Source organism: Streptomyces cinerochromogenes (genome assembly GCF_014648635.1).
Classification (GTDB): Bacteria; Actinomycetota; Actinomycetes; order Streptomycetales; family Streptomycetaceae; genus Streptomyces; species Streptomyces cinerochromogenes.
In genome coordinates this window covers 1-223,887 of the sequence record NZ_BMRM01000015.1, presented here as the reverse complement: position 1 = coordinate 223,887, position 223,887 = coordinate 1, and the positions used below count along the sequence as shown (strand labels likewise).

General features: G+C 72.3%; 215 protein-coding genes, 2 tRNA genes and 2 pseudogenes (1 of these 219 only partly in view). 101 read left to right on the top strand and 118 right to left on the bottom strand.

Translation table 11 applies throughout. The features are described 5' to 3' along the window. On the top strand, positions 1-408 hold the final stretch of the coding sequence (disA, locus tag IEZ20_RS27760; protein WP_189303628.1) for a DNA integrity scanning diadenylate cyclase DisA. 717 nt of this gene lie to the left of the window's left edge; the window shows 408 of its 1,125 coding nt (coding positions 718-1,125); its start codon lies beyond the left edge, outside the window; its stop codon occupies positions 406-408. A gap of 117 nt (positions 409-525) precedes the next feature. Here the strand turns inward: disA and IEZ20_RS27755 are convergent, their stop codons facing one another. Continuing rightward, on the bottom strand, positions 526-1,362 hold the full coding sequence (locus IEZ20_RS27755) for a hypothetical protein (protein ID WP_189303626.1): 837 nt from the start codon (positions 1,360-1,362) through the stop codon (positions 526-528). Positions 1,363-1,509: 147 nt separating this feature from the next. On the opposite strand from IEZ20_RS27755, the gene IEZ20_RS27750 reads away from it, so the two are divergent. From IEZ20_RS27750 to cseC, 5 genes are all read left to right on the top strand, one after another. Beyond that, positions 1,510-2,418 (top strand): HhH-GPD family protein, encoded by a 909-nt coding sequence (locus IEZ20_RS27750; RefSeq protein ID WP_373303974.1) that lies wholly within the window; start codon positions 1,510-1,512, stop codon positions 2,416-2,418. Between the two features lie 276 nt (positions 2,419-2,694). Then, positions 2,695-3,234 (top strand): SigE family RNA polymerase sigma factor, encoded by a 540-nt coding sequence (locus IEZ20_RS27745; protein ID WP_055703482.1) that lies wholly within the window; start codon positions 2,695-2,697, stop codon positions 3,232-3,234. Positions 3,235-3,275: 41 nt separating this feature from the next. Further along, the gene (locus IEZ20_RS27740; protein ID WP_189303622.1) at positions 3,276-3,872 is read left to right on the top strand and encodes a hypothetical protein; all 597 of its coding nucleotides are present in this window, start codon (positions 3,276-3,278) and stop codon (positions 3,870-3,872) included. Positions 3,873-3,951: 79 nt separating this feature from the next. Beyond that, complete coding sequence (gene cseB, locus IEZ20_RS27735) at positions 3,952-4,656, top strand: two-component system response regulator CseB (protein WP_189303620.1); 705 nt, start codon at positions 3,952-3,954, stop codon at positions 4,654-4,656. A 13-nt stretch (positions 4,657-4,669) separates the two neighbouring features. Further along, positions 4,670-6,034 (top strand): two-component system sensor histidine kinase CseC, encoded by a 1,365-nt coding sequence (gene cseC, locus IEZ20_RS27730; RefSeq protein ID WP_189303618.1) that lies wholly within the window; start codon positions 4,670-4,672, stop codon positions 6,032-6,034. A 472-nt stretch (positions 6,035-6,506) separates the two neighbouring features. Here the strand turns inward: cseC and IEZ20_RS27725 are convergent, their stop codons facing one another. Beyond that, positions 6,507-8,078 carry an MDR family MFS transporter gene (locus IEZ20_RS27725; RefSeq protein ID WP_189303616.1) on the bottom strand — a complete coding sequence of 524 codons (1,572 nt, stop codon included), beginning with the start codon at positions 8,076-8,078 and terminating at the stop codon, positions 6,507-6,509. Positions 8,079-8,206: 128 nt separating this feature from the next. Here IEZ20_RS27725 and IEZ20_RS27720 point away from each other — a divergent pair, with 128 nt between their 5' ends. After that, positions 8,207-8,806 (top strand): TetR/AcrR family transcriptional regulator, encoded by a 600-nt coding sequence (locus tag IEZ20_RS27720; RefSeq protein WP_189303614.1) that lies wholly within the window; start codon positions 8,207-8,209, stop codon positions 8,804-8,806. An 18-nt stretch (positions 8,807-8,824) separates the two neighbouring features. On the opposite strand, the gene IEZ20_RS27715 is transcribed toward IEZ20_RS27720, so the two are convergent. After that, positions 8,825-9,376: a M23 family metallopeptidase gene (locus IEZ20_RS27715; RefSeq protein WP_189303612.1), complete on the bottom strand. Its 552-nt coding sequence runs from the start codon at positions 9,374-9,376 to the stop codon at positions 8,825-8,827. A gap of 465 nt (positions 9,377-9,841) precedes the next feature. Between IEZ20_RS27715 and IEZ20_RS27710 the strand changes: the two genes are divergently transcribed. Both IEZ20_RS27710 and IEZ20_RS27705 read left to right on the top strand, forming a co-directional pair. Further along, on the top strand, positions 9,842-10,477 hold the full coding sequence (locus tag IEZ20_RS27710; protein WP_189303609.1) for an HAD family acid phosphatase: 636 nt from the start codon (positions 9,842-9,844) through the stop codon (positions 10,475-10,477). A 60-nt stretch (positions 10,478-10,537) separates the two neighbouring features. Next, a complete protein-coding gene (locus IEZ20_RS27705) occupies positions 10,538-13,579 on the top strand; it encodes an NACHT domain-containing protein (RefSeq protein WP_189303607.1) in 3,042 nt (1,013 codons plus the stop codon). 75 nt (positions 13,580-13,654) lie between these two features. Here the strand turns inward: IEZ20_RS27705 and IEZ20_RS27700 are convergent, their stop codons facing one another. Then, positions 13,655-16,180, bottom strand: coding sequence for an ATP-dependent Clp protease ATP-binding subunit (locus IEZ20_RS27700; RefSeq protein WP_189303606.1), 2,526 nt, complete (start codon positions 16,178-16,180; stop codon positions 13,655-13,657). Between the two features lie 448 nt (positions 16,181-16,628). Between IEZ20_RS27700 and IEZ20_RS27695 the strand changes: the two genes are divergently transcribed. Continuing rightward, the gene (locus IEZ20_RS27695) at positions 16,629-17,282 is read left to right on the top strand and encodes an SCO3374 family protein (protein ID WP_189303604.1); all 654 of its coding nucleotides are present in this window, start codon (positions 16,629-16,631) and stop codon (positions 17,280-17,282) included. On the opposite strand, the gene IEZ20_RS27690 is transcribed toward IEZ20_RS27695, so the two are convergent. From IEZ20_RS27690 to IEZ20_RS27645, 10 genes are all read right to left on the bottom strand, one after another. Next, complete coding sequence (locus IEZ20_RS27690; RefSeq protein ID WP_059251614.1) at positions 17,261-17,596, bottom strand: histone-like nucleoid-structuring protein Lsr2; 336 nt, start codon at positions 17,594-17,596, stop codon at positions 17,261-17,263. The genes IEZ20_RS27695 and IEZ20_RS27690 overlap by 22 nt on opposite strands. A gap of 204 nt (positions 17,597-17,800) precedes the next feature. Next, positions 17,801-18,334, bottom strand: a complete 534-nt coding sequence (locus IEZ20_RS27685; protein WP_189303602.1) for an amino-acid N-acetyltransferase — start codon at positions 18,332-18,334, stop codon at positions 17,801-17,803. A gap of 9 nt (positions 18,335-18,343) precedes the next feature. Beyond that, positions 18,344-18,766 carry a BlaI/MecI/CopY family transcriptional regulator gene (locus tag IEZ20_RS27680; RefSeq protein WP_229896289.1) on the bottom strand — a complete coding sequence of 141 codons (423 nt, stop codon included), beginning with the start codon at positions 18,764-18,766 and terminating at the stop codon, positions 18,344-18,346. A gap of 159 nt (positions 18,767-18,925) precedes the next feature. After that, positions 18,926-19,102 carry a hypothetical protein gene (locus tag IEZ20_RS27675; RefSeq protein WP_189303598.1) on the bottom strand — a complete coding sequence of 59 codons (177 nt, stop codon included), beginning with the start codon at positions 19,100-19,102 and terminating at the stop codon, positions 18,926-18,928. A gap of 136 nt (positions 19,103-19,238) precedes the next feature. Next, on the bottom strand, positions 19,239-19,892 hold the full coding sequence (locus IEZ20_RS27670) for a hypothetical protein (protein WP_189303684.1): 654 nt from the start codon (positions 19,890-19,892) through the stop codon (positions 19,239-19,241). 159 nt (positions 19,893-20,051) lie between these two features. Continuing rightward, entirely contained in the window at positions 20,052-20,849 is a 798-nt protein-coding gene (locus IEZ20_RS27665) for a type III pantothenate kinase (RefSeq protein WP_189303596.1), read from the bottom strand. A gap of 5 nt (positions 20,850-20,854) precedes the next feature. After that, positions 20,855-21,841 (bottom strand): carboxylating nicotinate-nucleotide diphosphorylase, encoded by a 987-nt coding sequence (gene nadC / locus IEZ20_RS27660; protein ID WP_189303594.1) that lies wholly within the window; start codon positions 21,839-21,841, stop codon positions 20,855-20,857. Positions 21,842-21,866: 25 nt separating this feature from the next. After that, the gene (locus IEZ20_RS27655) at positions 21,867-23,564 is read right to left on the bottom strand and encodes an L-aspartate oxidase (RefSeq protein WP_189303592.1); all 1,698 of its coding nucleotides are present in this window, start codon (positions 23,562-23,564) and stop codon (positions 21,867-21,869) included. Continuing rightward, positions 23,561-24,553: a pantoate--beta-alanine ligase gene (gene panC, locus IEZ20_RS27650; RefSeq protein ID WP_189303590.1), complete on the bottom strand. Its 993-nt coding sequence runs from the start codon at positions 24,551-24,553 to the stop codon at positions 23,561-23,563. Before panC ends, IEZ20_RS27655 begins: the two co-directional genes overlap by 4 nt. After that, the gene (locus IEZ20_RS27645) at positions 24,550-25,533 is read right to left on the bottom strand and encodes a Rossmann-like and DUF2520 domain-containing protein (RefSeq protein ID WP_189303588.1); all 984 of its coding nucleotides are present in this window, start codon (positions 25,531-25,533) and stop codon (positions 24,550-24,552) included. The genes panC and IEZ20_RS27645 overlap by 4 nt, the downstream gene beginning before the upstream one ends. 197 nt (positions 25,534-25,730) lie before the next feature. Between IEZ20_RS27645 and IEZ20_RS27640 the strand changes: the two genes are divergently transcribed. Then, on the top strand, positions 25,731-26,903 hold the full coding sequence (locus tag IEZ20_RS27640; protein WP_189303586.1) for a threonine aldolase family protein: 1,173 nt from the start codon (positions 25,731-25,733) through the stop codon (positions 26,901-26,903). A 59-nt stretch (positions 26,904-26,962) separates the two neighbouring features. Here the strand turns inward: IEZ20_RS27640 and IEZ20_RS27635 are convergent, their stop codons facing one another. Beyond that, positions 26,963-27,169 carry a hypothetical protein gene (locus tag IEZ20_RS27635; RefSeq protein WP_189303583.1) on the bottom strand — a complete coding sequence of 69 codons (207 nt, stop codon included), beginning with the start codon at positions 27,167-27,169 and terminating at the stop codon, positions 26,963-26,965. 162 nt (positions 27,170-27,331) lie between these two features. Here IEZ20_RS27635 and IEZ20_RS27630 point away from each other — a divergent pair, with 162 nt between their 5' ends. Then, a complete protein-coding gene (locus tag IEZ20_RS27630; protein ID WP_189303581.1) occupies positions 27,332-28,435 on the top strand; it encodes a DUF5937 family protein in 1,104 nt (367 codons plus the stop codon). A gap of 52 nt (positions 28,436-28,487) precedes the next feature. Here IEZ20_RS27630 and IEZ20_RS27625 read toward each other — a convergent pair whose 3' ends face one another. Together IEZ20_RS27625 and IEZ20_RS27620 are read right to left on the bottom strand one after the other, a co-directional pair. After that, entirely contained in the window at positions 28,488-29,159 is a 672-nt protein-coding gene (locus tag IEZ20_RS27625) for a response regulator (protein WP_189303579.1), read from the bottom strand. Positions 29,160-29,228: 69 nt separating this feature from the next. Beyond that, on the bottom strand, positions 29,229-30,434 hold the full coding sequence (locus IEZ20_RS27620; protein WP_189303577.1) for a sensor histidine kinase: 1,206 nt from the start codon (positions 30,432-30,434) through the stop codon (positions 29,229-29,231). A gap of 118 nt (positions 30,435-30,552) precedes the next feature. Between IEZ20_RS27620 and IEZ20_RS27615 the strand changes: the two genes are divergently transcribed. Next, positions 30,553-31,710 (top strand): SAM-dependent methyltransferase, encoded by a 1,158-nt coding sequence (locus IEZ20_RS27615; RefSeq protein WP_229896288.1) that lies wholly within the window; start codon positions 30,553-30,555, stop codon positions 31,708-31,710. Positions 31,711-31,735: 25 nt separating this feature from the next. Here the strand turns inward: IEZ20_RS27615 and IEZ20_RS27610 are convergent, their stop codons facing one another. Then, entirely contained in the window at positions 31,736-32,887 is a 1,152-nt protein-coding gene (locus IEZ20_RS27610) for an NADH-quinone oxidoreductase subunit D (protein WP_189303575.1), read from the bottom strand. A 31-nt stretch (positions 32,888-32,918) separates the two neighbouring features. On the opposite strand from IEZ20_RS27610, the gene IEZ20_RS27605 reads away from it, so the two are divergent. Both IEZ20_RS27605 and IEZ20_RS27600 read left to right on the top strand, forming a co-directional pair. Next, positions 32,919-33,434 (top strand): PH domain-containing protein, encoded by a 516-nt coding sequence (locus IEZ20_RS27605; RefSeq protein WP_189303573.1) that lies wholly within the window; start codon positions 32,919-32,921, stop codon positions 33,432-33,434. Next, complete coding sequence (locus IEZ20_RS27600; protein ID WP_189303571.1) at positions 33,431-34,780, top strand: PH domain-containing protein; 1,350 nt, start codon at positions 33,431-33,433, stop codon at positions 34,778-34,780. The genes IEZ20_RS27605 and IEZ20_RS27600 overlap by 4 nt, the downstream gene beginning before the upstream one ends. Before the next feature lie 139 nt (positions 34,781-34,919). Here IEZ20_RS27600 and IEZ20_RS27595 read toward each other — a convergent pair whose 3' ends face one another. Together IEZ20_RS27595 and IEZ20_RS27590 are read right to left on the bottom strand one after the other, a co-directional pair. Then, the gene (locus IEZ20_RS27595) at positions 34,920-36,254 is read right to left on the bottom strand and encodes a hypothetical protein (RefSeq protein WP_189303562.1); all 1,335 of its coding nucleotides are present in this window, start codon (positions 36,252-36,254) and stop codon (positions 34,920-34,922) included. A 98-nt stretch (positions 36,255-36,352) separates the two neighbouring features. Further along, positions 36,353-37,480, bottom strand: a complete 1,128-nt coding sequence (locus tag IEZ20_RS27590; protein ID WP_189303560.1) for an alpha/beta hydrolase — start codon at positions 37,478-37,480, stop codon at positions 36,353-36,355. 225 nt (positions 37,481-37,705) lie between these two features. On the opposite strand from IEZ20_RS27590, the gene IEZ20_RS27585 reads away from it, so the two are divergent. The 6 genes from IEZ20_RS27585 (at position 37,706) to IEZ20_RS27560 (ending at position 42,923) form a co-directional block, all read left to right on the top strand. Continuing rightward, the gene (locus IEZ20_RS27585) at positions 37,706-39,520 is read left to right on the top strand and encodes a phosphatidylglycerol lysyltransferase domain-containing protein (RefSeq protein ID WP_189303558.1); all 1,815 of its coding nucleotides are present in this window, start codon (positions 37,706-37,708) and stop codon (positions 39,518-39,520) included. A gap of 137 nt (positions 39,521-39,657) precedes the next feature. After that, the gene (gene folP, locus IEZ20_RS27580; protein WP_189303556.1) at positions 39,658-40,602 is read left to right on the top strand and encodes a dihydropteroate synthase; all 945 of its coding nucleotides are present in this window, start codon (positions 39,658-39,660) and stop codon (positions 40,600-40,602) included. Beyond that, the gene (locus tag IEZ20_RS27575; protein ID WP_189303554.1) at positions 40,599-41,135 is read left to right on the top strand and encodes a nuclear transport factor 2 family protein; all 537 of its coding nucleotides are present in this window, start codon (positions 40,599-40,601) and stop codon (positions 41,133-41,135) included. The genes folP and IEZ20_RS27575 overlap by 4 nt, the downstream gene beginning before the upstream one ends. A gap of 227 nt (positions 41,136-41,362) precedes the next feature. After that, positions 41,363-41,722, top strand: coding sequence for a dihydroneopterin aldolase (folB, locus tag IEZ20_RS27570; RefSeq protein WP_059251576.1), 360 nt, complete (start codon positions 41,363-41,365; stop codon positions 41,720-41,722). After that, positions 41,719-42,330 carry a 2-amino-4-hydroxy-6-hydroxymethyldihydropteridine diphosphokinase gene (gene folK / locus IEZ20_RS27565; RefSeq protein ID WP_189303552.1) on the top strand — a complete coding sequence of 204 codons (612 nt, stop codon included), beginning with the start codon at positions 41,719-41,721 and terminating at the stop codon, positions 42,328-42,330. Before folB ends, folK begins: the two co-directional genes overlap by 4 nt. Before the next feature lie 104 nt (positions 42,331-42,434). Then, a complete protein-coding gene (locus tag IEZ20_RS27560) occupies positions 42,435-42,923 on the top strand; it encodes a DUF3180 domain-containing protein (RefSeq protein WP_189303550.1) in 489 nt (162 codons plus the stop codon). 52 nt (positions 42,924-42,975) lie between these two features. Here the strand turns inward: IEZ20_RS27560 and folE are convergent, their stop codons facing one another. The 6 genes from folE to dacB all read right to left on the bottom strand — a co-directional run bounded on the left by folE (position 42,976) and on the right by dacB (position 50,804). Then, a complete protein-coding gene (gene folE / locus IEZ20_RS27555; RefSeq protein ID WP_189303548.1) occupies positions 42,976-43,581 on the bottom strand; it encodes a GTP cyclohydrolase I FolE in 606 nt (201 codons plus the stop codon). A gap of 151 nt (positions 43,582-43,732) precedes the next feature. After that, positions 43,733-45,772 carry an ATP-dependent zinc metalloprotease FtsH gene (gene ftsH / locus IEZ20_RS27550; RefSeq protein ID WP_189303546.1) on the bottom strand — a complete coding sequence of 680 codons (2,040 nt, stop codon included), beginning with the start codon at positions 45,770-45,772 and terminating at the stop codon, positions 43,733-43,735. Between the two features lie 195 nt (positions 45,773-45,967). Beyond that, positions 45,968-46,528 carry a hypoxanthine phosphoribosyltransferase gene (gene hpt / locus IEZ20_RS27545; RefSeq protein ID WP_030342680.1) on the bottom strand — a complete coding sequence of 187 codons (561 nt, stop codon included), beginning with the start codon at positions 46,526-46,528 and terminating at the stop codon, positions 45,968-45,970. Between the two features lie 113 nt (positions 46,529-46,641). Beyond that, positions 46,642-47,697: a tRNA lysidine(34) synthetase TilS gene (tilS, locus tag IEZ20_RS27540; RefSeq protein ID WP_189303544.1), complete on the bottom strand. Its 1,056-nt coding sequence runs from the start codon at positions 47,695-47,697 to the stop codon at positions 46,642-46,644. Between the two features lie 191 nt (positions 47,698-47,888). Further along, positions 47,889-49,022, bottom strand: a complete 1,134-nt coding sequence (locus IEZ20_RS27535; RefSeq protein WP_189303542.1) for an Rv3626c family coenzyme F420 biosynthesis-associated protein — start codon at positions 49,020-49,022, stop codon at positions 47,889-47,891. Between the two features lie 237 nt (positions 49,023-49,259). Next, positions 49,260-50,804 carry a D-alanyl-D-alanine carboxypeptidase/D-alanyl-D-alanine endopeptidase gene (gene dacB / locus IEZ20_RS27530; RefSeq protein WP_189303540.1) on the bottom strand — a complete coding sequence of 515 codons (1,545 nt, stop codon included), beginning with the start codon at positions 50,802-50,804 and terminating at the stop codon, positions 49,260-49,262. Between the two features lie 124 nt (positions 50,805-50,928). On the opposite strand from dacB, the gene IEZ20_RS27525 reads away from it, so the two are divergent. Both IEZ20_RS27525 and IEZ20_RS27520 read left to right on the top strand, forming a co-directional pair. Further along, positions 50,929-51,420 (top strand): inorganic diphosphatase, encoded by a 492-nt coding sequence (locus IEZ20_RS27525; protein ID WP_189303680.1) that lies wholly within the window; start codon positions 50,929-50,931, stop codon positions 51,418-51,420. 116 nt (positions 51,421-51,536) lie between these two features. Continuing rightward, positions 51,537-53,189: a threonine/serine exporter family protein gene (locus IEZ20_RS27520; protein ID WP_189303537.1), complete on the top strand. Its 1,653-nt coding sequence runs from the start codon at positions 51,537-51,539 to the stop codon at positions 53,187-53,189. A gap of 24 nt (positions 53,190-53,213) precedes the next feature. On the opposite strand, the gene IEZ20_RS27515 is transcribed toward IEZ20_RS27520, so the two are convergent. Then, positions 53,214-54,209, bottom strand: coding sequence for a DedA family protein (locus IEZ20_RS27515; RefSeq protein ID WP_373303978.1), 996 nt, complete (start codon positions 54,207-54,209; stop codon positions 53,214-53,216). 162 nt (positions 54,210-54,371) lie between these two features. Further along, positions 54,372-55,133 carry a MerR family transcriptional regulator gene (locus IEZ20_RS27510; protein ID WP_189303533.1) on the bottom strand — a complete coding sequence of 254 codons (762 nt, stop codon included), beginning with the start codon at positions 55,131-55,133 and terminating at the stop codon, positions 54,372-54,374. Between the two features lie 112 nt (positions 55,134-55,245). On the opposite strand from IEZ20_RS27510, the gene IEZ20_RS27505 reads away from it, so the two are divergent. After that, positions 55,246-56,529, top strand: coding sequence for an ion channel protein (locus tag IEZ20_RS27505; RefSeq protein ID WP_189303531.1), 1,284 nt, complete (start codon positions 55,246-55,248; stop codon positions 56,527-56,529). A 155-nt stretch (positions 56,530-56,684) separates the two neighbouring features. After that, complete coding sequence (gad, locus tag IEZ20_RS27500) at positions 56,685-58,091, top strand: glutamate decarboxylase (RefSeq protein ID WP_189303529.1); 1,407 nt, start codon at positions 56,685-56,687, stop codon at positions 58,089-58,091. A gap of 14 nt (positions 58,092-58,105) precedes the next feature. Here gad and IEZ20_RS27495 read toward each other — a convergent pair whose 3' ends face one another. From IEZ20_RS27495 to IEZ20_RS27480, 4 genes are all read right to left on the bottom strand, one after another. Next, positions 58,106-58,723, bottom strand: coding sequence for a PadR family transcriptional regulator (locus IEZ20_RS27495; protein WP_189303526.1), 618 nt, complete (start codon positions 58,721-58,723; stop codon positions 58,106-58,108). Between the two features lie 24 nt (positions 58,724-58,747). Beyond that, on the bottom strand, positions 58,748-59,287 hold the full coding sequence (locus tag IEZ20_RS27490; protein WP_189303524.1) for a DinB family protein: 540 nt from the start codon (positions 59,285-59,287) through the stop codon (positions 58,748-58,750). Between the two features lie 217 nt (positions 59,288-59,504). Beyond that, positions 59,505-60,965: an aldehyde dehydrogenase family protein gene (locus IEZ20_RS27485; RefSeq protein ID WP_189303522.1), complete on the bottom strand. Its 1,461-nt coding sequence runs from the start codon at positions 60,963-60,965 to the stop codon at positions 59,505-59,507. Positions 60,966-61,052: 87 nt separating this feature from the next. Next, on the bottom strand, positions 61,053-61,889 hold the full coding sequence (locus tag IEZ20_RS27480) for a Sco1979 family transcriptional regulator (RefSeq protein ID WP_506004961.1): 837 nt from the start codon (positions 61,887-61,889) through the stop codon (positions 61,053-61,055). Between the two features lie 353 nt (positions 61,890-62,242). Here IEZ20_RS27480 and IEZ20_RS27475 point away from each other — a divergent pair, with 353 nt between their 5' ends. After that, the gene (locus IEZ20_RS27475) at positions 62,243-62,719 is read left to right on the top strand and encodes an ATP-binding protein (protein ID WP_189303520.1); all 477 of its coding nucleotides are present in this window, start codon (positions 62,243-62,245) and stop codon (positions 62,717-62,719) included. A gap of 124 nt (positions 62,720-62,843) precedes the next feature. Here the strand turns inward: IEZ20_RS27475 and IEZ20_RS27470 are convergent, their stop codons facing one another. From IEZ20_RS27470 to rpmG, 8 genes are all read right to left on the bottom strand, one after another. Further along, positions 62,844-63,113: a DUF397 domain-containing protein gene (locus IEZ20_RS27470; RefSeq protein WP_189303518.1), complete on the bottom strand. Its 270-nt coding sequence runs from the start codon at positions 63,111-63,113 to the stop codon at positions 62,844-62,846. A 146-nt stretch (positions 63,114-63,259) separates the two neighbouring features. After that, positions 63,260-63,829: an SRPBCC family protein gene (locus IEZ20_RS27465; protein WP_229896287.1), complete on the bottom strand. Its 570-nt coding sequence runs from the start codon at positions 63,827-63,829 to the stop codon at positions 63,260-63,262. After that, a complete protein-coding gene (locus tag IEZ20_RS27460) occupies positions 63,826-64,173 on the bottom strand; it encodes a metalloregulator ArsR/SmtB family transcription factor (RefSeq protein ID WP_189303517.1) in 348 nt (115 codons plus the stop codon). The genes IEZ20_RS27465 and IEZ20_RS27460 overlap by 4 nt, the downstream gene beginning before the upstream one ends. 7 nt (positions 64,174-64,180) lie before the next feature. Beyond that, a complete protein-coding gene (locus IEZ20_RS27455; RefSeq protein WP_189303515.1) occupies positions 64,181-64,555 on the bottom strand; it encodes a VOC family protein in 375 nt (124 codons plus the stop codon). A gap of 67 nt (positions 64,556-64,622) precedes the next feature. Further along, entirely contained in the window at positions 64,623-64,856 is a 234-nt protein-coding gene (gene rpsR, locus IEZ20_RS27450) for a 30S ribosomal protein S18 (RefSeq protein WP_189303513.1), read from the bottom strand. Continuing rightward, entirely contained in the window at positions 64,856-65,998 is a 1,143-nt protein-coding gene (locus IEZ20_RS27445; protein WP_189303511.1) for a CobW family GTP-binding protein, read from the bottom strand. The genes rpsR and IEZ20_RS27445 overlap by 1 nt, the downstream gene beginning before the upstream one ends. Then, on the bottom strand, positions 65,995-66,258 hold the full coding sequence (locus IEZ20_RS27440) for a type B 50S ribosomal protein L31 (protein ID WP_189303509.1): 264 nt from the start codon (positions 66,256-66,258) through the stop codon (positions 65,995-65,997). Before IEZ20_RS27440 ends, IEZ20_RS27445 begins: the two co-directional genes overlap by 4 nt. Positions 66,259-66,266: 8 nt before the next feature. After that, entirely contained in the window at positions 66,267-66,431 is a 165-nt protein-coding gene (rpmG, locus tag IEZ20_RS27435; RefSeq protein ID WP_189303507.1) for a 50S ribosomal protein L33, read from the bottom strand. Between the two features lie 61 nt (positions 66,432-66,492). Between rpmG and rpmB the strand changes: the two genes are divergently transcribed. The 4 genes from rpmB to IEZ20_RS27415 all read left to right on the top strand — a co-directional run bounded on the left by rpmB (position 66,493) and on the right by IEZ20_RS27415 (position 68,485). After that, the gene (gene rpmB, locus IEZ20_RS27430; protein ID WP_189303505.1) at positions 66,493-66,729 is read left to right on the top strand and encodes a 50S ribosomal protein L28; all 237 of its coding nucleotides are present in this window, start codon (positions 66,493-66,495) and stop codon (positions 66,727-66,729) included. Further along, on the top strand, positions 66,729-67,034 hold the full coding sequence (gene rpsN, locus IEZ20_RS27425) for a 30S ribosomal protein S14 (RefSeq protein WP_189303502.1): 306 nt from the start codon (positions 66,729-66,731) through the stop codon (positions 67,032-67,034). Before rpmB ends, rpsN begins: the two co-directional genes overlap by 1 nt. A 310-nt stretch (positions 67,035-67,344) precedes the next feature. Beyond that, positions 67,345-67,827 (top strand): hypothetical protein, encoded by a 483-nt coding sequence (locus IEZ20_RS27420; RefSeq protein WP_229896286.1) that lies wholly within the window; start codon positions 67,345-67,347, stop codon positions 67,825-67,827. Positions 67,828-67,969: 142 nt separating this feature from the next. After that, complete coding sequence (locus IEZ20_RS27415; protein WP_189303500.1) at positions 67,970-68,485, top strand: DUF4232 domain-containing protein; 516 nt, start codon at positions 67,970-67,972, stop codon at positions 68,483-68,485. A 103-nt stretch (positions 68,486-68,588) separates the two neighbouring features. Here IEZ20_RS27415 and IEZ20_RS27410 read toward each other — a convergent pair whose 3' ends face one another. Further along, on the bottom strand, positions 68,589-69,698 hold the full coding sequence (locus IEZ20_RS27410) for a DUF2786 domain-containing protein (protein WP_189303498.1): 1,110 nt from the start codon (positions 69,696-69,698) through the stop codon (positions 68,589-68,591). A gap of 137 nt (positions 69,699-69,835) precedes the next feature. Between IEZ20_RS27410 and IEZ20_RS27405 the strand changes: the two genes are divergently transcribed. Continuing rightward, positions 69,836-70,630 carry a Clp protease N-terminal domain-containing protein gene (locus tag IEZ20_RS27405; protein WP_189303496.1) on the top strand — a complete coding sequence of 265 codons (795 nt, stop codon included), beginning with the start codon at positions 69,836-69,838 and terminating at the stop codon, positions 70,628-70,630. 58 nt (positions 70,631-70,688) lie between these two features. After that, positions 70,689-72,386 (top strand): bifunctional 3'-5' exonuclease/DNA polymerase, encoded by a 1,698-nt coding sequence (locus tag IEZ20_RS27400; RefSeq protein ID WP_189303494.1) that lies wholly within the window; start codon positions 70,689-70,691, stop codon positions 72,384-72,386. A gap of 19 nt (positions 72,387-72,405) precedes the next feature. Here IEZ20_RS27400 and IEZ20_RS27395 read toward each other — a convergent pair whose 3' ends face one another. The 13 genes from IEZ20_RS27395 to bldG form a co-directional block, all read right to left on the bottom strand. After that, positions 72,406-76,038 carry an AfsR/SARP family transcriptional regulator gene (locus tag IEZ20_RS27395; protein ID WP_229896285.1) on the bottom strand — a complete coding sequence of 1,211 codons (3,633 nt, stop codon included), beginning with the start codon at positions 76,036-76,038 and terminating at the stop codon, positions 72,406-72,408. Positions 76,039-76,481: 443 nt separating this feature from the next. Further along, positions 76,482-77,375 carry a glycosyltransferase family 2 protein gene (locus tag IEZ20_RS27390; RefSeq protein WP_189303492.1) on the bottom strand — a complete coding sequence of 298 codons (894 nt, stop codon included), beginning with the start codon at positions 77,373-77,375 and terminating at the stop codon, positions 76,482-76,484. 205 nt (positions 77,376-77,580) lie between these two features. After that, positions 77,581-77,657: transfer RNA gene (locus IEZ20_RS27385), tRNA-Thr, on the bottom strand. Positions 77,658-77,764: 107 nt separating this feature from the next. Next, complete coding sequence (locus IEZ20_RS27380; RefSeq protein ID WP_189303490.1) at positions 77,765-79,426, bottom strand: alpha/beta hydrolase; 1,662 nt, start codon at positions 79,424-79,426, stop codon at positions 77,765-77,767. Positions 79,427-79,724: 298 nt separating this feature from the next. Further along, positions 79,725-80,930 carry a DNA polymerase III subunit delta' gene (locus IEZ20_RS27375; RefSeq protein WP_189303488.1) on the bottom strand — a complete coding sequence of 402 codons (1,206 nt, stop codon included), beginning with the start codon at positions 80,928-80,930 and terminating at the stop codon, positions 79,725-79,727. Positions 80,931-81,235: 305 nt separating this feature from the next. Next, complete coding sequence (gene tmk / locus IEZ20_RS27370) at positions 81,236-84,616, bottom strand: dTMP kinase (protein WP_189303486.1); 3,381 nt, start codon at positions 84,614-84,616, stop codon at positions 81,236-81,238. 364 nt (positions 84,617-84,980) lie between these two features. Continuing rightward, a complete protein-coding gene (gene topA, locus IEZ20_RS27365; RefSeq protein WP_189303484.1) occupies positions 84,981-87,818 on the bottom strand; it encodes a type I DNA topoisomerase in 2,838 nt (945 codons plus the stop codon). 257 nt (positions 87,819-88,075) lie between these two features. After that, positions 88,076-88,273: a hypothetical protein gene (locus IEZ20_RS27360; RefSeq protein ID WP_189303481.1), complete on the bottom strand. Its 198-nt coding sequence runs from the start codon at positions 88,271-88,273 to the stop codon at positions 88,076-88,078. Between the two features lie 342 nt (positions 88,274-88,615). Next, complete coding sequence (locus IEZ20_RS27355) at positions 88,616-90,136, bottom strand: DUF7059 domain-containing protein (RefSeq protein ID WP_189303479.1); 1,521 nt, start codon at positions 90,134-90,136, stop codon at positions 88,616-88,618. 108 nt (positions 90,137-90,244) lie between these two features. Then, the gene (locus IEZ20_RS27350) at positions 90,245-90,859 is read right to left on the bottom strand and encodes a small secreted protein (RefSeq protein ID WP_229896284.1); all 615 of its coding nucleotides are present in this window, start codon (positions 90,857-90,859) and stop codon (positions 90,245-90,247) included. Positions 90,860-91,125: 266 nt separating this feature from the next. Continuing rightward, a complete protein-coding gene (locus tag IEZ20_RS27345) occupies positions 91,126-93,531 on the bottom strand; it encodes a sodium-translocating pyrophosphatase (RefSeq protein WP_189303475.1) in 2,406 nt (801 codons plus the stop codon). A gap of 287 nt (positions 93,532-93,818) precedes the next feature. Beyond that, positions 93,819-94,250 (bottom strand): ATP-binding protein, encoded by a 432-nt coding sequence (locus IEZ20_RS27340; protein WP_189303473.1) that lies wholly within the window; start codon positions 94,248-94,250, stop codon positions 93,819-93,821. A gap of 181 nt (positions 94,251-94,431) precedes the next feature. Further along, complete coding sequence (bldG, locus tag IEZ20_RS27335) at positions 94,432-94,773, bottom strand: anti-sigma factor antagonist BldG (protein WP_014674042.1); 342 nt, start codon at positions 94,771-94,773, stop codon at positions 94,432-94,434. 79 nt (positions 94,774-94,852) lie between these two features. Here bldG and sftH point away from each other — a divergent pair, with 79 nt between their 5' ends. Then, complete coding sequence (sftH, locus tag IEZ20_RS27330) at positions 94,853-97,348, top strand: DEAD/DEAH box helicase (RefSeq protein ID WP_189303471.1); 2,496 nt, start codon at positions 94,853-94,855, stop codon at positions 97,346-97,348. Positions 97,349-97,437: 89 nt separating this feature from the next. Here the strand turns inward: sftH and IEZ20_RS27325 are convergent, their stop codons facing one another. The 7 genes from IEZ20_RS27325 to ssd form a co-directional block, all read right to left on the bottom strand. Then, positions 97,438-97,905, bottom strand: a complete 468-nt coding sequence (locus IEZ20_RS27325) for an Rv3654c family TadE-like protein (protein WP_373303977.1) — start codon at positions 97,903-97,905, stop codon at positions 97,438-97,440. Then, complete coding sequence (locus tag IEZ20_RS27320; RefSeq protein WP_229896283.1) at positions 97,886-98,272, bottom strand: TadE family type IV pilus minor pilin; 387 nt, start codon at positions 98,270-98,272, stop codon at positions 97,886-97,888. The genes IEZ20_RS27325 and IEZ20_RS27320 overlap by 20 nt, the downstream gene beginning before the upstream one ends. Before the next feature lie 22 nt (positions 98,273-98,294). Beyond that, complete coding sequence (locus tag IEZ20_RS27315) at positions 98,295-98,495, bottom strand: DUF4244 domain-containing protein (RefSeq protein WP_189303670.1); 201 nt, start codon at positions 98,493-98,495, stop codon at positions 98,295-98,297. A gap of 89 nt (positions 98,496-98,584) precedes the next feature. Continuing rightward, positions 98,585-99,367, bottom strand: a complete 783-nt coding sequence (locus IEZ20_RS27310; RefSeq protein ID WP_189303465.1) for a type II secretion system F family protein — start codon at positions 99,365-99,367, stop codon at positions 98,585-98,587. A 173-nt stretch (positions 99,368-99,540) separates the two neighbouring features. After that, positions 99,541-100,386 carry a type II secretion system F family protein gene (locus IEZ20_RS27305; RefSeq protein WP_189303668.1) on the bottom strand — a complete coding sequence of 282 codons (846 nt, stop codon included), beginning with the start codon at positions 100,384-100,386 and terminating at the stop codon, positions 99,541-99,543. 213 nt (positions 100,387-100,599) lie between these two features. Continuing rightward, the gene (locus tag IEZ20_RS27300; protein ID WP_189303463.1) at positions 100,600-101,790 is read right to left on the bottom strand and encodes a TadA family conjugal transfer-associated ATPase; all 1,191 of its coding nucleotides are present in this window, start codon (positions 101,788-101,790) and stop codon (positions 100,600-100,602) included. After that, positions 101,787-102,893: a septum site-determining protein Ssd gene (gene ssd, locus IEZ20_RS27295; RefSeq protein WP_189303461.1), complete on the bottom strand. Its 1,107-nt coding sequence runs from the start codon at positions 102,891-102,893 to the stop codon at positions 101,787-101,789. The genes IEZ20_RS27300 and ssd overlap by 4 nt, the downstream gene beginning before the upstream one ends. Positions 102,894-103,484: 591 nt before the next feature. Here ssd and IEZ20_RS27290 point away from each other — a divergent pair. Continuing rightward, on the top strand, positions 103,485-104,315 hold the full coding sequence (locus tag IEZ20_RS27290; protein ID WP_189303459.1) for an HAD family hydrolase: 831 nt from the start codon (positions 103,485-103,487) through the stop codon (positions 104,313-104,315). Between the two features lie 410 nt (positions 104,316-104,725). Here IEZ20_RS27290 and IEZ20_RS27285 read toward each other — a convergent pair whose 3' ends face one another. Then, on the bottom strand, positions 104,726-105,550 hold the full coding sequence (locus IEZ20_RS27285) for a Fic family protein (protein ID WP_189303457.1): 825 nt from the start codon (positions 105,548-105,550) through the stop codon (positions 104,726-104,728). A 101-nt stretch (positions 105,551-105,651) separates the two neighbouring features. Between IEZ20_RS27285 and IEZ20_RS27280 the strand changes: the two genes are divergently transcribed. After that, complete coding sequence (locus IEZ20_RS27280) at positions 105,652-106,632, top strand: ATP-binding protein (RefSeq protein WP_189303455.1); 981 nt, start codon at positions 105,652-105,654, stop codon at positions 106,630-106,632. A gap of 34 nt (positions 106,633-106,666) precedes the next feature. Here the strand turns inward: IEZ20_RS27280 and IEZ20_RS27275 are convergent, their stop codons facing one another. Next, positions 106,667-107,932, bottom strand: coding sequence for a polysaccharide deacetylase family protein (locus IEZ20_RS27275; protein WP_189303452.1), 1,266 nt, complete (start codon positions 107,930-107,932; stop codon positions 106,667-106,669). Between the two features lie 340 nt (positions 107,933-108,272). On the opposite strand from IEZ20_RS27275, the gene IEZ20_RS27270 reads away from it, so the two are divergent. The 6 genes from IEZ20_RS27270 (at position 108,273) to IEZ20_RS27245 (ending at position 116,306) form a co-directional block, all read left to right on the top strand. Next, positions 108,273-110,690 carry a SulP family inorganic anion transporter gene (locus IEZ20_RS27270; RefSeq protein WP_229896282.1) on the top strand — a complete coding sequence of 806 codons (2,418 nt, stop codon included), beginning with the start codon at positions 108,273-108,275 and terminating at the stop codon, positions 110,688-110,690. Between the two features lie 92 nt (positions 110,691-110,782). Next, the gene (gene acs / locus IEZ20_RS27265) at positions 110,783-112,738 is read left to right on the top strand and encodes an acetate--CoA ligase (RefSeq protein ID WP_189303451.1); all 1,956 of its coding nucleotides are present in this window, start codon (positions 110,783-110,785) and stop codon (positions 112,736-112,738) included. 329 nt (positions 112,739-113,067) lie between these two features. Beyond that, entirely contained in the window at positions 113,068-114,501 is a 1,434-nt protein-coding gene (nhaA, locus tag IEZ20_RS27260; protein ID WP_189303449.1) for a Na+/H+ antiporter NhaA, read from the top strand. Positions 114,502-114,579: 78 nt separating this feature from the next. Further along, positions 114,580-115,068: a phage holin family protein gene (locus tag IEZ20_RS27255; protein ID WP_189303447.1), complete on the top strand. Its 489-nt coding sequence runs from the start codon at positions 114,580-114,582 to the stop codon at positions 115,066-115,068. After that, on the top strand, positions 115,065-115,988 hold the full coding sequence (locus tag IEZ20_RS27250; protein WP_189303445.1) for an alpha/beta fold hydrolase: 924 nt from the start codon (positions 115,065-115,067) through the stop codon (positions 115,986-115,988). The genes IEZ20_RS27255 and IEZ20_RS27250 overlap by 4 nt, the downstream gene beginning before the upstream one ends. A 138-nt stretch (positions 115,989-116,126) precedes the next feature. Then, the gene (locus IEZ20_RS27245; RefSeq protein WP_189303443.1) at positions 116,127-116,306 is read left to right on the top strand and encodes a hypothetical protein; all 180 of its coding nucleotides are present in this window, start codon (positions 116,127-116,129) and stop codon (positions 116,304-116,306) included. 15 nt (positions 116,307-116,321) lie between these two features. Here IEZ20_RS27245 and IEZ20_RS27240 read toward each other — a convergent pair whose 3' ends face one another. The 3 genes from IEZ20_RS27240 to nth are packed head-to-tail and all read right to left on the bottom strand — an operon-like array spanning position 116,322 to position 119,374. Continuing rightward, complete coding sequence (locus tag IEZ20_RS27240) at positions 116,322-117,521, bottom strand: MarP family serine protease (protein WP_189303666.1); 1,200 nt, start codon at positions 117,519-117,521, stop codon at positions 116,322-116,324. A gap of 13 nt (positions 117,522-117,534) precedes the next feature. Further along, a complete protein-coding gene (locus IEZ20_RS27235; RefSeq protein WP_189303441.1) occupies positions 117,535-118,230 on the bottom strand; it encodes an NUDIX hydrolase in 696 nt (231 codons plus the stop codon). A gap of 55 nt (positions 118,231-118,285) precedes the next feature. Beyond that, complete coding sequence (gene nth, locus IEZ20_RS27230; protein ID WP_189303439.1) at positions 118,286-119,374, bottom strand: endonuclease III; 1,089 nt, start codon at positions 119,372-119,374, stop codon at positions 118,286-118,288. A 275-nt stretch (positions 119,375-119,649) separates the two neighbouring features. Between nth and IEZ20_RS27225 the strand changes: the two genes are divergently transcribed. Beyond that, entirely contained in the window at positions 119,650-120,324 is a 675-nt protein-coding gene (locus tag IEZ20_RS27225; RefSeq protein ID WP_014674022.1) for a Crp/Fnr family transcriptional regulator, read from the top strand. A 241-nt stretch (positions 120,325-120,565) separates the two neighbouring features. Next, entirely contained in the window at positions 120,566-121,405 is an 840-nt protein-coding gene (locus IEZ20_RS27220) for a nucleotidyltransferase domain-containing protein (RefSeq protein ID WP_189303437.1), read from the top strand. Here IEZ20_RS27220 and IEZ20_RS27215 read toward each other — a convergent pair. The 4 genes from IEZ20_RS27215 to sp36 all read right to left on the bottom strand — a co-directional run bounded on the left by IEZ20_RS27215 (position 121,402) and on the right by sp36 (position 123,812). Further along, positions 121,402-122,232 (bottom strand): MBL fold metallo-hydrolase, encoded by an 831-nt coding sequence (locus tag IEZ20_RS27215; RefSeq protein ID WP_189303435.1) that lies wholly within the window; start codon positions 122,230-122,232, stop codon positions 121,402-121,404. The two genes, IEZ20_RS27220 and IEZ20_RS27215, sit on opposite strands and share 4 nt — an antisense overlap. Beyond that, positions 122,229-123,110 carry an NUDIX hydrolase gene (locus IEZ20_RS27210; protein WP_189303433.1) on the bottom strand — a complete coding sequence of 294 codons (882 nt, stop codon included), beginning with the start codon at positions 123,108-123,110 and terminating at the stop codon, positions 122,229-122,231. Before IEZ20_RS27210 ends, IEZ20_RS27215 begins: the two co-directional genes overlap by 4 nt. A 70-nt stretch (positions 123,111-123,180) precedes the next feature. Next, entirely contained in the window at positions 123,181-123,645 is a 465-nt protein-coding gene (locus IEZ20_RS27205; protein WP_189303431.1) for a RidA family protein, read from the bottom strand. Beyond that, positions 123,642-123,812 carry a Sp36 family protein gene (sp36, locus tag IEZ20_RS27200; RefSeq protein WP_167347933.1) on the bottom strand — a complete coding sequence of 57 codons (171 nt, stop codon included), beginning with the start codon at positions 123,810-123,812 and terminating at the stop codon, positions 123,642-123,644. Before sp36 ends, IEZ20_RS27205 begins: the two co-directional genes overlap by 4 nt. 107 nt (positions 123,813-123,919) lie before the next feature. Here sp36 and bagA point away from each other — a divergent pair, with 107 nt between their 5' ends. Next, on the top strand, positions 123,920-124,897 hold the full coding sequence (gene bagA, locus IEZ20_RS27195; protein WP_189303429.1) for an ATPase BagA: 978 nt from the start codon (positions 123,920-123,922) through the stop codon (positions 124,895-124,897). Continuing rightward, on the top strand, positions 124,894-126,219 hold the full coding sequence (bagB, locus tag IEZ20_RS27190) for an ATPase BagB (RefSeq protein WP_189303427.1): 1,326 nt from the start codon (positions 124,894-124,896) through the stop codon (positions 126,217-126,219). Before bagA ends, bagB begins: the two co-directional genes overlap by 4 nt. A gap of 290 nt (positions 126,220-126,509) precedes the next feature. Here the strand turns inward: bagB and wblA are convergent, their stop codons facing one another. Further along, positions 126,510-126,848 carry a transcriptional regulator WblA gene (wblA, locus tag IEZ20_RS27185; protein ID WP_018547931.1) on the bottom strand — a complete coding sequence of 113 codons (339 nt, stop codon included), beginning with the start codon at positions 126,846-126,848 and terminating at the stop codon, positions 126,510-126,512. A 504-nt stretch (positions 126,849-127,352) separates the two neighbouring features. Between wblA and IEZ20_RS27180 the strand changes: the two genes are divergently transcribed. Further along, on the top strand, positions 127,353-129,704 hold the full coding sequence (locus tag IEZ20_RS27180) for a transglycosylase domain-containing protein (RefSeq protein WP_189303425.1): 2,352 nt from the start codon (positions 127,353-127,355) through the stop codon (positions 129,702-129,704). 222 nt (positions 129,705-129,926) lie between these two features. On the opposite strand, the gene IEZ20_RS27175 is transcribed toward IEZ20_RS27180, so the two are convergent. Next, a complete protein-coding gene (locus IEZ20_RS27175; protein ID WP_189303423.1) occupies positions 129,927-130,397 on the bottom strand; it encodes a GatB/YqeY domain-containing protein in 471 nt (156 codons plus the stop codon). A gap of 93 nt (positions 130,398-130,490) precedes the next feature. Here IEZ20_RS27175 and IEZ20_RS27170 point away from each other — a divergent pair, with 93 nt between their 5' ends. The 3 genes from IEZ20_RS27170 (at position 130,491) to IEZ20_RS27160 (ending at position 132,576) form a co-directional block, all read left to right on the top strand. Beyond that, complete coding sequence (locus IEZ20_RS27170; RefSeq protein WP_189303421.1) at positions 130,491-131,420, top strand: metallophosphoesterase; 930 nt, start codon at positions 130,491-130,493, stop codon at positions 131,418-131,420. A 257-nt stretch (positions 131,421-131,677) separates the two neighbouring features. Next, positions 131,678-132,436 carry a Pr6Pr family membrane protein gene (locus IEZ20_RS27165; RefSeq protein ID WP_189303419.1) on the top strand — a complete coding sequence of 253 codons (759 nt, stop codon included), beginning with the start codon at positions 131,678-131,680 and terminating at the stop codon, positions 132,434-132,436. A 66-nt stretch (positions 132,437-132,502) separates the two neighbouring features. Further along, positions 132,503-132,576 (top strand) — tRNA-Pro (locus IEZ20_RS27160). A gap of 82 nt (positions 132,577-132,658) precedes the next feature. On the opposite strand, the gene IEZ20_RS27155 is transcribed toward IEZ20_RS27160, so the two are convergent. Continuing rightward, the gene (locus tag IEZ20_RS27155) at positions 132,659-132,928 is read right to left on the bottom strand and encodes a hypothetical protein (protein ID WP_189303417.1); all 270 of its coding nucleotides are present in this window, start codon (positions 132,926-132,928) and stop codon (positions 132,659-132,661) included. 52 nt (positions 132,929-132,980) lie between these two features. On the opposite strand from IEZ20_RS27155, the gene IEZ20_RS27150 reads away from it, so the two are divergent. Then, positions 132,981-133,838 carry a hypothetical protein gene (locus IEZ20_RS27150; RefSeq protein ID WP_189303414.1) on the top strand — a complete coding sequence of 286 codons (858 nt, stop codon included), beginning with the start codon at positions 132,981-132,983 and terminating at the stop codon, positions 133,836-133,838. Between the two features lie 164 nt (positions 133,839-134,002). Here the strand turns inward: IEZ20_RS27150 and IEZ20_RS27145 are convergent. Next, positions 134,003-134,158 (bottom strand): annotated as a pseudogene (locus IEZ20_RS27145) (RHS repeat-associated core domain-containing protein); the annotation flags it as partial. A 496-nt stretch (positions 134,159-134,654) separates the two neighbouring features. Here IEZ20_RS27145 and IEZ20_RS27140 point away from each other — a divergent pair. Then, entirely contained in the window at positions 134,655-135,518 is an 864-nt protein-coding gene (locus IEZ20_RS27140; protein WP_189303412.1) for an SCO2400 family protein, read from the top strand. A gap of 232 nt (positions 135,519-135,750) precedes the next feature. On the opposite strand, the gene IEZ20_RS27135 is transcribed toward IEZ20_RS27140, so the two are convergent. The 6 genes from IEZ20_RS27135 to IEZ20_RS39900 form a co-directional block, all read right to left on the bottom strand. Next, positions 135,751-136,440, bottom strand: a complete 690-nt coding sequence (locus IEZ20_RS27135) for a hypothetical protein (RefSeq protein WP_229896281.1) — start codon at positions 136,438-136,440, stop codon at positions 135,751-135,753. Positions 136,441-136,494: 54 nt separating this feature from the next. Beyond that, positions 136,495-136,965, bottom strand: coding sequence for a hypothetical protein (locus tag IEZ20_RS27130; protein ID WP_189303410.1), 471 nt, complete (start codon positions 136,963-136,965; stop codon positions 136,495-136,497). A 109-nt stretch (positions 136,966-137,074) separates the two neighbouring features. Beyond that, positions 137,075-137,830, bottom strand: coding sequence for a hypothetical protein (locus IEZ20_RS27125; RefSeq protein ID WP_189303408.1), 756 nt, complete (start codon positions 137,828-137,830; stop codon positions 137,075-137,077). Further along, positions 137,827-139,479 carry a polyprenyl synthetase family protein gene (locus IEZ20_RS27120; protein ID WP_229896280.1) on the bottom strand — a complete coding sequence of 551 codons (1,653 nt, stop codon included), beginning with the start codon at positions 139,477-139,479 and terminating at the stop codon, positions 137,827-137,829. The genes IEZ20_RS27125 and IEZ20_RS27120 overlap by 4 nt, the downstream gene beginning before the upstream one ends. Then, on the bottom strand, positions 139,472-140,557 hold the full coding sequence (locus IEZ20_RS27115; protein WP_189303404.1) for a hypothetical protein: 1,086 nt from the start codon (positions 140,555-140,557) through the stop codon (positions 139,472-139,474). Before IEZ20_RS27115 ends, IEZ20_RS27120 begins: the two co-directional genes overlap by 8 nt. A gap of 179 nt (positions 140,558-140,736) precedes the next feature. After that, entirely contained in the window at positions 140,737-142,590 is a 1,854-nt protein-coding gene (locus IEZ20_RS39900; RefSeq protein WP_268253081.1) for an NHL domain-containing protein, read from the bottom strand. Positions 142,591-143,126: 536 nt separating this feature from the next. On the opposite strand from IEZ20_RS39900, the gene IEZ20_RS27105 reads away from it, so the two are divergent. The 3 genes from IEZ20_RS27105 to IEZ20_RS27095 all read left to right on the top strand — a co-directional run bounded on the left by IEZ20_RS27105 (position 143,127) and on the right by IEZ20_RS27095 (position 145,298). Then, positions 143,127-143,780: a hypothetical protein gene (locus IEZ20_RS27105; RefSeq protein ID WP_189303402.1), complete on the top strand. Its 654-nt coding sequence runs from the start codon at positions 143,127-143,129 to the stop codon at positions 143,778-143,780. Positions 143,781-143,800: 20 nt separating this feature from the next. Then, on the top strand, positions 143,801-144,667 hold the full coding sequence (locus IEZ20_RS27100) for a lamin tail domain-containing protein (protein ID WP_189303399.1): 867 nt from the start codon (positions 143,801-143,803) through the stop codon (positions 144,665-144,667). 157 nt (positions 144,668-144,824) lie between these two features. Continuing rightward, positions 144,825-145,298 carry a carboxymuconolactone decarboxylase family protein gene (locus tag IEZ20_RS27095; protein WP_189303397.1) on the top strand — a complete coding sequence of 158 codons (474 nt, stop codon included), beginning with the start codon at positions 144,825-144,827 and terminating at the stop codon, positions 145,296-145,298. Positions 145,299-145,313: 15 nt separating this feature from the next. Here the strand turns inward: IEZ20_RS27095 and IEZ20_RS27090 are convergent, their stop codons facing one another. Next, a complete protein-coding gene (locus IEZ20_RS27090) occupies positions 145,314-145,790 on the bottom strand; it encodes a DUF2000 family protein (protein ID WP_189303395.1) in 477 nt (158 codons plus the stop codon). Here IEZ20_RS27090 and IEZ20_RS27085 point away from each other — a divergent pair. Beyond that, positions 145,789-146,583, top strand: a complete 795-nt coding sequence (locus IEZ20_RS27085) for a helix-turn-helix domain-containing protein (RefSeq protein WP_189303393.1) — start codon at positions 145,789-145,791, stop codon at positions 146,581-146,583. The two genes, IEZ20_RS27090 and IEZ20_RS27085, sit on opposite strands and share 2 nt — an antisense overlap. Before the next feature lie 8 nt (positions 146,584-146,591). Here IEZ20_RS27085 and IEZ20_RS27080 read toward each other — a convergent pair whose 3' ends face one another. Together IEZ20_RS27080 and mshA are read right to left on the bottom strand one after the other, a co-directional pair. Continuing rightward, complete coding sequence (locus tag IEZ20_RS27080) at positions 146,592-147,092, bottom strand: type III secretion system chaperone family protein (protein WP_189303391.1); 501 nt, start codon at positions 147,090-147,092, stop codon at positions 146,592-146,594. Next, the gene (gene mshA / locus IEZ20_RS27075) at positions 147,085-148,422 is read right to left on the bottom strand and encodes a D-inositol-3-phosphate glycosyltransferase (RefSeq protein ID WP_189303389.1); all 1,338 of its coding nucleotides are present in this window, start codon (positions 148,420-148,422) and stop codon (positions 147,085-147,087) included. Before mshA ends, IEZ20_RS27080 begins: the two co-directional genes overlap by 8 nt. A gap of 210 nt (positions 148,423-148,632) precedes the next feature. Between mshA and IEZ20_RS27070 the strand changes: the two genes are divergently transcribed. The 3 genes from IEZ20_RS27070 (at position 148,633) to IEZ20_RS27060 (ending at position 152,347) form a co-directional block, all read left to right on the top strand. Beyond that, complete coding sequence (locus tag IEZ20_RS27070; RefSeq protein WP_189303387.1) at positions 148,633-149,448, top strand: class I SAM-dependent methyltransferase; 816 nt, start codon at positions 148,633-148,635, stop codon at positions 149,446-149,448. Positions 149,449-149,641: 193 nt separating this feature from the next. After that, positions 149,642-150,727 (top strand): C40 family peptidase, encoded by a 1,086-nt coding sequence (locus tag IEZ20_RS27065; protein WP_189303385.1) that lies wholly within the window; start codon positions 149,642-149,644, stop codon positions 150,725-150,727. A 318-nt stretch (positions 150,728-151,045) separates the two neighbouring features. Further along, positions 151,046-152,347 (top strand): PP2C family protein-serine/threonine phosphatase, encoded by a 1,302-nt coding sequence (locus tag IEZ20_RS27060; RefSeq protein WP_189303383.1) that lies wholly within the window; start codon positions 151,046-151,048, stop codon positions 152,345-152,347. A 71-nt stretch (positions 152,348-152,418) separates the two neighbouring features. On the opposite strand, the gene IEZ20_RS27055 is transcribed toward IEZ20_RS27060, so the two are convergent. The 3 genes from IEZ20_RS27055 to IEZ20_RS27045 form a co-directional block, all read right to left on the bottom strand. After that, a complete protein-coding gene (locus IEZ20_RS27055) occupies positions 152,419-152,763 on the bottom strand; it encodes a DUF2516 family protein (protein ID WP_189303381.1) in 345 nt (114 codons plus the stop codon). A gap of 109 nt (positions 152,764-152,872) precedes the next feature. Then, positions 152,873-153,472: a hypothetical protein gene (locus tag IEZ20_RS27050; protein WP_189303379.1), complete on the bottom strand. Its 600-nt coding sequence runs from the start codon at positions 153,470-153,472 to the stop codon at positions 152,873-152,875. Between the two features lie 81 nt (positions 153,473-153,553). Beyond that, entirely contained in the window at positions 153,554-154,042 is a 489-nt protein-coding gene (locus IEZ20_RS27045) for a helix-turn-helix domain-containing protein (protein ID WP_189303377.1), read from the bottom strand. Positions 154,043-154,172: 130 nt separating this feature from the next. On the opposite strand from IEZ20_RS27045, the gene IEZ20_RS27040 reads away from it, so the two are divergent. Further along, complete coding sequence (locus IEZ20_RS27040) at positions 154,173-156,542, top strand: ATP-binding cassette domain-containing protein (RefSeq protein ID WP_189303376.1); 2,370 nt, start codon at positions 154,173-154,175, stop codon at positions 156,540-156,542. A gap of 137 nt (positions 156,543-156,679) precedes the next feature. Here the strand turns inward: IEZ20_RS27040 and IEZ20_RS27035 are convergent, their stop codons facing one another. The 6 genes from IEZ20_RS27035 to IEZ20_RS27010 all read right to left on the bottom strand — a co-directional run bounded on the left by IEZ20_RS27035 (position 156,680) and on the right by IEZ20_RS27010 (position 163,942). Further along, positions 156,680-157,177, bottom strand: a complete 498-nt coding sequence (locus tag IEZ20_RS27035) for an HAD domain-containing protein (RefSeq protein WP_189303373.1) — start codon at positions 157,175-157,177, stop codon at positions 156,680-156,682. Positions 157,178-157,228: 51 nt separating this feature from the next. Continuing rightward, entirely contained in the window at positions 157,229-159,259 is a 2,031-nt protein-coding gene (locus IEZ20_RS27030) for a HelD family protein (RefSeq protein WP_189303371.1), read from the bottom strand. Positions 159,260-159,309: 50 nt separating this feature from the next. Next, positions 159,310-159,924: a TetR family transcriptional regulator gene (locus IEZ20_RS27025; protein WP_189303369.1), complete on the bottom strand. Its 615-nt coding sequence runs from the start codon at positions 159,922-159,924 to the stop codon at positions 159,310-159,312. A gap of 9 nt (positions 159,925-159,933) precedes the next feature. Next, a complete protein-coding gene (locus IEZ20_RS27020; protein ID WP_189303367.1) occupies positions 159,934-162,120 on the bottom strand; it encodes an aminoglycoside phosphotransferase family protein in 2,187 nt (728 codons plus the stop codon). A gap of 194 nt (positions 162,121-162,314) precedes the next feature. Beyond that, on the bottom strand, positions 162,315-163,064 hold the full coding sequence (locus IEZ20_RS27015; RefSeq protein WP_229896278.1) for an HAD family hydrolase: 750 nt from the start codon (positions 163,062-163,064) through the stop codon (positions 162,315-162,317). Continuing rightward, the gene (locus IEZ20_RS27010) at positions 163,064-163,942 is read right to left on the bottom strand and encodes a winged helix-turn-helix domain-containing protein (protein ID WP_189303363.1); all 879 of its coding nucleotides are present in this window, start codon (positions 163,940-163,942) and stop codon (positions 163,064-163,066) included. Before IEZ20_RS27010 ends, IEZ20_RS27015 begins: the two co-directional genes overlap by 1 nt. Before the next feature lie 130 nt (positions 163,943-164,072). Here IEZ20_RS27010 and IEZ20_RS27005 point away from each other — a divergent pair, with 130 nt between their 5' ends. Further along, positions 164,073-164,261, top strand: a complete 189-nt coding sequence (locus IEZ20_RS27005) for a hypothetical protein (RefSeq protein ID WP_189303361.1) — start codon at positions 164,073-164,075, stop codon at positions 164,259-164,261. A 54-nt stretch (positions 164,262-164,315) separates the two neighbouring features. On the opposite strand, the gene IEZ20_RS27000 is transcribed toward IEZ20_RS27005, so the two are convergent. Together IEZ20_RS27000 and IEZ20_RS26995 are read right to left on the bottom strand one after the other, a co-directional pair. Then, positions 164,316-165,230 (bottom strand): winged helix-turn-helix domain-containing protein, encoded by a 915-nt coding sequence (locus tag IEZ20_RS27000; protein WP_189303359.1) that lies wholly within the window; start codon positions 165,228-165,230, stop codon positions 164,316-164,318. Positions 165,231-165,558: 328 nt separating this feature from the next. Next, positions 165,559-166,161 (bottom strand): RsiG family protein, encoded by a 603-nt coding sequence (locus IEZ20_RS26995; protein WP_189303357.1) that lies wholly within the window; start codon positions 166,159-166,161, stop codon positions 165,559-165,561. Positions 166,162-166,321: 160 nt separating this feature from the next. Between IEZ20_RS26995 and dtd the strand changes: the two genes are divergently transcribed. Next, positions 166,322-166,747 (top strand): D-aminoacyl-tRNA deacylase, encoded by a 426-nt coding sequence (dtd, locus tag IEZ20_RS26990; protein ID WP_189303355.1) that lies wholly within the window; start codon positions 166,322-166,324, stop codon positions 166,745-166,747. A 92-nt stretch (positions 166,748-166,839) separates the two neighbouring features. On the opposite strand, the gene ygfZ is transcribed toward dtd, so the two are convergent. From ygfZ to IEZ20_RS26975, 3 genes are read right to left on the bottom strand one after another with little or no spacing between them, the layout of a single operon-like run. Next, complete coding sequence (ygfZ, locus tag IEZ20_RS26985) at positions 166,840-167,805, bottom strand: CAF17-like 4Fe-4S cluster assembly/insertion protein YgfZ (protein WP_189303353.1); 966 nt, start codon at positions 167,803-167,805, stop codon at positions 166,840-166,842. Positions 167,806-167,814: 9 nt separating this feature from the next. Beyond that, the gene (locus tag IEZ20_RS26980) at positions 167,815-168,252 is read right to left on the bottom strand and encodes a Fur family transcriptional regulator (RefSeq protein WP_189303351.1); all 438 of its coding nucleotides are present in this window, start codon (positions 168,250-168,252) and stop codon (positions 167,815-167,817) included. A gap of 33 nt (positions 168,253-168,285) precedes the next feature. After that, positions 168,286-168,861 (bottom strand): heme-binding beta-barrel domain-containing protein, encoded by a 576-nt coding sequence (locus IEZ20_RS26975; RefSeq protein WP_189303349.1) that lies wholly within the window; start codon positions 168,859-168,861, stop codon positions 168,286-168,288. Positions 168,862-169,098: 237 nt separating this feature from the next. Between IEZ20_RS26975 and IEZ20_RS26970 the strand changes: the two genes are divergently transcribed. Continuing rightward, positions 169,099-169,461: a DsrE family protein gene (locus IEZ20_RS26970; protein WP_189303347.1), complete on the top strand. Its 363-nt coding sequence runs from the start codon at positions 169,099-169,101 to the stop codon at positions 169,459-169,461. A 60-nt stretch (positions 169,462-169,521) separates the two neighbouring features. On the opposite strand, the gene IEZ20_RS26965 is transcribed toward IEZ20_RS26970, so the two are convergent. Then, complete coding sequence (locus tag IEZ20_RS26965; protein WP_256464778.1) at positions 169,522-169,824, bottom strand: DUF3099 domain-containing protein; 303 nt, start codon at positions 169,822-169,824, stop codon at positions 169,522-169,524. A gap of 155 nt (positions 169,825-169,979) precedes the next feature. On the opposite strand from IEZ20_RS26965, the gene IEZ20_RS26960 reads away from it, so the two are divergent. From IEZ20_RS26960 to IEZ20_RS26950, 4 genes are all read left to right on the top strand, one after another. Beyond that, positions 169,980-170,717, top strand: coding sequence for an LmeA family phospholipid-binding protein (locus IEZ20_RS26960; protein WP_189303343.1), 738 nt, complete (start codon positions 169,980-169,982; stop codon positions 170,715-170,717). 257 nt (positions 170,718-170,974) lie between these two features. Next, positions 170,975-171,055 carry an Ms5788A family Cys-rich leader peptide gene (locus IEZ20_RS40760; protein ID WP_350751515.1) on the top strand — a complete coding sequence of 27 codons (81 nt, stop codon included), beginning with the start codon at positions 170,975-170,977 and terminating at the stop codon, positions 171,053-171,055. 122 nt (positions 171,056-171,177) lie between these two features. Next, positions 171,178-172,023 carry a sulfurtransferase gene (locus tag IEZ20_RS26955; protein WP_189303341.1) on the top strand — a complete coding sequence of 282 codons (846 nt, stop codon included), beginning with the start codon at positions 171,178-171,180 and terminating at the stop codon, positions 172,021-172,023. 36 nt (positions 172,024-172,059) lie between these two features. Then, positions 172,060-172,347, top strand: a complete 288-nt coding sequence (locus IEZ20_RS26950) for a DUF1416 domain-containing protein (RefSeq protein ID WP_010351646.1) — start codon at positions 172,060-172,062, stop codon at positions 172,345-172,347. A 99-nt stretch (positions 172,348-172,446) separates the two neighbouring features. Here the strand turns inward: IEZ20_RS26950 and IEZ20_RS26945 are convergent, their stop codons facing one another. Next, positions 172,447-172,746, bottom strand: a complete 300-nt coding sequence (locus IEZ20_RS26945; RefSeq protein WP_189303339.1) for a hypothetical protein — start codon at positions 172,744-172,746, stop codon at positions 172,447-172,449. Further along, entirely contained in the window at positions 172,743-173,129 is a 387-nt protein-coding gene (locus tag IEZ20_RS26940) for a hypothetical protein (protein WP_189303337.1), read from the bottom strand. The genes IEZ20_RS26945 and IEZ20_RS26940 overlap by 4 nt, the downstream gene beginning before the upstream one ends. A gap of 167 nt (positions 173,130-173,296) precedes the next feature. Here IEZ20_RS26940 and IEZ20_RS26935 point away from each other — a divergent pair, with 167 nt between their 5' ends. The 7 genes from IEZ20_RS26935 (at position 173,297) to IEZ20_RS26905 (ending at position 177,535) form a co-directional block, all read left to right on the top strand. Continuing rightward, on the top strand, positions 173,297-174,139 hold the full coding sequence (locus IEZ20_RS26935; RefSeq protein ID WP_189303660.1) for a helix-turn-helix domain-containing protein: 843 nt from the start codon (positions 173,297-173,299) through the stop codon (positions 174,137-174,139). Beyond that, entirely contained in the window at positions 174,121-174,324 is a 204-nt protein-coding gene (locus tag IEZ20_RS26930) for a DUF397 domain-containing protein (protein WP_189303335.1), read from the top strand. Before IEZ20_RS26935 ends, IEZ20_RS26930 begins: the two co-directional genes overlap by 19 nt. Before the next feature lie 82 nt (positions 174,325-174,406). Then, on the top strand, positions 174,407-174,721 hold the full coding sequence (locus tag IEZ20_RS26925; protein ID WP_189303333.1) for a hypothetical protein: 315 nt from the start codon (positions 174,407-174,409) through the stop codon (positions 174,719-174,721). Further along, positions 174,702-175,220 (top strand): DUF6879 family protein, encoded by a 519-nt coding sequence (locus IEZ20_RS26920; protein WP_373303969.1) that lies wholly within the window; start codon positions 174,702-174,704, stop codon positions 175,218-175,220. The genes IEZ20_RS26925 and IEZ20_RS26920 overlap by 20 nt, the downstream gene beginning before the upstream one ends. 10 nt (positions 175,221-175,230) lie before the next feature. Beyond that, entirely contained in the window at positions 175,231-176,079 is an 849-nt protein-coding gene (locus tag IEZ20_RS26915; protein ID WP_189303331.1) for a helix-turn-helix domain-containing protein, read from the top strand. A 119-nt stretch (positions 176,080-176,198) separates the two neighbouring features. Then, entirely contained in the window at positions 176,199-176,336 is a 138-nt protein-coding gene (locus IEZ20_RS26910; protein WP_189303329.1) for a hypothetical protein, read from the top strand. After that, positions 176,333-177,535 carry a methyltransferase domain-containing protein gene (locus IEZ20_RS26905; protein ID WP_229896277.1) on the top strand — a complete coding sequence of 401 codons (1,203 nt, stop codon included), beginning with the start codon at positions 176,333-176,335 and terminating at the stop codon, positions 177,533-177,535. The genes IEZ20_RS26910 and IEZ20_RS26905 overlap by 4 nt, the downstream gene beginning before the upstream one ends. A 79-nt stretch (positions 177,536-177,614) precedes the next feature. Here IEZ20_RS26905 and IEZ20_RS26900 read toward each other — a convergent pair whose 3' ends face one another. The 3 genes from IEZ20_RS26900 to IEZ20_RS26890 all read right to left on the bottom strand — a co-directional run bounded on the left by IEZ20_RS26900 (position 177,615) and on the right by IEZ20_RS26890 (position 180,052). Then, positions 177,615-178,877, bottom strand: coding sequence for a hypothetical protein (locus IEZ20_RS26900; RefSeq protein ID WP_189303327.1), 1,263 nt, complete (start codon positions 178,875-178,877; stop codon positions 177,615-177,617). A 3-nt stretch (positions 178,878-178,880) separates the two neighbouring features. Next, positions 178,881-179,135: a MoaD/ThiS family protein gene (locus IEZ20_RS26895; RefSeq protein ID WP_189303325.1), complete on the bottom strand. Its 255-nt coding sequence runs from the start codon at positions 179,133-179,135 to the stop codon at positions 178,881-178,883. Positions 179,136-179,203: 68 nt separating this feature from the next. Beyond that, positions 179,204-180,052: an alpha/beta hydrolase gene (locus IEZ20_RS26890; protein ID WP_189303322.1), complete on the bottom strand. Its 849-nt coding sequence runs from the start codon at positions 180,050-180,052 to the stop codon at positions 179,204-179,206. Positions 180,053-180,232: 180 nt separating this feature from the next. On the opposite strand from IEZ20_RS26890, the gene IEZ20_RS26885 reads away from it, so the two are divergent. The 6 genes from IEZ20_RS26885 (at position 180,233) to IEZ20_RS26860 (ending at position 185,976) form a co-directional block, all read left to right on the top strand. Further along, positions 180,233-181,033, top strand: coding sequence for a winged helix-turn-helix transcriptional regulator (locus tag IEZ20_RS26885; protein WP_189303320.1), 801 nt, complete (start codon positions 180,233-180,235; stop codon positions 181,031-181,033). 119 nt (positions 181,034-181,152) lie between these two features. Beyond that, positions 181,153-182,175, top strand: coding sequence for a LacI family DNA-binding transcriptional regulator (locus IEZ20_RS26880; RefSeq protein ID WP_189303318.1), 1,023 nt, complete (start codon positions 181,153-181,155; stop codon positions 182,173-182,175). Between the two features lie 184 nt (positions 182,176-182,359). Continuing rightward, positions 182,360-183,355, top strand: a complete 996-nt coding sequence (locus tag IEZ20_RS26875; RefSeq protein WP_189303316.1) for a S1C family serine protease — start codon at positions 182,360-182,362, stop codon at positions 183,353-183,355. Between the two features lie 26 nt (positions 183,356-183,381). Then, the gene (locus IEZ20_RS26870) at positions 183,382-183,603 is read left to right on the top strand and encodes a hypothetical protein (protein ID WP_189303314.1); all 222 of its coding nucleotides are present in this window, start codon (positions 183,382-183,384) and stop codon (positions 183,601-183,603) included. A 142-nt stretch (positions 183,604-183,745) separates the two neighbouring features. Beyond that, complete coding sequence (locus IEZ20_RS26865) at positions 183,746-184,480, top strand: response regulator transcription factor (RefSeq protein WP_189303312.1); 735 nt, start codon at positions 183,746-183,748, stop codon at positions 184,478-184,480. Then, positions 184,477-185,976 carry a HAMP domain-containing sensor histidine kinase gene (locus tag IEZ20_RS26860; RefSeq protein WP_189303310.1) on the top strand — a complete coding sequence of 500 codons (1,500 nt, stop codon included), beginning with the start codon at positions 184,477-184,479 and terminating at the stop codon, positions 185,974-185,976. The genes IEZ20_RS26865 and IEZ20_RS26860 overlap by 4 nt, the downstream gene beginning before the upstream one ends. Positions 185,977-186,051: 75 nt before the next feature. Here IEZ20_RS26860 and IEZ20_RS26855 read toward each other — a convergent pair whose 3' ends face one another. Further along, positions 186,052-186,531, bottom strand: coding sequence for a MarR family winged helix-turn-helix transcriptional regulator (locus IEZ20_RS26855; protein ID WP_189303308.1), 480 nt, complete (start codon positions 186,529-186,531; stop codon positions 186,052-186,054). Between the two features lie 120 nt (positions 186,532-186,651). Here IEZ20_RS26855 and IEZ20_RS26850 point away from each other — a divergent pair, with 120 nt between their 5' ends. Together IEZ20_RS26850 and IEZ20_RS26845 are read left to right on the top strand one after the other, a co-directional pair. After that, positions 186,652-187,521, top strand: coding sequence for an NmrA/HSCARG family protein (locus IEZ20_RS26850; RefSeq protein WP_189303306.1), 870 nt, complete (start codon positions 186,652-186,654; stop codon positions 187,519-187,521). A gap of 82 nt (positions 187,522-187,603) precedes the next feature. Beyond that, the gene (locus IEZ20_RS26845; protein ID WP_189303304.1) at positions 187,604-189,679 is read left to right on the top strand and encodes a pectinesterase family protein; all 2,076 of its coding nucleotides are present in this window, start codon (positions 187,604-187,606) and stop codon (positions 189,677-189,679) included. A 73-nt stretch (positions 189,680-189,752) separates the two neighbouring features. On the opposite strand, the gene IEZ20_RS26840 is transcribed toward IEZ20_RS26845, so the two are convergent. After that, positions 189,753-191,537, bottom strand: a complete 1,785-nt coding sequence (locus tag IEZ20_RS26840; RefSeq protein WP_189303302.1) for a bifunctional metallophosphatase/5'-nucleotidase — start codon at positions 191,535-191,537, stop codon at positions 189,753-189,755. Positions 191,538-191,696: 159 nt separating this feature from the next. Here IEZ20_RS26840 and mshD point away from each other — a divergent pair, with 159 nt between their 5' ends. Further along, entirely contained in the window at positions 191,697-192,623 is a 927-nt protein-coding gene (gene mshD, locus IEZ20_RS26835) for a mycothiol synthase (protein WP_189303300.1), read from the top strand. 249 nt (positions 192,624-192,872) lie between these two features. Here mshD and IEZ20_RS39895 read toward each other — a convergent pair. Further along, a pseudogene (locus tag IEZ20_RS39895) lies at positions 192,873-193,103 on the bottom strand (RNA polymerase subunit sigma-24); the annotation flags it as partial. 112 nt (positions 193,104-193,215) lie between these two features. Between IEZ20_RS39895 and IEZ20_RS26830 the strand changes: the two are divergent. The 7 genes from IEZ20_RS26830 to IEZ20_RS26800 all read left to right on the top strand — a co-directional run bounded on the left by IEZ20_RS26830 (position 193,216) and on the right by IEZ20_RS26800 (position 200,383). Continuing rightward, entirely contained in the window at positions 193,216-193,602 is a 387-nt protein-coding gene (locus IEZ20_RS26830) for a GntR family transcriptional regulator (RefSeq protein WP_189303298.1), read from the top strand. Then, positions 193,599-194,492, top strand: a complete 894-nt coding sequence (locus IEZ20_RS26825; RefSeq protein ID WP_189303296.1) for an ABC transporter ATP-binding protein — start codon at positions 193,599-193,601, stop codon at positions 194,490-194,492. Before IEZ20_RS26830 ends, IEZ20_RS26825 begins: the two co-directional genes overlap by 4 nt. After that, complete coding sequence (locus tag IEZ20_RS26820) at positions 194,489-195,559, top strand: ABC-2 membrane transporter-related protein (RefSeq protein ID WP_189303294.1); 1,071 nt, start codon at positions 194,489-194,491, stop codon at positions 195,557-195,559. Before IEZ20_RS26825 ends, IEZ20_RS26820 begins: the two co-directional genes overlap by 4 nt. After that, positions 195,556-196,308 carry an ABC-2 membrane transporter-related protein gene (locus IEZ20_RS26815; RefSeq protein ID WP_189303292.1) on the top strand — a complete coding sequence of 251 codons (753 nt, stop codon included), beginning with the start codon at positions 195,556-195,558 and terminating at the stop codon, positions 196,306-196,308. The genes IEZ20_RS26820 and IEZ20_RS26815 overlap by 4 nt, the downstream gene beginning before the upstream one ends. A 159-nt stretch (positions 196,309-196,467) precedes the next feature. Further along, positions 196,468-198,828, top strand: coding sequence for an RNA degradosome polyphosphate kinase (locus IEZ20_RS26810; protein WP_189303290.1), 2,361 nt, complete (start codon positions 196,468-196,470; stop codon positions 198,826-198,828). Next, complete coding sequence (locus IEZ20_RS26805) at positions 198,809-199,927, top strand: CHAD domain-containing protein (protein WP_189303288.1); 1,119 nt, start codon at positions 198,809-198,811, stop codon at positions 199,925-199,927. Before IEZ20_RS26810 ends, IEZ20_RS26805 begins: the two co-directional genes overlap by 20 nt. 33 nt (positions 199,928-199,960) lie before the next feature. Then, on the top strand, positions 199,961-200,383 hold the full coding sequence (locus IEZ20_RS26800) for an NUDIX hydrolase (RefSeq protein WP_189303285.1): 423 nt from the start codon (positions 199,961-199,963) through the stop codon (positions 200,381-200,383). Positions 200,384-200,395: 12 nt separating this feature from the next. Here IEZ20_RS26800 and IEZ20_RS26795 read toward each other — a convergent pair whose 3' ends face one another. Then, positions 200,396-200,581: a hypothetical protein gene (locus IEZ20_RS26795; RefSeq protein WP_189303283.1), complete on the bottom strand. Its 186-nt coding sequence runs from the start codon at positions 200,579-200,581 to the stop codon at positions 200,396-200,398. A gap of 139 nt (positions 200,582-200,720) precedes the next feature. Between IEZ20_RS26795 and IEZ20_RS26790 the strand changes: the two genes are divergently transcribed. Next, a complete protein-coding gene (locus IEZ20_RS26790; RefSeq protein ID WP_189303281.1) occupies positions 200,721-201,584 on the top strand; it encodes an SCO4651 family lipoprotein in 864 nt (287 codons plus the stop codon). 117 nt (positions 201,585-201,701) lie between these two features. Further along, positions 201,702-201,863 carry a hypothetical protein gene (locus tag IEZ20_RS26785; RefSeq protein WP_189303279.1) on the top strand — a complete coding sequence of 54 codons (162 nt, stop codon included), beginning with the start codon at positions 201,702-201,704 and terminating at the stop codon, positions 201,861-201,863. Positions 201,864-201,878: 15 nt separating this feature from the next. On the opposite strand, the gene IEZ20_RS26780 is transcribed toward IEZ20_RS26785, so the two are convergent. Further along, positions 201,879-202,187 (bottom strand): metal-sensitive transcriptional regulator, encoded by a 309-nt coding sequence (locus IEZ20_RS26780; protein ID WP_189303277.1) that lies wholly within the window; start codon positions 202,185-202,187, stop codon positions 201,879-201,881. A 236-nt stretch (positions 202,188-202,423) separates the two neighbouring features. On the opposite strand from IEZ20_RS26780, the gene IEZ20_RS26775 reads away from it, so the two are divergent. Then, complete coding sequence (locus IEZ20_RS26775) at positions 202,424-203,044, top strand: DUF47 domain-containing protein (RefSeq protein ID WP_015493282.1); 621 nt, start codon at positions 202,424-202,426, stop codon at positions 203,042-203,044. A 7-nt stretch (positions 203,045-203,051) separates the two neighbouring features. After that, positions 203,052-204,050: an inorganic phosphate transporter gene (locus IEZ20_RS26770; protein WP_189303275.1), complete on the top strand. Its 999-nt coding sequence runs from the start codon at positions 203,052-203,054 to the stop codon at positions 204,048-204,050. A gap of 518 nt (positions 204,051-204,568) precedes the next feature. On the opposite strand, the gene pstB is transcribed toward IEZ20_RS26770, so the two are convergent. The 4 genes from pstB to pstS form a co-directional block, all read right to left on the bottom strand. Then, entirely contained in the window at positions 204,569-205,345 is a 777-nt protein-coding gene (gene pstB / locus IEZ20_RS26765) for a phosphate ABC transporter ATP-binding protein PstB (protein ID WP_189303273.1), read from the bottom strand. Positions 205,346-205,421: 76 nt separating this feature from the next. Further along, on the bottom strand, positions 205,422-206,483 hold the full coding sequence (gene pstA, locus IEZ20_RS26760) for a phosphate ABC transporter permease PstA (protein WP_189303270.1): 1,062 nt from the start codon (positions 206,481-206,483) through the stop codon (positions 205,422-205,424). Further along, positions 206,480-207,484 (bottom strand): phosphate ABC transporter permease subunit PstC, encoded by a 1,005-nt coding sequence (gene pstC, locus IEZ20_RS26755; RefSeq protein ID WP_189303268.1) that lies wholly within the window; start codon positions 207,482-207,484, stop codon positions 206,480-206,482. The genes pstA and pstC overlap by 4 nt, the downstream gene beginning before the upstream one ends. A gap of 115 nt (positions 207,485-207,599) precedes the next feature. Beyond that, positions 207,600-208,733 carry a phosphate ABC transporter substrate-binding protein PstS gene (pstS, locus tag IEZ20_RS26750; RefSeq protein WP_189303266.1) on the bottom strand — a complete coding sequence of 378 codons (1,134 nt, stop codon included), beginning with the start codon at positions 208,731-208,733 and terminating at the stop codon, positions 207,600-207,602. 323 nt (positions 208,734-209,056) lie between these two features. On the opposite strand from pstS, the gene IEZ20_RS26745 reads away from it, so the two are divergent. Continuing rightward, positions 209,057-210,628 carry an FAD-binding oxidoreductase gene (locus tag IEZ20_RS26745; protein ID WP_189303264.1) on the top strand — a complete coding sequence of 524 codons (1,572 nt, stop codon included), beginning with the start codon at positions 209,057-209,059 and terminating at the stop codon, positions 210,626-210,628. A gap of 489 nt (positions 210,629-211,117) precedes the next feature. On the opposite strand, the gene IEZ20_RS26740 is transcribed toward IEZ20_RS26745, so the two are convergent. From IEZ20_RS26740 to IEZ20_RS26720, 5 genes are all read right to left on the bottom strand, one after another. Then, positions 211,118-211,825 carry a phosphatase PAP2 family protein gene (locus IEZ20_RS26740; RefSeq protein ID WP_189303262.1) on the bottom strand — a complete coding sequence of 236 codons (708 nt, stop codon included), beginning with the start codon at positions 211,823-211,825 and terminating at the stop codon, positions 211,118-211,120. A 237-nt stretch (positions 211,826-212,062) separates the two neighbouring features. After that, positions 212,063-213,064 (bottom strand): C40 family peptidase, encoded by a 1,002-nt coding sequence (locus tag IEZ20_RS26735; protein WP_189303260.1) that lies wholly within the window; start codon positions 213,062-213,064, stop codon positions 212,063-212,065. A gap of 92 nt (positions 213,065-213,156) precedes the next feature. After that, complete coding sequence (locus IEZ20_RS26730) at positions 213,157-213,942, bottom strand: trypsin-like serine peptidase (protein ID WP_189303259.1); 786 nt, start codon at positions 213,940-213,942, stop codon at positions 213,157-213,159. Continuing rightward, positions 213,942-214,154 (bottom strand): hypothetical protein, encoded by a 213-nt coding sequence (locus IEZ20_RS26725; protein WP_189303257.1) that lies wholly within the window; start codon positions 214,152-214,154, stop codon positions 213,942-213,944. Before IEZ20_RS26725 ends, IEZ20_RS26730 begins: the two co-directional genes overlap by 1 nt. A gap of 10 nt (positions 214,155-214,164) precedes the next feature. Beyond that, a complete protein-coding gene (locus tag IEZ20_RS26720; RefSeq protein WP_189303255.1) occupies positions 214,165-215,091 on the bottom strand; it encodes an oxidoreductase in 927 nt (308 codons plus the stop codon). Between the two features lie 80 nt (positions 215,092-215,171). Here IEZ20_RS26720 and IEZ20_RS26715 point away from each other — a divergent pair, with 80 nt between their 5' ends. From IEZ20_RS26715 to IEZ20_RS26685, 7 genes are all read left to right on the top strand, one after another. Then, the gene (locus tag IEZ20_RS26715; RefSeq protein ID WP_373303968.1) at positions 215,172-215,777 is read left to right on the top strand and encodes a TetR/AcrR family transcriptional regulator; all 606 of its coding nucleotides are present in this window, start codon (positions 215,172-215,174) and stop codon (positions 215,775-215,777) included. 371 nt (positions 215,778-216,148) lie between these two features. Further along, the gene (locus IEZ20_RS26710; RefSeq protein WP_014673544.1) at positions 216,149-216,457 is read left to right on the top strand and encodes a DUF8827 family protein; all 309 of its coding nucleotides are present in this window, start codon (positions 216,149-216,151) and stop codon (positions 216,455-216,457) included. A gap of 118 nt (positions 216,458-216,575) precedes the next feature. Further along, positions 216,576-217,394, top strand: coding sequence for a DUF8175 domain-containg protein (locus IEZ20_RS26705; protein ID WP_189303253.1), 819 nt, complete (start codon positions 216,576-216,578; stop codon positions 217,392-217,394). Next, positions 217,384-218,727 (top strand): hypothetical protein, encoded by a 1,344-nt coding sequence (locus tag IEZ20_RS26700; RefSeq protein WP_189303251.1) that lies wholly within the window; start codon positions 217,384-217,386, stop codon positions 218,725-218,727. Before IEZ20_RS26705 ends, IEZ20_RS26700 begins: the two co-directional genes overlap by 11 nt. Continuing rightward, a complete protein-coding gene (locus IEZ20_RS26695; RefSeq protein ID WP_189303248.1) occupies positions 218,724-220,283 on the top strand; it encodes an SCO6880 family protein in 1,560 nt (519 codons plus the stop codon). The genes IEZ20_RS26700 and IEZ20_RS26695 overlap by 4 nt, the downstream gene beginning before the upstream one ends. Positions 220,284-220,297: 14 nt before the next feature. Continuing rightward, on the top strand, positions 220,298-221,710 hold the full coding sequence (locus IEZ20_RS26690) for an ATP-binding protein (protein ID WP_189303246.1): 1,413 nt from the start codon (positions 220,298-220,300) through the stop codon (positions 221,708-221,710). Positions 221,711-221,724: 14 nt separating this feature from the next. Next, positions 221,725-223,254: a type IV secretory system conjugative DNA transfer family protein gene (locus IEZ20_RS26685; RefSeq protein ID WP_189303245.1), complete on the top strand. Its 1,530-nt coding sequence runs from the start codon at positions 221,725-221,727 to the stop codon at positions 223,252-223,254. Here the strand turns inward: IEZ20_RS26685 and IEZ20_RS26680 are convergent. After that, the gene (locus tag IEZ20_RS26680) at positions 223,251-223,817 is read right to left on the bottom strand and encodes a GNAT family N-acetyltransferase (RefSeq protein ID WP_189303243.1); all 567 of its coding nucleotides are present in this window, start codon (positions 223,815-223,817) and stop codon (positions 223,251-223,253) included. The two genes, IEZ20_RS26685 and IEZ20_RS26680, sit on opposite strands and share 4 nt — an antisense overlap. Positions 223,818-223,887 lie beyond the last annotated feature (70 nt).

Below are 223,887 nucleotides of genomic sequence, written 5' to 3'. Positions count from 1 at the left end.
GCCGGGGTCGAGCCCGACCGCGAGCTGGTGGTCCGGGACTACGTCCCCGAGCCGACGGCCAAGCGGTCCCGCACGGTCGAGGAGGCGCTGGCCGAGCTGGACGCGCTGACCCATGCGGAGCTTCTCGAACTCGGCACGGTGGCGCGTGCGCTGGGTTACACCGGGTCCCCGGAGACGCTCGACTCCGCGGTGTCCCCGCGGGGCTTCCGGCTCCTGGCCAAGGTCCCGCGTCTTCCGGGCGCCATCATCGACCGGCTGGTGGAGCACTTCGGGGGCCTGCAGAAGCTGCTGGCCGCGAGTGTGGACGACCTGCAGACCGTGGACGGGGTCGGCGAGGCCCGGGCGAGGAGCGTGCGGGAGGGGCTGTCCCGCCTGGCCGAGTCGTCGATCCTGGAGCGGTACGTCTGAGGGTGGGGCCGGGCGCCCCCTCGGGCAGGTGCAGCTCGCCTGTCGCGGAGGGCGCGGGGGCTGTGCGACCGGCCACCACGCACCCGTATCCGACGACGAACCGCGCCGCCCCGGTCCTCAGTCCGCCGACAGCACGAACGAAGCCTGCGCCTTGCCGAAGCCCGGGGTCTTCGCCTCCAACAGGTACGTACCCGGCTTCGCCGAACCCCCGTGGGGCGTCGCGCACTTCGGGGCGCTCGGCTTGCGGTCCCACCGCACGGTGTAGGTGATGCTCTGGTCCGCGGGCACCCGGAAGACCAGGTTCCGTGCGCCCTTCGGGCAGTCGGCCGAGGACCAGAAGGCGTCGTCCCCGTCCGCCGGCGTGATCGTCAACACCGCGTTCTTCGGGCCGAGGTCGACCTTGCAGTCGGCCGACGAGCCGTTCTTGGCGGTGAGTTCGAAGGTCGGGGTCTGGTCCGGCGAGTAGGAGTTGTGCGCGCTGCGCAGGCTCAACGTCACCGCGCCGGAGGTGCAGTCGGGCAGCGTGGAGGACGCCGGGAGCGCGTCGCCCGCGGCGACGGCGCCGCCGCCGGACGCCGTGCCCGAGCCGCCACCCGCGCCGGAGGAGCCCTCGCTCGAGCCGCCGTCCCCGCCGGAAGCCGAACCGGAACCGGAACCGGAACCGCTGCCGCCGCTGCTGCCGCCGCCGCTGCCGTTGGAGCCGCCGCCGGACTCCTCGCGGCCGCCCGGGTGTTGGCTGATCGCTGAACCCGACGGAGTCGGTCCGGGCGTGATGGTGTGCGTGGGGTTCTTGCCGTTGGACCCGTCGGCGTTCTTCTTGCCGCCCCCGCCGCCGGCGGTGACGATCCACGTGATCACCAGTGCCAACAGGGCGACCACGGACAGCAGTACGACCCTCCGACGCCAGTAGATGGTGGAGGGAAGCGGCCCGACCGGATTGCGCAGAGATCCCACGGCGCAAACTGTACGAGAGATCTCCGTACTCGCCTGCGCCACCCGCCGCGCCGGCGTCAACTTTTCCGGATCATCATCCCGGTAACTGCCGCGGGCGGCACGGTTCTTCACTTTCCGCCACGCTCGGTGAACGCGCGGTCACCCGCGATGTCCGCCAACCCGTGGCAGGATCGGAAGGCCATGACTGAGAAGCTGCACGCCCCCGTGATCGCCTGGTTCGACGCCCACGCCCGCGACCTCCCCTGGCGCCGCCCGGAGGCGGGCCCGTGGGGCGTGATGGTCAGCGAGTTCATGCTCCAGCAGACCCCGGTGAACCGGGTGCTGCCCGTCTACGAGGAGTGGCTGGCCCGCTGGCCGCGCCCGGCCGACCTCGCGAAGGAGGCGCCGGGCGAGGCGGTGCGCGCCTGGGGACGGCTCGGCTACCCGCGCCGCGCGCTGCGCCTGCACGGTGCCGCGGTCGCCATAACGGAACGGCACGGCGGGGACGTGCCGACGGATCACGCGCAGCTGCTGGCGCTGCCCGGTATCGGCGAGTACACGGCCGCCGCGGTGGCCTCCTTCGCGTACGGGCAGCGGCACGCGGTGCTGGACACCAATGTCCGCCGGGTGCTGGCGCGGGCGGTGACCGGTGTGCAGTACCCGCCGAACGCGACCACGGCCGCCGAGCGGCGCCTGGCGCGGGAGCTGCTGCCGGAGGACGAGCGGACCGCCGCGCGGTGGGCGGCCGCCTCGATGGAGCTGGGCGCGCTGGTGTGCACGGCGAAGAACGAGGGGTGCCCGCGGTGCCCGATCGCCGCGCAGTGCGCGTGGCGGCTCGCGGGCAAGCCGGAGCACGCGGGCCCGCCGCGCCGCGGGCAGACGTACGCCGGTACGGACCGGCAGGTGCGCGGCAAGCTGTTGGCCGTGCTGCGGGAGGCGCACGCGCCGGTGCCGCAGGCGGTGCTGGACCGGGTGTGGCACGAGCCGGTGCAGCGGGCCCGGGCGCTCGACGGTCTGGTCGCGGACGGTCTGGTGGAGCCGCTGCCGGGTGGCCTGTACCGGCTGCCGCTGGGCTGACGCACAGACAGGTCACAGTCGCGGGGGCTCTGTTACGGACCACCCAGGACCGGCAAAGCGGCACATAAAGGCACATTCCGTCCGCTCGCTTTACCCCTTTCCTGCTTCCGTTACACAACCGACGGATAGCCGATTGCCAGCCGCAGGCTGGTACGCACAGCCTCGTGACAACCACTCCGTAGCTTCTTCTCCGTGCCCGGCGGACCACCGGGTGCGGGGACAGCGGAACTTCAGGCAGTGAGCCGGAAGCACAACGGGGAACGGAGGCGGTTGGTCATGGCGCAGGGCGAGGTGCTCGAATTCGAGGAGTACGTCCGCACTCGGCAGGACGCGCTGCTGCGCAGCGCGCGCCGGCTGGTGCCGGACCCGGTCGACGCCCAGGACCTGCTGCAGACCGCGCTGGTGCGGACGTACGGCCGCTGGGAGGGCATCGCCGACAAGCGGCTCGCCGACGCCTACCTGCGCCGGGTCATGATCAACACGCGCACCGAGTGGTGGCGGGCGCGCAAGCTGGAGGAGGTGCCGACCGAGCAGCTGCCGGACGCCTCCGTGGAGGACTCGACCGAGCAGCACGCCGACCGGGCCCTGCTGATGGATGTCATGAAGGTGCTCGCACCGAAGCAGCGCAGTGTCGTGGTGCTGCGACACTGGGAGCAGATGTCCACTGAGGAGACGGCCGCGGCCCTCGGCATGTCGGCCGGTACGGTCAAGAGCACGCTGCACCGGGCGCTCGCCCGGCTCCGTGAGGAGCTGGAGGCCCGCGATCTGGACGCACGCGCGCTGGAGCGTGAGGAGCGGGAGCGTTGCGCGGCCTGACCGGGGCCCGGCCCGTATGGGGCCGAGGGAGTTCACAGGCGGTGATCGCGGTGGGGGCCGCGCTCGCCGCCCTCGCCCTTTTCGTCGCCGCGTGCGGCAGCGGGGGCACGGGCGCCCGGGACGAGGGCCCGGCACACGCCTCGGCGGCGGCCGGGGCCGTCGCCTCCTCGCCCCCGAGCCCGTCGGACGACTACCGGCGGGTGGATCCGGTGGCGCTGATCAAGAGCGACCCGCAGGTCTCGGACTCGGTGAGGCGGGAACTGCAGCCGTGCGACGGCGACTACCCCGTCGACGTCTCGTACGGCAAGCTGACCGGCGGCCCGGTGGACGATGTCGTCATCAACGTTCTGACCTGCGCCGACGCGGTCGGTATCGGATCGTACGTCTACCGGGACGAGGACGGCGCGTTCCGGAACGTCTTCAAGAGCGAGGAGTCCCCGGTCTACGCCGAGATCGACCGGGGCACCCTGTCGGTGACCAGGCAGTACTACGAGAAGGGCGACCCGATCTCCAGCCCTTCCGGTGAGATCGTGACCCCCTACCGGTGGAAGGCGGGACGGTTCGCCGCGGGGCAGCCGACACGCAACGAATACAGCAAGTCCGCCGGCGGCGGGCCGTCACCCGTGCCGGACAGCTGACCGCGCCCCTACCCGTACCCCTGTAGAACCACTGACACCAGAGTGTCCACGAGTCACCACGAGGACTGAGAGCACCGGGATGGCAGACCAGACCCACGTCCTGTTCGTCGAGGACGACGACGTCATCCGCGAGGCCACCCAGCTTGCGCTGGAGCGGGACGGCTTCGCGGTCACCGCCATGCCCGACGGACTGTCGGGCCTGGAGGCGTTCCGGGCGAATCGCCCCGACATCGCGCTGCTGGACGTCATGGTGCCGGGCCTGGACGGCGTCAGCCTGTGCCGCCGGATCCGGGACGAGTCCACCGTGCCGGTGATCATGCTGTCCGCGCGGGCCGACTCCATCGACGTCGTCCTGGGCCTGGAGGCGGGCGCCGACGACTATGTGACCAAGCCCTTCGACGGTGCCGTGCTGGTCGCCCGCATCCGTGCGGTGCTGCGCCGCTTCGGGCACGCCGGCGGGGCCGCGCAGGCGGAGGAGTCCGGCTCCGGGGCCGGCGGCGGCACGCTGGCCTTCGGCGACCTGGAGATCGACACCGACGGCATGGAGGTGCGCCGGGCCGGGCAGCCGGTGGGGCTGACCCCGACCGAGATGCGGCTGCTGCTGGAGTTCTCCTCCGCGCCGGGCACCGTACTCTCCCGCGACAAGCTGCTGGAGCGCGTGTGGGACTACGGCTGGGGCGGTGACACCCGGGTCGTGGACGTGCATGTGCAGCGACTGCGGCAGAAGATCGGCCAGGACCGGATCGAGACGGTCCGCGGCTTCGGCTACAAGTTGAAGGCCTGAGCGGAGCGGCGGCATGCGGGGGATTCTGCGGCACCCGGTCCGGCGCATGGAGCGCGCGGGCCTGCGCACCGGGCTCCGGTGGAAGGTCAGCGCGGCGATCGCGCTGGTGGCGGGTCTGGTGGCGATCGTACTGAGCCTGGTCGTGCACAACGCGGCCCGTGTCTCGATGCTGGACAACGCGCGGGAGCTGGCCAACGACCGGATCGTGATGGCCCAGCGCAACTACGAGCTGAACCGGGGGCCGGTCTTCCCCCACATCAAGATCGACGACCCTGAGATGCCGGCCGCGCTGCGCGAGAAGGTCGAGCGGGGTCGCCGGGCCAGCGACGTCTCCGACCACGACGGGCTGGCGGACATCTGGGCCGCCGTGCCGGTGAAGGACGGGCATGTGCTGTCCCTGCACAGCCATCTGCCGGACCGCAGCACCGACATGCTGCGGGACCTGGACCAGGCGCTGGTCATCGGGTCGGTCGCGGTCGTGCTCGGCGGGAGCGCGCTGGGCGTGCTGATCGGCGGGCAGCTGTCCCGCCGGCTGCGCAAGGCGGCGGCCGCCGCGAACCAGGCCGCGGCCGGCGAGACCGACGTCCGGGTGCAGGAGGCCATCGGCGGGGTCGTACGGGACGAGACCGACGAACTCGCGCGCGCGGTGGACGCCATGGCGGACACGCTGCGGCAGCGGCTGGAGGCCGAGCGGCGGGTCACCGCGGACATCGCGCACGAACTGCGCACCCCGGTCACGGGGCTGCTGACGGCCGCAGAGCTGCTGCCGCCCGGCCGGCCCACGGAACTCGTCCTGGACCGGGCCAAGGCCATGCGCACCCTGGTCGAGGACGTGCTGGAGGTGGCCCGGCTGGACAGCGCCTCGGAGCGGGCGGAGCTGCAGGACATCATGCTCGGCGCGTTCGTGACGCGGCGGGTGGCGGCCAAGGATCCGGACGTCACCGTGCGCGTGGTGCACGAGTCGGAGGTCACGACCGACCCGCGGCGGCTGGAGCGGGTGCTGTTCAACCTGCTCGCCAACGCGGCCCGGCACGGCCGGCCGCCCGTCGAGGTGAGCGTGGAGGGCCGGGTCATCCGGGTCCGCGACCACGGTCCCGGCTTCCCCGAGGAACTGCTCGCCGAGGGGCCGAGCCGGTTCCGCACCGGCAGCAAGGACCGCGCCGGACAGGGCCACGGGCTCGGGCTCACCATCGCGGCGGGCCAGGCCCGCGTCCTGGGCGCCCGGCTGACCTTCCGCAACATACGCCCCGCGGGCACCCCCGCCCACCTCCCGGCCGAGGGCGCGGTCGCCGTGCTGTGGCTACCGGAACACGCGCCCACCAGCACCGGCAGCTATCCCATGCTGCCGGCGTCCGGCGGGAGCGAGGGCTTCGCGTAGGACCGACCGCTACGGCTGCCCGCTCCCCCGCGCCGGACGGGCCCCGGGGGCCCGAGCCGACCGGAAGGACGCCGACCGCGGGCAGCGGCCGGACCGCGAACGGTCCCCACCACCGAACGGCCCGGTCACCCGACCGTACGGCCCGGCCACCCGACCGTCCCCACCACCGAACGGCCCGGCCCGGCGAGCGGTCCGGCCGCCCCGGCTGCCCGTCAGCGCCGTTGCCCGGCCCGCGCAGACGGTTACGACCGCCGGCTCCTCCGCGTCCAGGCCGAGGTCCGGGTCGGCCCAGTCCCGGTCCGTGGCGTCCTTGGCCGGACGCAGTCGGCGGATCCTGTCCGTGCGCCGACGGTGGCACGGGGGTCTGAATCGACAGAGGCCCGCGGGGAAAGGCCGAAGGCCCCGGTGCGGCGGACACGCACCGGGGCCTTCGTACCGGGTTCGTACCCGGGCCTTCGTACCGAGGGAGGCGTCAGACGGCCTCGACCACGGCCTGCGGCGTCGCGTCCGCGCCGTCGGCGGAGGGCTTCTGCGGCCCGCCCTTCAGCGGCACCTCCTTGACGAACAGCGACGCGATCAGCACCAGCACCGCGATCGCGGAGCCCAGCAGGAACGCGGAGTGCGTACCGGAGGACACCGCGTGCTGGTAGGCCTCGCGCGCCACCGCCGGCAGCTTCTCCAGGCTCTTCGCGTCCAGCTGCGCCGACTTCTCGGTGATGTTCTTGCCCAGCGCGCCGGCCCGCTCGGCCATGACGTCCTGGACCCGGTGGTTGAACAGCGCACCCATGATGGCCACACCGAAGGAGGAGCCGAGGGTACGGAACAGGGTGGCCGAGGAGGACGCCACGCCCATGTCCTTCATCTGCACGCTGTTCTGCGCGACCAGCATGGTGATCTGCATCAGGCAGCCCATGCCGGCGCCGACCACGGCCATGTAGACGCCGGAGGTGAGCCGGGTCGTCCCGGTGTCCATCGTGGACAGCAGGTACAGGCCGACGATCATCAGGGCCCCGCCGGCGATCGGGAAGATCTTGTACCGGCCGCTGTTGGTGGTGACCCGCCCGGCGACCATCGAGGTCACGAGCATCGCGCCGAGCATCGGCAGGAGCAGCAGGCCGGAGTTGGTCGCGGAGGCGCCCTGCACGGCCTGCTGGTACAGCGGCAGGAACAGGGTGGCGCCGAACATGACGAAGCCGGTGATGAAGCCGATGACCGCCATCAGGGTGAAGTTGCGGCTCTTGAAGATGTGCAGCGGCAGGACCGGCTCGGCGGCCTTGGTCTGCCAGAACACGAACCCGATCAGCGCGGCCACGCCGATGCCGATCAGCTCCATGATCCGCGCGGAGGTCCAGGCGTACTCGGTGCCGCCCCAGGTGGTGACCAGGACGATCGCGGTGATGCCGACCGTCAGCAGGATGACGCCCAGGTAGTCGATGCCCGCCTTGGACCGCTTCCTCGGCAGGTGCAGCACGGCGGTGACCAGCGCGAGGGCGACCGCGCCCAGCGGCAGGTTGATGTAGAAGGCCCAGCGCCAGCCCCAGTTGTCGGTGATGGTTCCGCCGACCAGCGGACCGCCGATCATGGCCAGCGCCATGACGCCGGCCATCATGCCCTGGTACTTGCCCCGCTCCCGCGGCGGGATCAGGTCGCCGATGATCGCCATGACGCCGACCATCAGACCGCCGGCGCCCAGACCCTGCACGGCCCGGAAGCCGATCAGCTGGCCCATGTCCTGGGCCATGCCGCTCAGCGCCGAGCCGACGAGGAAGATCACGATCGAGCTGAGGAAGGCCCCCTTGCGCCCGAACATGTCACCGATCTTGCCCCAGACCGGGGTGGAGGCCGCGGTGGCCAGGGTGTAACCGGTGACGACCCAGGAGAGGTGCTCCAGGCCGCCCAGTTCGCCCACGATCGTGGGCATCGCCGTACCCACGATCATGTTGTCCAGCATCGCGAGCATCATCGCGATCATGAGCGCGAGCAGCACTACTCGCACACTCTTGGGCTGTTTGCCCGCTATCTCGTTTTCGACCTTGTCCGCCATCGTCTTCCCGTTTCCCCCTGCGGCGACTACTTACTTGCCGCCCGGCTAGTCGTCACTACACTGGGAAGGTAGACGCGCTACTAGCCGGGCGTCAAGTAAGTTTCCGCGGGAGCGCGAGGAGTACGAGGATGGGCGTCACGATGGACGGCACCAAGCAGCAGCGCCGCGGCAACACCCGCCAGCGCATCCAGGACGTGGCCCTCGAACTCTTCGCGGAGCAGGGGTACGAGAAGACCTCCCTGCGCGAGATCGCCGAGCGTCTCGACGTCACGAAGGCGGCCCTGTACTACCACTTCAAGACGAAGGAAGAGATCATCGTCAGCCTCTTCGAGGACCTGACGAAGCCGATCGAGAACCTGATCGAGTGGGGCAGGCAGCAGCCGCACACCCTGGAGACCAAGCAGGAGATCATCCGCCGCTACAGCGAGGCGCTCGCGGGCGCGGAGCCGCTGTTCCGCTTCATGCAGGAGAACCAGGCGACCGTCCGCGAACTGCGCATCGGCGACACGTTCAAGGACCGGATGCGCGGACTGCGGGACATCCTGATCGACCCGGAGGCGGAACTGGTCGACCAGGTGCGCTCCGTCAGCGCGCTGTTCACGCTGCACGCCGGGATGTTCGTGATGCACGACCTGGTGGGCGACTCCGGGAAGAAGCGCGAGGCCGTTCTCGAAGTCGCCCTGGACCTGATCTCACAGGCGCACGAACACGCCCGCACGAGGGAGTAGAAGCCCCCGGCGAGGACGTCAGACGGTGACGCCGTGGGCGCGCAGGAACGCGACCGGGTCGACGGCGGAGCCGTAGTTCGGGGTCGTACGGATCTCGAAGTGCAGGTGCGGACCGGTGGAGTTGCCGGTGGAGCCGGACAGGGCGATGTGCTGGCCGGTCGCGACGACCTGGCCGATCCGGACGTCGACCCGGGACAGGTGCGCGTACTGCGAGTAGGTGCCGTTGCCGTGCTGGATGACGATGGCGTTGCCGTAGGCGGGGCCGTCACCGGCACCGTTGGGGCCGGCCTTGACGACGGTGCCGCCGTGCGCGGCGACGACCTCGGTGCCGGTCGGCACGGCGAAGTCCTGGCCGCTGTGCTTGGCGACCCAGTGGCCGCCGGCCTGCGCGAAGCTCGCGGAGAGCGTGTACTGCTTCACCGGGTCGACCCAGGCGGCGGGGGACGCGGCGGCGGCGCTCGCGACCCCGGTCCCCAGCACGGCCGTGGCGCCGATTCCGGCAGCCAGAACGGTCATGCGGGCACGGAGCGAGGACGTACGGGCGGAGCGGGACGTGAAGCGTCGGAACATCAGGACCTCGTGAACTCGGGAACAGGTCGGCCACCCGGCGCACGGACGTCCACGAAGACGCCCGCCGGAGCGGCCTGTTCTTTGGTAACCGACCACCCCATCCAGCCCAAAACGCCCCATCTACGGCATCCCGTAGTAGCCGATGCCGAAACCGTCCACTTTCTTGACAGCCGCGACCCTTACGGATCCGGCCACTGACGACGGTCTTCTCCCTGGTGGAATCCGGCCCTGGAATCCGATTTCTCCCTTTATGGCCCTTTTTGTCGCCCCGAAAGATCCCACTATCCCGTCTAGTACCGGACATTTCGCCTGTGCCTCATGTCACCGGTGACCCACACCGACGATCACAGAAATGTGACGCAGACCTCTAGGCACCTACCGTCCGGTAACCCTACGGTTCCCCTCGCGCCACCCTCGCCTCAGATCATGCCCCTGACATTCAGAGACGCGAGAGGACCCCCACCGATGACCAGACGCCCCTGGGCGCGCCGCATCTCCGTGACCGCCGTCTCCGTGGCCGCCCTGGCCGCGATGGCCGTCCCGGCCGAGGCCGCGGCCACGAGCACCTCCTCCGCGAGCGGCTCCTCGGCGAGCGCCTCCTCCGCGAAGGTCGACCACGCCACCTGGCAGAAGGACTGCCAGGCGGTCATGGACCAGGCCCTGCCGTACCTCAAGGACCGCATCGCCGCCGCCGCGCCCGGTGAGAAGCAGGCCATCGTCCTCGACATCGACAACACCGCGCTGGAGACCGACTTCGGCTTCAGCTACCCCCAGCCGGCCAACAAGCCGGTCCTCGACGTCGCCCGGTACGCCCAGGAGCACGGAGTCTCCCTCTTCTTCGTCACCGCCCGCCCCGGCGTCCTGTACTGGCCCACCGAGTACAACCTCGAACACGACGGCTACGACGTCTCCGGCCTCCACGTCCGCGGCCTGCTCGACCTCTTCAAGGACGTCGCCGCCTACAAGACCGCCCAGCGCGTCGGCATCGAGAACGACGGCTACACGATCATCGCCAACGTCGGCAACAGCGCCACCGACCTGTCCGGCGGGCACGCCGAGAGGACCTTCAAACTGCCCGACTACGACGGACAGTTGTCGTAACGCACGGAGCACACCCTGGCTAGGCTCCATCCGTACGTCGTACGCACACGGGGGTGGCGGATGGAGCCGGCCGTACTGGGCAGCAAGCTGGCCTCCAGCTTGCTCGGCCCGCTGGTGAGGAAGCTGTTCGTGCAGGACGGCCCGGGCGCGGGCCTGGTCGACCGGCCAGTACGGCTGTCGGTGCTGGTGTCGTTCCGGGGCGAGAAGCGCACCCTCGGGGAGCGGGAGGTGCAGCGGCTGGCCGAACGGATCGTGGCCCGGGCGGTGGAGTCGCCGGGCGAGCCCCCGTTCCCCGCCGACGAACAGGCAGCCGTTGCCGACGCGCTCGCTCGCCGCCTGCTCGCCCTCGGCGACCTGGACATGGACGACGTGCAGGCCGTGCGGCTGGGCGCGGCCGAACTCGCCAGGCAGCTGCGCCACCGGTCCGGTTTCCCGAACCCGCAGCCCCTCTCGGCGGACGCCCGCCACTTCCTCGACTCCGCGACCGAGTGGGCCTGCCTGCAGATCCTGGAGTTCTTCACCCGACGGTCGTCCTTTGTGGCCCGCACCCTGGTCGAGCAGAGCCGTGCCCAGGCGGAACTCATCGCGAAGGTGGACGAGCTGATCGCCCGCACACCGCGCCCCGACGCCCGCGACACGGCCTTCGAACGCCGCTACCTCCCCTACGTCGCCGACCGCCACAACCACATCACCATCTACGGCATCGACCTGCGCGACTCCCCCGACCGGTGGCCGCTCGAAGTCGCCTACCTGAGCCTGGAGGCGACCGCCGAGGAGGAGCGGCCGTCCGACCTGCATCCCCATGAACGCCCGCCCGCCGCGGCCGGCCGGCTGCCCGCCGAGGAGGCCCTGGCCGGCGGCTCCCGGGTGCTGCTGCGCGGGGACGCCGGCTCCGGCAAGACGACGCTGGTGCAGTGGCTCGCGGTCACCGCGGCCCGCACCGCCGGCCGGATCCCGTACGTCCTCCCGCTGCGCACCCTGATCCGCACCGGCCCGCTGCCCGCGCCGGACGCCTTCCTGACGGCGGTGAGCTGCCCGCTGACCCCGCCGGCAGGCTGGGCCGAGCGCGTGCTGGCCGCGGGCCGGGGCCTGGTCCTGGTCGACGGCCTGGACGAGATCCCGGCCGCCGAGCGCCACCGCACCCGCGACTGGCTGCGCTCGCTCCTCGCGGCCTACCCCGGCAACGACGTCCTCCTGACCTCCCGGCCGACCGCCGTACGCCCCGACTGGCTGGCCGAGGAGGGCTTCCGGGAACTGACCCTGGCCCCGATGCGCCGCACCGAGGTGGCGACGTTCGTCCACCGCTGGCACGAGGCCGCGCGAGCACCGGAGTACGAGCAGCCGCTCCTGGACTCCCTGCACACCAAGCGCGACCTGGCCCGGCTGGCCACCAACCCCCTGATGTGCGGCCTGATCTGCGCCCTGCACCGGGAACGCCGGGGCTATCTCCCCACCGGCCGCAAGGAGCTGTACGACGCCGCCCTCACGATGCTCCTCGCCCGCCGGGACCGGGAGCGCGGCATGGGTGCCGAGCTGGGCGAGGAGGCGCAGCTGGAGCTGCTCCAACGGCTGGCGTACGCGCTGGTGCTGAGCGGTCGTACGGAGATGGACGTCGACACGGCCGAGGGCATCGTGGAGCGGTGTCTGCCGACGGTCGCCTCGGCGCAGGGGGACGCGGCGACGGTGCTGCGGACGCTGCTGCTGCGGAGCGGTCTGCTGCGGCAGCCGGCCGAGGGCGCGGTGGACTTCGTGCACCGCACCTTCCAGGACTACCTGGGCGCGCGGTACGCGGTGGCGGAGGGCCACCTGGACGTCCTGGTCGGCCACGCCGACGACACCCAGTGGGAGGACGTCATCCGCATGGCGGTGGCGCACGCCCGGCCCCGGGAGCGGGCTTTTGTCCTACGGCGGTTGCTGGCCGGGGAGTCACCCCGCCTGACGCTGCTGGCACTGGCCTGCCTGGAGCACGCGACGGCGGTGGAGCCGGGCGTACGGGCCGAGGTGGAAGCACGGGCCGCCGCCCTGATCCCGCCGCGTACCACGGAGGACGCGAAGGCGCTGGCGGAGGCGGGCCCGCTGGTCCTGGAGCTGCTGCCGGGGCCGGAGGGGCTGACGGACGCGGAGGCGCGGGGTGTGACGGTCGCCGCGTCGCTGCTCGGCGAGGAGGCACCGGAGGGCGCGCTGGCGGTCCTGCGACGGTTCCGGGAGCATCCGGACCTGGACGTGCGGCGGCAGCTGGTGGGGACCTGGTCGCGGTTCGACGCCGATGTCTACGCGGCCGAGGTCCTGGACCACCTGGACCGCACGGACCTCGTCCTGACCTGCGAGTCGGCCGAGCACCGCGCGTCCGTGGCCGGGATGCGCCCCTGGAGCCACCTGTCCTTCCACGGCCCGCAGCGGGTCGAGGACATCCTCGCCGCGATACCCGACCCGGAGACGGTGCGGTGGCTGGACCTACGGGACAACCCCCAGCCGGCCGACCTCGGCTCGCTGGCGCCCTTCCGCTCGCTGCGTGCGCTCGTCCTGGTGGACTGCCCGGCGGTGCGGAGCCTTGACGGCCTGTCCGCGCTCCCGCTCGACAATCTCCAGCTCAGCCGGGTCGGGTCCCTGGCGGGGCTGCGGTCCCTGGAGTCGCTGAAACACCTCTCGGTGGGGCAGGAGCTGCCGAACACCGACCTCAGGCACGCCCTGCCGGTCGGCGCCCCCCTCGAAGGGCTGAGCCTCGGACAGGGCAGCACGAACACCACGGGGCTGCGCGGGCTCCAGCACTGGACCGGCCTGCGCAGCCTGACCCTCGGGCACCTGACCAGTGAGGTGACAGCCGACAGCTGGGCCGCGCTCGCCGAACTGCCCCGGCTGACCGAGCTGAACGTGAACGCGCACATCGCCCGCGCGTTCCCCCGCTGCTTCGAGCGCATGCGGGAAATGCCCGGCGTCAAGGTGCTGCGGGTCGCCGGCATGCACGGTGACGAGTACCTCTCCGCCCTGGCGGCCCGGCTGCCGGGTCTGGAGCGGGTTTTCCTGCACGCCCTGTCCGGGCGGCAGTTCCCCGTCGCACGCTATGCCCATTTCTTCCCCCAGGCGGAAGTCGCCCTGCTGTAGCCCCCCTGTGAACGCCGAAAGGGGCCGGTGCCCGAAAGGCACCGGCCCCTTCTGGTCGGTCGAACCGCCGGAGGCTTACGCGTCCTTGCTCAGGTTGGGCCCAGCCCCACCCGCGGCCTGCTCGATCGGCGGGACGTCGGGCAGCGCCGACTTCTCCTCGCCGCGGAAGGTGAAGGTCTGGGACTCGCCCTCGCCCTCGGTGTCCACGACCACGATGTGACCGGGGCGCAGCTCGCCGAAGAGGATCTTCTCCGACAGCGAGTCCTCGATCTCGCGCTGGATCGTACGGCGCAGCGGCCGGGCGCCCAGCACGGGGTCGTAGCCCTTCTTGGACAGCAGTTCCTTGGCGGACTGGGACAGTTCGATGCCCATGTCCCGGTCCTTCAGGCGCTCGTCCACCTTGCCGATCATCAGGTCGACGATCCGCAGGATGTCCGCCTGCGTCAGCTGCGGGAAGACGACCACGTCGTCGACGCGGTTGAGGAACTCGGGGCGGAAGTGCTGCTTCAGCTCGTCCGACACCTTGTTCTTCATGCGCTCGTAGTTGGTCTTCGTGTCACCCGAGGCGGCGAAGCCCAGGTTGAAGCCCTTGGAGATGTCCCGGGTGCCGAGGTTGGTCGTCATGATGATGACCGTGTTCTTGAAGTCCACGACCCGGCCCTGGGAGTCGGTCAGGCGACCGTCCTCCAGGATCTGCAGCAGCGAGTTGAAGATGTCCGGGTGGGCCTTCTCGACCTCGTCGAAGAGGACGACCGAGAACGGCTTGCGGCGGACCTTCTCCGTCAGCTGGCCGCCCTCCTCGTAGCCCACGTATCCGGGGGGCGAACCGAAGAGACGCGACACCGTGTGCTTCTCGCTGAACTCCGACATGTCGAGGGAGATCAGCGCGTCCTCGTCACCGAAGAGGAACTCGGCGAGCGCCTTGGACAGCTCGGTCTTACCGACACCGGACGGGCCGGCGAAGATGAACGAACCACCCGGACGCTTCGGGTCCTTCAGACCGGCGCGGGTACGGCGGATCGCCTTCGACAGCGCCTTGACGGCGTCGTCCTGGCCGATGACCCGCTTGTGGAGTTCCTCCTCCATGCGGAGCAGGCGGGAGGACTCCTCCTCGGTCAGCTTGAAGACCGGGATGCCCGTGGCCGTGGCGAGGACCTCGGCGATCAGCTCGCCGTCGACCTCGGCGACGACGTCCATGTCGCCGGCCTTCCACTCCTTCTCCCGCTTCGCCTTGGCGGCCAGGAGCTGCTTCTCCTTGTCGCGCAGGGAGGCGGCCTTCTCGAAGTCCTGCGAGTCGATCGCGGACTCCTTGTCCCGGCGGACGGCGGCGATCTTCTCGTCGAACTCGCGCAGGTCCGGCGGAGCGGTCATCCGGCGGATCCGCATCCGGGAACCGGCCTCGTCGATCAGGTCGATCGCCTTGTCCGGCAGGAAGCGGTCCGAGATGTAGCGGTCGGCCAGGGTGGCCGCCTGGACCAGGGCCTCGTCCGTGATGGAGACGCGGTGGTGCGCCTCGTACCGGTCGCGCAGGCCCTTGAGGATCTCGATCGTGTGCGGCAGGGACGGCTCGGCGACCTGGATGGGCTGGAAGCGGCGCTCCAGGGCCGCGTCCTTCTCCAGGTGCTTGCGGTACTCGTCCAGGGTGGTCGCACCGATGGTCTGCAGCTCACCGCGGGCCAGCATCGGCTTCAGGATGGAGGCCGCGTCGATGGCGCCCTCGGCGGCACCCGCACCGACCAGCGTGTGCAGCTCGTCGATGAACAGGATGATGTCGCCGCGGGTGCGGATCTCCTTGAGCACCTTCTTGAGGCGCTCCTCGAAGTCACCGCGGTAGCGGGAGCCGGCGACCAGGGCGCCGAGGTCCAGCGTGTAGAGGTGCTTGTCCTTGAGCGTCTCGGGCACCTCACCCTTGACGATGGCCTGGGCGAGGCCCTCCACGACGGCGGTCTTGCCGACGCCGGGCTCACCGATCAGCACCGGGTTGTTCTTGGTGCGGCGGGACAGCACCTGCATGACCCGCTCGATCTCCTTCTCGCGCCCGATGACCGGGTCGAGCTTGGACTCACGAGCGGCCTGGGTGAGGTTCCGGCCGAACTGGTCCAGGACGAGGGAGGTCGAAGGCGTGCCCTCGGCCGGGCCGCCCGCGGTGGCGGTCTCCTTGCCCTGGTAACCGGAGAGCAGCTGGATGACCTGCTGCCGCACCCGGTTGAGGTCTGCGCCCAGCTTGACCAGGACCTGGGCGGCGACGCCCTCGCCCTCGCGGATCAGGCCGAGCAGGATGTGCTCCGTGCCGATGTAGTTGTGGCCCAGCTGAAGGGCCTCGCGGAGCGACAGCTCCAGGACCTTCTTGGCACGGGGGGTGAAGGGGATGTGCCCGGACGGGGCCTGCTGGCCCTGGCCGATGATCTCCTCCACCTGCTGGCGGACCGCCTCAAGCGAAATGCCGAGGCTCTCCAGGGCCTTAGCGGCGACACCTTCGCCCTCGTGGATGAGACCCAGGAGGATGTGCTCGGTGCCGATGTAGTTGTGGTTGAGCATCCGGGCTTCTTCCTGAGCCAGGACGACAACCCGCCGCGCGCGGTCGGTGAACCTCTCGAACATCGTTAATCGCTCCTCAGAGCGGTCAGGCAGTGGGGGGAACTTCCCCTCCCTGTCCTTCCGCAGCTTAGTCCCGCAAGCGGGGACCGCTCATTCCAACTGCCGACACCGTCGATGGCCTCCTGACCCGTGACGCCGACATCTGCTCCAACCCGATGGTGCGAGACGATGTTCCCGCAGGCCAGGCAGTTACCCCAGTCGCCAGTACGCCGATGGCGAACGTGAGACGGCCTTTCCTGCGTGTCGCCCCCTCCCACTAGGCATGTCTTACCCGCAGGGACTGACACTCCATGCGGCGCGCACCGGTTCCCTCCGCTATGGGCGAACAACCTTGCGCCTCTCCGGACCCCCGGACGCCCCCTTTTCCGGCACTGTGCGCGGCCGATCAGGCACCCAGCGTAACCTGAAGGCGGTTCGGGCGGTTGCACCGGGCATGGCCCGCTCGGTCCCCATGACCTCCACGGTCCCCCTTCCCCGCCGGCCCCTCGATCCGGGCGCACCGGCCGCCGGCGATTCCTCCGCCGGCCCCGAGGCCCGGGCCCGGCACTGGTACGAGAACGATCTGGGCTGGCCGACAGTGCCCGGACCGCCCGGACGGCCGCTGCGGCTGCTCACGGGGGTGCGGTTCGACGTGCTGGACGTCCCGGCCGAGGCGGGCGCTGAGGCGCTCCGGCATCTCGCACCGGGCTCCCCGGTGGCCCTTCGGGGCGACCGGATGGAGCTGCTGCTGGCCGCGGGCAGCGCGGAGGAGCTGCCGGGGCTGCTGGACTGGCTGGAGTGGGGCGCCCTGCCCCTGGACCTGCGGGTGCTCGGGGCGGGCGACACGCTGGAGGCACCGAGGCCGCCCGCCGGGCGCGCTGCGGCGCACGGAACCGTGCAGGGGGCCGCCGTGTGGCTGCGGCCCCCCGGGCCGGGACGCGGTGTCGAGGCCTCGCTGCCGGCCATGCCGGCCGGTCCGGCCACTCCCGTGGGGCGCGAGGGGAGCGCCCCCGATCTCGTACGACTGGTGGACACGGTGGCAGCGCAGTGCCACCGGGTCCGGCTGCGGCGCGTGTGCGCCGGACACCCCGCCGGCCGGCGGGATCAGCCGTTGGCCTTCTCGTAGGCCTCGCGGATGGACGCGGGAACGCGGCCGCGGTCGTTGACCTCGTAACCGTTCTCCTTCGCCCAGGCGCGGATCGCCGCCGTGTCCTGGTTGCCGCCGGAAGCGGCACGCGCCTTTCCACGCCCGCCGGAAGCACGGCCACCGGTACGCCGGCCGCCCTTCACATAGGGATCAAGAAGGCTGCGCAGCTTGTCCGCATTGGCAGTCGTGAGATCGATCTCGTACGTCTTGCCGTCCAGCGCGAACGTCACGGTCTCGTCCGCCTCGCCGCCGTCGAGGTCGTCGACAAGAAGGACCTGAACCTTCTGTGCCACCGCATTTCCTTTCATCGATAACGTTGAGGACCAGGGGGTGTGCGGCGTCCGCCGTTTCGCCGCCCCTGTTATATGCAGTACTGCAGTACGTCGGAAAGCAAACCGCTTTTGCCGGAAAAACACAAACCCTCGGGAGTGGGCCAGCGGAGCACCCACCTCCGGAAACATGCGCGTTTCGGACATAGGGAACCGGGGCAATGACGATCACAGATGCAGAAGCATCCGGCTGTTGCCCAAGGTGTTCGGCTTCACTCGTTCGAGACCCAGGAACTCCGCGACGCCCTCGTCATAGGAACGCAACAGCTCCGCGTAGACATCGGTGTCGACCGGCGTCTCACCGATCTCCACGAAGCCGTGCTTCCCGAAGAAGTCCACTTCGAAGGTCAGGCAGAAAACGCGCCGAACGCCGAGCCAGCGCGCGGTCTGGAGCAACTTCTCCAGCAACTGATGTCCGACGCCCCAGCCCTTGAGGCCGGGCTTCACCGCCAGGGTCCGGACTTCCGCGAGGTCCTCCCACATGACGTGCAGCGCGCCGCAGCCGACCACCTCGGCGTTGTCGTCGCGTTCCGCGACCCAGAACTCCTGGATGTCCTCGTAAAGCGTGACCGTGGCTTTGTCGAGCAGGATGCGGTCGCGGACGTAGGCGTCGAGGAGGCGGCGCACGGCGGGGACATCGCTGGTCCGGGCCCGGCGGACGGTGATGGCTTTTGCGGGGACTTCGGGACGCTCTGCTGACATGAGCGGACGCTATCGCCCGTCCGCGCCCTCCGCCGAGCCGGGGTTCTGCTCTTGGCGGGCTTCGGGGGCTTCCTGCCGACGGGCTTCAGGGGCTTCCCGGGTTTCTTCCGGGCCCTGGACGATGCGTACGGCGTCCCTGAGGGCCTGGCGCTGTTCCTCGCTCATCATGCCGAAGAAGGCGACGAGTGCGGCGGCGGGGTTGTCGCTCTGCGACCAGGCGTCGTTCATGAGGGCGGCGGCGTAGGCGGCGCGGGTCGACACGGCCTCATATCGATAGGCCCGGCCTTCCGCCTCGCGGCGCACCCAGCCCTTCTGATGGAGATTGTCCAAAACCGTCATGACGGTGGTGTACGCGATGGAGCGTTCCTGCTGGAGGTCTTCCAGGACTTCTCGAACGGTCACCGGGCGGTTCCACTTCCACACCCGCGTCATGACCGCGTCTTCGAGTTCTCCCAATGGGCGAGGCACACCTCAGAACAATAGTGGGAGATCCCGGCAATGGCGTGCCGGACGGGCACTAGAGCTACAAACGCGAACAAAAGGGGCGTTCAGCCCCGGAGTGAGCGGCCCGGCCGTGCTGCCCGGGGGCGCTCAGGCGTCGCCCGCGGAGGCCCCGGGCGCGGCCTCCGCGCGCGCGAGGGCGGCGTCGACGGCCGCGTCCTCCTTGGCCTTGGCGGCCCCGCCCTGGGTCTTCACGATCACCCTGACCACACCGATGAAGAACACGGCCATGACGACCGGGGGCACGAGCGCGGAGACGTAGTCCATGCCTCCAGGGTAGCCAGGCCGGAACCCCCGGAAGGCCCGGGGTGCACCCGATCGCCGGAGCCGGGGAAGCCGCACGGGTGAGCGGGCCGGCGGACGCGTCCGGCGCGGTCCGGCCCGGGGACGCCTCCGCTGCGGGCTAGCCCGCGGCCAGCCGGCGGGGCTCCCGGTCGGACGGCGGGGCCGGCTTGCGGCGGGGGAAGACCTCACCCGGGGTGGGGATGGGGCGCTTCGGGGCGGGGTGCTCCCCGGGGGCGGGCGCCGGCTCCGGGACGGGCTTCTCCGCGGGCTCCTGCGGGGCCTTGGACGGCTCCTCGGCCTCTCCGTCGTCCTGGCGGACCCCGAAGTCCCCCGCGCCGCCCGCGAGGGCCAGCAGGCGGGTCCGGGCGGGCGGCACGGCGGGCGCCGGCACCTTGCGGGCGCCCTGCGCGAACCGGGCCCGTACGTCCTGCTCGGCCAGCGCCTGGCAGCGGTCCAACAGGGCCGCCGCGGCGGGGTTCCCGCGCAGTGCCCGGAGCGCGGCGAGGTCGTCCGGCGTCGGCCGGTGGCCGGCCCCGAGCGCCTCCTCCAGGAGGCTCAGGTACCCGGTGACGGTGCCCGGCAGGGCGGCCCGGTAGCGGCCCAGGTCGGCCACCAGGAAGGCGCGCAGCCTGGCCCCCTCGCACATCGCCTCGTCGAGCGACTCGGCGAGGCGGAAACAGTCCTGCACGTCCTCGGCGGAGGCGTGGCCGGGGTGGAGGGCGAGGGCGAGGGCGCGGCGGAGCACACGCAGCTCCTCCACGCCGAACGCCATGCCGCCGCGGGATCCGTATGGCGTGGGCATGCGGCGACGCTACCGAACTAATCGGACAAAAGTGACGAATCCGGATGTTGTTTCGCCGCGTGTCGCTCCGGGTTTCCCTCGTCCGGTGTCACCACGGGGGCCGGCGCCCGCGCGGGCGCCGGCCGTCCCTCACAGCCGCGACACGTTCCGCTCGTAGACCAGGCGCAGCCCGATCAGCGTCAGCCACGGCTGGTGCTCGTCGATCACCGAGGACTCCCCCAGCACCACCGGCGCGAGCCCGCCCGTGGCGATCACCGTGACGTCGTCGGGATCGTCGGCCAGCTCCCGGGCCATCCGGCCGACCACCCCGTCGACCTGCCCGGCGAAGCCGAACACGACGCCCGACTGCATGGCCTCCACGGTGTTCTTGCCGATCACGTTCCGCGGCCGGGCCATCTCGATCTTCCGCAGCTGCGCGGCCCTGATCCCGAGGGCCTCCACCGAGATCTCGATGCCGGGGGCGATGACCCCGCCGACGTACTCCCCGCGCGCGGAGACCGCGTCGAAGGTGGTCGCCGTGCCGAAGTCGACGACGATCGCCGGGCCGCCGTACAGCTCGTTCGCCGCGACCGCGTTGATGATGCGGTCGGCGCCGACCTCCTTGGGGTTGTCGAACTGGATCGGCACGCCCGTCTTCACGCCCGGCTCCACGAGGACGGCGGGCACGTCGCCGTAGTACCGCCGGGTGACCTCGCGCAGTTCGTGCAGCACCGAGGGGACGGTCGCGCAGATCGCGATGCCGTCGATGCCGTCGCCCAGCTCCTCGCCGAGCAGCGGGTGCATGCCCATCAGGCCGTGGAGCAGCACGGCCAGCTCGTCCGCCGTGCGGCGCGCGTCCGTGGAGATGCGCCAGTGCTCGACGATGTCCTCGCCGTCGAACAGGCCGAGGACGGTGTGCGTGTTGCCGACGTCGATCGTGAGCAGCATGGCCGTTACTCCGCCTCGCGCAGGTCCAGGCCGATGTCCAGGATCGGCGAGGAGTGCGTGAGCGCGCCCACGGCCAGGAAGTCCACGCCGGTCTCGGCGTACGCACGCGCGTTGGCGAGGGTCAGCCGCCCGGAGGCCTCCAGCAGCGCCCGCCCGCCGACGATGCCGACGGCCTCCTCGCACTCGCCGGGGGTGAAGTTGTCCAGCAGGATCAGGTCGGCGCCCGCGTCCACGACCTCGCGCAGCTGGTGCAGGGTGTCGACCTCCACCTCGATCGGCACCTCCGGGAAGGCCTCCCGTACGGCCTTGAAGGCCTGCGCGACGCCGCCGGCGGCGACCACGTGGTTGTCCTTCACCAGGGCCGCGTCCGAGAGCGACATGCGGTGGTTGACGCCTCCGCCGCAGCGGACGGCGAACTTCTCCAGCGAGCGCAGGCCCGGGGTCGTCTTGCGGGTGTCGCGCACGCGCGCCTCGGTGCCCTCCAGCGCGTCCGCCCACGCGCGCGTGGCGGTCGCGATGCCGGACAGCCGGCACAGGATGTTCAGCGCGCTGCGCTCGGCGGTGAGCAGGTCACGCGTGCGCGTGGTGACCGAGAGGAGCTTCTGCCCGGCCTCGACCCGGTCGCCGTCCTCGACGTGCCGCTCGACCTCGAACTCGTCCGTGCAGACCACGGAGAGCACGGCCTCGGCGACCCGCAGGCCGGCCACGACGCCCGCCTCGCGCGCGGTGAAGTCGGCGGTGGCCACCGCGTCCTCGGGGATGGTGGACACGGTCGTCACGTCCACCCCGCCGTCCAGGTCCTCCTGGATGGCGACGTTGGCGATGTCCTCGACCTCCACGGGGTCGAGTCCGGCAGCGGCCAGCAGCTCGGCGAGCGCGGGGTCGAGCCCGCACTCCGCGTACTCTGCGGCTTCCTCGTCTCCCTCGGCGCCGCAGGCGCAGCCGTCGCCGCAGCCGCCGGTCGGGGCGAGGGGAAGGTCGTCGGTGCTCACGTCTGTCACTGCTCCTGGGGCGCTGTTACCGGATAGGGGGGAAGTCTGCGGTGTCGGTGGTGCTCACGGCCAGCGACCGGTCGGGATTGAGCCGTACGACGATGTGACGCCGCCAGTCGGTGTCATTGCGGTCGGCGCGGTCCTCGCGCCAGTGGCAGCCGCGGGTCTCCTCGCGCAGCCGGGCCGCGGCGACCAGGACCCGGGCCACGCACAGGAGGTTCGTCGCCTCCCAGGCGTCCACGCCGGGCTCGGCGGTCTTGCCATTCTCCTGGAGCGCGTCGCGGGCCTCGCTGTGCAGCCTCTGGAGCTGGTCCGCGGCCCTGGCGAGGGACTCCTCGGAGCGCAGCACGCCGGCGCCCTCGGTCATGATCCGCTGGATGGCGAACCGGGTCTCGGGGGCGAGCAGCGGGTGCGCGGGCCTCTCGGGGTCCGGGACCGGTGCGGGCACACGCGCGTGGAGACCGTCGTCCGCGTGGGCGGCGGCGATGTCGGCGGCGATCCGCTCGGCGTACACGAGCCCTTCGAGGAGGGAGTTGGAGGCGAGCCGGTTGGCGCCGTGCACGCCGGTGCAGGCGACCTCGCCGCACGCGTACAGACCGGGCACGGTGGTCCGGCCCCGGGCGTCGGTGCGGACGCCTCCGGAGGCGTAGTGGGCGGCCGGGGCGATCGGGATGGGCTCGGTGACCGGGTCGATGCCGTGCGCCCGGCAGGCGGCCAGGATGGTCGGGAAGCGGTGCTCCCACATGTCCGCGCCGAAGTGCCGGGCGTCGAGGAACATGTGCTCGGCGTCCTGCTCCAGCATCCGCCGCAGGATGCCCTTGGCGACGATGTCGCGCGGCGCCAGCTCCGCCAGCTCGTGCTGGCCGACCATGAAGCGCACGCCGTCGGCGTCGACCAGGTGGGCGCCCTCGCCGCGCACCGCCTCGGAGACCAGCGGCTGCTGCCCCTCGGCGTCCGGGCCGAGGAAGAGCACGGTCGGGTGGAACTGCACGAACTCCAGGTCGCTGACCTCGGCGCCCGCGCGCAGCGCCAGCGCCACGCCGTCGCCGGTCGACACCGACGGGTTGGTGGTCGCGGAGAACACCTGGCCCATGCCGCCGGTCGCGAGGACCACCGCGGGGGCGTGCACGGCGCCCACGCCGTCGTGCTGGCCCTCGCCCATCACGTGCAGGGTGACACCGGCCGTCCGGCCCTCGGCGTCCGTCAGCAGGTCCAGCACCAGGGCGTTCTCGATCGTGCGCACCCCGCGCGCGTGGACGGCCTCGACGAGCGCCCGGGAGACCTCCGCGCCGGTCGCGTCGCCGCCCGCGTGCGCGATCCGGCGCCGGTGGTGGCCGCCCTCGCGGGTGAGGTGGATGTCGCCCTGGTCGTCGGTGTCGAAGTGGGCACCGGTGGAGATCAGCCGCCGTACCGCGTCGGGGCCCTCGGTGACGAGGATCCGTACGGCCTCCTCGTCGCACAGGCCCGCGCCCGCGACCAGGGTGTCGGCCAGGTGCTGTTCCGGGGTGTCGCCCTCACCGAGGGCGGCGGCGATGCCGCCCTGCGCCCAGCGGGTGGAGCCGTCGTCCAGGCGGGCCTTGGTGACGACGACCGTGCTGAGGCCGGCCGCCTCGCAGCGCAGCGCCGCGGTCAGGCCGGCCACGCCAGAGCCGACGACGACCACGTCCGCGGAGATGGCCCAGCCGGGTGCAGGTGCGTGCAGTCGTATGCCTGTGCTGGTCACGAGGCGGCTCCGAAAGTGAGAGGGAGGTTGTCGATCAGCCGGGTCGTGCCGACCCGGGCGGCGACGGCGAGGACGGCCTCGCCGGTGAAGTCGTCGCCGATCTCGGTGAAGTCGGCGGGGTCGACCAGCGCGAGGTAGTCCAGCCGCAGCGGCGGGTCGAGACGGAGAGCCTCGTCCAGGACCTGGCGGGCGGCGGCGCGGACGGCCGCGGGGCCGCCGGGCGCGGCGGTGGCCACCGCGTGCGCGTCGGCCGCCGCGCGGGACTCCCCTATGGCGCTCAGCGCCTCGGCACGCGCACGCGTGGAGGGCACTTCGCGGGCCCGCGCGCGCAGCGCCTCCTGCGCCGCGTGCCGGTCCCGGCCGGCGAACAGCGCGCGGGACAGCGCGAGCGCGGTACGGCGCTCGTCCGGCGAGAGGTAGCGGTTGCGGCTGGACAGGGCGAGCCCGTCCTCCTCGCGCACGGTCGGCACGGCGACGATGTCGACGCCGAAGTTCAGGTCGCGCACCATGCGCCGGATCAGGGCCAGCTGCTGGGCGTCCTTCTGCCCGAACAGGGCGGCGTCGGGGCGGGTGAGGTGCAGCAGCTTGGCGACGACGGTGAGCATCCCGTCGAAGTGCCCGGGCCGCGCGGCCCCCTCCAGGCGCTCGCCCATAGGGCCCGCGGAGACGCGCACCTGGGGTTCGCCGCCCGGGTAGACCTCGTCCACGGAGGGCGCGAACACGGCGTCCGCGCCCGCCTGCTCGGCGAGCTTGAGATCGGCGTCGAGGGTGCGCGGGTAGCGGTCGAGGTCCTCGCCCGCGCCGAACTGCAGCGGGTTCACGAAGACGGTGACGACGACCTCGCCGTCCGGGCCGACGGTCTCCCGCGCGGTGCGGATCAGGGTCGCGTGGCCCTCGTGCAGGGCGCCCATGGTCATCACGACGGCGCGGCGGCCGTGGCGCACGCGCGCGTGCAGCTCTTCGGCGGTGCTCAGCAGGGCGGTGGTCATCGGTCGTTCCCCTCGGTGCCGGTCGTGCCGTCGGTTCCCTCGTCTCCCTCGTCCTCCCGGCGGGCGTGGCTCGCGTGGCCTCCGTCGGCGAGTACCCCGAGGAGGTCCTCGGCGAGTTCCGGCTTCAGCAGGCCGTGGGCGAGCGCGCGGTCGGCGGTCGCGCGGGCCATCGCCAGGTAGCCCGCCACGGCCTGCGGGGCGTGCTTGCGCAGCTCGGTGACGTGCGCGGCGACCGTACCGGCGTCCCCGCGCGCGACCGGCCCGGTCAGGGCGGCGTCGCCGGAGCGCAGGGCGTTGTCCAGGGCGGCGCCGAGCAGCGGGCCGAGCATCCGGTCGGGCGCCTCCACACCGGCCGTGCGCAGCAGCTCCATGGACTGGGCGACCAGGGTCACCAGGTGGTTGGCGCCGAGGGCGAGGGCCGCGTGGTACAGCGGGCGGTTCTCCTCGCTGATCCACTCCGGCTCGCCGCCCATCTCGATGACGAGGGCCTGGGCGGCCAGCCGCAGCTCCTCGGGCGCGGTGACGCCGAACGAGCAGCCGGCCAGGCGCTGCACGTCGACCGGGGTGCCGGTGAAGGTCATCGCCGGGTGCAGGGCCATGGGCAGCGCGCCCGCACGCAGGGCCGGGTCGAGCACCTTGGCGCCGTACCGGCCGGAGGTGTGCACCAGCAGCTGTCCCGGCCGCACCGCGCCGGTCTCGGCGAGGCCGGCGACCAGGCCGGGCAGGGCGTCGTCGGGGACGGTGAGCAGCACCAGGTCGGCACGCTGGAGCACCTCGGCGGGCGGCACCAGCGGGACGTCCGGGAGCATGGCCTCGGCGCGCCTGCGGGAGGCGTCGGAGACTCCGGAGACGGCGACCGGGCGGTGCCCGGCGAGCTGGAGGGACGCGGCCAGCGCGGGGCCCACTCGGCCGGCGCCGACGACGCCGACGGTGAGCCGCGCGGGGCGGTCCTTGAGGTCTGGCTGGTGGACTGTACTCACGCGACGGCGGCCTTCCCGTTCCAGTCCGCTCTGGGTACCGGACGATTTCTCGTCATGTTAACGCTATCGGCTGGGGCGGCGACCGGCCGTCCACAGGCTGTGGGTTTCGCCACGCCGTCGCCCGCCTTCGTGCCGGGAACGTTCGGCACAGGAAAACCCGGCTGTCGCGCGGGGCCGCACAGGGCATGATCCACGGCATGACTGATGTGGCTGAGCAGGGTGACGAGCGGTCGGCGCAGGAACGGTCGCGGGAGCGGCGCAGGGTCGCCCAGCAGGAGGCACGGCGCATCCTGGCGCACGCGACCCCGCGGGCCTCGATCCGCGAACGGCTCGCGCTGCTCCAGGAGGCCGGTGCCGAGGTGTACGACCTGGACGCGCCCGGGGACGTCTACGGCGACGAGATCGTGGCCGTCCTGGAGGAGCGGGTCGCCGCGCTGCTCGGCACCGAGGCCGCCGCGTTCTTCCCGACGGGCACCATGGCCCAGCAGGTGGCCCTGCGCTGCTGGGCGGCCCGCACCGGCGACCCGACGGTGGCCCTGCACCCGTCGGCCCACCCGGAGGTGCACGAACGGCAGGCGTTCAGCCAGGTCAGCGGGTTGCGTCCGGTCAGGGTGGGCGGTGGGCGCCGGCTGCCCACGGCGGCCGAGATACGCGACTTCGAAGAGCCCTTCGGCGCGCTGATGCTGGAACTGCCCCTGAGGGACGCCGGTTTCGTGCTGCCCACCTGGGAGGAGCTGACCGAGGCCGTCGAGGCGGCGCGGGAGCGCGACGCGGTGGTGCACTTCGACGGCGCGCGCCTGTGGGAGTGCACCGAGCACTTCGGGCGCTCCCTGGCGGAGATCGCCGGCCTCGCCGACAGCGTCTACGTGTCGTTCTACAAGTCCGTCGGCGGCTTCGGCGGCGCCGCGCTCGCCGGTCCGCGGACGCTGGTGGAGGAGGCGAAGACCTGGCGGCACCGGTACGGCGGCATGATCTTCCAGCAGTTCCCGACCGTCCTGTCCGCGCTCGTCGGCCTGGAGCGCGAAGTGCCCCGGCTGCCCGAGTACGTGCGGCACGCGCGCGTGGTGGCCGCCGCGCTGCGCGAGGGCTTCGCGGCGGCCGGGCTGCCCTGGGCCCGCGTCCACCCGGAGGAGCCGCACACCCACCAGTTCCAGGTCTGGCTGCCGTACGAGCCGGAGGTGGCGGCCGAGGCGGCTGTGCGCCAGGCCGAGGAGACCTCGGTGATGCTCTTCGCGAACGCCTGGGACGCCGGCGGGCCCGGGCTCGCGTTCACGGAGGTCGGCGTCCAGGCCGCCGGACTCGAGTGGACGGCGGACGACGTCCGCGCGGCCGTACGGGACTTCGTGGACCGGCTGCCCGGGAGGGCCTAGGGGTCCTGGAGGGCCTGGAGGGCCCAGAGGTCCCGGCGGGCCCAGACGGGCTGGAGGGCCTAGAGGGCGCCGGGGCGCAGCCAGCGGGTCAGGGTGCGGCGGAGCCGCCCGTGCACCGGGCGGCCGGCGATGACCGCGCGGAAGCGCCGGTGGTCGCGCACCTCGCGGACGAGGGCGAGGTCGTGGCGGCCCGGCGCGGGCGGCTCGGGCTCGCCGTGCAGACGGGCGCGGTAGCTGTCGAGGAGGTACTGCTGGGTGATGCTCATGGCGGACGGCCTTCTCGGGACGTGGCTGATCGGTGACTGATCGGGCTCCGCGGCTGCCCCGGTGTCCTCAACGCTGCCCCTGATCAGCGCGGATGTCCCGTGGATTGACGGCTGCCGTCAATCCACGGGGGCGCTGTCAGTGGCCCGGTGCACCATGGGGGCATGAGCGTGACCATCGACATCACCGGACTGCCCCTGGAGAGGGTCTCCGTCGTGCCCTCCCCGCTGGCGGAGCTGGGGATGGCGCTGCACGCGCTGAGCGAGCCCGGACACCACCCGGAGCTGCAGGGCTGGGCCACCGCCGTGTCCACCCGGCTGGACCCGGGCCTGGCCGACCGGCTGTGCGAGGCGGACTTCCTGTGGCGTTCGACGTTCTCGGACGTCTTCGCCCCCTTCGCCGGCATCCCCGGCGGACGCACGCTGCCCGGGGGCACGCTCGCCGAGGAGCTGGACCTGCTGGACAAGCTGACGGACGAACAGTTCGTCCACGCGGCCCTGGAGTTCACCTGCCAGCTGCGCTACGACGTCCGGGAGCCCGGCCCGCTGGACGACCCGGAGCTGCGCCGGCGCTCCCTGGAGCTGGCCGCCGCGCGCGGTGCCGTACAGGAGCGGTTCACGCGCCGTCTGCTGACGGAGCCGCCCGCCGTGCGCGCCTGGTTCCGGCAGCTGATGCTCGACTGCGACGACGCCTTCTTCGCCGACACCTGGGCCCGCATCCAGCCCCAGCTGGCCGCGGACGCCCGGCACAAGACCGAACTGCTGCGCCGCAAGGGGCTCGGCGAGGCCCTCGCGTCCCTCTCGGGGGCGATCTCGCTGGACGAGGAGGCCGGGGTCGTCACGGTCGACAAGCTGCTGGTGGGCCGCACCGCCACCGGCGACGGCGGCCTGGTGCTGGTGCCGACCAGCCTCGGCTGGCCGCACGTGATGGTCCTGCACCGGTACGGCTGGCAGCCCTCGATCACCTACCCCGCGAGCGGTTCCCGGCCGCAGGCCCCGTCCGTGGAGCAGCTCACGCGCCGGCTGGAGGCGCTGGCGCACCCGGTGCGGATGCGGCTGTGCCGCCACCTCGCGCGCGCCCCGCACACCACCAGTGAACTGGCCGACGCGCACGGCATGTCGGCGCCCGAGATATCCCGGCACCTGAGCGTGCTGAAGAAGGCGGGCCTGATCACCGACTGCCGGCGCGGCCGGTACGTCCAGCACCAGCTGAACCTGTCCGCGGTGGCCCGGCTGGGCAGCGACTTCATCGAGGGCGTCCTGCGCTGAGCGGGGGCCGGACGGCAGCCGTCGAACCGTTCACCCCCCAGGGCGGCTGTCGTCAGCCGTGTCCGCCCGCCCGCACCAGCCCCGTCTCGTACGCCAGCACGACCACCTGCACCCGGTCGCGCAGCCCGAGCTTGGTCAGGATGCGGCCCACATGGGTCTTCACGGTCGCCTCGCTCAGCACCAGCCGGGCCGCGATCTCGCCGTTGGACAGGCCCTGCGCGACCAGCACCATCACCTCGCGCTCCCGCTCGGTGAGACGCGCCAGCTCCTTGTGCTGGGGCTCCTTGCCGGCGGAGGGCAGCATCGGGGCGAAGCGGTCCAGCAGGCGCCGGGTGGTGGAGGGCGCCACGACCGCGTCACCGCTGTGCACGGCGCGGATGGCGGCGAGGAGGTCGCCGGGCGGCACGTCCTTGAGCATGAAACCGGAGGCGCCCGCCTTCAGCCCGGAGAACGCGTACTCGTCCAGGTCGAAGGTGGTCAGGATGAGGACCTTCGGCGGGTTCGGGTCCGCGCAGATGCGGCGGGTGGCCTCCACGCCGTCGAGTTTCGGCATGCGGACGTCCATCAGGACCACGTCGACGGCGGTGGACCGCAGCACCTGGAGGGCCTCCACGCCGTCGCCGGCCTCCGCGACGACCTCCATGTCCGGCTGGGCGGCGAGCACCATGCGGAACCCGGTGCGCAGCAACGCCTGGTCGTCCACGAGCATCACGCGGATCGTCATCGGTCCTCTTCCGTTCGGGATCAGGGAGGGTCAGGGAGTCAGGGAAGGTCGGGGAAGGTCAGGGATCGGTCAGTGCGCCGGTTTGAGCGGCAGCAGGGCACTGATGCGGAATCCTCCGCCGGGGCGCGGGCCGGCGTCCAGGGTGCCGCCGACCATGCCGACACGTTCCCGCATGCCGATCAGGCCGTGACCCTGTCCGTCGGCGCCGCCCTCCTCGTACAGCTCGTGCGGGGCGCCCTTGCCGTCGTCCTCGACCAGCAGGCCGAGACCGTCGTCGAAGTAGACCAGGCGCACGCTCGCGCCCGCGTTCGGTCCGCCGTGCTTGCGCGTGTTGGTGAGCGCCTCCTGCACGATCCGGTACGCGGTCAGCTCCACGCCGCTGGGCAGCGGGCGCGGGGTGCCCTCCACCTTGAAGTCGACCGGCAGGCCGGAGCTGCGGCACTGCTCGACGAGGTCGTCGATCTGCTCGACGTCGGGCTGCGGGACGTACTCCCCGCTCTCCTGGTGCTCACCGGTGCGCAGCACGCCCAGCAGGCGGCGCATCTCGGCCAGCGCCTGGCGGCCGGTGGAGGAGATCGTCTCCAGGGCCTTCTTCGCCTGGTCGGGCGCGGCGTCCATGACGTAGGCGGCGCCGTCGGCCTGCACCACCATCACCGACACGTTGTGCGCGACGACGTCGTGCAGCTCGCGCGCGATCCGGGCGCGCTCGGCGGCGACCGCGACCTTCGCCTGTGCCTCGCGCTCCTTCTCCAGGCGGGCCGCGCGCTCCTCCAGCTGGGCGAAGTAGGCGCGCCGGGTGCGCATGGAGTCGCCCAGCACCCAGGCGAGGGCGAAGGGCACCGTCTGGAACACCGCGATGGCGACCTGGCCGGGGAAACTGGCCTGCTCCTCCGGCCAGCGCATCTGGGCCACGGTCGCCGCGCAGAGACTGACGGCGAGGGCGAGCCGGGAGGCCCAGCGGGCGCCGACCGCCGCGACCGTGTAGGTGATCACCAGCATGGCGAAGTCGGCGACGGTGGTCTCGACGTCCAGGACCACCTGGGCGAGCCCGATCACGAGAGCGACCAGAAGCATCGGCTCCGGGAAGCGGCGGCGCAGCGCCACGACGGCACACAGGGCCACGGACACCGCCATGCCCTCGGGGACCGTCCCCTGGTGGCCGGGGGTCCCGTCGAGGTTGACCACGCTCACCGCGGACACCCCGAGCAGGACGACGGCCCAGAAGGCGTCGACCCAGGCCGGGTGGCGGCGGAGGAAGTCATAGAGGCGCTGCACGTAACCCAGAGTAGGGAAACGGGATGCGTGCAGGGGTCAACCGTTGGGCCGATCCGTGCTCGGCGCGCGTACTCCCCAAGGTGGATGCCGTGATCACAGGTGTGCCTAGTCTGGTCCGGTGACGGATGAGACGACGGTGGAGGGTGCCCGCCGGAATCCCGGCCCGCGCGGCTGGCGCGCGGCGGCCGAGGCGGCCCTGTACGGCCCCGGCGGGTTCTACCGGCGCCCGGAGGGCCCGGCCGGTCACTTCCGTACGTCCGTGCACGCCTCCGCGCTGTTCGCGCGGGCCGTGGCCGGGCTGCTGTGCCGGGTCGACGCGGCACTCGGCCGGCCCCCGGTGCTGGACTTCGTCGACATGGGCGCCGGGCGGGGCGAGCTGGCCGGCGGGGTGCTCGCCGCGCTGCCGGCCGACGTGGCGGCACGCACGCGCGTGTACGCCGTCGAGATCGCCGGCCGCCCGGCCGGCCTGGACGACCGGATCACCTGGCGGAGCGGCCTCCCGGACGCGGTCACCGGGCTGCTGTTCGCCAACGAGTGGCTGGACAACGTCCCGGTGGACGTCGTGGAGGTGGACTCCGCCGGCGTGCCCCGGCTGGTGCTCGTGGCGGAGGACGGCTCCGAACGGCTCGGGGAGCCCGTGACGGGCGCGGCGGCCGACTGGCTCACGCGCTGGTGGCCGCTGCCGCCCGAGGAGGGGGCGCGGGCCGAGGTCGGGCTGCCCCGGGACCGGGCCTGGGCGGCGGCCGTGGACCGGGTGGTGCGGGGGCTCGCCGTGGCCGTGGACTACGCCCACACCGTGGACACGCGCCCCCCGTTCGGCACGCTCACCGGGTTCCGGGAGGGCCGCGAGACCACACCCGTGCCGGACGGGTCGTGCGACATCACGGCCCACGTCGCCCTGGACGCGTGCGCCGCGGCGACCGGCGCGGACCGGGCACCCGTGGGCACGGCGCGCTCGGCGCACGGGACCGACGCGGCGGCGCGCACACTTCCCCCCGCGCGCCTGCTCACGCAGCGCGCCGCCCTGCGCGCCTTGGACCTCACCGGCGTACGCCCCCCGCTGGCGCTGGCCTCCACGGATCCGTCCGCCTATGTGCGGGCCCTGGCGAGCGCCGGCGAGGCCGCCGAGCTGACGGCACCGGGCGGTCTCGGCGACTTCGGCTGGCTGCTCCAGCCGGTCGGCATCCCGGACCCCCTCGGAGAGGACCCACAGGACCCACAGGACCCACGGGACCCACGGGACCCACGGGATCCGCAAGCCACACAGGCCCCGTGAACCGGATTCCGCGGGCCCGTGCGGCCTACTTGTCGATGTCGCCGACCACGAAGAACATCGAGCCCAGGATCGCCACCATGTCCGCCACCAGCGTCCCCGGCAGCAGCTCGGTCAGCACCTGGATGTTGTTGTACGAGGCCGAGCGCAGCTTCAGCCGGTACGGGGTCTTCTCGCCCTTGCTGACCAGGTAGTACCCGTTGATCCCGAGCGGGTTCTCGGTCCACGCGTACGTGTGCCCCTCGGGCGCCTTCAGCACCTTCGGCAGCCGCTGGTTGATCGGCCCGGGAGGCAGCTCGGCGATCCGGTCCAGACAGGCGTCGGCGAGGTCCAGCGCGTTGTGGGTCTGCGCCAGCAGCACCTCGAAGCGGGCGAGGCAGTCGCCCTCGCTCCGGGTCTCGACCTTCAGCGTGTCCTGGAGCTCGCCGTAGGCCAGGTACGGCTCGTCGCGGCGCAGGTCGAAGTCGACGCCCGAACCGCGCGCGATGGGCCCGCTCACGCCGTAGGCGTGCACGGTCTCCGGTGCCAGCACGCCCACGTCCCGCGTGCGGCCGCGGAAGATCTCGTTGCCGAGGACCAGGTCGTCGAAGACGTCCATGCGCGAGCGCACGTCGGCGACGGCGGCACGCGCGCGTGCGGTCCAGCCGGCCGGCAGGTCCTCCTTGAGGCCGCCGACGCGGTTGAACATGTAGTGCATGCGGCCGCCGGAGACCTCCTCCATGACGTTCTGGAGCACCTCGCGCTCCCGGAACGCGTAGAACACCGGCGTGATCCCGCCCAGCTCCAGCGGGTAGGAGCCGAGGAACATCAGGTGGTTGAGCACCCGGTTCAGCTCGGCGAGCAGGGTGCGCGTCCACACCGCCCGCTCGGGGACCTCCATGCCGAGCATCCGTTCCACGGCGAGGACCACGCCCAGCTCGTTCGAGAACGCCGACAGCCAGTCGTGGCGGTTGGCGAGCACGATGATCTGCCGGTAGTCGCGTGCCTCGAAGAGCTTCTCGGCGCCGCGGTGCATGTAGCCGATCACCGGCTCCGCGTGCACGATGCGCTCCCCGTCCAGCACGAGCCTGAGCCGCAGCACGCCGTGCGTGGACGGGTGCTGGGGTCCGATGTTGAGCACCATGTCGGTGCTCTCCGCCGCGCCGCCGATGCCGACCGTGGTCTCCGTCGTAGGAGTCATGGCCCCAGTTTCCCCTACGTACGCTGGCCTCATGGAAACGGGGAGCGTAACGGGGAGCCCGGAAGGGGCCGGGGCGCCGGCGGAGCAGCCCGTGTGGCGCGGGCTGGAGCCGGGGCTGCTGAGGGTGCGCCGGCTGCTGCTGGTGGTGTGGACGGGGGTGCTCGCGGTCGCCGCGGGGCTGCTGCCGGGGCTTTTCGCGGGGCCCGCGTGGGCGGCCTGCGCGCTGCTGCCGCCGGCCGTCGCCGCCTGGTGCTGGCGGCTGCTGGAGCGCAACTGGCGGTCCTGGCGGTACACCGAGCGCGCGGACGACCTGCTGATCAGCCGCGGTGTCCTGTGGCGTGAGGAGACGGTGGTGCCGTACGGGCGGATGCAGCTGGTGGAGGTGACCTCCGGGCCGTTGGAGCGGCGCTTCGGGCTGGCCACCGTGCAGCTGCACACGGCCGCCGCCGCGACCGACGCGACCGTCCCCGGCCTGGACCCGGCCGAGGCGGAACGTCTGCGCGACCGGCTGACCGAGCTGGGCGAGGCACGATCGGCGGGCCTGTGACGACCCCCGGGCACACCGGCGACGGCATACCGGAGCGCCCGCCCGTCACCGAGCGCCGCCTGCACCCGGTCACGCCCTTCCGGCGGGCGTGGGCGCCGCTCGCCGTGCTGGCCGGCTGGGCGGTGCACGACCCGAACGGCGCCCAGGAGCAGCTGACCCGGCTGACCGGCACGATGCTCCTGCTGGGCGTCGCGGTCCTGGTGCCGGCGGCCGGCCTCTACGGCTTCCTGTCCTGGTGGTTCACGCACTACGCCGTCACCGACACGGAGCTGCGCATACGGACCGGGCTGCTGTTCCGGCGGACCGCGCACATCCGGCTGGAGCGGATCCAGGCCGTGGACGTCTCGCGTCCGCTCCTCGCGCGCGTGGCGGGCGTCGCGAAGCTGCGGATCGACGTCGTGGGGACCGACGACAAGGACGAGCTGGCGTTCCTGGGCGAGCGGGAGGCGCGTGCCCTGCGCGCGGAGCTGCTCGCGCGCGCGGCGGGTTTCGCGCCCGAGGCGGCGCGCGAGGTCGGAGAGGCGCCGGCGCGGGCGCTGCTGCGCGTGCCGCCGCGGGAGCTGGCGCGCTCCCTGGTGCTGACGGGCGCCACCTGGGGTTCGCTGTGCGCCGCGCTGGTCGTCCCGACCGTGCTGTGGCTGGCCACCGGCAACCTGTGGACGGTCGTCGCGAGCGTCGTGCCCCTGCTCGGCACGGCCGGCGCGAGCAGTGTGGGGCGGTTCGTCACCGAGTTCGACTGGACGGTGAGCGAGTCCCCGGACGGGCTGCGCATCGACCACGGGCTGCTCGACCGTACGCACGAGACGGTGCCGCCCGGGCGGGTGCAGACCGTACGGATCGTGGAGCCGCTGCTGTGGCGCGGGCGCGGCTGGGTGCGGGTGGAACTGGACGTGGCCGGCTCCGAGAACTCGGTCCTGGTGCCGGTCGCCCCGCGCGCGGTCGCCGAGGAGGTCGTCGCGCGCGTGCTGCCCGGCGTGACGGTGCCCCGGGAACTGTCGCCGGTGCCGCGCCGGGCGCGGTGGTGCGTGCCGGTGTGGTGGCGCGGGCACCGGCTCGCGGTCACCGGCACGGTGTTCGCCGCCCGGAGCGGTCTGCTGTGCCGCCGGCTCTCGCTCGTCCCGCACGCGAAGGTGCAGAGCGTACGGCTCACCCAGGGGCCCTGGGAGCGCCGCTGGGGCCTCGCCGACGTCCACGTGGACACCGGGGCCGACAAGACCGTGACCGCCCGGCTGCGTGACGCACAGGACGCCGCCCGCCTCCTGACCGAGCAGGCGGAGCGCTCCCGCACAGGCCGCCGCTCCGCCCTTCCCGACCGCTGGATGACCACCGACATGACCACCGACTGACCGACACCGACCCGCAGAGGAACGCCACAGGACCGGCCCCCACCGGGGGCTGGCGCCGCGGCACCCTCCCCCTCGGAACACCTCGGGCCCGGCTCCCTCTCGGGAGGACCGGGCCCGGTGTCGGTGACCGCGCGGAGGCTCAGGAGGCGGCGGTGCGCAGACGGTGGACGTCGATCTGCTCGGTCTCGTCGTGTGCCGTCAGGTCGATGACCTGGCCGACCTCCCGGGACCGCGCGTCGGCCGGCTTGAACCCGGCCTCCGACTCGGCCTTGTGCACGGCGAGCGCCTCCGGGCCGACCACGTCGGCGAGGTCCTCGTTCTGCACGGAGTCCAGCGTGGCCTTCGGCGCGCTCTTCTGGGTGCCGAAGAAGTCGAACCCGCCCTCGACCACCGGGCGCCGCGCGGGCGCCGCCGGTACGACGGCCACCGCGGTCGGCACCGTGAAGTGCCCGGCCGGCGGCTGCCCCGCGGGCTGGGCGGCCTCGACCGCCCTGGAGGCGTCCGCGCTGTCCGTCACGGCCGCCGCGCCGACTTCTCCTTTGGCGACCGCCTCGGTCCCGGCGGCGGCGCTCTCCGGAACGTCCGGCTCGGACGCCTCCGGTGCCTCCGACGGCTCAGCCGTGAGGGCGGCGTCCTCGGCGTCCTCGGCACCCACAGCGTCCTCGGATGCCTTCACCGGCTCAGCCGCTTCCGAGTCGACGCCCGCGGGCCCGGACGCGGACTCGGCGTCACCCTCCGCCTCAGCCGTCTCCGCTGCCTCGGCAGCCACAGCCTCGGCCTCAGGCTCGGACTCGGACTCGGACTCGGACAGAGTCGCAGACTCGGTCTCGGTCTCGGTCTCGCTCGCGGTCCCCCCGTCGAACCGCGCCAGAGCCTTCAGCGCCTGCCCGTACAGCCGGGCGCCCGCGGGGGAGAACACCGCCGGCCGCTCCTCGGTACCCGGTTCCTCGGTACCGGGCTCCTCCGGCGTCCCGGACGCCTGCGGTTCCGCACTCGGTGCGGGCGGCAACGCGGGCACCGAGGCCTCGATCTCCAGCAGCCGCCGCCCCTCCAGGGCGCTCGCGCGCTCGGTCTCCGCGGTGGCGTACCGGCGCAGCAGGGCCGCGTGCTCGTTGCGCAGGCCGGCCAGCTCCGCCCGCTTGGCGCGCAGCCGCTGCTCCAGCTTGGCGCGCAGTTCGCGGGATTCCTCCAGGTCGGTCTCCAGTTCGGCGACCCGTTCCTCGTACCGCCACTCGTCGCCCGCACGCGCGCGCATGAGTTCGGCGACCTGCTTGCCCGCCTGCGCGTCCCAGCGGCGCATCACGACCGCGCCGACGACCGCCGTCGCGGCGGCGGCCGCGGACAGCGCGCGCAACACGGCGGCCTCGGAGAACGCCCAGGGACCCAGCGCGCAGACGACGGAGACCCCGGCGATCGCCGAGGGGGGCAACAGCCGGTGCAGAGGCGGGGAATGGCGGTGGCGTCCACGTGGCATGGCCAGAAACTTACCGCGCGTAGGCGAATCGCGGGCCCCCGCCCCGTAAAAACACAGCCATACCGAAGGCTTCACGGGGCGTCAGGGGCGCCGCCGGGTCAGCGGTCGGAGAGCCGGCCGCTGACCCACTGGAGGGTCGGCGGGATCTCGCGCCGCCAGGTGTTGAAGTTGTGGCCGCCGCTCTCCAGGATGATCGAGGAGATCCGGGTCAGGTTCGTGGCCTGCACCTGCTCGATGAACTTCATCGTGGACGTGTAGTTGTGCTCGCCGACCTTGCTGCTGGTGACGAGCAGCGAGGTGTCCGGCGCCTCCTCGTGCTCCAGCAGCCAGAACAGGTCGGAACGGTTCTGCAGCTTCTTGTCGCCGTGGAAGAGGTCACCGGTGGTGGGGTCGATCGGCGCCTTGTAGTACGGCGAGAGGCCCGCGCCGGCCGTGTACACGTTGGGGTGGTGCATGGCGAGCTTGAGCGCGCAGTAGCCGCCCGTGGAGTCGCCGATCACACCCCAGCTGCCCGGCCGCTTGCCGGCCCGGTAGTGGCTGAGGACGGCGTCCGGCAGATCTTTGGCAAAAAACGTTTCCGCCTGCGGCCCGCCCGGCACGTCCACGCACTCGGTGTCCCGCGGCGGCGCCACGGTCGGGCGCATCATCACCAGGATCATCGGCTGCATCCGCCCGTCCTTGGCCAGCCGCTGCGCCGTGCTCGGGTAGTTCAGCTTGTCCACCAGCGACCGCGCGGTGCCCGGGTAGCCGGTCAGCACGACCGACACCGGGAACGTACGGGTCCGGTACTGCGGCTGGAAGTACTCCGGCGGCAGGTAGACGTACGCCGGCGTGACCATGTGGGTCGTACGGCCCACGATGTCGACCTTCTGGACCTGCCCGCCCGTCTCCGGCCGCGAGGCGCGCACGCCCGGCACGTCGGAGGTGGAGACCACCTGGAGCGGGCCGCCGGTGCTGCCGTGGGCCGAGTGGTCGATGACCACGCCCTGGTCGGTCTCCTTGCCGAACAGGTCTGCCCAGCTGGCGTAGAAGCCGAACGCCTGGTTGGCGGCGAGCCCGACGCAGGCGAAGAGTGCCACCTGGGTGAACAGCAGCAGGCCGATCCGTCCGCTCACGGACCGCCAGTTCGTGCGCGCCAGGCGCGGCCACAGCCACACCGTGCCGATGAACAGCACCAGGGCGATCAGAATCGCCAGCACCAGCACTTTGTTGCTCGTGAGACCCATGGCTGCTTCCTGCCTGCGCTTTCCGCCCGTGTGCGGCCACACTTTGTCGCGTGGACTTGCCCGGGGCTTTCCTTGGCCTTTGACCCGACTTTCCGGTGGGGAGTGAACCTCTCTCCCCTAGACACCGTCCTAGAGGGCGCAATGTCGCCGGAAGCCCGCTCGGGCCCGGGTCCAAGGTCTCTCGCAGAACTACGGGATGCGATGTCTGTCAGGATAGATGGGGAAATGTCGGACGGGGTTCCGAGCCGATCAAGCCGGGCGCGGCGCATACCGCGCGGCCCGCGCCCCGAGGCCGTTCCCGTCTGGGTCGGCAGGGCGGCCGCGCTGGTGGGCCTCCTGGACATCGCCGCGGGCGTCTTCCCACGCTTCCGGCACAGCCGTATGCACGCGATCGCCGAGGTGCTCCCGGGCTCCTTCGGCCCGTTCGCGGCGGCGCTCTCGCTCAGCGCGGGCGTGCTGTTGCTGCTGCTCGCGCACGGGCTGAAACGGCGCAAGCGCCGGGCCTGGCGTGCCGCGGTCGCGCTGCTCCCGGCGGGCGCGGTGGCCCAGTTCGCGTACCGGCACTCGATCGTCGGCGTGCTCATCGCGGTCGCGCTGCTGGTGCCGCTGCTGCGCCACCGGGACCAGTTCGCGGCGCTGCCGGACCCGCGCAGCAGGTGGCGGGCGCTCGCCAACTTCGTGCTCATGGGGGCCGGTTCCGTCGCCCTCGGCCTGGTGATCGTCAACGTCCACCCGGACCGGACGATCGGCGACCCGAGCCTGGCCGACCGGCTGGCGCACGTGATCTACGGCCTGTTCGGCTTCGAGGGCCCGGTCGACTACCGGGGCGACACCTCCTGGACGGTCGCCTTCTCCCTCGGCGCCCTCGGCTGGATCACCGCGGTCACGACCATCTACCTGGCCTTCCGCCCCGAGCACCCGGCCGCGCACCTCACCGAGGAGGACGAGGTGAAGCTGCGCGCGCTGCTGGAGAAGCACGGCCGGCGCGACTCGCTCGGCCACTTCGCGCTGCGCCGCGACAAGGCGGTCGTGTTCTCGCCGAGCGGCAAGGCCGCCGTCACCTACCGGGTCGTGTCCGGCGTGATGCTGGCCAGCGGCGACCCGATCGGTGACGTCGAGGCCTGGCCCGGTGCCATCGAGCGCTTCATGGACGAGGCCAGGGCCCACTCCTGGACGCCCGCGGTCATGGGCTGCTCGGAGACGGGTGGTGAGGTGTGGACCCGCGAGACCGGCCTGGACGCCCTGGAGCTGGGCGACGAGGCGGTGGTGGACGTGGCGGATTTCTCACTCGCCGGACGCGCGATGCGCAACGTGCGCCAGATGGTCAAGCGCATCGAGCGAGCCGGCTACGAGACCCGGGTACGGCGTATCCGTGACCTCGGCGACGCCGAGCTGGAGCGGATCCGCCGGGCGGCGGAGGACTGGCGCGGCACGGACACCGAGCGCGGCTTCTCCATGGCGCTCGGCCGCATCGGCGACCCGTCCGACGGCGACTGCCTGATCGCCACCGCCCACAAGGCCGACGACGCGCCGGGCGAGTACGGCGACCTGAAGGCGATCCTCCACTTCGTGCCCTGGGGCAAGGACGGCGCCTCGCTGGACCTGATGCGCCGTGACCGCAGCGCCGACCCGGGCATGAACGAGCTGCTGATCGTCGCCGCCCTGCAGGCCGCGCCGAAGTTCGGCATCACGCGCGTGTCGCTGAACTTCGCGATGTTCCGCTCGGCCCTCGCGCGCGGGGAGAAGATCGGCGCCGGTCCGGTGCTGCGCGCCTGGCGCGGGCTGCTGGTGTTCCTCTCGCGCTGGTTCCAGATCGAGTCGCTGTACAAGTTCAACGCCAAGTTCCAGCCCCGCTGGGAGCCGCGGTTCGTGGTCTACCGGGCCTCCGCCGACCTGCCCCGCATCGGCTTCGCCGCGATGCAGGCGGAGGGCTTCGTCAACCTCGCCCTGCCGCTGCCGCGCTTCCTGCGCCGGCGCCGTTCGGCCGCCGAGCGCCCCTGCGCGCACGCGGTGGCCGAACGGGACGTCCGAGCCGCCTGAGCGGGACGAGCCGTCCCGCACCGAGCGGTACGGCCCGAGGACCGGCCCGGGCGGAAGCCCCCTCCCCCTCCAGCACCGGGGGCTTCCGCCCGGGCCGCGGCGCGTTCCGGGGACCCTCCTGGGCCTACGCTGAACGTATGAACAACCTCAGCGGGCGCGGCCGAGTCGCCGGCCTTCCGGCATGGGACCGGTGCGCGGTCATGGGGGTCGTGAACGTGACCCCGGACTCCTTCTCCGACGGCGGCCGCTGGTTCGACACGACCGTCGCCGTCAAACACGGCCTGGATCTCGTCGCCGAGGGCGCGGACCTGGTCGACGTCGGCGGCGAGTCCACCCGGCCCGGCGCCACGCGCGTGGACGAGGCGGAGGAACTGCGACGGGTCATCCCCGTGGTGCGCGGCCTCGCCTCCGAGGGAGTCGTCGTCTCCGTCGACACCATGCGCGCCTCCGTCGCCGAACAGGCCCTCGCCTCCGGTGCCGCCCTCGTCAACGACGTCAGCGGCGGCCTCGCCGACCCCGCGATGATCCCGGTGGTCGCCGCGGCGGACGCCCCGTTCGTCGTGATGCACTGGCGCGGCTTCCTCCAGGGCGGCAACGTGAAGGGCGTGTACGAGGACGTCGTCGGGGAGGTCGTGGACGAGCTGCACGCGCGCGTGGAGGCCGTACTGGCCGGCGGTATCGCCCCGGAGCGGATCGTCGTCGACCCGGGCCTCGGCTTCTCCAAGGAGGCCGAACACGATCTCGCGCTCCTCGCCCACCTCGACCGCCTGCACGCCCTCGGCCATCCCCTGCTGGTCGCCGCCTCGCGCAAACGGTTCCTCGGCCGGGTCCTCGCCGGCCCCGGGGGCGCTCCCCCGCCCGCCCGGGAGCGCGACGCGGCCACGGCCGCCGTCTCCGCCCTCGCGGCGCACGCCGGCGCGTGGGCGGTGCGCGTGCACGAGGTACGCGCCACGGCGGACGCGGTCCGGGTGGCACGGGCCGTGGAGGAGGCGCGCGAGGAGGGGGCTCGCGCGGTGCGAGCGCGTACGACGGGGACGACGCCGGACGCCGAGGGCGTGCGCGGAGCGGACGGAGACCGGTGAGCGCCCCCCACACCGACGTCGAGCAGGTGGAGGCCGCCAACACCGCCTTCTACGAGGCGCTCGAACGCGGCGACTTCGAGGAGGTCTCCTCCCTCTGGCTGACCCCCGCCGACCTGGGCGTGGACGAGACCTACCACGACCCCGCGGACAGCGGCGTGATCTCCTGCGTCCACCCCGGCTGGCCGGTGCTCACCGGCCGTGGCGAGGTGCTCAGGTCGTACGCCCTGATCATGGCCAACACCGACTACATCCAGTTCTTCCTGACCGATGTGCACGTCTCCGTGACCGGCGACACCGCGCTCGTGAACTGCACGGAGAACATCCTCAGCGGCGGCCCCGCCCCCGAGGAGGGCGCGGAGCTGGGGCCGCTGGTCGGCCAGCTCGTCGTCGCCACGAACGTGTTCCGGCGCACCCCCTCCGGCTGGAAGCTCTGGTCGCACCACGCCTCCCCGGTGCTGGCCGAGACCGACGACGACGGCGACGACGACGAGCATGTGAACGGCGTGGATCCGGACGGCGGTCCCCTCACCTGAGCCGGGAGTGGTTCGAATCACCTACCGCGGGGTAGGAGGGGCTACCAGTCCATGACGGGGCCGGGTTCCCCGGGGGAAACACGCGGTGAACCCTCCGGGCGGCGGCCGGTGCCCGCGCCCCCGCGGCCCGGCTTGGTCGGTGCCCGCAGGTAGATTCGTCTGAGACCGGCGTGCCGCCCGCACGCGGTACCGGCCGGTCCTTCCCGACGATTGCAGGAGTGATTCGCGTGGATCGTGTCGCGCTGCGCGGCCTCAAGGCCCGCGGGCACCACGGTGTGTTCCCCAAGGAGCGCGAGGAGGGCCAGACGTTCATCGTGGACCTCGTCCTCGGCCTGGACACCCGGCCGGCCGCGGCCGACGACGACCTGGCGAAGACCGTGCACTACGGCATCGTGGCCGAGGAGGTCGTGGCCGTGGTCGAGGGCGAGCCGGTGGACCTGATCGAGACCCTCGCCGAGCGGATCGCCCGGACCTGCCTGAAGCACGAAGGGGTGCAGGAGGTCGAGGTCTGCGTCCACAAGCCGGACGCGCCGATCACCGTCCCCTTCGACGACGTGACCGTCACCATCACCCGGAGCCGAGTATGACCCGACCTTTCCGCCAGGGTCACAGCGACCCGACCGTCCAGCCGGTGCCCGCCTCGGTCGTCGAGAAGGTGGACGCCGCCGACACGACGCTGAGCAACCCCAAATGGGCCGTGATCTCCATCGGCTCCAACCTCGGCAACCGCCTGGAGACCCTCCAGGGTGCCGTCGACGCCCTGGAGGACACCCCGGGCGTCCGCGTGAAGGCCGTCTCCCCGGTGTACGAGACCGAGCCGTGGGGCGTCGAGCCCGGCAGCCAGCCGTCGTACTTCAACGCGGTCGTGGTCCTCAAGACCACCCTGCCCCCCTCCTCCCTGCTGGAGCGGGCGCACGCCGTCGAGGAGGCCTTCCACCGGGTCCGGGACGAGCGCTGGGGCCCGCGCACGCTGGACGTCGACATCGTCGCGTACGCCGACGTCACCTCCGACGACCCCCAGCTCACCCTGCCCCACCCGCGCGCCCACGAGCGCGCCTTCGTGCTCGCGCCCTGGCACGACGTGGACCCCGGCGCGCAGCTCCCCGGCCGCGGCACGGTGGCCGATCTGCTGGCCTCCGTCACCCGTGAGGGTGTGGCGCCGCGCGCGGACCTGGAACTCCGGCTGCCCGAGTAGTCGTTAAGGTCGAGACGGGTCACGTCGAGACGGTCAGCACGTCGAGACGGCCACGACCAAGACGACCACCGTCCGGGACGGTCCGGGGGAACTGAAGGGACACCGTGAGAGAGCTGCGCATCAGGGTGCTGGCCGGCGTGTTCGTCGTGGCCGGCATCCTGTCCTGGGCGGGCGCCCGCCTCTGGAACTCGATCGGGACCCTCCCCAGCGTCCCCGTGGCCGCCCCCATCGTCCTCGCGCTGATCGGGGTGGTCCTGCTCTCCACGGCGCTCTCGCTGCGCGCCCGTCTGAAGGCCCAGCGCGAGCGCCGGCCCGGCGCCAAGGGCGTCGACCCGCTGATGGCCGCCCGGGCGGTCGTCTTCGGTCAGGCCAGCGCCCTGGTGGCCGCCCTCGTCGCCGGGATGTACGGCGGCACGGGCGTCTTCCTGCTGGAGCAGCTGGACATCCCGGCCCGCCGCGACCAGGCGATCTACGCCGGCTTCTCGGTGCTGGCCGGCATCGGTGTGATAGCTGCCGCCATGTTCCTGGAGCGGGTCTGCAAGCTCCCGGAGGACGACGACCAGAACCACCCGGGAGCAGAGCCGGTGGCCTGACCACCGACCCCGCCCGACAGCGCGCGAAGCGTGTGCGGCGCCGTCAGGGCCGTCAGCGCGCCATGATGAGGCTCATCGCCTCGTTCCGCGTCGCCGCGTCCCGCAGCTGACCGCGCACGGCCGAGGTTATGGTCTTCGCGCCCGGCTTGCGGATGCCGCGCATGGACATGCACATGTGCTCGCACTCGACCACGACGATGACACCGCGCGGCTCCAGGATCTGCATCAGGGAGTCCGCGATCTGCGTGGTCATCCGTTCCTGCACCTGCGGCCGGCGGGCGTAGACGTCCACCAGGCGGGCCAGCTTGGACAGGCCGGTGATCTTGCCGGTCTCGGACGGGATGTAGCCGACGTGGGCCACGCCCCGGAACGGCACCAGGTGGTGCTCACACGTCGAGTACACCTCGATGTCCTTCACGAGGACCATCTCGTCGTGCCCCAGGTCGAAGGTCGTCGTCAGGACGTCCTCCGGCTTCTGCCACAGGCCGGCGAAGATCTCCTTGTAGGCCCGCGCGACCCGGGCCGGGGTCTCCCGCAGCCCCTCGCGATCCGGGTCCTCACCGACGGCGATCAGCAGCTCACGCACGGCGTTCTCGGCGCGCTTCTCGTCGAACTCGCCGATGCGGCCCTCGCCGTCCAGCGTCACCGGGTCGGTCATCTGGTCCCTCGTTCCTGTGCCATGCACGCGCGTCTTCCTCGCGTTCCGTCTGCGGACATGCGAAATGCCGCGCCCTCCAGGCTAGAACCTGAGGGGCACGGCATTCATTCCGGCCCTGCTGGCCGGAACCGGACTGCTCGCGGGCGGCCGGTCAGCTCTCCGGGCGGTCCTCCGGGGTCTGCTCCGTCACCGGGGCGGACTCCGCCGCCGTCGACTTGACCGTGCTGATCGCCGCCGTCGCGCCGTTCGCACCGTTGGTCAGTGCCAGCTCCTTCGGGGAGAGCACCGGCGGGCGGGTGGACGGGGTGCGGCGGGAGGAGCCGGTCCAGGCGGGCCGCGGCGGGCGCTTGACGATCGGGGCGAAGATCTCGGCGATCTCCTCCTTGCCCAGCGTCTCCTTCTCCAGCAGCTGCAGGACGAGGTTGTCGAGCACGTCGCGGTTCTCGACCAGGATCTCCCAGGCCTCGTTGTGCGCCGTCTCGATCAGCTTCTTGACCTCCTCGTCCACCAGCGCGGCGACCTCCTCGGAGTAGTCGCGCTGGTGAGCCATCTCACGGCCGAGGAAGGGCTCGCTGTTGTCGCCGCCGAACTTGATCGCGCCGAGACGCTCGGTCATGCCGTACTGGGTGACCATCGCGCGGGCCAGGTTGGTGGCCTTCTCGATGTCGTTCGCGGCGCCCGTGGTCGGGTCGTGGAAGACCAGTTCCTCGGCCGCCCGGCCGCCCAGCATGTAGGCGAGCTGGTCGAGCATCTCGTTGCGGGTGGTCGAGTACTTGTCCTCGTCCGGCAGGACCATCGTGTAGCCGAGGGCGCGGCCGCGGGACAGGATCGTGATCTTGTGGACCGGGTCGGAGTTGGGCGAGGCCGCCGCGACCAGGGCGTGACCGCCCTCGTGGTACGCGGTGATCTTCTTCTCCTTGTCCGACATGATCCGGGTCCGCTTCTGCGGGCCCGCGACCACACGGTCGATCGCCTCGTCCAGCGCCTTGTTGTCGATCAGCTTCTGGTCACCGCGGGCGGTGAGCAGGGCGGCCTCGTTCAGCACGTTGGCGAGGTCGGCACCGGTCATGCCCGGGGTGCGGCGCGCGACGGCGGACAGGTCGACGTCGGGCGCGACCGGCTTGCCCTTCTGGTGGACCTTGAGGATCTCCATGCGGCCCTGAAGGTCCGGCGGGTCGACCGCGATCTGCCGGTCGAAGCGGCCGGGGCGCAGCAGCGCCGGGTCGAGGATGTCCGGGCGGTTCGTGGCGGCGATCAGGATGACGCCGCCCTTGACGTCGAAGCCGTCCATCTCGACCAGCAGCTGGTTCAGGGTCTGCTCGCGCTCGTCGTGACCGCCGCCGAGGCCGGCGCCGCGGTGGCGGCCGACCGCGTCGATCTCGTCGACGAAGACGATCGCCGGAGCGTTCGCCTTGGCCTGCTCGAACAGGTCACGGACCCGGGAGGCACCGACACCGACGAACATCTCCACGAAGTCCGAGCCGGAGATCGAGTAGAACGGGACGCCCGCCTCGCCGGCGACGGCGCGCGCGAGCAGGGTCTTGCCGGTACCCGGGCGGCCGTAGAGGAGCACGCCCTTGGGGATCTTGGCGCCGACGGCCTGGAACTTGGCCGGCTCCTGCAGGAACTCCTTGATCTCCTGGAGTTCCTCGACCGCCTCGTCACAGCCGGCGACGTCGGAGAAGGTGGTCTTCGGGGTGTCCTTGGTGATGAGCTTCGCCTTGGACTTGCCGAAGTTCATGACCCGGGAGCCGCCGCCCTGCATCTGGTTCATCAGGAACAGGAAGACGACCACGATCAGGACGAAGGGCAGCAGGGAGAGCAGGACGCCGACGAACGGGTTCTGCTTGGACGGCGAGACCGTGTAGCCGTCCGTGATCTGCTTTTCCTGGTACTTGGTCTGCAGCGTCCCGGCCAGCTGCACGCCCTGGTCGCCGATGTAGCTCGCCTGGATCTTGGAGCTGCCCTCGACCTTGTAGCCGTCCTTGAGCGTGACCTTGATGCTCTGCTCGTCACCGGTGGTGAGCTTGGCCGACTCGACCTTGTTGTCGTTGATCGCCGCCACGACCTGGCCGGTGTCCACCGTCTTGTAGCCGCCGGACGAGCCGACGACCTGCATCAACACGACCACGGCAAGGACGGCCAGCACGATCCACATGACCGGCCCACGGAAGTATCGCTTCACGTCCATCCATACGGAGCGGTGCCGCCCCGTCCCTCCTGCCATAGTGAGTTTGATAAGACAGTTCTTCTGACGGTACCCCAGCATTGTTGCCCGAAGCCGCACGGAGTCGTTTCGGCGGCTGGGGATCCCGTCTCTGCATGCTCCAACGGCCCGGGAGCCGCTGGGGTTCCCGATCATCCCGGCGCGCTTGCGCCGAGTGGCTCAGCCGCCGTAGACGTGAGGCGCGAGCGTACCGACGAACGGCAGGTTGCGGTACTTCTCGGCGTAGTCGAGGCCGTAGCCGACGACGAACTCGTTCGGGATGTCGAAGCCGACCCACTCGACGTCGATGGCGACCTTGGCGGCGTCCGGCTTGCGCAGCAGCGTGCACACCTTCAGGGAGGCGGGCTCGCGCGAACCGAGGTTGTTGATCAGCCAGGACAGGGTCAGACCGGAGTCGATGATGTCCTCGACGATCAGGACGTGCCGGCCCTTGATGTCGGTGTCGAGGTCCTTGAGGATGCGGACGACCCCGGAGGACTGGGTGCCCGCGCCGTAGGAGGACACGGCCATCCAGTCCATGGTGACGGGGGTGGACAGCGCCCGGGCGAGGTCCGCCATGACCATCACCGCACCCTTGAGCACACCGACGATCAGCAGGTCCTTGCCCGCGTACTCCGCGTCGATCTTCGCGGCCAGCTCGGCCAGCTTCGCGTCGATCTCTTCCTTGGTGATGAGCACCTGCTGGAGGTCGGCACCCATGTCTTTCGCGTCCACCCGCATCACTTTCGGTCGTCCCGCACTTACGGCCGCGAGCGCGGCCACCGGCTCCGGCCGCACGCACGGCCTCCGGCCGCCCGGCCCGCCGGGAGCGTCGCTCCGGGGAGGGTCGGGATTCAGCCTTGCCGAATCACCAGTCTGCCACCCTGCCGCTGGGCGACGACCCGGCCCGGCAGATTGATGGCTCCCTGGCCGCGCCAGCCGGTGATCAGACGGTCGATCTCCTCGATGTGGCGGGCGAACAGCGCGCCGGCCGGAGCACCGGCCTCGATGGCGGCGCGGCGCAGGATCCGGCGGCGGACGGCGGGCGGGAGGGCGTACAGCTTGGCGCACTCCAGCAGGCCGGCGGCGTCCCGCACCGAGGCCTCGGCCTGGCGGGCCCAGGCGTCGAGGGCGTCGGCGTCGTCGCGGGAGAGCTGGGCGGTGCGGGCGAGTGCCTCCACGACTCCCTTGCCGAGGGCCTTCTCCAGGGCGGGCAGGCCCTCGTGCCGGAGGCGGGAGCGGGTGTAGGCGGGGTCGGCGTTGTGCGGGTCGTCCCAGACGGGCAGCGACTGGACCATGCAGGCCTTGCGGGCGGTCTGCCGGTCGAGCTGCAGGAAGGGCCGCCGGTAACGGCCGTCGGCCCCCGAGACCGCGGCCATGCCGGACAGGGAGCGGATGCCGGAGCCGCGGGCGAGCCCCAGCAGGACGGTTTCGGCCTGGTCGTCGCGGGTGTGACCGAGCAGGATCGCGGCGGCGCCGTGGCGTTCGGCCGCGGCGTCCAGGGCGGCGTAGCGGGCGTCGCGGGCGGCGGCCTCGGGGCCTCCCTCACGGCCGACGGTGACGGCGACGGACTCGACCGGGTCGAGCCCGAGCCCGCGCAGTCGCAGGGCGACCTCGTCGGCGCGGAGGTCGGAGCCGGGCTGGAGGCCGTGGTCGACGGTGATCCCGCCGGCCCGGATGCCGAGTTTGGGGGCCTCGAAGGCGAGGGCGGAGGCGAGGGCCATGGAGTCGGCGCCACCGGAGCACGCGACGAGGACGAGCGGGGAGGGGGGCCGCTCGGGCGTCCGGTCCGGGTGCGCGCCGACGAGCTGCGGGCCCGGGCGCACGCGGGAGGTCTGGTCGTTGAGGATGTCGTGGAGGACGCGGCGGACCGCCAGGCGTATCGCCGCGACCGCAGGATGGGGACCCATGTCCGGTTCCCTTCATGAAGTTTTCGGGGGGTGAGCCCGAGACGGTCACTCAGAGTGTGTCGATGGTGACAGAAGCGGGCCGTTCCCCGAGCATCGCACGCCTACGCATGGCTCACGGTCCCTCGGACGGGTGATTGGAGGGGCGTTCGCCTGCCGTCGGCCGGATTCCTTTCACGACCTCCCCGGGCCGTTCACGACTCGGTCTTGCGGTGCACCCGCGCGACCCAGTCCGCCGGTTTGGCGATCTCCGCCTTGGTGGGCAGGGTGTTGGGCGAGGTCCACACGCGGTTGAAGCCGTCGACGCCGACCTGGTCGACCACGGCCCGCACGAAGCGTTCACCGTCCCGGTACTGCTTCAGCTTGGCATCCAGGCCGAGCAGCTTGCGCAGGGCGACGTCGAGCCGGGAGGCGCCCTTCGCGCGGCGCTGCTGGAACTTCTCGCGGATCTCCGCGACGGTCGGTACGACGCTCGGTCCGACGCCGTCCATGACGTAGTCGGCGTGGCCCTCCAGCAGGGACATCACGGCCGTCAGGCGGGCGAGGATCTCGCGCTGGGCGGGGGTCTGCACCAGTTCCACGAGGGAGCGTCCGCCGTCCTCCTCCTCGCCCTCGGGGCGGCCGCCGGCGAGGGACTGGGCGGCGTCCCGGATGCGTTCCAGGAAGGTCATCGGGTCGACGTCGGTCTCCGCCAAGAACGACTGGATTTCGCCCTCCAGGTGGTCCCGCAGCCAGGGCACGGCGGTGAACTGCGTGCGGTGGGTCTCCTCGTGCAGGCACACCCACAGGCGGAAGTCGTGCGGCTCGACGTCGAGTTCGCGCTCCACGTGGACGATGTTGGGCGCGACGAGCAGCAGCCGGCCGCCGCCGTTCTCGCCGGCCGGGAGGTCGCGGGTGGCGGGGGCGAAGGTCTCGTACTGGCCGAGGACGCGGGAGGACAGGAACGACAGGAGCATGCCGAGTTCCACGCCGGTGACCTTGCCGCCGACGGCGCCGAGGACGGCGCTGCCCGGGCTGTTGCCGCGCCGTTCCTGCATCTTCTCCAGGAGCGGCCGGAGGATCTCCCGGAACCCGGCGACGTTGGCCCGGGCCCAGCCGGGGCGGTCGACGACGAGGACGGGGGTGTCGTGGGTGTCCTCGGTGCCCAGACGAGTGAAGCCCCGGACGTGTCCCTCCGAGGCCTTCGCGTGCCGGCGCAGCTCCGCGACGACGGCCCTGGCCTCGTCGCGGCTGACGTCGGGACCGGGGCGTACGAGCCGTGTCGCGGTTGCCACCGCGAGGTTCCAGTCGACCATCCCGGGAGATGCGGTGCCGCCGAAGCCAGTCATGCTGTCAACCGTACGTGAGCGCCACCGGTTGGGGCAGCCGTCGGGGGCCGGCAGGGCCGGGGGGCGCTCACCGAACGGCCCGGTACCGCGGGCCGCTCCCACCCGTCCGGCCCTGCGGAACGCCTGCCCACGATGACCGGCCCGGGAGGTACGGCGGTACGGCGGTACGGCGGTGCGTTCGTGCGGTCCGCCCGCGCCGGGCACGTCGTACGGCCTGCTACGGCCTGCCCGCGCCGGTCAGCCCGTCAGTGCCGTCGCCGCCTTGTCCAGGGCCGACTGGGCCTCCGTGGCGTTCGGGGTGTTCGAGGCGAGGAAGGCGAAGGCCAGAAGGCGGCCGGTCCGGTCCACGACCGTGCCGGCGAGGGTGTTCACACCGGTCAGGGTGCCGGTCTTGGCCCGGACGAGGCCGGACGCCCCGTCGGTGTAGCGGGTGCTGAGGGTGCCGGTGAAGCCGGCCACGGGCAGGCCGGTGAGGACGGGGCGCAGGCCGGGGCGGTGCGGGTCGCCCGCCTTGACCAGGAGCGCGGTGAGGAGGTCGGCCGTGAGCCGGTCGTCCCGGTCGAGGCCGCTGCCGTCGTGGAAGGCGGCGCCCGCCATCGGCAGGCCGAGCCCGCGCAGCTGCGTGGCGATGGCCTCGGCGCCGCCGTCGAAGCTCGCCGGCTGCCCGCTCGCCAGGGCCGTGTGGCGGGCCAGGGCCTCCGCGATGTCGTTGTCGCTGTTGGTCAGCATCCGCTCGACCAGGGCGGACAGCGGGGGCGAGGAGACGCTCGCGAGGGTCTGCGCGCGCGTGCTGGCCTTGGACGGGCCGGGGTGGGTGGTGGTGATGCCGGCGTCCTTCAGGAAGCCCGCGAACCTGGCCGCCGCGTCCGCCGCCGGGTCGGCCACGCGGGGCACCGGACCGCCGGCGGAGTCGTCGGTGCGGCCCTCGTCGGCGGTCAGGGCGCTCACCGGGGCGAGGTTGTCGTTGACGCCGATGGGGTGCAGGGCGGGGCCGGTGAAGAGGGTGGTGTCGTAGGACAGGGTGATCCGGTGGATGCCGCGCTTGTCCAGCGTCTTCGCGGTGTCCGCGGCCAGCGTCCGCAGGCTCGCCCAGCCGTCGGCGCGGGGATGCGCGGTCAGGGTGGGGTCGCCCCCGCCGACCAGGACGAGTTCCCGGGTGTCGGGTTCGAGGGCGGCGCGGGTGGTGAGGCGGTGGTCGGGGCCGAGCGCGGACAGGGCGGCGACCGCGGTGGCGATCTTGGTGGTGGAGGCGGGGGTGAGGGCGCGGCCGGCGTCGGCGTCGTACAGCCGTTCGCCGGTCTGGACGTCGACGACGGCCGCCGCGTGGGCGTCGCCGAGCGCCGGGGTGTCGAGGAGGGGCCCGAGGGCGTCCGAGAGGGCCTGTCCCCGCGGGGGCGCCTTCTTGGTGCCCACGGCGCCCGTGGTGCCGCCGAGGCCGGTCAGGACGGGTCCGGCGCTCGGTGCGGGCCGGGGCGCCCCCGCGGCCGTACCGGAGCGGCCGTGATCTGCGCCACCTGCTCGCTCCAGAGCGGCGGCCCGGTCCCGCTCGGCCGTACGCTGACCGTTGGCGTCCCAGGGACCGGCCACGGTCACCACGCCGGCGGCCAGCGCCAGGCCGGCGGTGGCGGCGCCCGCGGTGTACTGCCAGGTCCTGACGGTCCGCGGACGGGGGAGGTGCACAGGCCTGACACGCACGGCCCTCGTCAGCCGCGCGATGCGCGGACCGGCGGCCGTCACGGCGCTCGCCAGACGCGGTCGTACGGCGTTCGCGATCCGCTCCATCTGCGGTCTCGCGGCTCGCCAAGGCCCCAGCTCTGGCACGACCACCAGCCCCTTTCGCGATCACACACCTGCGTGAGGGACACTTAACCACCAGAACTATGTGCTGATCATGGAGGAGCCACCGGTGGAGTTCGACGTCACGATCGAGATCCCGAAGGGTTCGCGGAACAAGTACGAGGTGGACCACGAGACCGGTCGGATCCGCCTGGACCGTCGTCTCTTCACCTCGACCGCCTACCCGACCGACTACGGCTTCGTCGAGAACACCCTCGGCGAGGACGGCGACCCGCTGGACGCGCTGGTCATCCTGGACGAGCCGACCTTCCCGGGCTGCCTCATCCGCTGCCGCGCGATCGGCATGTTCCGCATGACCGACGAGGCGGGCGGCGACGACAAGCTGCTGTGCGTCCCGGCCACCGACCCGCGTGTGGAGCACCTGCGCGACATCCACCACGTGTCGGAGTTCGACCGCCTGGAGATCCAGCACTTCTTCGAGGTGTACAAGGACCTGGAGCCCGGCAAGTCGGTCGAGGGTGCCAACTGGGTGGGCCGCACGGACGCCGAGGCGGAGATCGAGCGGTCGTACAAGCGCTTCGAGGAGCAGGGCGGTCACTGACCGGCCGGTTTGTCTTCCGCGGGCCGCGGCACCCTGCGTGGGGTGGCGCGGCCCGTTTGCGTACCCATGCGCATACTGAGGCCTACGGAAGGTGTCGTTCAGGGAAGCGGTGCGAAGTGACGGAGGCGGAGGACCGCAAACCCCGGTCCGACGAGGCGCGGTACGACCCGGAGATCACATCCGAGTTCGCCGTTCCGCAGGGTCTCGACGTCCCCAGGGGCGGTGAGTCGGAGACGACCTCCGAGTTCGCGGTGCCGGAGGGGCTCGAGGCGCCGCAGCCGCCGGGGGCCGAGCCGGAGGGGTCGGCGTTCAGCCCGCCGCGCACCTACAGCGCGAAGGACGCGCCGACCGCGTTCACGCCGGCCACCGGGGTGCCGCTGGTCAGCCTGGTCAAGGACGCGCCGTGGCAGGACCGGATGCGCACGATGCTGCGCATGCCGGTGACCGAGCGGCCGGCGCCGGAGCCGGTGCAGCGCGAGGAGGAGGGCGGCCCGGCCGTCCCGCGCGTGCTGGACCTGACCCTGCGCATCGGGGAGCTGCTGCTGGCCGGCGGCGAGGGCGCGGAGGACGTGGAGGCCGCGATGTTCGCGGTGTGCCGGTCCTACGGCCTGGACCGCTGCGAGCCGAACGTCACCTTCACGCTGCTGTCGATCTCGCACCAGCCGTCCCTGGTGGAGGACCCGGTGACGGCGTCGCGGACGGTACGGCGGCGGGGCACCGACTACACGCGGCTGGCGGCCGTCTTCCGGCTGGTGGACGACCTGACCGACCCGGAGACCCATGTCTCCCTGGAGGAGGCCTACCGGCGCCTCGCGGAGATCCGCCGCAACCGGCACCCGTACCCCGGCTGGGCGCTGACCCTGGCGAGCGGGCTGCTCGCGGGTGCGGCCTCCGTGCTGGTCGGCGGTGACCTGATCGTCTTCGTGGCGGCCGCGGTGGGCGCGATGCTCGGCGACCGGCTGGCGTGGCTGTGCGCGGGGCGCGGGCTGCCGGAGTTCTACCAGTTCACGGTGGCCGCGATGCCGCCCGCAGCGATCGGGGTGGCGTTCGCGCTGGCCGACGTCGACGTGAAGGCGTCCGCCGTCGTCACCGGTGGGCTGTTCGCGCTGCTGCCCGGGCGGGCGCTGGTGGCCGGGGTGCAGGACGGGCTGACGGGCTTCTACATCACCGCCTCCGCGCGCCTGCTGGAGGTCATGTACTTCTTCGTCGGCATCGTCACCGGCGTCCTGATCGTCCTGTACTTCGGCGTCAAGATCGGCGGCAAGCTGAACCCGGACGCGGCGCTCATCGTCAACGACCGGCCGGTGGTGCAGATCGCCGCGTCGATGCTGCTGTCGTTGACGTTCGCGGTGCTGCTCCAGCAGGAACGGTCCACCGTGCTCTGGGTGACCCTCAACGGGGGCGTGGCGTGGACGGTGTACGGCGCGATGCGCTACGTCGCCGACATCTCGCCGGTGGCGTCCACGGCCGTGGCGGCGGGGCTGGTGGGCCTCTTCGGGCAGCTGCTGTCGCGGTACCGGTTCGCGTCGGCGCTGCCCTACACGACGGCGGCGATCGGACCGCTGCTGCCCGGGTCGGCGACGTACTTCGGGCTGCTGAGCATGGCGCAGAACCAGGTGGACAAGGGCCTGGTGTCCCTGGCGAACGCGGCGTCGCTGGCCCTGGCCATCGCGATCGGGGTCAACCTGGGCTCGGAGGTCTTCCGCCTGTTCCTGCGGGTCGGCTCCGCCGGGAAGCGCAGGGCGGCGAAGCGGACACGCGGGTTCTGAGCAGCCGGGCCCCTGTACCGGGCCCTACGGGGCGCGGTAGTCGCCCTGGTCGTAGTCGTACGGGTACGGGTTCTGGTTCTGGTCGTACTGCTGGTGGGCCTGGTGCTGGTGTTGCTGCTGGTGGGGCTGGTGCTGGTGCTGCTGGTGGGGCTGCTGCTGGTCGTAGTACTGGTTGTCGTAGCCGCCCTCGTTCCAGTACTGCTGCTGGTGGTGCGGGTACTGCTGCTGCTCCTGCGGGTACTGCTGCTGGTCGTACTGCGCCGGGTACGGCTGCTCCGGCTCGATGCGCCGCAGGCGGGTCGTGGCGTCGTCCATGACCGGGAGCTGCTGGTGGGCGGGCTGCTGGTACTGGGGCTGCTGCGGGGGCTCGGGCCGGGTCTGCGGCCGGTTCTGCGCGGCCTTCTTCTCCTTGCCTCGGGCCCGCAGGAACTCGATCGCGATCGGGATCACCGAGACGAGGACGATCAGGATGAGGATCGCCTCGATGTTCTTCTTGACGAAGCCGATGTTGCCGAGCCAGGAGCCGAGCAGCGTGACGCCCGCGCCCCACAGGACGCCACCGATGACGTTGAAGACCAGGAACGAGCGGTACTTCATGCCGCTGACGCCCGCGATGATCGGCGTGAACGTGCGCACGATCGGCACGAAGCGGGCCAGGACCAGGGACTTGGGGCCGTACTTCTCGAAGAACTCGTGCGCTTTGGTGACGTTCTCCTGCTTGAACAGGCGGGAGTCGGGGCGGTTGAACAGGGACGGGCCGACCTTCCTGCCGAACATGTAGCCCGCCTGGTCGCCGAGGACCGCGGCGAGGCAGATCAGGGCGATCGCGGCCCACAGGGGGAAGTCCAGGTCGCCCGAGGTGATCAGCAGGCCGCAGGTGAACAGCAGCGAGTCACCCGGCAGGAAGAAGCCGATGAGCAGGCCGGACTCGGCGAAGACGATGAGCAGCAGACCCCAGATGCTGTACGTGTCGAGCAGATAGTTGGGATCCAGCCAGCTCGGGCCGAGGGCGAGTGTCATCACGGGTCCGGGCTCCTGAGGGTGAAGGCGGCTACGGCGACTGAACGTCGATGGGGGGCGCCGTACAAAACTATCAACGTGACGGGGCCGCCCCGGGTTCCACCGCGGTACCGCCCGGCGCCCGGGGCCCGGGACGGGGCTCCGGGCCAGGACGTCAGGGCGTCAGGACGTCCGCCGGTCCGCGTTGGCGAGGATCGCGTCGCGCAGGTGTTCGGCGAGGCCGGGGTGCAGGGAGTCGTAGAACGCCTTGAAGCGCTCGTCGGAGACGTACATCTCCCCGAAGCACCGGTGCATCTCGTACGGCACCTCGAAGTACCACCGGCTGATGTACCGCCGGTGCTCCTCGGCCAGGTCCATGGCCGCCTCGCCGGCCGGCTGCTCGCCGGCGGCGACCAGGGCGGCGTACCGCTGGTTCCAGTCGTCGACCTCGGCCTGGATGCGCATCCAGTCCTCCTTGCCGTAGGCCGCCGCGCGGCGCTGCGACTCGGCGTACGCCTCGGTGCCGCCCCAGCGCTGCTCGACCTCCTCGGCGTACTGCTCGGGGTCCTTGTCCCCGAACACCTCGAACCGCTCCTCCGGCGTCAGGTTGATGCCCATCGTGCGTGCCTCCAAGGCGTGCTCCACGGCCGCGGCCATCCTCTGCAGCTTCTCGATCCGGTCGGTCAGCAGACGGTGCTGGCGGCGCAGGTGGGTGCGCGGGTCGGCGTCCGGATCGTCGAGCAGGACCGCGACCTCGTCGAGCGGGAAGCCGAGCTCCCGGTAGAACAGGATCTGCTGGAGCCGGTCGAGGTCGGCGTCGCCGTAGCGCCGGTGGCCGGCGTACGTCCGCTCGCTCGGGACGAGCAGCCCGATCTCGTCGTAGTGGTGCAGGGTGCGCACCGTGACTCCGGCGAACCCCGCGACCTGTCCCACGGAGTAGCTCACTTTCCGCTCCTTGTCGTCGGTACGCCTCCACGCTGAGGCCTCACGTCACGTGAGGTGCAAGCCGGATCCGGTTCGGGATGTTGCATCCGTTTCGTCCGCTTATGGTGAGCGCGTGGTCCAGGAGACGACGCAGGCACCCCCGAGCGCTCCGGCCGCCCCGGCACGGGCTCTGCTGCCGTTCATCCTGCCCGCCGTCGTCGTGGGCGTGGCCGCGAGCCTGGTCTTCGTCGGGGTGAGCACGGCGGCGGAGCGGCTCCAGCGGGTGCTGTGGGGTCCGCTGCCGGACGCGCTCGGGGTGGGCCGGTACTCCGTGCTGTGGATGTCCGTCGTGCTCACGGCCACCGGTGTCGCCGTGGGGCTGGTGGTCTGGAAGGTGCCCGGACACGCCGGACCCGACCCCGCCACCCTCGGGCTGGACGCCCGGGTCCTGCCGCCGGCCGTGCTGCCGGGCCTGGTGCTGGCCGTCGGGCTGATGCTGGCCGGCGGCCCGAGCCTCGGCCCGGAGAACCCGGTCATCGCCGTGAACGTGGGCCTCGCGGCCTGGCTCGGCGCGCGCCTCCTGCCCCGGACGCCGGGCACCCTGTGGCCGGTGCTGGCGGAGGCGGCGACGATCGGCGCGCTGTTCGGCACGCCGGTGGCGGCGGCGCTGGTCATCTCCGAGGCGCTGGCGGGACGGCCCATGCGGGGCCGGCTGTGGGACAACCTGTTCGCCCCGCTGACGGCCGGCGCGTGCGGGGCCATGACGACCGCCCTGGTGGCCCGTCCGACGCTCGACCTGGGCCTGCCGCCCATGGGCCGCCCGCGCGCGGTGGACGTGCTGGCCGCGCTCGTGATCGCCTCGGCGGCCGCGGTGCTCGGCCTGTGCGCCGTGTACGCCTTCCCCCACCTCCACGCGGCCTTCCGGCGGCTGCGGCACCCGATGCTGATGCTTCCGGCCGGAGGGCTGGTCCTGGCGGCCCTGGCCGCCCTGGGCGGCCGGCTGACGCTGTTCAAGGGGCTCTCCGAGGTCGGGGAGCTGGCCCGTGACCCGCAGGGCTGGTCGGCGGGGCAGTTCGCGACGATGGCGGTGGTGAAGCTGGCCGCGCTGCTCGTCGCCGCGTCCTGCGGGTTCCGGGGCGGCCGGATCTTCCCCGCCGTCTTCGTCGGCACCGCCCTGGGCCTCGCCGCCCACGCGCTCGTCCCGGCCGTGCACCCCTCGCTGGGCGTGGCCACGGCCGTCCTCGGCATGCTCCTGGCGATCACCCGGCAGGGCTGGGTGAGCCTGTTCACCGCCGCCGTGCTGGTCGCCTCCCCGGCGATCACCGCCCTGCTGTGCATCGCCTCGCTGCCCGCCTGGCTGCTGGTGACGGGCCGCCCGGAGATGCAGCTGCGCGCGGACGGCACCCCGGTCCGCTGAACCCCCGGAAGGCTCGTCCCGTGGCCCTGCACCACCGTCCGCCGAACCCCTGCACACCACATCCCGCGGCCCCGCACCACGGTCCGCCGAACCCCTGCACACCACATCCCGCGGCCCCGCACCACGGTCCGCCGAACCCCTGAAAGGCACATCCCATGGCCCTGCACCAAGGTCCCGAGCGGGACGAGACGCGGACGGTGTCGGTCAACCCGTTCTTCGGGGAGGCCGATCCCGTCGGCGGCATGACCGAGGCCCCTCCCACCCACCGGCTCCCGGACGCCCCGCTGCCCCCGGCCACGGCGTACCAGCTGGTGCACGACGAGCTGATGCTGGACGGCAACTCCCGGCTGAACCTGGCCACCTTCGTCACCACCTGGATGGAGCCGCAGGCCGGGGTGCTGATGGCGGAGTGCCGGGACAAGAACATGATCGACAAGGACGAGTACCCGCGCACGGCCGAGCTGGAGCGGCGCTGCGTGGCGATGCTCGCCGACCTGTGGAACGCCCCGGACCCGTCGGCCGCGGTGGGCTGCTCCACCACCGGGTCGAGCGAGGCGTGCATGCTCGCCGGGATGGCCCTGAAGCGGCGCTGGGCGAAGCGGAACACCGACCGGTACCCGGGGGCGCGGCCCAACCTGGTGATGGGCATCAACGTCCAGGTCTGCTGGGAGAAGTTCTGCGCCTTCTGGGAGGTGGAGGCCCGGCTGGTCCCCATGGAGGGCGAGCGGTTCCACATCGACCCGCAGGCCGCCGTGGAGCTGTGCGACGAGAACACCATCGGGGTCGTCGGCATCCTCGGCTCGACGTTCGACGGCTCCTACGAGCCGGTCGCCGAGCTGTGCGCCGCTCTGGACGCCCTCCAGGAGCGCACCGGCCTCGACATCCCGGTGCACGTGGACGGGGCGTCCGGCGGGATGGTGGCGCCGTTCCTGGACGAGGACCTGGTGTGGGACTTCCGGCTGCCGCGCGTGGCGTCGATCAACTGCTCCGGCCACAAGTACGGGCTGGTCTACCCGGGCGTCGGCTGGGCGCTGTGGCGGAACCAGGAGGCGCTGCCGGAGGAGCTGGTCTTCCGGGTGAACTACCTGGGCGGCGACATGCCGACCTTCGCGCTGAACTTCTCCCGGCCCGGCGCCCAGGTGGTGGCGCAGTACTACACGTTCCTGCGGCTCGGCCGCGAGGGCTACCGGGCGGTGCAGCGGTCGACCCGGGAGGTGGCGACCTCGCTCGCCTCCCGGCTCGCGGCGCTCGGCGACTTCCGGCTGCTCACCCGCGGCGACCAGCTCCCGGTGTTCGCGCTGACCACGGCCGACGACGTCACGTCGTACGACGTCTTCGACCTCTCCCGGCGGCTGCGCGAGGGCGGCTGGCTGGTGCCCGCCTACACCTTCCCGGCGCACCGCGAGGACCTGTCCGTGCTGCGGATCGTGTGCCGCAACGGCTTCTCCCACGACCTGGCCGACCTGTTCCTGGACGACCTGGCCCGGCTGCTGCCCGAGCTGCGCCGGCAGCCGCACCCGCTGACCCGGGACAAGGGCGCGGCGACCGGGTTCCACCACTAGGGGTTTCGTTTGGATCAGCCCGGGTCCGGCTGGCGCCCCGCGTCCTCGGCGAGGAGGCCGGCGAACGGTTCGCCCTCGTCGGCGAAGGTGTAGGCGCCGTTCTCGATGCGTTCGACGAGTCCGCGGGTCCACTCGGCCTCGGAGTCGGCCGTGTGGACCCACATGTTCATGATCTCGCCGATGTGGCCCAGCTGTTCGGGACCCCCCTCGGGGATGTAGTGCTCGGTGACCGAGGACCGCCACGCGGCGATCCGCCGGGTCCGCTCCTTCAGCAGGGCCACCGCCTCGGCTCTCGGCAGGTCCACCATGAAGCCGACGGCGGCCGTCTTCACGTCGCCCCGCTGGTCGTAGGTGACCAGCGCGTCCCGCAGCAGGGCGAAGTACTCCGCGGTGCCCCTGTCGGTGAGTTCGTACTCGGTGCGCGGCGGCCCGCCCGCCGTGGACGGCGCGATCTCGTGCGCGTGCAGCAGTCCCTGCTTCGCCATCTGCTTCAGGGCGTGGTAGATCGAGCCCGGCTTGGCGTGGGACCACTCGTGCGCGCCCCAGTACTCCAGGTCGCCCCGGACCTGGTAGCCGTGGGCCCGTCCGTGCTGACGGACCGCGCCCAGCACGAGGAGACGGATCGCTGACATGCCGTCCAGGTTAGGGCCGTACGGCTATCGGCCCTGCTCCAGTGCCACCAGTTCGAACGCGGTCCTTCCGTCCAGGGACTCGCGGATGATGTCGGCGTGGCCGGCGTGCCGGGCGAACTCGCGGATCAGGTGCAGGCACAGCCAGCGCAGCGAGACGCGGCCCTCCGGCGGGAACCACGGGTCGGGCGGCAGCGGGAAGGTGTCGTCCAGGCTGGGCGCGGAGCGGATGAACTTCTCCGTCTCGGCGGCCACCCCCTCCCAGTACGCCAGCTGCGCGGCGACCGTCTCGTCCCCGACCAGCCGGAAGGTCTCGTGCCAGTTCGACTCGTCGCGCACCACCGCCGGCGGCTCCTGCTTCGCCCGGGCGAGCCAGCCCTGCTCGACCTCGGCGACGTGCTTGAGCAGTCCGCCCAGGGACAGCTCGCTGGCGCTGGGGCGGGTACGGGCCTGTTCCTCGGTCAGCCCGAGCAGCGCCCGGCGGATCCCGCCGCGCTGTTCCTCGACGAACGCGAGCAGCGCCCCGCGCTCGTCGCCCGTCGCCTCCGCCGGAACGTGCGTGACCATGTCGTGCCGCCTTTCGTCGGACCGGGTCGCCGGGGGCCGTTTCCCCGACACAGAAGACGCTACGGGCCATTGAGGACAGCTCCTGTCCTCAATGGCCCGGGAGCCCGAAGAAAACCGGCCGGCAGGGGAAGCCTCCGGGTGGCTGGAACGGCGAGCCGCTGCGGTCGCTGGAAGGGCGAGCCGCTGCGGTGACTAGTAAGGGAAGCCGCTGCGGTGGCTAGAACGGGAAGCCGCTGCGGCCGTGCTGCACGGAGATCCACTTGACGGTGGTGAACGCCTCCAGCGTCGTCTCGCCGTTGAGGCGGCCGAGACCGGAGTGCTTCTCGCCGCCGAAGGGCACGATCGGCTCGTCGTGGACCGTGCCGTCGTTCACGTGGAACATGCCGGTGTCGATCCGCTTGGCGAAGGCCACGCCCCGCTCGATGTCGCCCGTGTGGACGGCGCCGCTGAGGCCGTACGGGGTGTCGTTGACGATCCGGACCGCCTCCTCCTCCCCGTCGAACGGGACGAGGAAGACGACCGGTCCGAAGACCTCCTGCTGGAGCAGCGCGGAGCCCGCGGGGACGCCGGTGAGCACGGTCGGCTCGACCAGGTTGTTGGTCGTACTGCCGCGCACCAGGGCGGTGGCGCCCTCGGCGAGGGCCTGCTCGACGGTGCCGGAGATCGCGTTCGCCTGGGCCGAGTTGATCACCGGGCCGATCACGGTCTCCGGGTCGCGCGGGTCGCCCACCTTGAGGGTCTTCACCTTGGCGACGAACCTCTCGGTGAACTCGTCGGCGACGGAGGCGTCCACGAGGACCCGGTTGGCGGCCATGCAGACCTGGCCCTGGTGCACGAACCGGCTGAAGACGGCCGCGTCCACCGCGTAGTCGAGGTCGGCGTCGTCCAGCACCACCAGCGCGCTGTTGCCGCCCAGTTCCAGGACCGCGCGCTTGAAGTGCCGGGCGCAGACGGTGGCGACGTGCCGGCCGACCTTGTCGGAGCCGGTGAAGGAGATGACCTTCGGGACCGGGTGCTCGATGAAGGCGTCACCTATCTCGGCGATGTCGGTGACGACGACGTTGAGCAGGCCGCCGGGCAGCCCGGCCTCCTCGAAGATCTTCGCGAGCAGGGTGCCGCCGGCGATCGGGGTGTTCTGGTGCGGCTTGAGCACCACGGCGTTGCCGAGCGCCAGGGCCGGCGCGACCGACTTCAGGGAGAGCAGGAAGGGGAAGTTGAAGGGGCTGATCACGCCCACCACGCCGACCGGCACCCGGTAGACGCGGTTCTCCTTGCCCTCGGTCGGGGAGGGCAGGATCCTGCCCTCGGGGCGCAGCGCCAGATGGATCGACTCGCGCAGGAACTCCTTGGCGAGGTGCAGCTCGAAACCGGCCTTCACACGGGTGCCGCCCAGCTCCGCGATGATCAGGTCGGCTATCTCCTGCTCGCGGTCCTCGATCAGCCTGAGGGCCCGCTCGAAGACCGCGCGCCGGGTGTAGGGGTTGGTCTCGGCCCACTTCCGCTGGGCGCGGGCGGCGGCCCGGTAGGCCTGGTCCACCTCGTCGACCGTGGCCACCGTGATGGAGGCCAGCTTCTCGTCGTCGTAGGGGTTGAAGTCGATGACGTCCCAGGACCCGGTGCCCGGGCGCCACTCGCCGTCGATGTACTGCTGGGCCAGGTCGGTGAAGTAGGACGACATGTGATCCCTCAATCGCTAGCGGACACCAGATCCGTGCATGCCTGAGCGGACGTCATCCTACTTGCAAGTAAAGGGAGTTGGGGCGGGTCAGGACATGTGCAGCAGGCCGCGCAGCAGGTCCCGGCTCTCGTCGGGCCCGGGGCTGTCCTGCTGCAGTTCCTTCAGGGCCTGCTCGTACTGGGCGACGTCCTCGCGTTTGTCCAGGTAGAGGGCGCTGGTCAGCTGCTCCAGGTAGACCACGTCGGACAGGTCGGACTCGGGGAAGCTGAGGATGGTGAAGGCACCGCTCTCGCCGGAGTGGCCGCCGAAGCTGAACGGCATGACCTGGAGGCGCACGTTGGGCCGCTCGGAGATGTCGATCAGGTGCTGGAGCTGGCCGCGCATCACCTCGCGGTCGCCGTAGGGGCGGCGCAGGGCGGCCTCGTCCAGGACGATGTGGAACTCGGGGGCGTTGCCGGAGAGCAGGTACTTCTGCCGCTCCAGGCGCAGGGCGACCCGGCGTTCGACGTCGGCGACGCTCGCGCCCTTCATGCCCCGCCGGACCACCGCGCGGGCGTACTCCTCGGTCTGGAGCAGGCCGTGCACGAACTGCACCTCGTAGGCACGGATCAGCGCGGCGGCGCCCTCCAGGCCCACGTAGGTGGGGAACCAGCTGGGCAGGACGTCGGTGTAACTGTGCCACCAGCCCGCCACGTTGGCCTCCCGGGCGAGGGAGAGCAGCGACTCGCGCTCCGCCTCGTCGGTGATGCCGTAGAGGGTGAGCAGGTCTTCCACGTCCCTGGTCTTGAAGCTCACCCGGCCCAGCTCCATCCGGCTGATCTTCGACTCGGAGGCGCGGATCGAGTATCCCGCCTTCTCGCGCGTGATCCCCCGTGCTTCACGCAGTCGCCTGAGTTGCGAGCCGAGCAGCATCCGCCGCACCACCGATCCGGGCTCTCCCGCGCTCACGTTCGCCAGCCTCCCCAACCGTCTTCAGGGGCCGAAGTCTGCCACTAAAACACTCCGAGCAGTACTCGCACGGTTACGGAAACGGAAAGAGCCCGGCCGTTTCTGCCGGGTCCCGACCGGTGAGAGGTCCGGACCTCTGGCGGATCCGGCGGGAAGATGGCAGAAAAAATGGCCAAGAAGCGGTACGGGCAGTGCCATTTCGGTCGCGTGCACGTGCATCTGCCCTTGCATCTGCTCTGCGCATCCGAAACCATGGTGCCGCGCCACCGCTGCATCGCAACGACCGCGAATTCCCGGGAGTGCCTCGCATGGGGACGAATGGATCGACCATGCTCAAGCCGTTACGGCAGGGCCTTCCGCCGCTGGATCCCGCGGCCGTGTCCGATGCCGCCTCCTGCGCCCTGCCGGCCCGCTTCGAGGCGGTGCGCGAAGCCCGGCGCTTCACCCGGAACACCCTGGAACAGTGGGACGTCGGCGACCACTTCGACGACATCTGCCTCGTGGTCTCCGAACTCGTCACCAACGCCCTGCGGCACGCGGTGCCTTCCGCCCCCTGCCGTGGCGAGGCGCACCAGTCGAGCGTGCGGCTGCACCTGATGCGCTGGAGCGAGCGGCTGGTGTGCGCGGTGCGCGACCCGAGCCACGAGACCCCGGTCCCACGCGACTCGGACGACTTCTCCGCCGAGTCGGGCCGCGGGCTGTTCCTGGTGGAGTCCTTCGCGGACAGCTGGGGCTGGCACCCGCTCGCGGGCGCGCTCGACGGCAAGGTGGTCTGGGCGCTGTTCCGGCTCCGGCCGGCCGTCTGATCCGGTACGGCACCGGTGGACGCGCGATGTCTACGCGCGTCCACTCTTCACGTGCACCTACCTGTGCGGACAACCGTACGCGCGACATCGTTGCCAGGGGCACCGCGCGGACGAGGTGCCCGCGTCAGCTCGCTATCAGGTGGTCGAACTCGCCGTCCTTGACGCCGAGGAGCATCGCCTCGATCTCCGCGCGCGTGTAGACGAGCGCCGGCCCGTCCGGGAAGCGCGAGTTGCGCACGGCGACATCGCCGCCCGGCAGCCGCGCGAACTCCACACAGGAGCCCTGCGAGTTGCTGTGTCTGCTCTTCTGCCAGGCCACTCCGTTCAGCTGCGTGGCAGCCATGCCGTTGTACACGTCGTACCCCCCGTACACGCCGTCGACGTCGCGGTCCACAGGTCGCTCCCCGGTGGTGCACTGGCTGGTGAGGCCATAGATGCTCTGGTCAACTGACCCGGATCATAGCTCTGTTCACGTGCGGCTGCATGAGCAGATGCACGTGCACGAGGAGTGGTGCCGCGGTTACAGTCTTGACGTCCGCTTTACTGAACCTGTTCCAGCGCCTGCCCCAGAGCAGGCAGGACATGTCCTCTCCAGCCGCCGCACATGATCTTGCGCGCCGTCATCTGGGCCGGGTCGTCCGGATCGAACCCCTCGTGCACTAGGAAGAGACGCGTACCGCGCCCCTCGTGTTCCAGGGTCCAGGTGATGGTCCAGTCGGCGGGATTGGCCGGATCGGCGTCCGTCCAGCGGAGGGACAGCATCCGCTCGGCGTCGTAGGCCAGGACCTCCACTTCTACGACACCCGAGAAGCGGGTGCCCGGCCGCGGGACGGAGGTCATCCGGTACCGGTGGCCGACCCGGAGCCGGAACTCCTCGGCGCCGGGCATCTGCCAGCGGGCGAGCAGCTCGGGCTCGGTCAGGGCGCGCCAGACCTTGGCGGGCGGGTGCGGGAAGAACTGGTCGACGCGGATCGTGGTGAGATCGTCGGCGTCGGGTTCCGGGCGGGGCTCGGGTTCCGGGCGGGGCTCGGGTTCCGGGCGGGGTTCGGGCTGGGGGCGGGGTTCGGGCTGGGGGCGGGGTTCGGGTTCGGGTTCGGGCAGCGGGCTCATGACGGCTCATCGTCGGGCATGCGGTCGAGCAGGTCGCCGAGGCCCTTCAGCCGGTCGCGCCAGAACCGCTCGTACGGATGGAGCCAGTCCTGCACCTCGGCGAGGGGAGCCGCCTCCAGGCGGTAGATGCGCCGGCGCCCGGAGCGCCGCTCGGAGACGAGGCCGGCCTCCCGAAGCACCCTGAGGTGCTCCGAGAGGCTCGGGCGGCGCATGTCGAAGTGGTCGGCCAGGGCCTGTACGGGCTGCGGCCCTCGCTCGCGCAGCAGCCGCAGCACCTCGCGGCGGGTGGCGTTGGCGAGCGCGGCGAAGACACGGTCCTCGGCGGCGGTACCCGTACCGTTCATGGAGCGGTCAGAAGCCTTCCTTCTCCGTCAGCAGCATCAGACCGTTGCCGTCGGGGTCCGCGAAGGAGGCCATCCGCCCCCAGGGCAGTTCGTCCGGGCCCTGCACGGTGGCGCCGGCCGCGGCGAGCCGGGCGCAGTCCGCGTCGACATCGGTCGTGACCAACATGATCCCCCGCGCCGAGCCGGGCTCGAAGCCGCCCATCCCCGGACCGGAGAGCGTGAAGACGGTCTGCGCTCCCTTCGGGGCCACCTGGAGCCAGCGCCCCTGGGGCATCCCCCGGTCGGCGGTGACCTCGAAACCGAGGACGTCGCGGTAGAAGCGCAGGGCGCGGTCCTGGTCGGAGACGGGGAGGGTGACGAAGGAGGCGTGCGTGATGGTCATGCGTACGACGATAGGTAGGCGTCTCCCTACCGGTCAAGCGTAGGAAAACGCCTACCCATGCGTGTGATCAGCGACCGGCGTACGGCAGCAGGGCGGTCTCCCGGGCGTTCTTCACGGCGCGGGCCAGCAGCCGCTGCTGCCGGGCGGTGACCCGGGTGACCCGGCGGCTGCGGATCTTGCCGCGGTCCGAGAGGAACTTCCGCAGCAGGTCGGTGTCCTTGTAGTCGATAGAGGTCACGCCCGCCTGGTCCAGGGGGTTGGGGCGGCTGCGGACCGGCACGCGGTCGCTCTTGCGGGACATCAGACCTCCAGCAGGGTGTCGAAGGCGGGCGGGAGCTTCCTCCAGGAGTCCCGCCCGGCGGCGTACTCGGCGTCGGTGAGCAGACAGGACTCCAGCAGGCGCGTGAGTCCGTCACGGTCGAGGGCGGGCGAGGTGAACACCAGGTGGGTGCGGCGGTCACCGTGCTCGGGGTGCCAGTCCACGGCGGCCGCGGCCCGGCGCACCGGCGGGACCGTCTCCCAGGCCGCGTCCGGCAGCGCGGCCAGCCAGGGCCCGGCGCTCTCCACGCACAGCGCGCCGCCGGCCGCGTCCCAGTGCAGCAGCGTGTCCGGCTTGTCCGCGAGCCAGAACCGGCCCCGGCTGCGCGCGGCGGCGCAGGTCAGGTCCTCCAGGGCCGCGTACAGCCGCTCCGGGTGGAAGGGCCGGCGGCGGCTCCAGACGAGGGTGGAGACGCCGTGGCCGTCGGCCTCCTGGGGCAGCCGCGCGCAGGCCGGGTGCTGGGCGGCCGCCGCGGCCTCCACGTCGAAGCCGGCCAGGGCGGCCCGCGCGAGCGGCTCCGGGGAGCGCGCGTCCGCGCCGATCGGGATCCGGCGGGCCGTCGGGTGGAGCTGGGCGAGCAGCTCGCGGTCCTCGTCGTCGGCCTCCGGGGAGTCGGCGACGGCGAGGACGGGGGCGTACTCCAGCTGCCGGGCGAAGGTGTCGGCGACCGTGCGCTGGTCGGTGGCGGCCGCGGCGAGCCCGGCCTCGGCGAGATCGTCGCCGTTGCCGAGACAGGGCAGCACCAGCGCCGGGTCGACGGCCGTGATCACGGAGGTGACGGTCAGCCCGCCGGACGCGATCACCTCGGCCATCGCCCTGGGCTCGACCGAGTCCCACAGCTCGACGATCGCCAGCCGGGTCGTGCCGGCGTCGGCGAGCCGGCGCAGCTCGGGCACCAGGTCCTCGCGCAGCGCACAGCACGCGCAGTCGTTGACCAGCGGCGTCTCCCCCGCCGACAGGAGTCCGTCACGGTCGCGGACCGTCCGTACGACCGTGCCGGCGGCGGCCGTCGCGAGGTCGTGGTGGAGTACGACGCTCCCGGGGACGTCGGCGAGCAGCCGGTCGACGGCCGCCGTGCGGGCCGCGGTGTGCAGCCCGGCCACGACGGCCACCGGCAGGCTCACGCCCCGCCCCGCTTGCCGTACCTGCGCTCGAAGCGCTCCACGCGCCCGGCGGTGTCCAGCACGCGTGCGGTACCGGTGTGGAAGGGGTGGCTGGCGTCGGAGATCTCCACGTCCACGACCGGGTAGGTGTGGCCGTCCTCCCACTCGACCGTCCTGCCGCCCGGCCGGCCGACGAGGGTCGAGCGGGTGAGGAAGGCGTGGTTCGCGGCACGGTCGCGGAAGACGACCGGCCCGTACTCGGGGTGGATTCCCTTGCGCATGGCGGGGGTCAGCGCTCCTCTCGGAAGTCGACGTGGCGGCCGGCGACCGGGTCGTACTTGCGCAGCGCCATGCGATCCGGGTCGTTGCGGCGGTTCTTGCGGGTGACGTAGGTGTAGCCGGTTCCGGCGGTCGACCGGAGCCTGATGACCGGGCGGAGTTCGTTGCGTGCCATGCTGCTACCTTACTGAAAATGAATTCCATTAGCACTAGCACGTGAGGAGAGCTACGTCACCGTGTCCGCGCACTGCATGCTCACCGGGGCCCGCCCCGGCTTCGGCAACCGGATCTCCCACTCCCACCGGCGCACCTCCCGCCGCTTCGACCCCAACCTCCAGACCAAGCGCTACTGGCTGCCCGGCGAGGGCCGGTACGTCCGGCTGCGCCTGAGCGCGAAAGCCGTGAGGACGGTGGACGCGATCGGCGTCGAGGCGGCCGTCGCCCGCATCCGCGCCCGGGGAGTGAGGGTCTGATGGCGAAGAAGAGCAAGATCGCGAAGAACGAGCGGCGCAAGGAGATCGTCGCCCGGTGCGCCCGGCGCCGCGCCGAGCTGAAGGAGATCGTCCGCCGCCTCTCCACCCCCGAGGCCGAACGGCTCGCCGCGTACCGCGAACTGCGCGCACAGCCACGGGACGCGAGCGCCACCCGCGTACGCAACCGCGACCAGCTCGACGGCCGTCCGCGCGGCTATCTGCGCGCCTTCGGGCTGTCCCGGGTGGGGCTGCGCGAACAGGCCCACCAGGGGCACCTGCCCGGGGTGCGGAAGGCGTCCTGGTGACCGCGCTCGGACAGCGCCGCTGAGTGAACCGGCCTGGGTGCGGGGCGAGTCCGGTCCGAATCCGGTGTGCCGGCCGGGGCGAGTCCGGTGTGCCGGCGGGGCGAGTCCGGGACACCGGCCGGTGCGAGGTCCGGTGCGCCGGCGGTGCGAGTCCGGGACGCCGGCCGGGCCGGCGGTCGGCGCACGGCGGAATCAATCCTGCTAGCTTGCGCTGCGGGCCGGTCGGCGAGGACGGCCGGCCGCTACCGCGGAGGGAGCTTTTCCGGTGACAGGTGCGACTGCTGCGACTGCGAGGGTGCGGGGCGCGGCCTTGGCCGCGGGACTGGCGGGGGTGCTGGCGCTGACGGCGTGCAGCGGTGGTTCCGGAGACGGCGGGTCCGGGGACGGCGGGCCCGGGGGCAAGGGCGGTACGTCGGCCTCGCCCGGCGGGTCCGGCTCGTCGGCGGGTACGGCCTCGCCGGGGGTCACCGGCGCTTCCGCCGACCTCCAGGGCAGCTGGATCACCACCGCCGGCGGCAAGATCGTGGCCCTGGTGGTCAACGGGAAGCAGGCCGGGGTCTTCGCGACCGGCGGAACCGTGTGCAACGGGACCGCGGGTGCCGAGGACGGCATGCGGATGATCCACCTGACCTGCCCCGACGGCGGCAAGGAGCGGACCACCGGCATGGTCGACTCGGTGGACCGTACGACGCTGAAGGTGACCTGGTCGGGCAAGACCGGCCAGGAGACGTACACCAAGGCGGAGGGCGGCAAGCTGCCTTCGGGGCTGCCGACGGCGCCCGTGAAGCAGTGACGCGCCCCTTGGACGGTGAACGCGCCCCTCAAGCACTGAAGGCGCCCCTGAAGCGGTGAATCGGGCCGGGGTGCGTGATCGCGCCCCGGGCGCAGGGGCCATGATGCGAGGAGACCGTCACTACCTCGATGGGAACCCGCTCATGCGCGCCATTCCGCTCACCGTCACCGCCCTCGCCGCCGCCCTGCTGCTGACCGCCTGCGACGACGGCGGCGGTGACAAGAACGGCACGAGCGGTTCCGCCTGCGAGACCGGCGGGGTCTCCGTGCAGATCGGGTCGGCGAGCGTGGCCCCGGCCGCCGGGGACACCGGCGAGGTCCCGGTCAGCATCACCAACCAGAGCACCCCCTGCACCCTGGACCACTTCCCGAAGGTCGTCCTGGTCGACGGCGCCGGCCAGGCCGCGGTGCCCGTACTCAAGGGCGCGAAGGCCCAGAAGCTGAAGCTGGCCAAGGGCGACTCCGCGTCCTTCTCCATCAGCTACGTGCGCGGCGCGGACGGCGCCAAGACCTCCCTGGCCGCGAAGACCGTGAAGATCACCCTGCCGGGCACGGACACCGCCCGCAGCTTCCCGTGGAAGTACGGCCCGGTGGCCGGCAAGTCCGACGGCAGCGGGCCGGACGCCTCCGTGGGCCCGTTCCAGCAGGTCGGCGACTGAACCGCGGGGTGGCTCGGCGGGCCTCGCCGCGGGTCGGGCTCCGGGGGCGGGGCCTCGCCGCGGGGGTGAACCCCGTATGAACCCCCGCCCCGGTCACGCACGTTCACTCCAGCCGTCGACGGGCTCTGACCTGGGCTCGGTCCGCCGCGCGGGCGCCCTCGGTCCAGCCTGCCGCGTCGCTCACCCCGCGGAGCCGGGTCGTGGTGGTCTGCGGGAACATGCGCTCCAGGCGGCCGGTGACGGCTGTCTCGCGCGTGGCCAGCACCGGCAGCAGGTCCTGGGTCACCTGGGTCTCGGCGGCGGCCGCGAGCCGGTCGCCCACGCGGTGCGCGTAGGCCGCGAGGAACGACTGCCGGAAGGTCTTGGTCCGCTTACGGCCGCCGGCTCGCTGGGCCGCCTCCGCCTTGGCCATCGCGTGCGTGGCCTGCACCAGCAGCGAGGTGTAGAGCAGTTCGACCGCCTCCAGGTCCGCCTCGAAGCCGACGACCGTGGAGAAGCCGAACGGTTCGTTCCACACCGCGCGGCAGTGGTTCGCCGTGGCCACCGAGTCCAGCAGGACCGCCTTGGCCTGTTCGTACGGTGGCTCGACGCCGATGCGGCAGGCGCCGGGGGCGTCCGGCGCGGGCGCCTCGGCGGCGAGCAGCGCCTCGTCGACGCTGTGCCGGGCCATCAGCTCCTGCGCCTTGGCGGTGAGCGCCTCCGCCTCCTCCGGATAGCCGGTCGCCTCGGCTTTGGCGAGCAGCGCGCGGATGCGGGTGAGCATGCGGGAGGCGGCCGGGCCGGGGGCGCGGCGGGGCTCCTCCTCCAGGGGCTCCAGGGCGGGCAGCCGCAGCAGCAGGCGGTACAGCTCCAGGACGGCCGTGGCGTGCGAGAAGCGGTCGGCCATGCGGTCCGGGCCGGCGGGCAGCGCCGCCAGCTGGCCGGTCCAGCGGTGTCCGCGCGGGCGGTCCCGGCCGGACTGGGCGCGGATCAGCGCGGCGGCCAGTCCGACGTGCGCCTCGTCCAGCTCCCGCCGCACCAGCCGTACGACGTCGGCGGGCTGCCAGCCGCGCCGCCAGGCCGTCGCCACGAAGTCCTCGCCGCGCCGCGCCAGTTCGGCGTCGGCGGCCGGGTCGGCGGCGAGCAGGGAGGCGCCCGTGTCGAGGCCGGTGTCGGTGTCGTCGTAGAGGGCGGCCCGGAAGGCCTGTTCGACGGTGCTGGCGGTACTGGTCACGCCGTCGATCGTGCCACGGACGACTGACAGCGGGAGGTGACCGTCCACAGCCTGTGGACAAACACCCCCGCGGCAGAGGGAAGAGAACTGTCAACCATCGGTTGACGCCCACCCGCGCGCAACCTACGGTTGACAATATGGCGACCAACCCGAACATCACGGCATCCGTGCGCCTCGACGACCTCATCGAGGCGATCAAGAAGGTCCACAGCGAACCCCTCGACCAGCTCCAGGACGCGGTCATCGCGGCCGATCACCTCGGTGACGTGGCCGACCACCTGATCGGGCACTTCGTCGACCAGGCCCGCCGCTCGGGCGCCTCCTGGACCGACATCGGGCGGAGCATGGGCGTGACCCGGCAGGCGGCGCAGAAGCGGTTCGTGCCCAAGGAGTCCGCCGACCTCGACCTCAGCCAGGGCTTCAGCCGCTACACCCCGCGCGCGCGGAACGTGGTCATGGCCGCGCACAACGAGGCGGTGACCGCCCGCAACGCCGAGGGCCGCCCCGAGCACCTGCTCCTCGGGCTGCTGGCCGAGCCGGAGGGCCTGGCCGCGAAGGCGATCACCGCGCAGGGCGTTCCGCTGGACGCCGTACGCCAGGCCGCCACCGCCGCGCTCCCGCCCGCCGCGGACGACGTCCCCGACCTCGTCCCCTACGGCCCCGGGGCCAAGAAGGTCCTGGAACTCACCTTCCGGGAGGCCCTCCGGCTGGGCCACAACTACATCGGCACCGAGCACCTCCTGCTCGCCCTGCTGGAGCACGAGAACGGCCAGGGGGTCCTCAGCGGCCTCGGCATCACCAAGACGGGCACCGAGGAGTACGTCGGCGAGGTGCTGTCGCTGCTGCTGGAACAGAAGGAGGAGGGCGAGGCGTCCCCGGCGGCGGGGCCGGCGGCCGGAACCCCGGAGCCCCCGGCCCCCGGTCATGCCTGACGAGGGCTGAAACCGCAGGTCACGGGGATTGTCAGACCCCCCTGCCACACTCGCTCCCATGACCGACCGGTGGGCACTCGCGCCGGCCGAGGACGGAGGCGTGGACATCGCCCCCCTCGGCCCGGACGGGCTGCCCGCCGGGCCGGTGCGGCGGGAGAGCGATCCCGCCGAGGCGGTGCGGAGCCGCCCGGAGGTGACGCGCTGGGTGTGGCGGTCGACTCCCGAGGTCTATCCGCGACTGCTCGCCACGGGGGTGCGAGTGGAGCGGTGCTACGACATCGAGGACGCCGAAACACTCCTGCTGGGCCACGAGGGACGGCACGGCGAGCCACGCTCGGCCGCCGCCGCCCTGGCCCGCCTCCGCGGCGGCCCCGTACCGCCCGACCCGCCCCAGCGCGCGGCCGAACCGGGAGCCCAGTCCCCGCTGTTCGAGCCCGCGGGCACCCGGCTGCCCCTGCCGGACCTGCTCGCGGTCTACGCCGGGCAGATGAAGCGGCACGAGAAGGCCGCCCACCCCGACCGGATGCGGCTGCTCACCGCCGCCGAGTCGGCGGGGATGCTGGTGGCCGCCGAGATGAACCACGCGGGTCTGCCGTGGAGCGCCGAGGTCCACCGCGAGCTGCTGCTCGGTCTGCTCGGCGAGCGGTATGCCGGCGGGGGCGAGCCGCGCCGCCTCGCCGAGCTGGCCGACGAGGTGTCCGCGGCCTTCGGCCGCCGGGTGCGGCCCGATCTGCCCGCCGATGTGATCAAGGCCTTCGCTCAGGCCGGGATCAAGGTGAAGTCCACCCGCCGCTGGGAGATCCGGTCCGTCGACCACCCGGCCGTCGAGCCGCTGCTGGAGTACAAGAAGCTGTACCGCATCTGGGTGGCCCACGGCTGGTCCTGGCTGCAGGACTGGGTGCGCGACGGCCGGTTCCGCCCCGAGTTCCTCGCCGGCGGCACGGTCACCGGGCGCTGGGTGACCAACGGCGGGGGCGCCCTGCAGATCCCCAAGGTGATCCGCCGGGCCGTGGTGGCCGACCCCGGCTGGCGGCTGGTGGTGGCCGACGCCGACCAGATGGAGCCGCGGGTGCTCGCCGCGATCTCCCGCGACCCCGGCCTGATGGAGGTGGCCGGCCGCGACAGCGACCTCTACCAGTCCGTCTCCGACCGCGCCTTCTCCGGCGACCGCAACCAGGCCAAGCTCGCCGTGCTCGGCGCAGTCTACGGCCAGACCTCCGGCGACGGCCTGAAGAACCTCGCCGCGCTCCGCCGCCGCTTCCCCCGGGCCGTCGCCTACGTCGACGAGGCGGCCCGCGCGGGCGAGGAGGGCCGGCTGGTGCGCACCTGGCTGGGCCGCACCTGTCCGCCCGCCGCCGGGACGGGCGGGGACGCGGCGGAGGAAGCGGGCATCCCGGTCGGTCCGGCCGGCGAGGAGGAGCCGGAGGGCCAGACCGCCTGGGTCCCGGGGTACGCCTCCACGAACGCCCGCGCGCGGGGCCGCTTCGCACGCAACTTCGTCGTGCAGGGCAGCGCCGCCGACTGGGCCCTGCTGTTGCTCGCCGCGCTGCGCCGGTCGCTGTGGGACATGGCGGCCGAGCTGGTCTTCTTCCAGCACGACGAGGTGATCGTGCACTGTCCCGCCGAGGAGGCCGACACCGTCGTCCGGGCCATCCGTGACGCCGCCGCCCTCGCCGGCCGGCTCACCTTCGGCGACACACCCGTGCGGTTCCCGTTCACGACGGCGGTGGTGGAGTGCTATGCCGACGCCAAGTGAGCTGCTCCGCACGGCGTGGTCAGCCCTCCAGAAGCTCCCGCAGCTCGGCCAGGACCGCCTGCTCGTCCGTGCCGCCCAGCGCCTCACGGGCCGCGCGCCAGGCGTCGTACGCCTCCGTCCGCCGCCCCTGCTCGCGCAGCAGCAGACCGTGCTGGTGCAGGGCCAGCCCGCCCATGTAGCGGTCGGCGCGGGCGTCGGCCCGGCTCAGCAGCTCGGCGCACTCGTCGGCCGCCCGGCCGGTCTCCCCCAGCTGCCGCAGCGCGCGGACCAGGCCGAGGCGGGTCTGGGACTCGCCGTGCCAGTCGCCGTGGCCGCCCAGGATGCGCAGGCTCTCCTCGAAGTGCCGGGCGGCCGCGTCCGGTTCGCCGAGGGTGAGATGGGCGTAGCCGATGTTGCAGTGCGCCGAGTGCTGCACGATGACCGCGCCGATCGCGTCCCCGATCGCCAGCGAGCGCCGGTGCTGCTCGATGGCGGCGCGCGGGTCGGTGTGCTCGTAGAGGTTGCCGAGGTGGCTGCGGGTGACGGCCTCGCCGTAGGGGTCGTTCAGCAGCCGCGAGTAGGCGAGGCTCTGCCGCAGCGCCTCCCCGGACTCCTCGAACCGGCCGAGCCCCTCCAGCAGCAGCCCGCGGTTGTTCAGGCAGCGCCGGATCCGGGAGACCCTGCCCAGCCGCTCCCAGATCCGGAGGGCCTGGTCGGTGAGGGCGAGGGCGTCGTTCTGCCGGCCGTTCAGGAAGTGCAGGCCCGCCAGGTCACCGAGGGCGTACGCCTCGGCCGCCGGGTCCCCGAGCCGCCGCGCCGCACCGAGCGCGGCCCGCCCCAGCACCTCCATCTCCGCGACCCTGCCGCTGCGCTGCACATAGGGGAACAGCAGCCGTACGAGCGCCGAGAGAGGGGCGGCCGTGCGCGGGTCAGCGGTGTCCGCGTTCCGTTCCACCAGCGCGACGACGTTCTCCAGCTCCGTCTCGCCCCAGGCGAAGGCCTCCTCGGCCGACTCGAAGGACGCCAGCGCGGCCACGTCCGCCGCGTGCCCCTCCGGCTGCGCCGCGGTCGGCCGCCGCCGGTCGTCCTGGTCGAGCCCGGGCTCCACGACCGCGGTCAGCACCCGCTCGGCCACGGCGGCGTACCAGCGCAGGGCGGTCACGTCGGGCGCGCCCGACGTCCCCGGCGTACCGGCCGAGTCCACGGCCGGGCGTGGACCACCGGAGTCCCCGGCGCCTTCGGTGTCCGGGACGTCCTCGGCACCCGGGGCGTCCTCGGCGCTCTGGGCGTCCTCGGCGCTCTGGGCGTCCGCCAGTTCGCGGGCGAAGTCGCGGACCAGGTCGTGGGGTGCGTAGCGGCCGTACGCCGTCTCCTCCAGGAGGGCGACGTCGACCAGGCGGTCCAGGGCGGCCTCGGCGCGGCGCTCGTCGGTGCCGGTGAGCCGGGCGATCAGCGGGGCGCCGTAGGTCGGCAGGTCGAGCGCGCCGATGTGGCGCAGCGCGAGGGCCGCGTCCCGGTCGGCCTCGCGCTCGGCGGCGGCGAGCGCGTCGTGGGCGACGGCCAGGGAGCGGCGGACACTCAGGTCGTCGTACTCCAGGTGGCGCAACCGGCCACCGGTCTCGGCGAGTTGACCGGCGAGGACGTCCGGGGTGAGGGCACGGCGGGCGGCCAGCCGGGCGGCGACCACGCGCAGCGCCAGCGGGAGCCGGCCGGTCAGCTCGACCAGCGGGTGACCGGCGTCCAGCCCCGGGCGCCCGCTCACCGCGCGCAGCAGGGCCGCACTGTCCTCGCCGGTCAGCGGGGAGAGCGGGAAGCGCCGTGCGCCGTCGAGCGCGGTGAGGGGCGAGCGGCTGGTGACGATCACCGCGCAGCCGGGGCCGGCCGGCAGCAGGGGCCGCACCTGGGCCGCGTTCGCCGCGTCGTCCAGCACCAGCAGGATGCGGGCGGGCGCGAGCAGCGAGCGGAGCAACGCGGCGGCGGCATCCGGGTGTTCCGGGATGTTGCGGGGCCCCGCGCCCAGGTCGCGCAGCAGCGCGGAGAGCGCCTGCGCGGCGGTGAGCGGGGTCATGCCGGGGGTGGCGCCGTGCAGGTTGACGTAGAGCTGACCGTCGGTGAAACGTTCCCTCATCTCATGCGCCACATGCAGGGCCAGCGCGCTCTTGCCGACACCGGCCATACCGCTGATCACCACGACGGCGGGAGCCGGAGCGGCCGGCTCGGTCAGCGCCCGCCACAGCTCCGCGCGTACGTCGGCCCGCCCGGTGAAGTGGGCCGGCGGAGCGGGAAGCTGGGCAGGGCGGGGGGTCTGCCGTGCGGTCGGCTGGTCGGGGTCTGGGGCGGAGACGGGGGCGGAGACGGAGGCGGAAACGGGGGCGGGTGCCGGGGAGGCGGAGGTCTCGGGGGATGTGGGGGCCTGGGGGTCCCTGGGGGCCTCGGGGTCCGTGGCGGCCTCGGGGGAAGCGGGGGACGCGGTCGACGCCGAGGGTGCGGGAGTCTCCGGGGAGGACGCGAAGTCACCGGTGGTGGCGGCTGGGGCGGCGGGCAGATCGGCGCCCTGCTGCGGCTGCCCGCCCTGCCGCGACCACCCGTGTTGCTGCGGCCGCTCGCCCTGCCGCGACCACCCGTGTTGCTGCGGCTGCCCGCCCTGCCGCGGCTCTCGGCCCCAGCCCGGGTGTTCACCCTGCCGCTGCCGCGCCTGGCTGTCCCGGTCGGTCGGGTACGGAGCGCCGTACTCCTCGTCCCACCGCCCCGCGTCGCTGTCCCGCAGCACCTCGACATGGGCCTCGCGGACCGCCGGGCCGGGTTCGATGCCGAGTTCCTCCACCAGGCGGGCGCGCAGATCGCGGTGGACGGCGAGGGCCTCGGCCTGGCGGCCGGTGCGGTGGAGGGCGAGCATCAGCTGACGGTGGTACGCCTCGCGCAGCGGATGCTCCGCGACCAGGGCCGCCAGTTCGGGAACGAGCGCGGCCAGGCGGGCGCCACCGAGGGCGAGTTCGGCGTCGTACCGCCACTCCAGCAGGAGCAGCCGGGCCTCCTCCAGGCGCTGCACGAGTGCGTAACCGCCGATGTCGGCGGGGAGCCCGCTGAGCGGGGTGCCGCGCCAGAGCGCGAGCGCGCCGGCGCACGCCCGCAGGACGCCCGTCCAGTCGCGCCGGGCGTGCGCGGACCGCGCTTCGGCGACCCGGGTGTCGAAGACGTGCACGTCCAGCTCCCCGTGGTCGACCCGCAGGACGTAGCCCGGCGATACGGCCCTGAGCCGCTCGGGGTCGTCCAGGAGCCGGCGCAGCCGGGTGACGTGGTTGTGCAGGGATGCCTGCGCGGAGACGGGCGGCGCCCCGCCCCACAGCGCGTCCTTCAGTGCCTCGACCGACACGACTCGGCCGGGCTCCAGCAAAAGGGTGGCGAGCAGGGCGCGGACCTTGGGGCTGCCGATGGCCCGGACGCCGTGATCGGGGCTGTCGTCGGCGGCCCCCCGGGAACCCTCGGAAGAGGCGCCACCGGCGTGGCCGGGGGGCGCGGCGGAGACGCCTCCGGTGCCGTCGGCGGTCCCGGTGGAGATGCCCGCGGTGTCGCCGGAGGTCCTGGTGGGGGTGTCGTACGAGATCTCGTACGGTGGTCGGTCGTAGAGGACCGGCGGTCCCAGCAGTCCGAAGCGCAGCTCGCACCGCCGCATCACGCCGCTCCACTGCCTTCCCGCGCGGCCGGGGCCGACCGCGCTGCGCGGCGGGCGGGTGCCCACCGTCGTCTGGCGGAAATCCGCCCCGTCCTGGGCGGTTTCCCGCCACCTTCTGCCGGTCGGCCGACCGTCGGCCGACACCGGAATTCGCCGGTCCAGTCGGCCTCTTGGCGCTGCCTCCGGACGACTTCCGGCCAACCGCACCGCTGCCTGCCGACGAACCGTTGGCCACATGTTAGCGATCCGTTGGCGAATCCTGATGTGATCATTCCATCGGATCTGGCCCGACGGCGCGCGCGTACGACGCGTAACTCGGGGGAGTGTCGCCGCAGGCTGGATCCGGGGACGACCAGGGCCCCGGCCGGCGGAGGTGAACGACCGGGGCCCCCGTCCCGTTTTCTTTTCTCTCCCCCCTCTGCCGCGGCACGCCGCCGCGCGGCTCAGATCACCGGCGGGCGCCCCAGCCGGGTCAGCCGCCAGACCGTCCGCCAGCGCATCGGCCGTCGCTCACCGGCCGGTTCCCGCAGTCCCTCGGCGAATCCGCCGAACCACGCCTTGAGCCCCGGAAGCGAGCGGGTGCGGGCCAGGGTGAGGAGTGTCCACAGCCCCAGGTGCACCGGGATGAGCGGCAGCGGCAGCCGGCGCCGGACGAGCCAGACGCGGTTGCGGGCGTTGACCCGGTAGTAGATGGCGTGGCGGGCCGGGGAGGTCTTGGGGTGCTGGAGGAGCAGCTCGGGGGCGTAAAGGATCTTCCAGCCGGCGTCGGCGGCCCGCCAGGCGAGGTCGGTCTCCTCGTGCGCGAAGAAGAACTCGGCGGGCCAGTCCCCGGTCTCGGCGAGCATCGCCATGCGCAGGGCGTGGCCGCCGCCGAGGAACCCGGTGACGTAACCGCCGTGCATCGGGTCGGACCTGCCCACACGGGGCACGTGCCGCTGCTGGGTCTCGCCGTGCTCGTCGGCGATGCGGAATCCGACGATGCCGAGGCGCGGATCGGCGGCGTACAGGTCCCGTACGCGCCGCAGCACATCGGCGTCGACGAGCAGCCCGTCGTCGTCCAGCTCCACGACGACGTCGACGTCCCCGAACTCCCGCAACCGGGCGAGCGCGACGTTCCGGCCGCCCGGGCAGCCGAGGTTCTCCTCCACGTCGAGGGTGGTGACCTCGCCGGGCAGGGACAGCCGGCGGGCGAACTCGGGCAGCCGGCAGCCGTTGCCGACGATCACGATCCGGGCGGGGGCGAGGTCCTGCTTGGCCACGGACTCCAGCAGGGCGTCGACCTCGGCGGGCCGGTTGCCCATGGTCACCACCGCGACCGCGATCCTCGGCTCCATCACGTCCCTCACCCCATCCGGTCGGCGAAGGCAGCGCGCCCCGAACGCGCGCTGCCCGCTGTTCACCAAGATGTTGCCTCAGGTCCGCGGGTTCGCCGCACGGGGAAAAATTGAGACCACGGACGGCCGTGCGGCCCGTGCGCGGCGCCGCCGTCGCGTCCGCTGAACGAGAAAGCCCAGCTCAGACAATGTCTGGGCTGGGCTTCAGTGGAGCCGCTTTCGGGATTCGAACCCGAGACCTACGCATTACGAGTGCGTTGCTCTGGCCATCTGAGCTAAAGCGGCGTGCTGCCTGCACCATGGTGCGATCGGCAACGTCGGTAAGTCTACACAGTTTCCGGGGGTGCTTCGTACCGGCCCCGGAGCGGGGGTTCCGGGGCCGGCGGGAGGGGCTATGAGCAGCGCTTTCCCGGGGGTGGCGGGGTGCCGTGGAGGAGGTAGGTGTCGATCGCCCTGTCGATGCAGGCGCTGCCCCGGCCGTACGCCGTGTGGCCGTCGCCGTCGTAGGTGAGGAGGCGGCCGGAGGAGAGCTGGGCGGCCAGGGAGCGGGCCCAGCGGTACGGGGTCGCGGGGTCGCGGACCGTGCCGACCACCACGATCGGCGCCGCCCCCTTCGCCTCGATGCGGTGCGGCTCGCCCGTCGCCCGCACCGGCCAGTACGTGCAGGACAACGCGGCCCAGGCCAGGCCCTGGCCGAAGACCGGGGACGCCTTCTCGAACTCGGGGAGCGCCTTTTGGACGCCCTCGGGGCCGGTGAAGGCCGGCGGCAGGTCCAGGCAGTTCACGGCGGCGTTGGCCATCATCAGATTGCTGTAGTGGCCGTTCGCGTCCCGTTCGTAGTAGCTGTCGGAGAGGGCCAGCAGACCGGCGCCGTCGTTCTCCTTCATCGCCGAGGTCAGCGCCTCACGCAGCTGCTCCCACGCCCCCTCGTCGTACATCGACGCGATCACCGCGGTGGTGGCCAGCGCCTCCCCCAGCTTGCGGCCGTCCGCGTCGCCCGCCGGGACGGGGTGGGCGTCCAGCTTGCGGAAGAACGCCTCCAGGTGCTCACCGACCTGCGCGGGTGTCGTGCCCCTCCCGCCGAGCGGGCAGTCGGAGTGCCGTACGCAGTCCTTCGCGAAGGCCCGGAACGCCGTCTCGAAGCCCGCCGTCTGGTCGAGGTTCAGCCTGCGCGCGTTCAGGGACGGGTCCATCGCCCCGTCCAGCACCATCCGGCCGACCCGCTCGGGGAAGAGTCCGGCGTACGTCGCCCCCAGGAAGGTGCCGTACGACGCCCCGACGTAGTTCAGTTTCCGGTCGCCCAGCGCCGCCCGCAGGATGTCCATGTCGCGTGCCGCCTCGACGGTGGAGACGTGCCGCAGCAGCCGCGCCGAGCGGGCCCCGCAGCTCTCCGCGAACTTCCGGTCGGCCGCGACCAGCGCGTCCCGCTCCCTCTGGTCGTCCGGGGTCTGGTCCGTCTCCGTGTACGCGTCCATCTGCCGTCCGCCGAGGCATTCGACGGGCTCGCTGCGGGCGACGCCCCGCGGGTCCATCGCCACCATGTCGTAACGGGCGCGGATCTCCTCCGGGTAGCCGACGCCGGCGTACTGCTGGAGGTACTGGACCGCCGAACCGCCCGGACCGCCCGGGTTGACCAGCAGCGAGCCGAGCGGCTCGGCCTTGCCGGTGGCCTTCTTGCGGGCTACGGCGAGCCGGATGTCCCCCGCGTCGGGCTTGTCGTACTCCAGCGGGGCCTTCATCGTCGCGCACTGAAACCCGGGGGCACCGCAGTCGCGCCACCGCAGCCGCTGGGCGTAGTACGGCGTCAGTGCCGACGGCGTCGAACGCGGCAGCGCGGCGAGCGCCGCCTCCACGGTCCCGCCCGCCGCTGTGGTCGAGTTCCCGGGGGAGCAGGCCGACACGAGCAGCGCGGCAGCCGCGAGGAAACCGGCCGTCAGGCGGAACACCGGCCGGGGCAGGGCACGGGTGCGAGTGCCGGTGCGGGTAGTGGTGCCGGTGCGGGTGCTGGTGCTGCGGTGCCGACGGGGCGGGTGGGGGGTTGGCCTGGTCTGCATCGCACGAGCGTAACGCTGCGCGATGCATTGGGTGCTGTGCGTGGTGTTTATGGGCTCGTACGGAGGATGGGGGGGTGGGCGCGGGGCTGTGTCGCCCGTACGAGGGACTACGAGGTCCAGGGGACCGGTACAGGTACAGGGAACAGGGACACGGACACGGGCAGGGGCAGGGGCAGGGGCAGAAGAGCGGCGGAGGGTCAGGGAGGCAAGGAGGCGAAGGGCGGGGCGATGCACGGGGTGGAACAGGTGCGCGGTGCCTAACGGGTGCGCGGGCGCGACGGCCGGGGCCGGCCTCGCCTCACCCCGCTCGCAGGGCCATCGTCATCGCCTCCACCGCCAGCAGCGGCGCCACATTCCGGTCCAGGGCCTCGCGGCACGCGGCGATCGCCTCGATGCGGCGGAGCGTGGACTCCGGGGTGCTGGCGCGGGCCAGCCTCTCCAGGGCGTCCTCGGCGTCGGCGTTCGCGATCGCCACGCGCGTGCCGAGTTGCAGGGCGAGGACGTCGCGGTAGAAGGCCGTGAGGTCGCCGAGGGCGACGTCCAGGCTGTCGCGCTGCGTACGGGTTTTGCGGCGCTTCTGCATGTCCTCCAGGTCCTTCATCACCCCCGCCGTACCGCGCGGCATCCGGCCGCCCTGGACCGCGCCGAGCGCCGCCTTCAGCTCCTCGGTCTCCTTGCCGTCCATCTCCTCGGCGAGCTGCTTGGCGTCCTCGGCAGCCGCGTCGACCAGTTCCTGGGCGGCCCGGAGACAGGCGCCGACCTCGTCCAGCCGCAGCGGCAGCTTCAGCACGGCGGCACGGCGCTCGCGGGCGGCCGGGTCGGTGGCCAGGCGGCGGGCCCGGTCGACATGGCCCTGAGTGGCCCGGGCGACCGAGGCGGCGACCTCCGGCTCGATGCCGTCACGCCGTACGAGCATGTCGGCGACCGCCTCGACGGAGGGCGTGCGCAGGTTCAGGTGGCGGCAGCGGGAGCGGATGGTCGGCAGGACGTCCTCGATGGAGGGGGCGCACAGCAGCCAGACCGTACGGGGGGCGGGCTCCTCCACCGCCTTGAGGACGGCGTTGGCCGACTTCTCGTTCAGCCGCTCGGCGTCCTCGACCAGGATGATCTGCCAGCGGCCGTTCGCCGGGGCGGTGAACGACTTGCGGACCGTGTCCCGCATGTCCTTGACCAGGATCTCGGCGCCGACCGCGGCGACCGTCGTGACGTCCGCGTGGGTGCCGAGCAGCGCGGTGTGGCAGCCGTCGCAGAAGCCGCAGCCGGGGGCGCCGCCGAGGGCGCGGTCGGGGCTCACGCACTGCAGGGCGGCGGCGAAGGCCCGCGCCGCCTGGTTCCGGCCCGCGCCGGGCGGGCCCGTGAACAGCCACGCGTGCGTCATCTTCGACGCCTCGGGCAGCGGTTCGGCCGCGGCAGCGGCCGTGACGAGGGCGTCGGCGTCCCGCGCGGCGGCGTCGAGCACCGCGCTCACCTTCTCCTGCCCGACGAGGTCGTCCCACACGCTCACGGGTCACGCCGCCCTTCCGTCACACTCCGCCTCACGCATCCATTGTGGGGGTGGGCACTGACAACGGGGGCGGTCGCGGAGGGGTGAGGGGCCGGGGGTGACCAAGCCGACGCTCCCCGGATCACCGGCGCGCGGCAACCCCTCCTCCACGCCGGCCCTCCCCGGTGCCCGCGCGCACCGGGGCCCGCGCGCACCGGGGCCCGCGCGCACCGGGGCCCGTCAACCGCGAGCACCGGTGCCCTTCCGCGGCGGCGCCCGGGCAGCCCGGTCCGCTCCCGCCCTCCCTCTCGGAAGGCACCCGCCGGTCAGCCTCGGCGGCCCCGGCCGCGGCCGCCGCCCTTGCGGCCCTGTTCCTCGCCGCCGGGCTGGTCGCCGTGCTCGCCCTCGTCGTACGAGCCCAGCAGCTCGTCGGCGAGTGTGGGCAGGTCGTCCAAGGGGGTCTCCTCGGCCCAGTCGGAGCGCGGCCGGCCGCGCGTGGTGCCGTCGGCGTCGATCCGGGGCATCTCACGTGTGCGGGGCTCGGAGCCGTCGGGGTCCGGGGCGGGCCGCTCGTCGCGGAAGAAGCCGGGCGGCACCCGGTCCGTCGGGGCGTCGCTCCGTACGGGTGGCAGGACGGCGGTCTCGTCGGCCGCGCCCGGGGCCACCGAGGGCAGCTCGGCCGTCTCGTCGACGGACACCGGCGGCAGCACGGCCGTCTCGTCCGCCGCGCCCGGCGGCACCGATGGCACCTGCGGCAGTACGGCGGTCTCGTCGGCCGGCCCGGAGGGCGCCGGTGGCTGCGGCAGCTCGGCGGTCATCTCGGAGTCGGCAGGACCACTCTCCGAGTCGGCAGGACCGCCGCGCTCCTCGCGCACGGGCCGCAGCACCCTCGTCTCGTCGTCCGTGCCCCGCGTGTCCGTGCCGCGCGCGGCCGCCTCGGGCGACACCACCGGCGTGGGGACCGTCGCCGCGTCGGGGACCACGCCCGGCGCCTTGGGCAGGGGGGCGCTGGGCCTGCGGGCCGCCGCGTCGGCTGCCGCCGCGGCCTCGGCGGCCTGCCGACGGGCCTCCTCGGCGCGCAGCAGCGCCTCCTCGGCCTTGCGCTGCGCCTCCAGACGCCGGGCCTCCTCCTCGGCACGCAACCGCGCCTGCCGGGCTTCTTCCTCGGCACGCAGCCGCGCCTGCCGCGCCTCCTCCTCGGCCCGCAGCCTGGCCTCCTCCTCGGCCTGCTTGCGGCGCCGCTCCTCCTCGGCCCTGCGACGGGCCTCCTCCTCGGCGCGTGCCTTCTCCTCGGCGAGCAGCCGCTGCCGCTCCTCCTCCGCGCGCCGGCGCGCTTCCTCGGCTCGCTGCCGGGCCTCCTCCGCCTGCCGTTCGGCCTCGCGCCGCTGCGCCTCCTCCAGCTCGCGGCGCTTGCGCTCCTCTTCCTCGGCGCGCAGGCGGGCGAGCTGCTCCTGGCGCTCGCGCTCCAGGCGCTCCTCCTCGGCCTTGCGGGCGGCCTCTTCCTCGGCCTTGCGGCGGGCCTCCTCCTCGGCCTTCCTGCGGGCTTCCTCCTGGGCCTTGATCTCGGCCTCGGAGAGCGGCAGCACGGTGTCCAGGCGGTGCCGGATCACGGTGGTGACGGCCTCGGGCTCCTGCCCTGCGTCCACGACCAGGTAGCGGCCGGGGTCGGAGGCGGCGAGCGTGAGGAAACCGGCCCGCACGCGCGCGTGGAACTCGGCCGGCTCCGACTCCAGCCGGTCCGGCGCCTCGGTGAACCGCTCGCGGGCGGTCTCCGGGGAGACGTCCAGCAGGACGGTGAGGTGCGGGACGAGCCCGTTGGTGGCCCAGCGGTTGATGCGGGCGATCTCGGTCGGGGACAGGTCTCGGCCGGCGCCCTGGTAGGCGACGGAGGAGTCGATGTACCGGTCGGAGATCACCACGGCGCCGCGCTCCAGGGCGGGGCGTACGACCGTGTCGACGTGCTCGGCGCGGTCGGCGGCGTACAGCAGCGCCTCCGCGCGGTGCGACAGGCCCGCCGAGGAGACGTCCAGCAGGATCGAGCGGAGCCGCTTGCCCACCGGGGTGGCGCCGGGCTCTCGGGTGAGCACGACCTCGTGGCCCTTGCCGCGGATCCACTCGGCGAGGGCCTCGGCCTGGGTGGACTTGCCGGCGCCGTCGCCGCCCTCCAGGGCGATGAAGAAGCCGCTGGCCGCCGGGGCGGTGACCGGGTCGTCGCCGCCGAGCAGGGCGTCCTTGAGGTCCTGGCGCAGCGGTACGCCGGAGCGGTCGTCGACCTTGGCGAGCACCAGCGCGGCCACCGGCAGGAGCAGCGCGCCGACGAGCATCAGGGTGAAGGCGGCACCGCCGTGCGCGAAGACGAACCTGCCGTTCTCCAGCCGGTGCGGGCCGATCAGCGCGGCGACCAGGGGCGCGATCAGAGCGCCGAGCGCTATGAAGACGCGGACCACCGCGTGCAGGTGCTCGGTGGTGCGTGCCCTGCGGTAGTCCTCGGTCTCCTGGTCGAGCAGGGTGTGCCCGGTGTTGGCGGCCACGCCCGCGGCGGCACCGGCCAGCGTGACGATCAGCAGGACCGTGGTGACGTCCGGAACCAGCCCGGCGGCCAGCAGCGCGATGCCGGTGACGGCGATCGCCAGGGCCAGGAGGCGGCGGCGGGAGAGCGAGGGCAGCAGCGCGGGGGCGGTACGGATACCGGCGACGACACCGCCGGTCAGGCCCAGCACCAGCAGGCCGTAGAGCACCGGGCCGCCGCCGAGGTCCTTGGCGTGCAGCACGCACACGGAGACGGCCGCGGCGATCGCGCCGGCGACTCCGGCGCAGGCCGGGACGAGCAGCGGGATGGCGCCCGTACGGCCCTTGTCGACGCCGGTTCCGGTACGCGGCCGGCGCAGGCCCTCCAGCGGGGACCGCGCGCGCGGGGTGCGCGTGTCGGGCAGTTCCAGGTAGGTCAGAACGGAGAGCGAGGCGGCGAAGAGGCCCGCCGCCACATACGACCCGAGGGCCGCCTGGTGCTGGTCGAACCAGGCCACGCCCGTGCCCAGCAGATTGTTCAGCAGGGCGGCGACGACCAGGGCGGCGGCTGCCAGCGGCACCGCCAGGAAGGTCGTCCGCAGCGACAGGCGGCGCAGCGCGTCCAGGTGGTCCGGAAGCGGTCGTACCGTCGCGCCCTCCGGGGGCGGGCCCGGCAGCAGGGCGGGGGCGGCGCTCTCGCGGCACACGGTCCACAGCCGCTCGGCGACGCCGGTGACGAAGGCGGTGACCAGCAGGACGGCGAGCGCGTTGTCCTGCGTCCAGTCGATCCACAGGGGCGCGACGATCAGCAGGGCGGCGCGCAGGCCGTCGGCGCCGACCATGGTCCAGCGGCGGTCGAGCGGGCCCTCCTGGGCGGTGAGCGAGGTCAGCGGGCCCAGGAGTACGGCGCCGAAGAGCAGCGCGGCGAGGATACGGGCCGCGAAGACGGTCGCCACTGCGAACGCCACGCCTCGGTACCCACCGCCGAAGGCACCCTCGGCTATGGCCGCCTGGAGGACCAGGAGGACCAGCACGAGGAGGGACAGGGTGTCGCCGACACCGCTCACCAGCTGCGCGCTCCACAGGCGCCTCAACTGCGGTCGGCGCAGCAGGGAACGGACGGCGCGCTCGCGGGAGTCCGCGACCAGGGCGTCGTCCGGTGCTGTGGTGTGGGCCGTTGGCTGCTCGGCTCGCGTCATGCGTTCAGCCTATCCGCAGCCGCTGACACCACACCTCGCGTGTCCGGCCGTCCGCCCGCCCGGGCACCGGACGATGCCGACCCGTTCGCTCGGCGAACCCGGAAAGACACCGACCGGACCTGAAAGACACCGACCGGACCTGGTGGGAAGGCCGGCGGCCTGGCGGGAAGACCACGGCCTCGATTCACCGGGCAGGCGGGCAGGGCGCCGCGACAGCCACGCCCCGGGCAGACGCCGGCCTCCGGCGTCACGGCCACCCGGCGAGGCCGTGGCCGCCACGACCCGATGCCAGTCCCCGCGCCGGACCCACTGTCGGTCGCCCGCGCCGGGCCCCGCCGTCAGTCCTCCGCGCCCGAAGCCGCCGTCAGTCCTCCGCGCCCGAAGCCGTCGCCTTGGAAGCCGTCGCCTTCTTCGCGGTGGTCTTCTTCGCCGTCGTCTTCTTCGCGGCAGCCGCCGTCGTCTTCTTCGCCGCCGTCTTCTTGGCGGCCGTCTTCTTCGCCGGGGCGGTCTTCTTCGCCGCCGCCTTCTTCGCGGTCTTCTTGGCCGGAGCCTTCGCCCGCTTCTCGGCGAGCAGCTCGAAGCCACGCTCCGGAGTGATCGTTTCGACGCTGTCGCCGGAGCGGAGGGTCGCGTTGGTCTCGCCGTCGGTGACGTACGGGCCGAAGCGGCCGTCCTTGACCACGACCGGCTTGCCGGAGACGGGGTCCTCGCCCAGCTCCTTCAGCGGCGGCTTGGCGGCGGCCCGGCCACGCTGCTTCGGCTGGGCGTAGATCGCCTGCGCCTCCTCCAGCGTGATCGTGAAGAGCTGGTCCTCGGACTGCAGCGAGCGCGAGTCCGTGCCCTTCTTCAGATAGGGGCCGTACCGGCCGTTCTGCGCGGTGATCTCCACGCCGTCGGCGTCGGTGCCGACGATCCGCGGCAGCGACATCAGCTTCAGCGCGTCGTCGAGCGTCACCGTGTCGAGTGACATCGACTTGAAGAGCGAGGCCGTCCGCGGCTTGACCGCGTTCTTGCCGGTCTTCGGAGTGCCCTCGGGGAGGATCTCCGTGACGTACGGGCCGTAGCGGCCGTCCTTGGCGACGATCGTGTGGCCGGTGGCCGGGTCGGTGCCCAGCTCGAAGTCGCCGCTGGGCTTGGCCAGCAGCTCCTCGGCCAGCTCGACGGTCAGCTCGTCCGGCGCCAGGTCGGCCGGGATGTCGGCGCGCTGGTGCTGCTCGGTGTCCTTCTCGCCGCGCTCGATGTACGGGCCGTAGCGGCCGACGCGCAGCACGATGTCGTTGCCGACCGGGAACGAGGACACCTCGCGCGCGTCGATCGCGCCCAGGTCGGTCACCAGCTCCTTGAGACCGCCGAGGTGGTCCCCGTCGCCGTTGCCCGCCTCGGCCGCGCTGCCGACGCCGTCGTGGCCCTCGCCGAAGTAGAACCGCTTCAGCCACGGCACGGCCTGGGCCTCGCCCGCGGCGATGCGGTCGAGGTCGTCCTCCATCTTGGCGGTGAAGTCGTAGTCGACGAGCCGCCCGAAGTGCTTCTCCAGGAGGTTGACCACGGCGAAGGAGAGGAAGGACGGCACGAGGGCCGTGCCCTTCTTGAAGACGTAGCCGCGGTCGAGGATCGTGCCGATGATCGACGCGTACGTCGACGGGCGGCCGATCTCGCGCTCTTCCAGCTCCTTGACCAGGCTGGCCTCGGTGTAGCGGGCCGGGGGCTTGGTGGCGTGGCCGTCGACCGTGATCTCCTCGGCGGACAGCGCGTCGCCCTCGGTGACCTGCGGCAGCCGGCGCTCACGGTCGTCCAGCTCGGCGTTCGGGTCGTCGGCACCCTCGACGTAGGCCTTCAGAAAGCCGTGGAAGGTGATCGTCTTGCCGGAGGCGCTGAACTCGACGTCCCGTCCGTCGGCGGCCGTACCACCGATCTTCACGGTCACGCTGTTGCCGGTCGCGTCCTTCATCTGGGAGGCGACGGTCCGCTTCCAGATCAGCTCGTACAGCTTGAACTGGTCGCCGGTCAGGCCGGTCTCCGCGGGCGTGCGGAAACGATCGCCCGAGGGGCGGATCGCCTCGTGGGCCTCCTGCGCGTTCTTGACCTTGGCGGCGTAGGTGCGCGGCTGCGGCGGCAGGTAGTCGGCGCCGTACAGCTGCGTGACCTGGGCGCGGGCCGCGGAGATCGCGGTCTCGCTCAGGGTCGTGGAGTCCGTACGCATGTACGTGATGTAGCCGTTCTCGTACAGCTTCTGGGCGACCTGCATGGTCGCCTTCGCGCCGAAGCCGAGCTTGCGGCTGGCCTCCTGCTGCAGCGTCGTCGTACGGAACGGGGCGTACGGCGAGCGCCGGTACGGCTTGGACTCGACGGACCGCACGGAGAAGCGGGTGTTCTCCAGGGCGGCGGCGAGGGCGCGGGCGGTCGCCTCGTCGAGGTGGAGGGTGTTCGCGCTCTTGAGTTGTCCGAGGGAGTCGAAGTCGCGGCCCTGCGCGACCCGCCTGCCGTCGACGGTCTGCAGGCGGGCGACCAGCGACGACGGGTCCGAGGGGTCTCCCGCGCGGCCGGTCGCGAAGGTGCCCGTCAGGTCCCAGTACTCAGCGGAACGAAAAGCCATGCGCTCACGTTCCCGCTCCACGACGAGTCGTGTGGCGACGGACTGCACGCGGCCGGCCGACAGCCGGGGCATGACCTTCTTCCACAGCACCGGGGAGACCTCGTAGCCGTAGAGGCGGTCGAGGATGCGGCGGGTCTCCTGGGCGTCGACCAGCTTCTGGTTGAGCTGGCGCGGGTTGGCGACGGCCTCGCGGATCGCGTCCTTGGTGATCTCGTGGAACACCATGCGCTTGACCGGGATCTTCGGCTTCAGGACCTCCTGGAGGTGCCAGGCGATCGCCTCGCCCTCCCGGTCCTCATCGGTGGCGAGGAAGAGCTCGTCGGACTCCTTCAGCAGGTCCTTGAGCTTCTTGACCTGGGCCTTCTTGTCGGCGTTGACCACATAGATCGGCTGGAAGTCATGGTCGACGTCCACACCGAGGCGACGGACCTCGCCGGTGTACTTCTCGGGCACCTCCGCGGCGCCGTTGGGAAGGTCGCGGATGTGCCCGACGCTCGCCTCGACGGTGTAGCCGGGGCCGAGGTAGCCCTTGATCGTCTTCGCCTTGGCAGGCGACTCGACGATGACGAGTCGGCGACCGCCTTGTGCGGTCTCGCTGGTCGGGGACAACTTCGCTCTTCTCTCCGGTCGACGCTGGGGCCTCCCCAGGCCTTGGTCCCGGGGTCGCGGCGTACTGCTGGCTCGTGTGACGCTGCGGAGTGTGACGCTACATCCCGCCCCCGTGTCAAACGGGAAAAGCCCACAACGGCCACTCGAACGGTAACCCGACTACCGCCATTCCTGCCGCCCGGACCGCCCGCCCCACCCCGCGCCCCTGTCCGGAGCGTGACGCTCCCCTTACCCCGCGGACATGGCGCCCGCCGGTCTCAGAGCCGGGTCAGGCAGTACACACCGAGGGCCAGTGCCAGCGTTCCGGCCGTGCTCGCGGACACCGCTGATGCGACACGACTCACACCGAGGGCGACCGGTTCCCGGCGCCGGAGACGGACCCCGGTCCAGGCCAGCAGACCGGCCCCGAACAGGGCGAACACCACTCCCGCGAAGATCGCCGGGCCACTCTCCACCGGCCGCCCACCCCTTCCCTGCCGTCAGCTCTCCCCAGCGCCGGGAGGGTGGCACGCGGGGGAGACGGGAGGGCGACTTCGGGGTGAACGGACGGCCCCCGTGAATTCGAACATGCGATCGGATGGGGGTGGGCGGGACGCGGTGCACATATTTTTCCGGCCGTTTTCCGAAAGGGACCCCGTGCCGGCCACGGCCGGCGCCGTCCCGGGTCCCGTGCCTCCGGCATACGATGGCGCCGACACCCCGCTCAGCAGATGAGCGCACCGCGCCTACGACGGCACGGGCACCCCGGGCACGGCACGGGACCGGCGCCGGCCCCGGGACCCCGCCGCGCGTCCCGCTCAGCGCACCGGCTCCAGGAAGCCCTGCTCCACCAGCAGCCGGATCTGCGCGGGCGTGCGGTCGCGCAGCAGCACCGGGTCCTCGCCGACGAGCTGCGCGATGGCGTCCAGGATGCGGCCCGCGCTCAGCGTGCCGTCGCACACGCCGGCGAAGCCGGCCCCGACCGTGTCCACCTTCGTCGCCCGGCGCATCCCGCGGTGCTGGCGCAGCACCACGTGCTCCGGGTCCTCGGCGCCGGGCAGCCCGACCTGCTCCTGGACCACCTCGGCGGCGAGCTTGAAGTGGCTGTCCAGCAGCGCCGCGTCGTCGTGCGTGCGGAGGTAGTCGAGCCGGTCGAAGTGCGCCCGGATCGTCTCCCCGAGCGGCTGCTCCACCGGGTGCGGCCACTCCTCCACGGTGACCACGGGTTCGGCGGACCCGGTCCTGCGCAGGGTGATCCAGCCGAAGCCGACCGCCTTGACCTTGCGCGCCTCGAACTCGTCGAGCCAGGCGTCGTACCGCGCCTGGTACTCCGCCGGGTCCCCGCGGTGGTCCCCGGCGTCCCTCAGCCACAGCTCGGCGTACTGCGTGACGTCCTGCACCTCGCGCTGCACGATCCAGGCGTCGCACCCGCGCGGTACCCATGACCTGAGCCTGTCCTGCCAGTCCTCCCCCGCCACGTGCTGCCAGTTCGCGAGGAACTGCGCGAACCCGCCCTCGTTCAGCCGTTCCCCCGCTTCCTGAACGAGCGAGCGGCACAGATCGTCCCCGCCCATGCCACCGTCCCGGTACGTCAGCCGGGCGCGCGGGGAGATCACGAACGGCGGGTTGGAGACGATCAGGTCGAAGGTCTCGTCGTCCCGGACCGGCGCGAACAGCGAGCCCTCGCGCAGGTCGGCGGCGGGCGCGCCGGAGAGCGCGAGCGTGAGCGCCGTGATGTGCAGCGCGCGCGGGTTGAGGTCGGTCGCCGTCACGCGTGTGGCGTGCTGCGACGCGTGCAGGGCCTGGATGCCGGAGCCGGTGCCGAGGTCGAGGGCGGAGGCGGCGGGCGTGCGGACGGTGATGCCGGCGAGGGTCGTCGAGGCGCCGCCGACGCCCAGCACGACGCCCTCCGCGCGCTGCCCGATGCCGCCGGCCCCGCCGACCGCGCAGCCGAGGTCGGAGACGATGAACCAGTCCTCGCCGCCGGGACCGCCGTACGGCCGTACGTCCACGGTGGCGGCCACCTCGTCGCCGCCCACGCGGGTGAGCCAGCCGGCCTCCACGGCCTCCTCGACCGGCAGCACGGCCGCCACGCGCGCGTGCGGCACCGGCTGCTGGAGCAGGAACAGCCGTACGAGCGTCTCCAGCGGCGTGTCGCCGCGGGTCACCCGGAGCGCGGGCACGGTCTCGCTGCGGGCCAGCGCCGCGTACGCGGCGGCGCCGAGCAGGTCGAGCAGCCCGTCGGCGGTGAAGGAGGCGGCGAGCAGCGCGTCCCTCAGACGCGCGGCGATGTCGGGCCGGTCGGGAGCGGGCAGGGGAGCGAGTCCGGAGTCAGTCACGCCCCCATTGTGGCCCGGGGCGGCTGCCCGGGGCCGACTGTGACTGCGCGCGCGGCGTCCGCCGACGTCAGCCCGCCGTGGCCGGACTGCGCGCGGCGTCCGCCGACGTCAGCCCGCGGCCGCCGGTGCCGGCGCGGACGCGGACGCGGAGGCGGCGACCTTGCAGCTGGGCTGCTTGGCCATGGCCTTCTTGACGTCCTCCTGCTCCAGCCGCTTCAGCGCCTGCGTGCCGCTGTCGCTCTGCTTGCCGATCTCCTTCGACTGGGCGGCGACCTCCTTGAGACCGCGGGCGAACTTGCCCTGGTTCTTAGTGTCGAGCCCGTCGACCTTCTTCTTCAGGTCGGCGTACGACGTGGCCAGGCCGGCGAGGTTCTTGGCCGCGTCCTTCTGCAGCTTGGCGCCACCGTCGACGCCGGGGGGCGCGCCGGCGGTGTCGAGCGCGTCCGCGAGCGCCTTGTAGCCGTCGGCCATGCCCTGGAAGGCGTCGGCGTACGTCTTCTGCGCGTTCTTGGGCGGCAGGTTGCTGTCCGTGGCGATGGCCGCTATCTCGGCGTTGGCCGAGCGGATCTTGGCGTTGGGGCCGGGCACCGCGTCGCACACCGTCTTGGCCCAGGACACCAGCTTGGGGTCGGGCCCCTCCTCACCGCTGCTGCCGCTGCATCCCGACACCGCCACTACCAGTACCGCACCGCCGGACAGTGCGGCCGCGAGCTTCTTGTTCACCGGATCGGTCCCTTCCATGGCTCTCGGCCCCCGGAATCTACACGGCGAACGCACCCCCTCCCCCTTCCGAAGGAACCGTAAGTCAGCTTTTGTGACTATTCGCACCATGGGAGAGAAGGCTCACGACACCGGCCCGTGACACCGGCTCACGACGGGACGGGCGCACACGGGACGGGCGGACACGGAGCGGCCACACACGGAGCGGGCGGGCGGCGCGTCAGCACGCGCCGCCCGCCCGCCCGTTGGCCAGGCCTTCTCGGCCGCGGTTACGAAACCACCGCGGCGTCCGGCGAGTTGGCGATCCGCTCGGCGCTCTCGTCGTCGCCGACGGCGATCCCGCGCCGCTTGGAGACGTACACGGCCACGACGATCACCAGGAGCGCGAGGACCGCGATACCGATCCGCACGCCGAGGTTCTTGTCGTCACCGTAGGAGAACTTGATCACCGCCGGTGCGATGAGCAGCGAGACCAGGTTCATGACCTTCAGCAGCGGGTTGATCGCCGGGCCGGCGGTGTCCTTGAAGGGGTCGCCGACCGTGTCGCCGATCACCGTGGCCGCGTGGGCCTCGCTGCCCTTGCCGCCGTGGTGGCCGTCCTCCACCAGCTTCTTGGCGTTGTCCCAGGCACCGCCGGAGTTGGCGAGGAACACCGCCATCAGCGTGCCCGCGCCGATCGCCCCGGCGAGGTAGGAGCCGAGCGCGCCGACGCCGAGCGTGAACCCGATGAAGATCGGCGCCATGACGGCGAGCAGACCGGGCGTGGCCAGCTCGCGCAGGGCGTCCCGGGTACAGATGTCGACGACCTTCCCGTACTCGGGCTTCTCGGTGTAGTCCATGATCCCGGGGTGCTCGCGGAACTGCCGCCGCACTTCGAACACCACCGAACCGGCCGACCGCGACACCGCGTTGATGGCCAGTCCGGAGAAGAGGAAGACGACCGCGGCGCCCGCGACCAGGCCGACGAGGTTGTTGGGCTGCGAGATGTCCAGCGACAGGCTGAGCGGCGATCCCGGTCCGGTCAGCTTCACGCCGACGTCGTGCACGTTGGTGGTGATCGCGTCGCGGTACGACCCGAAGAGCGCCGACGCGGCGAGGACGGCGGTGGCGATGGCGATGCCCTTGGTGATGGCCTTGGTGGTGTTGCCGACCGCGTCCAGGTTGGTGAGTACCTGCGCGCCCGCGCCCTGGACGTCACCGGACATCTCGGCGATGCCCTGGGCGTTGTCCGAGACCGGCCCGAAGGTGTCCATGGCGACGATCACCCCGACCGTGGTGAGCAGCCCGGTGCCGGCCAGGGCGACCGCGAACAGCGCCAGCATGATCGACGTACCGCCGAGCAGGAACGCGCCGTACACGCCGAGCCCGATCAGCAGCGCGGTGTAGACAGCCGACTCCAGGCCCACCGAGATGCCGGAGAGGACGACGGTGGCGGGACCGGTGAGGGAGGTCTTGCCGATGTCCCGCACCGGGCGGCGGTTGGTCTCGGTGAAGTAGCCGGTCAGCTGCTGGATGACGGCGGCGAGCAGGATGCCGATGGCCACCGCGACCAGCGCGAGGAGGCGCGGGTCGCCGTTCTTGCCCTTGATCGCGGCGTCGGTGACGCCGTCGAGGTCGGCGTACTTCGACGGCAGGTAGACGAAGACCGCGATCGCGACCAGCGCCAGGGAGATCACCGCGGAGATGAAGAAGCCGCGGTTGATCGCGGTCATGCCGCTGCGGTCGGCACGGCGCGGGGCGACCGCGAAGATGCCGATCATCGCCGTGATCACACCGATGGCGGGCACCAGCAGCGGAAAAGCCAGACCCGAGTCGCCGAAGGCGGCCTTGCCGAGGATCAGCGCGGCCACCAGGGTCACGGCGTACGACTCGAAGAGGTCGGCCGCCATGCCCGCGCAGTCGCCGACGTTGTCGCCCACGTTGTCGGCGATGGTCGCGGCATTGCGCGGGTCGTCCTCCGGAATGCCCTGTTCGACCTTGCCGACCAGGTCGGCGCCGACGTCGGCGGCCTTGGTGAAGATGCCGCCGCCCACCCGCATGAACATCGCGATCAGGGCGGCCCCGAGGCCGAAGCCCTCCAGCACCTTCGGTGCGTCCGCGGCGTACACCAGCACCACACAGGAGGCGCCCAGCAGGCCGAGCCCCACCGTGAACATGCCGACGACGCCGCCCGTGCGAAATGCGATCTTCATCGCGGTGTGCGAGACGGTGGTGAGATCCTTTTCCGGCTCGCCCTCCGCCGGTGTGGCTTCCCGGGCCGCCGCGGCGACCCGCACATTGCTGCGCACGGCGAGCCACATGCCGATATAGCCGGTGGCCGCCGAGAACGCCGCTCCGATCAGGAAGAACACCGAGCGGCCGGCTCGCTGATTCCAGTCGTCGGCGGGCAGCAGCATGAGCAGGAAGAAGACCACGACGGCGAATACGCCGAGCGTGCGCAGCTGCCGTGCGAGATACGCCTTGGCGCCTTCCTGGACCGCCTCGGCGATCCGTTTCATGCTGTCGGTTCCCTCGCCCGCTGCCAGTACCTGGCGCACCAGGATCCCCGCGACCACCAGAGCGGCCAGGGCGACGGCCGCGATGACGGCCACGATGATCCGGTTGTCGTCGGTCAGGACCGCGGCCGCGAGGGATGAGGGGTGACCCAACTGCTCTGGGGTAGAAAGCCCCGCCATTCGTCCTCCTTGACGCTTGGGCTGAGCTCAAGATGTGGACGGATTGTAGGTACCCGTGAGTGATCTAAACAGGGGACGGTAAACGGAATTGGCCTGCATGCACGGACAGCGAACCCGAAAGGGGTAATGCCTCAAAACCATTGACGCCCAGATGAATGCTTGATCAAATTATCGGGCTTTTGATCGTGAATTCCTTCACGAATTGGGGAAGGGGCTGGAAACAGGGTGCCAGGAACGCGACAGGGGCCCTGCTCAGGCAGGGCCCCTGTCGGGTCGTGCTAGGGGGGTCAGGCGAGTGCGGCTGCCGGCGGTGCGGTCGGCCAGGTCATGCGGATCAGGCCGCCGTTCTGCCCGGTGGTGACCTCCACGTCGTCGACGAGGCCGCTGATGACCGCGAGGCCCATCTCGTCCTCCTCGACGTCCGCGTCGCCGTCCTGCACTCCGGGCGTGTCGCCGCCCGGAGCGGCGTGCGGTGCCTCGTCGCCGACCTCGATGGAGAACTGTTTCTCCTCTTCGATCAACGCCACCTTCACCGGTGCCGTGACCCCGCTGATCTGGTGCAGTCCGACGGCACGGGAGCAGGCCTCGCCCACCGCCAGACGCACCTCGTCCAGGACGGCCTCGTCCACTCCGGCCCTGCGCGCCACCGCTGCCGCCACCAGCCGGGCGGTACGGACGTGCTCGGGCAGCGCGCTGAAGCGGAGTTCGACGGTGGCCATGCATCCCCCTCGCGACTACGGGCGTGCGGTCGGGGGCGGGGCGCAGAACGCCCGCACCCTCTGGTGTGTCTCTCTACCCCGGACCGGCGCGTCGGCACCGGCCCAGGACGGGACCGGCCGGCGTCCGGCCCCCGGCAGGGGCCCGACGCCGGCGACCGGTCCGGGATCGGTCGGTGGCCGATCAGTCGGTGGCCGCCACCGCTTCCTCGACCGTGGTGTGGATCGGGAACACCTTGGTGAGGCCGGTGATGCGGAAGATCTTGAGAATGCGCTCCTGGTTGCAGACCAGGCGCAGCGAGCCCTCGTGGGCGCGAACCCTCTTCAGGCCGCCGACCAGGACGCCGAGCCCGGTGGAGTCGAGGAAGTCCACGCCTTCCATGTCGACGACGAGGTGGAAATTCCCGTCGTTCACCAGCTCGACCAGCTGCTCGCGCAGCTTGGGCGCGGTATATACGTCGATTTCGCCACCGACCTCGACGACCGTACGATCGCCGACGGTACGGGTCGACAGGGACAGGTCCACGGATCCTCCAGCACCTTGCTATCGAGCGGTCGCCCTAGGGCACGCGGCTTGCGGCCCCCAGGACGCTTCGCCAGCCGCGATGGCATTCAATCACTTACGGGCGGGCGTGCACGACGCCTTGACTCCATTGTCCGTCACGCCAGTGACACACTCGGTGCCAATGGCCAAGAATCACCGATCCGATCGACCCCAGGCCCACGCGGCGTCCCGCCCGTCTCCGGGCACGGTCCTGGACCGGCTCGCCTCCGGGCCGAGCCGGGCTGCGCGCATCACTCATACGGAGCACTTGCCCCCGCGCGCGGGCCGCCATGCCGTCTGGCCTGACCGGATTCGCTCCGAAGTGATCGCGGCCGTGCACGACTGCGGCATCGAGCACCCCTGGGCGCACCAGGCGCTGGCCGCGGAGCACGCCCTGGACGGCGACTCGGTGGTCGTCGCCACCGGCACCGCCTCCGGCAAGTCCCTCGCCTATCTGATGCCCGTCCTGTCCACCCTTCTGGACGGTGCCGAGGCTCCGAACGGCCGCGGCGCCACCGCCCTCTACCTGGCCCCCACCAAGGCGCTCGCGGCGGACCAGTGCCGATCGGTGAAGGAACTTTCACAATCTCTCGGCACCGCGGTACGCCCAGCCGTGTACGACGGCGACACCCCGTTCGAGGAACGCGAGTGGATCCGCCAGTACGCCAACTACGTCCTCACCAACCCCGACATGCTGCACCGCGGGATACTCCCCTCCCACCCGCGCTGGTCCTCCTTCCTGAAGTCCCTCCGCTACGTCGTCATCGACGAGTGCCACACCTACCGGGGCGTCTTCGGCTCCCACGTCGCCCAGGTGCTGCGCCGCCTGCGCCGCCTGTGCGCCCGCTACGGCTCCTCCCCCGTGTTCCTGCTGGCCTCGGCGACCGCCGCCGAGCCCGCGGTCGCCGCCCGCCGGCTGACCGGGCTGCCGGTCGTGGAGGTCGCCGACGACGCGTCCCCCCGCGGCGAGCTGGTCTTCGCCCTCTGGGAGCCCCCGCTCACCGAACTGCAGGGCGAGAAGGGCGCCCCCGTACGGCGTACCGCCACCGCCGAGACCGCCGACCTGCTGACCGACCTGACCGTGCAGGGCGTGCGCTCGGTCGCCTTCGTCCGCTCCCGGCGCGGCGCCGAACTCATCTCGGTGATCGCCCAGGAGCGACTCGCCGAGGTCGACCGCTCCCTGGCCCGGCGTGTCGCGGCCTACCGCGGCGGCTACCTCCCCGAAGAGCGCCGCGCCCTGGAACGCGCCCTGCACTCCGGCGAACTCCTCGGCCTCGCCGCCACGACGGCCCTGGAGCTGGGCGTGGACGTCTCGGGCCTGGACGCGGTGGTCATCGCCGGCTACCCGGGCACACGCGCCTCCCTGTGGCAGCAGGCGGGCCGCGCGGGCCGCTCCGGCCAGGGCGCCCTCGCGGTCCTCGTCGCCCGCGACGACCCGCTGGACACCTTCCTCGTCCATCATCCCGAGGCCTTGTTCGACCAACCGGTGGAATCGACCGTCCTCGACCCCGACAACCCCTACGTCCTCGCCCCGCACCTGTGCGCCGCCGCCGCGGAGCTGCCGCTGACCGAGGAGGACCTGGACCTCTTCGGCCCCGCCTGCGCGGACGTGCTGCCGCAGCTGGAGGCCGCGAAGCTGCTGCGCCGCCGTACGAAGGCCTGGCACTGGACCCGCCGGGAGCGGGCCGCCGACCTCACCGACATCCGCGGTGCCGGCGGCCGTCCGGTGCAGGTCGTCGAGGCCGACACGGGCCGCCTGCTCGGCACCGTCGACGCGGGCGCCGCGCACTCCACGGTCCACGAGGGCGCCGTCCACCTGCACCAGGGCCGCACCTACCTGGTGCGCGACCTCGATCTGGAGGACTCCGTCGCCCTGGTCGAACAGGCCGACCCGCCCTACTCGACGGTCGCCCGCGACACCACGGCGATCTCCGTCCTGGAGACCGACACCGAGATCCCCTGGGGCGCCGGCCGCCTCTGCTACGGCTCCGTCGAGGTCACCAACCAGGTGGTCTCCTACCTCCGCAGACGCCTGATCACCGGCGAGGTGCTGGGCGAGACGAAACTCGACCTCCCTCCTCGTACGCTGCGCACCCGCGCGGTGTGGTGGACGGTCACCGAGGACCAGCTGGACGAGGCCCGGATCACCCCGGAGATCCTCGGCGGCTCCCTGCACGCGGCCGAGCACGCCTCCATCGGCATGCTGCCCCTCTTCGCGACCTGCGACCGCTGGGACATCGGCGGCGTCTCGGTCCCCCTGCACCCCGACACCCTCCTGCCCACGGTCTTCGTCTACGACGGCCACCCCGGCGGTGCGGGCTTCGCCGAGCGCGCCTTCCACACCGCCCGCGCCTGGCTCACCGCCACCCGCGAGGCCATCGCCTCCTGCGAGTGCGACTCCGGCTGCCCGTCCTGCATCCAGTCCCCCAAGTGCGGCAACGGCAACGACCCCCTGCACAAGAGGGGCGCGGTACGACTCCTCACGGCACTGCTGCGGGGGGCGCCGGAGGAGAAGCCGTCCGGGGACGCGGAGGGGGAACCGGAGGGGGACGGGTAAGGCGGGAGGGCGGGGAGCGGATCCGGAGGGGTGAGACCGGGGCGGGCATCCGGAGCGTGTGTGTGGAGAGAGCGGGTGAGGAAGTCCGCTCAGGGTCCTGGTTGCTCGCCTCCTCCCGGCACCGGGACGGCAGGCGCCGAGGGTACGGCGGCCGGCGGTACGAACCCCGTCCCGTCCGGCCCGCCAGGCGGTACCGGTCCCGCCGGACCCGCTCTCGCCCTGACCTCCGCCGTGAACGGCGCCCGCCCCGCGGCCGCCGTCACGTCCGAGGTGTCGCCCTCGATCGCGCACCGCACCAACCGCACCCCCTGTTCCGCCGCCAGCCGCCCGGCCCAGGCACAGGCCGCCGTGCCGCCCTCGGCCCAGTGGTCCGCCGCCGCGAGCGCGGCCAGATCGGCGCCACCGGCCGCCCGGTGCCGTACGACGACGGCCTGCCCGAGAGCGAGCACGGCACCGAACACCACGCACAGCACGGCGATCAGCCCCAGACTCCAGACAGTGGCGGACCCCCGGTCGAGGTCCTGCCGCCGCAATCCCTCACGAACCCAGCCCCACACCCTCACGCACCCCTCCCGACCCCTCCACGGCCTCCCCGGCCTCCTCGTCCGCCACCGACTCCTCGGCCAGTGCCACAGCCTCCTCCCGCACCTCGAACGGCAACCCGCTCAGCAGCGGCGGCCTGGCCACCACCGTCACCCGGACCCGGTCGCCCTCGCGTGCGACGGTCACCCGTGCTCCGCGCGGTGCCGTTTCCCGGGTCACCGTGACCACCACGTCGGCCGGGTCCTGACGGGCCGCGGCCCGGGCGCCCGCGCGGGCCGCGTCCACGCACCTGATCTGTGCCGCCGCCACGAGCAGCACCCCAACCAGCGCCATCGTGAACGCCACCAGCACGGACAGCACCATGGCCGCCTCCGCGGTCACGAACCCGCGGTCTCCGCCCCGCTCACATCCGCGCACTGAGGGCCCGCTTCACGATGGCCTGCAACTCCGCTTGGATCTGACCGCTGTTGACGACCTTGTAGAGCACCAGCGCGAACGCCACGGCCGCGATGATCCCCATGGCGTACTCCGACGTCACCATTCCGGTGTCCTGCCGGCACGCCCCGCGCAACCGGACCGCCACTTCCCTGATCTTGCTGAACATTTCAACCCCCGTGAGGTTCTGGTCTGTCGTCGACTTCTTCGGCACTCGCCTGATGTCCCTCCGCACGCCCACGTCCGCTCCCGCCCGCCTCACCTCCCGCCCATCAGCCCGCCTGCCAGCCCGATCACGACGGGCAGCACCCCGACCGCGATGAACGCGGGCAGGAAGCAGAGGCCGACCGGCGCGGAGATCAGTACCGCCGCCCGGCGCGCCCGTACCGTCGCCGTACGCGCCCACTCCGCGCGCGCGTCCGACGCGAGACGGGTGACCGGGCCGGCAGCGGGCAGCCCGGACTCGTCGGCCCGCTCCAGCAGCCGTGCGAGCAGGCCCGCGCCGGGCAGCGCGGCCAAATTCCGCCAGGCGTCCGCTGGTTCACCGCCGAGCCGGACCTCCGCCGCACCCCGTACCAGCGCCTGTCCGACGGGTCCGCCGAGGGCCTCCCCGACCGCCTGGGCGGCGATCACCGGACCGGCACCCGCCGTGGTGCAGGCGGCCAGCAGGTCGGCGGCGAGCGGCAGTTGGCGCGCGGCCTCGGCGGTGTCGATCGCCTCTTCCCGGCCGGCCTGCGAGGTCTGACGGCCCCGCCACCGTGCGAGCACGACACCGACGCCCAGCCCCAGTACCACCCCGGCGACTCCGCCGACCAGCACCCACACGCCGCACCCCGCGGCGAACGGAGGCAGCAACCGCCGCACCACTCCCGGGATCACCAACGGATTCACGCGCGCGGGCGCTTCGCGTCCCATCAGCTCCGCCACCCGGCGCCGCGCCCGCCGTCGCCGCCGCGCCACATCCAGCCGCCCGGCACCCCAGCCGAGGGTCAGCACAACGGCCGCCGTCATCCCCAGCCTGTGGACGACCTCCCCGCTCATACCGCCCGCTCCTTTCCCCGCCGTCCGGGCATCCGGACCGCTCTGCTCATCGCGCCCACCTCGCTCGCACCGCCTCCACGCCCACTCCGCCTCGTACCGCCTCCGCAGCCACCTCGCCTCACACCACCTCCGCACCCACCTCACGCCTCCCATCACCCCGCACCCACCTCGCCTCACACCGCCTCCGCCCGCCGCACGATCCGCACCGCCCACCACGTCCCGACCGTCTCGAACACCGCCCCGGCCGTCAGGCAGCCGAGGCCGGCTCCGGTGTGGAGCAGGACCCGCAGCGGGTCCGCGCCCAGGGCCGTGCCGAGGAGCAGGCCGAGGACGGGCAGTGCGGCGAGCAGCACCGCGGTGGCGCGGGCGCCCGACAACTGGGCGCGCAGGTCGGCCCGCTGGTCGCGCTCGGCACGCAGGGCCCCGTCCAGCCGGTCCAGGCCGGCGGCGAGTCCGGCGCCCTGGTCCACAGCCACCCGCCAGCAGGCGGCGAGTCCGAGCAGGCCCTCGGCGCCCGGCTGCCGTGCCGCCGCGGCGAGCGCGCCGGGCACGTCTCCGCCGAACCGGGCCGCCGCCACCACAGCGGCCTGCGCGTCACCGAGTCCGCCGGAATCCCGCGCGGCCCTCAGCAGTGCCTCCCCGGGCTGCCGTCCCGCCCTCACCTCTCCGGCGAGCGCCCCACACAGGGCGATCACCGCGTCCGCCCGCCGCTCCCGGGCCAGCCGGGCCTGCCGCGCCAGCCGCACCCGGCGGAGCAGCGGCACCCCGGCCGCCCCCGCGACGGCCGGAATCACCGAGGCGCCCAGCAGGGCGACCACCAGTCCGGCGACGAATGCCCACCACTCGGCTCCCCACCGGCCGCACCGCAGCCGCAGTTGCGCGAGGGCCTGCTCCCAGGCGGGCGGCCCGGTCGCCACCACCCCACCGCCGGCCATCAGCAGCCGCGCCCGCCGCATCCCGTAGTGCCGCCCGCCCTGCATCCAGACCAGCGCACCGAGACAGACCAACGCGGCCCCCATGGACGTCTCACCGATCACTTCGGCCACCTCTCCCGTCACTCCCCGACCTCACTCCGAACCTCAAGCCCGAACCTCACCGCCGACTGCACTCGGGCCCTCACCACGGACTCCGTTCCGGCCCACACCGGCGACCCCGCACCGGCCCGCACGGCGCACCCCCCGGCCCACACAGCGCACTCCGCGCGCGAAGCCGCCACCGACCCCCGCCGCCCCTCACCCGCTCCCGGCCCCCTCCGACTCGCCCAGCAGGTGCCGCAACCGCTCCCACCCCCGCTCCCGCACAAACGCCCGCTCGCCCCAGCGCAGCGCCGGTACCGTCCGGACCAGCCCGGCGGCGTCCCGCTCCAGCACATGGATCTCGGCGATCCGGCGCCGCCCGGACCGGTCCCGTACCAGGTGCACCACCACCGAGAGGGCTGCCGCCAACTGGCTGTGGAGCGCGGCCCGGTCCAGCCCGGCGGCCGTCGCCAGCGCTTCCAGCCGGGCCGGGACGTCCCCGGCGGCGTTGGCGTGGACCGTGCAGCAGCCGCCCTCATGGCCGGTGTTGAGGGCCGCGAGCAGGTGCACGACCTCGGGTCCGCGCACCTCGCCGACGACCAGCCGGTCCGGCCGCATCCGCAGCGCCTGCCGCACGAGGTCCTCCAGGGTGACCAGGCCGGCACCTTCCTGGTTGGCCGGCCGGGTCTCCAGCCGGACGACGTGCGGATGGTCCGGCCTCAGCTCGGCCGAGTCCTCGGCGAGCACGATCCGCTCCCCCGGCCCTACGAGTCCCAGCAGGGCGCTCAGCAAGGTCGTCTTGCCGCATCCGGTGCCGCCGCTGACGAGGAAGGACAGCCGGGCCGCGAGCAGCGCCCGCAGGATGCGGTCGCCGCCGGGCGGCACCGTGCCGGCCGCGACGAGTTCCTCCAGGGTGAAGGCCCTGGGCCGTACCACCCGCAGGGCCAGGCAGGTGCAGCCGACGGCCACCGGGGGGAGCACCGCGTGCAGCCGGGTGCCGTCGGGCAGCCGGGCGTCCGCCCAGGGCCGGGCGTCGTCCAGCCGGCGTCCGGCGACGGCGGCCAGCCGCTGCGCGAGACGTCGTACGGCCGCCGCGTCGGGGAAGGCCACCGGGGTCAGCTCCAGGCCACCGCCGCGGTCCACCCACACCCGGTCCGGCGCGGAGACCAGGACGTCGGTCACGTCGGGGTCGGCGAGCAGCGGCTCCAGGGGACCGGTGCCGACCAGTTCGGACCGCAGGTGGGCGGCCGCGCCGAGGATCTCCGCGTCGCCGAGCACCCGGCCCTGTTCGCGCAGCGCCTGGGCCACGCGCGCGGGGGTGGGTTCGGCTCCGCTTTCGGCGAGCCGGCGGCGGACGCCGTCGAGCAGGGCCGCTCCGTCGGCCCGGTCGAGTCCGGGCAGGGTCATCGGATGCCTCCCGCCTCGACCAGTGCGCGCTCCCAGAAGTTCCCGCAGAAGCGGGCGAGCGGACCGCGCCCCGTCGCTCCCGGGGGTTTCGCACCACCCCGCGGGCGCAGCAGCGCCGGTTCGACGGGCACCTCGCCGGCCAGCGGCAGGCCGAGCAGCCGGGCCACCTCGTGGCCGTCCAGGCCGGGTGCGTACGGTCCGCGGACCGCCACCCGCAGGTCGCGTACGACCATGCCGACGGCGGAGGCGACACGGCCCGCGGCGGCGAGCGCCCGCAGTTCGGCCGGGACGACGAGCAGGGCGAGGTCGAGCTGGGCGAGGACTTCGGCGACCCCGTCGTCGAGCCGGCGGGGCAGGTCGACCACGACCGTGCCGCCGCGCCGCCGGGCGGCGGCCAGCACCGCGCGGACCGCGGCAGCCGGAACGGCCACGCAGTCGCCGCGGTCCCAGCTGAGCAGCCGCAGGGAGTGCAGTTCGGGCAGCGACTCCTCCAGGGCGCCGCCGCCGACCCGGCCGCGGGAGGCGGCGAAGGCGGGCCAGCGCAGTCCTTCGGCGCTCTCGCCGCCGAGGAGTACGTCGAGTCCGCCTCCGAGCGGATCGGCGTCCACAAGGAGGGTGCGCAATCCCTCGCGCGCGGAGGTGACGGCGAGCGCGCACGCGAGCGTGGACGCGCCGGCGCCACCCCGACCGCCGATCACCCCGACGGTGAGTGCCGGGCGGCCGATGCCCTCCGCGACGTCGGCGATGCGGTCGACCAGCCACGCCTCGCCGTCGGGGAGCATCAGGACGTGGTCGGCGCCGATCTCGACGGCTCGTTTCCACACCCCCGAGTCGTCCTGGTCGCGGCCCACCAGCACCACACCGGGCCGGCGGGCGACCCCGCGCACCCGGCGGGCGGCGTCGTCACCGATGAGGACGAGCGGGGCGGCCGCCCAGCCGTCGCCGGATTCCGGTACGCCGTGACGAACCTCGGGAGTGGCGCCCGCCGCGGCGCACAGGCGCAGCAGATCGTCCAGGAGTACGGCGTCCTCGGTGACGATGAGCGGCTGTCCGGGCCGCTCCGCCGAGCCGGGCGGCGGGTCGTGGGTGATGGTTCCGGTCATGGTGTTCCCCCTTCGCTGCGTGGGCCGGGAAGCCCTCGCGGCCACGCGATTCCCCACGGTGTGGAGAACCGGCGAGCGGCCTCCATATGAACGGCCGGCAGGAACCGGCCATAGGCACTCCGGCAATCAGAACCGGCCATGAACTCGCCGCGGCGGGAGTGCACTGGAATCACGGTGCAGGGATCCGCGAAATGATGTGGATCTTGGTGGAAAACTGTGGACAGCCCGGGCCCTGTGAATATCTCCGTCACCCATACCGGTGACCCCTGTACCGATCCGTGTGCGACTTCCAGAGAGCAGTCTGGTGATTACACGCAGTAGCGGATCATGGGCATGCCGAAGGCGCGGTCACGGCGGCACGCCGCCGGCCGTACGACCGCGGGAAGAAAGGGGAGAAGCGAGAAAACCCACCCGGACATGCGACGACCCCCGCCGGGGGGGAGAGCGGGGGTCGTCCCCACGGCCGACTCGGGGGGGGAGGAGTCGGACCGGGTTAGCACGGTCGCGAACGATCCGTGACTTCCATGGTGTACCCGAGAGCCCTCTCAGGCAAACCCACGCGCCCCACCTTACGCCGAATGGTGGGCGCCTATGCTCAGGGGCGTGGAAAACCACTCCTTGCCCCGCGCAGCGGCCTTCTTTGACCTGGACAAGACGGTCATTGCGAAGTCGAGCACCCTCACCTTCAGCAAGTCCTTCTACCAAGGCGGGCTGATCAACCGCAGGGCCGCTCTGCGCACCGCATACGCCCAGTTCGTCTTCCTCGTCGGCGGCATGGACCACGACCAGATGGAGCGGATGCGCGAGTACCTCTCCGCACTGTGCCGTGGCTGGAACGTCCAGCAGGTGCGGGAGATCGTCGCCGAGACCCTGCACGAGCTGATCGACCCGATCATCTACGACGAGGCCGCCTCCCTCATCGAGGAGCACCACGCGGCAGGCCGGGACGTGGTCATCGTGTCCACCTCCGGCGCGGAGGTGGTCGAGCCGATCGGCGAGCTGCTCGGCGCGGACCGGGTGGTCGCCACCCGCATGGTCGTCGGCGAGGACGGCTGCTTCACCGGGGAGGTGGAGTACTACGCCTACGGCCCGACCAAGGCCGAGGCCGTCAGGGAACTGGCCGCGTCCGAGGGCTACGACCTCGACCGCTGCTACGCCTACAGCGACTCGGCGACCGACCTGCCGATGCTCCAGGCGGTCGGGCACCCGCACGCGGTGAACCCGGACCGCGCCCTGCGCCGCGAGGCGGTCACGCGCGGGTGGCCGGTCCTGGCCTTCCGCCGACCGGTCCCGCTCAAGAAGCGGCTCCCCGCGTTCTCCGTCCCGCCCCGCCCGGCCCTGGTCGCGGCGGCGGCCGTGGGAGCGGCGGCGGCGACCGCCGGCCTCGTCTGGTACGCCAGTCGGCGCAGGGGCACCGTCTGAACCGTGCCGGCCCGCACGCCGGCGACCCGAACGCCGCCCCCGAACGTCGCCGGCCCGGACAGTGCCGGTTTCATCTCGTTTGAACCTGAAAGTAAAGAAGTGTGGGCTGGGGTTCCGCTTCCTCCCGGCTCGCGGTACAAAGAACGTAGGCCCGCGAGACCAAAGGACATCCGAGAGGATCCCCTACCACTACGCACTTGGCCCCACGGACCCCGCATGAACACCGGGCACCCACGCGACGTCGACCCGTCGATTACGGGCCAGCCGCACCAGGTGACGGGCAAAGCACCCCGACCTGATGGGCGCATATCGAGGACGCTTGGTAACTCGGTGAGCATGCCAGCGGCGGTACGAGCATTCGTACCGCCGCAACCCTTTTCCGGAGCCCTGGCCGCTCTCCGGACACCCCCTCAGGCCGCGCCGCGCTGCAGCGCCTCACACACCGCGGTCGACTCGCGTACGCCCAGCTCCACCGCCCGGCCGCAGTGGGCGATCCAGGCCGCCATGCCCTCGGGCGTGCCGGAGACGTACCCGTCCAGAGCCGCCAGGTAGGCGGCGCGGCCCAGTTCGGCGTGGCCGACCTCGGCCGGGCAGATCGCCTTCGGGTCCAGGCCGCTGCCGATCAGCACGATCCGCTCGGCCGCGCGCGCGACGAGACCGTTGTGGGACGTGAAGGGACGCAGCGCGAGGAGTTCACCGTGGACCACGGCGGCCGTCACCAGCGCGGGCGCGGAGGTACCGGCGATGATCAGGTCCGCCAGCCCCTCCAGCCGGCCCGAGACCTCGTCGGCCCGCGGCAACGGCAGCTCGATCAAGGGCTCGTCCACCGGCTCGCCGGCCTGGCGCGGCCTGCCGACCTGGTCGTCACCGCTCGCGGCGGCCACCAGGTGCAGCCGGGCCAGTACCCGCAGCGGCGACTGGCGCCAGATGGACAGCAGCTGCCCCGCCTCGGCGCCGAGCCGCAGGGCCGCGCCCACGACGCGGGCCTCGGGGTCGGCACCGAAGTCGGAGCGCCGGCGCACCTCCTCCAGGGCCCAGTCCGCGCCGGACAACGCCGCCGAGCCGCGGGCGCCGCGCAGGGCGGCCTCGGAGGTGATCGCGTTGCTGCGGCGCCGCATGATCCGGTGCCCGTAGACCCGGTCCACGGCCTTGCGCACGGACTCAACGGACTCGGCCACGCCGGGCAGCGAACCCAGAGCAGCGAGAGGGTCGGCGGTCGCGCCTGTCGTACTCATGAGTACGACACTACGCACCCCACCGGCCGACCCCACGAAGGAGTGGTCTTCTTCACGTTCTCGTGACACGTACAGCTATGGGCCGACTACGCTTGGTGAACATGAAAATTGCTTTCGTCGGGAAGGGCGGCAGCGGCAAGACCACGCTCTCGTCCCTGTTCATCCGCCATCTGGCAGCCGCCGGCGCCCCGGTGGTCGCCATCGACGCGGACATCAACCAGCACCTCGGTCCCGCGCTCGGCCTCGGCGAGGAGGAGGTCGCGGCGCTGCCCGCGATGGGCGGACAGCTCCCGCTGATCAAGGAGTACCTGCGCGGCAGCAACCCGCGCATCGCCTCGGCCGCGACGATGATCAAGACCACCCCGCCCGGCGAGGGCTCGCGACTGGTGCGGGTGCGCGAGCCCAACCCGGTCTACGACGCCTGCGCGCGCCCGGTGGAACTCGACGGCGGCGCCGTCCGTTTGATGGTCACGGGCACCTTCACGGACGCCGACCTGGGGGTCGCCTGCTACCACTCCAAGACGGGAGCGGTGGAGCTGTTCCTGAACCACCTCGTCGACGGCCCCGACGAGTACGTGGTGGTCGACATGACGGCAGGTTCGGACTCCTTCGCCTCCGGCATGTTCACCCGGTTCGACATGACGTTCCTCGTCGCAGAGCCGACCCGGAAGGGGGTCTCCGTCTACCGGCAGTACAAGGAGTACGCCCGCGACTTCGGCGTGTCCCTGCGGGTCGTCGGCAACAAGATCCAGGAGCCGGACGACATCGACTTCCTGCGCGCGGAGGTCGGCGACGACCTGCTCGTGACGGTCGGGCGCTCGGACTGGGTGCGCGCCATGGAGAAGGGCCGCCCGCCCCGGTTCGAGCTCCTGGAAGAGGCCACCGCCTGCGCCCTGGCGACGCTTCGAGCCACCGTCGACGCCACCTACGAGCGGCGCGACTGGGAGCGGTACACCCGCCAGATGGTGCACTTCCACCTGAAGAACGCCGAGTCCTGGGGCAACGAGCGCACCGGGGTCGACCTGGCGGCGCAGGTCGACCCCCATTTCGTGCTCGGCGAGAGCGTGGCGACGCCGGCCTGACGCCGGCCCGGCCCGGTCTGACGCCGGTCCGCGATTACGCCTTGTCCGCCGGCGCCCCGGGCACGCCCTTGGGCGCCGGAGCCGGGCGGCCGGAGAGGAAGGACGCCCAACCCTGCCGGGGTGCCTCACCGACCTCCAGGGTGCGCAGCTTCGCCAGGGTCTTCGGGTCCTGGGCGTCCAGCCAGTCGGCCAGCTGGCGGAAGGAGACGCAGCGCACCTCAGGCTTGTTGCACACCTCCTTCACCACCTCTTCGACGGCACGCATGTAGGTGCCGCCGTTCCAGGACTCGAAGTGGTTGCCGATGATCAGAGGCGCGCGGTTGCCGTCGTAGGCGCGGTAGAAGCCCTTGAGGAGGCCGTCGCGCATCTGGTCGCCCCAGTAGTCGAACTTGTCGGGGTCGCCCTGGGTCTCGGTGCCGGACTGGTTGACCATGAAGTTGTAGTCCATGGTCAGCTGCTCATAGGTGTGGCCCGGGAAGGGCACCAGCTGCATCGACAGGTCCCACAGTCCCTCCTTCTTCTTGGGCCACACCTGGTCGTTGACTCCGCTGGAGTCGTAGCGGAAGCCGAGCCGGCGGGCGGCCTTCACGAAGTTCTTCTGCCCTTCCAGGCAGGGGGTGCGGGCGCCGATCAGCTCCTTGTCGTAGTCGAAGGGCAGCGGAGTCGCCTGCTTCATGCCGGTGTTGGTCTTCCAGGACTTCACGAACTCCTTGGCCTGGGCGACCTCGCTCTCCCACTCGTCCACCGACCAGGTGCCGACCCCGCCGTCGGGTCCGCAGAAGTGGCCGTTGAAGTGGGTGCCGATCTCGTTGCCCTCCAGCCAGGCCAGCCGGACCTGCTTCAGGGTGTCGGTGATGCCCTGCTCGTCGTTGAAGCCGATGTCGGAACTGCCCGGGTCGTGCTGGGGCGGCTTGTACAGGTCGCGTTTCTCCTTCGGCAGCACGTACACGCCGCTGAGGAAGTACGTCATCGTCGCGTTGTTCTCCTTGGCGACCTTGCGGAAGTGCGAGAACAGCCTCTGGCTGTCCTCGCCCGCGCCGTCCCACGAGAACACGACGAACTGCGGGGGCTTCTGACCGGGGCTCAGGCGCTCGGGCCTGGGCAGATGCGGCTGGGATCCGGTGTACGCGGTGGATCCGTCGCCGATCAGCCGCAGCACGCTGCCCGGCGCGGGCGCCCCCTGCTCCGGGCCGGGCGCCCCTTCCTTCGTGCCGCTGGAGTCGCTCGCGCAACCGGCGAGCGACGCCGCACAGGCCGCGGCGACCATGGCGCCGACGGCGATCCTCTGGGTGGCGGCCATGTTCCGCCCACCTTCTTCCTTCTACTCAGGCACACGCTGACGAGGGCCGTTCTGTGGTGATGTGCCGGGCTCCTACCGGCAGCGCGGCCAAGGTCCCACGGGACCGAGAAGGAATTAGTACGACAAGCCGATGAAATGCTCGCTTCACCCCAGTGAGCGATCTCATGCCCCGTTTGCCCCGAAAAGATATGCCCTAGCTTTACTTGGCATTACGGTTCTTTTACCGAGCGTTGATCCATCCCGCCGCTGCACGCCGTGACCCACGGCCGCGACCGAGCCCGCCCATCGCCGCGGGCCCCCACCCAGTCCGCGACCGCGCCGCCCCGGAGGAGACGGGAACATGTCAGCCTGCGCACCCCCTCACATCCAGCACCCCCACCCGCCGCACGACCCCGCACCCGCGCGCCGCCGCTTCACCCTGGCAGGCGCCGACGTGTCCGCGGCCGTCGCGGTCTTCCTGATCGCCCTGCCGCTCTCCCTCGGCATCGCCCTCGCCACCGGCGCCCCGCTCCAGGCGGGACTCGTCGCCGCCGCGGTCGGCGGGATCATGGCCGGCCGGCTGGGCGGCTGCCCGCTCCAGGTCAGCGGACCGGCCGCCGGACTCACCGTGGTCACCGCCGACCTGATCCACCGCTACGGCTGGCGGGCGACCTGCGGCATCACCGTCCTCGCCGGCCTCGCCCAGCTCGGCCTCGGCTGTCTGCGGGTGGCGCGCGGCGCACTCGCGGTCAGCCCGGCCGTGGTGCACGGCATGCTCGCCGGCATCGGCATCACCATCGCCGTCGCACAGCTGCACATCGTGCTCGGCGGCAGCCCCGACAGCTCCGTCCTCGCCAACCTGCGCGACCTGCCCGCCCAGTTGGCCGACCTGCACCCGGCGGCCGTGGCGATGAGCGCACTCACCCTGACCCTGCTGCTGGCCTGGCCGCGCCTGCCCGGCCGCGCCGGGCGGCTGCTGCGCAGGGTGCCGGCCGCCCTGGTAGCCGTCACCGCAGCCGCCGCGACCGCCGGCCTTGCGGGCCTGGCCCTGCCCCGGGTCGAGCTGCCCTCCTGGCACAGCCACGCCCTGGCCGGACTGCCCGACGGCCCGGCACTCGGCGTCGCGGCCGCCGTGCTCACCACGACCCTGGTGTGCAGCGTGCAGTCGCTGCTCGGCGCGGTGGCGGTGGACAAGCTGGTCGCCGCCCGCCCCGGGCCGCAGTCCCGCCTCGGCCGCTCCGACCTGGACCGCGAGCTGCTCGGCCAGGGCGCCGCCAACATCGTCTCCGGTGCCCTCGGCGGACTGCCGATCGCGGGGGTGGCCGTACGCAGTACCGCGAATGTGAAATCAGGTGCGCTCAGCCGGAACTCCACGATGCTGCACGGCGTTCTCGTAGTAGTCGCCGCGCTGCTGATGGTCCCGGTCCTGGAGGAGATCCCGCTCGCCTCCCTCGCCGCCCTGGTGATGGCCGTCGGCATCCAGATGGTGTCCCTGCACCACATCCGCACGGTGACGCGCCACCGCGAAGTGCCGGTCTACGCCGCGACCACACTCGGCGTGGTGCTCCTCGGCGTCCTGCAGGGCGTGCTCCTCGGGGTCGCCGTGGCGGTCGCCCTCGCCCTGCGCCGCCTCGCCCACACCCGTATCACCCACGAGGAGAAGGAAGGAGTCCATCACGTACGTGTCCGAGGCCAGTTGACCTTCCTCGCGGTGCCCAGGCTCAGCAGAGCCCTGCATCTCGTACCCCAAGGCGCGCACGCCGTGGTGGAGTTGGACGGTTCGTTCATGGACCACGCGGCGTACGAGTCACTGCAGGACTGGCGCAGTGCCCACACCGCGCGGGGAGGCACGGCCGACCTGACAGGCCGGCGCGGCGGAATCCGGACCGCCGAGCGGGCCCCGGCCACCGGGTGCCGGTGCCGCCCCTGGACCCCCTGGCGCAACCACCAGGCGTGCTTCACCGCGGCCCCCGCCGCCCCGGCGGGCCAGGAGGCCGGCCACGAACTGGCCCGTGGCATCAGCTCGTTCCAGCGGAACACGGCACCGCTGGTGCGGGAGGAGCTGGCGCGGCTCGCCCGGGAGGGCCAGCGCCCGTCCCAGCTCTTCCTCACCTGCGCCGACTCCCGGCTCGTCACGTCGATGATCACCGCCAGTGGTCCGGGTGACCTGTTCGTCGTCCGCAACGTCGGCAACCTGGTGCCGCCGCCGGAGGAGGAGCACGGCGACGACTCGGTGGCCGCCGCCATCGAGTACGCGGTGGAGGTGCTCGGGGTGCGCTCCATCACCGTCTGCGGACACTCCGGGTGCGGGGCGATGCAGGCACTGCTGGCCGGTGGGACCGGGCAGGGGGTGACCCCGCTGCGGCGGTGGCTGCGGCACGGGCTGCCGAGCCTGGCCCGGATGTCCGGCGACGGCCGGAGCGGGGCCCGGCTGGCCGGGCGGGACCCCGCGGACGCGGTGGAGCTGCTCTGCCTGACCAACGTGGTCCAGCAGCTGGAGCACCTGCGGGCGCACCCGCCGGTCGCCCGGGCGCTGGACAGGGGCCGGTTGGAGCTGCACGGCATGTACTTCCACGTGGGCGACGCGCAGGCGTACCTGCTCGCGCGAACGGGAGGAGGGACGGTGTTCGAGGAGGTGACGGAGGGCGCCGGCGAAGGTGCTGGTGGAGAGGTCGGTGGAGAGGTCGGTGGAGAGGTCGGCGAAGGTGCCGGTGGGAGCGTCGACGGAGGTGAGGAGGCACACGGGCGGGTGCGGGCGGCGCACCCCAGACAGGTCTAAACCAATTTTTCGGTCGACCCTTGTCATCCGCCCCCCGCGTCTGATGAGCTGTGGCCTGGGACACAACGGACACCCTTGGAAAGGGAGATGTCGTGAGCAACGAGAGCCTGGCCAACCTGCTCAAGGAAGAACGCAGGTTCGCGCCGCCCGCCGACCTGGCAGCGCACGCCAACGTCACCGCGGAGGCGTATGAACAGGCCAAGGCTGACAGGCTCGGCTTCTGGGCCGAGCAGGCCCGCCGGCTGACCTGGGCCAAGGAACCGACCGAGACGCTGGACTGGTCGAACCCTCCGTTCGCGAAGTGGTTCAAGGACGGCGAGCTGAACGTCGCGTACAACTGCGTGGACCGGCATGTGGAGGCCGGGCACGGGGACCGCGTCGCCATCCACTTCGAGGGGGAGCCCGGCGACAGCCGCGCGATCACCTACGCGGAGCTGCAGGACGAGGTCTCCAAGGCCGCCAACGCCCTGCTGGAGCTGGGCGTGCGCAAGGGCGACCGGGTCGCCATCTACATGCCGATGATCCCGGAGACCGCGATCGCGATGCTGGCCTCGGCCCGGATCGGCGCGGCCCACTCGGTCGTCTTCGGCGGCTTCTCGGCCGACGCGCTCGCGACCCGGATCCAGGACGCGGACGCCAAGGTCGTCATCACCGCCGACGGCGGCTACCGGCGCGGCAAGCCGTCCGCGCTCAAGCCGGCCGTGGACGAGGCGATCGGCAAGGTCGACAACGTCGAGCACGTGCTGGTGGTGCGCCGTACCGGCCAGGAGGTCGCCTGGACCGAGGGCCGCGACCTGTGGTGGCACGAGCTGGTGGGCCGCCAGTCCGCCGAGCACACCCCGGAGGCGTTCGAGGCGGAGCACCCGCTGTTCATCCTCTACACCTCCGGTACGACGGGGAAGCCGAAGGGCATCCTGCACACCTCCGGCGGCTACCTCACCCAGGCGGCCTACACCCACTGGGCGGTCTTCGACCTCAAGCCGGAGACGGACGTGTACTGGTGCACGGCCGACGTCGGCTGGGTCACCGGGCACTCCTACATCGTGTACGGCCCGCTGGCCAACGGCGCGACGCAGGTGATGTACGAGGGCACGCCGGACACCCCGCACCAGGGCCGGTTCTGGGAGATCGTGCAGAAGTACAAGGTCACGACCCTCTACACCGCGCCGACCGCGATCCGGACGTTCATGAAGTGGGGCGACGACATCCCCGCCAAGTTCGACCTGTCCTCCCTGCGTGTCCTCGGCTCGGTGGGCGAGCCCATCAACCCCGAGGCGTGGGTCTGGTACCGCAAGCACATCGGTGCCGACCGGACGCCGGTCGTGGACACCTGGTGGCAGACCGAGACCGGCGCCATGATGATCTCGCCGCTGCCCGGCGTCACCGAGGCCAAGCCGGGCTCCGCCCAGCGTCCGCTGCCCGGTATCAGCGCCACCGTCGTCGACGACGAGGCGAACGAGGTACCGAACGGCGGTGGCGGCTACCTGGTGCTGACCGAGCCGTGGCCGTCGATGCTGCGCACCATCTGGGGTGACGACCAGCGGTTCATCGACACGTACTGGTCCCGCTTCGAGGGCAAGTACTTCGCCGGGGACGGGGCGAAGAAGGACGACGACGGGGACATCTGGCTGCTGGGCCGGGTGGACGACGTCATGCTCGTCTCCGGGCACAACATCTCCACCACCGAGGTGGAGTCGGCGCTCGTCTCGCACCCGTCGGTCGCGGAGGCCGCCGTCGTGGGCGCCGCGGACGAGACCACCGGCCAGGCCATCGTCGCCTTCGTGATCCTGCGCGGCACCGCGTCGGAGAACGAGGCGCTCGTCGGTGAGCTGCGCGACCACGTCGGCGCCACGCTCGGCCCGATCGCCAAGCCCAAGCGGATCCTGCCGGTGGCCGAGCTGCCGAAGACCCGCTCCGGCAAGATCATGCGCCGGCTGCTGCGGGACGTCGCCGAGAACCGCCAGCTGGGAGACGTCACCACGCTGACCGACTCCACGGTCATGGACCTCATCCAGACCAAGCTGCCCGCGGCGCCGAGCGAGGACTGAGAGCAGCACGGGACCGAGCAGCACGGGCGGAGCAGCACCGGAGCGAGCAGCACGGACCGAGCAGCACGGGACTGAGCGACACCCCGAGGGGCACCCGGACGGCGAACGTGCCGGGTGCCCCTCGGGCGTCCACGGTGAAGATCATCGGACTCGCGTCACCGGACCGCGTCACCGGACCGCGTCGCCCGACCCGCATCCCCGGGACCATCGTCACCGGGCCCCGCGCGAGCACTTTAGGTAAAGTAAACAAAGTGCCGTACGACGCGGCACTCAAGGTGAGCCGGGAAGTCTGGTCGGCATGTGAGTCCCGCCTGCCCCGGAGGTCTCCCGTGACCGCGCCCCGCCCCGTTTCCCGCACCGCCCGCAAGGTCCTCGGCCGTCTGTCCCTGCCCGAGCGGACCTTCGTCGCGGACGCCCTGCGCACCGAGACCGTCGGTGGTGTCCTGCTGCTCCTCGCCGCCCTGGCCGCGCTGGCCTGGGCGAACATACCCGGGCTCCACCACGGCTACGAGACCGTCGCCCACTTCCGCCTCGGCCCCGGCGCCCTGGGACTGGACCTCTCCGTCGCCCACTGGGCCGCCGACGGGCTGCTCGCCGTGTTCTTCTTCGTCGCCGGGATCGAGCTGAAGCGCGAGCTGGTCGCGGGCGACCTGCGCGACCCCAGAGCCGCGGTGCTGCCGGTGGTGGCGGCGCTGTGCGGGATGGCCGTACCGGCGCTCGTGTACACGCTCACCAACGTCACCGGCGGCGGCTCCACCCACGGCTGGGCGGTGCCCACCGCCACCGACATCGCCTTCGCGCTCGCCGTCCTCGCGGTCATCGGCACCTCGCTGCCCAGCGCCCTGCGCGCCTTCCTGCTGACCCTCGCGGTCGTCGACGACCTCTTCGCGATCCTGATCATCGCGGTCTTCTTCACCGACCGGCTGAACTTCGCCGCTCTCGGCGGGGCCGCCGCCGGCCTCGCCGTCTTCTGGCTGCTGCTGCGCAGAGGCGTACGCGGCTGGTACGTGTACGTGCCGCTCGCGGTCGTCGTCTGGGCGCTCATGTACAACAGCGGCGTGCACGCCACCATCGCCGGTGTGGCGATGGGCCTGATGCTGCGCTGCACCACCCGGGAGGGTGAGGAGCGCTCGCCGGCCGAGCGCATCGAGCATCTGGTGCGGCCCCTGTCGGCCGGGCTCGCCGTACCACTGTTCGCGCTGTTCAGCGCCGGTGTGCCGGTATCCGGCGGGGCGCTCGGGGACGTGTTCACCCGGCCGGAGACGCTCGGCGTGGTGCTCGGCCTGGTCGTGGGCAAGACGCTCGGCATCTTCGGCGGCACCTGGCTGACCGTCCGCTTCACCCGCGCGCAGCTCAGCGAGGACCTGGCGTGGGCCGACGTCTTCGCGGTGGCGTCGCTCGCCGGGATCGGCTTCACGGTCTCCCTGCTCATCGGCGAGCTGGCCTTCGAGGGCGACGCGGTGCTGACCGACGAGGTGAAGGCGGCCGTCCTCACCGGCTCGCTGATCGCGGCGGTGTGCGCCACGGTGCTGCTGAAGCTGCGCAACGCCAGGTACCGCAGGCTGTGCGAGGAGGAGGAGCGTGACGAGGATCTCGACGGCATCCCGGACATCTACGAGCAGGACGACCCGGCTTACCACCTCCGGATGGCCGAGATCCACGAGCGCAAGGCCGCCGAACACCGGCGGCTGGCCGCCGAGGCCCGCCACGGGCTTGCGGAAGTACCGGGCGGGGCAGGCGAGGATGACGGCCGTCCGGCATGATCTGACGAGACGGTACAAATCAAGACGGTACGCAAGACGGTACGTAGGACCCACGAGAGACCTCTGAGGGAGAACGCGATGAGCGCACCCGACGGCAGCCCGGTCGGCGCCGAACGCAGCATCGGCCAGCTGTTCGCCTCGGCGACGACCGAATTGTCGGCGCTGGTGCACGACGAGATCGCGCTGGCCAAGGCCCAGCTGAAGCAGGACGTGAAGCGCGGCGCGATGAGCGGCGGCGCCTTCTCCATGGCGGGCGCGGTGCTGGTGTTCTCCCTGCCGATGCTCAACTTCGCGCTGGCGTACGGCATCCGCACCTGGAGCGGCTGGAACCTGGCCGTCTGCTTCCTGCTGTCCTTCGCGGCCAACGTCCTGGCCGCCGGCCTCCTCGCCCTGATCGGCGTGACGTTCGCGAAGAAGGCCAAGAAGGGCCAGGGCCCGCAGAAGGTGGCCGCCTCGATGAAGGAGACCGCGGGCGTCCTGCAGAACGCCAAGCCGCACCCGCGCCGGGAGCTGCCCGAGGAGCAGGGTCCCGCCGCCATCGAGGCTGTGGCACGCTCATCGTCATGACGGACCCCGCCGCTCCCTCGGCCGTACGGATCGAAGGTCCCTGGAGTCACAGGGACGTCGCCGCCAACGGCGCGCGCTTCCACATCGCCGAACTCGGCGACGGTCCCCTGGTGCTGCTCCTGCACGGCTTCCCGCAGTTCTGGTGGACGTGGCGGCACCAGCTGACCGCGCTCGCCGACGCGGGCTACCGGGCGGTGGCGATGGACCTGCGGGGCGTCGGCGGCAGCGACCGCACGCCCCGCGGGTACGACCCCGCCAACCTCGCGCTGGACGTCACCGGCGTCATCCGCTCGCTCGGCGAGCCGGACGCGGCGCTGGTCGGCCACGACCTCGGCGGTTACCTGGCGTGGACGGCGGCGGCCATGCGGCCCAAGCTCGTACGGCGCCTGGCGGTGGTGTCGATGCCGCACCCGCGGCGCTGGCGCGCGGCGATGCTGCGGGACGCCCGGCAGACGGCCGCCAGCTCCTACATCTGGGGGTTCCAGCGGCCCTGGCTCCCCGAGCGCCAACTGACCGCCGACGACGGCGCGCTGGCGGGCCGTCTGATCCGGGACTGGTCCGGGCCGCGGCCGCCGGAGGACACGGCCGTGGAGACGTACCAGCGGGCCATGTGCATCCCCTCCACCGCGCACTGCTCGATCGAGCCGTACCGCTGGCTGGTGCGGTCGCTGGCCCGCCCGGACGGGGTGCAGTTCTACCGCCGGATGAAGCGGCCGGTGCGGGTGCCGACGCTGCATCTGCACGGCTCGCTGGACCCGGTGACCCGTACGCGCAGCGCGGCCGGTTCCGGCGAGTACGTCGAAGCGCCGTACCGCTGGCGGCTGTTCGACGGCCTCGGCCACTTCCCGCACGAGGAGGACCCGCAGGCCTTCTCCACCGAGCTGATCAGCTGGCTCAGGGATCCCGAGCCCGACCGGTGACGGTCCGGTGGCGGAAGCGTGCGTGGAGTATCCGGTTCCTGAACAGTTGCCCCCCGAACGGCCACATGCCTGCCGCATAGGCCAATTGGGGGGCGCACGGGCGGTTATCGACCTTGGGGCGGGGGCACACGTCGGGGTATGGGCTGGACGCACGACTACAGTGACGCACCCCGCAACCGCCGCTCGGCCACGGGCCTGAGCACGGCACAGCGCGGCACCCCGCAACTCGCGGAAGCAGACCTCCGGGTGGGGATCCCGCGCATCCTGCGCCGCCGGGCCCGCTGGGTCTCGGTGCGCCTGCGTCACCCGCGGGGCTGAACGCCCCCGCGGCGCCTACAGGGCGCAGCTGTCCGTACCCACCTGCTCGTTCGCCGTACGGCCCCGCTCGATGTCGGACTGGATCTCGTCCACCGTCAGGGCGTAGCCGGTGTCCGCGTCGTCGAGGGACTTGGCGAACACCACGCCGTACACCTTGCCGTCCGGCGTGAGCAGGGGACCGCCGGAGTTGCCCGGGCGGACGGTGGCGTACAGGGAGTAGACGTCCCGGCGGACCGTGCCGCGGTGGTAGATGTCCGCGCCGTCGGCCTCGATGCGCCCGCGCACGCGCGCGGCGCGCACGTCGTACGCGCCGTTCTCCGGGAAGCCCGCCACGATCGCGTCGTCACCGCCGGTGGCGTCCTGGGCGGTGAACCGCAGCGCGCCCGCCCGCAGGTCCGGTACGTCGAGTACCGCGATGTCGCGCTTCCAGTCGTACAGCACGACCCGCGCGTCGTACTTGCGGCCCTCTCCGCCGATCTGCACCCGGGGCGCGTCGACCCCGCCGACGACGTGCGCGTTGGTCATCACACGGCGGTCGGAGAAGACGAACCCGGTGCCCTCCAGGACCTTGCCGCAGCTCTGGGCGGTGCCGGTGACCTTGACGATGGAGCGCTGGGCGCGGGAGGCGACCGCGCTGTGCGCGAGGGCGGGGTCGGGCGGCCGGACGTCGGGGATGGGCTCGTTGGCGAAGGGGCTGAACACCTGCGGGAAGCCGTTCTGCGCGAGGACCGCGGAGAAATCGGCGAACCAGGTGTCGGCCTCGTCGGGCAGCGCCTTGCGGACCCCGTGGAGCACCTGGGAGCCGCGGACCTCGTTGCGCAGCGTGGGCAGGGTCGAACCGGCGAGGGCGGAGCCGATCAGCCAGGCGACCAGCAGCATCGCGACGACGTTGACCAGCGCGCCGCCGGTGGCGTCCAGGGTGCGGGCGTGGGACCAGGTGATGTACCGCCGGAGCTTGTTGCCCAGGTGCGTGGTCAGGGCCTGGCCGATGGAGGCGCAGACGATGACGACGACCACCGCGACGACGGCCGCGGTGGTGCCGACGTCCGCCTTGTCGGTCGCGGCGTCCCAGACCACGGGAAGCGTGTACACGGCGACGAGGCCGCCGCCCAGGAAGCCGATCACCGACAGGATGCCGACGACGAATCCCTGGCGGTAGCCGACGACCGCGAACCACACGGCCGCGATCAGCAACAGGATGTCCACCACGTTCACAAGCGACACCCTGTCATGCGTGCCAGTCGAGCGGGACCTGGCGCCCCCGGTCCCAGGGCCGCTCCCAGCCCGCGAAGTGCAGCAGGCGGTCGATCACTCCGGCGGTGAAGCCCCAGACCAGGGCCGATTCCACCAGGAAGGCCGGACCGGTGTGGCCACGGGGGTGGACGGCGGTGGCACGGTGGGCGGGGTCCGTGAGATCGGCCACGGGGACGGTGAAGACCCGCGCGGTCTCGTTCGGATCGACGACGCCGACCGGGCTGGGCTCGCGCCACCAGCCGAGCACCGGCGAGACGACGAAGCCGCTGACCGGGATGTACAGCCGCGGCAGCACGCCGAAGAGCTGCACACCGGACGGGTCGAGCCCGGTCTCCTCCTCCGCCTCGCGCAGCGCGGCCCGCAGGGGGCCCTCGCCCTGCGGATCGCCGTCCTCCGGGTCCAGCGCGCCGCCCGGGAAGGACGGCTGTCCGGCATGGGAACGCAGCGAGCCCGCGCGCTCCATGAGCAGCAGCTCGGGACCGCGCTCTCCCTCGCCGAACAGGATCAGCACGGCCGACTGCCGGCCCGAGCCGTTCTCCGGCGGCAGGAAGCTGCTCAACTGGCGCGGCTCGACCGTCTCGGCGGCGCGCACGACGGGCTCCAGCCAGTCCGGCAGCCCTTCCTTGCTGAGCGTCACCGGACCGCCCTGTGTCTCGCTTGCCCTCGTCATCGCCACCCCCGTCGCTCTGCCCTCTCCAACGCCCGAGGCCCCCGAGATCGTTCCGTCACGCGGCCCCCAGCGGCGGCGCCGGTGTGCCGCCCGCGTCGAGGTACGCCTGCGGGGGCTTGAGCCGCTGCCCCGGGAAGCCGCCCTTCTCGTACTTCAGCAGCTTCTTCGCCTTCTCCGGGTCGGTCTCGCCCTCGCCGTAGGCCGGGCAGAGCGGTGCGATGGGGCAGGCGCCGCAGGCGGGCTTGCGGGCGTGGCAGATGCGGCGGCCGTGCCAGATGACGTGGTGGGACAGGTCGGTCCAGTCGCTCTTCGGGAAGAGCGCGCCGACGGCGGCCTCGATCTTGTCGGGGTCGGTCTCGTCGGTCCACTGCCAGCGCCTTACCAGCCGCTGGAAGTGGGTGTCCACGGTGATCCCGGGCCGGCCGAAGGCGTTGCCCAGGACGACGAAGGCGGTCTTGCGGCCCACGCCGGGCAGCGTGACCAGGTCCTCCAGCCTGCCGGGCACCTCGCCGCCGAAGTTCTCGACGAGCGCCTTGGAGAGCCCTATGACCGACCTGGTCTTGGCCCGGAAGAAGCCGCAGGGGCGCAGGATCTCCTCGACCTCCTCCGGGTTGGCGGCGGCGAGGTCCTCGGGGGTGGGGTACCGGGCGAAGAGGCCGGGGGTGGTCTGGTTGACGCGCAGGTCGGTGGTCTGCGCCGACAGGACGGTGGCGACCAGCAGCTGGAAGGGGTTCTCGAAGTCCAGTTCGGGGTGCGCGTACGGGTACACCTCGGCCAGCTCGCGGTTGATACGGCGGGCGCGGCGGACCAGGGCCGTGGAGGATTCGCCGGACGGCGGCCTGACGGCGATCTTCCTGACCGTGGCGGCCTTCTTGGCGGGCTTCTCGACGGCCGCGTCCGTCTTCACGGCGGCGGGCGGCTTCTTCGCCACGGTGGGAGTCTTCTTCGCGGCGGGAGTCTTCTTCACGGCCTCAGGATCCGGGCCCTTTCCGGCGGCGACCGGGGCCTTCTTCGCGGTGGCCGGGACCTTCTTCGCGGTGGCCGGGGCCTTCTTCTCCCCGGTCGAGGCCTTCTTCGCGGCAGCGGGAGTCTTTTTAGCTGATTTGCCTGTTTTGCTACTTCCTCCGGGGCTCTGTTCGCCCACAGCGGAATCCCGACGTACAACCACCCGCCCAGCCCCCTTGGCCTGTGCTCTCACCGGCGATTTGGACACCCGGCCAGCCTAAAGCCCGGCACCGACATCCGCCCCGGACCCGTCCCAGCGGTCCCCGATTGGACCCCTGACGCTTACCCCGGGACACCTGTGCGGCATCCTTGTGACAGATCACACTGTTTGGACCGTCCGGCAAAATGGGGAACACGGTCCCCTGGCACACAGGGGAGCAAGATCCCCTGAGCAGGTCGACAAGGAGAGAACTCGTGGACGACGTTCTGCGGCGCAACCCGCTCTTCGCGGCTCTCGACGACGAGCAGGCCGCGGAGCTTCGCGCCTCCATGAGTGAGGTGACCCTCGCACGCGGCGACTCGCTGTTCCACGAGGGCGACCCCGGGGACCGGCTGTACGTCGTCACCGAGGGCAAGGTCAAGCTGCACCGCACCTCCCCCGACGGCCGCGAGAACATGCTCGCCGTCGTCGGCCCCGGCGAGCTGATCGGCGAGCTGTCGCTGTTCGACCCGGGCCCCCGCACGGCCACCGCGACCGCGCTGACCGAGGTCAAGCTGCTCGGTCTCGGCCACGGCGACCTCCAGCCCTGGCTGAACGCCCGTCCGGAGGTGGCCGGCGCCCTGCTGCGCGCCGTCGCCCGCCGGCTGCGCAAGACCAACGACGCCATGTCCGACCTGGTCTTCTCCGACGTCCCCGGCCGTGTGGCGCGCGCCCTGCTGGACCTCTCCCGCCGCTTCGGCGTGCAGTCCGAGGAGGGCATCCACGTCGTCCACGACCTCACCCAGGAGGAGCTGGCCCAGCTGGTCGGCGCCTCCCGCGAGACCGTGAACAAGGCGCTGGCGGACTTCGCCCAGCGCGGCTGGCTCCGCCTGGAGGCGCGGGCCGTGATCCTGCTGGACGTGGAGCGGCTCGCCAAGCGCTCCCGCTGACCCCGGCCCCGACCGCACGCCCCGGGACCCGCTTCCCGGACGCCGGTCCCTGCGGTACGCCCCGGGGGCCCGCTTCCCGGACGCCGGCTTCCGCTGTCGTGACCGCGGCCGGCCCGCACCGCACCGGACCGGCATCAGCGCCGACGCCTCGCCGTGGCCGGCGTCGGCGGCGGGCGGCGGCGATGTCCCGGTGCCGGAAAACCGCCTGACCCCAGGCCTGGGCGGAGGGCACAGTGACCCCATGCCCGGCACCGGCCCCCTGCCCGACCCCACGCCCCGCACAGGCCTCGACGCCCAGGGGTACTTCGTCCGCGAAGGCTCCCTCGCGCGCGTGCAGCCCGCCTTCCACGCGGTCGTGACCGCCGCCCGCGACCGGCTGCCGGCCGCCCTCGGCACGCGTCTGCACAGCGCCTACCTCTACGGGTCGATCCCGCGCGGCACCGCGCGCGTGGGCCGCAGCGACCTGGATCTGCTGGTCGCCCTGCGCGAGGAGCCGGGCGACGCCGACCGGGCCGCCGTACGCGCCCTCGGCGAGGCGCTCGACGAGGAGTTCCCACAGATCGACGGCGTCGGCACGTTGCTGTACAGCCGGGCGCGGCTGCTGAGCGATCTGGAGCGGTACGACCTGGCCTGGTTCGTCGCCTGCCTGTGCACCCCGCTGCTCGGCGACGACCTCGCCGAGCACCTGCCCCGCTACCGACCCGACTCCTTGCTGGCCCGCGAGACCAACGGCGACCTCGGGCGGTGGCTGCCGCGCTGGCGGGAGCGGATCGACACCGCCGCGGACACCGAGGAGGCCCGCCGGCCCCTCGTGCGGTTCATGTCCCGGCACCTCGTACGCACCGGCTTCACGCTCGTCATGCCCCGCTGGCAGGGCTGGACCAGCGACCTGCGGGAGATGGCCGGGGCGTTCGCCGGCTACTACCCCCAGCGCGCCGCACAGCTGCGTACGGCGGCGGAGTACGGCTACGAGCCCGTCGGCGACCCGGACGTGCTGCGGTCCTACGTGGACGACCTCGGGCCCTGGCTCGCCGACGAGTACGCGCGCGTGCACGGCACCAAGGCACCCCGCCCGGACTAGATCAGCCCGTGCTCGCTGAGGTAGTCCAGCTGGGCGCGGACCGACAGCTCCGCCGCCGGCCACAGCGAGCGGTCCACGTCGGCGTACACGTGGGCGACGACCTCGGCCGGGGTGCGGTGGCCGTTCTCGACCGCGGTCTCCACCTGGGCGAGCCGGTTCGCACGGTGGGCGAGGTAGAACTCGACGGCGCCCTGGGCGTCCTCCAGGACGGGACCGTGGCCCGGCAGGACGGTGTGCACGCCGTCGTCCACCGTGAGGGACCTCAGCCGCCGCAGGGAGTCCAGGTAGTCACCGAGCCGGCCGTCGGGGTGCGCCACGACCGTCGTACCGCGCCCGAGGACGGTGTCCCCGGTCAGCACGGCCCGGTCGGCCGGGAGATGGAAGGACAGCGAGTCCGCGGTGTGCCCGGGTGTCGGTACGACCCTCAGCTCCAGGCCGCCGACGGTGATCACGTCCCCGGCGGACAGGCCCTCGTCGCCGAGCCTCAGTGCCGGGTCGAGGGCACGCACGCGCGTGGCGGTCAGCTCGGCGAAGCGGGAGGCGCCCTCGGCGTGGTCGGGGTGGCCGTGGGTGAGCAGGGTCAGGGCTATGCGCTTGCCGGCCTTCCCGGCCGTGTCCACGACGTTGCGCAGATGGCCGTCGTCCAGCGGACCCGGGTCGATCACCACGGCCAGGTCGGAGTCGGGCTCGGCGACGATCCAGGTGTTGGTGCCGTCCAGGGTCATCACGGAGGCGTTGGGCGCCAGCACGTTGACGGCCCGTTCGGTGGCCGGGCCCGAGAGCGCTCCGCCCCGGGGCTGGCCCGGCAGGACGCTTGCGTCGGTCATGCGGGGCCTCCACCGGTCGTCTGAGCGGTCGGGACGTGCTTGGTGAACTCGTCGTGCCCGGGCCAGGACAGGACGATCTCGCCGTCCCTGAGCCGGGCCCGGGCCAGCACCGGGGTCATGTCGCGTGCGGGTGCGGCGGCCAGCGCCTCGGCCGCGGTGCCGTACGGGAGCAGCTGGCGCAGGGTGGCGACGGTGGGCGGCATCATCAGCAGCTCGCCCCTGTCGTACCCGGCGGTGGCGTCCTCGGGGCGGATCCACACCGTGCGGTCGGCCTCCGTGGAGGCGTTCCGGGTGCGCTGGCCCTCGGGGAGGGCGGCCACGAAGAACCAGGTGTCGTAGCGGCGGGCCTCGAACTCGGGGGTGATCCAGCGGGTCCAGGCGCCCAGCAGGTCCGAGCGCAGCACCAGGCCGCGCCGGTCCAGGAACTCGGCGAAGGACAGCTCGCGGGCGACCAGGGCGGCGCGGTCGGCCTCCCAGTCGTCGCCGGTGGTGTCACCGACGACCGACTCCGGGTCGGGCCCGGCGAGCAGGACGCCGGCCTCCTCGTACGTCTCCCGCACGGCCGCGCAGACGATCGCCTGGGCGCCCGCCGCGTCGACGCCGAGCCGCTCGGCCCACCACGCGCGCGTGGGGCCCGCCCAGCGGATCTGACGGTCGTCGTCCCGCGGGTCGACACCGCCCCCGGGATACGCGTACGCGCCTCCGGCGAAGGCCATGGAGGCGCGTCTGCGCAGCATGTGGACGACCGGCCCGTCCGGCGTGTCCTTCAGGAGCAGCACCGTCGCCGCGCGCTTGGGGGACACCGGGGTCAGAGTGCCGTCCGCGAGCGCGCGGATGCGGTCGGGCCACTCCGGGGGGTACCACTGACCGTTCGCCATGGCCGGAGGCTATCCCGTGTAGGGCGAATGTTCGAGAGGTACCCGGGGCCCGTGGGGCCGCTCGCGAGGGCTACTGGGCCAGCTCGACCTGGATCTCGACCTCGACCGGGGCGTCCAGCGGCAGCACCGCGACGCCGACCGCGCTGCGGGCGTGCACGCCCTTGTCTCCGAGGACCTCGCCGAGCAGTTCGCTGGCGCCGTTGAGGACACCCGGCTGCCCGGTGAAGTCGGCGGCCGAGGCGACGAAGCCGACGACCTTGACCACGCGCGCGATGCGGTCCAGGTCCCCGACGACGGACTTCACGGCGGCGAGCGCGTTCAGCGCGCAGGTGCGGGCCAGGTCCTTGGCCTCCTCCGGCGTGACCTCGGCGCCCACCTTGCCGGTGACCGGCAGCTTGCCCTCCACCATCGGCAGCTGGCCGGCGGTGTAGACGTACGCCCCGGACCGCACGGCCGGCTGGTAGGCGGCCAGCGGCGGTACGACGTCCGGCAGGGTCAGTCCCAGCTCGGCCAGCTTGGCCTCGACCGCGCTCACGCGTCCGTCTCCGGCTTCTCCCGCTTCAGGTAGGCCACGAGCGACTCCGGGTTGGGCCCGGGCACGACCTGCACCAGCTCATAGCCCTGGTCGCCCCAGCTGTCCAGGATCTGCTTGGTGGCATGGATGAGCAGCGGCACGGTCTGGTATTCCCACTTCTTGGTCATGGGGGCGACTGTAGCCGCTGTGACCCGTGGGTCCGGCCGGCCACCACGGCCCCCGTTATCCACAGCCTCCCGCGTGAGTGTCGGCCGGACTGGTTAGTCTCGAATACGTGAGCAGGCTCCAGGTCGTCAGCGGCAAGGGCGGGACCGGAAAGACGACGGTCGCCGCCGCACTCGCGCTGGCCCTCGCGACCGAGGGGAAGCGGACGCTTCTCGTGGAGGTCGAGGGTCGGCAGGGCATCGCCCAGCTCTTCGAGACGGAGGCACTTCCCTACGAGGAGCGGAAGATCGCGGTCGCCCCGGGCGGCGGCGAGGTGTTCGCCCTCGCCATCGATCCCGAACTGGCCCTTCTGGACTACCTCCAGATGTTCTACAAGCTCGGCGGCGCCGGCCGGGCCCTGAAGAAGCTCGGCGCGATCGACTTCGCCACCACCATCGCGCCCGGGCTCAGGGACGTCCTGCTGACCGGCAAGGCGTGCGAGGCCGTGCGCCGCAAGGACAGGTCGGGGAGGTTCGTGTACGACTACGTCGTCATGGACGCCCCGCCGACCGGCCGCATCACCCGCTTCCTGAACGTCAACGACGAGGTGGCGGGCCTCGCGAAGATCGGCCCGATACACAACCAGGCGCAGGCGGTGATGCGCGTCCTGAAGTCGCCGGAGACGGCGGTGCACCTGGTGGCGCTGCTGGAGGAGATGCCGGTCCAGGAGACCGCCGACGGCATCGCCGAACTCCGCGCGGCACGGCTGCCGGTCGGCCGGGTCATCGTGAACATGGTCCGGCCGGAGGTGTTGGACGCGGCCGACCTGGAACTCGTACGGACCGTGGAGCGTTCATCAGTGGCAGAGGCGCTCTCGACGGCCGGTCTGGGCGGGGCCCGGCGCGGCGGGAACGCCGAGCGGCTGGTGGACCCGCTGCTGGAACAGGCCGCGGAGTACGCCGAGCGGTACGCGCTGGAGCAGGAGCAGCGCGCGGTCCTCGGCGAGCTGGACCTGCCGCTGCACGAACTGCCGTTGCTCGCCGAGGGCGTGGATCTCGCGGGCCTGTACGAACTCGCCACCGAGCTGCGGAAGCAGGGGTTGTCATGAGTGCGGAGGAGACCAAGGCCCAGGACGCCGCCCGCCCTCGTCTCGCCCCCGCGCGCGTGCTCGACATCGACCCGCTGCTGGACGACCCGACGACGCGGATCGTCGTGTGCTGCGGCGCGGGCGGGGTCGGCAAGACGACGACGGCGGCGGCCCTGGGCCTCCGGGCGGCCGAGCGGGGCCGCAAGGTGGTCGTCCTGACCATCGACCCGGCCAGGCGGTTGGCCCAGTCGATGGGCATCGACTCCCTCGACAACGTGCCGCGCAGGGTGAAGGGCACCGAGGGCGACGGCGAGCTGCACGCCATGATGCTCGACATGAAGCGCACCTTCGACGAGGTCGTGGAGGCGCACGCGGACCCCCAGCGGGCCGCCGCGATCCTGGCGAACCCCTTCTACCAGTCGCTCTCGGCGGGCTTCGCGGGCACGCAGGAGTACATGGCGATGGAGAAGCTGGGCCAGCTGCGGGCGAAGGACGAGTGGGACCTGATCGTGGTCGACACCCCGCCGTCCCGTTCGGCGCTGGACTTCCTGGACGCACCCAAGCGGCTCGGCTCCTTCCTGGACGGCCGCCTCATCCGCCTGCTGACCGCCCCGGCGAAGCTCGGCGGGCGCGCCGGGATGGCGTTCCTCAACGTCGGCATGTCGATGATGACCGGCACGCTGGGCAAGCTGCTGGGCGGTCAGCTGCTGAAGGACGTACAGACCTTCGTGGCCGCGATGGACACCACCTTCGGTGGTTTCCGTACGCGCGCGGACGCCACCTACAAGCTGCTCCAGGCGCCCGGTACGGCGTTCCTGGTGGTGGCGGCGCCGGAGCGGGACGCGCTGCGCGAGGCCGCGTACTTCGTGGAGCGGCTGGCCGCGGAGAAGATGCCGCTGATGGGCCTGGTCCTCAACCGGGTGCACGGCAGCGGTGCCGGCCGGCTGTCGGCCGAGCGGGCGCTCGCCGCCGCGGAAAATCTTGAGGACCCCCGCATTGTGGATCAGGCGGACGGGAAAGCTGGACTTCGTAACTCTCCCGACACGTACGGCAGTTCACAACCTCCCGCACCCGAGAGCGCAGTCACCGCTTCCGAGGAAGGCTCCCCCGCCGACACGGAAAGCTCCGTCGACCGGCTCACCGCGGGCCTGCTGAGACTGCACGCCGACCGCATGCAGCTGCTCTCCCGTGAGCAGCGCACGCGTGACCGTTTCACCGCCCGCCACCCCGAGGTGGCGGTGGTCGAGGTGCCCGCACTGCCCGGCGACGTCCACGACCTCGTGGGTCTCCGCGACATCGGGCACCGCCTGGCGGCCGGGCGACCGGACCCCACGGAGGCGTGAGGCCGCGCGGGCACGGTGCGGCCGCGCGCTCGGTACGCACCACATGCTCGGTGGCGCGGCACCCGGCACACGCGTGGAGTACTTCCACGCTGCTGTCACGTGACGTGACGTGATACGTGGCATGGCATGGTGCGCATGGTCGCGCGGCGCGGGTGGCGCACGGCGGCGTCACAGGCGTGCGCACGTGCAGGGTTCAAGGACCGCAGGGCCGTAAGGGCCGCGTGTTCCCCAGGACCATGTGCCCGCGATGTGCCCGGGGACCGTGCCCCAGGTGCATGCGGTGCATGCCCTCAGCTGACCGCCGCGTAGTTCTCGTACACCTCGTCGTTGTCGAGGGGCACGATCCCGGCGCCCCGCTCGTACTCCGAGCGGGCGGTTTCCAGCAGTCTGCGCCACGAGGTCACGGTGGGTCGCCGGCGCAGCAGCGCGCGGCGCTCCCGCTCCGTCATGCCTCCCCACACGCCGAACTCGACGCGGTTGTCCAGCGCGTCCGCCAGGCACTCGGTGCGTACCGGGCATCCGGTGCACACCGCTTTTGCCCTGTTCTGCGCTGCTCCCTGAACGAACAGTTCATCCGGATCGGTAGTGCGGCAGGCAGCCTGCGCACTCCAGTCGGTTACCCAGCCCATACCGGCGCCGTCCTCTCCCGAATCCAGGCTCCCCCACGGCGGCAGCGGCATATTCACCGCCGCCAGTTGAGGACGTTACGGAAGGTGGGGACAGCGCAACACCCCCTGCGGGCCCAATCTTGAATGGCCCGAACGGACTATGGGTAAGCGGCAGATCACCCGCGGGAGTGAGCTGGCGACATACGCGATCTACCCGGCAAACCGGGACAGTCGTGGCACGTCACACCGGACACCAGGTGACACACGCGGCGGAACCGGACTCGCCCCTCTCAGGAGACGAACCCCGTTCCCTGGGCGTGCCCTGGGAGTTTCGGACTACGTCCGGAACGATTCGGGGCCGCCGGACGTATGGATACATGACCGCGCTGCTGTGACAGTCGAGAGCAGCTTAGGCCAAGGCCTGCGCGCGTGTCCGGCGAATGGGAAGGGAGAGCCCGCCACTTTGCCGTGCCGTGATGCGGTCGCTCCTTCGGAACGCTCAACAGTACGGATTAGGCTGCCCCCATGCCAAAGAAGCGCTCGAGCGGCGGTCTGTCGCCCATGCAGCAGGCCGCCAAGTTCCTCGGCGTCAGTGTGCTCGCCGGAGCCGTGATGGCCGGTATCGCGCTGCCCGCTGCCGGTGCGCTGGGCCTCGCGGCCAAGGGCTCGGTCAAGGGCTTCGACGAGATCCCGGCCAACCTCAAGAGTCCCCAGCTGAGCCAGCGCACCACGATCCTGGACAGCCAGGGCGGCCAGATCGCGACCGTCTACTCCCGCGACCGTACGGTGGTCGACCTCAAGGACATCTCGCCGTACATGCAGAAGGCGATCGTCGCGATCGAGGACTCGCGCTTCTACAAGCACGGTGCCGTCGACCTCAAGGGCGTGCTGCGCGCCGTGAACAAGAACGCGCAGGAAGGCGGGGTCGCCCAGGGCGCCTCCACGCTCACCCAGCAGCTGGTGAAGAACTACTTCATCGAGGAGGCCGGCGACGACCCGACCAAGGTGGCCGAGGCCACGCAGCAGACCCTGGGCCGCAAGGTCCGCGAGCTGAAGTACGCGATCCAGATCGAGGACAAGCTCGGCAAGAAGAAGATCCTCGAGAACTACCTGAACATCACCTTCTTCGGCGAGCAGGCCTACGGTGTCGAGGCCGCCTCCCAGCGGTACTTCTCCAAGCACGCCAAGGACCTGAACCTGCAGGAGTCGGCGCTGCTGGCCGGCATCGTCCAGTCCCCGAGCCGGTACGACCCGGTGAACGACGAGGCGGAGGCCACCAAGCGGCGCAACATCGTCCTGCAGCGCATGGCCGAGCTGGGCGACATCTCCCAGAAGGAGGCCGACCAGGCCAAGGAGAAGCCGCTCGGGCTGCACACCAGCCGTCCCAAGAACGGCTGCATCACCGCGGCGAAGAGCGCCGGCTTCTTCTGCGACTACGTCCGCCAGATCGTCCTCACCGACCCGGTCTTCGGCAAGACCAAGGAGCAGCGGGCCAAGCTCTGGAACCGGGGCGGCCTGACGATCCGCACCACGCTCGACCCGCAGGCCCAGAAGTCGGCGCAGGCCTCCATCAAGGACCACGTCTACAAGAGCGACGCGGTGGCCACCGCCGCGACCGTCGTCGAGCCCGGCACCGGCAAGATCCTCGCCATGGGCCAGTCCCGGCCGTACGGCGTCAACGTCAAGAACGACGAGACGACGATCAACCTGTCCGTGAACTCGGACATGGGCGGCGGCGCCGGTTACCAGCCCGGTTCCACGTTCAAGCCGATCGTCGCCGCGGCGGCCGTCGAGGGCGGCAAGCCCCCGACGCAGGAGTACTCGTCGCCGTACGAGATGCCCTACCCGAGCCCGGTGTCCGCGTGCGACGGCAAGGTGTGGCGCAACGACCCGTACCGGCCGGCCAAGCTGAAGAACGAGAACGAGTCCGAGCGCGGCCCGTACGGCATGGCGGAGGCGACCGCGAAGTCGGTCAACACTTACTACGTGCAGCTGATCAGCGACATCGGCATCTGCCCGGTCATCGACATGGCCAAGAAGATGGGCGTGCAGCGCGCCGACGGCCGCAAGATCGACCAGGCACCCTCCATCGCCCTCGGCACCCAGGAGATGTCCCCGCTGACCATGGCGAACGCGTACGCCACCTTCGCCGCGCGCGGGATGTACTGCACCCCGGTCGCCATCGAGTCGGTCACCCAGAAGGTCGGCAGCGAGCAGAAGTCCCTCCAGGTGCCGAAGTCGACCTGCTCGCGGGCGATGTCGGAGAACACCGCGGACACGGTCAGCACGCTCCTCAAGGGCGTGGTCGAGGACGGCACGGGCCAGGAGGCCGGCCTCGGCAGCCGCCCGAGCGCGGGCAAGACGGGTACGACGGACGAGCGCTTCGCGGCCTGGTTCGTCGGCTACACCCCGAACATGGCGGGCGCGGTCTGGGTCGGCGACCCGCAGCACAAGCGGAAGATGACCAACATCACGATCGGCGGCATCCCGCACGCCAAGGTCTACGGCGGTGAGGTCCCGGGCCCGATCTGGCGCGACATGATGAGCGGCGCGCTGGAGGGCAAGCCCGTGGAGGACTTCCATCTGGTGGACATCCCGGACGACACCCACGAGGGGGATGATCAGGGAAAAGGTCGCCGGGGGGACGACGGGAACAACGGGGACACGACGGGACAGCTGATCGGCGGACTGATCGGCGGCCCGACGGACGGGGGAGCGACCGGCGGGGCAACCACGGGTGACGCGACCTCCGGCACGACCACCGGCACGATCGGCGGCACGTTCCCGACCCCGACGTTCTCCATCCCCGGAAACTTCATCGAGGGCCAGACGAACGGCGGCAACAACGGGAACGGCAACGGCGGCCGCCGGGGCTGACCCGTTGGCCGTACGGCTCCGCTCCTACGACGGCGGGGCCCCACCCGGAGTTCGGGTGGGGCCCCGCCGTCGTGGAGGGCGATGCGGTTCCGCCGTCGTAGGACATACAGGTCCGCCGTCGTGGAGGAAGACGCGGCCCCGCCGCCGTAGAAGAGGCGGCCCCGCCGTCGCGCCGTCGTAGCGGAAGGCGCGGGTCCGCCGTCGTAGCGGGAAGGTGTCCGCTCAGCCGCCCTGGAGCAGCTTCTTCACCGCGGCGGCGACCCGGCCGCCCTCGGCCTGGCCGGCCACCTTCGGGTTCACGATCTTCATGACGGCACCCATGGCCCGCGGGCCCTCGGCGCCGGAAGCCTTCGCCTCCTCCACGGCCTGGGCGACGATCGCGTTCAGCTCGTCGTCGGACAGCTGCTTGGGCAGGTACTCGGCGAGCACCTCGCCCTCCGCCTTCTCCCGCTCGGCCTGCTCGGCACGGCCACCCTGCGCGAAGGCGTCCGCGGCCTCCCGGCGCTTCTTCGCCTCGCGGGTGATCACCTTGAGCACCTCGTCGTCCGACAGCTCCCGCTTCTCCTTGCCGGCGACCTCCTCCTTGGTGATCGCGGCGAGCGTCAGCCGGAGCGTGGAGGAGCGCAGCTCGTCGCGCTCCTTGATCGCGGCGTTGAGGTCGTCGTGCAGCTTCGACTTGAGCGTGGTGGTCATGGCCCGATTGTCGCAGGTGTACGCCCGGCGACGCCCGCCCATTTAACCGGCGGCCGGTCTCACGCCGGTCAACCGGTCTGACACGATGGAGACATGCGCGCGCGATACGGAATTCCCCTGGGAATCGTGGCGGCCGGCACCGCCGGCCTGGTGTATGCGGCGGGCTTCGAGGCCCGCTCCTTCCGCCTCCGACGGGTCACCGTCCCGGTCCTGCCCCCGGGCATGCGCCCACTGCGCGTGCTGCAGGTCTCCGACATCCACATGGTGAGCGGGCAGCGCAAGAAGCAGCGCTGGCTGCAGTCGCTGGCCGGGCTGCGCCCCGACTTCGTGATCAACACGGGCGACAACCTGTCGGACCCCGAGGGCGTCCCGGAGGTGCTGGACGCGCTGGGCCCGCTGATGGAGTTCCCGGGCGCGTACGTCTTCGGTTCGAACGACTACTACGGCCCCCGGCCCCGCAACCCCGCCCGCTACCTGCTGGAGAAGGTCCAGGGCCGCCACGGTCTGAACGGCAACCCGCCGGTCGTCGGCGCGATCCACAACCCGTGGGAGGACCTCCGGGACGGCTTCGACACGGCGGGCTGGCTGAACCTCACGAACACGCGGGGCGTGCTGAAGGTCGAGGGCGTCTCCATCGAGCTGACCGGCCTGGACGACCCGCACATCAAGCTCGACCGCTACGCCCAGGTGGCCGGCGGTCCGTCCGGGACGTACGACTTCTCGCTCGGCGTGGTCCACGCGCCGTACCTGCGGGTCCTCGACGCGTTCACGGCGGACGCCTACCCCCTGATCCTGGCCGGCCACACCCACGGCGGCCAGGTGTGCATCCCCTTCTACGGCGCCCTGGTCACCAACTGCGACCTGGACACCGACCGCGTGAAGGGCCTCTCCACGCACACGGCGGAGGGCCGCACCTCCTACCTCCACGTCTCGGCGGGCTGCGGCACCAGCCGCTACACCCCGGTCCGCTTCGCGTGCCCGCCGGAGGCGACGTTGCTGACGCTGGTGAGCAAGGAACGATGAGGGTGCGCGGGGGACTCTGAGGGGTGCCGTGAAGGGGGTGACCCCGTGGAGCGCCGCGAGGGTGACCCCGCGGGTGCCGCGAGGGGGGAATGGCCCTGAGGGGTGCCCGTGCCCTTGACGGGGCACCGCGACGGGGACCCTGAAGGGGGGAACCTGAGGGAAGGGACCCTGAGGAGGCTGCGAGGGTCCCGTAGCCCGTAACCCACCTGGACGAGTCCGCGTGGCCGCGCCCCCTCCCCCGCTCCTAGCGTGAGGGCATGACCGCCCCGATACCCAGGGACATCCCGGACCTGCCCGCGGTCCCGGGCCCGCCCCTGCTGTTGCCCGCTCCGGTCCCGGCCACGGCGGTGGTGGCCCCGGTCCACCGCCCCGTGGCCGCGGTGTTCCGCCTCATGACCGCCGTGGCGGCGGCCGGCGGCGTCGCCCTGGAACTCCTCCTCGGCACCCCGGCCCGCACCCTGAGCTACTTCAGCGTCCAGACCGGCATCCTGCTGGCCCTGGTCATGTTCCTGTCGGCAAGCCGGGCCTGGCGGGCCCGCCGCCCGCTCCCGTCGGCGGTGACAGGCGCCGCACTCCTCTACGCCCTCACCTCGGCCCTGGTCTACCACCTGCTCCTGGGCCACACGACGCCCCCGTTCTCGATGACCGGCGCGACGACACCCCCCGAGCGCTGGCACGCCCAGTGGGCCGCCCTCCAGATCCTCCACACCCTGGTCCCCGCAGCGGTCCTGCTGGACTGGCTCCTGCTCACCCCCGCAACCCGCCTCCACCTCCGCCAGACGGCAGCCTGGCTCCTCTACCCCCTGGCCTACCTGGCCTTCTCCCTCACCCGGGCCGCCTTCCTCCCGCCCACCAGCCCGTCCCGCTACCTCTATCCCTTCCTGGACGCGACCGCCCACGGCTACCGCAGCACCCTGGCCAACGCGCTCCTCCTGGGCCTCGCGATCTACGCCCTGGCCGTCCTCCTGGTAGCCCTGGACCACGCCCGCCCGACCCCGGTCCGCCACCGCTCCTGAACCGGATTTCGTCTACAGCCCCCGGTGGGCTAAAGTAAACGTCGTCGCCGCGGGAAGCAGCGACACCGGGGTGTAGCGCAGCTTGGCAGCGCGCTTCGTTCGGGACGAAGAGGTCGTGGGTTCAAATCCCGCCACCCCGACGCCGTAGTACCAGGTCAGGGGCCTGATCCACCTAGTGGATCAGGCCCCTGAGTGGTTCCCGGGTCCGTCTTGGGGGCCGCGCTACGCGAACGGCTCCGTCCCACCAGTCGGCATCTCGACGCGCGACAGGCGCGTCCGCCCGGAGCCTGCCGCAGCAACCGGTCCGGTGCCGGTGCGGATGTCCAGCAGGCGACGCCCGCCGTCGGACCGGTTCGGAGCGGCCTGGTCCAGGGTCTCGGTGACGTCTTCCGGGATGCCGGGGCGGAACTGACGGTAGTAGCCGGCGGTTTCGGTGAGCAGGCTCATGCCATCTCGCCCCGTGAGGTACTGGGTGTAGCCGAACGCAGCCACGGGTTCCTGCTGTTGGACTACCTCGCGCTGCCCCGCTGCTACGGTCGCGTGTATGACGCTCTCGGTCTCCCCGAGTCAGGTTGTTGACCTGCGCGTACAGCCGGTTGACGAGATTCTGGACCGCGTAGCGCGGTCTCTGCAGGTGCGTTTCCTGGCGGACACGGTGGTGCGCAAGCGTCGGTCCGTGGGTGCGCGGACCGACCGCGAGACCTGGGTCCGCATCGAGCGACGCCCGCTCGGCAAGATCACCGATCAGGGATGGAACGGCGCGGAGTGCGCTGCCCGCTTGGATGGCATCGCCCAGCCGGCATGGCAGGGATGCGTGGTCTGGCGGGACGCTGACGAACCCGCGATGTGGCGGGCCGACGAAACCGACCTCCTGCCCGCCACTCCGGTCGGAAACGCCATTCTCAGTGAACCACCGGAACTCTCGGACGAGTGGTGGGACGGGTTGAACTCCACTCTGGACGCGCTGGCAGCGCACCAGACGTGGCGGGTCGCCACACCCGACACCGAGACCATCACCCAGACGTCGGTCACCGAGACCATTCGGGCTGTCTTTCCCGGCGATTTCGATACGGCCGTCCAGCGTTGGGTGCCCGCCCACGCCGACCTGAACTGGGCCAACGTCACGGCGCCGGTGTTCAGTCTCTTCGACTGGGAGGACTGGGGGAACGCCCCGCAGGGACTGGACTCCGCATCACTGTGGGGGAGCTCGCTTGCCGTCGCGTCTCTCGCCGATCGTGTACGGCAGGAGCGTCGGCGGGACTTCGAGAGCCGGGACGGCAAGCTGATGACGCTGTTCGTCTGCTCGAAGATCCTCGGGCCTCACGCACACCCTGAGGATCCTCGGTTGGAGCCCGCACGGCGCATGGCCGAGCAGGTCATCGGGGAGCTTCCGTCGGACTGATCACGCGAGCGGTCGCGGAGGAGCTTCCGGTACTCCTGGACACTCCGCTCCTCCACTGGGCTGCCAGGGCTCCGACGAGTTCCCTCGGGTGGGCCGGTTCGTCCGTGCCCACGACGATGGAGCCGACTCGCGGGAGTTGGTAGGCGGCTCCCTGCGGGCCCCTTCACCGATGCTATGCCGCAGGGCGTCAACCCGAGAGGATCCGCGGTCGACAGGGGCGATTCCACGTAGGCGTGGTGGTTGGGTGCGGGTGCGGGTTCGAGACCGAGAGGGTCGGGGCTGAGGTATCGGGCTGTCTCGGGGTCGTAGTACCGGAAGTAGGGGATCAGATCTCCGTGTCCGCCTTGGGCGGTTCCCGAGATATGACGACGTCCAGGTCAGCGGATGAGGGGCGTACCAGTACGGGTTCGCACCGGCTTCCAGACCAAGCGGGTCCGGAGAGAGGTATCCCCGCGGTCTCGGGACCGTAGTGCGGGTGGGCGTTCTGGTTGAGGCCGGATTCCGCATCGGTGTCCTGGCCCGGGAGACGCAAGAAGTAGTCGACGGACTCGGCGTCGTCCGAAGGTGCCGGACAGGGCGAAGGCCACCGGCATCGTGGGCGGCGACACCCGTGGGGAGAAGCGCCCCGGATCTGCGCAGGAGCGCCACACAGCCTGCACACAGCCTTTCAAAGGGGTCGTTAGCGTTGCTGGCCGCTCGACTCCTTGTGCGAGCGTGACCAGGCCGTGGCTCCGGCGGGCCGTCGGCGCAGTCGACCCAGGAAGACCGCAGATGGACTATTGCTCCACGTGTCATCGGCATCTCAATGGCGCCCTGGTGTGCCCCGGATGCGGTGCGTACGCCCCGGACATCGCGCCGCCGGCCCTCACCGATCACTTCGGTCCCGACCGGTCCGCCGGGTCGTCGGCCACGGGTACGCCCGCCGCCGCACCGTCCGCGGCCTTCGGCGGCGACGGACTCTCCGCGGAAGGGGAGGAACGGCCGGAGCGGGAGGCGGAGTCCGTGGCCGGGCCGGTCGCCGTCGCCGCGGGCGCACCGCTCGCGCGGCCGGGCAGGGCGGCGCGCCGTCGCCAGCTCGCCCGCCTGAAGAAGCACCAGCGGCGGGCCATGGTCGCCACCGCCTTCGCACTCGTCGGCGGCGGTCTGTCGCTCGCCACCCTGGACCGGCACACCTCCACGCAGGCGCAGGCGGCAACCGCACCGGACGACCGGAGCATGGTCGCCGGGAGGGAGCGGGCGGAGGGGGAGCCCGATCAGCCGGTCTCGCGGGCCACCGAGCATCACGCGCCCCGCTCCGCGTCCGAGGCCCACGCGTCCGAGGCCCACGCATCCGGCGTCTCCGCCCCTCGGCGGCACCGGATCGTCCCGGCCGCGCCCAGCGCCGTGTCCGCGGTGACCCGGCCGGTCGCCGTTCCCTCTTCCCGCACCGTCGCCGCCCCGTCCCCACAGCGGCAGACCGGAGCAGCCACGTCGTCCCCGCAGGAGCCGGCCCGAGCGGCCACGTCCTCCGGCGGCGCGGCGGGTACCGACGGCTCGGCCCCCGGCCGCACCGACACGGCGACCCGGCCGGATCCTGCCCCGACGACCGGTGGCACGGACCCGGCCACCTCCGGTACGGCGCCCGCCCCGGCGGCGACGTCACCCACCGAGCTGTGCCTGCTCGGCCTCTGCCTCGGCTGACCTGCGGGCACAACTCCTCGGCGCCTGGAGATGCACCATGGCCGCCGGAGTGTCATGTCAGAAGGCCGTCTCCGGTGTCGTGAAACGTGGCAGAGAGTCAGGGGCCTGATCCAGTGGGTGGATCAGGCCCCTGACGGGTTTCCGGGGACCGGTACCGCGTGGTGCCCGGGGTGAGTGTCCGGTCGTGCGTCGGTCGGCTGGGGGCCGGCCGGCGCGGGGTTTCGTCGTCCCGTCAGCCGAGGATCGAGGACGAGTCGCAGCCGAGACTGGCGCGGCTGGCGACGGTGAAGGAGATGCTTCCGGTGTTCTCCCAGACGTTGTTGATGTCGGCGAACAGCCACCTCGTCGTCAGGCTGTGGTCGGCTGAGGAGAGGGTGGCGGTCCGGCCCTCCGTGCCGGGCCTGATCCGGAACCTCACCGCGGTGTCGCCCAGCTTGTGCGGCGGTGTCTCCTGGACGCTCAGGGTCGTCCCGGAGAGGCTGCCCGGCCCGGTCACCGACTCCACCTGGGCGACCGCCATGATCGAGGCCAGATTGACCCGGTGGATGTGGTACTGCGCTCCCACGGGATTGCGCGTGGTCTCCGGTCGCCACCTGAACGTGAACGTCGACCCCGGCGCGATGCGTCCGCCGAACGGGTTCGGCGACGAGGACTCGTGGATCACGCCCTCACCCAACCGGGCGCCGAACACGTTCCGCCAGTAGAAGCGAGGGTTGAGCCGCGCGTTCCCCGGCTGGATGCACTCCGGCTCACGGACTGCCGTGGCCTGCGCCGCCGAGGCGGGCTGTGCCTGCGGCGCCGCGGCGGGGGCGGCGTTCGCGGGGAAGGACGACGCCAGCAGCATCGCTGCGACCAGCGCTCCCAGGCCCCACGCTCCCCTCGGGGTGGTCCGGCGCCCTCGGCGGTTTTCTGTTCCGTGCACTCTTCCGCCTTTCCTTCTTGTCTTTCTCGTGACCGGTCGGTCCGTCAGGGGCGTTCAGTCCTCGTTGGCGTCGAGGACGCGTCCCTTGAGCTTGATCGGGCTGGCGGCGCCCACCTTGAGCTGGCCGTCGGTGTAGCGGCCCGGGGTCGCGCCGTCGACGGCGGTGACCTGGGCGCCGTAGCCGAGGCACTCCTGGTTGGTGGACAGGTACGGGTTGTGGGTGAAGGTCAGGGTGCGGCCCCCGTCGCCGAGGGTGCCCTGGGTGGTCTCCAGGTTGCCCTTCGCCTGGAGCGTGTTGACGTCGTGGTAGGCCCAGGAGAGCCAGCCGGTGAACACGAAGCCGGTGGGTGCCTTCAGGGTGAAGGTGATGTCTCCGGGGTTCACCGGGTCGGGGACGGTGCTGAGGATGCCGAAGCTGAGGTGGGCCGGGACTCCGCCCGGGGCGTCCTCGACGATGCCCTGCTGGAGGATGTAGAGCTTGTTCTCGGAACCCGGCTGGACGGGAGCCTGAGTCTGCGTGGCCATGGTTGTCCCTTCTGTGGATGGGTGTGTCCGCGTGAGCGGATCCGCCGGTGGCGGGCTTGGGGACGGGCCCCGCTCATGGACCGCCGGGAGCGGAGACGGGCGTCATGAGCTAGGCGGATGTCGCGGAGCCGGTCGGTGCGTGGGCGGCCAGGAGCGGGCCGAGGACGGACAGGGCGCCGAGGGCGATGTCCTCGTAGAGGTAGAAGCCCGCCTCCAGGGGCGGAAGTTGGGTTTCAGGGGTTTCGGAGGTTTCAGGGTTCTCCGGGGCGGGTTCCGGGGTGGGGGTGCCGCCCTCGGTTCCGGACTGGGAAGCGGGGGTGTCGCCCTCGGCTTCGGATCGGGGGGTGGAGGTGTCGCCCTCGGTTCCCGGCCGGGGGGTGCCGAGCAGGTCGGTGAGGTCCTGTGCGGCGCCCAGGAGGGTCATGCGGGCCGTGGTGGTCAGCAGGCGCAGGGGGAGGTCGAGGGCGGTGGCCGTGCGCTGGCCCGGGACCAGCCTCGCCGCCCCGGGGGCCTCCGTGGTGGCGGCGGCGAGCAACTGCACGGGAAGCGTGCAGGCGGAGACGATCCGCTCGGTGGACATCACGGGCGGGGGGTCGCCGTCGACCATGAGGTCCTCCCACTCCATCAGGTCGAAGAGGAACTGGCCGCCCTTGTAGAGGGGCCAGGGCCGGACCGTGTCGAGCAGGAGGCCGGCCCGTTCCGGGTCGTGGCGGCGCAGTGCCACGCCGTGCCGGGCCAGGGTGCACAGGCACTGGCGCAGGCTGTTGTTGACGTGGCCGAGGAAGGCGAAGGCCTGGTGGTCGGTGGGGGTCAGCGGGCCGGAGGCGGGGGGCTCGGCCGGCGGGGGCGGGGGCGTGGTGGTCACAGGGGCCTCGAGGTGACGTAGTGCGCGATCTGCCGCAGGACGGCTTTGCCCTCGTTCTCGGGGATGAGCCGGAGGTCGTCCTCGAAGCGGGCGATGCCTTCGGCGGCGAGCCGGTCGGCGAGGTCGGTGGCGTACTCGATGGAGCCGTGCCGGCGCATGGCGGCGAGGAGTTCCTCGGCGTGCTGCTGGGTCTTGTCGGTACGGCGCCGGTGCAGGATGTCGAAGAGGCGTGGGCGCTCGTACGCCCGCGCGGTGCGGAAGAGGTGGATCAGCATCACCGTGCGCTTGCCTTCGAGCAGGTCGCCGAGGGGCTCCTTGCCGTAGAGGGCCTCCTCGCCGACCAGGTTCAGGATGTCGTCCTGGATCTGGAAGGCGATGCCGATCAACCGGAACGCCTCGTCGAAGCGGGCCAGTACGTCCGGGTCGGTGACGCCGGCGCAGACGGCACCGATGCGGCACGGGCTGATGCAGGTGTACCAGCCGGTCTTCTTGGTGCTCATCGTGAAGTAGGCGTCGTCGGTCCCGGGGACGACCTCGTGGCGGATCCAGCCCAGCTCCATGGCCTGGCCCTCGATGGACTCCCGGCACATGTGCACCGCCTCGTGGATGAGGCCGAGGGTGCGGACCAGACCGAGCGTTTCGAGGTTGGACAGGACGGCGTCGACGGCGAGCAGGTTCAGCCCGTCACCGACGTTGACGGCCAGGCCCAGGCCGTGTTCCTCGTGCATGGTCGGCAGGCCGCGCCGGTGCGTGGACTCGTCGGCGATGTCGTCGTGGACGAGGAAGCCGTTGTGGAACAGTTCCAGGGCGGCGGCGGCGCGTACGGCGTCGTCGGGGCGCCCGCCGAAGGCGGCACAGGCGGCGATGGTCAGGGTGGGCCGCAGGCCCTTGCCCTGGCGGGCGGGGTAGGAGCGCATGAGGTCGTACAGCTCGGCGCGGGGTTCGCGGTCCGGCAGCAGCCGTTCGATCTCCTCGTTGGTGCGGGCCCTGCACCGGCGCATGGTCTCCATGAGGTCCGCGTCCTGGACGGTGTCCTCCAGCGACCAGTCGGTGCTGGTGCGGCCGTCCCACAGCAGGCGCGGTGCCCTGATGGTGGTGTCGCCGATCAGCGCGGGCGAGGCCGGGACGTCCTCGGGGGAGCGTTGCGCGAGGAAGTCCAGCGCCGTCCAGTCGACCGGGTCGGCGGCCGGTTCCCGGACGGCGGGTGCCGCGCTGCCCCACAGCCGGGGGGCCTGTTCGCGGTAGGCCCCCCACAGTTCCTGCATGCTGCGCAGGCCCGCCGCGCGCTGGGACAGCAGGGTGAAGGCCCGCCACACGGCGAGGGCGTCGTCGCGGGAGCCACGCACGTCGAGGCTGTCGGGCAGGACCTGGCCGACGGGCGGGCGCTGGAGGTCGAACAGCAGGTTCATGGCCCGGTCGTCGAAGGCCACCTCGACGTCCGGATCCGGGCAGCGGTCCCGGTCCACCACGATACGGCTGTGCCGCGCGGTGAGCGTGGCGTGGCTGCCGTCGTTGAAGTGCAGGCCCAGCCGGATGCCGCGCAGGTGGCCGGCCGCGGCGGCGAGGATGGCCGGCGCCCGGTCGGACAGGGCGGCGACGGTCTCGTCCAGCAGCCGCGCACCGGTGAACGCGGGGGCGGTCTCAGTCATGGGCACCCCCGGCGAACTCCACGATGCCGCCGGTACGGAAGCCGATGCGGCGTCCGCCGACCCGGCCCTCCACGGTGCACGGGCCGAGGGTCTCGTGCACGCTGAACGGGCGCAGGCTCGTCTCGGACGGGTTGATGATTCGGCCGGCCGTGTGCGAGCGGAAGTCGAGGACGAGACGGTCGTCGCCGAGCCGGGCGGTGATCAGCAGCCGGCCGGGCACCGCGGCCATCGGCGGGGTGCCCAGCAGGCCGGCCAGCGGCGGCACCATCACCACCCGGTCGCGGTCCAGGGTGCCGCTCACCGCCACGCGGAGGTTGCGCCGCGGGAAGTGGCGGACCATGCGCCCGTCGCGCCACAGCATCACCGATCCGTTGGCCGCGTCCGCCGGGTACGCGGGCTGGATCAGGGTGAAGACGACCGCCGAGGGCGGTGCCGTACCGGCCGGTCCCGACGGGTCGTTGACGAACCCGAACACCCAGCCGCCGAGCGTGGGCCAGGACCACCGGCCGCGTACCCGCTCGTGGTAGCCCAGCAGATCCGTCTCCGTGGCCGTACCGTCGCCGTGCCGCAGGGTTCCGGCGCCCAGCACGCCGGGCTCCGACTGCCAGCGCAGGTGCTCGTCGTCCCCGAACGGGGCGCACTGGGAGGTGCAGGGCCTGCTGGTCCGGGTCAGCCGTACGTCGACGGCCGGCGCCGCCGACCGGGCCGCCACCCGGAACGCGCCGGGCTGTCCGTGCGGGTGCGGTAACCGGAAGGCCGACCAGGGAAGTTCGGGCTGTTCGGCGTTGAACTGCGTCGCACTCCAGCCGTGCCCCTCCGCGTAGAGGAGCAGGATCGCCATGTGCTGCCCCTCGGCCGCCGTGCCGGTGCCGCTGCGGCGCCCGGTGGCCGGGGCGCCCGGATGCGCGAAGACCGAGCCGGTGGAGGATCCGAGGACGGACAGGTTCGCGATGAGCGCCTGCCGGCCGCACCGGGACAGGAACGCGTAGTGCAGCCACTTGCGGTCGAGCGGATGGGCGAGCGGGGCGTGCGGGAAGGGGCCCGGCGGGCCGAGCCGCGGGAGGGCGGGCGTGGACACGTTTCGAACGCTAACTCAAAGTTGTGCATTGATTGCAATCTGTGACCGGCGAGAGGGTGACCTGGGAGCACAGAAACGATTACCTTCGTCATTCGGGTTTGAGGTCACGAAGAACCGCCCATGGCGGGTGGTACGCCATGGGCGGCTCGGGGTCCGGTACGCGCCTTCGTCGGTCCTCGTCAGTCCTCGTCGTCTCCGAGAACGCTTGCCTTGAGGCGCACTTCGGGCTGGTCGGCGACGACCGCCCGCCCGTCGGTGTACCGGCCCGGCTCCGCGTCGCTCAGGGCCCGGACGCCGAGCGTGTAGACCAGGGCCGCCGCCGGGTGGCCGGGGGTGTTCAGGCGGGGCTCGTCCGCGACCGTCAGCGACCGGCCGTCGTCCCCGACCCTCGCCGTCGGGGCTCCGCCGGGGAGCACCGTGCGATCCGCGCGGTAGTACGCGCAGGTCACCCGGCCGTCGAAGACGAAGCCCGTCGGAGCCGTGAAGTGGTGCTCCACCCGTCCGGGGGCCCAGGGGTCGGCGGAGGAGACCCGTACGTGCAGCAACTCGCTACCGCCCCGGGGGACTTCCAGACCGACTTCCTGACGGACGAGCAGCCGGGCGGGTGGGGTGGGGGCGGGCTCGGGTGCGGGGGGAGACGGGGGTGTGGGGGTGGGAGTGGGGGTGGGGGTGGGGATGGGGGTGGGGGTGGGCGTGGGGGTGGGGGTGGGCGTGGGCGTGGGAGAAGGTGTGGGGGCGGGGGAAGGGCCGGGGGCCATGGCGAGGGGCACGGCTGCGATCCGGTGGTGGAGGTTGTCCGCCACGAGCAAGCGCCCGGCCGGGTCCACGGCGAGGCCGCACGGGTAACGCAGCGCGGTGTGTACGACGGCATCGCCCGCGTCACCGGCCGCCTCGGTGGCCTCCCCGGCCGCCTCGGGGGTCTCCCCGGCCGCCTCAGCGGTCTCACGGGCCGCCGGGTCCGGCTGTCCCGCTACGACCCGGGCCGCTCCGTCGGCCAGCCGCCACACCCGGTGTCCGGTCTGGTCGGCGACGTAGAGCGCGCCCTCGCCGTCGACCGCCACCGCGCACGGTGCGCCCCAGTCGACCACCGTGGCGCCGGCGGCCCCGTCGGGCGGCGCCGCCAGTACCCGAAGCGTCCCGTCCGGGGCGAGCAGCAGCAGCCTCCGGCCCACCGGGTCGGCGATGTACAGCCGGCCGGCCGTGTCGACCGCCAGGCCGGCGGGCAGGAACGCCTCGCCTGCGTCCGCGCCCGAGCCACCGGACCCACCGGACCCACCGGACCGTTCGGACGCCGCGACGACCGTGCTGATGACACCGTCGCCGTCGATCCTGCGCACCCTGGGGGTGCCCGCTTCCCCGACGTACAGCGATCCGGCGTCGTCGACGGCCAAGGCGCACGGGGCGTCCAGTCGGGCGCGGTCGGCTGGACCACCGTCGCCGTCGCCGTCGCCCTCATCCGCGACCGTCCCTCCGCCCGCGCCCGCGCCTACGCCGGTACCGGCGCCTCCACCTGCACCTACGCCTCCACCCCCACCGCGCGAGCCGTCTCCCGCGACGGTGCCGATGGCTCCCGAGGGGTCGATCCGGCGGACCCGGTGGTTCATCTCGTCGGCGACGAACACGCATCCGTCCGGGGCGACGGCGAGCGCGGACGGGAAGCCGAGGCGGGCGCGCGCCGCGTCGGCGCCGTCGCCGGCGAAACCCCGCAGCCCGTCCCCGGCGATCGTCGTCAGGGTGCCGGTGCCGTCGATCCGGCGGACCCGGTGGTTGGCGTGGTCGGCGACGAAGACCGCGCCGTCTCCCACGGCCACGTCCGCGGGGAAGGCCAACTGCCCGTCCGGTGCGGGGCCTCCGTCCCCGGAGAATCCGGGCGTGCCGTTGCCCGCCACGACGACCGGCGGTCCGACCGCGTCCGGCGCGTCCGGGGCACCCGGCGTGCGCCGCCGTTCCGCGGCCTCGGCCGTCACGCCGCGCCGCCAGCCCGGCACGGACGCGGCCGGGCCCCGCCGGCGCCCGGTACCTCCCCTGTCCACGGCCTCGTCTCCCGCATCACCGTCTCCTTCCGTGCTGTCGTCGGCATTTCTCCTGCATACCGGCCGGACGGGCACCGCAGGAGCAGCCACCGAACTCTCCACCCGCACGGAGGAGGAGCCTGGAGGAACGAGCCGCAGGAGCCGCAGCAGCCGGGAAGGAGGGGGGGACCGCGCCGGTCCGGTGTCTTCCGCGGGACGCGCGCCGGTGCGCTTCGCTCCGTCGTTCTGCGCCCTCTCCTGCCTCAACTGCACTCGAACAAGTGACGCGGAATCGATTCGGCATTCCAAACGGGGGAACGTCGGCATAGCACCGGCGGGTCCGGGCTAACGATGGAGCCGGACGGAGGTCCGGTGCGTGCCGCGACAGCCACGCGCACGCGAACGCCCCGCTCACGGTCGTAGACGGCGTCCTGCGTTCCGCCTTCCGGACGCAGCCCCCATGACCTGCCCGCTTCCCGCGGGCCGGGGTGAGCCGCACCAGGACATCTCCTCTTTTCCGCCGCACGCGTCGACCACAGCCCCAGGAGGACTCGGAGATGAGCACCGATGTGCAGAGCAAGAAGGAAGCCTACAAACGGGGAGAGGACCAGGGGCGCGCCGATGCGCTCGCCGGAAAGCCCTACGCCGACCCACCGCGCGACGGCTCGCGCGGTGAGAAGGACCAGTACGCGAACGGGTACGACTGGGGTTACGAGCAGGGCCGTGCCCAGAACGAGCAGGGTCAGCACGAGAACGGGCAGAAACCGCCCCAGAAGCTGGACCTCGTGGTGTGGCAGGAAGGCGGGGTCGAGGACGCTCCCGGGGGCCTCGGCACCACCGTCAACATCTGCGTCCGCACGCCGAACTGGAGCGAGACGGTCGACGCCGGCGACTGCGAGCACGTGTTCACCGCTCCCACCGGATTCCGCTGGAACGGCACGGTGGGTGCCCAGTACAAGCGCATCGACCAGACCACGGGCGGCAACCTGCCCCCCGTCCAGGCCAAGGTCAGCGGCGACGGGCGCACCCTGACCTTCACCTACCACGTGCACCTGAACACCAGCAGCGACGACAAGGACTGCATCGTCTACACCTGCGGTCTCGAAGCCGTCGACGGAGCCGCGACCGGCCGCCGCACCGACGGCGTCGCCCAGGTCGGCACCGCGCCGCCGGCCAAGCTCAAGGCCGAGGTCATCGAGGACGAGGACTGAGAGAGCGGGAACCAGACACCATGACCACCGTCGTCACCTCCGGCGTCTTCACGTCCACCACCCCGCCCATCTCGCCGGTCAACGGCGTGGGCACCGACTACATCCAGTGGGGCAGCGCCGGCAGCCAGAGCGGGTACCAGTTCCGCGGTGCCGCCGCGGACGTCCAGCTCGACGGCACCGAGTTCGTCATCGGTACCTTCGTGCACCGCAACAAGCCCACGAACGTCAGCCCGAGCCAGTTCGACGTGCAGCTGACCGTCAACGTCATGTTCGAGGACGGCAGCACGACCGACCTCGCCTTCAGCTTCCACCACAACGAGACGCCCAACAGCACGGGCACCAGCCCGGCGGACGACGACCTCGTCGACCTGCAGACCTTCATCCACCCGCAGCCCGTCACGATCGACGGCAAGCAGTACCGGGCGGTGCTGAGCGGGTTCAAGCGCGGCGGCCAGATCGTCCAGCAGTTCCGCAGCCCGGAGGGCGGCATCAACTTCGCCGAAGTCGTGTGCATGTTCACGCTCGAAGAGCCCGACGTGATCATCTCCGGCCTCCGCTACCAGGGCACGGGCACCGGCCAGGCGGACGAATACGTCGAGATCCTCAACCGGGGCGGCGGGCCCCAGGACCTCAGCGGCTGGAAGGTGGAGGCCAAGCCCACCGGCCACTCCTTCCCCTTCCCGCCGGGGACGGTCATCCAGCCCGGTCAGCGCTACCGCGTCTACACCAACGAGAACCACCCGGAGTACGGCGGCTTCTCCTTCGGCTCCTCCGGCGAGGTCTGGCGGGACCAGGGCGGCATCGCCCGCCTCGTCGCGGACGACGGCTTCGTCGTCGACCAGTCCCCCTACCTGGACAAGGGGTTCCCCAAGACCGGCACGCCCTGAGCGGCATCCGCCGGCCCCTGGGTGACAGGTGAGCCCGGAGTGCGCCTCACCTGTCACCGTCGGCGGGTGTGACCGTGACCACGTCCGCCCGTGTCACATCTCCGTGGGCCCCTCCGTCATTGAGGTGCAAGCAGCCGCAACGACCCAGGAGCACACCATGGAAGCTCGGCTCGACCTCCACGCCAACCCGTTGGCCGGGAAGCTGTTCAAGCACTTCAACGCCGCGGGGAAGGTGATCACGGAGTCGGCGCTGCCCGCCGCCACGCAGGAACTGGTGAAGATCCGGGCCAGCCAGATCAACGGGTGCGGGTTCTGCACCGACATGCACACCAAGGACGCCCTGGCCGCCGGGGAGACGCAGACGCGGCTGAACATGGTCGCCGCCTGGCGTGAGGCGACCGTGTTCAGTGACGCCGAGCGGGCCGCGCTGGAGCTGGCGGAGGAGGGGACGCGGATCGCGGACGCGGCCGGCGGGGTCCCGGACGAGGTGTGGGCGAACGCCGCCAAGCACTACGACGAGGACCAGCTCGCCGCCCTGGTCGCCCTCATCGCCCTGATCAACGCCTACAACCGGGCGAACGTGCTCGTCCGCCAGCCGGCCGGCGACTACGTGCCCGGCATGTTCGGCTGAGGGGCGGCGGGGGACTCACGGGTGCATCCGGGCGCCCTTGAGCGTCTTGTCCACCGCGTTGCGGGGGCCGTGGACCGCCAGGCCCACCAGGTCCAGGCCGGCCGTCGGGACGGCGCGCACCGCCGCGCGGTTGTCGCGGTCGTTGCCCGTGGCGAACAGGTCCGCCGTGAACACCGCGCGGGGCAGGGCACGGCTCAGCGCCCTGCCGTGGGCGGCCCTCAGGGTCTCCTTCGTGCCCTCGAAGACCAGTACCGGCTGCCGGAACATCGGCAGGTACGCCACCCCGTCGGCGTCCTCGTAGGGCTCCCCGATCACCTCGGGGACCGTGGTGCCCAGGCCGCTGACCAGGAACGCGGTGACGTTCAGACGCTGCCAGGGCTCCAGGTCCGCGCGCAGCAGGACGGCGATCTTCGTGTCGGAGCGGAGGGGTTCGGTGTTCATGGGACGAGACTGGCCGACGCCCGCCGGCCCGGTCTTGTACGTTCCTTGCATGGCCGCCGGGCAGGACGTCACCGCGTGGCGCCCCCGGGTCCCGGGCGTCACCGAGGTGTTCCACGCCCGCTTCACCGAGTACGCGTATCCGATGCACGTCCACGACGCCTGGACGCTGCTCATCGTGGACGACGGAGCCGTTCGGTACGACCTGGACCGGCACGAGCACGGCACCCCGCACGACACCGTGTCCCTGTTGCCGCCGCACGTGCCGCACAACGGCTCCCCGGCCACGCCGGGCGGTTTCCGCAAGCGGGTCGTCTACCTGGACAGCAGCCGGCTCGGGGAGGAGTTCATCGGTCCGGCCGTGGACTCCCCCGACCTCCGGGACCCCCTGCTGCGGCTGCGCGTCGGGCAGTTGCACTCCGCCCTGGCCCGGCCCGGTGACGAACTGGAGGCGGAGGGCAGGCTGACCCTCGTCGCGGAGCGGCTGCGGGACCATCTGCGGCGGCGCACGCCCACCGGACGACTCCGGGACCCGGTACTGGCCCGCCGCCTGCGGGAGTTGCTGGACGCGCGGGTCGTCGACGGCCTGTCGCTGGAGGAGGCCGGCCGGCTGCTGCACGCCCATCCGGCGCATCTCGTCCGGGCGTTCAGCGGCGCCTACGGCATCGCCCCGCACCAGTACCTGATGTCACGCAGGGTCGGTCGGGCCCGGCGGCTGCTGCTCGACGGGGTGCCGCCGGGCGAGGTGGCCCCGGTGGCCGGTTTCTACGACCAGGCCCACCTCACCCGGCACTTCAAGAAGCTGGTCGGGGTGACGCCGGGGCGCTACCGCAGCGGGGCGCGCTGAGCCCCGGGTCAGTCCGCCGGACGTTCGATCAGGTGCATGAACGCCTCCAGGTTGCGCGTGGACTCCCCGCGCGACACCCGCCAGGCGTACTCCTTGCGGATCGAGGAGGCGAAGCCCAGCTCCAGCAGGGTGTTGAAGGCGCCGTCGGCCGCCTCCAGGACCTGGCCGAGCAGGCGGTCGACCTCGTCCGGGGTGACGGAGGCGAGGGGCAGCCGGGCGGTGACGTAGACGTCGCCGAGGCGGTCGACGGCGTAACTCACGCCGTACAGCTTGAGGTTGCGTTCCAGGAGCCAGCGGTGGACGCCGGCCTCGTTCTCGTCCGGGTGGCGGATGACGAAGGCGTTCAGCGACAGCGAGTGCCGGCCGGCCAGGAAGGACACCGTGGTGGACAGCTTCCGGCTGCCGGGGAGCTTCACCACGTAGCTGCCGGGTGAGGGGCTCTCCCACTCCAGTTCCGCGTCCTCGAAGACGCCCTCCAGGATCTGCCCGGCCTTCTCCACGTCACCCATGCTGGGAGCGTACGCGACGGCGGTGGGACTGGGTCGCGGCCGTGTAGACGTCGGCGGTGGCGGCGGCGGCCGTGTCCCAGCCGAAGCACTGGGCGTGCCCGGCGGCGGCCGCGCCCATGCGCGCGGACAGCTCGGGATCGTCGGCGAAACGGCGCAGCACGCGCGCGTAGTCGGCCGGATCGTGGCCCTGGACGAGGAAGCCCGTCTCGCCGTCCCGCACCGCCACGGGCAGGCCGCCGACGGAGGCCGCGAGCACCGGGGTGCCGGTCGCCTGCGCCTCCACCGCGACCAGCCCGAACGACTCGCTGTACGACGGCATGACGAGCACGGACGCGGCCCGGAACCAGTCCGCCAGCTGCTCCTGGCCGACCGGCGGGCGGAACCGTACGACGTCCGCGATGCCCAGCCGGGCCGCCAGCTTCTGCAGCCCCTCGGGCTTGGCGAGGCCGCTGCCGCTCGGGCCGCCGACGACCGGGACGACGATGCGGGAGCGCAGCTCGGGGCGCTCGTCCAGCAGGACGGCCACGGCGCGCAGCAGGACGTCCGGCGCCTTCAGGGGCTGTATGCGGCCGGCGAAGAGCGGGATCAGCGCGTCCTGCGGGAGACCGAGGCGGGCGCGGGCGGCGGCCCGGCCGTCGGCGGTGCGGAAGCGCTCCAGGTTCACGCCGGGGTGGACGACGGCGACCTTGGCGGGGTCCGCCGCGTAGTGCCGCACCAGTTCGTCGGCCTCCTCGGCGGTGTTGGCGATGAGCCGGTCGGCGGCGGCCACGATCTGGGTCTCGCCGATGACCCGGGCGGCGGGCTCGGGGGTGTCGCCGTCGGCCAGGTTGGCGTTCTTGACCTTGGCCATGGTGTGCATGGCGTGCACGAGGGGCACGCCCCAGCGCTGGGCGGCGAGCCAGCCGACGTGGCCGGAGAGCCAGTAGTGGGAGTGGACGAGGTCGTAGTGGCCGGGGCGGTGGCCGGCCCACGCCTGCATCACGCCGTGCGTGAAGGCGCACAGCTGGGCCGGGAGGTCCTCCTTGGCCAGTCCCTCGTAGGGGCCCGCGTCGACGTGCCGGACGAGGACGCCGGGGGCCAGCTCGACGGCGGGGGGCAGGCCGCCGGCCGTGGCCCGGGTGAAGATCTCCACCTCGATGTTGAGCGCGGCCAGCCGCTGGGCCAGCTCCACGATGTAGACGTTCATGCCGCCGGCGTCGCCGGTGCCGGGCTGGTGGAGCGGGGAGGTGTGCACGGAGAGCATGGCGACCCGGCGGGGCCTGCGGTACAGCCGGAGCCGCGCGCCGGCCGACGGGGAGCGTCGCCCGAGCCTGCTGACGTACTGGCTCACGTGGCGTTCCTCCTTGCTGCGGCCATGCCTGCCGGAGGACCGACCGCGCCCTCCACGGGGGTCCAACAGCGAGCGGGTGCCCGACCATTTCCCCATCAAGCGGTTTTGCCGAATCATTACCATGGATCGGTCAACCGTTCGAACGCGGTACACGTCGACGGAGTACGCGTGGACGGGGTGCACCCTCCGCGCCCGCTTACCCTCGTACGCATGACAGCCCGCGCAGCGACCCGCCGGCCTGTGGGAACGGTGACGCGCGGGACGACCAACCCCAACCGGCTCCGCCGCATGGACCGCTGGATCGCGGCCGTGCACGGCGCCGAGCTGCGGCGCGCGGGCGATCCGGTGGCCGTCGACCTGGGCTACGGCGCCGCACCCTGGACCGCCGTCGAGCTGCTCACCCGGCTCCGCGCGGCGGCGCCCCGCGCGCGCGTGGTCGGCATCGAGATCGAACCGGAGCGGGTGGCCGGGGCCCGGCCGTACGAGCGGGAGGGGCTCGCCTTCCGGCACGGCGGCTTCGAGGTGCCGGTCCCCGGACGCCCGCTGCTGATCCGCGCGGCGAACGTCCTGCGCCAGTACGACGAGGCCGAGGTCGCCGCGGTGTGGCGGCAGCTGTGCGCGCGGCTCGCCCCGGCGGGCGGCGGCTCGCGCGGCGGGCTGCTGGTCGAGGGGACCTGCGACGAGATCGGCCGGCGGCACGTATGGGTGGCGCTCGGCCCCGAGGGCCCGCGCACGGTCACCTTCGCCACCCGGCTCGGCTCCCTGGACCGCCCCTCCGACCTGGCCGAACGCCTGCCGAAGGCACTGATCCACCGCAACGTCCCGGGCGAGCCGGTGCACGCCTTCCTCCGCGACTTCGACCGCGCCTGGGCCGCCGCCGCGCCGTACGCCTCCTACGGCGCCCGGCAGCGCTGGATGCGCGCCGTACGGGACCTGAGGTCCGACTGGCCGGTGACGGACTCCCCGGCCCGCTGGCGGCAGGGCGAAGTGACGGTGGCGTGGGGGGCGTTGACCCCCCGGGGCTGATCACCCGTTCGGGGGATCGGAGTGCGGAACGATCCCCGTGCGTCGTTCGTCACACCGGCGAGGAGATCGTCGTATGCGATGACGGGCGGGGCATTCCGGCTTCAGACGGCCTCTGTCGCTTTGCACGCGACCGTGGCACGATCCCTCGGACGACCGTAAGTTACTGACGGTAAATCAGTTTGGGGGAACAGGTATGCGTTCGGGCAAGCGTGGCCTGCTCACGGCCGCTCTGACCGTGCTCTGCGCGGTGACCGTCCTGTCGGCGCCCGGCACGGCGTTCGCGGCCCCCCACCCCGTTCCCGGCCCGACGGCGACCCCCGGTCCGACGACGACTCCCGCCCCCGGCAAGGACCTTGAAGAGGTCCGCAGAAGACTCGACGCGCTTTACCACGACGCGGCCGTGGCCACCGACGCCTACAACGCGGCCGAGGAGAAGGCCGAGAAGCAGTCCGCCGAGATCGTGGCGCTGGCGAAGAAGATCGTCGAGGGGCAGCGGAGGCTGGAGAAGCTCAAGGACCAGGCGGGCGCCGCGGCCCGCGACCAGTACCGCACCGGCGGGCTGTCCGCCACCGCCCAGTTCCTGCTCAGCGACGACCCCGGCCAGTTCCTGGACGGCGCCGGCCGGGTGCTCCAGGGCCAGCAGGCGGCGAAGAAGCTGATGGCGGACAAGGCCCGCACGCAGAAGGAGTTGCGGGAGTACGCGCAGGACGCCTCCGCCCGCTGGAAGAAGCTGGAGGAGGGCCGCAAGGCGAAGGCCGCCGCCAAGAAGAAGATCGAGCAGCAGATCGACGCGGCCGAGAAGCTCCAGTCCCGGCTGGAGAAGAAGGAGAAGGAGCGGCTCGCCCGGCTGGAACAGGAGGCGGCGGACAAGGCGCAGACCGCCTGGCTGGACACCGGCGTCCTGAAGGACGTCCACGGCAAGGCCTCCGCGCAGGGCGAGAAGGCCGTGAAGTACGCCACCCTGCAGCTCGGCAAGCCGTACGTGTGGGGCGCCGAGGGGCCGGACTCCTTCGACTGCTCGGGCCTGACCTCCCAGGCCTGGGCGTCGGCCGGCCACCCCGTCCCGCGCACCTCGCAGGAGCAGTGGCGGCAGTTGAAGCACGTCGACGTGAAGGACATGCGCCCCGGCGACCTCATCATCTACTTCGACGACGCCAGCCATGTCGCGATGTACATCGGCGACGGCGCGATCATCCACGCCCCGCGCCCCGGCCGCACGGTGACGATCGCGGGCGCCGGTTCGATGCCGATACTCGGGGTCGTACGACCGGACGCGTGAGGCGCCCCCGGGGGGATCACGGCGGCCCGCCGGCGCGGCTCATGTGCCCTCATGCGACCTGGTGACGCAGCTCATGTGACCCACCGCACGGCCAACCCCCGCCCAAACCCGGGCAGGACGTGAGCTTCGTCATCCCGTCGGGGCGGCCGTCGTGTCCAACTGCGGTACGGAACGCGGCATATGACGGCGGCGGGCACCGGAGCGACGCGGCTCACACCATTCCGTCGGGGCGGCCGGAGCCGCTATGGTCCCGGTCGGTGGGTCGAGACTCCTCGACACCGCCCCGTGCCCTCGGGGGGAGGGAAGGAACCCAGGACAATGCCCGTACCCGTACCGCGGCAGAGAGCGATCCCGGCCGTGGAGAGTGGTCAGGCGCAGGCCGCCCGCACCGTGGGCGGCCCCCTCAAGGAAGAGGCCCACCGCGACGCCACGGCCGTGAACGGCACCGGCGCCACTCTCACCCTGCTGCTGATCGAGGACGATCCGGCCGGCTCGCCGATCGTGCCCGACCTGCTGGACTCGGCCGGCAAGCCGATCCGCGTCCGCACCGCCCGCAACCTCACCGAGGCCGAGCGGCTGCTCACCGACGACGTCCACTGCATCCTGCTGGACCTGGCGCTCTCCGCGCCCGGCGGCAGCGACACCGACGACGAGCTGGCCGTGCTGCGGCACGTCCTCCAGCTCGCGCCCCGGCACGCCGTGCTCGCGCTGACCGCCTCCGGCGACGCCGAGCGCGGCGCCGAGGCCGTGCGCGTGGGCGCGCAGGACTACCTCTTCCGGGACGAGCTGGACGGCCGGCTGCTCAGCCGTGCCATCCGGTACGCGGTGGAGCGCAAGCGCTCCGACACGGCCGAGCGGCGGCTCGCCGAGGGCCGGCTGCGCGCGCAGGAGAACCGCCGGCTGGAGCGCGGTCTGCTGCCCACCCCGCTGCTGGAGGGCTCCCAGCTGCGCTTCGCCGCGCGCTACCGCCCCGGCCGGTCCCGGGCGCTGCTCGGCGGCGACTTCTACGACGCCGTACGCACCCCCGACGGCACCGTGCACGCCATGATCGGCGACGTCTGCGGGCACGGCCCGGACGAGGCCGCGCTCGGCGTGGAGCTGCGCATCGCCTGGCGGGCGCTGACCCTGGCCGGGCTGTGCGGGGACGAGCTACTGAACACCCTGCAGCAGGTGCTGGAGCACGAGCGCGCCGACGAGGAGATCTTCGCGACGCTGTGCACGGTGGACATCGCCCCCGACGGCCGCCGGGCGGGCCTGTGCCTGGCCGGCCACCCGGCCCCGCTGATCGCCCGCCCCGGCCGCCCCGCGCGGCTGCTGCCCTACGACAACAACGGCCCCGCGCTCGGCCTGCTGCCCGGCGCCCGCTGGCCGCGGATGCAGGTGGAGCTGGGCGCCGAGTGGAGCCTGATGCTCTACACCGACGGCCTGATCGAGGGCCGGGTCGGCGAGGACGGCGAGCGCCTGGGCCAGGACGGCATGGTGGAGCTGATCCGCCGGCAGCTCTCCGAGGGGCTGCGGGGCGAGGAACTGCTGCGGGCCGCGGTCCACGAGGTGCGCGAGCTGAACGGCGGCGAGCTGACGGACGACGTGGCGGTGGTCCTGCTGGACCGGGCGCCGTAGCGGGTTCCCGCCGCCCCGCTCACGGGGTGCTCTCGGCGGCCGCCGCCCCGCGCCCCGCCTTCGGGGTGTCCTCAGCGACCGCCGTTCCACGGTCCGTACGGGCCGTCGCTGCTGCTGCCCCGCCGCCGCCCCCAGCCGCGGCCGCCGCCGACCTGCTGGAGGGCGGGGCGCACGTCCACGATGTACACGATGCTCGCGACGGCGCCGGCGATGGGCAGGATGGACAGGATCGAGAACAGGTAGCTGACCACGAGCGCGATGCCGAGGATGATCAGCCAGAAGACCTTGTTCTGCTTGTCGGCCGCGCGGAAGGCGTCCTCGCGCCGGAAGGCGGCGTCGAACAGCCCGAACGCGGAGATGGCCATCAGAATGATCTTCAGGATGCCCATGAACCCCGCGAAGCCCAACATCAGCATGCTGCCCACCGCCCGTTGATCGCCGAACCCTGCTACGCCGCCACCGTACCCATAGAACGGGCCGGACACCCCAAAGGTGCCCGGCCCGGACCCTTCTCGCCGGCCATGGTCACTTGGCCGGCGGCGCCGTCTTCTTCGTGGTGGTGGCCTTGCGGGCGGCCGGGGTCTTCTTCGCCGCGGGCTTCCTGTCCTCGGCGGGCTCGGCCTGGACCGCGGCCGGCTTCGGCTCGTCGTCCCTGGCCTCGACCGGCTCGGGCTTGCCCTCGACGACGATGGCCAGGTCCTCGATCTCCTCGGCGGCCTCGCCGCGCCAGGTCTTCACGGCCTGTTCGCCGTGCTCGGCGACCCGCTCGTAGGTCTCGCGGGCCTTGACGGCGTACTCGGCGGCGACGCCGACACCGCGCAGGGCGAGGTCCTGGGCGGTCTCGCCGAGCTTCTTCAGGTCGACGTCGAGGGTGCCGATGAACTCGTTGACCTTGGTCTGGAGGGTCTCCTGCGCCTCCTTGGCGCGGGCGGCGGCCTTCTCCTGCACGGCCTTCGGGTCGGTGTTGCGCACGGCCTCGATGCGGGCCGGGGCCTCGGCGCGGAGCTGCTCGACCAGGGCCGGCACCTTCTTGGCCTGCTGGAGCGCCAGGTCGGCGGTGCCGGCGGCGAAGTAGAGCGGGGTCGGGTCGCTGAGGGTCTTGCGCAGGTCGTCGGTAATGGCCATGGTGAGGGTCCTCCCGGATCGGATTCGCGTTCGGCTGGGTCGGTGTGGTCCGCGGCGGGCGTCCGGTGCCCTGGTCCGGCGTCAGCCGGCCGTCCGCCGCGGGCCGGCGTCCGTGTCACTTCCGGCGGCATCACCCGCGCCGGCCGTACGGCTGCCGCCACCGGTCCCCTGGTCCACACTCCCGTGCCCCGGCCCGTCGTCCTCGGCAGGCTCGCCGGTCCCGAATCCGTTCTCCTTGCGGAAGGACTCGTAGATCTGGAGCAGCACCTGCTTCTGCCGCTCGTTGAGCGTGGGGTCGGCGAGGATGACGGCGCGCGTCTCCACCTCGTCCCGGCCCCGCTCGGCGTCGAGGATGCCGGCGCGGACGTACAGGGTCTCGGCGGAGATGCGCAGGGCCTTGGCGACCTGCTGGAGCACCTCCGCGCTGGGCTTGCGCAGCCCGCGCTCGATCTGGCTCAGGTAGGGATTGGACACCCCGGCGGCGTCGGCGAGCTGCCGCAGCGACAGCTGGGCGTTGCGCCGCTGCTCGCGCAGGTACTCACCGAGATTGCCGACGTTCAGTGATGCCATGCCTCCACCATGCCCCACCTTCGCTAACAATTGCAAGCATCCCGCTTGCAAGAGTGTGTCGCGGCCGCGCGGTGAAGAGGGTCAGGAACGGAGAAGCCGTCGCGGGGCGGCCGCCGCTACCGTGGCGCGCATGGACGACGCCACCGCACAGCATGCCGCCGACAGTCACGACCTGATCCGTGTGCACGGGGCACGCGAGAACAACCTCAAGGACGTGAGCGTCGAGATCCCCAAGCGCCGGCTGACGGTGTTCACGGGGGTCTCCGGCTCCGGCAAGAGTTCGCTGGTGTTCGACACGATCGCCGCGGAGTCGCAGCGGCTGATCAACGAGACGTACAGCGCGTTCGTCCAGGGCTTCATGCCCACGCTGGCGCGGCCCGACGTGGACGTGCTCGACGGGCTGACCACCGCGATCATCGTGGACCAGCAGCGGATGGGCGCCGACCCGCGCTCCACGGTCGGCACCGCCACCGACGCCCACGCGATGCTGCGGATCCTGTTCAGCCGGCTCGGCACCCCGCACATCGGCTCGCCCAAGGCGTTCTCCTTCAACGTCGCCTCGATCAGCGGGGCCGGCGCGGTCACCGTGGAGCGCGGCGGGAAGACGGTGAAGGAGCGCCGGGAGTTCAGCGTCACCGGCGGCATGTGCCCGCGCTGCGAGGGCCGCGGCACGGTCACGGACATCGACCTGTCCCAGCTCTACGACGAGGACAAGTCGCTCAGCGAGGGCGCGCTGACCATCCCCGGCTACAAGCCCGGCGGCTGGAACCACCGCCTCTACACCGAGTCCGGCCTCTTCGACCCGGACAAGCCGATCCGCACCTTCACCCGGCGGCAGCTGGAGGACTTCCTCCACCGCGAGCCGACCCGTATGAAGATCGCGGGCATCAACATGACGTACGAGGGGCTCGTCCCGCGGATCCAGAAGTCCATGCTCGCCAAGGACCGCGAGGCGATGCAGCCGCACATCCGGGAGTTCGTGGACCGGGCGGTCACCTTCACGACCTGCCCGGACTGCGACGGCACCCGGCTCGGCGAGGCGGCCCGGTCCTCGAAGATCAAGGGGATCAGCATCGCCGACGCCTGCGCGATGCAGATCAGCGACCTCGCTCAGTGGGTGCGCGGGCTGGACGAGCCGTCGGTGGGGCCGCTGCTGACCGCGCTCGGCGGGACGCTGGACTCGTTCGTGGAGATCGGTCTCGGCTACCTCTCCCTCGACCGGCCCTCGGGGACGCTGTCGGGCGGCGAGGCGCAGCGGACGAAGATGATCCGCCACCTCGGTTCCTCGCTGACCGACGTCACGTACGTCTTCGACGAGCCGACCGTCGGCCTGCACCCGCACGACATCCGGCGGATGAACGGCCTGCTGCTGCGGCTGCGGGACAAGGGCAACACGGTGCTCGTGGTGGAGCACAAGCCGGAGGTCGTCGCGATCGCCGACCACGTGGTGGACCTCGGGCCCGGCGCCGGCACGGCGGGCGGTGCCGTCTGCTTCGAGGGCACCGTGGAGGGGCTGCGGGCGAGCGGCACGCTCACCGGACGGCACCTGGACGACCGGGCGGCGCTGAAGAAGACGGTGCGGAAGCCGGCCGGGGCGCTGGAGATCCGCGGGGCCGCCACCCACAACCTCCGGAACGTGGACGTCGACATCCCGCTCGGCGTGCTCGTCGTCGTCACCGGTGTCGCCGGCTCCGGCAAGAGTTCGCTCGTGCACGGGTCGATCCCGGCCCGCGAGGGCGTGGTCTTCGTCGACCAGGCGCCGATCCGCGGCTCGCGGCGCAGCAACCCGGCGACGTACACCGGCCTGCTGGAGCCCGTTCGCAAGGCGTTCGCCAAGGCCAACGGCGTGAAGCCGGCGCTGTTCTCCGCCAACTCCGAGGGCGCCTGCCCGGCCTGCAACGGCGCCGGGGTCGTCTACACCGACCTGGCGATGATGGCCGGGGTGGCCACCACCTGCGAGGAGTGCGAGGGCCGGCGGTTCGACTCCTCGGTGCTGGAGTACCGCCTCGGCGGCCGGGACATCAGCGAGGTGCTGGCGATGCCGGTGACGGAGGCCGAGGAGTTCTTCGGCGACGGGGAGGCCCGCACCCCGGCCGCCCACCGGATCCTGCGGAACATGGCCGACGTGGGTCTCGGTTACCTCACCCTCGGCCAGCCGCTCACCACCCTGTCCGGCGGTGAGCGGCAGCGGCTGAAGCTGGCCACGCACATGGCGGAGAAGGGCGGGGTCTACGTCCTGGACGAGCCGACCACCGGTCTGCACCTGGCCGATGTCGAGCAGCTGCTGGGCCTGCTGGACCGGCTGGTCGACGCGGGCAAGTCGGTGATCGTCATCGAGCACCACCAGGCGGTCATGGCCCACGCCGACTGGATCATCGACCTCGGCCCGGGCGCCGGCCACGACGGCGGCCGGATCGTCTTCGAGGGCACCCCCGCCGACCTGGTCGCGGCCCGCTCCACCGTCACGGGCGAGCACCTCGCGGAGTACGTCGGCGCGTGACGCGCGGCGGGCCGGGCGGGCGGCGCCGCGTCGTCGGGCCGCGGACCACCGCCGGCCGCGGGCACGTCGTGGCGCTCGCCCCCGTGCCGCCGCGCATCCGCCGCGTGGCCGCCCGCACCCGTCCGTACCGCCGCGCGTCAGACACGGCCCCGCCCCCGTCCGAGCGCTTCCAGCCACTCCTGAAGCACCGCGAAGTCGGCCTCCGTCAGGCCGTACCGGTGGTCGACGCGGTGCAGGAGGGCCGGGGCCGGGTGGCGGACGGCGATCCAGGCGCGGTCGGCCTCGGTGAGCTCGTCGTCCACCCAGACGAAGGGCCGGCCCGCCGCCCAGCCGGCCAGCGGCCGGGTCTTCCAGTGCAGCAGGCCCGGCCGTTGGTCGGCGTCGGGCCACCGCACGACCGGCAGCGGCGGCAGCCCCAGCCACGGCGCGAGGCAGTCGTTGGCGTCGTCCATCCAGGTCGTGGCCCACACCAGCTCGCAGCCCAGCGCCGTCAGCCGGGGGCCCAGCGCCGGGTCGACGCGGGCCAGCAGCGGGTGGTCGGCGGCGGGCACCGGGGGGCCGTCGTACAGGGGGTAGGCGCGGTCCGCCGCCCCGAAGGGGATGAGCGGACCGTCCACGTCGAGGAAGAGCAGCATCAGCCACAGGTTCGCCCCCGGAGCACCGCCCGTCCAGGCCCCCGCCCCCGGTCAGAACGGCAGCGGCCGGCTGTGGACGACGTCCAGCCGGGACACCGCCCGGGTCAGCACCACGTACAGCCGGTGCGCGCCCCGCTCCTCCGCCTCGACGACGGCGGCCGGCTCGACGGCGACGACGTGGTCGTACTCCAGGCCCTTGACCACGCTCGCGGGGACGACGGCCAGGCGGGCGCCGAGCGTGTCGGGGCCGGCCGGGTGCAGGCCGGCCCGGTCGAGTGCCTCCCGCACCCGGTCGGTGTCCGCGTCGGCCGTGACGACCCCGACCGACCCCTCCCCGGCGAGGGCCTCGCGCACGGCGGTCACGGTGGTGGCGAGCAGGTCCTCGGTGGGCCGGAGGGTCAGCTCGCCGTCGGTGCGCAGGGAGGTGGCGGGGGGTACGGCGACGTCGAGGCGGGCGAGCAGCCGGTTGGCCGGCTCCAGCACGGCCGCCGGCACCCGGAACCCGGTGGTCAGCGGCACCACGGCCGCGTCCGGCCGGCCGAGGTGGCGCAGCTGCACGGACCAGTCGCGGGCGGCCCACGGGGTGGTGCCCTGGGCGAGGTCGCCGAGGACGGTCAGCGAGCCGAACGCGGCCCGGCGGGCGATGGCCCGGCACTCCATCGGCGAGAGGTCCTGCGCCTCGTCCACGACGAGGTGGCCGTAGCCCTCGGGGTGTTCGACGAGTCCGGCGAGTTCGTCCAGCAGGACCAGGTCGGCGGCCGACCAGCGGGCCGACTTGTGCGAGCGCGGCGGGCGGGGCCAGAGCAGTGCCGCCTGCTCGTCGGGGTCCAGCAGGCCGTCGGCCGCGCGGGCCAACGCCTCGGCGTCGGTGAGGAGTTCGGCGAGGACCTCCTCCGGACGGACCTTCGGCCAGACCGCGTCGAGCTGTGCGGTCAGCGGCCGGCAGCGCTCGACGCGTCGCGTCCAGGAGGCGGGCAGCACCCCGGAGCGCCGCTCGGCCTGGTCCCGCAGCCGCCGTACCACCCGGGTGCGCACCCGCTCCCGTCCGACGGCGTACGGCGGCTCCTCGGCGCGCACCTCGGCCACGAGGTCGGCGAGTTCGCCGGCGGGCACCCGCCAGCGGTACGACCCGTCGGGTACGGCGAGGTCGCCGACGCCGGCGGTGCCCACGCGCGCGTACAGCGCCCGGCGCAGCACCTCGGCCATGCGCGGGTCGTGCTTGACCGCCGCCGTCTCCAGCGGGTCGGTGCCGGTGGCGGGGTGGCGGGCGATCTCGTCCAGCAGGGTGGACTGCCGGACGCCGCTCTCGCCGAGGGAGGGCAGCACCTCGGCGATGTAGGAGAGGAAGGTGCGGTTGGGGCCGAGGATCAGCAGGCCGGCGCGCTTCAGCCGCTTGGGATGGGTGTAGAGCAGGTAGGCGGCGCGGTGCAGGCCGACGGCGGTCTTGCCGGTGCCGGGGGCGCCCTGCACGCACACGGAGTCGGTGAGGCCGGCGCGGACGAGGTCGTCCTGCTCGGGCTGGATGGTGGCGGCGATGTCCCGCATGGGGCCGACGCGGGGCCGCTCGATCTCGCGGGCCAGGATGTCGCTGGTCCGGCTCTCGCCCCGGCCGAGGTGCTCGTCCTCCAGGCCGGTGAGGTCGGCGGAGTCGCCCCGGCTGCCGGGCGCCCAGCCGAACCGGCGCCGGACCGCCACGCCCTGCGGGTCGCGGGCGCCGGCCTGGTAGAAGGCGCGGGAGACGGGGGCCCGCCAGTCGACGACGAGCGGCGGGGCGGCCGGGTCCTCGGTGATCCGCACCCGGCCGACGTGGTAGCTCTGCCCGCCGTGCGCGGGGTCGCCGTCGGCGAAGTCGAGGCGGCCGAAGAACAGCGGGCCGGGCGGGAGTTCGCGCATCGCCTTGGCCCGGCTGCGCAGCCGGTATCCGAGCACCTCGGCGTCGGCTCCGGAGGCGGAGACGTCCTCGCCGACGACGACCTGTTCGGCGGCGCCCTCGACCATCGCGGCGAGGGCCGTACGGCAGGTGTCGTGGTAGGCGCGCTCGGTGTGCAGGGTGTCCGTCAGGGCGGAGTCGAGTGACGTCATGCCGCCAGCGTACGACAGAAATGTAACCCAGTTACGTTTTTAACCGAGTCTCATTTGGAAGGCCTCAGCTCCGGGAGCCCCTCCGCCAGCCGCCGGAACGCCCGCTCGGCCGCCCCCGCCGCGTCCCGCGCCACCTCCTCGACCGGCTCCCCCGCCGCGATCCGCCGCCAGTTCTCCTGGGCGAGGATCCGCTGGACGGCGATGATCTGCCCGGCGGCCAGCCGCGCGTCGAGACCGCCCCCGAGCGCCTCGGCCAGCGCCTCCTCCGACCGCTCCTGATGCGCGTACGCCCGCGCCACCAGGGACGGGGTGCCGTAGAGCAGGCGGTGGAAGGCGAGCACGTCCGGGTGGTCGTTCAGGCCGGTGACCGGGTCGCGCCGGTCCAGGCCGGCCAGGAAGTTCCGGCGCAGCGCGTCCACCGGGTCGGCCGCCCCCGCGACGATCCGCGCGGCCTCCGTCTCGTGGTCCGCGATCCGGTGCAGGACCAGGTCCTCCTTGGCCGGGAAGTACCGGAAGAGGGTCGGCTTGGAGATCCCGGCCGCGGCGGCGACCTCCGCCACGGACACCGCGTCGAAGCCCCGCTCCAGGAACAGCCGTACGGCGGTGTCCGACACGTCCTGGTACATCCGCTGCTTCTTGCGCTCACGCAGACCCATCTCGCCCATGGGGGGAGCCTACGCAGCACCGCCCGGCACCGGCGGCCAGGCCAGGTCCGGACCGCCGCGCCGCCGGGACGACAGGCCCAGGGAGGCGGTGGCCGCGGCCAGCGTCATGGCGTACGACTCCACCGCGCGCCGCACGTTCGGCGCGTCCAGGGCGGCCCCGGTGACCAGGCGGTCGAGGTCGACGTAGGCCGAGCGGACGATCTCGGTCCAGCGGTACACCCGCCAGTCCTGCTGCCAGCCCCGGGTGAAGCGCGGGTCCAGCCGGGTCTCCCAGCGGCGGAACATGCGGTCCCGGATCTCCGGGCGGGTCGGGGTGAGGTGCATGTGCCGGACCAGGTCGTACAGCGGGTCGCCGACCAGCGCCATCTCCCAGTCGATCAGGGTGAGCGGCGGCCCGTCGTCGCGGCGCACCAGGTTCCACGGGTTGAGGTCGCCGTGCAGCAGGGCGGGGGCGCGGGGGGTGACCCGGTGCCGGGCGAGGATCTCGCGCAGCCGGGGGGTGTCGGGCAGCCCGAGGAGGCGGGCCAGCTGCTGGGACGCCCTGGGCAGGCCGGCGACCAGGGCCACGAGCTGGTCGCTGAGCCAGTCGTAGAAGCGGGGCGGTCCGCCGAGCGGGTCGAGCGGGGCGTGGTCGACCCGGGTCAGCGCGGCCAGCTGGTCGACCAGGCAGTCCGCCTCGTGCGGCCGCAGGCCGTGCACCGGGTGCTCGGGGCGGCGGCCGAGGTCGGCGGCGCCCTCGTAGGTGTGGACGGCGAAGCGGTCCGCGCGGTACGGCAGACCGGGGTCCCTCGCGTGGCTCTCCCCCAGGGCCAGCACCCGGGGCGCGGCCACCGGCACGCCGGACCGCTCGATCGCCCGGAGCACGGCGTGCTCGCTGAGGAAGCCGGTCTCGCGCCGCAGCACGACGGTCGCCTCGCGGCGGACGACGACCGGGAACGGCGTGCCGGGCACCCGGAGCACCGTGTTCAGGTGCGCGGCCCCCTTGAACACCCGGCCGGCCGGGGCGGCGCCCTCCAGGAACAGCGCGTCGGCGACCGCGGAGCGGGGGAAGTCGGGGTGCTCGGGGACGCGCCGGTCCGGGGTCCAGCCGATGACCCGCCTGCCCGGACTGCCCGACGCCCCGCGGCGGAACAGGATCCGCTCGATCTCGTCCGCTTCCGGCACCCGGCCGAGCCGCAGCGGCCCGGCGGCGGCCCGCAGGGCGTCCCGGACGGCGGCCGTCGCCCGCGCCAGCCGCTCCCGGCCGAAGGACCGCTCCAGCGAGCGGGCGGCCCGGATCACGTCGGCGTACAGGGACTGGGCGTGCTCGAAGGCGAGGTAGTGCCGCAGGTCCCGGGAGAGCCCGGCGGTGGCGGCGGGCCGTACCCGGTGGACGGCCTCGGCCCAGGCGTCGACGACCTCGCGCCGCTGGTGCTCGGGGTAGCGCATGCGCACCAGGTGGACGGCGAGGTCGTGCAACGGGTCGCCGTAGCACGCCAGTTCCCAGTCCACGCAGTGCGGCGGGCCGCCGTCGGCCGGCAGGACCAGGTTGCCGCGGTGCAGGTCGCCGTGGAGCAGCCCGAACGGTCGCCGGGTCATCGCCGGGACCCGGTCGGCGAACCGCGCCAGGGCGTCCTCGGGCACGCCGAGGGCGGTGAACAGGCCGCCGTAGCGCTGCTGGTGGGGCCGCCGGATCTGCTGGTCGGCGAGGTGGGCGAGGGTGCGCAGGAAGCCCTGGGAGTCGGTGTGGTTGCCGGGCCAGTGGGCCGGGAGGGGCGGCAGGGCGCCGCCGCGGACCTGGACGACGGCGGCGAGCAGCTCCGCCAGCTCCGTCAGCAGCGGCCCGTCGACCGGTTTGCCGGGACCGCAGACGTCGGCGAGGACCGCGCCGTCCACAAAGCTGTGGACGGCGAAGCCGGGCCCCGCGGCCAGGCACTCGGGCACCCGCGGGAGCACTCCGCGCACCGCCCGCAGGATCTCCGGCTCGCCGGGCCAGGTCCGGATCACCACCGGCACCGCGTCCGGGCGCGGCACCCGCACGGTCACCAGGGTCCCCGGCTCCCGGCCCAGCAGCGCGGCCGGCGGCCCGGTCAACGGCACGACGTGGTTGCGGTGGTGGTAGCCGCTGCTCGCCCGGCCCTCCCTGACGGCGCGGGCCACGAACTCCCGGAGGACGGCGTCCGTCCGGGCGGCACGGGGAACAGGCGGTGCGCCCACTGGCCGCTCCGGGGTCGGTCGTGCGAAAAGGGAAGGGTCGAAAGGCCAGTCGAGCAGCCGCGCGGGTGGTCCGCCACTCGTCTGTGCCCGGCGGGCGCCCGAGGACCGGCCGTCGCCGCTCCCTACGCACGAACACGCGCGTGCGCCACGGACATGGGCACGCGCCCCGAGCGGTGACTCGGACGAGCCGAATGCTAGCCGACCGGACGTCCCCTCCGGAGCAGCCGCAACAGCGGCTCCAGCGACTGGACGACGTGTCGCGCGCCCGCCGCCCGCAGGTGTTTCTCCTTGCCCGCGTCGCGCGCGTAGCCCAGGAAGGGCACCCCGGCGCCGCGGGCCGCCGCCAGGTCCGCGAGGGAGTCGCCGATCATCAGGGCGGCGTCGGGGGCGGCGCCCATCGCGTTCAGCGCCCGGTTGAGGCAGTGCGGGTGCGGCTTGAGATGGTGCAGGTGCTCGGTACGGCCGTACAGGTGAGGGGCGAAGCAGCCAGTCAGGCCCCGGGATTCGAGGTAGGTGCGGGCGGCGCGGGGCGAGTTGTTGGTGGTGACGGCCAGGCGGGCGCCGACGGCCGTCCAGGTGCGGATGAGCGGGTCGGCGTAGGCGGTGGGCAGCGCGGAGGCGGCGGCCCGCAGCTCCTCCTGGGTGAGGCGCTCCTCCAGGCCGGCGACGAGGTCGCTGCCCGGCCGCCGGCGTCCCACGGCACGCAGCACCACCTGGGGGTCCAGCGTCTCCCGTTCGGTCTCGCTGAGCAGCCCGCGCAGGCCCTGCCGCTCCAGCCAGTCGACCAGGTCGGCGGCCACCCGCTCGGCGCGGTGCCGGGCGAAGAGCCGGCAGATCGGCCCGTCGAAGTCCCACAGCACGACCCGGACCGATGTGATCAGTTCCCGAAGCTTCTCGTTCTCACTCGCAACAGAAGGCGCATCAGAAGTCGCATCAGAAGTCACTAGGAGAGTGTCAGGTCCGTCGTGATGGTTTCCCAGAGGGCGTCGAACCACATCTGCGACTGCTCCACGAACGCCGCGTCCCGCTGCCCCGCCCGCTTCTCGAAGGAGAACAGCAGCGATTCGGAGCCGAGGGTGTCGTACATCTCCAGCATTCCGCTCTCCGTGGGCTCCTCGCGGCGCTCGACCATGTAGTACGCGAACAGCGCCTCCGCGCCGTTGAGCAGGTACAGCTTGGCCGGAGGGGTGAACGGCAGGGCCCGGAAGGTGACGTGGACGTCGATGTCGTGGGTGCCGCGCAGGGCCTGGAGGTTGTACTGGAGCACCTGCCCCTGGGCGTTGCGCATCGCCAGCCAGCGCTCGTGGACGGCGCCGTCGGCGCTGCCGGAGTCGACCGGGACCGGGAAGGCCAGGTTGATGTCCCGGGACGGCAGCAGGACGCGGACGTCGATCCGCTCGGGCCTGAGCCGGCCGTCGTGGATCAGGCGCAGCGGCTCGCCGAGGGCGGGGATCAGGCTCTGCGCGGTCAGGCAGACGGCGTCGATGCGCACGTGCGGCACGGAGAACGCCTCGGTCAGCCGGGGCGCGAGGGCCACCATGGTGGGCTGCGGCTCCTCGCGCGCGGGGGCCGGCCCGGCGACCCGGGGCGGGCTGCCCTTGCTGACGTTGCTGAGCAGGCCGTCCTCCTGGAGCACGCGCAGGGCCTGGCGTACGGCACCGCGCTCCACGCCGAACTCCTCGGCCAGCTCGGCCTGCGTGGGCAGTCGCGCACCGACGCGGAGGATGCCGGTCCGGATGCGTTCGCGCAGGGTGTCGGCGATCTGCTGGGGCGTGAGCCGCCCGCTGCCGTTCACTGCCACGTTCTCCTGGGTCACGACCAAACGCTACAACCCTGATCCATCTGGAGGCAGTTGTTGGAAAGTTGTTTGTGGATGACTACCAAGCGGGGACAACTTAAGCAGAGTTGGTTGCCAACTTGGTCGAGTTGGCAGACCGAAAGGGGGAACGTCCATGCCCGTCCTCGCGCTCGTCCCCGCCCTCCTCGTCGTCGGCTTCGAGCAGGCCGTCGAGTGGCGGTTCGGGGCCGCCGGCATCGTCGGCGTGCTGCTGCTCACCGTCGGCCTGCGGGCCAAGAGCCCGGCCGTCAGCTCGGCCGGCGCGGTCCTGCTGGCGATCCTCCTGGCCGGTCCCGCCCTGTAGGACCGGCCAGGGCGCCACGGCGCCGGCACCACGCCACGGCGTCGGCTCTCCGCGCTACGACGTCAGCACCAGGTCCGAGCTGATCGTCTCCCACAGCGCGTCGAACCACAGCCGGGACTGCTCCACGAAGGACGCGTCCCGCCGCCCGGCCCGCCCCTCGAAGGCGAACAGCATCGACCGGGTGCCGTCGGCGTCGTACGTCTCCACGTGCTCCTGCCCGATCTCCCGCTCCCGGCGGCCCAGCGTGTAGTACGCGAACAGCGCCTCGGAGCCGTTGAGCAGGTACAGCTTCACCGGCGGGGTGAAGGGCAGGGCCCGGAAGGAGACCCGTACGTCGACGCCGTGCGTGGTGCACAGCGCCAGCAGGTTCTGCCGCAGCACCAGGCCCTGGGCGTTGCGCTGGGACAGCCAGCGCCGGTGCAGCAGGCCCCCGTCGTCGGCGTCCACCGGCGTCGGGAAGGCGAGGTCGATGTCCCGGCTGGGCAGCAGCAACCGGACGTCGATCTTGGCCGGTTTCAGCCGTCCCGCGTGGATCTGTCGCAGCGGCTCGCCGACCGCCAGGGTGAGCGAGACCGAGGTCAGGCAGAGCGCGTCGATGCGCACGTGCGGGGCGGCGAACGCGGCGGCGATGCGCGGGGCGAGGCCCACCATGGTCGGCTGGGGCGGCGCGGCCGGGCCCGCCGGAGGGCGGACGGGCCCCGCTACGCCCGCCACCGTGGCGGGGCTGCCCTTGGAAACGTTGGTGAGCAGATGCTCCGACTGCAGGATGCGCAAGGCCTGCCGCACCGCACCGCGTTCGACACCGAACTCGTCGGCCAGCTTGGCCTGCGTGGGCATGCGCTCGCCCGGCCGCAGCACACCGGACCTGATCCGGCTGCGCAGTTCGTCGGCGATCTCACGGTGGGACGAACGGTGCCGCTGGGGCTTCGTCCGCCCACTGGCGGAGGCGTGCTCCGGGTCCACGAACAAACCGTACAACTTCGCGCCAACTTCCGGCAGTTCTCCTGCAGCTGGTTATAAGCCGCATCCCAACGGAGATAAGTACAGTGAAGTTGGCAGCCAACTTGTGGGACATGGTCGAGCTTCCCAGTGGTTGGCCGACCGGGTTCCCTTCCGGAGGGGAGCCGGGAGCCCGGACAGGGGGCGGCCACCGGAACGCACAGTCACAACTGAACAGCGACATCTGAATACCGACATCGCACAGCCACAACTGAACAGCTCGCTACGGATGAACAGGGCGCCGGCCTCCCATGAGGCGGCGCCCTCTCGTCCGCCCCCGCCGGCCGGTCAGGTCAGGTCAGGTCAGCAGATCGTCCACCTGTGCCTCGCCCACCCGGTACCGGCGCGCGATCTCCCCGCTGCAGTCGTCGGCCGTGCGCTGCAACCGCTGGCGGCACCGCGAGACCTCCTGCTCGTACCGGACCAACCGCCCCATGGCGGCGCTCAGTTCCAGATCGGTCCGCGCGGTCAGATCGGACAGCTCGACCTCGGCGAGCATCTCGGCGGCCAGCTGCCGGTACTCCTCGTTGTGCGGCGTGCCGAGCGTGACATGGCGGGCCGAGGAGCGCTGCCGGGCCGGAGGGTCCTTCAGGATCTCCGCGAGCCGGTCCACCACGGACCCGTCGACCGGCGCCGGCACGGACGCCCGCCCGCGCCGGCCCAGCTCCGCGCGCAGGATGTCGATCCGCCCCTGGAGCAGCCGCCGCACATAGCTGAGGTCCGCCTCGTCCCGCTGGGCGTCGCGGCGCAGCGCGCGCAGCTCGGGCAGGCTCAGCCGGGCCAGTTCGGGCTCGGGAGGCCCGGCGGGCGGCGCCGGGTCCTGGTCGGCCTCGGCGCGCTGGGCGGGCGGCCGGTACGTCCCCTGCGTCCCCAGCCGCCCGCTGGTACTCGGTGTGCTCATGTGCTTCTGACCGTCCCCTCGACCGGCGTGTGGGAAGCATCGTGCCACCCCAACCGGCCGCTATGTGACCGAGTGCCCCCGAACGGCCCTAGATGCGCGCCAACAGATCCATATTGGGCCCCGTGCGGGCCGGTGCGGGGTACCGGGCATGATGGTCCGCATGCGTGCGGTGGTGCAGAGGGTGGACGGCGCGAGCGTCGTCGTGGACGGCGAGACGGTGGGCGAGATCGAGGGCGAGGGCCTGTGCGTCCTGGTCGGGGTCACCCACGAGGACACCAAGGAGAAGGCGGCCCAGCTGGCCCGCAAGCTGTGGACGATCCGCATGCTCCACGACGAGAAGTCGTGCAGCGACATCGCCGCCCCGCTCCTCGTCGTCAGCCAGTTCACCCTCTACGGCGACGCCCGCAAGGGCCGCCGCCCCACCTGGAACGCGGCGGCCCCCGGCGAGGTCGCCGAGCCCCTGGTGGACGAGGTGGTGGCCCAGCTGCGCGCCCTGGGCGCCACGGTGGCGACGGGCCGCTTCGGCGCGCAGATGAGGGTGTCGCTGACCAACGACGGCCCGTTCACGGTGCTGCTGGAGATGTGAGCCGCGAAGCCCCGGAAGCGGCGTCGGACGGTGCCGCGGCGCCCGCCGAGCGCTCCGGCCGCCGCCCGCGGGACACGCCCGCGGGCGTGCGCCTACGGCTCGACCACGACCTCCTGCGCCGCCGCCGTCTCCCCGGCCAGGAGCCGCGCGTCGACGGGAATGTTCCGCTTGACCAGGGCCAGGGCCACCGGGCCCAGCTCGTGGTGGCGGGCCGAGGTCGTCACGAAGCCGATCTTGCGGCCGTCCGGGCCCTCGTCCGCGAGGCGGATCTCGGTGCCGGGGGCCGGGAGGTGGACCTCGCTGCCGTCGAGGTGGAGGAAGACCAGGCGGCGCGGCGGCTTGCCGAGGTTCTGGACGCGGGCGACCGTCTCCTGGCCGCGGTAGCAGCCCTTCTGGAGGTGGACGGCCGTGCCGATCCAGCCCAGCTCGTGCGGGATGGTGCGGTGGTCGGTCTCGAAGCCGAGGCGCGGGCGGTGGTGCTCGACACGCAGCGCCTCGTAGGCGAGCAGGCCGGCGGCGGGGCCGTGGGTCGCGGCGTAGGACTCCAGCTCGGCGCGCGGCAGGAACAGGTCACGGCCGTACGCCGTCTCGCGTACGACGACCCCGTCGGGGACCTCGGCGATCGAACCGGCGGGCAGGTGGACCACGGCGATGTCACCGGTGCGGTCGGCGACCTCGACCCGGTAGAAGAACTTCATCGACTCCAGGTACGCGACCAGCGCGTCCTGGGTGCCGGGCTCCACGTGCGCCCAGACGGTCGTCCCGTCGTCCACCAGGTACAGCGCGTGCTCGATGTGCCCGTGCGCGGAGAGGACCAGGGCTTCGGTGGCCTCGCCGGCGGGCAGTTCGCTGACGTGCTGGGTGAGCAGCAGGTGCAGCCAGCTCAGCCGGTCGTCGCCGCTGACGGTGATGACACCGCGGTGGGACAGGTCGACGAAACCGGTGCCGTCGGCGAGGGCGCGCTGCTCGCGGAACAGGTCGCCGTAGTGGGCGGCGACACCTTCGTCCACGCCCTCGGCGGGGACGGCGCCGGGCAGGGACAGCAGGGGGCTCTTCATACCGCCAGCCTACGACGTGGTAGTTGAACTCTTCAGCAGACAGTCCTCGCACCGGCCGAAGATCGCGAAGTGCTTCATGTCGGTGTCGAAGCCGAACTGCTGCCGCAGCTTGGCCGTGAACTCCGCGGCCACCTCGACGTCCGCCTCGATCACGTTCTCGCAGTCCCGGCAGACCAGGTGGAGGTGGTGGTGGCGGTCGGCCAGGTGGTAGGTCGGGGCACCGTGCCCGAGGTGGGCGTGGCTGACCAGGCCCAGTTCCTCCAGCAGCTCCAGCGTCCGGTAGACGGTGGAAATGTTGACCCCCGACGCCGTCTTCCTCACTTCCACGAGGATGTCGTCGGGGGTCGCGTGCTCAAGGGTGTCCACGGCTTCGAGGACAAGCTGCCGCTGCGGCGTCAGTCGGTAGCCGCGCTGCCTGAGGTCGCTCTTCCAGTCGGTGCTCACCACACCGACGAGTCTAGAGCTACCGGCGCAGACGGCTCACTTGAAGAAGGCGATGCCGTCGTCCGGCAGGTCGTCCGGGAGGGCCTTCGCCCAGCGCTCGACGTCCTCCGGGGTGACGACCTTCTTCAGCTGGGCCGACATGTAGGGGCGCAGCGCGACCTCGGGGGTCTGCTTCTCGCCGACCCACATCAGGTCGCTCTTGACGTAGCCGTACAGCCGCTTGCCACCGCTGTAGGGCTCCGAGCCGGCGGTGCGGGCGACGGCGTCCGTCACCAGGTCGATCTGCGGCTTCTTGTCGGCCATCTCGCCGTACCAGATCTCGATGACGCCGTCGTCGCGGGTCATCGTCACCTCGACCTTGCGGCCGGCGTCGATCCGCCAGAAGCCGTGCTCCGACTCCAGCGGGCGGACTTTGTTGCCGTTCTCGTCCAGCACCCAGGTGTACGAGTGGTACTCCAGGAAGTCCCGGCCGTCATGGCTGAAGCTGACTTCCTGCCCGAAGTTGCACTTCTCGGAGCCGGGGAAGTCGTGCACGCCCGCGCCGGCCCAGTTGCCGAGCAGGAAGGCGAGCGGGACGAGGTCCTTGTGCAGGTCGGACGGGATCTCGATCATGAGCGGAAGCTTTCCTAGAGGTGGGTCAGCGCTGGCCCTGGTACAGCTTCTTCACGGTCAGACCGGCGAAGGCGAGCACGCCGACGCAGACCAGGACCAGCAGGGTTTCGAAGAAGATCTCCACGGGTGCTCCTTGAGCGGGGGTGGGCGAACGACAGAGCCGCTGCCCAGCTTACGCGGCCGGGGCCGGGCGCTCCGTGCGAGGGGCGCCGCCCGCGGGAGGGCTACGCTTCCCGCATGGCGAAGAAGCTCGTGATCAAGGTGACGGCCGGGGCGGACGCTCCCGAGCGGTGTTCGCAGGCGTTCACGGTGGCCGCGGTGGCCGTGGCCAGCGGGGTCGAGGTCTCGCTGTGGCTGACCGGGGAGTCCTCCTGGTTCGCGCTGCCGGGACGCGCCGCCGAGTTCGAGCTGCCGCACGCCGCTCCGCTGCCGGACCTGCTGGAGTCGATCCTGGCCGGCGGGCGGATCACCCTGTGCACGCAGTGCGCCGCGCGCCGGGAGATCACGGAGAAGGACGTCATCGAGGGCGTACGGATCGCGGGCGCGCAGGTGTTCGTGCAGGAGTCCCTGGCCGACGAGACGCAGGCGCTCGTCTACTGAGCCGCGCCGGCCGGTGACGGGGGGCGCGTACCCCGGACCTGTGGCCGACGGCCCGCCCGGCTACGGCCGCGGGCGCTTCTTGCCGTCCAGCTCGTCCCACCACTCGTCCGACTGCGGGTCCCCGGAGGGGTCGTCCCACCAGCGGTCCTCCGGCCCCCGGCGGTTGGCGATCATCGCGGCGACCGGCGGGATGACCATGGCGACGACGCACATGCCGACGGCCGCCGGTACCGACCACAGGCGCACGACACCCCAGGCCAGGACGAAGAGCCCGATGCAGACCCCCATCATGGCGAAGTAGACGTGCCGTCGCCGGGCGTACATACCTACAGGGTAGGACCGGCGGGCCCTGTCACAACTGATCCACAATTCCCCTTCGCCGGGGCCCGGCAGGGTTACCGTGGCGTAGAAGCGCCGATCACCGAACACCGTCGCATTCGGCCACCGTCGCATCCGAGCACCGTAGTCACCGTAGACACAGAAGACACCGAACCGTCGCCGACCGGGGGAACCACCACATGCGCGCCCTGCGAATACTGCTGATCATCGTCGTGATCCTGGGCGGACTCTTCGTGGTCGTGGACCGGGTCGCCGTGCACTTCGCCGAGGGCGAGGCGGCGGACAAGCTGAAGTCGACCGAGAACCTGGCCTCGACCCCGGACGTGGACATCAAGGGCTTCCCGTTCCTCACCCAGGTCGCGGGCGGCTCCCTGGACGACGTCGAAGTGAAGATCAAGAACTACGAGGCGGCCACCGGCAAGCCCGGCAAGACCATCCGGATCGACGACCTGAAGGCCGACATGAAGGGTGTCGAGTTCTCCGGCGACTACAGCTCGGCCACCGCGGCCACCGCGACCGGCACCGCGACGGTCTCCTACGCCGAACTGCTGAAGACGGCCAAGGCCGAGCCGACCGAGGTCGCCCCCGGCGTCACCGCCCGGGTCGTCGGCCTCTCCGACGGCGGCAACGGGAAGATCAAGGTCAAGGTGGAGGGGACGGTCTCCTCCCTCGGCCTCCAGCAGACCGTGTCCGTGCTCAGCTCGGTCAGCGTGGTGAACAACAAGGTCGAGGTGCACGCGGACTCGCTGCCCCAGCTGGGCGCCGCCGCGATCGCCGAGAACCGCATCCGGGAGATCACCGACTTCCAGCAGGCCATCGACCAGCTGCCCGGCGGCATCACGCTGGACAAGGTGCAGGCCGCGCCGGACGGCGTGGAGATCACCGTGAAGGGTTCGGACGTCAAGCTCGCCGGGTAGGCGAGCGCCGAGGGCCGGCCGGTCCGTCCGGCCGACCGACTGCCGGTCCGACCGACCTGTCCGACCGACCTGTCCGACCGACCTGTCCGACTGGCGAGACGATCACGTCCGTACCGTAGATGCGAGGGGGTGCGCGAGCGCCCGGGGCCGTCCAACGACCCTCCGGGCGCTTTTTCTGTACCGCCATACGGACGATCGCGTCTCGCCATATGACACGCCGGTGACATGTCCGCCCGGACGTCCCTACGATCGGCCCCATGAAGCGACAGGCGGATCTCACGAAGCGGCGGGCAGTGGACCTGTGCCGCGTTGCCGCCATGCTCTGTCGCCCCTTCTGAGCGGAAGCTCTACTTCCGCGTCTCCCGCCCTGCCGTCAGGGCATCCGTGCGCCGCTCGGACCCCGAGCGCGCCCCCTCTCTACTCGCACGCCCCGCCGCGACTGCCCCGGAGGAGAAAGAGCATGAGCCGCAGCGACGTCCTGGTCGACGCCGACTGGCTCCAGGACCACCTGGACGACCCGACCATCGCGATCGTGGAGGTGGACGAGGACACGTCCGCCTACGAGAAGAACCACATCAAGAACGCGATCCGCATCGACTGGACCAAGGACCTCCAGGACCCGGTCCGCCGTGACTTCATCGACCAGGAGGGCTTCGAGAAGCTCCTGTCGGAGAAGGGCATCGCCAACGACCACACGGTGATCCTCTACGGCGGCAACAACAACTGGTTCGCGTCGTACGCCTACTGGTACTTCAAGCTGTACGGCCACGAGAACGTCAAGCTCCTCGACGGCGGCCGCAAGAAGTGGGAGCTGGACGCCCGCGAGCTGGTCGCCGGCGACGAGGTCCCCGAGCGCGCCAGGACCGACTACAAGGCCAAGCCGCAGGACACCTCGATCCGCGCCTTCCGCGACGACGTCGTGAACGCGATCGGCTCGCAGAACCTGGTCGACGTCCGCTCGCCCGACGAGTTCTCCGGCAAGCTGCTCGCCCCGGCCCACCTCCCGCAGGAGCAGTCGCAGCGCCCGGGCCACGTCCCGACCGCCCGCAACATCCCGTGGTCGAAGAACGCCAACGACGACGGCACGTTCAAGTCGGACGAGGAGCTGAAGGCCCTCTACGCCGAGGAGAGCGTCGACCTCGCCAAGGACACGATCGCCTACTGCCGCATCGGTGAGCGCTCGGCCCTGACCTGGTTCGTGCTGCACGAGCTGCTCGGCGTGGAGAACGTCAAGAACTACGACGGCTCCTGGACCGAGTACGGCTCCCTCGTCGGCGTGCCGATCGAGCTCGGCGCCAACAAGTAAGACCTCTCCGACCTTTACCCCTCAAGGAGTTTGCACATGTGCGGAGCGAAGGCCGGCGGCCCCGACGCCTCGACGATCAAGCCCGGTGAGACCACGATCCAGGGCCAGGTGACCCGCGACGGCGAGCCGGTGACGGGCTACGTCCGTCTCCTCGACTCGACCGGCGAGTTCACCGCGGAGGTCCCCACCTCCGCGACCGGCCAGTTCCGCTTCTACGCGGCCGAGGGCACGTGGACCGTGCGCGCGCTGGTGCCGGGCGCCACCGCCGACCGCACGGTCGTCGCCCAGCAGGGCGGCCTGGCCGAGGTTGCCATCGCGGTCTGAGTGAGGCCCCCGCGCGGGCTCTGTGACGGCTGAGGGCCGCATCCCCTGGGTTGGACGCCAGTGGGGGGTGCGGCCCTTCGGCTTTCCCACCGGACCCCGTCAGCACCGCGCCCGTACGGCCGCCAGCCCGATCGCCGCGAGCAGCGAGGCCACGCAGAGGACGGCGAGCAGCCCGCTCACGGCGGCACCGTCGGACATCCCGCGCCGACGACGGGGCCGGACCGAAGGGGGCACGGGAACGCGGGCGGGCGCGGGGGCCGGCGGCACGGGGTCGGCGACGGGCGCGTCCGACGGGCCGCGCGCCCCGGACGCGTACGCGTACGCGGGATGGAACGGCGGGACCGCGTAGCCCAGCCACAGCGCCTCCTCCGGGGACCCGGCGTGCCCCCCGGCCGTCATGCGCGGTGCTCCGTCCGCTGGTGCTGGCGCAGCAGGACGTTGGCGTCGCTCTCCGCACTGCGGTCGTACGCCACCCGCGCCGCCTCCCGCCGCTCCGCCAGCTCCAGGCAGGCGGCACAGCCGGGCACGGGCCGCGGCGGCCTGCTGGCCTCGTCCAGCGGCGGCGGCAGCGACGGCAGGCTCCGCGCGCGGTGGTTGGCCGCCCGCACACCCGCCCCGAGCCGCTCCCGGTCCGTCGCCGGGCGCACCGCCCGCGGATCGGCCTGCCACTCCGCTCCCCCGCCGACGGGGCGCAGCATCACGTAGGGACCGGCTCGGTCCCGGTACTCGCCGACCTTGTCGGTGGCGGGGTCGTAGAGCAGGTGTCCCGGCTCGTGGTTCATGCGGCCAGCTCCTTTCCAAGAACGCATGTGCGCAGCGCGAAGCCGCAGCTACGCTGCGTGTTCAGGCGGTGCTTAAGAGCATGGCGCACGGGAAGGGCGTCCGGGCTGTTGAGCGGCCCAAATTCAACGCTGGGCCTGCCAAATTCAACAAATTCAACAGGAGCGCGATGCCGCAGCGATCGATGGTGACAGGGCGGAGCCAGGAACCGAGGGAGCGATTCGCCGAGGAGCTACGGCGGCTGAGGACGGAGCGGAAGCTGAGCCTGCGGGAGCTTGCGAAGCAGGTGGGCTGGGACTCGTCCCTGTTCAGCAAGATGGAGAACGGCCAGACGCTGGGCGGGCCGGAGGTCGTACAGGCGCTGGATCAGTTCTATGGGACGCCGGGGTTGCTGGTGACCTTATGGGAGCTGGCGGTGGCGGATCCCACGCAGTTCAAGGAGCAGTATCGGCGGTACATGATGCTGGAGGCCGAGGCGACCAGTCTGTGGCAGTACTCCGTGAGCAGGCCGCCGGGACTTCTCCAGACAGCGGGGTACGCCCGTGAAGCGCTCGCTGCGGGAGGCCTCAACGGTGACGAGCTGGAACAGCAGGTCGAGGCGCGAACCGGACGACGGAAGGTGCTGGAGAGGGACGACCCGCCACCGTTCCGCGTCATCCTCTCAGAGGCAGTTCTACGAAACTCGCTGAGCGACCCACAGGAGTGGCGGGGGCAGCTGATGCGCCTGGCAGAGGCTGCGGGGCAGCCGAACATCAGCCTGCACGTGCTGCCGTTCGGCGCCGGGCTCCATGGCTTGGACAGCACCGACGTCATGTTCCTGAGGCTGCTCGGCGGCCGTACCGTGGCCTACGTCGAGAACGACGTACGCGGCGAACTGGTCGAGGAAACCAGCAAGGTTGAGCGTTACCACCGCACATATGATGCGGTGCGCGACTTGGCCTTGTCCCCGGACAAGTCGCTCAAGTTCATCCTGCGGATGTTGGAGGAAGTGCCGTGCGAGTCATCGACCTGACCCAGCTGACGTGGCGGAAGAGCAGCTACAGCAACTCGGACGGCGGCAACTGCGTGGAGGTCGCCGACAACCTCCCCTCCCTCGCCCCCGTCCGCGACAGCAAGGCCCCCTCCCGCGGCGCCCTGGTCTTCGGCGCGGACGCATGGGCGGCGTTCGTGGACGGAGTCAAGCGCCACCGCCGGTGATTCCGTGCGCTCTTGATGCTGCCTCATGCCCGAGGCGAGGCTCGTCCGCATCGGTGGACCCCACTCCGTGAAGGAGCGCGCGATGGCCCTGAAGTTCCTCGGGATCTGGCCGAACACCCCGGACGACGGATCGCCCACGATCTGGCTCGAGGAGACTACGGGCGATCTGATCATCCAGTCCTGGAAGGCCGACGAGGCGACCGTCCGCGAGGCGCAGGAAGTCGGATCTGTGCCTGGTCACTCGACGGACATTCCGCAACACGAGACTGTGATCCGCTTGCCCGCCAACATGCTCCAGTTCATCCCCCGGCCGGAAGATGTGGAGACGGCGGTGGGCGAAGCCAGTAACGAGGACGACGGCAGCAAGGACGACGACTGTGGCAACAGCGGTACGTGAAGCCCTCGCCAAGGCACAGCGCTCAGCCCTGCATCTGGAGATGCGGGACAGCTACATGCGGGACGACCCTGAGTTCATCCGCTGGCAACAGGGGCACCGCTACGACCCCGCCGACCGGGGTTCATGGTGGCGGCCGTGGCTGGACGTGGTGGCCGAGGCGACGGGCCGGGGTGTGGTCATGCGACGTCTGCGCGTGGTCTCCGAGCCACTGAGCGACTACGTCCGGTACGAGTATGACGGCACGTTCACGAACGTCGAGGCTGGTGAAGACGTACGTTGGCTGCCCCGGTCGCGGGCGCGTGATCTTCTCCTGCCCGCGTTGGACGGATGGGTCATGGATGAGGAGACCGTGATCCTTCACCACTTCAGTGGCGAGGGTCAGTGGACCGGCCCACGCATGGAGGTCTGCAACGACTCGGCACTGGCCGCTCAGTACGCAAGGGCGTACGAAGCGGCGTGGGAACGCGCCATCCCCCACGCGGAGTACCGACCCGCCTGAGTCGCGCGCCATGGCGTATTCCCCCTCGTCCAGTGCCCAGCAAGCCCGGCAGGCTCTCGCATCCCGTCTCGCGGATCTCTGCCGGGATGCCGGCCTGACCGGGGCCGAACTCGCCGAGCGCTGCGGGTGGAGCCGGTCCAAGTCCTCTCGGATCATGAACGCACGTACTCCGCCCTCCGCCGACGACATCCGCGCGTGGTGCCAGGCGTGTGGCGCGGAGGAACAGGCGGAGGACCTGATCGCGTCGCTGCGGACTGCCGAAGGCATGTGGGTGACCTGGCGGCGCATGGAGCGGGCCGGACTGAAACAGGCGCAGGAAGCCCGCCTGCCCCTGTACCAGCGGACCCGTCGTTTCCGGTCGTACTCCTCATGGCTCGTGCCCGGCATGATCCAGACACGGCCTTACACGACGGCAGCCCTGCAAGCGATCCAGCGGCGGCGGGGTCTCGCGGACGACGTGGCCGACGCGGTGGCTGCCCGAATGGAGCGACAGCGCGTGCTCTGCGAAGGCGAGCGGCGGTTCGCGTTCCTTGTCGAGGAGTCGGTGGTCCGTTCCGGAGTCGGCGGTCCCGAGGTGATGATCGGGCAGCTCGGGCACCTCATCGCGGTGTCCTCACGACCCAATGTCAGCCTGGGAGTCGTTCCCATGCGTCCGGACCGGGAACGCTGGCCGGTCGAAGGGTTCTGGATCTACGACACGGCGCAGGTCAATGTGGAGTTGGTCTCCGGCTACCTTACGATCACGCAGCCCAGTGAAATCGCCCTGTACGCCGACACCTTCGCAGAGTTGGCGAAGCTTGCCGTCTACGGTGCCAAGGCTCGCGCTCTGCTCACGGACGCCATGGACCGGCTCGGGTGATTGGCGTGCAACCTCGTGCAATCCCGTCGGAGTCAAGCCCCCGCTGTCTCTAGCGTGCTGATCGAGAGGGCTACCGAGAGTCGCCCGTCGAGCACCGACCGGAGTGAAGGAGAGAAGGCATGAGGGCAAGCACCGACCTGTCCGCCGACCCTGGCGACGGAGACGACAACGTGCCCGGTCAGCCCTGGACGCCGCCGCAGGAGCCGCCGAGTCCGGACGGCTCCGCTCCGGAGGGGGACGGGAAGCACCGCAAGTGACCGTCGACGCCCTGCGCAGGGACCGCCCCGGCCGCGAGGAGCTGGGGCGGGTCCTCATGGGATCCGGTGCGCTGTCCTCGGACTGGGCACCGACGTTCGCGGCCGTCGACCGGGCCCTGTTCCTGCCGGACCTGATGTGGCCGTACGACATGACGACCCGCGCGAGCGTCCCGGCCGACCGGCGGGAGGATCCGGACGCCTGGTACGCAGCCGCCGACAGCGACGTACCGATCGTCACCCAGTGGGACGACGGCGCACACCGGGGCCGGGGACCGGGCGAGTTGGCCACCAGCTCCTCGTCGATGCCGTCCGTCGTCTACGCGTTGCTCCAGGACCTGGACGTGGCGGAGGGCATGCGGGTGCTCGACGTCGGCACCGGCACCGGCGAGACGGCCGGCGCGCTGACCCACCGGCTCGGGCCGGGCAGGGTGACGACCGTGGAGGTGGACGGGACGGTGTCGGCGTCCGCTCGTGAGCGGCTGTGCAGGCACGGCCTGTATCCGGAGGTGGTCGTCGGCGACGGGTCCGAGGGGCATGCCGACTCGGCTCCGTACGACCGCGTCCTGGCCACCGTCGGCATCCGCCGGGTGCCTCCGGCGTGGATCGGGCAGACGCGGTCCGGCGGGGTGATCCTCGCTCCCTGGGGGACCTCCTACGGCAACGGGGACGCCATGGTCCGCCTGGAGGTCGAGGGAGAGGTGGCCACGGGGTCCTTCATCCGGTCCGTGGAGTTCATGAAGCTCCGTGCGCAACGGGACCCCGCCGCCGCTCATGGCGACTACCTGTCGGCGGGGCCCCTGGCCGGCGCCGAGCGGAGCACGACCCCCCTCACCGAGGCGGAGTTCGTGACAGGCCGGTTCACGGACCTGCCGTTCGTGCTCGGTCTCCGGGTGCCGCGGTGCCGTCAGGCCGTGGCGGAGAAGCGCGACGGCGCCCGGCCGGTCTGGTTCTACGGGCTGACGGACATGTCCTGGGCCTGCGTGATGTTCCGCGACGGTGAGCGGCACGCCTCCGTCTGGCAGTCAGGGCCCCGGCGGCTCTGGGACGAGGTGAGCGACGCCTACCGGTGGTGGGCGGACCGGGGGTCTCCGGACGTGTCCCGCTTCGGGCTCACCGTCGAGAAGGAAAAGCAGTACGCGTGGCTGGACGGCCCCGGCCACGAGCGCTGGCCCGTCCACCACTCCCTCGACCAGGTCTGAGCCGGGCCGGAGCCGGAAACGCCGCTGCGCCGGACGGTGCCCGTCGGCCCGTCCGGCGCAGCGCCGTGCGGCACGGGCTCTAGCCCAGCGCCCGCCCCAGTACCCACACCACCGGGGCCGCCGCCGACAGCGGCAGGGCCACGCCGGCCGTGAAGTGGACGAAGCGGGACGGGTAGTCGTAGCTCGCCACGCGGTGGCCGATCAGGGCGCACGCCCCGGCCGCGGCGCCCAGCAGCGCGCCGCCCTTCGAGCCGAAGTCCGTCATGCCGCCCGCCACGATCCCCGCGCCCGCCGCCGCCAGCAGGGCGGCCACGACCGACACGGGGGTGGGCAGGGGCAGGGCACGGGCCAGGACGGCCACCGCGACCGCCGCCGCGCCGACCGAGACCGCGTGCGGGTCGGCGGCCAGGTAGCCCGTGGCCAGGACCGCGAGCGCCGCCGAGGCGACCGTCGCCATCAGGCCGTACATCCGCTCGTCCGGCGAGGCGTGCGAGCGCAGCTGGAGGACCAGGGAGAGCAGGACCCACAGGCCGAGCGGGCCCAGGATGGCCGGCAGGGCGTGCTCCCGGCCGGCCGCCAGGAGCGCCACGTCCGACGTGAGCGCGCCCGCGAACGCCAGCGCGATGCCCTGCCGGGCGGGCCACATGCCGTTCAGCCGGAACCAGCCCGCCGCCGTCACCGCCTGGAGCACCACCAGCGGTACGACGAGGGCGTACGAGGCGACCGGCGCCGCCGCGGCCAGCAGCAGGCCCAGGACGGCCGTGAGCAGCGCCGGCTGCATGCCGGGCTCGATGATCGGGGAACGGCCCTCCAGGCGGGCCCGCTGGGCGTCGGTGATGCGTGCGTTGCCGGCGAGGGTGGCGGGGCCGTAGGACGGTTCGTCCGCCGGGCCCGCCGCGTCCGGTTCAGCCTGCGGGGCTCCCTGAGGGGCTGCCTGCGGGGCTGCCGTGGGCTGTGCCGGTTCGGCGGGTGCCTGCGCGTACGCGGCCGCCCGCGGCTCCGGGTAGGCCTCCGCGTACGGCTCCGCGTACTGCTGCGGCTGCTGGTACTGCGGCTGCGGCTGCTGGTACTGCGGCTGCGGCTCCTGGTACTGCTGTGGCTGCTGGTACTGCTGCTGGTGCTGTGCGTACGCCTGCTGCTGTTCCTGTCGTGGCAGGTACGCCGTCTCCGCCGCCCGTACCGGCGCGTGCGTCTGGGTCTCCCAGGTCTGGCCCTGCCACTGCTGGGTGAGTTCCGGGTCGTGGCCGGGTGCCTGCGCGTACTGCTGGTCGTGCGCGGGCCACTGCTGCTGGTAGGGGTCGTAGCCCTCGTAGGGGCCGCCCTGATACGGCTGGTCGGTCATCGCTCACCCTCCTGCGAACGGCGGGAGCACCTCGACCGTGCCGCCCTCGGCCAGCCGTACCGTCTCATGCGCGCGGGTCCCGACGGGGTCGCCGTCGACGAGGAAGGAGCATCGCTGCAGCACGCGGGTGAGTTCGCCGGGGTGTTGCGCACGCACGGAGGCCAGCGCGTCGGCCAGCGTGTCCGCCTCGTACGGCTCCTCGGCGACCTGGGCCGCGGCCTTGGCGGCGGCCCAGTAGCGCACCGTGACCTGGGGCATCTGATTCCTCAATCGACGGCAGGGGACAAGAACAATCCAAGAGAAAGATAAGAACAGTGTGGGGCAGGCTAGCCCGCCGCCGACACCGACCAGTGCCCGATCCGGGCCATCAGGGCGTCGCCGGCCGCGTGCTCCGCGTGGCCCATGCCCGCCTCGATCCAGAGTTCGCCGTGGTCACCGGCCGCTTCGGCGAGCATCCGGGGGTGGTCGAGGGGGAAGTACCCGTCCCGGTCGCCGTGCACGATCAGGAGAGGGGTCGGGGCGATCTCCGGGACCGCCTGGACCGGGGAGAGCGGGACCGGGTCCCAGTCCCGGTGGTGGATGCGGGTGCGCAGGCCGTAGCGGCCGACCAGGCGGCCCTCGGGGCGGGTGACCAGCCAGTGCAGGCGGCGCATGGGGGCCGTGCCGCGGTAGTACCAGCGGGCCGGGGCGCTGACGGAGACGACGGCGTCCGTGCCGCCGTACAGCGCCGCGTGCCGCAGGACCACCGAGCCGCCCATGGAGAAGCCGACGGTCACCACGCGGGTGTGCCCCAGGCCGCGGGCCCACTCCACGGCGGCGGCGAGGTCCAGCACCTCCTTGTCGCCGACGGTGGAACGGCCGCCCGAGCGTCCGTGGCCGCGGAAGGAGAAGGTGACGACCGCGCCGTAGCCGCGCAGGACGCCCGCCACACGGCGCACGTGCGGCCGGTCCACGTCCCCGGTGAAGCCGTGCGCGATCACGAACACCAGGTCACGGGAGGGTGGAGGGGAGGCGTCCGGCAGGGTTTCGTATACGGCGGCCGCCGGATCGTATACGGAATCGATCGGAATTCCGTCGAGCGTGCACAGAAACGTCCGCATAGGGCCTCGTCTGCCTGTCTCGGAATTCGGACGAACGGTGGAACGGGCCGCATCACCTGCCGGACGGTTGCTCATGTGGGCTATTCTGCTGGGCAGAGGACTCGGGCAGCGTAGCCCCCGGGTCCTTTTGTGCTTTCGGAAGCGTTGTATACGAAGCGGGAAACCTCAGGTGACCGCCGGTGTACGGGGCCTTCGGGATCGCAGAGCAGTGCCCGTCCGCACAGTCCTCGCAGGGACCGAGGAGGAACCAGACGTATGAGTTCTCTGCTGCTCCTGACCAACGCCCTCCAGCCGTCGACGGAGGTGCTGCCCGCGCTCGGCCTGCTGCTGCACAACGTGCGGGTGGCCCCCGCCGAGGGCCCCGCCCTGGTCGACACCCCGGGTGCCGACGTCATCCTGGTCGACGGCCGCCGCGACCTGCCCCAGGTCCGCAGCCTGTGCCAGCTGCTGCGGTCCACCGGCCCCGGCTGTCCGCTGCTCCTCGTCGTCACCGAGGGCGGCCTCGCCGCCGTCACCGCCGACTGGGGCATCGACGACGTCCTGCTGGACACCGCCGGTCCGGCGGAGGTCGAGGCGCGGCTGCGGCTCGCCATGGGGCGCCAGCAGATCGTCAACGACGACTCGCCGATGGAGATCCGCAACGGCGACCTGTCCGTGGACGAGGCCACCTACTCCGCCAAGCTCAAGGGACGGGTCCTGGACCTGACCTTCAAGGAGTTCGAGCTGCTCAAATACCTCGCCCAGCACCCGGGCCGCGTCTTCACCCGCGCCCAGCTGCTGCAGGAGGTGTGGGGATACGACTACTTCGGCGGCACCCGGACCGTCGACGTGCACGTACGGCGGCTGCGCGCCAAGCTCGGCCCCGAGCACGAGTCGCTGATCGGAACCGTCCGGAACGTCGGTTACCGGTTCGTCACCCCCGAGAAGCCCGACCGCTCCGCCGACAAGTCCGACCGCTCCGCCGGGGACGCCAAGGCCAAGGCCGGCCGGGCAAAGCCGGAGGATGCGGACGCGACCGCCGTCCTGGACGGCAGCGAGGTCCACGCCGAGGCGTAGCCGGGGCACGGGAGCGCGTGAGCGGCGCTCGGGCGGACCTGGTCCTCCCGTGGCGTCCTCGCCCGGCCGCCACGTGATACGCCCTGCCCAGAGCCGGTCAATCCGCGTAGACTCCGCGCGTGGCCAAGGTGACTCGGGATGACGTGGCACGGCTGGCTGGAACCTCCACCGCCGTCGTCAGTTATGTCATCAACAACGGACCCCGGCCGGTCGCCCCGGCCACGCGCGAGCGTGTCCTCGCCGCGATCAAGGAACTGGGGTACCGGCCCGACCGGGTCGCCCAGGCCATGGCCTCCCGGCGGACGGACCTGATAGGCCTGATCATCCCGGACGCCCGCCAGCCGTTCTTCGGCGAGATGGCGCACGCGGTCGAGCAGGCCGCCTCCGAGCGCGGGAAGATGGTCCTGGTCGGCAACACCGACTACATCGGCGAGCGCGAGGTCCACTACCTGCGCGCCTTCCTCGGTATGCGCGTCTCGGGCCTCATCCTCGTCTCCCACGCCCTGAACGACCTCGCCGCCGCCGAGATCGACGCCTGGGACGCCCGGGTGGTGCTGCTGCACGAGCGCCCGGAGGCCATCGACGACGTCGCCGTGGTGACGGACGACCTCGGCGGTGCCCAGCTCGCCGTACGCCACCTGCTCGAACACGGGTACGAGTACGTCGCCTGCATGGGCGGTACGGCGCAGACGCCGGCCGTCGGCGACCCCGTCTCCGACCACGTCGAGGGCTGGAAGCGGGCCATGGCCGAGGCGGGTCTCACCATCGAGGGCCGGCTGTTCGAAGCGCCGTACAACCGCTACGACGCCTACCGCGTGGCCCTGGACGTCCTGTCCGGGCCGAACCGGCCGCCGGCGATCTTCTGCTCCACCGACGACCAGGCCATCGGCCTGCTGCGGGCCGCGCGCGAGCTGCGCATCGACGTGCCCGGGGAGCTGGCGGTGGCCGGCTTCGACGACATCAAGGAGGCCGCGCTCGCCGACCCGCCGCTGACCACGGTCGCCTCCGACCGCTCGGCGATGGCCCGGGCGGCGGTCGACCTGGTGCTGGACGACGGACTGCGGGTCGCCGGGTCCCGGCGGGAGCGGCTGAAGACGTTCCCCTCGCGGCTGGTGGTGCGGACGAGCTGCGGCTGCGTGTAGCTCCGCGGGCTGGGCCGAGCGTGTAGCTCCGCGCGTCGCGGCCCGCGACGGAGCCGCCTGTCGAACCGGCCCCGCGCCCCTTCCGGCGCTTCCGGGCGCGTCTTTATATCGGGCAAACGAGGTTCTGCCGGGCTTCTCAGGGCACACTCAGGAAGCTCTCATGGTCACGGGGGAGGCTTTTCCCATGACCGAGAGCCAGGGCATGTACGAGCAGCCGCACCACTCCTACTCCGCCCCCGTGAACCCCGAGTGGCCGCCCCCGCCGCCGTATGAGCCGGCGGCCACGGCTCCCGGGCCGAAGAAGAAGCGGACCCGGGGCCCGGTGGGCCTGCTCGCCGCGGTCGCGATCGTCGCGGCGGCGGTCGGCGGCGGCACGGCGTACGCCTTCCAGGAGCTGACCGGCAAGGACACGGTCGCCACCGCGGGCAGCAGCACCACCGTGGTGCCGTCGAGCAAGAAGGGCGACGTCGCCGCGATCGCCGCCGCGGTCACCCCGAGCGTGGTCGAGATCAACGCGACGCTGCCGGGCGGCTCCTCCACCGGCTCCGGGGTGATCATCACGTCGGACGGCGAGATCGTCACCAACAACCACGTCGTCTCCGGCGCCACCTCGGTCAAGGTGCGCACCAGCGACGGCAGCAGCTACGCCGCCGAGGTCGTCGGCACCGACAGCTCCAAGGACCTCGCGCTGATCAAGCTGCGGGGCGCATCCGGCCTGAAGCCGGCCGCGCTCGGTGACTCCGGCGGCGTCCAGGTCGGCGACACGGTCGTCGCGATCGGTTCCCCCGAGGGCCTGACCGGCACGGTCACCAGCGGCATCGTCTCCGCCCTGGACCGGGACGTCACCGTCTCCACCGACGAGAGCCAGGGTCAGGGCCAGGACGGCGGCGACGGGCAGTGGCCGTTCCAGTTCGGCGGCCGTGAGTTCAACGGCGACACCGGCTCGTCCACCACCACCTACAAGGCCATCCAGACCGACGCGTCCCTGAACCCCGGCAACTCCGGCGGCGCCCTGATAGACGCGAGCGGGCACGTCATCGGCATCAACTCCGCGATGTACTCCTCCGCCTCGCAGGCCTCCTCGTCCTCGGACGCGGGCAGCATCGGCCTCGGGTTCGCCATCCCCATCGACACCGTCAAGTCCGACCTGGCCAAGCTGCGGGCGGGCTCCGGCAGTTAGCAACACACCAGTGCAAGGAGCAGGTCATGATCAAGCACGTTCCCCACCGGTTCAGCGAGCGCGGCCCGGCCGGTTTCACCCTGGCCCTGTCCATCGCCTCCGAACTGCACGTGCCCGTTCCGGCGCCCCGCGCCCCCAAGCAGCCGACCGTGACGCCGGTCCCCCAGCTGATGGGCCTGCGCACCTCCGCCGCCCGGCCGCACCGCCGCAAGGTCCCGCTGCACCGGCTGACCACGGTGGCCGCCTGACCGCGGCGACGGCCCGACCCCCGGTGGCCACCCGACCACCGGGGCCGCCCGGCCGGAGGCCGCCCGACCGCCCCGTGTGTCCCCGGCGCCCCGACATGGCACGCTGAGAGACACCCGTCCCCGCACCCCGAGGAAGCGAGCGATGAGCCCCGCCGAAGGCGACCGTGACCCCCAGCGCATCCTGATCGTCGACGACGAGCCGGCCGTACGCGAGGCGCTCCAGCGCAGCCTCGCCTTCGAGGGGTACGACACCGAGGTCGCCGTCGACGGCGCGGACGCCCTGGACAAGGCCACGGCCTACCGGCCCGACCTGGTCGTGCTGGACATCCAGATGCCCCGCATGGACGGCCTGACGGCGGCCCGCCGCATCCGGGGTGCGGGCGACACCACCCCGATCCTGATGCTCACCGCCCGCGACACGGTCGGCGACCGGGTCACCGGCCTGGACGCGGGCGCGGACGACTACCTCGTCAAGCCGTTCGAGCTGGACGAACTCTTCGCCCGCATCCGCGCCCTGCTGCGCCGCAGCTCCTACGCGGCGGCGGTGTCCGCCGAGGCCCAGGAGGACGAGGCGCTCACCTTCGGAGACCTGCGCATGGACCTCGCGACCCGGGAGGTGACGCGTGGCGGCCGGCCGGTCGAACTGACCCGCACGGAGTTCACCCTGCTGGAGATGTTCATGGCCCACCCGCGCCAGGTCCTCACCCGTGAGCAGATCCTGAAGGCCGTCTGGGGCTTCGACTTCGAGCCCTCCTCCAACTCCCTCGACGTCTACGTCATGTACCTGCGCCGCAAGACCGAGGCGGGCGGCGAGCCCCGCCTGGTGCACACCGTGCGCGGGGTGGGCTACGTCCTGAGGCAGGGCGGCGCCGAGTGAACCAGCTGGCGCGCCGGTACCGGGCGCTGCCGCTGAGGGCACGGCTGGCGATGCTGGTCGCGGCGGCGGTGGCGTTCGCGGTGGCGGCGGTCTCGGTGACGTGCTGGTTCATCGTGGAGCGCAAGCTCTACAACCAGCTCGACCAGGACCTGCAGAAGTCCCTGCGGAACACCGCGCAGACGGACCAGCTGGAGTTCACCCTCAACAACTGCACGGAGACACCGCAGGCGGGCAGCTTCCTCCTGCGGGACAGGTACTCCCAGGTGGTCACGGACGACGGCAAGGTCTGCCTCTTCGGGGGCGCCTCGGGCAAGATCAGGGTGACCCAGGCCGACAGGACGGAGATCAAGGACCTCGCCCCCGACATCCTGTACTTCCGCAACGGCACCGACGACGAGGGCAACGAGCTGCGGGTGCTCACCAAGCCCGTCGGCCCCACCGCGACCATGAGCGGCGGGCGCGGGCCCAACGTCGGTGTGCTCATCGCCGTACCGCTGAAGACCACGCAGAAGACCCTCAACGACCTCGCCCTGATCCTGCTCCTGGTGTCCGCCGTCGGCGTCGTCGGCGCCGGGGCGGCGGGCCTCGCGGTCGCGCGGGCCGGACTGCGCCCCGTCGACAAGCTGACCGAGGCCGTGGAGCACGTCGCCCGGACCGAGGACCTGACCATCCGCATCCCCGTGGAGGACCTCAGCGAGGACGAGGTGGCCCGGCTGTCGCGGTCGTTCAACTCGATGACCGCCTCGCTGGCCAGCTCCCGCGACCTCCAGCAGCAGCTGATCGCGGACGCCGGCCATGAACTGCGGACCCCCCTGACGTCGCTGCGGACGAACATCGAACTCCTCACCCGCAGCGAGGAGACGGGCCGCCCCCTGCCGCCGGAGGACCGCAAGGCGCTGCTCGCCTCGGTGAAGGCGCAGATGACCGAACTGGCCGCGCTGATCGGGGACCTCCAGGAGCTGTCCCGCTCGGAGGGGCAGCGCGGCGAGCGGGTCCAGGTGGTCGCCCTGCAGGACACCGTCGAGGCGGCCCTGCGCCGGGCGCGGCTGCGCGGTCCCGAGCTGTCGATCAGCGCGGACCTCCAGCCGTGGTTCGTCCGGGCCGAGCCGTCCGCGCTGGAGCGGGCGGTCGTCAACATCCTGGACAACGCCGTGAAGTTCAGCCCGGAGGGCGGCACGGTCGAGGTGCGGCTGGACGGAGGCGTGCTCACCGTCCGCGACCACGGCCCCGGCATCGCCGAGGACGAGCTGCCGCACGTCTTCGACCGCTTCTGGCGCTCCCCCAGCGCCCGCGCCCTGCCCGGCTCCGGCCTCGGGCTGTCCATCGTCGCCCGTACGGTGAAGCAGGCGGGCGGCGTGGTCACGCTGGCCCGCGCGGAGGGCGGCGGCACGGTGGCGACGGTCCGGCTGCCGGGGGCGCCCACGCCGCCGCCGGAGAGGCCTGAGAACCACGAGGCGGCGGGGACGCCGGAGCCCGAGGAGCCGTCGGCCGGCTGATCCGGCGGCCGGACTTCGGCCCGGCTCGGTCCGGCCCGGCACGGCTCGGTCCGGCCCGGCACGGCTCAGTCCGGCTCAGTCCGGCTCGGGCATGGTCCGCAGGCGCTCGATCTGGGTGTGGCTGAGGTCGTGCGCCCGGCGCATGTGCCGGGTGATCGCCCTCAGCTCGTCCTCGCTGTGGTCGTCCAGAAGGGTCTGCCAGGTCCGGCCGAGGTCGTCCCAGAGCGCGGTGACGCGGGCGGTCCGCTCGGGGACCGGGGTGACCAGCACCCGGCGGCGGTCCTGCCGGTCGGGGGTGCGGGCGACGTAGCCGCCGCGCTCCAGCCGGTCCACGAGACGGGTGGCCGAGCCGGTGGTGAGCCCGGTGCGGTCGGCGATCTGGCGGACGGTGAGCGGCTCCGGTTCGGCGGTCAGCAGGCTCAGGGCCTGGACGTCGGTCGGGTGCAGCCCGAGGTGGTCGGCGACGGCCTGGTTGAACAGCACGTACGCGGCCAGGTAGCGCCGGGACTCCAGGGCCAGCTCCTCGTAGAGGCGGGCGCGGTCGGGGTCTGGCACGGCGGGCTCCTTCCCTGGGTCCTCGCAAAAACAACTGCGCGACGCAGCGAACTCTGTCTATTCTGCTGCGCGACGCAGCAAATGCGTCACGCAGTAATCCTATCCGTCAGGGGGACCCCCATGCTCACCATCGCCGTCACCGGCGCCACCGGCGCCCAGGGCGGGGCCACCGCCCGCGCCCTGCTGGGCACCGGCCACCGCGTCCGCGCCCTCACCCGCCGGCCCGGTTCACCCGCCGCCGACGCCCTGCGCGCGGCGGGAGCAGAGGTCCGGCACGCCGACTTCGACGACCGCGCCTCCCTCGACGCGGCCCTCGCCGGCGCCGACGGGCTCTTCGCGGTCACCACCCCCTTCGGCACGGACACCACCACCGAGATCCGGCAGGGCACGGCCCTCGTGGACGCCGCAGCCCGGGCCCGCCTCGGCCATGTCGTCCTCACCTCCGCCGCCCACGCCGACCGGGGCACCGGCATCCCGCACTACGAGAGCAAGTGGGCGGTCGAACAGCACCTGCGCGCCTCCGGGCCGCCCTGGACGGTGATCGCGCCGGCCGCGTTCATGGACAACTTCGCGACCGGCTGGAGCCTCGACGGACTGCGCGCCGGCGTCTTCGCCTGGCCCATGCCGGCCGACCGGCCGCTCACCCTCGTCCCGGCCGCCGACATCGGCGCGTTCGCCGCGCTGGTCCTCGGCCGCCGGGACGACTTCGCGGGCCACCGGATCGACATCGCCTCCGACGAGTGCACCCCCGCGCAGATCGCGGCCGCCCTCACCACCGCCCTCGGCCGCCCGGTCATCCACCAGGAGGTCCCCCTCGCCCAGGTCCGCACCCACTCCGCCGACCTGGCGGCGATGTTCGCCTACTTCACCGACGCCGGCCTCCCCGTCGACGTCCCCGGCCTGCGCCGCGCCCACCCGGAGGTCGGCTGGTCCCGCTTCGCCGATTGGGCCGCGGACCAGGACTGGGCGACCCTGTTGGACCGGCCGTAGTTCGGGTGGGGCAACCTTCCCCCGCCCCGCGGCGACTCCAGGTCAGCACCCTGCCCGGACGGACCACCGACTGGAGTCGCCCATGAGTTCCCGCACCCCCCGCGCCCGCCACCGCAAGGGCCGTACGGCGCTCGCCTTCGGGCTGCCGCTCGCACTCACCGCCGCCGGCGCCCTCGGCTACGGCCTCCTCGCCCCCGGCGCCCAGCAGCACGCCTCCGCCGCCACCGCCGTACCGGCCTGGGCCGCCGCCACCGCCGACGGGTTCGCCTCCGTCGACGCGCTCGGGCAGAACGGCACGTACGGCGGGCGCGGCGGCGAGATCGTCACCGTGCGGACCCTCGCCGACCTGGAGAAGTACGCCACCGCCGAGAAGCCGTACATCATCGTCGTGGCCGCGGCGATCACGATGGACCCCGTCGGCAAGGAGATCAAGGTCCAGTCGGACAAGACCATCATCGGCTCCGGCACCTCGGGGCAGATCGTCGGCGGCGGCTTCTTCCTCGGCCGGGGCGTCCACAACGTGATCATCCGGAACCTGACCATCCGGGACGCGTACCAGGGCGTCTGGAACGACAAGGAGCACGACTACGACGGCATCCAGATGGACGGCGCCCACCACGTCTGGATCGACCACAACGACATCCGGCACATGGCCGACGGGCTCATCGACAGCCGCAAGGACACCACCTACCTGACCGTCTCCTGGAACCGGCTCGGCCAGGAGAACAAGGCGTTCGGCATCGGCTGGACCGAGCACACCACCGCCGACCTCACGATCCACCACAACTGGATCCGCGAGACCGAGCAGCGCAACCCCTCCACGGACAACGTCGCCCACGCGCACCTGTACAACAACTACCTCCAGGACGAGCCGGGGACGACGATCACGTCCTCGTACGGCACCTACGCGCGCGGCACGACCAACATGCTGCTGGAGAACTCGTACTTCCAGGGGCTGAACAACCCGGTGATCAGGGACAGCACCGCCACCCTCGTCCAGCGCGGCAACGTCTTCTCCGGCACCGCCGGCCGCAACGAGAGCGGGGGCACGGGCGCCGCCTGGGACCCCAGGAGCTACTACGGCTACACCGCCGACAAGGCGGCCGACGTGCCGTCGGTCGTCAAGTCCGGTGCGGGGCCGCGCACTTCCCTGGGCACGACGGCCGGCACGAAGGCCGGTACGAAGGCCGGTACGAAGGCCGCCGTCACCACCCTCACCGTCGCCAAGGACGGCTCCGGGCAGTACACGACCGTGCAGGCCGCCGTGAACGCCGTCCCCGCGAACAACCCCTCCCGGGTCGTCATCGCCGTGAAGCCGGGCACCTACCGGGAGACCGTCAAGGTCCCCTCCGGCAAGCCGCACGTCACGATCCAGGGCACGGGCGGCAGCCGCAAGGACACCGTCATCGTCTACGACAACGCCTCCGGAACGCCCAAGCCGGGCGGCGGCACGTACGGCACCGGCGGCAGCGCCACCGTCGCCGTCGAGGCCGACGACTTCCAGGCCCGCAACCTCAGCATCTCCAACGACTTCGACGAGCGTGCCCACCAGGACATCGCCCAGCAGGCCGTCGCCCTGCGCACGGCCGCCGACAAGGTGTTCCTGGACGGGGTCATCGTCAGCGGCGACCAGGACACGCTGCTCCTCGACACCGCCGCGAAGGACAGGCTCGGCCGGGTCTACATGACCAACTCCTACGTCACCGGCAACGTCGACTTCGTCTTCGGGCGGGCCACCGCCGTCCTCGACCGGTCGGTGATCACCCTGAAGAAGCGCTGGGACGGCAGCTCCGCCGGCTACGTCACGGCCCCCAGCACCGCGGCCGGCCGCAAGGGCATCCTGATCGCCAACTCCACGGTGAGCGGCGACGTCTCCGACCGCAGCTTCTACCTCGGCCGGCCCTGGCACGCCGGCGGTGACGCCGGCCTCGACCCGCAGACCACCGTCCGCAACACGTCGTTGAGCGCCGCGGTCAGGACCGCGCCCTGGACCGACATGAGCGGCTTCTCCTGGAAGGACGACCGCTTCGCCGAGTACCGGAACACCGGCGCGGGAGCGGGCGCGGCGAGCACCGACCGCCCCCAACTGACCGACGCCCAGGCCGCGGACCAGGAGGTCGCGGACTGGCTGGGGGACTGGACGCCCGCCGCCTCCTGACCCGGGCCGCCGCAGCTCCTCTTCCGGGCGGGGCCGGAAGAGGAGCTGAGGAGAGGGTCCCGCCCGGCGGGGCTCAGCCCACGACCGTGATCCGGTCCGCCTTCGGCGGGGCGATCGGGTTCGCGGCCGACGAGTTCGCCGTCAGGTACTTCTCCAGCGCGCTCAGGTCGTCCGAGCCGACCAGGTCGTTCGTGCCCTGGCCCAGCGTCGGGAAGCCGTCGCCGCCGCCCGCGAGGAAGCTGTTGGTGGCGACGCGGTAGGTGGCCGCGGGGTCGATCGGGGCGCCGTTCAGGCGGATCGAGTCGGTGACCACGCGGTCCGCGCCGGACTTGGTGAGGTCGAGGGTGTAGGTGAGTCCGGCGGACGGCTGGAGGATCTTCGGGACCGCCGCGTTGACGCCGCTGACCTGCTCCTTGAGCACCTGGACCAGCTGGGCGCCGGTGAAGTCCTGGAGGTTCACGGTGTTGGAGAACGGCTGCACCGTGAAGCCCTCGGCGTAGGTGACCACGCCGTCGCCCTCGGCTCCCTTGGCCGCGTAGGTCAGGCCGGCCCGGACACCGCCCGGGTTCATCAGGGCCAGGCTGGTCTTCGGGTCCAGCTCACGGCCGTGGGCGAGCTGCGCGTCGGCGATCAGGTCGCCCATCGGGGACTCGGTGCCGGTGTTGTTGACGTCGGCGGAGATGTAGCCGATGGGGCGGTTGCCGATGGGGGCGGCCAGGGCGTTCCAGCGGGAGATCAGGCCGGTCATGTCCGCCGCCTTGGGGACGTCCCGGGTGACCACGTGGTTCGCGGACCTCACCGCCGTACGCGCGATGTCGCCGGTACGGCGGTCGTAGGTGAGCGTGGTGTCGGTGTAGAGGCGGCCGAAGGAGGACGCCGAGGTCACCATGCGGGGGCGGCCGGACGGGTCCGGGATCGTGCAGACGTACGCCTGGTGGGTGTGGCCGGTCACCAGGGCGTCCACCGCCGGGGTGACGTTCTTGGCGATGTCCACGATCGGGCCGGAGATGCCGCTGCCCGCGCCCGGGGAGTCGCAGTCGTAGTTGTAGGAGCCGGAGGCCGGGTAGCCGCCCTCGTGGATCAGGGCCACGATCGACTGCACGCCCTGGCGCTGGAGGACCTTGGCGTACTTGTTGATGGTCTCCGCCTCGTCCTTGAAGGTCAGGCCCTTGACGCCGTCGGCGGAGACGATGCCCGGGGTGCCCTCCAGGGTGACGCCGATGAAGCCGATCCTGACGTCCTTCTTCTTCCAGACCCAGTACGGCTTCAGGATCGGCTTGCCGGTCTTCTCGTCCTGGACGTTCGCGGCCAGGTACGGGAAGTCGGCGCCCTGGAACTCCCGGTCGCCGTAGCAACCGTCGGTGGGGTGGCAGCCGCCGTTCTGCAGGCGGGCCAGTTCCCGGGCGCCCTCGTCGAACTCGTGGTTGCCGACCGAGGTGACGTCCAGGTCCAGCTTGTTCAGCGCCTCGACGGTGGGCTCGTCGTGGAACAGGCCCGACAGCAGCGGGGAGGCGCCGACCAGGTCGCCGCCGGCCGCGGTGACCGAGTACGGATGGCCCTTGCGGGCCTGGCGGAGGTGGGTCGCGAGGTACTCGACACCGCCCGCGTCGATCGTCTTCGTCGTGCCGTCCGGCTGGAGTTCGGTGACCCGGCCGGAGGAGCCCGACGGAGGCTCCAGGTTGCCGTGCAGGTCGTTGAAGGACAGCAGCTGGACGTCCTGGTAGCGGCCCGGCCGGTGGTGGCTCTCGTGCGCGTCCGCCGGGAGGGCGGCAATCAGCGCCGCCGCCGTGGCGAGGGTGGCTGCGCTCGCGAGAAGGGCGTGCGTACGGCGTCCGGTGCGCCGGGGCGCGGCTGGCATGGGACCCCCCTGTGGGTCGGCTGTGGTGGCTCGGCGCAGCCTAGAGTCAACGCGCGTAGCGCGACAGGGGGTTCAGGGTTACATCCTGGTTTCCCTTTACGGATCCTTTTGCGGCCGGTGTGCCGGGACTTCCCCCGGTGGCCCCGTACTCTCGTACGCATGAGCAGCGACGACACCGTACCGGGCTTTCCCGCCCGCTCCATCGAGACCTTCTCCGCGCTCACCCCGGACCGGGCCGAGGCCGTGCTGCGCCTGCTCGGCGAGGCCGCCCGGATCGACGGGCACCAGCCGGTGTCCGAGCAGGGCCGGCTGCAGCTGCGCGGGGGCAGCCGCGAGGGCGTCTCGCATCTGCTGCTGTCCGTCGACGGCGAACTCGTCGGCTACGCCCAGCTGGAGGACACCGACCCGGTGGAGGCGCCGGCCGCCGAGCTGGTCGTGCACCCCGGGCACCGCGGGCACGGGCACGGGCGGGCGCTCGGCGCGGCCCTGCTCGCCGCCTCCGGCAAGCGGCTGCGGGTGTGGGCGCACGGCGGCCACCCCGCCGCCCGGCACCTGGCCCAGGTGCTCGGTCTGACCCTGTTCCGCGAACTGCGCCAGATGCGCAGGCCGTTGACCGACCTGGAGCTGCCCGATCCGGTGCTGCCGGAGGGCGTGACCGTGCGCGCCTTCGTGCCCGGCAAGGACGACGCGGCCTGGCTCGCGGTGAACGCCGCCGCCTTCGCCCACCACCCCGAGCAGGGTTCGCTGACCCAGCGCGACCTGGACGACCGCAAGGCCGAGCCCTGGTTCGATCCGGCCGGGTTCTTCCTCGCCGAACGGCGCGGGGAGCTGGTCGGCTTCCACTGGACCAAGGTGCACGCCGAGGAGGGGCTCGGCGAGGTGTACGTCCTCGGGGTACGGCCCGGCGAACAGGGCGGCGGCCTCGGCAAGGCCCTCACCACGATCGGGCTGCGCCACCTGGCCGCGCAGCAGCTGCCGACCGCGATGCTCTACGTCGACGCCGACAACAAGGCGGCGGTGTCGGTGTACGAGCGGCTGGGGTTCACGGTGCACGAGACGGACCTGATGTACCGCGCGGAGACGTGAGCGGGGCCCCCGCCGGGGGGTGAGCGGTCGTGGGGCGCGGATCCAGGCTGGTCGGCCGTCGGCCGGTAGCGGCCCAGCGGTTGGCCGAGGGCCGGGCACCCCGCCGTCACCGACCCCGCCGTCGGCCACGCCCGGTGCTCGCGGGCCGTCGCCCGCCCGGGGTCCCGGGGGGTCCGCGAACAGGACCCGGCGGTCGCTCACGACCAGCGGCGCGAGGAGGGCGGTGGCGAGGAGGGCCGTGGCGGCCGGCCGGGCCGGCGCCTGCCGCAGCCGGCCCCGCGTCCCCTCGCCGCGCAGCGCGTCCACGAGCCGGCGGGAGCCGATGCGCCACAGCCAGACGGACCCGGCGCCGGCGCAGCGCCCGCGCAGCCGGGCGGTCGGCCAGGGCGCGTGCCGCCGGTACGACTGCTCGAAGGCGTGCCGGTCGCGGGCCGCCGCGATGGCCCGCAGCAGTTCCCCGTCGGTCCTCGTCTCGCTCACGTGTCCTCATCGGAAGGGCCCCGCCGATCGGCCCACGGGGCCCGCGGTTGACTTCCGGGGCCGCCTTGCCCCACCCTTTCACTACTCAATTAGTGAAAGGGTGGTTGTACCGATGGTCGAGTACCGCATCGACCGGCACAGCGGCGTGGCCACCTATGTGCAGATCGTCCAGCAGACCAAACAGGCCCTCCGCATGGGCCTGCTGAAGCCGGGCGACCGGCTGCCCACCGCACGCGAGGTCGTGGAGGCCACCGCCATCAACCCCAACACCGTCCTGAAGGCGTACCGCGAACTGGAACGCGAGGGCCTGGTGGAGGCGCGGCGCGGCCTCGGCACCTTCGTCCGGCGGTCCCTGGGCACCGCCCCCGCCGACTCCCCGCTGCGCACGGAGCTGGAGCAGTGGGCGGGCCGCGCCCGCGCCGCCGGACTGGAGCGGGACGACGTGGCCGCACTCTTCACTGCCGTACTCGACACGCACTTCCAGGGAGACCCGACATGAGCAGCGACACGGCGTTGAGGGCCGAGGCTCTGGGGAAACGGTTCGGCCTCCGTGCGCGCTGGGCCCTGCGGGACTGCTCGTTCCGGCTGCCCGCCGGGCGGGTGTGCGCGGTCGTCGGCCCCAACGGCGCCGGCAAGTCCACCCTGCTCGCCCTGGCCGCCGGGCTCACCGCGCCCACCGAGGGCAGTGTGAGCGTGCTCGGCACCACGCCGTCCGCCGCCCGCCCCCGGGTCGGCTTCGTCGCCCAGGACAAGCCGCTGTACCCGCAGCTCACCGTCGCCGAGACGCTGCGCATGGGCGCCGACCTCAACCCCGGCCACTGGGACGCGGCCGGCGCCGAGCGGGTCGTCAGGGGCGGCGGCCTGGACCCCCGGGCCCGGGTCCGCTCCCTCTCCGGCGGCCAGCGCAGCCGGGTCGCGCTCGCCCTCGCCCTCGGCAAGCGGCCCGAACTGCTGCTCCTGGACGAGCCGATGGCCGACCTCGACCCGCTGGCCCGGCACGAGCTGATGGGCACGCTCATGGCGCAGGCCGCCCAGTACGGCACCACCATCGTGATGTCCTCGCACGTCGTCGCCGAGCTGGAGGACTCCTGCGACCACCTGCTGCTGGTCGGCGACGGCCGGATCCGGCTGGCCGGCGAGATCGACGACCTGCTCGCCGCCCATCTGCGGGTGTCCGGCGCCGCGGACTCCGCCGGCCTCGGCGGGCACACCGTGGTCGAGTCCCGGGTCACCGGCCGCCAGGTCAGCGCGCTGATCCGCCCGGCCGGACCGCTCCCCGGCGACTGGCGCAGCGCCACGCCCTCCCTGGAGGAACTCGTCCTCGCCCATCTGCGCAACCCCGGGGCGCCCGCCCTGACCCCGGCCGAGACCGAGGAGCACGCCGCGTGACCGCCGCCCCGAGCGCCCCCGCCCGGGCGACCACCGCTCCGCGCCAGATCCGCTGGCTGCTGCGCCTGCACCGCCCCGCGCTGTGCGCCTGGGCCGTCCTCGTCGTCGGCCTGGCCGCCACGCTGCTGTGGCTGTGGGGCCCGCTCACCGACGCCGCGGCCACCGGCTGGCACCAGTACCACACCCGCTGCTGGAGCGCCGCCCCGTGCCGGTACGACCAGGACGCGATCCTGCGCTACAAGGACCTCCACCAGTACACGACCGTCGCCGTCCTGGCGGTCCCGTTCCTGGCCGCCGCCTGGGCCGGTGCCGCCCTGACCGGGCGCGAGCTGGAGACCGGCACGGCACGGCTGTCCTGGACGCAGACGGTGTCACCGGTGCGCTGGCTGGCCACCCGGCTCACCGTGCCGGCCCTCCTCGTCACCGCCGGCACCGGTCTGCTCGCGCTGCTGCACCACGTGGTCTGGTCGGCGGGGTACCACCGGATCGACTCCGTCAAGCCCTGGGACGACGTGCCCACCTTCTACACGGGCGGCCCGATCGTCGTCGGGCTCGCGCTGGCCGGTCTCGTCCTCGGCGCGCTCATCGGGCTGCTGCTGGGCCGCTCGCTGCTCGCGCTGTGCGCCTCCGCGCTCGCCGTGGTCCCGCTGTGGATCGCCGTCCACACGGCCCTGCCGCACCTGTGGCCGGTCGCCACCAGCGTCAGCGGGCGCCGGGCCTTCCCGTCGTACTCGGGCATCAAGGTCGAGGAGGGCGTCGTCACCGCGTCCGGCGCCCACCGGCCCGCCTCCACCTGCACCATCGACCTCAGCCCCGGGTGCCGGGCCCTCAACGACCGGCGCGGCGCCACCGGCTTCTACACCGACTACCACCCCTACTCCCACTACTGGCCGCTGCAGCTGGCCACGACCGGCGCCCTGCTCGCCCTCGCCGCCCTGCTCGCCGGGTTCGCCCTCTGGCTGGTACGGCGCCGCACCACGGGCACCCGGCCCGGCGGGAAGGCCGCCCCCGGCGCGGGAACCGGTACGGGAGCCGTTGCGCACGCCGGTACGGGAGCCGCCGTATGACCGCGCTCGCCCCCACCCGCCCCGCCGTCCGCCGCACCCTGCTCCGGCTGCACCGGCCGGCCCTGCTCGTCTGGACCGCCTTCGTCCTGCTCGCCGCCGGCGCACTGCTCTGGGTCCACCACACGGCGGCCCCCCGGGACCGGGACTGCGCGCGCCCCGGCCACTGGTGCACCTACACCGCCCTCACCGACACGAACAACGTCATGAACCTGCTCGGCGAGGCCCTCTCCTACGCGCCCTGCGCGGTGGCCGCCTGGGCCGGGGCCGCGCTGATCGGCCGCGAGCTGGAGACCGGCACCGCGCGGCTGGTCTGGACCCAGGCCGTCACCCCGGTCCGCTGGCTGACCGCCAAGCTGACCACGGCCGCCCTGCCCCTGCTGACCGGGTCCGCGCTGCTCGCCCTGGTCTACGGCAGGGTGTGGTCCGCGGACCACGACGTCCTGGTCACCCACTGGACGTGGGACCGCGTCTTCGTGCCGCGCGGCCCGCTGCTGCCCGCTCTGGTGCTGTGCGCGCTGGTCCTCGGCGCCCTCGCCGGTCTGGCCCTGCGCCGCACCCTCCCGGCGCTCGCCGCCGCCTGCGCCGCCACCCTCGCCCTGCGGCTGTACCTGCGCGAGCTGTGGCGTCCGCTGCGCGGCCCGCTGACCGGGTTCTGGCCCCTGCACCTGGCCGCCACCGGCCTGGTCCTCGCCGTCGCCGCGGCCGCCGGTGCCGCCGCGTACGCCCTGCTGCGCCGCCGGGCCGCCTAACGGTCCGGATCCACGCCGGTCCGGTACGCCCCTCCGCGGGGGGAGGGACGTACCGGACCGGCGTTTTCGCATCCGTGAACCCCTTCGAGCCGCCCCCCGCTATCCCGCACGTCATGTCGCCGTAACCATTGATTCAGCAAGACTTGCGACGCTCGGCCAATGAAGCCCGCCGTGCCAGAGCCTTCGCCGCCCCCCGAGGAGCCCGCGGGGAACGGGGCCGTGACGCTCCCGCCCGCGCGTTCCGACGCGCCCGTGTCGCCCGTGGCGCGGAAGAATGGGTTCATGAGTCAGCGAGACACCCAGGCAGAGGTACAGCACCCGCAGCCCTCCGTGGGCTCCATCGCCGCGCACCGCCAGCACGCCGTGGCCGCCGTGGTCTCCGACCTGGAACCCGATCTCGACGCGGGTCTCGACGCGTACGAGGAGGCCCCGGGCGACGGCACCCCCCTGCCCCAGGGCCGCTTCCTCGACCGGGAGCGCAGCTGGCTGGCCTTCAACGAGCGGGTCCTGGAGCTGGCCGAGGACCCCAACACCCCCCTGCTGGAACGCGCGAACTTCCTCGCCATCTTCGCCAGCAACCTGGACGAGTTCTTCATGGTCCGGGTGGCCGGCCTGAAGCGCCGTATCGCCACCGGGGTGGCGACGAGGTCCGCCTCCGGCCTCCAGCCGCGCGAGGTGCTGGAGATGATCTGGGCCCGCTCCCGCGAGCTGATGGCCCGGCACGCCGCCTGCTACCACGAGGACGTCGCCCCCGCCCTCGCCGACGAGGGCATCCACCTGGTCCGCTGGTCGGAGCTGACCGACAAGGAACAGGCCCGCCTCTTCACGCTCTTCCGGCACCAGATCTTCCCCGTCCTCACGCCGCTGGCCGTCGACCCCGCGCACCCCTTCCCGTACATCTCCGGCCTCTCCCTGAACCTGGCCGTGGTCGTGCGCAACCCGGTCAGCGGGCACAAGCACTTCGCGCGCGTGAAGGTACCGCCGCTGCTGTCCCGCTTCCTGGAGGCCTCCCCGGGCCGCTACGTCCCCATCGAGGACGTCATCGCCGCCCCCAACCACCTGGAAGAGCTGTTCCCGGGCATGGAGATCCTGGAGCACCACGCCTTCCGGATCACCCGCAACGAGGACCTGGAGGTCGAGGAGGACGACGCCGAGAACCTCCTCCAGGCCCTGGAGAAGGAACTCATGCGGCGCCGCTTCGGCCCGCCGGTGCGCCTGGAGGTCGAGGAGTCCATCGACCGCGAGGTGCTGGACCTGCTGGTCCGCGAGCTGAAGATCTCCGAGGCCGAGGTCTACCCGCTGCCCGGTCCCCTGGACCTCACCGGCCTCTTCCGCATCCACAGCCTCGACCGGCCCGAGCTGAAGTACCCGAAGTTCATCGCCGGCACCCACCGCGACCTCGCCGAGGTCGAGTCGGCGTCCCCGCCCGACATCTTCGCGGCCCTGCGCGCCCGGGACGTGCTCCTGCACCACCCGTACGACTCCTTCTCCACCTCGGTCCAGGCCTTCCTGGAGCAGGCCGCGGCCGACCCCGACGTCCTCGCGATCAAGCAGACCCTGTACCGCACCTCCGGCGACTCCCCGATAGTCGACGCGCTCATCGACGCCGCCGAGTCCGGCAAGCAGGTCCTCGTCCTGGTCGAGATCAAGGCCCGCTTCGACGAGCACGCCAACATCAAGTGGGCGCGCAAGCTGGAGGAGTCCGGCTGCCATGTCGTCTACGGCCTGGTCGGCCTGAAGACGCACTGCAAGCTGTCCCTGGTGGTCCGCCAGGAGGGCGAGACCCTGCGCCGCTACAGCCACGTCGGCACCGGCAACTACCACCCGAAGACGGCCCGCCTCTACGAGGACCTCGGCCTGCTGACGGCCGACCCGCAGGTGGGCGCGGACCTCTCCGACCTCTTCAACCGCCTCTCCGGCTACTCCCGCCGGGAGACCTACCGACGGCTGCTGGTGGCTCCCAAGTCCCTGCGGGACGGGCTGGTCGCGCGGATCAACAAGGAGGTCCAGCACCACCGTGCGGGCCGTCCGGCCTTCGTCCGCATCAAGGTCAACTCGATGGTGGACGAGGCGGTCATCGACGCCCTCTACCGGGCCTCCCAGGCGGGGGTGCCGGTCGACATCTGGGTGCGGGGCATCTGTGCCGTCCGCCCGGGCGTCCCGGGCCTGTCGGAGAACATACGGGTCCGCTCGATCCTCGGCCGCTTCCTCGAACACTCCCGGGTCTTCGCCTTCGGCAACGGCGGCGAACCGGAGGTGTGGATCGGCAGCGCCGACATGATGCACCGCAACCTCGACCGCCGGATAGAGGCCCTGGTCCGGGTCGTCGACCCCGGCCACCGCGCGGCCCTCAACCGGCTGCTCGACACCGGCATGTCCGACACCACCGCCTCCTGGCACCTCGGCCCGGACGGCGAGTGGACGCGGCACGCGACCGACGCGGACGGCCAACCCCTGCGCAACGTCCAGGAGATGCTCATAGACGCCCGGAGGCGCCGGCGTGGCACAGCAACACCTTGACCCGACGGGTTCCGCGGCCGTGGTGGCGACGGGTGACGCCCTCGCGGGCTACCTGCGCGCCCAGGCCACGGAGTTCCTCCGCGCGCTGCGGGCCCACCGGGAGACGGGCGGTGGTACGGCGAACGGCGCGGAGGAGTCCGTCGACGCGGCCCGCCTCCTGCGCCGCTCGGCCCGCCGCATCAGCGGCAGCCTGCACACCTTCCGCTCCCTCCTCGACCCCGACTGGTCGGAGGAGATGCGCCCGGAACTGGCCTGGCTGTCGGGCACGCTGGGCCTGGAGCACGCGTACGAGGCCCGGCTGGAACGGCTGTTGCTGGCGCTGCACCGGCTGTCGGGCGCGGCGGTCCTGCCCGCACAGGCAGTGGACCTCGCCGTGCCCGCGGGCAGCCGTGCCGCCGGGACGGCGCCCGCCCAGGCGAAAGCGGCGGCGGGAAGCCCCGGCGGGCCGGCCGGCGCGACGGCGGCCCCGGAGCGCGGCAGCCTCACCGTCGGCGCGGCGAAGGCCGGCGCCCTGCTGGAACGCCAGCTCACCCTCGCCCGGACCAGGGCCCACTCCACCGCGCTCCAGGCCCTCGGCTCCTCCCGCTTCCACGCCGTCGCGGACAAGGTCGCCTTACTGGCCAGCGACGTCCCCCTCACCCCCACCGCCCCCACCGCCGACCTGCGCCCCCTGGCCGCCGCGGCGCAGGAGCGCCTCACGGACGCCGTCGCCGCGCTCCCCCTGGTCACCGCCGGCCACCCCTACAACGCCGAGGCCCTGGTCCACGGCCTGTCCCCGGACCCCTCCCCGCACCCCCAGGACGGCCCCTGGCACCAGGTCCGCCTGCTGCTGCGCCTGCACCGGTACGCCCGCGAGGTGCTGCACGGCGGCAACAACCCGGTGGACGTACGGCTGCTGGCGGCGGGCCAGGCACTGAACCGGCACCGGGACGCCTCCGAGGCGGCCGCGGCGGCGGCCCAGGCGGCCCGGACCCCGCGGATCACCCCCGCGACGGCCTACGCCCTCGGCGTGCTCCACGCCGACCAGCGGCACGAGGTCGAGGCGGCCCGGTTCGCCTTCCAGCAGGCCTGGCAGAAGCAGACCGTCAACGCGCCCTGACGTCATGGACACCCTGCACCGGGAGGAGACGGCGTGAACGACACCGTGGTCCGGGCGGCCGGCTGCGTGCTCTGGCGCCGCTCCCCCGCGGGCGGCGTCGAGCTGGCCCTGGTCTACCGGCCGAAGTGGTCCGACTGGTCCTGGCCGAAGGGGAAGCTCAAGAAGGGCGAGCCGGCCCGCGCGGCCGCCCTGCGCGAGGTGCGGGAGGAGACCGGCCACACCTGCCGGCTCGGACCGGACCTGCCGACGCTCCGCTACGTCGACCGCACCGGCCGGCCGAAGGAAGTCAGGTACTGGGCCGCCGAGTCGACCGGCGGCGCGTTCGTCCCCAACGACGAGGTCACCGAACTGCTCTGGCTGCCCCCGGCCGAGGCCCGCGACCGCCTGACCCACGCCCAGGACAGAGAGCTGGTCCCCGCCGCGCTGGCGGCCATCGACGACGCCGAGCGGTCCTAGGAACGGCCTCCGCTAACGGCCCGCCGCGTGGTCCTCCGCGTCCGTGCGGGCCTGGCTGCGGGCGCGGCGGGCGGGGCCGCGCCAGCCGCACGTGCAGCGGGCCACGCAGAAGCGGCCCTGCTCGGTCGTCGTCGTGAGGTGTTCCTGCCCGGACCGGGCACGCTCCGGTCCGTCCTCCGGTACCGCGGTGACTGCCACGCCGACAACGTTACCCAGCCGCGATCACGGGACCGGCCGGGTCCCCGGCGCACCGGTGGCGCGTGACGGCGCCCCCTACCCGTCGTTAACCGGACGACAGGGGCCCGTGACGGACACACCGGCTGGGGGTAGGCAGGCGATGGATCGGCGGCAGCACGGGCGCGCGGGCAGGACGGTCGCCGCGGTGGGCATCCTCATCGGCCTCGGGACCGGGGCCACGGGCTGTGCCGGCAGCGGCGCCGCCGCCGAGGACGTCAAGGGCGCGGGCGACCCCGTCGCCGCCCTGCACCGGGCCGCCGACGCGCTGCGCGACGCCGGCACCTCGAAGGCCGGCACCTCGATGGAGATGGCCACCGGCGGCACCCGGGTCACCATCCGCGGCAAGGGGGTCTACGACTACCGGCGCCGCCTCGGCCGGCTCACCGTGATGCTCCCGGAAGACCCCACGGGCGCCTCCGAGCACCGGCCGATCACCGAACTCCTCGCCCCGGGCGCCCTGTACATGAAGAACCGGGGCGCGGGCGTGCCCGCCGACAAGTGGGTGCGGGTGGAGACCTCGACGCTGTCCGACGGCAATCTGGTCACCGGCGGCGCGACCGACCCGTACACGGCGGCCGAGGTGCTGCGCGGGACGCGAGAGGCGGCCTTCGTCGGCCGGACCGTGCTCGCCGGCACGCCCGTACGGCACTACCGCGGCACCGCCGACCTGAACCGCGCGGCCCGCTACGCCTCCCCCGGCGACAGGGCCGCCCTGGCCGCCGCGGCGAAGGGCTTCGCCACGGCCGCGGTGCCGTTCGACGCCTACCTGGACGACCAGGGCCGCCTCCGCAAGCTGCGGCAGCGGTTCAGCTTCGTCAACGGCCGCCAGAAGGCCACCGTCGCGGTCGCCTCGACCCTGCTGCTGTACGACTTCGGCATCCCCGTCGACGTGCCGCTGCCGGCCCCGGCGGACATCTACGCGGGCCGCATCGCCGAGGACGGCGGCGAGGGCGACGGCGCCTGAAACCGGCCAGTCACTAGTCCGGGACGCCACCCCGTAAGTAGCCCGTCCGTGCCATGCGCGGTGTGTGGAGCCCTGCCTACTCTAGGGAGCGGTGACGGCAGAGAAGAGGTGAGGCGGGTGGCTCCGGTCGGCGGCACGGCGGTTCAGGACCACGTGGCCCTCGCCGAGATCGAGCTGTGCGGAGAGCTGATCATCGCGGCCTCGGCGGCCGAGGACCGGCTCAGCCTGGAGAGCATCGACGAGGTGCTGCGCGTGGCGGAAGAGCGGAATCAAGCCTGACCCCGACCGGGCGGCTCAGCTGCGCAGCAGCCGGCCGATCGCCTTCGTCGCCTCCTCCACCTTCGCGTCGATCTCGTCGCCGCCCTTGACGGCCGCGTCCGCGACGCAGTGCCGCAGGTGCTCCTCCAGCAGCTGCAGCGCGAAGGACTGCAGGGCCTTGGTCGAGGCCGAGACCTGGGTGAGTATGTCGATGCAGTACGTGTCCTCGTCCACCATCCGCTGCAGGCCGCGGATCTGCCCCTCGATCCGGCGCAGCCGCTTGAGGTGCTCGTCCTTCTGCTTGTGGTAGCCGTGCGTGGCGCCGGCCTCGGTCGTCGTCGTCATCGCGGGCCTCCGTCTCGGGACGAGCTGTGGACACCGGGGGTACTGGGGACACCCAGCGGGATATATACCCCTAGTGGGTATATGGTAACGAACTTTCCGGGGTAGGGAGCCCTTCGTGCGCCCCCGTGCTGACCACTGTGCCCGATGGGCGACACTGGGATGCGGCCCATTAGCCGTGGCCGGATGATGCGCCTAGCATCACCCTGACCGAAACCGAAGCACCCCGAGGACCCCACGTGCGCTTTCGTCTGACCCCCAGGGAGACGAGCTTCTACGACATGTTCGCCGCGTCCGCGGACAACATCGTCACCGGCTCCAAGCTCCTGATGGAACTGCTCGGGGCGGACTCCTCCGCCCGGGCCGAGATCGCAGAGCGTATGCGGGCCGCGGAACACGCAGGTGACGACGCCACGCACGCGATCTTCCACCAGCTGAACTCCTCGTTCATCACGCCGTTCGACCGGGAGGACATCTACGCCCTCGCCGGTTCCCTGGACGACATCATGGACTTCATGGAGGAGGCCGTCGACCTCGTCGTCCTCTACAACGTCGAGGAGCTGCCGAAGGGCGTCGAGCAGCAGATCGAGGTCCTGGCCCGCGCGGCCGAGCTGACGGCGGAGGCGATGCCGAACCTCCGCACCATGGACAACCTCACCGAGTACTGGATCGAGGTGAACCGTCTGGAGAACCAGGCGGACCAGATCCACCGCAAGCTGCTCGCACACCTCTTCAACGGCAAGTACGACGCCATCGAGGTGCTGAAGCTGAAGCAGATCGTGGACGTCCTGGAAGAGGCGGCGGACGCTTTCGAGCACGTGGCGAACACGGTGGAGACCATCGCCGTCAAGGAGTCCTGAGGCGTCGATGGACACCTTCGCCCTGGTCGTGACCATCGCGGTCGCGCTCTTCTTCACGTACACGAACGGCTTCCACGACTCGGCGAACGCGATCGCGACGTCGGTGTCGACGCGGGCGCTGACCCCGCGGGCGGCGCTCGCCATGGCCGCGGTGATGAACCTGGCCGGTGCCTTCCTGGGCTCCGGGGTCGCCAAGACGGTCAGCGAGGGTCTGATCGAGACCCCGGCCGGCTCGACGGGCATGGGCATCCTCTTCGCCGCCCTGGTCGGCGCGATCGTCTGGAACCTGGTCACCTGGTACTTCGGCCTGCCGTCCTCCTCCTCGCACGCCCTGTTCGGCGGCATGGTGGGCGCGGCGCTGGCGGGCGGTACGAAGGTGCTCTGGGACGGCGTGCTCGAGAAGATCGTCATCCCGATGTTCCTGTCGCCGGTCGTCGGCCTGATCGTCGGCTACCTGGTCATGACGGCCATCCTGTGGCTCTTCCGCGGCTCCAACCCGCACAAGGCCAAGCGCGGCTTCCGTATCGCGCAGACCGTCTCGGCGGCCGGCATGGCCCTCGGTCACGGTCTCCAGGACGCCCAGAAGACCATGGGTGTCGTGGTGATGGCACTGGTGATTTCCGGCCACGAGACGTACGGCGACCCGATCCCGGTCTGGGTGAAGATCGTCTGCGCCGTGATGCTGTCCCTCGGCACCTACGCGGGCGGCTGGCGCATCATGCGCACCCTCGGCCGCAAGATCATCGAACTGGACCCGCCGCAGGGCTTCGCCGCGGAGACCACGGGTGCGTCGATCATGTTCACCACGGCCTTCCTCTTCAAGGCCCCCATCTCCACCACCCACGTCATCACCTCCGCCATCATGGGCGTCGGCGCCACCAAGCGCGTCAACGCGGTCCGCTGGGGCGTGGCCAAGAACATCGTCCTGGGCTGGTTCATCACGATGCCGGCAGCGGCGCTGGTGGCGGCCCTGTCCTTCGGCGTGGTCAAACTGGTCGCCCTCTGACCCCATCCCACCCCACCGCACCCCGACCCCGCCGGCCGACAACCGGCGGGGTCACCTTTTTCCCCACCCCGCAACCCCCAGCCGAACCAAGCCGCCCCCACCCCGCGAGCCCTCCGACCGCCCGAGCCGCCCCCGCCCTCCGACCGGACGGAGCCGCCCCACCCCCCACACCGCGAGCCTTCCAACCGGACCGAGCCGAGCCCCACCCCCCACACCGCGAGCCTTCCAACCGGACCGAGCCGCGCCCCCCCGCCCTCCCAGCCGAAGCGCCCCCCCCCACCGCGAGCCTCCAGCCGAGCGAGCCGATACCCACCTCTTCCGCCCGCCCTCCAGCCGACCGAGTCGGGTGGGCGGGTGGGCAAAAACGGGGACGAGGGGCGAAGCCCCGAAGGCCCCCGGCGCCGAAGCCGAACGCAGTGCCAACGCAGTGGGCCCGCCCCCGGGAGCCAGGGGCGGGCCCTTTGCGTCCTCGCGGTGGCACCGCCATGCAGCACCGCGAGGGGTCTGTACCGTCCGGCCTAGCCGAAGCGCCCGGAGATGTAGTCCTCCGTGGCCTGGACGGACGGGTTGGAGAAGATCCGCTCGGTGTCGTCGATCTCGATCAGCCGGCCGGGCTGCCCGACCGCCGCGAGGTTGAAGAACGCCGTACGGTCCGAGACACGCGCCGCCTGCTGCATGTTGTGCGTCACGATGACGATCGTGAACCGCTCCTTCAGCTCACCGATCAGGTCCTCGATCGCGAGCGTGGAGATCGGGTCCAGCGCGGAGCACGGCTCGTCCATGAGCAGGACCTTCGGCTCGACCGCGATCGCCCGCGCGATGCACAGCCGCTGCTGCTGGCCGCCGGAGAGACCGGAGCCCGGCTTGTTCAGGCGGTCCTTGACCTCGTTCCAGAGGTTCGCGCCCTTCAGCGACCTCTCGACGATGTCGTTCAGTTCCGACTTCTTGTAGTTGCCGTTCAGGCGCAGGCCCGCCGCGACGTTCTCGAAGATCGACATCGTGGGGAACGGGTTCGGACGCTGGAAGACCATGCCCACCTCGCGGCGGACCGAGACCGGGTCGACCCCGGCGCCGTACAGGTCCTCGTCGTCCAGCATCACCTTGCCCTCGACCCGCCCGCCGGGCGTGACCTCGTGCATCCGGTTCAGCGTGCGCAGGAACGTCGACTTGCCGCATCCGGACGGCCCGATGAACGCCGTCACCGAGCGCGGCTCGACGGTCATCGAGATGTCCTCGATCGCCTTGTGGGAGCCGTAGTAGGCGGTGAGTCCGCTTACGTCGATTCGCTTGGCCATGTCGTCTACTTCACTTCCAGAAAGTTCAAGCTCGGTCGCTGTGTGGCCCCGCCCGGCGGAGCCGGAGATAGTCGCCTCAGCGACCGGTCTTGGGGGCCTTCCAGCGGGCGATCCCGCGGGCCACCAGGTTGAGGATCATCACGAAGGCGATCAGCGTGAGGGACGCCGCCCACGCGCGGTCGTACGCCGCACCGGAGCCCGCGCTGTTGGCGAACTGCTGGTAGATGTACAGCGGCAGCGACGCCTGCGCGCCCTCGAAGGGGTTGTTGTTGATGAACGGGTTGCCGAACACCAGCAGCAGCACCGGCGCGGTCTCACCCGCGATACGGGCGACGGCGAGCATGACGCCGGTGGTGATACCGCCGATGGAGGTCGGCAGGACCACCTTCAGGATGGTGCGCCACTTCGGCACACCGAGCGCCAGCGACGCCTCGCGCAGTTCGTTCGGGACGAGCTTGAGCATCTCCTCGGTGGACCGGACGACGACCGGCATCATCAGGATGGCCAGGGCCAGCGAGCCGGCGAAGCCGAACGGCTGCATCTTGAAGATGAGCATCAGCGACAGGATGAACAGGCCGGCGACGATCGACGGGATGCCCGTCATGACGTCGACGAAGAACGTCACCGCCTTGGCGAGCCGGCCGCGGCCGTACTCGACCAGGTAGATCGCGGTGAGCACGCCGATCGGGGCGCCGATGAGGGTGGCGAGGCCGACCTGCTCCAGGCTGCCGATGATGGCGTGGTAGATGCCGCCGCCGGGCTCGGTGTCGGCGACGACGCCCATCGAGTGGGTCAGGAAGTAGACGTCGAGGACCTTCGCGCCGCGCGCGACGGTCACCCAGATCAGGGAGACCAGCGGGATCACGGCGATCAGGAAGGCGACCCAGACGAGGCTGGTGGCGACGCGGTCCCTGGCCTGGCGGCGGCCCTCGACGCGGGCGGCGATGCCGTACGTGCCGAGGACGAACAGGACGGCGGCGATCAGGCCCCACTGGATGCTGCTTCCCAGGCCGGCGGCGGCGCTGATGCCGATGCCCAGGGCGAGGGACCCCGCGGCGATCGCCCACGGCGTCCACTTGGGCAGGCTGGCGGCCCGCAGGGTGCTGGGGCGCTTGTCGGTGACAAGGGCGTTGCTCATGCGTTGGCCCCCGAGTACTCCGCGCGACGGGCGATGATCAGCCGGGCCGCGCCGTTGACCAGCAGGGTGATGACGAACAGGACCAGGCCGGAGGCGATGAGCGCGTCACGGCCGAACTCGTTCGCCTCGCTGAACTTGCTGGCGATGTTCTGGGCGAAGGTGCCGCCGCCCGGGTTGAGCAGGCTGGCCTGGATGTCGAAGGACGGGGAGAGGACCGTGGCGACGGCCATCGTCTCGCCGAGCGCGCGGCCGAGGCCGAGCATGGACGCGGAGATCACGCCGGAGCGGCCGAAGGGCAGCACGGACATGCGGACGACCTCCCAGCGCGTGGCGCCGAGGGCCAGGGCCGCCTCCTCGTGCATCCGCGGGACCTGGCGGAAGACCTCGCGGCTCACGTTGGTGATGATCGGCAGGATCATGATCGCGAGGAGGATGCCCACGGTGAGCATCGAGCGGGGCGCGCCCTCGTCCCAGGAGAAGAGGCCGGTCCAGCCGAAGAAGTCGTTGAGCCAGCCGAACAGGCCGTTCATGTGCGGCACGAGGACGAGCGCGCCCCACAGGCCGTAGACGATGGACGGTACGGCGGCGAGCAGGTCGATCACGTAGGCGACCGGGCCGGACATGCGGCGCGGGGCGTAGTGCGTGATGAACAGCGCGATGGCGACCGCGATCGGGACCGCGATGGCCATGGCGATGACCGAGGAGACGATCGTGCCGAAGACCAGGACCGCGATGCCGAACTTCGGTTCCAGGACGTTCGTGTTCCACTCGAAGGTGGTCAGGAAGTTCGCGTGGTCCTTGCTGATCGCGAGGGCGGCGCGGTAGGTGAGGAAGACCGCGATCGCGGCCATGATCGCCAGCAGCAGGATGCCGGAGCCGCGGGACAGGCCCAGGAAGATGCGGTCGCCGGGGCGGGTGGCGCCACGGGCCGCGCGCTTCTGCTCGGCGGCCTTGGAGTGGGAGGCGGGGGGAGGTACGTCGGTTGTCGTCGATATGTCCATCGGGTTCTCCGGTCTGCGGAGCCGTGCCCCCGGTCGGGGGTCCGGCTCGTGGCGGCGGTGCACCGGACGGTGCGGCCCGGCCCTGTCGGGTACCGGGCCGCACTCACGGATCAGGTCAGCTCAGGCCCTCGACGGTGGTGCGGACCTTGGCGATGATCTCGGCGGGCACCGGCGCGTAGCCGATGCCCGGGAGGACCTTCTGGCCGTCCTCGCTGGCGATGTAGCGCAGGAAGGCCTTGGTGGCGGGCAGGGTGTCGGACTTGTTGCCCTTGTCGCAGACGATCTCGTAGGTGACCAGGGTGATCGGGTAGGCGCCCTCGGCCTTGGTCTTGTAGTCCAGCTGGAGGGACAGGTCCTTGCCGGTGCCGATCACCTTCGCGGCGGCGATGTCGGCGGTGGCGCTCTCGGAGCTGGGGGCGACCGGCTTGCTGGCACCGGTGTCGATGGAGACGGCCTTGATGCCGTCCTTGACGTAGGACAGCTCGAAGTAGCCGATGGCGCCGGAGGTCTGCTTGACCTGCTGGGCCACACCCGCGGACTGCGGGGCGGACTGGCCGCCCTTGGCCTGCCAGGCCTTGCCGCCGGAGTACTTCCAGTTGTCCGGGGTGGTGGCGATCAGGTACTTGGTGAAGTTGTCCGTGGTGCCGGACTCGTCCGAGCGGTGGAACGCCTGGATCTTCAGGTCGGGCAGCTTGACGCCCTTGTTCAGCGCGGCGATCGCCGGGTCGTTCCACTTGGTGATCTTGCTGTCGAAGATCTTGGCGAGCGTCGGGGCGTCCAGGACCAGGTTGTCCACACCCGGGACGTTGTAGCCGACGGCGATCGGGCCGCCGACCATCGGCAGGTCGATGCCCTGGCCGCCGTCGCAGATCTTCTTGGAGGCGGTGACCTCTTCGGGCTTCAGCGCGGAGTCGGAACCGGCGAAGGCGACCTGGCCCTGCGTGAACGCGGTGACGCCGGCGCCGGAGCCGCCGCCCTTGTAGTTGATCTGCACGCCACAGGCCTGGGAGAACGCCTTGACCCAGGCGTCGATCGCGTTCTTCTGCGCGGAGGAGCCGTCTGCGAGCAGCTGACCCTTGGCGTCGTCGCACTTGATGGAGGCGGTGTTCGCGGACGCCGACGGGTTGCCGGACTCCTTGCCCCCGTTGCCGTTGTCGTCGGAGCCGCACGCCGTCAGGGCCAGGGCGCCGGATACGGCGACAGCACCGAGGGAGAGGGCGCGCAGCCGGTTCTTGCGCTGAAGCTTCACTTTCGGGAGTTCCTTCCAGGAGCCGCCGCTGTCGGCGGCGCGCGAGGTCGTAGAGGTCCGTGTGCGCGTTGCTTGGCCGCACTCGGCACCCGGTACGGCCGAAATTAGGCAGAACAGGTGAAGCCGCCGATGGCCGGAAGTGAACGGGGGGTGAACCCCTGCCGTCAGCCCGGTGAGGTCACGGAATGCTTACGGGGAGGGCACATGGAGGTTCCGACGACCGGGTTGCGCGGACGCGTATTCGAGGGTGTTCACCCGGTCGGGGGAACCCGCGGGTGCGGCACGTCGTCTCGTTCCACGAGAGCCGAGGAAAGGCGACGGACATGGAACGGCGTACGTTCATCTCGGGCGGCGCGGCCGCCCTGGCGACGACCGCACTGACCGCGTGCGGTGCGGGCGGAGGCACGTCCGCCCCTGCGGCGGCGCACAGCGGTACGCCGTCGCGCTCATCCTCGCTCACGGCCCTGAAGACCACCAGCGCGAGCGCCGCCGCGAACTGGGCGGCCCTCGCCCGGGACCTGGACGGCACCCTGGTGCGGCCCGGGGACGCCTCCTGGAAGACCGCCCACCAGCTGTACAACACCCGGTTCGACGGACTGAAGCCGGCCGCGGTCGCCTACGCGGCGCACGCCGACGACATCCGTACGACGCTGGCGTACGCCCACGCCCACCGGATCAAGGTCTCCATACGCAACGGCGGCCACTCCTACGCCGGCTACTCCTCCGGCGACAACCGGCTGATCCTCGACGTGTCGAAGCTGAACCGGGTCCGGGCGAGCGGCGGCCAGGCCGTGGTGGGCGCCGGCGCCAAGCTGATCGACGTCTACCGCGCGCTCGCCGCGAAGGGCGTGACCATCCCCGCCGGCTCCTGCCCCACCGTCGGCGTCTCCGGCCTGGTGCTCGGCGGCGGCCACGGCGTCGCCTCCCGCGCCTACGGCCTGACCTGCGACAGCCTCACCCAGGCCACCGTGATCACCGCGGACGGCACCCAGGTCACCGCCGACGCCACCCACCACTCCGACCTGTTCTGGGCACTGCGCGGCGCCGGAAACGGAAACTTCGGTGTCGTCACCGAGCTGCACTTCAAGACCCACGCGGCGCCGCAAGCCGTCACTGCGTACATGACCTGGCCGTGGTCCAAGGCCGCGAAGGTGCTGAAGGCCTGGCAGGAATGGGGTCCGAGCCAGCCCGACGAGATCTGGTCGTCCCTGCACCTGGCCTGCTCCCCGGGCCGCACCCCGACCATCTCCGTGGCCTGCTTCTCCCTCGGCACCTACGGCGAGCTGCAGAACGCCGTGGACCGCCTGGCCCACCTCGCCGGCGCGAACGCCGCCTCCGTCACCCTGCGCCGCCGGGGCTACGAGGAGGCGATGGAGATCTACGCCGGCTGCTCCTCCTTCTCCACCGACGCCCAGTGCCACCTGCCCGGCTCCACCCCGGGCCGCTCCCCGCAGGGCAGGCTGGGCCGCGAGACGTACGCGGCCCGCTCCGACTTCTTCGACCGCTCGCTGTCGGCGGCCGGCATCCAGACGGTGCTGCGGCAGATCGCCTCGGTGCGGGGCGGCGCGGGCAGCATCGCGTTCACCGCGCTCGGCGGCGCCGTCAACCGGGTCTCCCCGACCGCGACGGCCTTCGTCCACCGGCGCTCGCGGATGCTGGCCCAGTACATCGCCTCCTGGGGCGCGGGGTCCTCCGGTTCCACGGCCCAGTCCTGGCTGACCTCGGCCCACACCGCGATGAAGCCGTACGCCTCCGGCGCCGCCTACCAGAACTACACCGACCCGACGCTGAAGGACTGGAAGAAGGCCTACTACGGGGACGCGGCGGCCCGGCTCGCGAAGGTGAAGAAGAGCTACGACCCGCAGCGCTTCTTCTCGTACGCGCAGGGCCTGTAGCGACGGCCTCCCGGCGGGCGGGGCCTCACGGCGGACCGGGCCTGCGACGGGCGGGGCCTCACGGCGGACCGGACATACGGCGAGCGGGGCCTCACGACGGGCGGAGCCTCCCCGGCACACCGGCCCTGCGGCGGATCGGGCCTGCGGCGGATCGCGCCTCCCCGGCGCACGGGCCTCACGGCGGATCGGGCCTGCGGCGGGTCGGGCCTCCCGGCGAGCGGGGCCTCACGACGGGCGGAGCCTCCCCGGCACACCGGGCCTGCGGCGGATCGGGCCTGCGGCGGATCGCGCCTCCCCGGCGCACGGGCCTCACGGCGGATCGGGCCTGCGGCGGGTCGGGCCTCCCGGCGGGCCGGGACTCACCCGCCTCCGTGCCCCGGCTCCCAGCCCTCGGCCTCGGCGCCCCGCCCTCGGCGCCCCGCCCTCGGCGCCCTGCCTTCGGCCCCCAGCCCTCGGCCCCGGCTCCGGCAGGGAGCCGGAAGGCGGGTCCTAGGCCGCCAGGTCCCGCTCCTCGGTCTCCATCGACTTCCGGGCGCTGGGCAGCAGGGTGTTGTCGCCGCCGTTCTCCGCCTGCGTGCGGCGCCGCACGAGCCGGCCCAGCCGCGGCGAGCGCTCCACGGCCCGGATCAGCGGGGTGAGCAGGGCCGTGGCCGGCGGGGAGAGCAGCAGGACGACCGCGGTGCCGAGCGCGAAGCCGCCGACGACGTCCGTCGGGTAGTGCACGCCCATGTAGACCCGGCAGAAGCCTTCCAGCAGGGCCAGACCGATACCGGCGAGGCCGAAGCGGCGGTTGGCGACGAAGAGCCCCACGCCGAGCGCCATCGTGATCGTCGCGTGGTCGGAGACGAAGGAGAAGTCGCTCTTGCCGGAGACCAGGACGTCCAGGCCCTGGTGGTCCACGAACGGGCGGGGGCGCTCCACGAACCCCCGTATCGGAACGTTCACGAGGACCGCGAGGCCGGCCGCGAGCGGCGCCCACACCAGCGCGGCCATCGAGGACGCCGCGTCCTCCCCGCCCCGGCGCCGCACGGACCACCAGCACCACAGCACGAGCAGCACCATGGCGAGCAGCAGGCCGTACTCGCCGACGAACTCCATGACCCGGTCGAACCAGTGCGGTGCGTCCTTGGCCAGGCCGTTGATGTCGTAGAGCAGGTCGACGTCGGGGTTCGATCCGGAATCGGCGAGTACAGCCATGGTGCTGCGGCCCCTTCGTCGTCTACCGGACGCACCTCGTGTGCGTCGCTCCTACCCCCGTGGTGTGTAGATCCGCTTCCGCTGTACTGCCGTCCTGCCCGCACTGACGTCCGCTCGGCTACGTCAACAGGAACGCACGGCCCCCGTCTATACGTTCCACTCTCCACGGAATGATCACGCAGACGTTATCGAAGAGAGACTCATCACCGCAGCTCAGGGGGCGGGTTCACGCTGGGTTCACACCGCCGTGGGGAGCGCTTTTGCGCCATCTTCGGTGACCCGGGTCGCGCCGAAGTAGTCGGGGGTGTCGATCGGGTCGAACCGGATCACGGCGCCCGTGCGCGGGGCGTCGATCATGTAGCCGCCGCCCACGTAGATGCCCACGTGCCGGATGGCCCGCGAGTCGGTGAGGTCGTCGGAGAAGAACACCAGGTCGCCCGGGAGCAGCTGGTCCCGCGAGGGGTGCGGCCCGGCGTTGTACTGGTCGTTGGCCACGCGCGGCAGGCGGATGCCGACCTTCTCGTACGCGGCCTTGGTCAGGCCCGAGCAGTCGAACCGCCCGCCCTGCTCGGCGGTGCCCTCGCCGCCCCACAGGTAGGGCGTGCCGAGCCGGCTCTGCGCGAAGGCGATCGCGCCGGCGGCCTGCCGGGTGGGGTCGATCCGGGTGACCGGCGCGGCGAAGCTCTTCTCCAGGCTGCGGATCCGCTTGACGTAGTTCTGCGTCTCGCTGATGGCCGGAACCCCGCCCGACCGGATGACCCGGTAGGCGCCCGCGTTGTAGGCGGCGAGCATGTTGTCGGACACGTTGCCCGGAACGTCCTTGACGTACTTGGCGAGTTCACAGTCGTACGAGGCCGCCGACGGGATCGCGTCGTCCGGGTCCCAGATGTCCCGCTTGCCGTCACCGTCGCCGTCGATCCCGTGCGTCGCCCACGTGCTCGGGATGAACTGCGCGATACCGCGCGCGTCGGCCGGGCTCACGACGGTCGGGTTCCACCCGCTCTCCTGGTACAACTGGGCGGCGAGCAGCGCGGGGCTGAGCGCGGGACACAGGTTCCCCCACTTCTGCACCAGCGACTTGTAGGCGGCCGGTACGGCCCCCTTCGCCAGCCCCCGGCTCCCCGAGGCCACCCCGCCCAGCAGGTTCCCCGCCACGAGATACACGCCGACGACGAGCAGCATGACGAACCCCATGCCGAGCGCGACGGCCGCCCCACCGATCACCCATACCTTCCGCACGGTTCAACTTTCCCCCATGCGGGCGCCCTTCAAGGCCATTTGTGCGCGAAGTGGCGGCATTTCACAGCTGCCGCCCGACCGGTGACGCGTCCTCAGCGACCGGCCGCCGTCGCGTCCCGGTACAGTTCCGCCGCCTCGTCCGCCAGGACCACGCTGTAGGAGGTGTCGGCCGTGGCGCCGCCCTGCTCGTGGCCGCCCAGGATGCCGACGACCTGGCCGTCGCCGTTGACCCAGGGGCTGCCGCTGGTACCGCCGGTGAACTCCGGGCAGTCGATGCGCTGTTGGGTGCGGCTGTGCGCGGCCGGCCGGTTGGTGCAGGTGATGGGGGTCTCGCGGGAGTCGGGGTAGCCGGTGACGGTGACCGCGGTGGCACCGGTGGCCACCCCGGTCGCGAACCGGCCGGCCCCGACCACGTCCTCCAGCCGCCTTCCGTCCCGCTCGGCGACGGTGGCGAAGGCGACGTCGCTGTCCTCGTCCTGCCTCTTGGCCCACCCGTCCGGCAGGAAGCGCCTCGTCACCTTCCACACCCCGTAGGGCGCCCGTCCGTCCCGGTAGCCCGGCACGAACACCAGCCCGCCGTCGTCGGCGCCGTCCACGCAGTGCGCCGCGGTGACGATCAGATCGCCGCGCGGGCTGTGCACCACCGAGGCCGTACAGAAGTGCCCCCCGGCCAGCCGGTCCGGCCGGTCCGCCCGGTCCGCGCCGAACAGCGCGCCCACCCGCACGCTCTGCCGGGACGCGGCGGCGTCCGCGGTGACCCCGAGGGGTCCCCGGCCGTCGTCGGCGGCGGCCACGGAGGCCGAGGTCAGCGCGAGGAGCACCACGGTGCCGAGCAGCGCGGGCCGTGAGGTCAGCGAGACGCGTGGGGTGCGCTTCATCACGGGTCACTCTTTCCCGCGAAGGTGAGAAATCCGCTGCGACTTCCCTGAGATTTTCCTGTGAACCAGCCGAACGGACCGGACGCGGTCGGAACGTCGTCCTTCATCACGTCCATCGCGTCCTTCATCATCGGGCGGACGATCACGGTGGGCGGCGGGATGACGACGACCGAGCTGACGGTCGTCGTTGTCTCAGGGGATGGCCGGATCACGCCCCTCCCGTCACCGTACCGTCGCCGTCAGCGGCCACTGCACGCCCGTCAGCTCCTCCGACAGCGTCCACAGCCGCCGCGCCGCCGCGGGATCGCTCGCCGCCGCGCTGCGGCCGACCAGGGTCGGGGCGCCGCGCATCTCCGCGATGCCGTCGGGGCCGACGTAGGCCGCGCCGGGCAGGTCCTGGGTGGCCGCGTAGAGGGTGGGCAGGGCGCCGGCCGTGTCGTCCTGGGCGAGGAACCTGTTGCCGACCTGCATGGCCATCCGCGCGACGGGGTTCGCGCCGTGGCTCTGGAGGTTGGTGGCCGCCCAGCCGGGATGGGCGGCGAGGGCCCGCACGGCGGACCCGGCCTCGGTCAGCCGGCGCTGGAGTTCCAGGGTGAACAGGAGGTTGGCCAGCTTGGACTGGGCGTAGGCGCGGGTGGGGTGGTAGTTCCCGCGCAGGTTGACGTCCTCGAAGCGGATCGCCTTGTCGCCCCAGCGGTGCGCGCTGGACGCCACCGTCACGACCCGGCCGGTCACCCGGGGCAGCAGCAGGTTGGTCAGCGCGAAGTGCCCGAGGTGGTTGGTGCCGAACTGCATCTCGAAGCCCTGCTGGGTGCGCTGCTCCGGCAGCATCATCACGCCCGCGTTGTTGACCAGCAGATCCAGCGGGCGGTCCCAGCCGGCGGCGAACTCCCGCACCGAGTCGAGATCGGCCAGGTCCAGCCGGCGCACCTCGGTGCTGCCGCTCACCCGCGCCGCGGCGGCGCCGCCCCGGGCGAGGTCCCGTACCGCGAACACCACGTGGGCCCCGGCTCCGGCCAGCGCCCGGGCCGCGGCGAAGCCGATGCCGCTGTTGGCACCGGTGACCACGGCCGTGCGGCCGGTCAGGTCGGGGAGGTGGGTCGCGTTCCACTTGCCGCGCTTGCCGCGCGTCACGGTCGTATCAGCCATGACCCCAATGTAGGCATCGACAACAATGCTGTCAATGACAACAAAGATGGCGCCGTCAACATCGAGATACGATGATGCGCATGTCCCCGTCGCCCGCGAGCCGCCCCTACCACCACGGAGACCTGCGCGCCGCCCTGCTCAGGAGCGCCGAGCGCACTCTGCGCGAGAAGGGCGTCGGCGCACTCTCGCTGCGCGAACTGGCCCGGGACACCGGTGTCAGCCACGCGGCCCCGGGCCGGCACTTCAAGGACAAGCAGGCCCTGCTCGACGCACTCGCGCTGGACGGGTACGAGCGCCTCAACCAGGCCCTGGCCACCGCCGACGCCCACCCGGACCGCCCCCTGGAGCAGCGGATGGCGGCCCTCGCCCGCGCCTACCTGGGCTTCGCCGTCGAGAACCCCGCACTGCTGGAGCTGATGTTCGCGCGCAAGCACGAACCCGACCGGACCGACCAGCTCGCCACGGCCGTCGACCGCTCCCTCGGCTCCTTCACCCAGCTGGTCGCGGACGCCCAGGAGCGGGGCGAGATCGTCCCCGGCGACCCCGAACGCATCACCCTGGTCGCCGCCGCGAGCCTGCACGGCCTGGCCGCCCTGATCGCCGGCTGCGCGCTGGACGCGGAGGAGGCCCTGGCCGGCCTGGACGAACACGTCCACCTGCTCCTGCACGGCCTGCGCCCCCGCTGACCCCCCAGCCGCGGCCGGCCACTTCGCCACCCGTAGCCCCGTAAGCCCGTTGCCCCACTGGCCCGCTGGCCCGTTTTCGCATCCCCCCGTGAGAACATCGACGCGACGCTTCACCCGACCGGCCGTCAGAAACCGCGCCAGGTCGTAAAGGGGCTCAACGACCGAACCACACACCAGGTTCCGCTCCGACCTCGTTGCCCGGCGTGACCTGCCGTGATACACAGAGTGACCGTACGCGCTATTCGTACGAAACCCGCCAGTCAATGACGTCAAGTCGACATACGTTGGCGACGTTGTCGGCGACAATGAGGCCTGACCTCTGCACACCGCAGGGGCACTCGCGGAACTACCCACCAGGGGCGGTGACTTACATGCTCTTTGCGGCCGACAAGGGAGACATCAACACCATCATCGGCGGGATCGCTCCGGACTGGGGCCCCTTCGGCAGCCTGGGCAACGAGGCCAAGGTGATGATCGAGGTGGTCATGGCCGTGGCCATCCTCCTCTGCCTCGGCATCGCGGTATGGGGCGCGGCGAAGCAGCGCATCGGCGCCACCGCCCTCCGGGACACCTTCAGCGCGGAACAGGGCAAGGGCCTCATCATCGCCGGTCTCACCGGGGTGTTCATCATCGGCTCCCTCGGCACACTGTTCACCATCGTGTACGGCATGGCGGTCTAGCCCCAGCCCCCTCCACCTGAGGTTGCGTTTCCCTGATGTCGAGTCACCACACCGCGCCCGTGCGGGAGCCAGCACGGCTACCGTCGTATGCCTACGAGGGTGAGGGAGCGCACACGGCATGAGTCCCGGAGACGAACAGGGCTACACCGAGACGGGCCACACCCGCACCCGCCTCCCCGACCCCGACCCCTACGGCGGCGCCCCCCGCCGCCCCCACCGCTCGTCCTCCCGCAGCCTGGTCACGGTGGTGGGCGTGGTGGTCCTCCTCATCGCCGCCATCGCTTTCGCCAATCGGGGGGGTGGGTCGGGAGGTGACGGAGCGTCGGGGAAGACGGAGAAGCCCAGGACCTCCGCCACATCGGCGAGCGGATCCCGCCCGGTGGAGACGAAGTCCGCCGGCGTAGCGACGGGCTTCGCCCACACCGAGCAGGGAGCGCAGTCGGCGGCATCCAACTACGCCGTGGCACTGGGTTCCACCGGCATGTTCACCAAGGACAGCCGCCACGTCCTCCTGAATCTCCTCTACACCGCCGAAGCTGCGGCCCGTCTTCAGGGCCCCATGGACCAGGCCTATTCACCCGAGTTCCTCGCCAAGATGGGCCTCGACGCGGCGGGCAACCCGCCGAAGGGCAGCACCTTCGTCTCCCGGGTGATCCCGGCCGGCACGACGGTACGGGAGTACACGGGCAACACCGCCAAGGTCGCCGTCTGGTACGTGGGGCTCATCGGCATGGCCGGCAACGCGTCGACCGATCCTGTCACCTCGTCCTGGAAGACATGGACGTTCGACCTGCGGTGGGCCGACGGCGACTGGAAGATCGACTCCGAATCACAGCAGGACGGCCCCGCCCCGGTGCCCGGCGACGACAAGGCCGCCACCTCCGACGAGATCAGCAAGGCCATCGAAGAGTACGGAGGGTTCACGTATGCCCGGTAGCCCGCAGCGTGCGCTCAAGCTCGCCGGAGTCGTGGCAGCCGTACAGACCACGGCCGTCCTGCTGGCCACACGCGCCTTCGCAGACCCCTCGCCCACCCCTTCCGGCAGCCCGTCCCCCTCGCCGTCGAAGGACCGGTTCAACTGTGACGCCATCTCGGGCGAGGCCAAGAAGTACTGCGAGCGCGGTAACACCTCCAGTGGGTCCGGGAGCGTCACCACCCCGGACACCGCGACCCTCGACCCGCTGTCGTCGCTGGCGAAGGGCTGCGCCGAGGCCGCCGCATGGACGGTGGACAAGCTCAGCAAAGCCGTGAAGGAGACCGCCAACGTCGACTTCACCAACCAGGCCTTCCTGAAGCAGTACGCCGTCGTCTTCGCCGCCTCCACGATCCTCACGCTCCTGCTCTGGCTGCTCGCCGTGGCCAAGCGCGCAGTGCGTGGCGTGCCGCTGACCACCGCCATCTCGGAAGCCGTCGGCTTCCTCTGGCTGACCGTGCTGGCCTCCGCCTTCACCCCGCTGATCCTGTACACCGTCGTCTCGGCGGCGGACGGCGTCACGGACGTCCTCGCGAAGGCCACCGGCGACCAGGCCGACACGTTCTTCGGCACCTTCTCCGGCGCCCTGAAGAAGGGCAACGACATCGGCGGCGGCCCGATCATGCTGATCGTCGTCTCCCTGGTCAGCATCCTCGCCGCCGGCGTCCTCTGGCTGGAGCTGGTCATCCGCGCCGCCCTGCTCTACGTCGGCGCCCTCCTCGGCACCGTCGTCTACGCCGGCCTGGTCGACAAGAACCTGTGGGGACACGTCCGCCGCTGGGCGGGGGTCATGATCGCCGTGATCCTCGTCAAGCCGGTCATCGTCATCGTCCTCGGACTCGCCGGCGCCCTCTCCGGCGACAACGGCCCCGACGCCTTCGGCGCCGTCGTCTCCGGCCTCGCCATCATCCTGCTCGCCATCTTCGCCAGCGCGATGATCTACCGCTTCGTCCCCGGCTTCGGCGACGAGATCGCCGGCTCCCGCAGCAACCGCATCATGCAGGGCGCCGAGAGCAAGGCCGCCGCCGTCATCAGCTCCCCCGCCACCCTCGTCGCCCAGGGCATCAAGACCCACAGCACCCGCGCCGACAGCAACGCGGCCCAGGGCGGCTCCAGCACCCCCCGCCCGGCCAACCCCGCCACCGGCGGCGTCGCCGCGCACAGCAGCCGTACCCCGACCGGGGGCACCGGCGGAGCAGTCCCCTCCGCCACGCCCGCACCCCGCGCGTCCAGCCCGGTCAACACCCCGCACGCCAGCAACACCCGCAACAACCGCTCGGGAGGTGAAGGGCGTTGACGACCGAGTCCCACCTGTCCCATCCGGTCACGCCCCGCCGTACGTATCTCATCGGCCGCGCCCGGCCGAACGCGATCGTCGGCCGGAACCGCGAGTCCGGCGAGATCGCCCTGATCATCGCCGGCGCGTTCCTCGGCATGATGTGCGGCCTCCTCGTCCCGGTCCTCTCCCTGCGGATCGTGCTGCTCACCGGCTTCCCGCTGCTCGCGCTCGCCGCGGTCTACGTGCCGTACAAGCGCCGCACCTTCTACAAGTGGTTCGAGATCAACCGCTCGTACAAGCGGACCGTCAAGGGCGGCAAGGCCGTCTACCGCTCCGGCGCCATGGAGGCGGGCACCCGGATCGACGGACGCGAGATCGAGGTCGGTCCGCCGCCCGGCATCGGCCGCATCACCTGGCTCGCCGCCCCCTTCGGACCGGACGAGATCGCCGTCCTCCTGCACGCCGACCGCAAGACCGTCACCGCCGCCATCGAGATCGAGGGCCCCGGCGTCGGCCTGCGCGACTCCGAGGACCAGGAGGCCCTGGTCGACCGCTTCGGCACCCTGCTCAAGCACGTCGCCAACGGAGACGGCTTCGTCACCCGGCTGCAGATGCTCGCCCGGACCCTGCCCGCCGACCCCGACGCCCACGCCAAGGACGTCACCCTGCGCGGCGACGACCGCTCCCCGAACTGGCTCCAGCAGTCGTACGACCAGCTCCAGTCCATGGTGTCCACCAGCAGCGAGCAGCACCGCGCCTACCTCGTCGCCTGCATGCACTACACCCGTGAACTGGCAGCCGAGGCCCACGCCATGGCCCGCGCCGTCCGCGCCCACGGCCGCAAGGTCGACCGGGACGCCGGCCTCGCCGTCGTCATGGCCCGCGAGCTGACCGACATCTGCTCCCGCCTCCAGGAAGCCGACATCCGGGTGCGGCAGCCGCTCGGTCAGGGACGGCTGGCCTCCCTCATCCACTCCATGTACGACCCCGACCACCCCATCGACCACATCCAGGCGATGACCCAGCGCAACGCCTGGCCGGCCGAGCTGGACGCCATGGAGCCCACCTACCTCCAGGCCAAGACCCGCGAGTCCAGCACCCGCGCGCCCTGGTGCCACGCCACCGCCTGGGTGAAGGAGTGGCCCATGACGCCGGTGGGGGTGAACTTCCTTGCGCCCCTCCTCGTCCACACCCCGGACGTCATCCGCACGGTCGCCGTCACCATGGACCTCGAACCCACCGAGGTCGCCATCGAACGCATGCTGACCGAGAAGACCAACGACGAGGCCGAGGCGTCCCGCGCCGCCAAGATGAACCGGACCGTCGACCCCCGGGACATCGCCGCGCACAACCGGCTCGACCAGCGCGGCGAGGACCTCGCCAGCGGCGCCGCCGGTGTCAACCTGGTCGGCTACATCACCGTCTCCTCCCGTTCCCCGGAAGCCCTCGCCCGCGACAAGCGCACGATAAGGGCCTCCGCCGGCAAGTCGTACCTCAAGCTGGAGTGGTGCGACCGAGAGCACCACCGCGCCTTCGTGAACACACTTCCGTTCGCCACCGGCATCCGAAGGTAGGGGCTGATTCGCCGATGCGGGATCCGCTGTCCGTCCTCACCGAGGCCTTCACCTCCTTCCTCTTCGGGAAGGTCGAGACGACCCGGCTTCCGGTGCGCACCTCCACGGGCCAGGCCCAGGCCGTCTACCTGCCCACGGCCGCGCCCGGCCTCGGCGACTCCGGCGTCATCATCGGCCGCGAGGTGTACTCCGGGAAGGGCTACATCTACGACCCCTTCCAGCTGTACGGCCAGCAGCTGCCGGCGCCGCACTGGCTCGTCCTCGGCGAGTCCGGCAACGGCAAGTCGGCGCTGGAGAAGACGTACGTCCTGCGCCAGCTCCGCTTCAAGGACCGCCAGGTCGTCGTCCTGGACGCCCAGGGCGAGGACGGCGTCGGCGAGTGGAACCTGATCGCCGAGGAGCTGGGGATAACGCCGATCCGGCTCGACCCGACGGCCGCCCTGAACCACGGGATCCGGCTCAACCCCCTGGACCCGTCGATCACCACGACCGGTCAGCTGGCCCTGCTCCGGACCATCATCGAGGTGGCGATGGGTCACGGCCTGGACGAGCGGTCCGGCTTCGCCCTGAAGGTCGCCCACTCGTACGTCAACGAGAGCATCGTCGACCGCCAGCCGGTCCTCTCCGACATCGTGGAGCAGCTACGGCACCCCGAGCCCGAGTCGGCGGAGGCGATGAACGTCGCCATAGACGACGTACGGGCCTGGGGCCTCGACGTCGCCCTGGTCCTGGACCGCCTGGTCGACGGTGACCTCCGGGGCATGTTCGACGGCCCGACGACGGTCGGCATCGATCTCGACGCGCCCCTGATCGTCTTCGACCTCTCCCACATCGACCGCAACTCCATCGCCATGCCGATCCTCATGGCGATCGTCGGCGTGTGGCTGGAGCACACCTGGATCCGCCCCGACCGGAAGAAGCGCATCTTCCTGGTCGAGGAGGCCTGGCACATCATCAACAGTCCGTTCGTGGCCCAGCTGTTCCAGCGGCTGCTGAAGTTCGGGCGCCGGCTCGGCCTGTCCTTCGTGGCGGTCGTCCACCACCTGTCCGACGTGGTCGACGGCGCCGCCGCGAAGGAGGCCGCGGCCATCCTGAAGATGGCCTCGACCAGGACGATCTACGCCCAGAAGGCAGACGAGGCACGGGCGACCGGCCGTGTCCTCGGCCTGCCGCGCTGGGCGGTGGAGATCATCCCGACCCTCACTCCCGGCATCGCGGTCTGGGACGTCAACGGCAATGTGCAGGTGGTCAAGCACCTGGTGACGGAGACGGAACGGCCCCTGGTCTTCACCGACCGGGCGATGACCGAGTCCTCCAGCGACCTCAGGGCCGACGACGCCCTGCACGCGGCCGAGCTGGAGGCCGAGCAGCGGGCCGCGGCCTTCGTGGAGCAGCACCTGGGCGACTCCGAGTCGACGGTGGCGTAAAAGGGGAGCACAGGGTGAGACCGGACGACCGCCGCGACGACCGCCGTGACAGCCGCCGGGAGGGCCAGGGCGGCATCCCCGACGGCCTGCTGATCGGCACACTCGCGTTCCTCCTCGGCATGACCGTGCTGGTGTGGACGGCCACGGGCCTGGCCGCCCGGCTCGCCCAGGGCGCCTGGCCCGCCGGCGTCACCTTCACCCGCACCCCGCTGGCCATGCGCCACCTCATCGGCCGGCCGCACGACCTGGCCGGTGCCTGGCCCGGCACCCCACCGGCCCAGCTGTCCGGCTGGGGCCTGTTCTGGGGCCTGTTCATCGGCCAGCTGATGATCCTCATCGTCCTCACCGTGTTCGTGCTGGGGGCGGTGGCGCGATGGCGGGCGGCGAAGGCACGGCGGGGCACGGCCGGGCCCACGGGGGCGGTGCAGGCGGCCGGTGACGCGGTGGGTACGGCCGAGGCGGTCCCGTCGGTGACGCCGGCCGCACCGGCACCGGCACCGGCACCGGCTCCGGCACCGGCCCCTGTGCCGCCGCCGCAGCACGAGATTCCGGTGCCTCGCAGCGAAGCGGTACCGCCGGGCCCGGGGTCGGTCCCGGCCGTCGGTGACCCGGTGGGCGGCTGGGAGAGGCTCGTCATCGCCCCCCGGGAGGGCCGTCACGCCACCGCGGTCCGGGCCGTCCAGGACGCCCCCGGCCCCACGCTGGTCGTCACCTCGAACCCCGCCCTGTGGTCGGAGACGAAGGACGCGAAGGCCAAGCTGGGCCCCACCCTCCTCTACGACCCGACGCACCTGTGCGACACCCCGGGCCGTCTCCACTGGTCCCCGACCGCCGGCTGCGAGGACAGGCAGACGGCCCTGCACCGGGCGACGGCCCTGCTCGCCCCCGTCCAGCCCACCGCCAGGATCGACCAGGCGGTGGCGGACACGGCGATCGTCCTCCTGCGCAGCTATCTGCACGCCGCCGCCCTGGAGAACCGCACCGTCCGCCACGTCCACCGCTGGTCGCAGGGCACCCAGGTCCAAGAGGCCGTCCGGACCCTCCGTACCCACCCGAAGGCCGCCCCCGGCGCCGCGGGCGAGCTGGAGGCGGCCCTCACCGCGCATCCCGAACGCCGTGACATCGCCCAGGAGCTGACCGGAAGGGCGCTCGCGGCCCTCTCCACGGTCAACGTCCGCGAGGCCTGCACTCCGAACCGAACTGATGCCCTGGCCTTGGATTCCTTTGTCCACGAAGCGGGAACGCTTTATGTGGTCGGTGAATCCATCGAGGACCCGCGGAGCAATCCGGGCGCGATGCCGCTCCTGACGGCCCTCGTCTCCAGCGTGGTCGAGCGCGGCCGGCGCATGGCCGAACGGTCATCCTCCGGTCGGCTCGACCCACCACTCACCCTGGTCCTGGACGACATCGCCGCCGTGGCCCCGTTCCCCGAGTTGCCGTCCCTGCTGGCCACGGGGGCCGACCAGGGCCTGCCGACGCTGGCCCTGCTCCGCTCCCGCGAACAGGCCCGCTCCCGCTGGCCGCACCAGGAGCTACCGGTCTAAGGCTGCGGCTCCAGCACGAACTCCAACTCGGTCTCCGCCTCGTTCTTGGTGAACGCGACGACCCGGCCACTCGGCTCGAAGCCCAACTTCCGGTACGCCGCCTGGGCCCGCGTGTTCTCCCGGTGGACGAACAACCGCACCCGCTCGGCCTCCCGCTCCCACGCCCAGGCCACGCCGGCCTCGAAGAGTGCCCCGATCAGCCCGTTCCCCCGGTGCTCGGGCCGTACGAACACCCCGACCATGTGCCCCTGCCGCCGCTCGACCGGGAACCCGGCCCAGTCCTCACTGCCGCCCTCCTCGATGAGCAGGGTGACCGAGCCGGCCCACGTCCCGTCCGGCGCCTCGGCGACGAACTGCCGCGCGTTCGTGGAGCCCACACCGGAGCGAACGGCCCGGTCCTGCCAGAAGGAGTCCGGCTGGGCCGCGGCGTTCTCGTAGGTCTCCAGAAAGGCGAGGTGCGCGATCGGGTCCCGCAGCGCGTCCAGTCGCAGCTCCTTCACCCGCTCCCATTCGTCGGGACGTATGGCGCGGACGACGTAGTCATGCCTGGTGAGAACTGTCATGCGGCCACCGTAAACGCAGAAAACCCCCGCATCGACCCGATGCGGGGGTTTTCCCAAAAATTGTTCGGCG

Bases quoted from the DNA above. Each gene is read 5' to 3' on its own strand.
- tilS (WP_189303544.1), bottom strand. From the start codon at position 47,697: ATGGGTCCCCATCCTGCGGTCGCGGCGATACGCCTGGCGGTCCGCCGC.
- IEZ20_RS26945 (WP_189303339.1), bottom strand. From the start codon at position 172,746: ATGACGGCCGGGGGGCACGCCGGGTCCCCGGAGGAGGCGCTGTGGCTG.
- IEZ20_RS27210 (WP_189303433.1), bottom strand. From the start codon at position 123,110: ATGGCGAACGGTCAGTGGTACCCCCCGGAGTGGCCCGACCGCATCCGC.
- IEZ20_RS27400 (WP_189303494.1), top strand. From the start codon at position 70,689: ATGACCGACCGGTGGGCACTCGCGCCGGCCGAGGACGGAGGCGTGGAC.
- IEZ20_RS27100 (WP_189303399.1), top strand. From the start codon at position 143,801: ATGACCACCGTCGTCACCTCCGGCGTCTTCACGTCCACCACCCCGCCC.
- IEZ20_RS27310 (WP_189303465.1), bottom strand. From the start codon at position 99,367: ATGAGCGGGGAGGTCGTCCACAGGCTGGGGATGACGGCGGCCGTTGTG.
- IEZ20_RS27080 (WP_189303391.1), bottom strand. From the start codon at position 147,092: ATGGGTGACGTGGAGAAGGCCGGGCAGATCCTGGAGGGCGTCTTCGAG.
- mshD (WP_189303300.1), top strand. From the start codon at position 191,697: ATGAGCAGCGACGACACCGTACCGGGCTTTCCCGCCCGCTCCATCGAG.
- IEZ20_RS27170 (WP_189303421.1), top strand. From the start codon at position 130,491: ATGCGCGCGCGATACGGAATTCCCCTGGGAATCGTGGCGGCCGGCACC.
- IEZ20_RS26925 (WP_189303333.1), top strand. From the start codon at position 174,407: ATGGCCCTGAAGTTCCTCGGGATCTGGCCGAACACCCCGGACGACGGA.
- IEZ20_RS26705 (WP_189303253.1), top strand. From the start codon at position 216,576: ATGAGTCCCGGAGACGAACAGGGCTACACCGAGACGGGCCACACCCGC.
- IEZ20_RS27695 (WP_189303604.1), top strand. From the start codon at position 16,629: ATGACCTCCACGGTCCCCCTTCCCCGCCGGCCCCTCGATCCGGGCGCA.
- panC (WP_189303590.1), bottom strand. From the start codon at position 24,553: ATGACCACCGCCCTGCTGAGCACCGCCGAAGAGCTGCACGCGCGCGTG.
- IEZ20_RS26890 (WP_189303322.1), bottom strand. From the start codon at position 180,052: ATGAGCAACCGTCCGGCAGGTGATGCGGCCCGTTCCACCGTTCGTCCG.
- IEZ20_RS27415 (WP_189303500.1), top strand. From the start codon at position 67,970: ATGCGCGCCATTCCGCTCACCGTCACCGCCCTCGCCGCCGCCCTGCTG.
- IEZ20_RS27630 (WP_189303581.1), top strand. From the start codon at position 27,332: ATGAGCGTGACCATCGACATCACCGGACTGCCCCTGGAGAGGGTCTCC.
- IEZ20_RS26960 (WP_189303343.1), top strand. From the start codon at position 169,980: ATGCGCGCCCTGCGAATACTGCTGATCATCGTCGTGATCCTGGGCGGA.
- IEZ20_RS40760 (WP_350751515.1), top strand. From the start codon at position 170,975: ATGAAGCGACAGGCGGATCTCACGAAGCGGCGGGCAGTGGACCTGTGC.
- IEZ20_RS27490 (WP_189303524.1), bottom strand. From the start codon at position 59,287: ATGGTCACGCACGTTCCGGCGGAGGCGACGGGCGACGAGCGCGGGGCG.
- IEZ20_RS26915 (WP_189303331.1), top strand. From the start codon at position 175,231: ATGGCGTATTCCCCCTCGTCCAGTGCCCAGCAAGCCCGGCAGGCTCTC.
- IEZ20_RS26730 (WP_189303259.1), bottom strand. From the start codon at position 213,942: ATGAAGCGCACCCCACGCGTCTCGCTGACCTCACGGCCCGCGCTGCTC.
- IEZ20_RS27715 (WP_189303612.1), bottom strand. From the start codon at position 9,376: ATGTTCCGACGCTTCACGTCCCGCTCCGCCCGTACGTCCTCGCTCCGT.
- IEZ20_RS27665 (WP_189303596.1), bottom strand. From the start codon at position 20,849: ATGCTGCTCACGATCGACGTCGGCAACACGCACACCGTCCTCGGCCTG.
- IEZ20_RS27670 (WP_189303684.1), bottom strand. From the start codon at position 19,892: ATGGCGTTCGGCGTGGAGGAGCTGCGTGTGCTCCGCCGCGCCCTCGCC.
- IEZ20_RS26995 (WP_189303357.1), bottom strand. From the start codon at position 166,161: ATGAGCACACCGAGTACCAGCGGGCGGCTGGGGACGCAGGGGACGTAC.
- IEZ20_RS27220 (WP_189303437.1), top strand. From the start codon at position 120,566: ATGCCCGGCACCGGCCCCCTGCCCGACCCCACGCCCCGCACAGGCCTC.
- IEZ20_RS27305 (WP_189303668.1), bottom strand. From the start codon at position 100,386: ATGGGGGCCGCGTTGGTCTGTCTCGGTGCGCTGGTCTGGATGCAGGGC.
- IEZ20_RS27685 (WP_189303602.1), bottom strand. From the start codon at position 18,334: ATGTCAGCAGAGCGTCCCGAAGTCCCCGCAAAAGCCATCACCGTCCGC.
- IEZ20_RS27055 (WP_189303381.1), bottom strand. From the start codon at position 152,763: ATGCTGATGTTGGGCTTCGCGGGGTTCATGGGCATCCTGAAGATCATT.
- IEZ20_RS26690 (WP_189303246.1), top strand. From the start codon at position 220,298: ATGCGGGATCCGCTGTCCGTCCTCACCGAGGCCTTCACCTCCTTCCTC.
- IEZ20_RS27245 (WP_189303443.1), top strand. From the start codon at position 116,127: ATGGGCTGGACGCACGACTACAGTGACGCACCCCGCAACCGCCGCTCG.
- IEZ20_RS26940 (WP_189303337.1), bottom strand. From the start codon at position 173,129: ATGAACCACGAGCCGGGACACCTGCTCTACGACCCCGCCACCGACAAG.
- IEZ20_RS27050 (WP_189303379.1), bottom strand. From the start codon at position 153,472: ATGGCCATTACCGACGACCTGCGCAAGACCCTCAGCGACCCGACCCCG.
- rpmG (WP_189303507.1), bottom strand. From the start codon at position 66,431: ATGGCACGCAACGAACTCCGCCCGGTCATCAGGCTCCGGTCGACCGCC.
- IEZ20_RS27105 (WP_189303402.1), top strand. From the start codon at position 143,127: ATGAGCACCGATGTGCAGAGCAAGAAGGAAGCCTACAAACGGGGAGAG.
- IEZ20_RS27455 (WP_189303515.1), bottom strand. From the start codon at position 64,555: ATGACCATCACGCACGCCTCCTTCGTCACCCTCCCCGTCTCCGACCAG.
- IEZ20_RS26825 (WP_189303296.1), top strand. From the start codon at position 193,599: ATGAGCAGCGACACGGCGTTGAGGGCCGAGGCTCTGGGGAAACGGTTC.
- IEZ20_RS26910 (WP_189303329.1), top strand. From the start codon at position 176,199: ATGAGGGCAAGCACCGACCTGTCCGCCGACCCTGGCGACGGAGACGAC.
- IEZ20_RS26840 (WP_189303302.1), bottom strand. From the start codon at position 191,537: ATGCCAGCCGCGCCCCGGCGCACCGGACGCCGTACGCACGCCCTTCTC.
- IEZ20_RS27090 (WP_189303395.1), bottom strand. From the start codon at position 145,790: ATGCAAGGAACGTACAAGACCGGGCCGGCGGGCGTCGGCCAGTCTCGT.
- IEZ20_RS27290 (WP_189303459.1), top strand. From the start codon at position 103,485: ATGCTCAGGGGCGTGGAAAACCACTCCTTGCCCCGCGCAGCGGCCTTC.
- IEZ20_RS26900 (WP_189303327.1), bottom strand. From the start codon at position 178,877: ATGACCGACCAGCCGTATCAGGGCGGCCCCTACGAGGGCTACGACCCC.
- folK (WP_189303552.1), top strand. From the start codon at position 41,719: ATGACCCGACCTTTCCGCCAGGGTCACAGCGACCCGACCGTCCAGCCG.
- IEZ20_RS27495 (WP_189303526.1), bottom strand. From the start codon at position 58,723: ATGTCAGCGATCCGTCTCCTCGTGCTGGGCGCGGTCCGTCAGCACGGA.
- IEZ20_RS27120 (WP_229896280.1), bottom strand. From the start codon at position 139,479: ATGACTGAGACCGCCCCCGCGTTCACCGGTGCGCGGCTGCTGGACGAG.
- IEZ20_RS27065 (WP_189303385.1), top strand. From the start codon at position 149,642: ATGCGTTCGGGCAAGCGTGGCCTGCTCACGGCCGCTCTGACCGTGCTC.
- IEZ20_RS26970 (WP_189303347.1), top strand. From the start codon at position 169,099: ATGGCGAAGAAGCTCGTGATCAAGGTGACGGCCGGGGCGGACGCTCCC.
- IEZ20_RS27345 (WP_189303475.1), bottom strand. From the start codon at position 93,531: ATGGCGGGGCTTTCTACCCCAGAGCAGTTGGGTCACCCCTCATCCCTC.
- IEZ20_RS26895 (WP_189303325.1), bottom strand. From the start codon at position 179,135: ATGCCCCAGGTCACGGTGCGCTACTGGGCCGCCGCCAAGGCCGCGGCC.
- IEZ20_RS26935 (WP_189303660.1), top strand. From the start codon at position 173,297: ATGCCGCAGCGATCGATGGTGACAGGGCGGAGCCAGGAACCGAGGGAG.
- IEZ20_RS27070 (WP_189303387.1), top strand. From the start codon at position 148,633: ATGACAGCCCGCGCAGCGACCCGCCGGCCTGTGGGAACGGTGACGCGC.
- IEZ20_RS27590 (WP_189303560.1), bottom strand. From the start codon at position 37,480: ATGGGTCTCACGAGCAACAAAGTGCTGGTGCTGGCGATTCTGATCGCC.
- IEZ20_RS27030 (WP_189303371.1), bottom strand. From the start codon at position 159,259: ATGACGTCACTCGACTCCGCCCTGACGGACACCCTGCACACCGAGCGC.
- IEZ20_RS27440 (WP_189303509.1), bottom strand. From the start codon at position 66,258: ATGCGCAAGGGAATCCACCCCGAGTACGGGCCGGTCGTCTTCCGCGAC.
- IEZ20_RS26780 (WP_189303277.1), bottom strand. From the start codon at position 202,187: ATGACGACGACGACCGAGGCCGGCGCCACGCACGGCTACCACAAGCAG.
- IEZ20_RS27060 (WP_189303383.1), top strand. From the start codon at position 151,046: ATGCCCGTACCCGTACCGCGGCAGAGAGCGATCCCGGCCGTGGAGAGT.
- cseB (WP_189303620.1), top strand. From the start codon at position 3,952: ATGGCAGACCAGACCCACGTCCTGTTCGTCGAGGACGACGACGTCATC.
- IEZ20_RS27465 (WP_229896287.1), bottom strand. From the start codon at position 63,829: ATGAGCCCGCTGCCCGAACCCGAACCCGAACCCCGCCCCCAGCCCGAA.
- ftsH (WP_189303546.1), bottom strand. From the start codon at position 45,772: ATGGACGTGAAGCGATACTTCCGTGGGCCGGTCATGTGGATCGTGCTG.
- IEZ20_RS27745 (WP_055703482.1), top strand. From the start codon at position 2,695: ATGGCGCAGGGCGAGGTGCTCGAATTCGAGGAGTACGTCCGCACTCGG.
- IEZ20_RS27235 (WP_189303441.1), bottom strand. From the start codon at position 118,230: ATGACGAGGGCAAGCGAGACACAGGGCGGTCCGGTGACGCTCAGCAAG.
- hpt (WP_030342680.1), bottom strand. From the start codon at position 46,528: ATGCGGGTGGACGCGAAAGACATGGGTGCCGACCTCCAGCAGGTGCTC.
- IEZ20_RS27270 (WP_229896282.1), top strand. From the start codon at position 108,273: ATGTCAGCCTGCGCACCCCCTCACATCCAGCACCCCCACCCGCCGCAC.
- IEZ20_RS27700 (WP_189303606.1), bottom strand. From the start codon at position 16,180: ATGTTCGAGAGGTTCACCGACCGCGCGCGGCGGGTTGTCGTCCTGGCT.
- IEZ20_RS27005 (WP_189303361.1), top strand. From the start codon at position 164,073: ATGCCCGTCCTCGCGCTCGTCCCCGCCCTCCTCGTCGTCGGCTTCGAG.
- IEZ20_RS27130 (WP_189303410.1), bottom strand. From the start codon at position 136,965: ATGGCCACGCAGACTCAGGCTCCCGTCCAGCCGGGTTCCGAGAACAAG.
- rpsN (WP_189303502.1), top strand. From the start codon at position 66,729: ATGGCGAAGAAGAGCAAGATCGCGAAGAACGAGCGGCGCAAGGAGATC.
- IEZ20_RS27315 (WP_189303670.1), bottom strand. From the start codon at position 98,495: ATGTTCAGCAAGATCAGGGAAGTGGCGGTCCGGTTGCGCGGGGCGTGC.
- IEZ20_RS26745 (WP_189303264.1), top strand. From the start codon at position 209,057: ATGGAACGGCGTACGTTCATCTCGGGCGGCGCGGCCGCCCTGGCGACG.
- IEZ20_RS27460 (WP_189303517.1), bottom strand. From the start codon at position 64,173: ATGAACGGTACGGGTACCGCCGCCGAGGACCGTGTCTTCGCCGCGCTC.
- tmk (WP_189303486.1), bottom strand. From the start codon at position 84,616: ATGACGCGAGCCGAGCAGCCAACGGCCCACACCACAGCACCGGACGAC.
- IEZ20_RS27165 (WP_189303419.1), top strand. From the start codon at position 131,678: ATGACCGCCCCGATACCCAGGGACATCCCGGACCTGCCCGCGGTCCCG.
- IEZ20_RS26865 (WP_189303312.1), top strand. From the start codon at position 183,746: ATGAGCCCCGCCGAAGGCGACCGTGACCCCCAGCGCATCCTGATCGTC.
- IEZ20_RS27175 (WP_189303423.1), bottom strand. From the start codon at position 130,397: ATGACCACCACGCTCAAGTCGAAGCTGCACGACGACCTCAACGCCGCG.
- IEZ20_RS27095 (WP_189303397.1), top strand. From the start codon at position 144,825: ATGGAAGCTCGGCTCGACCTCCACGCCAACCCGTTGGCCGGGAAGCTG.
- folP (WP_189303556.1), top strand. From the start codon at position 39,658: ATGAACAACCTCAGCGGGCGCGGCCGAGTCGCCGGCCTTCCGGCATGG.
- IEZ20_RS27675 (WP_189303598.1), bottom strand. From the start codon at position 19,102: ATGGACTACGTCTCCGCGCTCGTGCCCCCGGTCGTCATGGCCGTGTTC.
- IEZ20_RS26720 (WP_189303255.1), bottom strand. From the start codon at position 215,091: ATGGCTGATACGACCGTGACGCGCGGCAAGCGCGGCAAGTGGAACGCG.
- IEZ20_RS26700 (WP_189303251.1), top strand. From the start codon at position 217,384: ATGCCCGGTAGCCCGCAGCGTGCGCTCAAGCTCGCCGGAGTCGTGGCA.
- IEZ20_RS27720 (WP_189303614.1), top strand. From the start codon at position 8,207: ATGGGCGTCACGATGGACGGCACCAAGCAGCAGCGCCGCGGCAACACC.
- IEZ20_RS27275 (WP_189303452.1), bottom strand. From the start codon at position 107,932: ATGGCCGCCACCCAGAGGATCGCCGTCGGCGCCATGGTCGCCGCGGCC.
- IEZ20_RS27605 (WP_189303573.1), top strand. From the start codon at position 32,919: ATGGAAACGGGGAGCGTAACGGGGAGCCCGGAAGGGGCCGGGGCGCCG.
- IEZ20_RS27045 (WP_189303377.1), bottom strand. From the start codon at position 154,042: ATGGCATCACTGAACGTCGGCAATCTCGGTGAGTACCTGCGCGAGCAG.
- IEZ20_RS27595 (WP_189303562.1), bottom strand. From the start codon at position 36,254: ATGCCACGTGGACGCCACCGCCATTCCCCGCCTCTGCACCGGCTGTTG.
- IEZ20_RS26950 (WP_010351646.1), top strand. From the start codon at position 172,060: ATGTGCGGAGCGAAGGCCGGCGGCCCCGACGCCTCGACGATCAAGCCC.
- IEZ20_RS27625 (WP_189303579.1), bottom strand. From the start codon at position 29,159: ATGACGATCCGCGTGATGCTCGTGGACGACCAGGCGTTGCTGCGCACC.
- IEZ20_RS26715 (WP_373303968.1), top strand. From the start codon at position 215,172: ATGTCCCCGTCGCCCGCGAGCCGCCCCTACCACCACGGAGACCTGCGC.
- pstB (WP_189303273.1), bottom strand. From the start codon at position 205,345: ATGGCCAAGCGAATCGACGTAAGCGGACTCACCGCCTACTACGGCTCC.
- IEZ20_RS27395 (WP_229896285.1), bottom strand. From the start codon at position 76,038: ATGCGGCGGTGCGAGCTGCGCTTCGGACTGCTGGGACCGCCGGTCCTC.
- IEZ20_RS27040 (WP_189303376.1), top strand. From the start codon at position 154,173: ATGGACGACGCCACCGCACAGCATGCCGCCGACAGTCACGACCTGATC.
- IEZ20_RS27475 (WP_189303520.1), top strand. From the start codon at position 62,243: ATGCTCAAGCCGTTACGGCAGGGCCTTCCGCCGCTGGATCCCGCGGCC.
- IEZ20_RS27380 (WP_189303490.1), bottom strand. From the start codon at position 79,426: ATGCAGACCAGGCCAACCCCCCACCCGCCCCGTCGGCACCGCAGCACC.
- IEZ20_RS27585 (WP_189303558.1), top strand. From the start codon at position 37,706: ATGTCGGACGGGGTTCCGAGCCGATCAAGCCGGGCGCGGCGCATACCG.
- IEZ20_RS26815 (WP_189303292.1), top strand. From the start codon at position 195,556: ATGACCGCGCTCGCCCCCACCCGCCCCGCCGTCCGCCGCACCCTGCTC.
- IEZ20_RS26885 (WP_189303320.1), top strand. From the start codon at position 180,233: ATGAGTTCTCTGCTGCTCCTGACCAACGCCCTCCAGCCGTCGACGGAG.
- IEZ20_RS27405 (WP_189303496.1), top strand. From the start codon at position 69,836: ATGGCGACCAACCCGAACATCACGGCATCCGTGCGCCTCGACGACCTC.
- IEZ20_RS27750 (WP_373303974.1), top strand. From the start codon at position 1,510: ATGTCCGCCAACCCGTGGCAGGATCGGAAGGCCATGACTGAGAAGCTG.
- IEZ20_RS27300 (WP_189303463.1), bottom strand. From the start codon at position 101,790: ATGACCCTGCCCGGACTCGACCGGGCCGACGGAGCGGCCCTGCTCGAC.
- IEZ20_RS27035 (WP_189303373.1), bottom strand. From the start codon at position 157,177: ATGCTGCTCTTCCTCGACGTGGACGGTCCGCTCATCCCCTTCGGGGCG.
- IEZ20_RS27180 (WP_189303425.1), top strand. From the start codon at position 127,353: ATGCCAAAGAAGCGCTCGAGCGGCGGTCTGTCGCCCATGCAGCAGGCC.
- IEZ20_RS26875 (WP_189303316.1), top strand. From the start codon at position 182,360: ATGACCGAGAGCCAGGGCATGTACGAGCAGCCGCACCACTCCTACTCC.
- IEZ20_RS26845 (WP_189303304.1), top strand. From the start codon at position 187,604: ATGAGTTCCCGCACCCCCCGCGCCCGCCACCGCAAGGGCCGTACGGCG.
- IEZ20_RS27535 (WP_189303542.1), bottom strand. From the start codon at position 49,022: ATGACTGGCTTCGGCGGCACCGCATCTCCCGGGATGGTCGACTGGAAC.
- IEZ20_RS27515 (WP_373303978.1), bottom strand. From the start codon at position 54,209: ATGACACTCGCCCTCGGCCCGAGCTGGCTGGATCCCAACTATCTGCTC.
- IEZ20_RS27025 (WP_189303369.1), bottom strand. From the start codon at position 159,924: ATGGGCGAGATGGGTCTGCGTGAGCGCAAGAAGCAGCGGATGTACCAG.
- pstA (WP_189303270.1), bottom strand. From the start codon at position 206,483: ATGAGCAACGCCCTTGTCACCGACAAGCGCCCCAGCACCCTGCGGGCC.
- IEZ20_RS26850 (WP_189303306.1), top strand. From the start codon at position 186,652: ATGCTCACCATCGCCGTCACCGGCGCCACCGGCGCCCAGGGCGGGGCC.
- dtd (WP_189303355.1), top strand. From the start codon at position 166,322: ATGCGTGCGGTGGTGCAGAGGGTGGACGGCGCGAGCGTCGTCGTGGAC.
- folE (WP_189303548.1), bottom strand. From the start codon at position 43,581: ATGACCGACCCGGTGACGCTGGACGGCGAGGGCCGCATCGGCGAGTTC.
- IEZ20_RS27485 (WP_189303522.1), bottom strand. From the start codon at position 60,965: ATGTCGTCCTACTTCACCGACCTGGCCCAGCAGTACATCGACGGCGAG.
- IEZ20_RS26740 (WP_189303262.1), bottom strand. From the start codon at position 211,825: ATGGCTGTACTCGCCGATTCCGGATCGAACCCCGACGTCGACCTGCTC.
- IEZ20_RS26955 (WP_189303341.1), top strand. From the start codon at position 171,178: ATGAGCCGCAGCGACGTCCTGGTCGACGCCGACTGGCTCCAGGACCAC.
- IEZ20_RS27710 (WP_189303609.1), top strand. From the start codon at position 9,842: ATGACCAGACGCCCCTGGGCGCGCCGCATCTCCGTGACCGCCGTCTCC.
- IEZ20_RS27285 (WP_189303457.1), bottom strand. From the start codon at position 105,550: ATGAGTACGACAGGCGCGACCGCCGACCCTCTCGCTGCTCTGGGTTCG.
- IEZ20_RS27340 (WP_189303473.1), bottom strand. From the start codon at position 94,250: ATGGCCACCGTCGAACTCCGCTTCAGCGCGCTGCCCGAGCACGTCCGT.
- IEZ20_RS26810 (WP_189303290.1), top strand. From the start codon at position 196,468: ATGAAGCCCGCCGTGCCAGAGCCTTCGCCGCCCCCCGAGGAGCCCGCG.
- ygfZ (WP_189303353.1), bottom strand. From the start codon at position 167,805: ATGAAGAGCCCCCTGCTGTCCCTGCCCGGCGCCGTCCCCGCCGAGGGC.
- IEZ20_RS26710 (WP_014673544.1), top strand. From the start codon at position 216,149: ATGCTCTTTGCGGCCGACAAGGGAGACATCAACACCATCATCGGCGGG.
- cseC (WP_189303618.1), top strand. From the start codon at position 4,670: ATGCGGGGGATTCTGCGGCACCCGGTCCGGCGCATGGAGCGCGCGGGC.
- IEZ20_RS27705 (WP_189303607.1), top strand. From the start codon at position 10,538: ATGGAGCCGGCCGTACTGGGCAGCAAGCTGGCCTCCAGCTTGCTCGGC.
- IEZ20_RS26870 (WP_189303314.1), top strand. From the start codon at position 183,382: ATGATCAAGCACGTTCCCCACCGGTTCAGCGAGCGCGGCCCGGCCGGT.
- sftH (WP_189303471.1), top strand. From the start codon at position 94,853: ATGGCATTCAATCACTTACGGGCGGGCGTGCACGACGCCTTGACTCCA.
- ssd (WP_189303461.1), bottom strand. From the start codon at position 102,893: ATGACCGGAACCATCACCCACGACCCGCCGCCCGGCTCGGCGGAGCGG.
- IEZ20_RS27085 (WP_189303393.1), top strand. From the start codon at position 145,789: ATGGCCGCCGGGCAGGACGTCACCGCGTGGCGCCCCCGGGTCCCGGGC.
- gad (WP_189303529.1), top strand. From the start codon at position 56,685: ATGGCCCTGCACCAAGGTCCCGAGCGGGACGAGACGCGGACGGTGTCG.
- IEZ20_RS27640 (WP_189303586.1), top strand. From the start codon at position 25,731: ATGACTGATGTGGCTGAGCAGGGTGACGAGCGGTCGGCGCAGGAACGG.
- IEZ20_RS27610 (WP_189303575.1), bottom strand. From the start codon at position 32,887: ATGACTCCTACGACGGAGACCACGGTCGGCATCGGCGGCGCGGCGGAG.
- IEZ20_RS27280 (WP_189303455.1), top strand. From the start codon at position 105,652: ATGAAAATTGCTTTCGTCGGGAAGGGCGGCAGCGGCAAGACCACGCTC.
- IEZ20_RS26830 (WP_189303298.1), top strand. From the start codon at position 193,216: ATGGTCGAGTACCGCATCGACCGGCACAGCGGCGTGGCCACCTATGTG.
- IEZ20_RS27680 (WP_229896289.1), bottom strand. From the start codon at position 18,766: ATGACGCGGGTGTGGAAGTGGAACCGCCCGGTGACCGTTCGAGAAGTC.
- IEZ20_RS27250 (WP_189303445.1), top strand. From the start codon at position 115,065: ATGACGGACCCCGCCGCTCCCTCGGCCGTACGGATCGAAGGTCCCTGG.
- IEZ20_RS26770 (WP_189303275.1), top strand. From the start codon at position 203,052: ATGGACACCTTCGCCCTGGTCGTGACCATCGCGGTCGCGCTCTTCTTC.
- IEZ20_RS26680 (WP_189303243.1), bottom strand. From the start codon at position 223,817: ATGACAGTTCTCACCAGGCATGACTACGTCGTCCGCGCCATACGTCCC.
- wblA (WP_018547931.1), bottom strand. From the start codon at position 126,848: ATGGGCTGGGTAACCGACTGGAGTGCGCAGGCTGCCTGCCGCACTACC.
- IEZ20_RS26790 (WP_189303281.1), top strand. From the start codon at position 200,721: ATGGATCGGCGGCAGCACGGGCGCGCGGGCAGGACGGTCGCCGCGGTG.
- rpsR (WP_189303513.1), bottom strand. From the start codon at position 64,856: ATGTCCCGCAAGAGCGACCGCGTGCCGGTCCGCAGCCGCCCCAACCCC.
- IEZ20_RS27725 (WP_189303616.1), bottom strand. From the start codon at position 8,078: ATGGCGGACAAGGTCGAAAACGAGATAGCGGGCAAACAGCCCAAGAGT.
- IEZ20_RS27635 (WP_189303583.1), bottom strand. From the start codon at position 27,169: ATGAGCATCACCCAGCAGTACCTCCTCGACAGCTACCGCGCCCGTCTG.
- bagB (WP_189303427.1), top strand. From the start codon at position 124,894: ATGAGTGCGGAGGAGACCAAGGCCCAGGACGCCGCCCGCCCTCGTCTC.
- IEZ20_RS27255 (WP_189303447.1), top strand. From the start codon at position 114,580: ATGAGCGCACCCGACGGCAGCCCGGTCGGCGCCGAACGCAGCATCGGC.
- IEZ20_RS27150 (WP_189303414.1), top strand. From the start codon at position 132,981: ATGACGCTCTCGGTCTCCCCGAGTCAGGTTGTTGACCTGCGCGTACAG.
- dacB (WP_189303540.1), bottom strand. From the start codon at position 50,804: ATGGAGCGGATCGCGAACGCCGTACGACCGCGTCTGGCGAGCGCCGTG.
- IEZ20_RS26975 (WP_189303349.1), bottom strand. From the start codon at position 168,861: ATGATCGAGATCCCGTCCGACCTGCACAAGGACCTCGTCCCGCTCGCC.
- IEZ20_RS27215 (WP_189303435.1), bottom strand. From the start codon at position 122,232: ATGACCGACGCAAGCGTCCTGCCGGGCCAGCCCCGGGGCGGAGCGCTC.
- sp36 (WP_167347933.1), bottom strand. From the start codon at position 123,812: ATGACCAAGAAGTGGGAATACCAGACCGTGCCGCTGCTCATCCATGCC.
- pstC (WP_189303268.1), bottom strand. From the start codon at position 207,484: ATGGACATATCGACGACAACCGACGTACCTCCCCCCGCCTCCCACTCC.